The following is a 230,686-nucleotide window of genomic DNA, read 5'->3' as shown; positions in this document are numbered from 1 at the left end:
CCGGGGGATAGCCGGGCCCGGCGACCGGCTCGGTCAGGCTGCCCAGGTGCTGCGGGGTGAGGTTGTCGAGCACCGAACGGACCGTCGCCGCCCGTTTCGCCCGCAGTTGCAGCAGCTCGTCCAACGACGGCTGGGCGTCCCGGTCCCAGGGCACCTCGTCGTCGGGCGACATCTCGTCGAACGGCAGGCTCAGCGCGTGCCACGGCCGGGGATCACCGAGCACGGCCCGGCTGATCCAGATGTCCGTCGCGAACAGCAGGTGCCGCAGCGTCTGGATGAACGACCACTCGCCGTCGACGCGCTCGTGCAGCTTCTCCGCGGGCAGGGACCGGGCCCGTTCCAGCGTCCCCGCCCACAGCGTCCCCAAAACGGACCATGCCTCCCGGAACCCCTCGACATCGGTCGGGCGCATCAGCCCCCGCTGGGGATGGATCCGGTCGAGCTCGGCCTCGATGAGCGGGCCGACGTCCACCCCGTTGATCCGCAGCCCCTCGATCTGGCCGTCGAGCTCCACCTCGCCGATCCACACCCCGCGGGCCCGGATCTTCCAGAAGCTGGCGCGGCGCAGTTCGAGGTCGTGGAAGCGGGCGTCGGCCAGGTCGAGGTGCTTGAACTCGGGCATGGCGACGATTCTGGCTCAGTGGGCCCGTCCCCGTGGCCGTCCCGGACCGGTTTCGTGATGCGGGATCTCGCCCGGCTGTCCGGTCAGGGGACGGGAATCGCGACGGGGGTGCCGTCGGGCCGGTTCGGGCCGGCGACCAGCTGCGGGTCGAGTGCCAGGTCCACCACGCCCAGCGGCTCGACCAGACTCAGCAGGGCCGCGCGGCTGAGGGTGGTCCAGGTGTGGCCGGGCCCCATCACCTCGAGCAGGAGGCCGGGATCGGTGAAGGCGATCGCGGTGCGCCCGCCCCCGGCCGAGCGCAGGACCCGCACCACGTGCAGGCCGGTCGGCCCGACCCGGGTCGGCACGAACAGGAGCCGGCCCTCCCGCATGCTCCCGGCGTGTGCGTCGTTCGCCGCCCTGCCAGTCATCCGTGACCCCACCTTCAGACACAACGCGTCGTACCTGACTGTCCGCGACGGCGGCCTCCTTGGCGCCCCGGTTGCGGAAGTCCCACGCTATGACCGCACCTCGGCCGATGTCATGGGCCCTGACTGCTCTCTGACATCAGCCGTGGTGCATCGGGCGGGCGGTGCGACGGCTACCTGAGGCCCTTGGCGATCGCCGTGGTGAGGGCCGCGTTCTTGGTGTCCCCGGAGAAGTCCCAGAAGAACGCGCCGCCCAGTTTCTGCTTCTTCGCCCAGGCCATCTTGGTCGCCACGGTCTGCGGGGTGTCGTAGCTCCACCACTGCTTGCCGCACCGCGCGTACGCGGTGCCGCCGGTGGTGCCGCTGGGCGGGCACGTGGTCAGCAGCACCTTGTAGTCCTCGACGCCCTTGGCCCGGGACTTGGGCCCGGTCGCCGGTCCGATCGCCCTGCCGCCCGGCTTGGTCTGCGTCACCCCGGTCCACCCGCGCCCGTAGTACGGGATCCCGAGCAGCAGCTTCTTGGCCGGCACCCCCTGCGACCGCAGCTTCGCGACGACGGTCTGCGAGTCGTACCCCTTCACCGGCGCTGCCGAGAAGTGCGACAGCGGCGAGTGCGGCGCCGTGGGGCCCTTCTTCGCCCAGGTGCCGTAGTAGTCGTAGGTCATCGGCATCAGCCAGTCCAGGTACTTCGCGCCCCCGGCGTAGTCGGCCTTGCTCAGCGTGCCCCCGGCCCGGCCGTTGCCGGTGATCGCCGAGGTGACCAGGTCCTTGCCGAACGCCGCCCGCACCGCCTTCAGCAGCTTCGGGTAGGCGCCGTAACCGCTCCGGTCGCAGACACTTCCGCAGACGTTGGGGTACTCCCAGTCGATGTCGATGCCGTCGAAGACATCGGCCCAGCGCTTGTCCTCCACCAGCGCCCGGCACGACGTCGCGAACGCCGCCGGGTTCTTCACAGCCTGGGTGAACCCGGCCGAGCCGGTGCCCCCGCCGAACGACCAGACCACCTTCAGCTTCGGGTACTTCGCCTTCAGCTGCCGCAGCTGGTTGAAGTTGCCCGCCACCGTCTGCGTCGCGGTGTCGGCCCGCCCGCTCACCGACTGCGCGGCCGTGAACTTCTTGCGGTAGTCGGCGGCCGGGTCACCGACGGCGCACCTGCCGTTCTCGACCGCTCCGAACGCGTAGACGACGTGCGTCATCTTCGCCGCCGCGCCGCTCGTGTGCATGGCCTTCATCTGCACCGCGCGGGCTCCGTAGGTCGACCAGCTGGTGTAGTAGCCAACTACCTTGGGACCGGTCGCAGCGGCCTCGACGACAGTCGATTCCCCTTGCCTCCCCACAGCATTCGCGGCCAGCGGCACGATGGCCGCCAGCAGGGCGATCGCGGCCAGGCCAGCGACTACGAGTCTGGTTCGGTTCACCGTTGCTCCCCTTCGGCGGCGGTTGCCGGTCGAAGGTAACAGCGGAAATGCGCGATCCCAGATCCGTGGTAACGAGCTTAAAAGAGATTTATGCGGGACGAGAAGGTGCGGGCCAGCCCCGCATCTCAGCTCCCGCACCAAGCCGCCGCCCTGCACGTCGCCGGCGAACGCGCGGCTGCCGAACGCCCGCGCGGGCCGTCGTCTACGACGCCGCCGAGCGCCCCGCCGACCACGCCTCCCACAACTGCGCGTACCGCCCGCCCGCGGCCACCAGCTCCTCGTGCCGCCCCGACTCGACGACCCGGCCGGCGTCCATCACCAGCACCCGGTCGGCCATCGCGGCCTGCGAGAACCGGTGCGCCACCAGCACTCCCGTGCGACCCTCCAGTACCCGCGCCGCCGCCGTCTCCAGGGCTCGCGACCCGGCACTGCCCGCCTCCGCCGTCGCCTCGTCCAGGATCGCCACCGGTGGATCACTCAGCAGCACCCGCGCCAGCGCCAGCTGCTGCGCCTGCTCCGGGCTCAGCGTGTGCCCGCCCTCACCGACGACCGTCGCGATGCCGTCCGGGAGGGCACCCACCCAGCCGTCCGCGCCGACGGCGACCAACGCGTCCAAAAGCTGGTTGTCAGTAGCCGAAGGAGCCGCCAGCCGCAGGTCGTCGGCCAACGGGCCGGCGAACACGTGCACCTCCTGGGTCACCAGCACCACCGACCCTGACGAGGAGGGCAACGGCACCCCGCCGATCGTCACCGACCCGTGGTCGGGAGCGCGGATGCCCGCGAGAATCGCCGCCAGCGTGCTCTTCCCGCCACCACTACCACCGACCAGCGCGATCGTGCCGCCCGCCGGCACCGACACGTCCAGGCCGTGCAGCACGTCGTGCCCCGCGACATACGCGTGCCGCAGCCCGCGGGCCTCGATCGAACCGTCCGCCACCGCGGAAGATCCGGAAGCCTCCGGCTCGACCTCGGTCACCCCCACGATGCGCGCCAGCGACGCCGTCGCCGACTGCAACGTGTCGAGGAGGAACAGCATCGCGTTGATCGGCCCGAACAGGTTCGCGAAGTACAGCGCCGCCGCACTCGCCGTACCGATCGTCACCGAACCCCCGCGCACCAGCAGGAAACCCGCGATCAGGACCGACGACAACCCCAGCGCCTCCGCCAGGTTCAGCCGCCCGAAGAAGCGGGTGTGCAGCTTCACCACGTCGTTGATCCGGTCCATGCTGAACGCCACGCGCTCGCGGACCAGGCCCAGGTGCTGCTCGGCCAGGCCGTAGGCCCGCACGGTCGGCGCGCCGCCGATGCTCTCGAGCAGCTGCTGCTGCTCACCGGCGGCCCCGGCCCGGCTGACCGCGTACAGCGGCGCGGACCGCTTCATGTACCAGAACGTGGTGTAGGCCTGGATCGGCACGGCGACCAGAGCGGCGGCGGCGAACCGCCAGTCCAGGGCGAGCAGGCCGAACACGGTCAGCGCGATGACCAGCGCCGACTGCGTGAACTCGGGCACCGCCGAGCGCACCGCGTCGCTGACGATGGAGACGTCCTCGGTGACGCGGGAGGTCAGGTCGCCGGAACCGCCGCGCTCGATGCGTTCCAGCGGCATGCCCAGCGAGTGCTCGACGAACCGCTCGCGCAGGCCGGCCAGCACCTGCTCGCCGACCCGGGCGACCGCGGCCAGGCCGAGGAACGCGAGCGCCGCCTGCACGAGCGCGGCGGCGAGCAGCGCGAGCACGCGGGAGCCGATCGGGCCCGGGCGCCCGGCCGCGGCCAGGTCGACGATGCTGCCGAGCAGGGGAGCGGTGAGCAGGCTGGTGGCCGCGGCCGCGATCAGGCAGCCCAGGCCGAAGAACGCGTGGGCCCGGTGGTGACGCAGCTCGGCCAGTACCGTCCGGCGACTGCGCTTCGGGGAACTGACGGGAAGGATGGTGCTCATGCCAGAACCGTTCCGGAGTAGAGGTCGTGCTCGGCCATGAGCCGGGTGTGCGGACCCTCGGCGGCGATCGTGCCGTCGTGCACCAGCACCACCCGGTCGGCGCCCGCGAGCAGGGCCGGGCTCGAGGTGATCAGGACGGTCGTGCGCCCGGCGCGCAGCTCGCGCAGGCCGGTGGCGATCGACGACTCGGTGACCGTGTCCACGGCGGTGGTGGGGTCGTGCAGCACGAGCACGGACGGGTCGCGCAGCAGGGCGCGCGCCAGCGCCACCCGCTGACGCTGACCTCCGGACAGTGACCGGCCGCGTTCGGCCACGGCCGATTCCAGGCCGTCGGGAAGGGTTTCGGCGACCTGGTCGGCGTTGGCGGCGGCCAGCACCCGGTCCAGGGCGGCGCCGGCGGGGGACCCGGCGAGCACGTTCCCGGCCAGTGTGCCGGTGAACAGGTCGGGCTCGTGCGGGCAGACCAGGACGACCTCGCGCAGGGCTTCGGGTTCCAGGTCGCTCAGACGCAGGCCGTCGAGATGCAGAGAGCCCTGTACCGGGTCGAGTTCCCTCCCCAGATAACGCCTCAACGTAGTCCCCGCCTCGGGCGAGGTGGTCAGAATCCCCAGCAGCTCACCGGGTTTGACCTCCAGCGAGACCCCCTCGAGCCCCGGGCCGTGCACGTCCTCAAGTGACAGCCCGCCCAGGGCAGAACTGGGCCGCGACGAGCCCCCGGTCACCGCCGGGGGAGCGTCGAGCAGGGCCGCCACCCGCGTCGCCGAGGCCCGCCCGGACGCGACCACCGCGATCACGGTGCCGAACGTGCCCAGCGGCTCGAGCAGGAACTGGGCCAGGCCGACGGCCGAGACCAGCTGGCCCACGGTGATGTCGCCGTTCACGGCCAGGTGCCCGCCGAGCAGCGCGACGAGTGCGAGAAAGCCTCCGTTGAGCGCGATCACGGCCGCCGAGAAGCCGGCCTCGGTGCGGGCGCTGTGCACGCTGGCGTCCATCGCGACCCGGCTGATCTGCCGGTAGCGGGCGCTGCCGGCCCGCTCGGCGCGCAGTCCCTTGATCACCCGCACCCCGCGCACCAGGTCGGTCGCCACGCCGGCGGCGCGGGCGGCCTGCTCCCGCTGGGCGGCGCTGCGGTGCTCGATGGGGGAGCTGATGGCGCGTACGGCCAGCAGCAGGAGCGGGGTGCCGACCAGGATCAGCCCACCCAGGGGCACGGACACCGACAGCAGCACGGCGGCCGCGACCATCGCGCCGACCGCGGCGGCCAGGCCCTGCACGAGCTGGTAGAGCACGGCGGTGAGGATGCGCACGTCACCGGTCGCGATGCTGACCGTCGCGCCGGGCAGCTGGCCCTCGCTGTTGCCGCGGCTGTCGAGGGCCCGGCGGGCCACCTCGACGCGCAGCTTGCGGGTGGCCTCGACGCTCGCCCCGATGCCGACCCGGATGCCGAAGCGCCCGCTGGTGGACAGGAACGCGAACGTCGCCAACAGCACGCCCAGCCACAGGAACAGGGCACCGGTGTCACCGGTGCCGACGGCCCGGTCGATGATCACGCCGATCAGCAGGGGGACGGCGGCCTCGCCGGCCTGGTGGCCGATCTGCAGGGCGGAGGCCAGGATCAGCGACCGGCGTTCGGTCAGCACGGTGCGGCGCAGCAGCAGACGGCCGGCCCGGGGGTCAGGATTACTCACAATGTAGGTGACCCTAACTTACGGCTGTGACCGGGTGGGTCGTGCCCGCTCACGGGTCCGTTCATCGGCCGGGCAGGTGACCGGGCCGGTCACGAGCTTCTTGCTGAGCGACCGGCATGGAGGACGTGGTGGACGGGTCCCGCACGCGGCTCACGTCGGGTGCCGGCGGGACCGCTGCGGCCGGGACTCGGATGACGAACGTTCTGCCGTCGCCGGAGAGGAGGGACACCCGCTATACCTGATCGGTATAGCGGGTGTCCCTGTGCTCAGCCGCGAGGTCGTCGAGATCGTCGTCGAGGTTGTCGGGGTCGCGAGGTTGTCGGGGTCGCGAGGTTGTCGGGGTCGCGAGGTCGTCGGGGTCGTCGCGGTCGGCCGACCGGAGTGCACGTGCTTGCGAGCGTGGCCGTCGTCGCGGTCGGCAGGCCGGCCCCGGCTCACGGCGGGACTGTCACGACCCGAAGAGCGCGTTCTGTGCGATCCGCTGCGCGGCCACGGCGTCGTGCGCGGCCTGCGCCTGCTTCAGCCCTTCGACGTCGAGCACCGCCAGGCCCTTCTGCACCCGCTTGAGGAAGTCGATGGCCAGGTTCGCCGCGGCCACGCTGTCCTCCCGGAACGGGAACTGGTCGAGCTGCCAGACGCCCTCCCAGTTGTTCTTGTGCAGCGTCCAGAAGAACTCGAACAGCTCGATCGGGTGCACCGTTCCGGCGATCATGTCGTCGTCCCAGCCGCGCAGGTTGTCGTTCACGTCCATGCCGAACAGGCGGCCGTGATCGATCGCGAGCTGCGCGGAGTCGGCCGGGCTCTCGCCGCCGAACAGGGCGTGGCCGAAGTCGAGCAGGATGCCGACGTTGGGCAGGCCGATCTTCTCGATGCCGAGCAGCGTGCGGGCCACGGACGAGTAGCTCATGTGCACCCGCGGCTCGCGCGGCTTGTACTCGATGACGAACGTCAGGTCGGGGTTCTCGGCCGCCAGCTGCCCCACACCCTCGATCGAGTGCTGCCACAGTGTGCCGTGGTCGACCTGGAACGGGTAGTCCCAGCCGTCCTGACCCGGCCACAGTTTCACGTAGTCGGCACCGAATTTTCGCACCACGTCGCAGGACCGGGTGACGAATTCATGGGCCAGGCGGCGCACCCCCGGGTCCGGGTTGGTGAAGCTGCCCTTGCTGAACTGACGCGTGTATATCTCGGGCGTGATGCCGATGACACCCAGCCCGGCCTTGTCCAGGGCCTTCGACACGTCGTCGTCGCTGATGTCGCCACCGAAGAACGGCCAGTTCAGGTCGACCACGGACAGGTCGTCGACCTGCCCGGCCAGCTCGATCGCGTCGAGAATGGTGCGCGGTTCACCGTAGCCGTCGGTCGCGTACCGGTCGACGTAGGTGGCGAAGTGCCAGATGCCGGCCCCGAAACGCTGTTCGCTCACGATCTCTCCCTTGAGTGTTCATGAAACAGTCTGGTAGCGGGCCCGTTCCACCGCGCCGCGCCAGCGGTCACGACGGGCCTTCACGATGGTGGACGTGGTGGTCGGCCCGAACGTGCGGGTCGCCCCGCCGGGCAGGGACTCCCACAGACCGGCCCGCGCCCCGGCCAGCGACGCGGCGCCCAGCGCCGACAGGCCGGTGGCGGCCGGCCGCACCACGGTGCGGCCGGTCAGATCGGCCAGATGCTGCACCAGCCGGTCGTTCCCGGCCGGGCCGCCGTCGACGTGCACGGTGCCGACGCGCTCGCCGGTCGCGGTGTCCGCGGCCTCGAGCACGTCCTCGATCTGCAGCACCACGGCGTCGACCGCGGCCCGGGCCAGCGCCGAGCGCCCGGTGCCGAGGTCGAAACCGGTGATGATGGCCTGTGCCCCCGGGTCCCACCAGGGGGCGCCGAGCCCGGCGACGGCGGGCACGAGATCGACCGGACTGTCGGGGGAGTCGAGCCCCAGCGCGATCAGCTCGCCGGTGCTCAGGCCCAGCACGTGCGAGAGCCAGACCAGCGTGGAGCCCGAGGACAGGATGTTGCCCTCGAACGCCAGCGCGACGTCGGGTGCGGCCCAGGCAATGGTCCGCGCCATCGCCCCGGGCACCACGTCGCCCAGGCCCATCACCGACGAACCGGTGCCCAGCGTGACCTTGACCGACCCGGCCTCGCGGATGCCGTGCCCGTAGAGCGCGGCGTGTGAGTCACCGAGCACGCCGGTGACCGGGACCCCCAGGCCGTCGACGAGCGCGGTGGGTTCGTCGGACGCGGTCAGCCGGGGCAGCACCGCCTCGGGGATGCCGAACAGCTCCAGCAGCCCGGCGTCCCAGTCGCCCGCGTCGAGCGAGAGCAGCTGGGTGCGGGCCGCGTTGCCGAGCTCGATGCGGTGCTCACCGGTCAGCCGGGCCAGCAGCCACGAATCCACCGTGCCCACAGCCAGTTCACCCGCGCGGGAGCGCCGCCGGTCCGGGTCGATCTCGTCGAGCAGCCAGCCGATCTTCAGCGCCGAGAACATCGGGTCGAGCGGCAGACCGGTCACCGAGCGCACCCTCCCGGCCTCACCCGAGAGAGCCCGCGCCCGCCCGGCCGTGCGCCGGTCCTGCCAGCCCAGCATCGGGCCGAGCGGCTTGCCGGTCGAGCGTTCCCACACCAGCGCCGACTCCCGCTGGGTGCTGAGCCCGACCGCGGCGACCCGCCCGTCCAGCTGACCGAGCCGGCCCAGGGCGGTGACCACGGACGTCACCAGTTCCTCGGCGTCCTGCTCGACCCGGCCGGGGGAGGGATGCGCGATGCCGACGGGCACCGTGACATCCGCGACCACCTCACCGGACACGCTCACGGCGACCGCCTTGGTGGACGACGTGCCCTGGTCGACGGCGACGACGATGTCGGCCATGGATCCCCCTCCGTGCGGGTCAGTGCCGGTCAGTTCCGCTCAGTTCCGCAGGTCCAGCACCGCGGCGGCGATGCCCTCGGCCGTCAGGCCGAACGTCTCGAGCAGGTAGTCGTTGTCGCCGGTGGGCGCGAACACCCGCGGGACGCCGAGCATCCGCAGCGGCACCGGGTGGTGCCGCAGCACGATCTCGCCGATCGCCGCGCCGAGCCCGCCGGTGGTGGTGGCCTCCTCGACCGTGAGCACGAACCCGGTCTCGCGGGCGGCGGCCAGCACGGTCGCCTCGTCGAGCGGGCTGATCGTGGAGACGTTCACAACCCGGGCGCCGACCCCCTGGCGGGCCAGCAGGCCGGCCGCGCCCAGGGCCCGGCTGACCGGGGTGCCGGTGGCGAAGATCGTCACGTCGCTGCCGTCGCTCAGCACGTCGGCGCGCCCGAACACGAACGGGTCGGCCGGGTCGCTCACGCCGGGCACCTTGTGGCGGCCCACGCGCATGAACACCGGACGCTTCGAGCCGGCGGCCCAGCGCACGGCGGCCCGCGTCTGGGCGGGGTCGGCCGGGACGAGGATGTCGAGGTTGGCCACGGCCCGCATCCAGGCCAGGTCTTCGATCGAGTGATGGGTGGGGCCGAGCTCGCCGTAGGCCATGCCCGGGCTCATCGCGCACAGCACCACGGCCCGGTCGCTGTAGGCCACGTCGGTCTTGATCTGCTCAGTGGCTCGCCCGGTGAGGAAGGGCCCGGCCGCGCAGACGAACGGCACCAGCCCGGCGTTGGCCAGGCCCGCCCCGACGCCGACCATGTTCTGCTCGGCGATGCCGACGTTGACCAGGCGGTCGGGGAACTCCTCGCGGAAGGCCACCAGGTTCGACGAACCGACGGAGTCGTTGCAGACGGCGACGATCCGGTCGTCGGCGCGGGCCAGGTCGATGAGGGTCTCGGCGAAGGCCTGCCGGCAGTCGAACGTCTGGGGTTCGAGGGTGGTGGTCATCGCGACAGCTCCTCGAGGGCGGTGGCCAGCTGGTCGGCGGTGGGGACCTTGTGGTGCCACTCGACGCGGTCTTCCATGAAGGAGATTCCCTTGCCCTTGACCGTTTCGGCAATGAGACAGGTGGGCCTTCCCGCGGCGACCGCGATGAGGGCGTCACGCAGTCCGAGGTGGTCGTGGCCGTCCACCTCGACGACGTTCCAGCCGAACGCCCGCCACTTCTCGGCCAGCGGGTCCAGGCTCGCGGTGTCCTCGGTGCGGGCGCCCTGCTGCAGGCGGTTGCGGTCGACGATCGCGGTGAGGTTGTCGAGGCCGCGGTGAGCGGCGGTCATGGCCGCCTCCCAGTTGCTGCCCTCCTGCAGCTCCCCGTCGCCGAGCACGACGAAAACGCGCGAAGGCAGCTGCTGCAGCTTCGCACCGACGGCCACGCCGACCCCGACCGGCAGGCCGTGACCGAGCGCGCCGGTGTTGGTCTCCACGCCCGGGACGTAGGTGCGGTTGGGGTGACCGTTCAGCGCAGAGCCCGGGCGGTCGAACGTGCGCAGCTCGTCCGGGGAGAAGAAGCCGGCCCAGGCCAGCGTCGCGTAGAGCGCCTCCGAGCAGTGGCCCTTGCTCATGATCAGCCGGTCGCGCTCGGGCCACTCCGGGTTCTCCGGGTCGACGCGCAACACCGAGCCGTAGAGCGTGGTCAGCACGTCGAGCACCGACATGTCACCGCCCAGGTGACCGAGTCTCGCGGCCGAGACCATCTGCAGCGTGGTGGCGCGCGAGGCGTTCGCCGCCCGGCGCAGCGATTCGGTGAGCACCTGCGGGTCGCTGATGGCCGTCACGTGACGCCAGCGCGCCGCTTGTTCGAGATCCGGTGCGAGCATCGGGATATCCGTTCCTGAGTGACGGGCTGTCCCTCTACCCTGAGCGTTGAATAATGCCTAGTCAATAAAGAATAGATATTCACCATCAGATCTGAACATGATGGTCGTCGACGTCCCGGCCCAGGCACTGGGCGCCACCGCCGGCCCGGGAAACGCGCGACATCGCTGAAGGCCGAGACGGTCTCGCTGAACTGGGCGACGCCCGAGGGCCGGTGCGCCTGGCTGTGGTTTCGTCGTGCCGCAGGCCCGCATCGGCGCGTCCGGGCCAGGGCCGCCCCGGTTCCGCCTGATCGTGGGCATCGGCGACCTGCCGGAGCTCGCGGCGGGTGCTGACCTGACCCGGTGAGCCCGGCTCTGCGGCGAGGATCTACGGCAGGGGCAGGAACACGCCGCCCTCGCCGGCGCGCTCGGCGACGTCGAGCATGCCGGCCGCCACCGTGGCGCGGGAAACGGTTCGCGGGAACAGGTTCCGGGGTGCCTGCGACAGGGGGACGACGCGGCGGCTCGCGCCCAGCGGCCCGTCGGTGAGGGGGCCGGCGTGGAAGACAGTGCCGCCCGCCTCCAGCACCCGGGCGTCGGCGCGCACCCGGTCGGGAATCTCACTGCCCAGGGCCACGCGCAGGATCCCGCGGGTCAGGGGCCCGGCGGCGCCGGCAGAGGGGCCGGTGCCGAACGCGCCCAGCCAGACGACGCGGGGTCCCATCAGGTCGGTGAGGTGACCGGCGGCGCTCGCGAGCAGGTCGTCCGGGCTGTTCTTCGTCTGGCCGAGGCCGGAGACCACGACGTCGGCGTCCTGGAGGGCGGCGGTCAGGGAGGCGAGGTCCCGAACGTCGGCGGCGACCCGGATCAACCGGCCCTCCGCCGAAGCATCCGAAGCATCCGAAGCAGCCGAAGCGCCCGAAGTGCCCGAAGCATCCGAAGCAGCCGAAGTGGCCGAAGTGGCCGAAGCGGCCCAGTCGGCCGGTCCGGGGACGTCGGCCGGGGTGCGGGCCAGGGCCACGACCTGGTGACCGCGGGCCAGGGCCTGCGCGGTGAGGTGACGTCCGGTGCGGCCGGTGGCGGCGAGAACGGCGATACGCATGACGGTCTCCCTCAGACGGCCGCGGACAGCACGGACACGGCCTCGCCGTGCACCCCGGGCGCGGCGGCGAGGAAGTCGGAGCTGTCGAGCGTCCACGGCCCGCCGTGCAGGTCGGTGATCGTGCCGCCCGCCTCGGAGACCAGCAGCGCCCCGGCGAGCAGTCCGGAGCGCACGGCGCTGTGCTGCCAGAACACGTCCGAACGCCCGGCCGCCACGTGGATGAGCTGCAGCGTCGGGGGCACCGAGACCCGCGTGACACCACTGGCGCCCATCATCGCGGTGAGGGTGCGGCCGATGAGCTGCCACGTCGAGGCGGTCTCGCGAGGGCTGGCCTGACCGGTGCCGACCAGCGCCCCCTGCAGCTCGGTCTTGCCTGACGCCGACAGCCGCCGCCCGTCCTGATGGGCCCCGCCACCGCGCACGGCCGTGTACGTGGTCTGCGTCAGGGGCAGGTGCACCACCGTCAGCAGCGGTTCGCCGTCGCGCACCAGGGTGGCGGTGACGGCCCACTCGTCGATGCCGTGCACGTAGTTGATCGCGCCCTCGACCGGGTCGACGACCCACCACTCGCCGGCGGGCAGCGGCCCGTCGTCGAGCTCGTCCTCCACCCATCCGGCCTGCGGGCGCAGCGCCAGCAGCGGTTCGCGCAGCACCTCCAGCACTCGCGCGTCGGCCGCGGCGATCGCCTCGACGAAGTCCTGCCGGGTGGTGAGAAGGTGTGTGCCGGTGAAGGTCTCGGCCATGCGGGCGCCGGCCCGGCGCACCTCGGCGGTGACCTGCTCGAGCATCTGACTGTCCATCGTCGAAGGTTCCCTTTCCCGGGGTCGGTGAGCTGGCACCGAGACTAGGAATCCTGCCGATTATCAGCAATGCTAGGTTCAGCAAGCGGTAGTTACCTTCGGAGTTAAGTCATGGACCTGAATCTCCTCACCGCCCTCGACGCGCTGCTGAGCGAGGGCAGCGTGAGCGCCGCAGCCGAGCGCTCTCGGGTGTCGGTGCCGAGCATGAGCCGCACCCTGGCCCGGTTGCGTCGCGTCACGGGCGACGAGCTGCTCGTGCGCTCGGGCCGCGGCATGACCCTGACGCCCCGGGCCCTGGCGCTGCGCGACGGGATCGGCCCGGTGCTGCAGCAGGCCCGTGACCTGCTCACCCCGGCGCCGGAGCTCGACCTGGCCCGGCTGGAACGCACCTTCACCCTGCGCTGGCACGAGTCGCTGGTCACCGCGCTGGGCCCGGCCCTGGTCGCCCGGGTGCGGGAGGCGGCGCCGGGCGCGCGGTTACGGTTCCTGGCCGAGCCCGCGGCCGACACCGACGACGTGCGCCACACCCGGATCGACCTGCTCGCGGGCAGTTCCGTGCCCGCCCTGCCCGACCTGAACAGTGTGTTGCTCGGGCACGACGAGCTGGTCGTGGTGATGCGGGCCGGGCATCCGCTGGCCGCGAAGAACCTGACCCTGCAGCGGTACGCGCGGGCCGATCACCTGTCCGTGTCGCGGCGCGGGCGTCTGCGTGACCCGGTCGACGACGTCCTCGAGAAGCACGGCGTCACCCGCGACGTGACCGTGGCCGTGCCCGGGAGCGCGGCCGCCCTGGACCTGGTGGCGACCACCGACCTGCTGGCCGTCGTGCCGCGGCGGGTGACCGCGTCGTCCGTCATCGCCCGGGGTCTGGTGACCCGGCCCGCGCCGGTGGCCCTGCCACCGGTGCCCCTGCGGCTGTACTGGCACCGCCGCCACGACGACGACCAGCCCCACGCCTGGCTGCGCGGGCTGGTCGTGGCCGTGAGCGCCCCGAGAAGTGAGCGCCCCGAGAAGTGAGCGGCCCGAGAGGTGATCGGCCCGCTCAGGACACCTCGACCGGCAGCTCGTAGATCTGCGTCGTCGGGTGCCCGGAGGCCTCGTGCACGCGGGCCACGGCCTCCTTCGACGGCCCCGACGACAGGCAGAACACCTTGCCCGACTCGGGGTCGAGCCAGGCCCGCTCGAAGTGCACGCCCTCGGCCCTCTCGTTGTCCAGGTCGCGCTGGTGCGCCTCCTCGAGCTGCTGCTGCGTGACCCCGACGAACCCGTCGTGCACGTCCATGAACTTCGCCATCGTCCTGCGTCCTCTCTTGTGATCCGGGTGCTGACCAGCGTGGCCGCCCGGGGTCCGCGCCGAATCAGTCGGTTGACCTATCCCGGGCGGCCGGGACTGCCGTTTCAGCGCGGTTCCAGCGGGGCCCGGCAGTCTGAGGCGCAGAATTGAGGACGATGCGGTCGGCGGAGGGGGGACGTGATGGCGGGATCGGTGGTCGCCTCACCGGTCATGGTCGGGCGCGACGAGTTCCTGACCCTGGGCGGGCGCCGCCTCGCCGAGGCCGGGCAGGGGCGCGGTGAGCTGCTGTTCGTCACCGGCGAGGCCGGGATCGGCAAGACCCGCCTGCTCGGCGCCCTCACCCGGCAGGCCCGCACCCAGGGGTTCGCGGTCACCCGGGCGGCGGCGTTCCCGGCGGACACCGAGTCCTCGGCCGGGCTCCTGCTCGACCTGGCCGGCGAGGTCGGCGACCGCTCGCTCGGGCGGCGCCTGACCGAGCGCATCCGGGCCCTGGCCGCAGCACCGGCGACCGGGGGAGACGCCCACCACCACCGCCGCCTGCTGGTCGCGGACCTCACCGCGCTGCTGCTCGAACCCCGTCCCGACGGCCCGCACCTGATCGTGCTCGACGACCTGCACTGGGCCGACGCCGTGAGCCTCGACGTGCTCGGGCGCCTCGCGCCGCGCCTGTCCACCCGGCCGCTGCTGATCGCGGCGGCCTACCGCAGCGACGAGCTGCCGTCCCGGAGGTCGCTGCGGGAACTGCGTGCGCGGCTGCTGGCCCAGCGCCAGGCCGAGGAGATCCGCCTGCCCCGCCTCGACCGCTCGCAGGTCGGGACCCTCACCGGCGCGGTGCTCGGCGGCCCGGTGCCGGCCCTGCTGGTGGAGGCCCTGCACCGGCGCAGCGACGGAATCCCGCTGCACGTCGAGGAACTCCTGGCGGCGGGCTCGTCCGCGGATCGTATCGACCGGGTCCCGGTGCCGGACACGCTCGGCGAGGCCGTCCTGAGCCGGGTCCGGCAGCTGAGTGCCGCCACCCGGCACGTGGCGCGGGCCGCGTCCGTCATCGGCCGCTCGTTCGGGTTCGACCTCCTCGTGGTCGTCACCGGGGTGGGGGAGCAGGCCGTCGCGGCCGCGCTGCGCGAACTGCGCGCCGCCCACCTGGTGCTGGCCGGGACCGACGACGCGACCTTCGACTTCCGCCACGCCCTGATCCGCGACGCGATCTACGACGACACCGACCTGCCCGCGCGTCGACTGCTGCACGCCCGGGTGGCCGAGGCCGCGCCCGGCCTGCCCGCCGCGGTCGTCTCGGCACACTTCGAGCTGGCCGGGAACCCGCCCCGGACCTTCCGTTTCGCGCTCGCGGCGGCGCGGGAGGCGGCGGCCGTGTCCGCGCACCGCGAGGCCCTGGAACTGTACCGCCGGGCCGTGCGCAACACCCCGGCCGACTGGCCCGACCGGGTCGCCCTGCTCGCGGCGCTGGCCGACGAGGCTGCCGCCGTGGACGAGAACGTCGAGGCGGCCGCCACTTACGAGAAGGCCCATCACCTGGCCCTGGAACAGGACGACCCGCAGGCCGCCGCCGGTATCGTGCCCCGCCTGGTCGCGGTGGGGCACCTGCTGGGATCGCCTCTGCGCGAACGCGTCGCACGCCTGCGGGATGCCGAGCGCCGGCTCGACGAGGCCGGTCTCGCGGCACCGGCCGAGCGCGCGGCGCTGTGCTCGGGCACGGCCGCCGCGTACATGCTCGACCGGCGGCTCGACGAGGCCATCGCCGAGGGCGAGTGCAGTCGCTCGGGGGCCCGTGCGGCGAAGGGGGACGTGGGGCTGAACACCGCCGTGACGCTGGGGTCGGTCATGGTGTTCGCGGGACGCCCGGGTGAGGGCTGGCCGCTGCTGGAGTCGTCGATCACCCGGGCGCGGGACACCCATCGCGAGGCCGAGACCGCCCGTGGCTACCGGATGCTCGCCAGCACGGCGAGCGTGGTGGTCGAGTACGACCGCGCCGACCGGTTCCTGCGCGACGGCATCGCCTACGCCGAGACCGTCGAGATGTGGAACCACCGGCACTACCTGGCCGCCCACCTCGCGCACGTGCGCTGGGCCACCGGTGACTGGGACGCGGCCGAGCGGGAGGCCCGGCAGGCCCTGGCCGACGGGCGCGGCGGCATCACCACCCGGATCACGGCGCAGTACGTGCTGGGGTACCTGGCGTTCGGGCGCGGATCCTGGACCTCGGCGCAGGCCCTCCTGGGTGAGGCGCTGAGCAGGGGGCGGGACATGGCCGAGCTGCAGCGCTTCTCGCCACCGCTGTGGGGCCTCGCCGAGATGGCGCGCTGCCAGGGCTCTTTGCCTTCCTGTGTCGAGCTGTGCGAGCAGGGCTACCGGGCCTCGGCCGAGGTGAACGACGCGGCGTACCTGTTCCCGTTCCTGCTCACCGGCACGCGCGCGCATCTGGCCCTCGGTCAGGAAGGCGCGGCCGAGGACTTCGCCGGACGGGTCGGTGAGGTGCTGCTGTCACGATCGGTGCCGGGCACGCTGCCGGCGATCGCGCACGCCCGGGCGCTGCTGCGGCTGGCCGCCGGTGACCTGTCCGAGCAGCCGATGGTGGACGTGGTGCGCACCTGGTCGGAACGTCGCCGCTTCTGGGAGAGCACCTGGGGGCTGGGCGATCTCGCCGAGATCGCGACCCGCCGGCGTCGCCGGGCCGAGGCCTCGCGCTACCGCGAGGAGATCCGGGTGCGGGCCGCGGCGACCGGGGCCACGGTGTTCCCCGCGGTCGCCTCCCCGCGCCCGGGGCAGCCCTGGCACCCCCTGACGGCCCGCGAGTTCGAGGTGGCCCGGCTGATCGCCGACGGCCTGACCAACCGCCAGATCGCCGAGCGCCTGGTGGTCGCCCCGAAGACGGTCTCGGCGCACGTCGAGCACATCCTGACCAAGCTCGGTGTGGGGCGGCGCACCGAGATCGCCGTCTGGGCGGCGGGCGTGAGCGCACCGGCGTCACGGTAGGGGCCGTGACGCCGGTGCGCGGTCGTGCCGTTGCGGGAGAGGTTCTCAGACCCCGACCGGCTCCTTCTCCTTCTCCGGCGTGGGCTCGACCCGGCGGTGCGGGTCACGCCGCGACTCGACCATCGTGTAGAGCACCGGGATCAGCACCAGCGTCAGGGCCGTCGAGCTGACCAGACCACCGATGACCACCACGGCCAGCGGCTTGGAGATGAACCCGCCCGAGCCGGTGATGCCCAGCGCCATCGGGATCAGCGCGAAGATCGTGGCCAGGGCCGTCATCAGGATCGGCCGCAGCCGCCGCAGACCACCCTCGATCACGGCCTCCGCCACCGGCAGACCCCGCTCGCGGTACTGGTTGATGAGGTCGACCAGCACGATCGCGTTCGTAACCACGATGCCGATCAGCATCAGGATGCCGATGAGCGAGGCGATCCCCAGCGGCGTGTTCGTGACCAGCAACAGGAAGAACCCACCGACGAACGCGAACGGGATCGACACCAGCAGGATCATCGTCTGGCGGATGCTACGGAACACCGCGACCACCACCAGGAACACCAGCGCCACGGCCACGACCATCGCCAGGATCAGCGCCTGGAAACTCTCGGCCTGGTCGGAGCTGACACCCCCGAGCTCGTACGACGCACCGTCGGGCAGCGTCAGCCCGTCGAGCGCCTTCGTCACCGCCGTGGTGGCCGCGCCCGTGTCGTCCCCGACCGGGGTGGCGGTGACCGTGACGGTGCGCTCGCCGTCGATGCGGGTGCGCTCGGTCGGGGCCTGGGCACTCGAGACCGTGGCGACATCACCCAGCTCCACCACACCGGTGGCCGTCGGGATCGGCAGTGCCCGGATCGCGGCCAGACTGGTCGGTGCCTTCGCCGACGTCCTGAGCACCACGTCCTGACTGACCCCGCCGACCGTGACCTGGCTGACCGTCGACCCGGAGATGGCCGCGGTCAGCACTTGCGTGAGGGTGCTGTCGGTGACACCGGCCGAGGCCGCCGGTGCGCCCTTGAGGGCGATCGAGATCTGCGGTGCGCTCTCGCTCAGGTCACTGCGCACGTCGCGCACCTGCGTGACCCCGGTCAGCGCGCCCTGGACCTGCTGGGTGGCCTCGGTCAGCACCGTGTCGTCACCGGTGACGACCACCTCGATGTCCGAGCTCAGGCTGTCGCCACCGCTCACCGTGAAGGTGCCCGCGTCGCTGAGAGCGCCCAGCCGCTCACGCAGATCGTCCTGCCGGGCGGCCACGTCGGAACCCTCGGCCAGCGTCAGCGTGTACGAGGCGGTGCTCGAGCCGGACGCGGCCGCGAACAGCCCACCACCCGACGAGCCCATCGAGACCTGGTAGGTCTCCACGTCGTCCATACCCCCGACGATCTTCTCGACCTGAGCGGCCGCGGCGTCGGTGGTCTCCAGGTCGGTGCCGGCCGGAAGCTGCTGCGTCACCGTGATACTCGTGCTCTCGGAGTCACCCAGGAAGCTCGTCTTCAGCGCCCCGGCCATACCGACCGTGGCGACCAGCAACACCAGCGCCCCGGCGAGCACCCGCTTACGCCGGTTCACGGCCCAGGTGATCACCTTCAGGTAGGTGCGCTGCAGGCGCCCTTCCCGCTCGTGAGCCTCCACGCGCTCGCGGTACTCCTGCGCCGACACTCCCGACGCGTCCTCAGGCGTTTTCAGGAACCAGTAGGCGAGCGCCGGGATGATGGTGAGCGACACGAGCAGCGACGCCAGCATGGCCACCGCGATGGTGACGGCGAACGGGGCGAACAGCTCACCCACCAGACCGCCGACGAACGCGATCGGCAGGAACACCGCGACCGTGGTGAGGGTGGACGAGGTGACGGCCGCCGAAACCTCGCGGACCGCGTCCAGAATCGCCTTCTTGCGCTCTTCGCCGTACCCGAGGTGGCGCTGGATGTTCTCCAGCACCACGATCGAGTCGTCGACGATGCGACCGACGGCGATCGTGAGCGCGCCCAGGGTGAGCATGTTGAGCGAGTAGTCGCGGGTCCACACCACGATCAGCGCGATGAGCAGCGACATCGGGATCGACACGGCCGTCACCAGGGTGGAGCGGGCCGAGCGCAGGAACAGCACGATCACCAGCACGGCCATCAGCAGGCCGAGGCCACCCTCCTCGAGCAGCCCGAGCACGGCCTCGTGCACCTGCGGGCCGCTGTCGGAGACCACGACGATGCTGGCGCCGACGGCCTTCTCGAGGTCGGGGAGCTCGGCGCGGACCTCGTCGGAGATGGACGACGCGCTGCCGTTGTGGGCCATCGTGATGGCCAGGCCCAGGCTGGGCTGCCCGTCGGTGCGGGTGATCGAGGTGACCTCGGCGTCGCCGGAGCTCACGGCGGCCACGTCTTTCAGCTGCACGGCACCGGAAGTGCCGGTGAGCCAGAGGTTCTGGATGTCGCGCACGGCGTCGACGGTGGTGCCGACCTGCACGCTGACGTCCTGCCCGGACACGGAGACCGATCCGGCGGCCGAGGTGGTGCCCATGGACTGCAGGGCGGTGGCGATCTGCTCGGTGCTCAGACCGGCCCCGGTGGCCTTGGCGGTGTCGGGCGTGACGGTGACGACCTGGTCGGTGGTGCCGGAGATGGAGACCTCGTTGACACCGTCGAGGCCCTGGAGCACCGGCACGACGTCGGTCTGGATCTTCTGGGCGAGCGCGTTCTGATCACCGCCGCCGGTGACGGCGAGCGTCATCGTCGGCAGGTCGCTCGTGGAGCCGGTCGCGACCTCGGGATCGACCGTGGTGGGCAGGTTCTGGACCTTGGCCACGGCCGTGCTCACGGCGCTGGACATGTCGTCGGTACTGGTGCCGAACTCGAACATCAGGGTCAGCATGGACAGGCCCTGCTGCGAGGTCGAGGTGTACGACTCCAGCCCGTCGAGGTTGGCGACGGCGTCTTCGAGCGGCACGGTGACCTGGTTCTCGACCACCTCGGGCGAGGCGCCCGGGTAGGCGGCGACCACCGAGACGGCGGGAAAGGCCAGATCGGGCAGCAACTGCTGTTTCAGGGCAGTGGCGGAGTAGACGCCGAGCCCCACCACCACAACGGCTATGAGGGCAACCAGCTTACGGTTGACCACGCTGATTCTGGACAGGAACGACACCTGGTGACCTCATTCGGGACGTCTGCACGGCTTCCGGACCGGTTCTGGGGAAGCCTGAATCAGTCTCCTCGTCAGGGTCTTCCGGCACATCTGACCTTGGTAGGTGCTTGCCTGCTACTTCTGTAGCAGGGGGCCGCGTCGTCGGTACCGTGTGAGTAGGCGAGGTGGCGTCGAGGCGGGGTCAGAGCGCCGGTGGTTCACCCGGGCGGGCCAGGCCGTGCTGGTAGGCCAGCACCACCAGCTGGGCCCGGTCGCGCACGCCGAGTTTGGTCATGGCCCGGTGCACGTGCGTTTTCGCGGTCAGCACGGAGACGCCCAGCCGCTCGGCGATGTCGTCGTTCGAGAACCCGTACGCGGCCAGCACGGTGACCTCGTGCTCGCGGGCGGTCAGGTGCTCGAGCTCGGGCAGGGCCGGTGGGGTGACGCCGCTGGGCAGGCTGAGCAGGTGACCGACCAGGCCGCGGGTGGCCCGGGGCGAGAGCAGGGCCTCGCCGGCCGCGACCGTGCGCACCCCGGCGAGCAGCTCGTCGGGCCCGACGTTCTTGCCCAGGAAGCCGCTGGCCCCGGCCCGCAGGGCGTGCAGCACGTTCTCGTCGTTCTCGAACGTGGTGAGCACGAGAATGCGCACGCCGGCCAGGTTCTCGTCGGCCGCGACCAGACGGGTGGCCTCGATGCCGTCGAGGCCGGGCATCCGGATGTCCATGAGAATGACGTCGACCCGGTGGGCGCGGGCCATCTCGTAGGCCTGGCGGCCGTCGAGGGCCTCGCCGACGACCTCGATGTCCGGCTCGGTGTCGAGGATGAGCCGGTAACCGGCGCGGATCAGCGCCTGGTCGTCGGCGAGCAGGACGCGGATGGTCATGAGTGTCCCTGAAACGTGCCGGTGTTCGGGGTGGTGCCGCTGTGAGAGGGGGTCCGGACCGGCCCACCCTCCCGGGAAGACGTGTCCGATCCGGGAAGTGTGAGGCCGGGTGCAGCGGTAGGTGCGGTAACGGGTTCAGCGACGGGTTCAGTGACGGGTGGGGTGACGGGGGCCGGGACCGGCATCGCGACCTCGACCACGAACTGGCCCTCGTCGGTGATCCTCGTGGTGAGCGCGCCCTGGGCCGCGGCCACGCGCTCGCTCATCCCGATGAGGCCGTACCCACCGCCGGCCGGGAGGCCCGGTGCCCCGACGCGTCCGCCGTTCTGCCCGCCGCCCGGCCCGGCGATCGACCAGCCGCTGCTCCCGGACCCTGCCCCGCCCCCTTCGGGGCCCGGCCCGCCGGCCACCCGGGCGCCGAGCTCGTTCGTCACCAGGATCGCGATCTCCTGCGGTCCGTAGCCGATCTCGAGCCGTGTGCGCCCGGTGCCGTACTTGTGGGCATTGGTCAGGGCTTCCTGAATCACCCGGTACGCCGCCAGATCCGTCACCGCGGGCAGGTCGCGCTCGTGGCCCCGGGTGGTGGAGTCCACCGCGAGCCCGGCCGCGGCCATCGACTCCAGCAGGTCGGGCAGGCGGTGCAGACCCGGGGCGGGCTCGGTGGACAGCGGGTCGCCGGGCTGGCGCAGCACCCCGACGATCGACGACAACTCGGTCAGCACCGTGTCGCACGCCTCGCGAATGTGGTTGACGGCCGGCCGGATCGCCTCCGGCCGCCGGTCGAGCAGGTGACTGACCGCCCCGGCCTGCACGTTGATGACGGCGATGTGGTGCGCGACCACGTCGTGCAGCTCCCGCGCGATGCGCACCCGCTCCTGCATGACCCGGCGCCGGGCCTCGTCCTCGCGGGTCTGCTCCGCGCGGCGGGCGCGTTCCTCCACCGCCGCGATGTACGCCCGGCGGTTGCGGGTGGCCTCGCCGGCGGCCAGGCCGACGGCGGTCCACAGCAGGATGCCGATGCTCTGGTCGTGCCACAGCGAGTCGCCGACGACCACCGCGTCCACCAGGTACATCGTCAGCGCCGCGACGCCGGTGATCTGGCGGGCGGTGGTGCGGGGGACCTTCAAGGCCAGCGTGTAGGCGACGAACGGCTGGGCCATCACGAGCGCGGGCTCGTGCGAGCCGGTGACGATCACGAAGGCGCAGTAGGCCGCGGCCGAGGCGACGGCGACCAGTCGCGGCCGGAACCCCCGTAGCGAGACCGCGCTGAACGTCAGCCCCAGGGAGAACAACAGAGCGGGCAGTGGCTGCGGCTCGGCCGGAGCGGCCGGGGTGGGCCCCTTGACCCAGGCCACCAGAATGAGCAGCACGAGCACGCTCGCCGTCGCCAGGTCGACGAGGTGGGGGTGGCGCGCCGTCGCCCTGCGGACGTGATCAGCGACGGACAACTGCATACCGGCCACGGTAACGGGCGGACCTGCGTCTTCTCGTCGTCCGCGAGTCGTACGGCCAACCGGCCTCGGCTGCTACCGGGGTAGTAGGCGTGGCACCCTGTTCGCGGGGGATGCCTGGAGGGCGGCGACATGCGAGGTCGTCGCTGCCCGGCACCGTGCAAGCCGCGGGCCCCACGGCTCGTTCGACGGCCTGGGCGAGGAAGAGACACCCCCTATACCCTTTCGGCATAGGGGGTGTTCTGCTGCCCCGGCTTCCGCCGCCGAGCCCACGGCGATACGAGCAGGGTCTCCGGCACCGCTGGAACCACACAGAACGCGAGGCTGAACCGGGACCCCGATCTTCACCGAATCCCCACGAATCCTCCCGGGACGTGCTCATCGGACCCGGCAGAATGCGTCCCATGTCGTCACCCGTCGCCACCGAGCAAGCACCCCAGGCGCCTCCCGCCCGGCTCGGCTGGTTCACCACCCTGACCGTGCTGGTCCTCGGCGCCGGGATCGCGCTCGCCGCAGTGCTGTGGCAGTTCACCCACCAGGCGGGCGTGACCATGCTCGCGGTGATGCTCGTGTGCTGCGCGGCCCCCTGGCTCGTCGTGGTGACGAAGACCCACCGCGCCCTGGACTGGATCCTCGCCGGGACCGTCCTCATCGTCCTCGGTGCCTACCTCACCCACCGCTGGGACGCCCTGCGCATCCTGCGCCTCGACTTCGGCCTCGACCAGGTCGTCACCAATCTGGCACGGGTCATGGCGCCGGCCGGCCTGTCCGCGGTGGGGGTCGGGCTGGTGCTCGGCGGCATCGCCCTGAGGACCGGCGACCGCGTCCTCGCCTCCCTGGCCACGGTCTACGCGGTGGTCCTGTCGGGTGGGTATGGCCTCGCGCTGATCGCGGGTGCCCTGAATCCGCTGCTGTACCGGGGTGGGGAGGCCATGCGTCCGCTGGCCGCGGCCGGTGTGCTCGTCGCCCTCGCAACCACTCTGGTGCCGGCCGCTGTGGTGGTGCGCCGCGCGTCCACCGTCAAGAAGCCGGGAACTGAACGCGATATCCCACGCGGCCCAGCCCGAAACCTCCTCGGCACCGGGGCCACCCGGCCCGCCGTCCTGCTCACCGTGCTGGCGCTCGCGGCCGGCGGCGGCTTCTGGACCTACCAGCGCCTCGGCAGCCGCATCACCCCGGCCGACCTGTTCCCCGATCCCGGGCTGGCCGCGTGCGTCGCCCAGAACCTCGACCTCGACGACGCCAACGGCAAGGCCACCGAACGCCAGCTCAACTCCCTCTTCTCGCTGGACTGCAACGGCAACACCGCGACAGGTGGGATCGTCCGCTCGCTCACCGGCCTGGAGCACCTGCCCAACCTCGGCACGCTCGACCTGCAGTCCAACGAGATCAGCGACCTCACCCCTCTGGCCAAGGCTCCTGGCCTGACCGGCCTGAGACTCACGAACAACCAGGTGCAGGACCTGACCCCGCTGACGGCTCTCACCCAACTGCGCAGCCTGGGTCTGTCGCACAACCAGGTCCGTGACCTCTACCCGCTCGCCGGCCTCACGTCGCTGACCGACCTGGGCCTTTCCAGCAACCGCATCACCGACCTGAGTCCCCTCTCCACCCTCACTCAGATGACCGAACTCGACGCCGGGGAGAACGGCATCACCGATGTCACACCCCTCGCGAGCGCCACCTCCCTGGGCCGCCTCACCCTGCGCGGCAACCAGGTCAGCGACGTGCGTGCGCTGACCGCGCTGCCCTCCCTGCGCATGCTCGACATCGCGAACAACCGCATGACCCGCGCCAACTCGCTGGAAAGGCTCCCGACGGTGGACGAACTGTGGCTCGGCGGCAATCCCGTCACCGACCTGCGTCCGCTCACCCGCATGCCGAAACTGCTCGGCGTCGATCTGGAGGGCAGCGACCCGGCCCGGCTCACCGGCGTGGACGAACTGCGCGAGAAGAACGTCTACGTCGGCGGATTCGCGTAGGAGGCGGGCCGGTGGCGCCGCGTCGCGCGCAGCGCCCAGGCCACCAGCAGCGGCTGGAACGCCAGGCGCACCGCGCGCTTGGTGTCGGTGTCGAGGCCGAACGCGTCTCGGTGCTCGGTGTACTGGGCGATGTTGCCCGGGAAGACCGCCACGAAGAATGCGGCCGCGACCATGCCGAGGCGCGAGCGCGCGGGCTGGCGCCAGGTGCCGAGCAGCGCCGCGCCCAGCCCGATCTCGACCACACCCGACCCGACCACCACCAGGTCGGGATCGACCGGGAACCACGAGGGTACCTGCGCCTGGAACTCCTGGCGGGCCACGGTCAGGTGCGAGACGCCGGCGTAGACCAGGGCGCCGCCGAGCGCGGCCTGCGCCAGCGTCGATCCCCAGGATCGCTTCGAGGCCACGGGACTCTCCTTCAGCAAAAGGACGGAACGGTCGTTCCCATTGGATCACCCCGCTCCGGGAAAAGCCACCCGGGGGTCAGCACAACCGCAGCGCGACGTCATCGCGCCCTCAGCGCAGCCGGAGCACCCCGGCGTCCGGATCGAACTCGACCAGGTCCCGCCGGGCGAACTCCTCGAGCCAGCCGCTCATCGGGTACCAGCCGTGGATCCCCCGGAACAGAGCCGCGTTGCGCACGATGTCGTCCAAGTGCTGCACCGGCGGGTTCTGCGTGGGGTGGTGCTGGTGATAGGCCACGACGTCCCCGTGCCACCACACACCCAGCCCGGCCCCGTGCGCGCGGACCGCGAAGTCGGTGTCCTCGCCGCCGTACCCGGTGAACCGCTCGTCGAAACCGCCGATCCGCTCGAACGACTCCCGGCGCAGCGCCAGTGAGGTGGTCCAGGCCAGCTCGTGCCGGTCGTCACGCACCAGATCGCCGGGATCGGGCGCCGGCCGGGCCGCGTGCTGGTGCGAGGCCGCCCGCAACTGCGGCTCGGTCCAGGTCCCGCCCGGCTGCCCCTCGGCCAGGTAGCGCAGCGGGCCGGTGACCAGCCCGTCGACCTGCTGGAGCGTGTCCGCGCAGGCCTCGACCAGCCGGCTGCCCGGAATGCAGTCGACGTCGAGCAGCACCACGGCCGCACTGGCCGCCGCCCGCACGCCCAGGTTGCGCGCCGCGGCCAGGTGCAGGCGCTCGCGCTCGGGCAGGTCGATCACGGTGACCCTGGAGGCCGGGCGCGTGGGCAGGCACAGGTCGCGCGAGTCCATGCGCACGACGACGAGTTCGTCGGCCGGGCGGGTCTGGCGTTGCAGGCCCTGCAGCTGCCGGGCGAGGTGGTCGCGGCGCCCGGCCACGATCGTGACCACGGCAACGCCCGTCGGGCTGCTGCTCATCGGGCCACCGCCATCAGGTTCTCCTCGATCAGCCGGGCCAGCCGGGACGCCCCGTCGGCCTGCGCCTGCGGCGCGCCCAGGGCCTGTGCCTTCGCGACGGCCTCGGCCCACCCTCCGGGCCCGGGCATCCGGTGCAGCACCACGGCCTCCCCGTGCTCGTCGAGCTGGCGCGCGGTGACGGCCTGTTCGCCGAAGGGCCGGTCCTCGGGCAGCGTCACGAACGGCCGCCGGGCGGCGACCACCTCGCCGAGCGTGCCCAGGCCGGTGTTGCCGATGACGACCGTGGCCCGGCCCAGGTAGGGCGCGGTGTCGGCGACGCGCCCGGTGAACGTGAGGTTCGGGAGGCCCGGGACGCCCTGCGGGCCGAGGGCGATCACGTCGTGGCCGGGCAGGTCGCCGGCGATCAGCTCGCAGGCCGCCCGGTCCAGCCGGGAACCCCCGGTGCCGACCACGACCACGGCCGTCGGGCGTCCGTTCGCGGTCGGGGGCAGTGGTTCCCGGGCCGCGGTGACCAGGCCGACCGCGTGGGTGCAAGGCAGGCCGTCGTGCAGGCCCCATGTCGCCGGGACCGGCATGACGACCTGGTCGGCGAGCCCGAAACCCAGCTGGTGGGGCGGGTCGTCGCGGGTGCCGGGCAGGCGCACCGCGGTCACCGGCACCCCGCTCACCCGCAGCGTCACCGCGATCTCGACCGACACGTCCACCATCGCCATCGAGGGCCGGTGCGAGGCGACGGCGTCGAGCAGGAAACGGTGCCGCGCGAGCAGGCCCTCGTGGTGTCTGGGCGCCCAGTGCAGATGCCCGTGCGCGTCGTGGCCGTCCGCGTCGCGGGCCGGTGCGTCGAGGGGCAGGGGCAGGTAGTCGCAGGCATCCGGCAGGTCGCGCGGCGGGGGCGCCGACGATGCGAAGACCACCGGGACGGGCAGGTGCTCGGCCACCGCGAGCGCGCGGCGCCAGTGCCCTGAACCCTGATGGTGGACGTAGTACAGAATGGGTCTCACGAGGCGCCTCAGGCGGTCAGGGGCTCGGGCAGCGGGGCCGGCTGCGCGGCCAGGCGTGACAGCACGTCCTCGTAGCGGTCGAGCATGATGCGCGCGTCGAAACGCTGCGCGTGCCGGTGCACCCGCGCCCGGTCGAGGGTGCGGGCCTCGGCGATCGCGGTGGCGAGGGCCCCGGCGGTGGGCCGGGCGGCGACGAAACCACCGGTGGGCAGCACCACTTCGGGGCAGGCGCCGTTGGGCAGGGCGGCCACCGGGGTGCCGCAGGCCATCGCCTCGACCATGGCCAGGCCGAACGGCTCGTCCCAGAGCGGGGTGGCCAGGAACACCGCGGCGCGGGCACTGACGGCCGCGAGCTCACGGTGGTTCAGCAGGCCGCGCAGGATCGTGTCCGGGCCCAGCCGGGGGGCGATGCACTCGTCGAAGTACTCGCGATCGGCCACCGGGCCGCTGATCTCGAGCCGCATCCCGGCGCCGCGGGCCGCGTCGATCGCCAGGTGCAGGCCCTTCTCCGGGGTGATCCGGGCCGACCAGATCGCCAGGTCCGGTTCGGGTTTCATGGAGGGACGCCAGTGCGAGAGATTGATCCCGTTGGTGACGCAGCCGACGTTCGGCAGCCGGGTGCGCCAGGCCCGGGCGTTGTACCGGGACACGGCGGCGAACGCGTGCCGGGGCCCGGGGCGCCAGGCCGGGTCGTCGATGATCGCGTTGACCCGCTCGAGCGTGGGCGGCGTGTGGAGCAGGGTGAGCACGGCCCGGTGGTGGAGCTCGGTGTACGGCTGCGGGTTCAGGGAGTTGTTGAGAACGACGTCGAAGTCACCGGATTCGACCTCCTCGATCGCCCGGGCCAGGCCCTGGTCGAGCACGTGGTCGGGGGTGCGCAGGGCCCGCGAGGGGCCGCGCTGCCCGTCCAGCACCGGCACCAGCCGGGCCCGGGTGCGGCTGTGCTCCCGGGCGAACAGGGTCACGTCGTGGCCGCGTCGTACGAGCTCGTCCGCCACCAGGGCGGTGTGCATCTCCAGGCCGCCTGCGTACGGCTCGGCGATCGGGTGGTGCAGGTGGGCCAGCAGGGCGACGCGCACGTCGAGCTCTCCTTCCGCTCACGCCGGGGGCCCGGCGGGATCGATCAACTCGACGGAACGTATCGTCGGTGGATCCACCCCGCCCCTCGGCGTGGCCCCGGACCCCACGCTGACCTGCCGAATCGCGTTCAGCCCGAGGTGGCGCAGCGTTGCGGGGGAGGCTGGCGCCGGGCTCGGCGAGCAGGCCGAGGTGCCGGGTGGAAGCAGGCGCGCACGTGGAACCGGCCACGCGCGAGGCAGGAGCGTCCGCGCGGATGTGGCAGGCCTGGATCGGACCCCTGATCCGAACCTGAACCAGACGGATGTCAGGATCGGACGGGTGGAGGCCACGAGCGACGGTGAGGGTCTCGACGCCTTGCGCGCCTGGCTGCTCACCGAGGACGGTCACGAGCGCGGTGAGATCACGGACGACGTGCTCACCGTCATGCGCGAGCACGTGGTCGAGGTGCTGGGTCCGCAGGCGACGCCGGACCTGCTCAACCGCCATCTCGGTCAGCACCCCGACCTGCCTGTCCTGGCTGCGGACGACGCGCGTCTGGGCGAGCTGCTGGGGGAGATCAGGGCGGGTCGTCGGCCCCACGGGCACCGACGGCGCCGTCCGGTGAGGCAGCCGGCCGAGGCGCGTCCCGTCGCGGTGATGGTCATGGCCGAGTACGGGGTGACCGATCCGCTCTGGAACCGGCCGTTCGGGTTCACCGGGCCGGTGGACCTGGCGGAGCTCGGGGTGAGCGCGGCGCTGATCATGCGCCTGAGGGCGTGGAACGAGATCTTCGAGCAGTACGGGCTGGTGGACTGGAAGGGCTGCCCCGTGCCGGTCGACACCTGGGTCTCGCAGGGGCTGACGCTCGCTCACCAGCTGCAGAAAGAGCTGTGGGACATGGACGTGCGGTACTTCCACGGCGACGACGACCGGCCGTTGCGGGAGCACTGACCCGCCTGGGTGGGTTGCCCGTGGCTGATCGCAGTGGGCCTTCGTCGCGGTGGGGCTGCCGGGCGGGATCGTTGGGCCGTTGCGGGGTCGTGACCTGAGGTGGTTGGGCACGGGCCGGAGGCCTGGTAATGTTCTCTAAGGGTTTTTCGCCGGTCACAGCCGTGAACAGCGAGCGCCGCAGGAGCACCGGACACCAAGTGGCCGGTCCTGGGGCCGTAAACCTTCTTCTCTTGATCAAAGGCATCGGTGAATGTCGCACGCCTCTCGGGGTGGGCTCTCTTCATGGTGCTTTCCGCATTGAGGGAAGAGCTCTATCTCGGCTGAATTCGCTGGAAACGCGGATTTGACCGGGGTGCTGGAAACGCTCTAATGTTTAACACGTCGCCAGGACGGAACGCCGAAAGGCCGGAAGTTCTGAGCGTCCGCTCCTTGAGAACTCAACAGTGCATCTGAACAACCGATGCCAAATGATTGTCCCGATTGGGATGGTCTTCTTGGCTGATGGATCAGGCTTCGGATATCTCGACCCCCGTCGAGGTGTTCGGTTCGGGTCTGGTTCTTTCGGTCAGGATTCTTGCAACACTTCGCTAAAAGTCTTCCTAGAAGATTATTTACGGAGAGTTTGATCCTGGCTCAGGACGAACGCTGGCGGCGTGCTTAACACATGCAAGTCGAACGGTGAACCTCTTCGGAGGGGATCAGTGGCGAACGGGTGAGTAACACGTGAGTAATCTGCCTCTGACTCTGGGATAACCACGGGAAACGGTGGCTAATACCGGATATGACACATGGCTGCATGGTCTGTGTGTGGAAAGTTTTTCGGTCAGGGATGAGCTCGCGGCCTATCAGCTTGTTGGTGGGGTAATGGCCTACCAAGGCGACGACGGGTAGCCGGCCTGAGAGGGCGACCGGCCACACTGGGACTGAGACACGGCCCAGACTCCTACGGGAGGCAGCAGTGGGGAATATTGCGCAATGGGCGAAAGCCTGACGCAGCGACGCCGCGTGAGGGATGAAGGCCTTCGGGTCGTAAACCTCTTTCAGCAGGGAAGAAGCGCAAGTGACGGTACCTGCAGAAGAAGCACCGGCTAACTACGTGCCAGCAGCCGCGGTAATACGTAGGGTGCAAGCGTTGTCCGGAATTATTGGGCGTAAAGAGCTCGTAGGCGGTCTGTCGCGTCTGCTGTGAAAACCTAGGGCTTAACTCTGGGCGTGCAGTGGGTACGGGCAGGCTAGAGTGTGGTAGGGGAGACTGGAATTCCTGGTGTAGCGGTGAAATGCGCAGATATCAGGAGGAACACCGGTGGCGAAGGCGGGTCTCTGGGCCACTACTGACGCTGAGGAGCGAAAGCATGGGGAGCGAACAGGATTAGATACCCTGGTAGTCCATGCCGTAAACGTTGGGCGCTAGGTGTGGGGCACATTCCACGTGTTCTGCGCCGCAGCTAACGCATTAAGCGCCCCGCCTGGGGAGTACGGCCGCAAGGCTAAAACTCAAAGGAATTGACGGGGGCCCGCACAAGCGGCGGAGCATGCGGATTAATTCGATGCAACGCGAAGAACCTTACCAAGGCTTGACATGGGGTGAAAACTCGTAGAGATACGGGGTCCGCAAGGGCGCCTCACAGGTGGTGCATGGTTGTCGTCAGCTCGTGTCGTGAGATGTTGGGTTAAGTCCCGCAACGAGCGCAACCCTCGTTCCATGTTGCCAGCACGTTATGGTGGGGACTCATGGGAGACTGCCGGGGTCAACTCGGAGGAAGGTGGGGATGACGTCAAATCATCATGCCCCTTATGTCTTGGGCTTCACGCATGCTACAATGGCCAGTACAAAGGGCTGCGAGACCGTGAGGTGGAGCGAATCCCAAAAAGCTGGTCTCAGTTCGGATCGGGGTCTGCAACTCGACCCCGTGAAGTCGGAGTCGCTAGTAATCGCAGATCAGCAACGCTGCGGTGAATACGTTCCCGGGCCTTGTACACACCGCCCGTCACGTCATGAAAGTCGGTAACACCCGAAGCCGATGGCCTAACCCGTAAGGGAGGGAGTCGTCGAAGGTGGGACTGGCGATTAGGACGAAGTCGTAACAAGGTAGCCGTACCGGAAGGTGCGGCTGGATCACCTCCTTTCTAAGGAGCACTCGAAAACCTCACCGGCTCAGGCTGGTTGATGGTTCAGAGGCTGTGTCACTGCCCAGACGATGGACTGGCCCTTTTCCGGGTCGGCCGAGTTCTGGGGTGGCCGCTCAAGGGTGGAACATCGGTTGGCTCTCAATCCCGGGGTGGGGTTGGGGATGCACTGTTGGGTCCTGAGGGAGCGGACCACGGGTCTTAGGATCGGTGGGCCGTGAACTTGGGTCTGAGGCTTGGAAGAGCTTCTCTCCGAAGGCATGACAGTCCTTCATCACAGTGCCTCGCAGCGGGTCTCGTGCCGGCGGTGGGGTAATTGGTGGGCTTGAGGGTTGTGTGTGTTCGTTGCTTGTGAACTGCATAGTGGACGTGAGCATCTTTAATTCTGTGCTTAATTTTTCCGAGTGCATCCTGCCTTTTGTGGGTGGGGTGTGTTGGTAAGTTTTTAAGGGCACACGGTGGATGTCTTGGCACCAGGAGCCGATGAAGGACGTAGGAGCCTGCGATAAGCCTCGAGGAGCTGGCAACCGAGCTGTGATTCGAGGATTTCCGAATGGGGTAACCCGGCTGGAGGCAAGTCCAGTCACCTGCACCTGAATATATAGGGTGTTGGGAGGGCACGACGGGAAGTGAAACATCTCAGTACCGTCAGGAAGAGAAAACAACAGTGATTCCGTGAGTAGTGGCGAGCGAAAGCGGATGAGGCCAAACCGGGCGTGTGTGATAGCTGACAGGCGTTGCATGTCCGGGGTTGTGGGATCCCGCTTATTACCGCTGTCGAGGTAGTGGAGAGTCAAAAAACCTGCATGTAGTCGAACGCCATTGAATGGGCGACCGTAGAGGGTGTTAGTCCCGTAGACGAAATGTGCTGGTCTTTCTTGTGGGCGTCCCAAGTAGCACGGGGCTCGTGGAATCTCGTGTGAATCTGGCAGGACCACCTGCTAAGCCTAAATACTCCCTGGTGACCGATAGCGGACTAGTACCGTGAGGGAAAGATGAAAAGTACCCCGGGAGGGGAGTGAAATAGTACCTGAAACCGTGTGCCTACAATCCGTCGGAGCCTTGCGGGGTGACGGCGTGCCTTTTGAAGAATGAGCCTGCGAGTTAGTGGTGTGTGGCGAGGTTAACCCGTGTGGGGTAGCCGTAGCGAAAGCGAGTCCGAATAGGGCGATTCAGTCGCATGCTCTAGACCCGAAGCGGAGTGATCTACCCATGGCCAGGTTGAAGCGCGGGTAAGACCGCGTGGAGGACCGAACCCACCAGGGTTGAAAACCTGGGGGATGAGCTGTGGGTAGGGGTGAAAGGCCAATCAAACTCCGTGATAGCTGGTTCTCCCCGAAATGCATTTAGGTGCAGCGTTGCGTGTTTCTTGCCGGAGGTAGAGCTACTGGATGGCTAATGGGCCCTACAAGGTTACTGACGTCAGCCAAACTCCGAATGCCGGTAAGTGAGAGCGTGGCAGTGAGACTGCGGGGGATAAGCTTCGTAGTCGAGAGGGAAACAGCCCAGATCACCAGCTAAGGCCCCTAAGCGTGTGCTAAGTGGGAAAGGATGTGGAGTTGCTGTGACAACCAGGAGGTTGGCTTAGAAGCAGCCACCCTTTAAAGAGTGCGTAATAGCTCACTGGTCAAGTGATTCCGCGCCGACAATGTAGCGGGGCTCAAGTACACCGCCGAAGCTGTGGCATTCCAGCAATGACCTAGATTCTCCTTGATGAGTTTTTCAGGTGTTGGGATGGGTAGGGGAGCGTCGTGTGGCGAGTGAAGCGTCGGGGTGACCCAGGCGTGGACGCCACACGAGTGAGAATGCAGGCATGAGTAGCGAAAGACGGGTGAGAAACCCGTCCGCCGAATGACCAAGGGTTCCAGGGCCAGGCTAATCCGCCCTGGGTAAGTCGGGACCTAAGGCGAGGCCGACAGGCGTAGTCGATGGACAACGGGTTGATATTCCCGTACCGGCGTAGAACCGCCCATAGCGAGCCCGAGGATACTAACATCGTGAAGCCAATGGGACCTTCGGGTGCCGGCGGTGGAGCCTTGGACCTGAATCGGTAGTAGTTAAGCGATGGTGTGACACAGGAAGGTAGCCTCCGCGTGGCGATGGTTGTCCACGTTTAAGCATGTAGGGCGAGCTGTAGGCAAATCCGCAGTTCTTTCTTTGATGATGAGCCTGAGATGTGATGATGACCGCATTGGCGGGAAGTGGGTGATCCTATGCTGTCGAGAAAAGCATCTAGCGAGGTTCGAGCCGCCCGTACCCTAAACCGACTCAGGTGGTCAGGTAGAGAATACTAAGGCGATCGAGTGAATCGTGGTTAAGGAACTCGGCAAAATGCCCCCGTAACTTCGGGAGAAGGGGGGCCTGAGGCGTGACCTGGACTTGCTCCGGTGAGCGTTTGAGGGCCGCAGAGACCAGGGAGAAGCGACTGTTTACTAAAAACACAGGTCCGTGCGAAGTCGCAAGACGATGTATACGGACTGACGCCTGCCCGGTGCTGGAACGTTAAGGGGACCGGTTAGCCTTTCGGGGCGAAGCTGAGAACTTAAGCGCCAGTAAACGGCGGTGGTAACTATAACCATCCTAAGGTAGCGAAATTCCTTGTCGGGTAAGTTCCGACCTGCACGAATGGCGTAACGACTTCTCCGCTGTCTCAACCGCGAACTCGGCGAAATTGCACTACGAGTAAAGATGCTCGTTACGCGCAGCAGGACGGAAAGACCCCGGGACCTTTACTATAGCTTGGTATTGGTGTTCGGTACGGCTTGTGTAGGATAGGTGGGAGACTGTGAAGCTGGCACGCTAGTGTTGGTGGAGTCGACGTTGAAATACCACTCTGGTCGTTCTGGATGTCTAACTTTGGTCCGTGATCCGGATCAGGGACAGTGCCTGGTGGGTAGTTTAACTGGGGCGGTTGCCTCCTAAAGAGTAACGGAGGCGCCCAAAGGTTCCCTCAGCCTGGTTGGCAATCAGGTGTCGAGTGTAAGTGCACAAGGGAGCTTGACTGTGAGACCGACAGGTCGAGCAGGGACGAAAGTCGGGACTAGTGATCCGGCAGTGGCTTGTGGAAGCGCTGTCGCTCAACGGATAAAAGGTACCCCGGGGATAACAGGCTGATCTTGCCCAAGAGTCCATATCGACGGCATGGTTTGGCACCTCGATGTCGGCTCGTCGCATCCTGGGGCTGGAGTAGGTCCCAAGGGTTGGGCTGTTCGCCCATTAAAGCGGTACGCGAGCTGGGTTTAGAACGTCGTGAGACAGTTCGGTCCCTATCCGCTGCGCGCGTTGGAAACTTGAGAAGGGCTGTCCCTAGTACGAGAGGACCGGGACGGACGAACCTCTGGTGTGCCAGTTGTCCTGCCAAGGGCACCGCTGGTTAGCTACGTTCGGAAGGGATAACCGCTGAAGGCATCTAAGCGGGAAGCTCGCTTCAAGATGAGGTTTCCATGCACCCTCGAGGTGTGAGAGGCTCCCAGCCAGACTACTGGGTTGATAGGCCGGATGTGGAAGCAAGGACTGAAGACTTGTGAAGCTGACCGGTACTAATATGCCGATGACTTACTCACTCACTCGTTGAGTTGAGCGCGTAAAGATTGTTCACGTCCACTATGCGGTTCACGGGAAACGACCACGCCCACCCTGAGGGTGGCTGGTTGTGCCGGTAGAGTTACGGCGATCATAGCGGCAGGGAAACGCCCGGTCTCATTCCGAACCCGGAAGCTAAGCCTGCCTGCGCCGATGGTACTGCACTGGTTACGGTGTGGGAGAGTAGGACATCGCCGGACAATCATTGAAAGACAGAAGTGGCGGCCCCCGCCTTCGAAAGAAGGCGGCGCGGGCCGCCACTTCTGCGTTTGCTTCCCAGGGAGAACCAGGACCGGGTGATCTTGGCGCGGCCAGGCCGCACCAGCATCACCCCGCCCGTCCAGGAAGGCCCAGGAAGGCTCAGGAAGGCCGCCGAGGCCCCGTCCATCACAGCCCCTGACCCGGCCCGACGTGATCCGACCGGCATGATGGAGCCAATATCCGGCCCCGACCACCACTTTGACCGACCAGGCCCGCACGGAATGGTGAGGTGAGCCCGGGACGGTACCGCAACGTCCACCATCGAGACCGCATAGGCTCGGCGCATCATGGACGCTGACACCACTGACGCCGTCAGGCTTCTGCGCGAACTGCACGCCGACCGCACCCGGGCACCGATGCTCAGCGCGTACGTCGCCGCGCTCACCGACGACGCCGGCTGGGGCGTGGAGACGATCGCGAGCCTGCTGGGCACGTCCCGGCAGACGATCTCGGGCAAACGTAAGCAGGGACGGGAGCTGCGCTCGGGCCTGGTCAAGGAACTCCGGGGATTGCCGTTGCCTGCGGCACCGCCGAAAGAGACCGCGGGGCACACCCGGTCGGGGCTGCGCGTGCCGGACGAAGAGGCCATCATGGAGCGGGAAACGGCCTGGGCCGTGCGGGAACTCGGGGGTGCGGCGACGGCGTCTGAGGTTCCGGCTCGGCTGAGGCTGGCCGCAGGGGTGGCAAACGAGGCTGACGGCAGGCTGGTGGAGCTCAGGCAGCAGCGGGCCGAGCTGGCCTGGGTACTGACGTGCTTCGATCCCGGGGCCCGGCGGGGGCTGCAGAAGGCCGGTCACTGGCAGCCTGACGAGTTCTTCGCCGCCCGTACCAAGGCCCTGCTGCCCCCGGCCGAGCTCAAGGCCCGCGACGACGACGGGTTGCGAAAGCTGGCGGCCGAGCGGGGGATCCGGCTGGACGGGAGCCTGGACGAGGTGCGGGAACGGTACTTCGCGGTGGCTTCTTCCATCATCGCGGCGCAGGTGCGTCGGCGGGTGGTGACGCAGATCCGCGACGACCTGGTGCGTCGGCATGTGAAGCGGGACGCCGCCGGGCGGTGGAAGGGTGTGACCGAGGTGGCCGGCTGGATCGGGCGGAGCCAGGCTCAGGTCACGCAAATCTGTGACGCCGGCGAGGGCGCTCAGCGTCCGGGCTGATTCGGCAACAGGCACCCCCGGAGGGGTAGGCGAGCGTGCCTGGCGTGAGGGTGCTCCCGTGAGCGGGGTTCGGGGCAGCGGAGCGATTTCAGGCGTGGGGCGCCGAGCAGTGGCCGGAATCCGGCCCCGGAGCCGGCGCGTGACGAATCAGCTCGTGGACATCTGGTTGCCGTGAGAATAGGGCAGGGATGTGATGGCGCGACATCGCTGCGATATCGTACATACCGGACATTTGCGATCCAATGTCAGGTGCACTGGGATCACGACCCGGTGCACTCACCCCTGACGTGGAGGACGCAACATGCGAAGGATCCGAAACAGAGTCGCGGCGGTGCTGATGGCAACCGGCATCGCGGTGGCGTCCGGCGTGGCGGGCGCCACCGCCAGCCAGGCCGCCGTCACGTGTTCCGGCTGGAGCTGGAGCAATCCGGACGCCGGCTCCGGCCGGTCCCTGGGCACGTACAACCTGAAGGTCGGCCCGTACTCGGCTTGTGGAAACGTCACCCAGATCTCCTCGGGAACGCTGCTGTATTACCACTGCTACGTCTATAACGACTACGGCAACTCCTGGACGCACCTGCGCATCTCCGGGACGGACACGCAGGGGTGGTACTCCGACGACAACCTCCCGCTCAACTCCGACGGCATCAGCCGCGGAGCGATCAACCCCTGCTGAAGAAGCATGAGGGGGCGGGCCCGGTGGACAGCTACCGGGCCCGTGCCTGTCCACCATCCCCGGTCGCACGGTGTGCCGACCGGCAAGACGCGTCGGCGATCAGCGCGGGATCGGCTGACCCGGTCAGTTGTCGCCGAAGGTGACAGGCCCCGCCTCTGCGCAGCTAGTCGATCGTGTGGTTGCGCGGGTTCACATCCTGGGTCAGGGCTTCGGCCGCAGAGGCCGCGAGGGCGGGGTCAAGGCGGGACGTGACCATCAGGCCGATCTGGGCGGCGGTCAGGATCTCGGCCCGGTGGTCCGGGTCGGGTACTTCGCTGCGGCGCAGCACCCCCGCGAACGCGTCGAACACCCGCTGCCGGTAGCCGGTCACGAGGGCGGCCGCGTCGTCGTCGAGGTCATTGAGGTCCATGGCCGTGTTCAGCAGGAGGCAGCCGCGGCGGGCGATGCGGTCAGGGGCGGCCCGGAAAAAGGTGGCCAGGCCGGAGAAGTAGGCGGCCAGGGTCTCGAGGTCGGCGCCGGGCTCTTCCAGGGGAGCGAGGCGGGGGAGCACGACGCGCTCGAGGTAGTTCTCGGCGGCGCGGGTGAAGAGTTCCCGCTTGCTGCCGTAGGTCTCGTACAGGCTGGACTTGCTCAGGCCGGTCGCCGTCTGCAGCTGGGCCAGTGAGGTGGAGGCGTAGCCCCGCTCCCAGAACACGTCCCGGGCGGCCGTGACCGCGGTCAGGTCGTCGAACTCCTTGCTGCGTGCCACGGGGTTCCCTTGCGTTGACATTCCGAACCGATCGGTCCAGAGTATCAATCCGAACCGATCGGTTCAGAATTTGTGACGGTTTCGAGGGCTGAGGAGTGACCGTGCTGATCGCGGCGACGATCGTGGGCGTGCTGGCGGTGCTGTTCCATGTGACGGCATTCGTGCTGGAGAGCGTGCTGTGGACTCGGCCGGCGGTGTACGCGCGGTTCAACATCCCGAGCCAGCAGGACGCCGAGACGATCCGGCCGATGGCCTACAACCAGGGGTTCTACAACCTGGCGCTGGCGATCGGCGTCGCCGTCGGGCTGGTGCTGCTGCAGGCCGACGGCGACGCGCTGATCGTGGGCAAGACCCTGGTGGTGTTCGGGACCGGCTGCATGGCGCTGGCCGGGCTGGTGCTGATCAGCACCGGGCGCAGCTACCTGAAGTCCGCGGTGGGTCAGTTCGTTCCGGCGGCGGTGACGCTCGGGCTGGTCCTGGCCGGCTGATCGTTGTCCACGGGCTTGATCAGGCTCGTGCCCACGCTGGCCGCGACCACCAGGGCCACGGCGGCCAGGCGCAGCGGACCGGCGTGCTGGTCGAGCAGCATCCAGCCGACCAGGGTGGCCGCGACCGGCTCGAGGCTCAGCAGGATGCCGAACACGTTGCGCGGAATACGGCGCATCGCGGCCAGTTCCAGGGTGTAGGGGATCACCGAGGCGAGCAGGGCCGTGCCCAGGCCGATGAGCAGCAGGTGCGGGTTCCCGACCACGCCGAGGGCGCCGTGCAGGCCGAAGGGTGCGACGGCGAGGGTGCCCACGGCCAGGGCGACGGCCAGGCCTCCGGTGCCCGGCACGAGAATGCCGACCTTGGCCCCGGTCTGGATGTAGAGCGCCCAGAACGCGGCGGCGATCAGAGCGAAGAAGACGCCGAGCGGGTCGAGTGCCGTTGTGGTGGTGAGGCTCTCGATCGCGAGCAGCACCATGCCGCCCAGGGCCACGCCGACCCAGGCCAGTTCCCGGGCCCGGCGACTGAGGACGGCCGCCAGGGTCAGGGGGCCGAGAAACTCGATGGAGACGGCGGTTCCGAGAGGGAGGCGCTCCATCGCGGCGTAGAAGAAGCCGTTCATGCCCGCGAGCGAGATCCCGAGTGCGAGGGTGGCGCGCCACTGGATCCGGCTCCACTGCCGCACGGCCGGCCGGGTGAAGGCCAGGAGCACGAGTGACGCCAGGCCGAGGCGGAGCATCGTGGTGCCCCAGCTGCCCAGGAACGGGAAGAGCTGGGTGGCGAAACCGGCGCCGAACTGCAGGGAGAAGCAGGAGCCGAGAACGAGGAGCAGGGCGGGACTGGACGCACGGGGGCCGGTCAGGGGTGTTGCGGGCATGTGAACAGCATCAAGGTGGAGAGTTCATTTAGTCTAGTGAACGTTAGTCACCGGAAAGCGTTAGGTCAGCTTAAGCGAGGCGTTCGATGCTCAACCTGTCCCGGTTGCGAATTCTGCATGAGTTGAACCGTTCTGGGACACTCGCCGAGGTTGCCCGGGTGCTTTCGTACACTCCGTCCGCAATTTCTCAGCAGTTGTCGTTGCTCGAGCGGGAGGCCGGGGTGCAGCTGCTCGAGAAGGTCGGGCGGCGCGTCCGTCTGACCGACGAGGCGCTGACTCTGGTCAAGCACACGGAGGTGATCCTCGAGCAGCTCGAGCTGGCCGAGGCCGAGCTGTCGGCCGCCCTGCCCGACGTGCGTGGGGTGCTGCGGGTGGCCTCCTTCCAGACCGTGCTGCTGAGCATCCTGCCGGTCGCGCTGACCCTGCTGAGCCAGACGCATCCGATGCTGGAGGTGGAGATCACCCAGCGGGAGGTCGGCTCGGCCTACGAAGGGCTGCTGGCTCACGACTTCGACCTGATCCTGGGGGAGGAGTACCCGGGGCTGCCGGAACCGGTGCGGCCGGGCGTCGACCGGGTCGACCTCGTCCGGGACGGCCTGCGGCTGGCGTTGCCGGGTGAAGGGCTTCTGGCGGCGCGCCCGCAGTCCCTGGCCGATCTCGCCGATGCGCCGTGGGCGCTCGACCCGTCGTACAGCCCGGCCCGCACCTGGGCCGACCTGCTCTGCCGTCAGGCCGGTTTCGAGCCCCGGGTGCGGTTCGAGAGCCCGGACCCGGTGCTGCACGCCCATCTGGTGCGGATGGGGCACGCAGTCGCGTTCATCCCGTCGCTGGTCGGGGCCGAGCATCTCGGGGGGACGCAGCTGGTCGCGCTGCCGGGGGATCAGCAGCGGGTGCTTTTCACGGCGGTGCGCAAGGGGCGGTCGAAACATCGTGCGGTGCAGGCCTTCCGGGAGGCGCTGGGCCAGGCCGCGCTGGCGAACCCGGTGCTGCCGCCGGTGCTCCAGCTGCGGGACTGAGTCGCTGCTGGACTACGGGCAGGTATCACGCTAGGTGTGCACTGCTGCAAGATTCACGCATCATCGTCGCCGTGCGGCTCCTGTGAGAACAGGGATCACCAGGCTGAAAGCCTATTGATGACGTGAGTTTCGGTGATGATGCAGCCCTGCACGGCTGGCTCGCGACAACTCGGGCGTAGCGGTTTCCGATCACCGACGGTCATGTTAGCGTTGTCTTCGTCGGGAACGGCAGTCTCCAGAACGGGGAATCAGGTGAGCTTCGTGCGTCCCTCGAGGTGCGTTCCCCTGCCAGTGCCCCGGTTGTCGTCCAGCACGCTTCATCTCTTCTCGTTTCACTGATCGACGCCCTCCGCCGTGCGGTGCCGCCGGTCCGGGTCTCCACCGGTCCGGTGTCTCGCGCTGCCCGCTGTGTGGTGTCGCCGCACGCGTCCGCCCGTCAGTTCCTCATCCTGCCCGAAAACGGCTGGGAGAGACGGGAGGTCGATGAGTCAATCCGCATCCGAAAGAAGGAGAAGTCATATGTCCACGCACACGAACGCCGGTCTCGCTCCGCAGCTCGTCGCCCCGGTGACCCGCCGGGTGGCCGGTACCGCCAGCGCCGAGGGTGGGGCGTCGCTGTCGATGTTCTTCCCGGCGCCCTTCCCGCCGTTCGCCGGTGACGACGACGAGTGATTCCCCGAAAGGCGCCCGCGGGAGCGTCTTTCGTGAGCTGATCAGCACGCCGTAACCGATTCAGGGGCCGGGCACCCCAGGTCGTGTCCTGGCCGGCCCGTCCGTTTCGACGAAAGGACAGTCCGATGAACACGATGCCGCAGCTCACCGCTCCGGTGACCCGCAGGCCCACCGGTGCCGCCCCCGTCGAGGGAGGCGCTTCCCTCTCGCTCCTGGTGCTGCCGCCGTACCTCCCGCCGTTCGCCGGTGACGACGACGAGTAACGGATGACGTGACCCCGGGGCGGGTGCTTGTCACCACCCGTCCCGGGGCCGCCTGTTCCGGAGCCGTTCTTTCAGGAGCCGCAGATGACTGATCTCGAACGCGTCCCCGGGCTGGAACGGCTCTGGGCGCAGACCACGGGCGACGAGAACATTCTGGTCGCGGTGGTGGACGGGCCTGTCGCCCGGGACCATCCGGCGCTGGCCGGCGCCACCATCGACGTGCTGACCGGGGTCTGGCCGGCCGAGGGCACCGCGACCCGCCCCGGCCGGCACGGAACGGCCGTGGCCAGCGTCCTGTTCGGCCAGCCGGGCAGTGCGGTGCGAGGTGTGGCCCCGAGGTGCCGGGGGCTGTCGGTACCGGCGTTCTCGGCGCGGCGGGACAAGACGTCCCAGCTCGAGCTGGCCCGGGGCATCGAGCTGGCCGTGGAGCGAGGTGCCCACGTCATCAACGTCAGTGGTGGGCAGTTCAGCCCCAGCGGTGAGTCCGACGACCCGCTGAGCCGGGCCGTGCGGCTGTGCGCCCAGGAGAACGTGCTCGTGGTCGCGGCCGCGGGCAACGACGGGTGCGCCTGCAACCACGTGCCGGCCTCGTTGCCCGGCGTGCTCGCGGTGGGTGCCCTCGACGAGCTCGGCAAGCCCCTGGCCATGAGCAACTGGGGGCCTGCCTACCGCGACCAGGGGCTGATGGCTCCCGGAGAGAACCTTCTCACCGCGGTTCCGGGCGGCGGAACCGCCCGGCGTACGGGCACGAGTCTGGCCACTCCCGTCGTGGCCGGGGTGGCGGCCCTGCTGCTGGCCGAGCAGGTACGGCTCGGGAGCCGCCCCGACCCGTCGGGGGTGCGAAGGCTCCTGCTGGCCACCGCGTCCTCCTGTGTCACCGAAGGCAGCAACGCAGGCAGCACCACCAGCGACGGAAATGAAGGCTGCGAGCGCTGTCTCGCCGGCGTTCTCGACATCGAAGGAGCACTGACCGCCTTGACCACTCAGCTTTCCGGAACACAGACCCCCGCGACGACACATACCCCCGCCGCGACACGGAACCTCGCGACGACACAGACCACCGCGACCACGTCGAGCCCCGAAACGCCGCTCCGGCCCGAGGCGGTCGTCCTGAGCGCCGCCCCCGGCTGCGGCTGTGGTGAGGCCCCCCGGGCCGTCGCCGGGCCCACCGTCATGCCCACCCCGTCGTTCCAGGACCTGGTGACCGCCGGCGTCGTCCCGTCCACGACAGTGCCTGCCCCGGTGACGAAGGCGCCCACCCCGGAGGTCGTCCTCTCCGCCGATCTGGAGGACCCGGGCCGACAGCTGGTCTACGCCCTCGGCACCCTCGGCTACGACTTCGGCACCGAGGCCCGCCGCGACTCGTTCAAGCAGCTCATGGACCCGGTGCTGATCGACGGCATCGCCGTCCCGGCCAACCCCTACGACGCCCGGCAGATGGTCGACCACCTGCGCACCAACCCGTCCGAGGCCAGCGCCCTGATCTGGACGCTCAACCTCGAGCTGACGCCGATCTACGCGCTGGAACCGTCGGGCCCATACGCCGCCGATATCTACGACCTGCTGATCCGCCTGCTGGCGGGTGAGGTCGACGTGGAGGAGGCGGAGAACTTCATCGAGCGGGTCGCGATTCCCGGCGCGATGTCCGGCCAGAACGCGAAACTGTTCTCCGGCCAGGTGGTCCCGGTGCTCGACCTGCGCCAGCGCCGCGGTCTTTACGGCTGGGAGGTCAACCGGCTGGTGGCCGGCGCCACCCAGATCGCGCTCGACCAGCCCGGTGACACCGCCCCCGCCGAGACGGTCGCGACCAGCCTGCGCGACTTCCTCAGCCGCATCTACTACGACCTGCGCAACCTGGGTGCCACCTCCCGCGACCGGGCGCTGAACTTCGCCGCCACCAACGCCTTCCAGGCCGCGCAGACCTTCGCGAGCGCTCTGGCGATGGGCCTGGTGCTCGACACGATCACCGTCGAGAAGAGCCCGTTCGGCCGTCAGGACAGCGACTGCTGGGACGTGCGTCTGCGCTTCTTCGACCCGGAGAACAGCCGCCGGGCCAAGCGCGTGTTCCGGTTCACCATCGACGTCAGCGACGTGCAGCCGGTCACGCTCGGAGAGGTGCGGTCGTGGCCGGAGTCGTGAGCGGGCCGAGCCTCACCCCGCCCCAGGTCGCGCCGGTGCACCGTCCGTCGTTCTTCGAGCCGCACCGCATCGTCGACGTCGGTCACGGTACCCCCGAGCAACGGGTCGCCATGCGCATGCGGTTGCTGCACGGCGCGAACTTCAACGACCCGCAGTACTTCGCCTACCCGTCCTACTACCGCATGAGGGCCACGTGACCCCACCCAAGACCAAGCGCAAAGTCGTTCCCGAGGTGGAGAAGACGCCCGAGCCGAAGGTCACGGCGACCCCGGGGCCCGGCCCGCGGGCGTCCGTGCCCCGGCGGGGGCTGACCACCCCGCCGACCGCGGGCACGCCGCGCCCGGTGCCGATCCCGACCGACCACCATCTCGACAGCGGGCTGGTGGACTACGGGATGTGGGTCGAGCGCAGCGCGCAGGAGGGGGTGATTCCCCGCCCGGCGGGAACCCGTCGCGGCCGGATCTGGGCCTGACGCACCTGAACAGCTGGGCGGGCCTGAACGGCCGGAGAAGGAGGGTGAGGTGGCGGCATGGTGGCGGCAGCTGACATTCCCGGCCTGAGAGACCTGTGGCGGGAGACGAGGGGCGATCCGGAGATCCGGATCGGCCTGATCGAGGGCGTGGTGGACTCCTCCCACGAGGCCTTCGCCGGGGCGGACCTGGAGCTGATCGATCCGCCCTGGCTCGCGCCCACGACCGTGGAGGACTACCTCCACCGCCACGGCACGTTCATCGCCTCGCAGATCTTCGGGCAGGGTGAGCGTCCGGTTCCCGGTGTCGCGCCGCGGTGCCGGGGGCTGGTCGTGACGGCCGGCCGCGACCTCCATGACCTGACGGACCAGCTCAACCTGGTGCGGGCGTTCGACACCCTGATGAATGCCGGGGTGCACGTCGTCCACTTCGGCATCGCCCTGCCCTCGACCTCGGGAGCCCACGTCGACCTGATCCGCCGGGCCGTGGCCTCGGCCGAAGAGGCGGGCGTGCTGGTGATCGCCCCGGCGGGCAACAACTACGGCGAGGTGCAGCTGTCGCCGTCGACCCTGCCGACGGTGCTGACGGTCGGGGCGATGGACGACGACGGCCAGATGTACAAGTTCAGCAACTTCGGGCCGCGGTACCGGGATCACGGCATCGTGGCCCCCGGGGGCAACATCACCGGCGCGAGACCCGGCGGCGGTACCGAGGTACAGAAGGGCACCAGCTGCTCGACGCCGATCGTCACGGGTGTCGCGGGTCTCCTGCTCAGCCTGCAGCGCCGGTACGGTCTCGCGGTCGATCCGCCGGCGGTGCGGCAGGCCCTGATCGACACGGCCGTGCCGATCCCGGCCGAGCGGTGTCACGGTGAGCCCGAGCGCGGGCTGTCGGGGCTGCTCGACATTCCCGGCGCGATGCGTCAGGTGCTGTCCGGCAGCAGTTCGCGGGGCCCGATGGTGGACGCTCCGGTCGCCGGGTCACCCGGCCCACCGGCCGCGGCGGCCGGGGAGAGGGTGACGCTCAGCTTGACCGGGGTTCAGGAGCCCGGCCTGGTCTTCGCCCTGGGAAAGCTCGGGTACGACTTCGGGTCGCCGGCGCGGAAAGAGGCGTTCGCGCAGAGGATGCCGCCGGTGAGCACCGGCCGGGTGGTGTTCCCGGCCCAGCCCGACGACGTGCTGCAGATGGCCGCGCACCTGCGCACCGTGCCCGGTGACATCACCTCGCTGATCTGGACGACGAGTCAGGACCACACGCCGCTGTACGCCCTGGAGGCCGTGGGGGCCCACCCCGACGAGGCGCACGAAAGGCTCGTGGCGCTGCTCGAGGGACAGGTCGCGGTGGCGGGGCGGCTGTGCGGGCGTCGTGTGGAACTGCTGTCGGGGCAGGTGGTCCCGGTGGTCGAGGTGGAGGCGGGCCGGCACCTGCACGGCTGGTCGGAGGAAGGACTGGTGCGGGGCGCGCTCGGGGCGGGGGCCGGAAACCCGGCCGGGTTGCGGGAGTTCCTGGCCCGGGTTCGCCACGACCTGCGCAATCCCGGTGTCAGCGGCGCCGACCGGGCCCGTAACTACGCGGCGACCAACGTGGTGCAGGCGGCCTCCGTGTTCACCGAGGCGGCCGCGGCCGGGCTGGTGCTCGACCGGATCGGGGTGGAGCGCAGCCCGTACGGCCGGGCCGACCACGACTGCTGGGACGTGTGCCTGAGCTTCTTCGACCCGGGCAACAGCCGTCGTCAGGGGCGGGTGTTCCGGCTGACGATCGACGTGAGCGACATCCAGCCGGTCGGCCTCGCCCCGGTGCGGAGCTGGGCCGGGGCGATGCGCGCGTGATCACGGGGAGCACGGCCTGATCACGAGACCAGGTGGAGCGGGTCGTCGTGGTCCGGGCTCGTCGATGCGCGAGACGAACGACGCGCCGCGGTGCGGCGGGCCACCGCTGTTCCTGCCCGGCCGCGATCGACGCTCTGGCGAACGAGCACGGTGCCTCGTGTGCAGAACTTGCACAATGTGCAATACTTGAACGTATGACCAATGAGGGGGACCTGCGGTCTCGCCGTAAGCAGGCGACGGCGCGGGAGATTCACGAGGCCACGCTGCGGCTCGTCGCGCGGCACGGCTTCGATCACGTCACCGTCGACATGATCAGCGCCGAGTCCGGGGTGTCCCGGCGCACCTTCTTCAACTACTTCGCCTCGAAGGAGGCCGCGGTCATCGCCGGCCCGCGGGCCCTTCCCGACGACGCCCTGTCCGAGTTCCTGGCCGAACCCGGTCAGGAACCGGTGCAGGTACTGCGCGACCTCACCCGGCTGCTGGTGAAGGAGCTCGAGAGCAACCCGCCCGGGCGTGAAGACCTGGGCCAGGTCATGGAACTCGCGCAGGCGCACCCGGCCGTGATGGCCGCGATGCTGGCGAACTTCGACACCTTCGAGCGGTCGGTGGGCGAGGCCGTGGCAACGCGTCTGGGCCTGGAACCCGAGCACAGCACGCCCGCGCTGATCGCCGGGATGGCCTTCTCGGCCATGCGCACCGGGCTGGGCTGCTGGTCCAAGACACCGGAGTCGGGGGAGTCGCCGGTGCCGCAGGTCGAGAAGACCGTCGCCCTGCTCCACAGCTTTCTGAAACCGTGAGTGAATCAAGGAGCACCGTCCATGGCTGAACCCTTACCGGCAGCGAGAACCCCCGAGAACAGCGGGCCCTCCGAGGTCCCCGCGAACTTCTGGGTGATCTTCAGCGGCCTCATGCTGACCATGCTGCTGTCCGCGCTCGACCAGACCATCGTCAGCACCGCGCTGCCCACCATCGTCGGTGAGCTGCACGGCGTGCAGCACATGGCCTGGGTGACCACCGCCTACATCCTGGCCGCGACCATCGCCATGCCGGTCTACGGCCGCATCGGTGACCTCGTCGGCCGCAAGACGCTGTTCCTGTCCGGCATCGGGATCTTCCTGGTCGGCTCCACGATCGCCGGTCTGTCGCAGGACATGACCTGGCTGATCATCGGCCGTGGCATCCAGGGCCTGGGTGGCGGTGGCCTGATGATCACGTCGCAGGCGATCATCGCCGACCTGGTGCCGGCCCGTCAGCGCGCCAAGTACATGGCCCCGATCGGCGCGGTCTTCGGCCTGTCGAGCGTGGCCGGCCCGCTGCTGGGCGGCTGGTTCACCGACAGCATCGGCTGGCGGTACGCGTTTTGGATCAACCTGCCGCTGGGTGGTCTGGCGCTGATCGTGTGCGCCGTCGTGCTCAAGCTGCCCAAGCACAAGGCGCAGGCCAAGCTCGACGTGCTCGGCTTCGTGCTGATGGCCGCCGCCGTCACCGCCACGGTGCTGGTGGCCGACTGGGGCGGCACCGAGTACGCGTGGACCGACCCGATGGTGCTCGGTACCGCGGCCGGTGGTCTCGCGGCCTGGGTCCTGTTCTTCGTCTGGGAGTCGCGGGTCTCCGAGCCGCTGATCCCGCTGTACCTGTTCCGCAGCCGGATCTTCAACATCGCCACCCTGATCGGCATGATCGTCATCGGGGTCGGGATGTTCGCGATCATCGGTTACCTGCCGACCTACCTGCAGATGGTCTACGGCGTCAGCGCCACCGAGTCCGGGCTGCTGCTGATCCCGATGGTCGTCGGCATCATGTCCGCGGCCATCCCCTCGGGCAACGCGATCAGCCGCACCGGCCGCTACCGCTGGTACCCGATCGCCGGGGTCGCGCTCGTCATGCTGGCTGCACTGTGCATGTCGACCCTCACCGTCGACACCATCGTCGCGCTGATCTGCGTGTACGTGTTCATCCTGGGTGCGGGTCTGGGCCTGATGATGCAGACGCTGGTTCTGGCCGTGCAGAACGACTTCCCGTCCTCGGACGTCGGCACGGCCACCTCGGCGAACAACTTCTTCCGGGAGATCGGCGCCACGCTCGGCATCGCGGCGGTCGGCGCGGTGTTCACGAGCCGTCTGACCGACCAGCTCACGCAGCGGCTCGACGCGTCCTCGGCCTCGGCCGTGGGTGACGCCGACTCCCTGACCCCCGCGCTGGTGCACGCACTGCCGCAGGCGGCCCAGGACGCGGTGATCTCCTCGTACCAGCACGCCCTGACGCCGGTGTTCCTGTACCTGATCCCGATCTTCGCGGTCGGTCTGGTGCTGGCGTTCCTGCTGCCGGAGAAGGAGCTCGCCGACGGGCACGCTGCCGAGCCCGACGCCGATCCGGTGATCGAAGAGGCGACCGTCTAGAACTGAAAGGGTGGACGCCGTGGTGACCGCGGCGTCCACCCTTTCAGCTGGGCTTGTGGTCGAGCAGGAACGAGGCCGACTCCAGGTCGGTGACGAGCACGTTCACCCAGCCGCCGAGCAGGGCGGCCCGGATCGCGGTGTGCTTCTCGGCGCCGCCGGCCACCCCGACCCGCCGTTCGATGCGCATGATCTGGCCGGGCGTGATCCCCACGACGCGCTGGTCGAACGCCGAGTCCACGAGCCGGCCCTCGGCGTCGATGTAGCGCAGGCACACGTCACCCACGGCCTTCGCCTCACGCAGCTCGCGCTGTTCCTCGTCGGTGATCGCGTTGCCGCTGCTGCGCAGCAGGGGCGACGGGCTCAGCCCGCCGATGCCGACCAGCAGCAGGGTCAGCTGCTCCCACGAGCGCACGATCCCGGCCACCGACGGATCGGCCGTCAGCGCCTCGCGCAGCTGCGAGCTGCCGACCAGACCGGGCGTCGGCATGAACACCGGCTGCCCTCCGGTGACCTCGGCGAAGCGGCTCAGCAGACGCGTCGCCCGGACCTGGGCGTTCGGGTCGCCGATGCCGCCCAGCACCTGACTGACGATGCGCGCGACGGCCGGGCGCTTGGGGCGCATCGCCTCCACAGTCGCCAGCAGGCTCGCGCTCCAGGCCGAGATGCCGATGTCGTCGCCACCGCTGAGCGTCGCGTCGAGGTAGGCGGCCGCGGACGAGGCGAGAACCTGCAGGTGCCGGTCCTCCTCGCCGGGCGGGACCTCGGCGACCACCACGTCGCGCAGCCCGTAGGCTGTGCGCACCTGCTCCTCGACGTCGGAGTGCACGCCGGTGGGCACGGTCACGACCGTGTGCACGATGCCGAGCTTCGTGGCCTGCTTCAGCAGCCGGGACACCCGCGGCTGCGAGATGTGCAGGTCGGCGGCGATCTGCGGCTGGCGCACGCCCTGCTCGTGGTAGAGCCGGGCGACGCGCACGAGCAGCCGCAGCTGTTCCGGCTCGAGGTCACGCGTCTGCTCGGACGGCTCGTGCGCAGGTGTGCTGGTCACCGGTGATCCTCGGACTTCGTGACGGTGGGCCGACAGTTCCGCCGACCGTAGCGCATGTCGGGCCAATACTGAATTTCTATTCTGACAGATGGGCTAACCACGTGGACCTCCTGGTCGTCGGTGGCAGTGGATTCCTCGGCCGCGAGCTCGTGCGGCTCGGTCTGCAGCAGGGCCGGACGGTCGCGGCGACCTATCTGACGTCGCCCGGTGGGGCTGCGGCCCGGTGGCACCGTCTCGACATCACCGACCGGGGTGAGGTGGCCGCCCTCCTGGCGTCCGTGCGTCCCTCGCTGGTCGTGAACGCCGCCTACCGGCAGTCGGACTGGAGCACCACCGCCGACGGCGCCATGCACGTGGCCGCGGCCGCCCGCGAGGTCGGGGCCCGGCTGGTGCACGTCTCGAGCGAGGCGATCTTCTCCGGCCTCGCCGGCCCCTACGACGAGACGGCGAAGCCCGACCCGGTGAGTGCCTACGGCGCGGCGAAGGCGGCGGCCGAGGTGGCGGTGGCCGGGCTCGACCCGGCCTCGGTGATCGCCCGGACCTCGCTGATCGTGGGCCGCCACGAGTCGATGACCGAACGTTTCGTGCACGGCCTGGCCGACGGATCGCGTTCGGGCGTGCTGTTCACCGACGAGCTGCGCTGCGCCGTGCACGTCACCGACCTGGCCACCGCCCTGCTGGAGCTGGGAGACCAGGACGCTTCGGGCGTCCATCATCTGGCCGGTACCGACGCCGTCAGCCGCCACGAACTGGGCGTGCTCATCGCCCGCCGCGACGGGCTCGACGAGACGAAGCTGCCCACTGGTCTCCGCGCGGACACCGCGGTGCCCGGGCCGATCGACGTCCGGCTCGACAGCACCGCCACCCAGGCCCGGCTCGACGTGCGTCTGCGGGGAGCGCGCGAGTTCCTGACCGGCGGTGCCGTTGAAGGGTTTTCGTCTTCCGGCACGAACTGAGCCGCGGGCGGTCGCCGATCATCTTCTAGCCGAACAGCGCCTGACCCCAGTGCTCGCCGGCCTTCACCCCGGGCGGGCAGGCGAACAGGCCGCTGCCGACGTGCTGCAGGTACTCGTTGAGCGCGTCGTTGTTGTTGCCCGCCAGGGAGTTCTGGATCGTGACGAACTGGGTGCGCGGGTCGCGCTGGTAGGCGAGGAAGAACAGGCCGGCGTCGAGGCGGCCGAGGTCGTCGGTGCCGTCGGTGAAGGAGTAGCCGCGGCGCAGGATCCGGGCGCCGGCGTTGTTGTCGGGGTGGGCCAGGCGCACGTGGGAGTTCGGGTCGAGCCGGCCCAGGTCGGTGGTGTCGAACTCGGCGCTCTTGCCGATCGGGGCACCCGTGCCCTTGGTGCGGCCGATGACGCGTTCCTGCTCGGTGAGCGGGGTGGAGTCCCAGGGCTCGATGAGCATGCGGATGCGGCGGGCGACGAGGTAGGAGCCGCCGGTCATCCAGTCCTGGCCGTCGCCCGGCTGGGCCCAGACGTGCTCGGCCATCAGGTCGGTGTCCTCGGCCTTGAGGTTGGCCGTGCCGTCCTTGAAACCCATCATGTTGCGGGGGGTCTGCTGGGCGGTGGTGGTGCTGCTCGTGCGGCCGAAGCCCAGCTGCGACCAGCGCACGCTGGCGGTGCCGCGGGCGATGCGGGCCAGGTTGCGGATGGCGTGCACGGCGACCTGCGGGTCGTTCGAGCAGGCCTGCACGCACAGGTCGCCGCCGCTGATCTCGGACCTCAGCGCGTCGCCGGCGAACGTGGGCAGGTCGGCGAGCTGCTCGGGGCGCCGGTCGGCCAGGCCGAAACGGCCGTCGAACAGGGTGGTTCCGAAGCCGACGGTGATCGTGAGGCGGGCGGGTGACAGGCCCAGGGCCTCTCCGGTGTCGTCGGGCGGCGCGCCCGGGTCGCCGGTGACCGAGCCGCTGCCGACGTCCTGGCCGGCGGTCATGCGCAGCGACGCGTTGGTCCACTCGGTCAGCAGCTCGATCAGCTGATCGCGCTTGGCGACCGGACTGAGGTCGAACGTGGCGAAGTGCAGCCGGTCCTGGGCCGGGGTGACGATCCCGGCCTGGTGGTCCCCGAAGAACTCCACGACGTCACCGCCCGAGGTGACCGGGTCGTCCACCATTGATCGGGTGGCGACGACCCCGGCTGCCGCACCCAGGGCACCGGTGCCCCCGAGCAGGCCGAAAAGGCGGCGACGGCTCAGCCGTGGAGTTCTTGCGGGGACCTCACTCACTTCGTGACGACCCCGCTGATCTGACCGAGGGGCTCCGAGATCGCGTCCACCTCGACCGCGAGAGCCTTCACGTCGTCCTTGCTCAGGTCGTCGTAGGAGACGTACGGGCTGCCGGCGACGTAGCCGGCGTCGCCCTCCTCGGCGCGGTGGGTCTCGAGCAGGTCGACCAGGGCCGGGAAGCGCTCGTCGAGGGTCTTGACCAGCTCCGCGTCCTTCTCCAGCAGGGCCGGGCGCAGCGCGGTGTAGACGTAGCGGGCGCCGTCGACGTTGCCCGCGAAGTCGACCAGGTCGATGCGCGAGTAGCGCTCCTCCTCACCCGTCACCTTGCTCTTGGCGACCTCGTCGAGCAGCGACTTGGCACCGTTGCCCATGACCAGAGGGGTGAAGTCCACGTCCTTGATCAGGGTCTGCAGCTCGGCCACGTTCTCGTTCAGCTGCTCGGCCAGGGCCGGGGCGCCGTCGAGGGTCTTCTTCTCGAACAGCAGCTGCTCGAGGGCGTGGAAACCGGTGAAATCCGTTCCGTCGGTGGCGTCGTCGATGCGCATGTCGATGAGCGGGTCGAGGTCACCGAAGCTCTCGGCGATCGGCTCGATGCGCTCGTAGTGCAGACGTGCGGCCGGGTAGGCCTCCTTGGCCGCGTCGAGGTCGTCCTTGCCGATGGCGTCGGTGAACGTCGTGGTGGTGCCGACCAGCGCCGCGGCCTCGCTGTTGACGTACTTCTTGTACTCGTCGACGGCGCTCTACAGGTTCTCGTCGAGGCTCTGCGGCGAGGCGGCCGGGCCGGAGACGGTGAGGGCGGTGCGGTTGCCGTTGCCGACCATGCCCGGCTTGCAGGCCACCTCGTAGGAACCGGCGGGCAGGTCGACGATCAGCTCACGCGACAGGGCCGGGCCGATGTTCTCGACCTCGCCCATGATGCGGTCGCCCTCGGCGTAGACGTAGACCTCGGTGACCTGGCCGGCGCTGTTGGTGACGCTGAAGGTGTGGCGGCCCGCGGCGATGTCGGTGGTGGAGACGTCGCAGTTGCTGTCGCCGGCCTTGACGGTGATCGGGCCGTCGGAGCCGCTGGTCGCCGTGGTGCCGCTGGTGGACGAGCAGGCGGCCAGGGTCGCGAGAACGCCTGCCGCCGCGACAGTCTTGTAGAGGGCTTCAGGCATGCGTGGTTTCCTGCTTCCGGATTCCGGCGCGGCGGGTGCCGAGCACGAAGAGAGTCATGACGGGGACGAAGTAGGCGGTCCAGGCGATGGCCTGCGCCCAGGTGGTCTGCGGGCTGAGATTGAGGACGCCCTTGAGCAGGGTTCCGTACCAGGAGCTGGGCGGGATCACCGCGCTGATGTCGAACGCCAGCGAGTAAAGGCCCGGGATGACGCCGGCCTCCTGCAGGTCGTGCACGGCGTAGGCCAGCACGCCCGCGGCGATGACGATCAGCCCGGCGCCGGTCCAGGTGAAGAACCGGGCCAGGTTCAGCTTCAGGGTGCGGTTGTACAGCAGCCAGGCCAGCACCACGGCGGTCACGATGCCGAGGCTGAAACCGACCACGGGACTGGTGGTGCTGCCCGCGGCCTGCACCGCCGACCAGAAGAACAGCGCGGTCTCCAGGCCCTCGCGCCCGACGGCGAGGAACGCGGTCAGGGCCACGGCCCAGGCACCCACCTCGAGCGCCTGGGTGAGCCTGCCGTCGAGCTCGGCGCGCAGGTTCCGGGCGGTCTTGCGCATCCAGAAGACCATCGCGGTCACGAAGACCACGGCGATCGCCGAGAGGGTGCCGCCGAACAGCTCCTGCTGCTTGAAGTCCTGCAGCAGGGTGGTGGAGGTGTACGTCAGGAAGGCGCCGAACGCGACGCTGAGCGCGATCGCGAGCAGCACCCCGGCGGCGACCAGGGCGAGCCGGTCGCGGCGCCCGGCCTTGACCAGATAGGCCACGAGGATGCTCACCACCAGGGCGGCCTCGAGGCCCTCACGCAGGCCGATCAGATAGTTGGCGAACACGGGTCCTCCTCCTCGTGAGAACTATTCAGCAATAGTTGCGGAGGTAAGGCTTACCTAATCCACAGGATCTTGGCAAGAGGCGTGATCCCGGCATCTCCCGAGGTGAAAGCCCCCTGTGAGCGTTGCATCGACGGCAAAGTGAGATACTGACGTCATGGCCGGACGCAGCAATCCACGGCGCAGCGGGGCCCTGGAGAAGGAGATCGTGGCCTGCCTGGCTGCCTCCCGGGTGCCCCTCACCCCGGCCGAGGTGCAGGCCGAACTCGGCGAGTCGCTGGCCTACACCACGGTGCTCACCACCCTGACCCGGCTGCACGCCAAGCAGGCCGTCGTGCGCGAACCGCGCGGCCGCGCCTACGCCTACTCGCTCAACGGCACCCGCGCCGAGTCCGAGGCCGGCCTGACCGCCCACCAGATGCAGAAACTCCTGCACGAGGGCGTCGACCGGGCCAGCGTGCTGTCACGTTTCGTCGACACCCTCGACGAAGACTCCTCCCGCATCCTGCGTGATCTCCTGGACCGGTCGTGATCCGGGCGCTCATGCTGGGCCTGGCGATGGTGCCCCCGATGGCAGGTCTCAGCGCCTACGCCGTCAGCCGCCCGGCCCGGGCCCTGCCGCCGGCGCTGGCCACCGTGCTGCTGACGGCTTTCGCCGCGACCGTCTCGGGCATCACTGCGGCCCTGCTCCTCATGGCCGCCTACCTCGGCACCGTCACGACCTTCCCCGCGATCCACCCCCACGACTGGTCCGTGTCCTACCTGCACCGCGTCTGCCCGATCCCGCCCGCCGTGGGCCTCGGGCTCGGCCTCGTCGCCCTGGTCATGCTGGCCCGCGCGGGCGCTCACGCCGCGCGGGTGGCCGCCAGTGCCCGCCGCACCTCGGCTCTCGCGGCGGGTCTGCCTCTCGTGGAGGGGATCTCGGCCGTGGACGACCCGAGCGTGCAGGCCTGGGCGGTGCCCGGCCGCTCCGCGCGGATCGTGGTGACGACCGGGCTGCTGCGCACCCTCGACGGTCCCGGGCGCCGGGCCCTGCTCGCTCACGAACGCGCCCACCTGCGGCATCGGCACCACGTCTACGTGCAGTTGGCCCGGCTCGCCGCCGCCGCGAACCCGTTGCTGCGCCCCGTGTCCCGGGCGGTCGACGGGGCGGTCGAACGCTGGGCCGACGCCTGCGCGGTGCGAGAGGTCGGCTCGGAGCGGGTGGTGGCGCGGGCTGTCGGGGCAGCCGCGCTGGGTTCCTCCGGCCCGGCGCTCGCCGCTTCCGGAGGTGACGTGGTCGAGCGGGTGCGCGAGCTGCTGGAGCCCACGGTGCGACGCCCGGTGGTCGGGGTGCGGCTGGGCCTGATGACGCTGGCCTGCTGGGCGAGCGGTGCGGCGGTGCTGCTGTGGGCGCACCGGATGGTGGAGCTGGCCGAGGTCAGCTACCGGGCGGCGCGTTAATTCGGTGGCCCGGCCGGATTCCGGCATGTCATGGTTCTTCCGGGCGGGAGCGGCTTTTCGGTCGTGACCGGTTCGATGACGCCTGTGTAGCCCAACCGGTAGAGGCACCACATTCAGGATGTGGGGGTTGGGGGTTCGAATCCCTCCTCAGGCACGGCTTTTTCACGAGGAGAGGGTGCCGGTGTCCGGGGTGCTCGTACTGAATGCTTCCTACGAACGTCTGCACTACGTCTCACTGCCCCACGCGGTGCGGATGCTCGTGCGGCAGGTCGCGGTGGTCGAGGAGGCCGCCGACGGCCGCCCGCTGGGTCCCTGGCCGCGGCCGAAGGTGGTGAGGCTGCTGCGGTACGTGACCATGCGCTGGCGACATAAGACCCGGCCGGCCTGGAGCCGGCGAGGTCTGCTCGAACGCGACGACCACACCTGCGCCTACTGCGGCGCGCGGGCGAGCACGGTCGACCACGTGCTGCCACGTTCGCACGGTGGCGTCGACTCGTGGCTCAACACCGTCGCCGCCTGCCAGCGGTGCAACCAGCGCAAGCGTGACCGCACGCCCGCCCAGGCCGGGATGCCCCTGCGCCGCACGCCGTTCATTCCCTCGTGGGAACAGATGCTGGGCCACTGAACGGGACGCGTCGAGCCTGACGCGTCCCTTTCGGGGCGTCGGTCAGAGCACCCGGCGCCCGTTCTCGAGTCGCACCACGAGGTCGGCCGCCTGGATCGAGACGTCGTCGTGCGTCACGCAGGCGACGGCCGCGCCCCGCGCGGCCTCGGCCGCGAGCATCGCGCGGGTGCGCGCCCGGCTGGCGGTGTCGAGGCCGTTGGCCGGTTCGTCGAGCAGGAAGATGCGCGCCTGCCGGGCGATTCCCTGCGCCAGCAGGGCGCGCTGACGCTGGCCGCCCGACAGCGCCGGGAACGGGCGATCGGCCAGATCCGCGAGATCCACGCGCTGCAGCGCCTCTTCGACCTGCGAGCGCCGCTGGGACCGGGTGCGCCGCGCGTCCCACGTGCCCATCGTCACCACGTCGCGCACCGTCAGGGGCAGCGTGTCCGGTGCGGCCGGGCGCTGCACGACCAGGGCCACCGCGTCCGCCCGCTCGACCGAGCCGGAACCGGGAGTGCGCACACCGGCGAGGATCTCGACGAGCGTGGACTTGCCGGCGCCGTTGGGCCCGGCCACGGCGGTCACCGCACCCCAGGGAAGGTCGATGTCGACGCCGTGCAGCACGGGCGTGTCGTCGAAGGCGAAGTGCAGATCGCGGGCGCGGACGGCGGGTTCGGTGTTCATCACCGGTCACCCTACCCGCCGCACCCGAGATTGAGAACGATTATCGTTTGTGTGTAGTGTCCCGGCTGTGCAGTGGTTGACCGATCCTTTCAGCGTGGGCTTCGTCCTGCGGGCCCTCCTGGGTGGTGCTCTCGTCGCGGTGATCTGCGGCGTCGTCGGCACCTGGGTGGTGATCCGCGGCATGGCGTTCCTCGGCGAGGCGATCGGTCACGGCATGCTGCCCGGCGTCGCGCTGGCCACCGTCGTCGGTGCGCCGGTGATGCTCGGCGGCGCGGTGAGCGCCGTCACGATGAGCGCGCTCATCGGCGTGCTGCAGCGCCGCGGCCGGCTGTCGTACGACACCAGCATCGGGCTGCTGTTCGTCGGCATGCTCTCGCTCGGCGTCATCATCGTGTCGCACTCGCGCACGTTCGCCACCGACGCCACGGCCATGCTGTTCGGCGACATCCTGGCCGTCGACGACCAGGACCTGCTGGGACTGCTGGTCGTCACGGTGGTGGCGGTCGCGACCACGATCGCCTTCCACCGCAGCTTCGTGGCGGCGGCGTTCGACGCACGGATCGCGAAAACCCTGGGCCTGCGCCCGCAACTGGCCCACCTGGTGCTCGTCGGGCTGGTGACGCTGGCCGTGGTGTCGTCGTTCCAGGCGGTCGGCACGCTGCTGGTGGTCGGTCTGCTGCTGGCTCCCGCGGTCGCAGCCGGGCCCTGGACGAGAACCCTTCCGGCCCGGATGGTTCTGGCCGTGATCGCCGGCGTCGTCGCCGTCGTCGTCGGCCTGCTGTGCTCCTGGTACGCGGGCACCGCCGCCGGAGCTTCAATCGCCGCCTCGGCGATCGGGCTGGCCGCGCTCTCGGGCACCCTCGCCCAGCTGCTGCGCGCCACCCGCCGCCGTGCCCCCGCGGTCGCCGTCGAGCCCTCGCTGCTCGCCCTCGACTCCTCCGGAAAGTGACCATGCGCCGACGAACTCCCGTTCTCGCCCTGTCCCTCCTGCTGCTGGCCGGGTGCTCCTCCGAGTCCGCACCGGAGCCCGGGCCCACCGGACACGGCGCCGTCGCCGGAGCCGCCGAGGTGGCCGAGCCGCAGCTGCATCTCGTCGCGATCGACGAGGACGGCCGGGCCTCGATGCTCGACCTGCTCGCGGGTACCGAGACCGACCTGGGCAGCCTCACCCCGGCCGAGAAGGTCAGCAGTGACGGCCGTTACGTGTTCGCGGCCGACGGATCGGGTGTGAGCGTCGTCGACAGCGGCGTCTGGACCTGGGACCACGTCGACCATTTCCACTACTACCGGTCGCAGCCACGCACGCTCGGCCGCGTCACCGGTGAGGGCGTGGCCGCGGTCTCGACCGGGATGCTCTCCACAGCCGGCACCACCGGCGTCTTCTTCCCGGACTCGGGGGAGGCGGTGCTGCTGGACAACCAGGCGCTCTCGCGGGGCACGATCACCGAGAAGCTCCGGCTGAGAGGAGAGCCGCACCAGGGCCTCGTGGCCCCGCTGGGTGAGGGCGCCCTGGTGAGCCGGAACACCTCGACGGTGGACGCGGTGGACGCCCGGGGCGGGAAGCTCGCCTCGGTCGGCTGCCCGGATCCCTCCGGCACCGTCACCACACGGGTCGGGCTGGTGGTCGGCTGTGCCGACGGTGCGGTGCTCGCGACCCTCGACGGCGAGAAGCCGGTGCTGACCGCCATTCCCTACCCCGAGGGGGCCGCCGCGCCGGCCACCTCGTTCGACGGGCGCAAGGGCCGCCCGACCGTCGCCGGGCTCGGCGACGGCAGCGGCATCTGGCTGCTGGACACCCGTGAGGAGACCTGGCAGTGGCTGCCGACCACGACGCGGGTGGTCGCGGCGGCGGCCGTGGACGACGCCGGCGGCCACGTGGTCGCGGTCGGCGAGGACGACACCGTGCAGGTCTACGACGCGGGGTCGGGCAGGCGGCTGGCCTCGACCGGGCCGCTCGACCTGGGCGAGAACGTCCAGCTCACCGTCGACGCGCAGCGCGCCTACGTGAACGGAACCGATGGGGTGTACGAGATCGACTACGCCGATGAGGCCCGCGTGGCCCGGGAGCTCGAAATGCCGACCAAGCCGGTTCATCTCGCGGAGACCGGGCGATGAGGCGCCTGGCCGCGATGGCGGTGGTCGGGGCTTTCGCCCTGGCCGGGTGCGGGCAGGCCGGAAGTGGTGACGGGCCGCGGGTGGTCGTCACCACGAACATCCTCGGTGACGTGGTGCAGCAGGTGCTCGGCGACCAGGTCGAGGTCACCACGCTCATGCAGCCGAACGCCGACCCCCACTCGTTCGAGATCTCGGCCCGGCAGGCCGCGGCCCTGGACGACGCGGACCTCGTCGTCTCCAACGGCCTCGGCCTGGAGGAGGGGCTGCAGCAGCACCTCGACCGGGCCGCGGAAGCCGGTGCGCCGCAGCTGGTCGCCGGGGACGAGATCGAGGTCGTGCCGTACGCCTCCGGGGACGCCGAGGGGAATCCGGACCCGCACTTCTGGACCGACCCCGCGACCGTCCTGGACGTCGTGGACGCACTCGAGACCACCGCGTCCACCATCGACGGCATCGACCCCGCCCGGCTGAGGACGCGCGCCGACGCCTACCGCGCCGAACTCACGCGGCTCGACGCGGACATGACCACCGCGTTCGCCGCGATCCCGGACGAGCGCCGGGCCCTCGTCACCAACCACCACGTCTTTGGTTACCTGGCGCAGCGTTTCGGCTTCGAGGTGATCGGCGCCGTGATCCCGGGCGGCACCACCCTCGCCGCGCCCAGCGCCGCCGACCTGCGCGACCTGACCGAGGCCGTCGAGAAGGCCGGGGTGCCGACCATCTTCGCGGAGTCGTCGCAGCCCGACCGGCTCGTGCAGGTGCTGGCGAGCGAGGCGGACGTCGACGTCGCCGTGGTGGAACTGTTCACCGAGTCGCTGACCGCCCCCGGCGGGGGCGCCGAGACCTACGTGCAGATGATGCGCGCCAACACCGAGCGGATCGCCACCGGCCTCTCGCCCTGAAACGTTCGACAACACCACCCACAGAAAGAGAATCATGATGACCAGAAGTACCCGGTTCAGCGGCCTGGCGGCCCTGGTGGGACTCACCTTGCTGGCCACCGCCTGCTCGTCGGGCAGTTCCGGGGCGGCGTCGGCGGGCTCCGCCGCCGAGCTTCCCGCCGGCGCCGGCGGACGCGTCGCCGTCTCCTACGAGGGCGGGATCGCGGTGCTCGACGCGAGCACCCTCGAGGTCGTCCAGCAGTTCGAGTCGGAGGAGTTCACCCGGCTCAACGCGGCCGGTGACGGCAAGCACGTGTTCATCACCACCGCCGACGGTTTCCAGCTGCTCGACACCGCGACCCCGGAGCTGACGAGCCTGGAGTACAAGGCGACGACGCCCGGGCACGTGGTGCGGCACGCCGGCCGGACGGTGCTCTTCGACGACGGCACCGGCACCACCACGATCATCGAGACTGCCGAGCTCGCCGCCGCGAAGGACACTCTGCCGCAGGCGAAGACGTACACCGCGGACGCCCCGCACCACGGTGTCTCGATCCAGCTCGAGGACGGCACGCTGGTCACGACCGTGGGCGACGAGACCTCCCGTTCCGGGGCCCGGGCCCTGACCGCGGACGGCGACGCCTGGAAGGAGAGCGTGGCGAGCAAGGACTGCCCCGGGATCCACGGCGAGGGCACGGCCGCCGGTGAGGCTGTGATCTTCGGGTGCGAGAACGGTGCGCTGCTCTACCACGACGGCGAGTTCGAGAAGTTCAAGGCCCCGGACACGTACGGGCGCATGGGCAACGCGTTCGTCTCCGAGACCAGCCCGATCGTCGTCGGTGACTACAAGAACGACCCGGACGCCGAGGGCTACCTGCTCAACGCGGTCACCCTGATCGACACGGCCGGGCACGACTACGAGGTCGTCGACCTGCCCGACAACGTGCAGTACACCTTCCGTGACGTCGCCCGCGGCCCGGGGGACCTGGCCTACATCCTGTCCACCGACGGCTCGATCCACGTGCTCGACCCGAAGAGCGGGGACCTGGTCAAGGAGTTCCCGGTCGTGGACGCCTGGGAGGGACCGGCGCAGTGGCAGGACGCGCACCCGGCGATCATCGCGAACGGTGACACCGCGTACGTGACCGAGCCGGCGAAGAAGACCGTGCACGCGGTCGATCTGACGACGGGCGAGGTCACGGCGTCGGTGACGCTCGACGGCGTGCCGAACGAGATCGCGGCCGCCCTGTAAATCCTTAGTGGACGCCCCTACTCACGGGAGTGGGGGCGTCCACCTTTCGTCCTCACCCGGGCGGGGGCGGATCCCCGGTCAGGACACCGCCTGCACCGGGTCGGCCAGCGCGGGCAGCACCCGGTCGGCGTAGGACCACAGCGTCGACTCCTTGGCGTCGTGCTGCAGGTACAGCGCGAACTGGTCCACGCCCAGCGCCCGCAGCTCCCGCATCCGCGCGATGTGCGCGTCCACCCCGCCCAGCACGCAGAACCGGTCGACGACCTCGTCGGGCACGAAGTCGGCGTGGGTGTTCCCGGCCCGCCCGTGCTCGTTGTAGTCGTAGCCCTGACGGCCCTTGATGTAGTCGGTCAGCGCGGCCGGCACCGACCCGGACGAGCCGTACCGCTCCACGATGTCGGCCACATGGTTGCCGACCATGCCGCCGAACCACCGGCACTGGTCCCGGGCGTGCTCCAGGTCGTCACCCACGTACGCGGGGGCGGCCACACAGATCTTCACCGACGCCGGGTCGCGCCCGGCGTCCGCGGCCGCCTTGCGCACCGACGCGATCATCCAGGCCGCGATGTCCGGATCGGCCAGCTGCAGGATGTAGCCGTCGGCGACCTGCCCGGTCAGTTCCAGCGCCTTCGGCCCGTACGCGGCGACCCAGACCTGGGTGCGGTCGTGATCACCCGTGGGCACCGCCCACGGAAAGGTGACCGTTCGCTCCCCGACCCGTGCCGGGCGTCCGTTGGCCAGTTCCCTGATGACTGAGACACTTTCGCGGAGCGTGGCCAGCGTGCTGGGCCTGCCGGCCAGGGTGCGCACGGCCGAGTCACCCCGCCCGATGCCGCAGATCGTGCGCGGGCCGTACATCTCGTTGAGTGTGGCCAGCGACGAGGCGGTGACGGTGACGTCGCGGGTGATCGGGTTGGTCACCATCGGGCCGACCACGATGCGGCGGGTGGCGGCCAGGATCGCCGAGTAGACCACGTACGGCTCCTGCCACAGCAGGTGTGAGTCGAACGTCCAGGCGTGGGTGAAGCCGCCGAGCTCGGCCTGGCGGGCCAGCTCGACGACCCGCGCCGAGGGAGTGGTGTTCTGCAGCACGACGCCGAAATCCATGAGAAGCCCCGTTCAGCGCAGGTACTGGGAGAGTTCGCGTTTCACGTACTGCCCGTGGCCCTGGACGCCGGTGAAGGTGCCCCGGTCGAGAACGGTTCGCCCGCGGGCGATCACGGTGCGCACCCCGCCGGTCAGCTCGAAGCCCTCGAACGCCGAGTAGTCGATGTTCATGTGGTGGGTCTCGACGCTGACGCGGGTCGGGGCGGCCGGGTCGTAGAGCACGACGTCGGCGTCCGAGCCCGGGGCGATCACACCCTTGCGGGGGTACATGCCGAACATCCGGGCCGGGGTGGTGGAACAGGTCTCGACCCAGCGCTGCAGCGACAGCTTGCCGTCGACGACGCCCTGGTGCACGAGGTCCATGCGGTGCTCGACGCCGCCCATGCCGTTGGGGATCTTCGAGAAGTCGCCCAGGCCGAGCTGTTTCTGGTCGTTGAAGCAGAACGGGCAGTGGTCGGTGGAGACCACGGCCAGGTCGTCGGTGCGCAGGCCGCGCCACAGGTCGTCGGCGTGCGGCTCGTGCTTGGTGCGCAGCGGGGTCGAGCAGGCGTACTTGGCGCCCTCGAAACCCGGGGCCGCGAGATGGTCCTCGAGGCTGAGATAGAGGTACTGCGGGCAGGTCTCGGCGAAGACGTTGGCCCCGGTGGCCCGGGCCTCGCCGATGCGCGCCAGGGCCTGGCTCGCGGACACGTGCACGACGTACAGGGGGGTGCCGCCGGCCACCTCGGCCAGCAGGATCGCGCGGTTGGTGGCCTCGGCCTCGAGCTGTACCGGGCGGGTCAGGCTGTGGAACTTCGGGTCGGTGTCGCCGCGGGCCAGGGCCTGGCGCACGAGTTCGTCGATGGCGGTGCCGTTCTCGGCATGCATCATGATCATGGCGCCGTTGTCGCCGGCGCGCTGCATGGCCCGCAGGATCTGCGCGTCGTCCGAGAGGAACACGCCCGGATAGGCCATGAACAACTTGAAACTCGTGATGCCCTCGTGCGCGACGAGCTGGTCCATGGCCTTGAGGCTGGACTCGTCGACGCCGCCGAGGATCATGTGGAAGCCGTAGTCGACGAAGCAGTTGCCGTCGGCCTTGGTGTGCCAGTCCTCCAGGGCGGCGAGAACGTCCTCGCCGGTGCGTTGCACCACGAAGTCGACGATGGTGGTGGTGCCGCCCCAGGCCGCGGCCCGGGTGCCGGTCTCGAACGTGTCGCTGGCCTCGGTGCCGCCGAAGGGCATCTGCATGTGGGTGTGGACGTCGACGCCGCCGGGCAGCACGTAAGTGCCGGTGGCGTCGATGGTCTCGTCGGCCTCGATGGTCGTGCCGGGGCTCAGGACGGCGGCGATCGTCTCGCCGTCGATGAGCACGTCGGCGGTGTGGGAGCCGGTCGCGGAGATCAGGGTGCCGCCGCTGATCAGGGTACGGGTCACGGCTGCACCAGCTTCCCGTAGCTGTCCGGGCGGCGGTCGCGGTAGAACTGCCACTCGTCGCGGGCGGTGCGCACCAGGTCCAGGTCGAGGTCGCGGATGAGCAGCTCCTCCTTGCCCGAGCTGCCGATCTCGCCGACGTAGTTGCCGCGCGGGTCGGCCACGTACGAGGTTCCGTAGAAGTCCACGGCCTCGTCGCCGAACTCGTTGGTCTCGGCGCCGACCCGGTTCGGAACGGCCACGAAGTACCCGTTCGCGGCGGCCGCGGTGGGCTGCTCGAGTTCCCAGAGACGGTTCGACAGGCCGGGTTTGGACGCGTTGGGGTTGAAAACGATCTGCGCGCCGTTCAGCCCGAGGGCCCGCCAGGCCTCCGGGAAGTGCCGGTCGTAGCAGATCAGCACGCCGATGCGGCCGACCGAGGTCTCGAACACCGGGTAGCCCAGGTTGCCGGGACGGAAGTAGAACTTCTCCCAGAACTTCTCCACCTGCGGGATGTGGTGCTTGCGGTACTTGCCGAGCACCGTGCCGTCCTTCTCGACGACCAGCGCGGTGTTGTAGTAGACGCCGGGCTGTTCCTCCTCGTAGATCGGCAGGATCATCACCACGCCGAGTTCCCTGGCCAGGGCCGTGAAACGCTGCACGACCGGACCGTCGTCGGGTTCGGCGTACTCGTAGTACTTCTTGTCCTGCGTGATGCCGAAATACGGCCCGTAGAACAGTTCTTGGAAGCCCACGACCTGAGCGCCCTGGGCGGCGGCGTCGCGGGCGGCCTGTTCGTGCTTGTCGAGCATGGCCTGTTTGTCGCCCGGCCAGGTGAGCTGGGTCAGGGCGATGCGTACGGTCGTCATGCGGTTCCTCCTGCTGGCTTCGGGGCAGTTGCTTGAGGACGCGGTGGTACAGCCGGCGGGCCGGCCCGGTGAGCGGTGCCCGGGTGTCGGGCCGCTCCCGGGCCGCACCGTAAGCCGCTGATTGTTGTGACTACCGATGGGGAGGTCCAACAGGTTCCGTCGACCGGTCCATCGATCAGATCGATGACTTGCAGAATTAGCATCGACGAAACATCTGTTAAGTCAACGGTGCGTTCCCGTAGAACTCCCCGCACATCGCCCGGAACTCCCGGGCCCGCCGGGTCGGCCGGGTACCCGTGCGGGTGGCCAGCACGATCCGCACGGCCGGAACCTCGTCGCTGATGTCGAGTGCGGTGACCGACCCGCCGTTGTGCGTCAGCCCGTGGGCCAGGCGCCGGTTCAGCACCGCGTACCCGTGCCCGTCCCCGACGAACGCCCGCACCGCCTCGTACCCCCGGAACCGGTGCCGGATGCGCGGCGTCACCCCGGCCGCCGCGAACACGTCCTGGATGTAGTCGCGGGTGGACGGCAGGTCGAGCAGGATCAGCGGCTCACCGTCCAGCTCCCGCAGGCCGACCTCGGTGCGGTCGGCCAGCGGATGGTCCGACGCCACGATGACGTGAGCGGGCAGCACCTCCAGCGGCTCGTAGTCGATGCCCGGCCCGATCGCCATGTCGTACATCAGCGCCACCTCGCACAGCCCGTCGGTGACCGCGCGGCGCGTGGCCTCCTGATCGCCCTCCAGCAGGTGCACGTCCACGGCGGGGTGCCGGTCCCCGAATTCCCGCAGCAGCCGGGGCAGATCGTGCGAGGCCAGCGGCTCGTACACCCCGACCACCAGGCTTCCGGCCGCGCCCGCCTCGTCCCCGCGCACGGCCGACGGCAGCCGGTCGACCTCCTCGATCAGCGGTAGGCACTCGTCGAGCAGCCGGCGCCCCGCGTCCGTCAGCTCGAGCCCCCGCCGCGGCACCCGCCGGAACAACGCCGCCCCCATCGACGCCTCGAGCTGCCCGATCGCCGAGGACAGCGCCGACTGCGTCATGTGCAGCTCCCGCGCCGAGGCCGTCATGTTGCCGAGCCGGGCGGTGACCACGAAGTAGCGCAACTGCAGCAAGGTGAACGCCTTGGTCATGGCCGACCCTATCCCCGAGGTGTTTCCACCGGGAGACGCCGTGGCGAAGCCAAGCTCGTGCCAGGCGCTCGTTCCATGGGGACCCCGGCACGTGGGCGGGGACGCCGAGCCCGTGGGTGGCGCTTCTGCCATCGCGATGCCCAACCTCCGGGGCCGCTCTATCGCGCGGGCTGCTGCCCAGTCGGTGCGGTTGCCCAGTCGCGTTGGTGGTGCCCTGCTCCTGGCCGCGGACACTCATGTTTCGCTCGGTCTGAGCGGCAAGAGGCCGGATGTGGACTGCAGCCGCCCCAGCGGGGAAATCCGATGCTTTCGACTATCGATAATCGAAAGCATCACGATCTTCGGTGCCGGGGTGCCGGGGTGCCGGGGTGCCGGGGTGCCGGGGTGCCGGGGTGCCGGGGTGCCGGGGTGCCGGGGTGCCGGGGTGCCGGGGTGCCGGGGTGCCGGGGTGCCGGGGTGCCGGGGTGCCGGGGTGCCGGGGTGCTCAGGGCCGGGTTGCTCGGGCGGTGGGGTAGCCGGGGTGGCCTGGGGTGGCCGGGGTGGAGCGATGGAGACCGGTGCTGCGCTGACGCAATTGCGTGCCGGGCCAGGGGAGCGGGGGAACGATGTGCGAGGCCAGGGAGTGATGGCGAAGGTGTGGTGGGCAGGGTGGCACTTGGAGGGCATGGTTGTGGGTGTGGCGAAGCGAGGTGCTGCAGCTCGGAGCGGTGGAGGTGGGGCCTCTGGTCCGGGTCGTTGCAGACCAGGCCGGGGCGGCCTACCTGAGTTGGCGTATCTGAGTTGGTGCACCCGAGTCGGAGTGCCTGAAGTTGGCGCGCCTGAGTTGGTGCACCCGAGTCGGAGTGCCTGAGTCAGCGCACCTGAGTTGGTGTACCTGGGAGGTGCGCGGCTCAGGTGTCGATCGTCAGCCGTCCGTCGATGGTCGGGAGGGAGGTCGGCCAGGGGTGCCGAGGCGTCCTTCGTTCGTATCCTGGAGACCTGGACCTGAAACGGGGTCGGGACAGCGTGCTGCAATGCCGTGTGACAAAGGTCGGGCAACGGAGCGTTGGGCCTTGCCGGACCATGCATGGCTGACCGTGCTTGACCATGCCTGACCGTGCTTAGGGAGGCCGCAATGACGCGTGATGCCGTGATCGTCGAAGCCGTGCGTACGCCGGTGGGCAAGCGGGGTGGGGGGCTGGCCGGGGTGCATCCGGTGGATCTGTCCGCTCACGTGCTGAACGCGCTCACCGGGCGGGCCGGGGTGGATCCGGCGCTGGTCGACGACGTGATCTGGGGCTGTGTGTCGCAGGCGGGGGAGCAGACGGGGGACATCGCGCGCACCGCCGTGCTCGCGGCCGGGTGGCCCGAGTCGGTGCCGGGCGTCACGGTGGACCGGCAGTGCGGGTCTTCGCAGCAGGCGGTGCATTTCGCGGCGGCCGGGTTGATCGCGGGACAGTACGACGTGGTGGTCGCGGGCGGCGTGGAGTCGATGAGCCGGGTGCCCATGGGGTCGTCGGCGGCGGGGCAGGACATGCTCGGGCCGCGCTTTCACGAGCGGTACGGCGGCGTGGTGCCGAACCAGGGGATCGGCGCGGAGATGATCGCCCAGCGCTGGGGGTTCGGGCGTACCCAACTCGACGAGTTCGCCCTTGGTTCGCACGAGCGCGCGGCGGCCGCGAGCGATGCCGGGCGTTTCGTCGATCAGCTGGCCCCCTGGGGTGAGGTGGCGGCGGACGAGGGGATTCGACGCGGTGGCACCCTCGATCAGCTCGCCCAACTCAAGACGCCCTTCAAGGCGACCGGGGTGATCTCGGCGGCCAACGCGTCCCAGATCTCTGACGGTTCGGCTGCCCTGCTGATGACCACGAGTGCGAAAGCCCGTGAACTGGGCCTGGAACCGCTGGCCCGGGTGCACACGGCCGTGGTGGCGGGCTCGGACCCGGTGATGATGCTGACCGGGCCGATCCCCGCCACCCACAAGGTACTTCAGCGGTCGGGGCTGCGGCTGGACGAGATCGGTGCGTTCGAGGTCAACGAGGCGTTCGCATCGGTGCCGCTGGCCTGGCTGGCCGAGTTCGGCGCCGACCCGAAGCTGCTCAACCCCAACGGCGGGGCGATCGCGCTCGGTCATCCGCTGGGTGCCTCGGGCGCCCGGCTGATGACGACGATGGTGCATCACCTGCGCGACAACGGGATTCGGTACGGCCTCCAGACGATGTGTGAGGGCGGCGGGCAGGCGAACGCGACGGTTCTCGAGCTGCTGTAGGGGGTCTCAGGTCTGGGCCGGGAGGACGTGGTCACCGACCTTGTCCGTGCTCAGGCACAGCGAGCAGACGTGCGCGTCGTGGGTGAAACAGGCTGCCATGTCCGGGCGTTCGTAGTCCTGCTGGCACACGTGGCAGGTGAGGACCGCGCCGGAGGGGTTGCCGTACTCGTCGTACATCGGCAGGTCGATGCCGTCGTCGGTGCGGCGCAGGTAGTAGCGGCCCTTCGTCGCCACCGCGAACACCGGCGGCAGCACCAGGGCCAGGCCGATCGCGACCAGCGGGGAGTACGGCTTGACGGTCTCGCCGAAACCGCCGAAGAACACGATGATCGAGATGCCCGCGGCCAGCAGCATCGAGCCGAAACCGACCGGATTGACCGCGTAGAGCATGCCCCGGCGGAACTCCGGTTGCTTGGGGGAGAGGCCGAGGAGGTACTTGTTGAAGACGATGTCGGAGGCCACGACGACCACCCAGGCCATGCCGCAGTTGGCGTAGAAGCCGAGAATGGTGTTGAGGAAGTCGAACATGTTGGCTTCCATCAGCACCAGTGCGACGGCCAGGTTGAAGGCCAGGAACACCAGCCGGCCCGGGTAGTGCCGCGTGACCCGGGTGTACGAGTTCGTCCAGGCCAGCGAGCCGGAGTAGGCGTTGGTGACGTTGATCTTGATCTGGCTGATCACCACCAGCACCACGGCCAGCGTCAGGGCGGCCGCGTGCGGCACGATGTCCTCGTAGATCTCCAGGAACTGGTGGACGGGCTGGTTGGCGATGCCCGCCCCGTCACTCAGGTTGGCGATCAGGTACACGGCCAGGAACAGCCCGACCGCCTGCTTGATCGCGCCGAAGAAGACCCAGCCGGGCCCGGCCGTGATCATCGCCAGCCACCAGCGCCTCGCGTTGGACGGGGTTTTCGGGGGCATGAAGCGCAGGTAGTCGATCTGCTCGGCGATCTGCGCGATCAGGCTCAGGCACACCCCGGCGGCCAGCATGATCGATCCCAGGTTGGTGGAGTCGCTGTCACCCTGGTAGTCGAAGAACGCGCCGACGGACTCCGGGTGGCTGAACAGCAGGTACACGAACGGCGCGACCATCAGCACCAGCCACAGCGGGGTCGTCCAGACCTGCAGCGTGGCCAGCACTTTCATGCCGTAGATGACGAGCGGGAAGATCAGGATCGTGCTCACCGCGTAGCCCAGCCACAACGGCATGCCCAGGCCCAGGTTCAGGCCCTGCGCCATGATCGAGCCCTCGAGCGCGAAGAAGATGAACGTGAACGAGGCGAAGATGACGTTCGAGACCACGGAACCGTAGTAGCCGAAACCACTTCCGCGCGTGATCAGGTCGAGGTCGAGGTTGTAGCGGGCCGCGTAGTAGGCCAGCGGGAAACCGGTCGCGAAGATGACGACCGCGAACACCGCGATGCCCCACAGCGCGTTCGTGGTGCCGTAGGAGATGCCGATGTTCGCGCCGATCGCGAAGTCGGCCAGGTAGGCGATGCCACCCAGGGCCGACACGGCCACCACGCCGGTGCTCCAGCGGCGGTAGCTGCGCGGCGCGAACCGCAGCGTGTAGTCCTCGAGGGTCTCGTGCGTGGCCGACCGTACGTCGGGGGCGGCAGTGATCTCGCTCGTCAAGGATCACGCTCCTCATCGGGGGACGATCCCTCGACCGTAGGAGCGGACTGTTGCGTACGGATGACGGGTGGTGACCGGCGGGTGTTTCGTCCGGTGCATAAATCGGAGGCGCCCGGAGCGGGTGACTGTTACGGTCGCCGACGTGGAGCTGATCGAGGTGCCTGACAACTAGCCACCGAACTGCCGGTGGCCGTCGCCCGTCTGCGGGCGGCCTTCTGACGCACGCCTTCTGCGTGTTCCTCACCAGCACGTTCGTGTCCGTGGTCCTGTCATGACACGTGCCTGCCTCCCGCCCGGCCGGTTCCGGCTGCCCGGGAGAGGAAAGAGACGCTCCCCATGTCTGCGAAGAACTCCCCGAAATCCGCTGTCACCCTGCACGACCTGACCTTCGCGTGGCCCGACGGCAGTGTGGCGCTGGCCGGCGTCAACGGCACCTTCACCACCGGCCGCACCGGCCTGATCGGCCGCAACGGCGCCGGGAAGTCCACGCTGCTGCGCCTGATCGCCGGTGAGCTGCACCCCGGCGCCGGGCACGTCGACGTCACCGGCGAGGTCGGCTACCTGCCGCAGACCCTGACTCTGCGCCACGGCACGACCGTCGCCGACCTGCTCGGCATCCAGAGCACTCTCGACGCCCTGCACGCCATCGAGTCCGGCGCGGTCGACGAGCACCACTTCGACGCCGTCGGCGACGACTGGGACATCGAGTCCCGCGCCGACGAGGCCCTGCACCAGATCGGCTTCTCCGCCGCCGATCTCGGCCGCCGCGTCACCGAGGTCTCCGGCGGTGAGGCCATGCTGATCGCGATCACCGGCCTGCGGCTGCGCCGCACCGCCGTCACCCTGCTCGACGAACCCACGAACAATCTCGACCGGTCCACCCGCGCCCAGCTCACGCAGTTCGTCGACCAGTGGCCGGGCACCCTCGTCGTGGTCAGTCACGACCTCGAGCTCCTCGAGCACATGGAGCACACCGCCGAGCTGTACGGCGGCGCTCTCACCACGTTCGGCGGTCCGTACAGTGCATGGAAGGAACACCAGGAACGGGACCAGTCCGCCGCCGTGCAGGCCGCGCGCTCGGCCCAGCAGACCCTCAGGGCCGAGAAACGCCAGCGCGTCGAGGCCGAGACCAAGCTGGCCCGCCGCGAGCGCACCGCCCGCAAGACCGCGAGGGACGGCGGGATCCCGAAGATCCTGGCGGGCAACCGGGCCAGCCGGGCGCAGGTCTCGGCCGGGGCCCTGCGCGGCACCCTCGACGACAAGGTGCAGGTGGCCCAGGCGCTGGTGGACGCGGCGGACGCCCGGGTGCGCGACGACGAGCACATCCACCTGACGCTGCCCGATCCCGACGTCCCGCGCGGCCGTGACCTGGCCGAACTGCGCGACGGCGACCGCACCCTCGTGATCCGCGGCCCGGAGCGGGTGGCGCTGGCCGGGGGCAACGGCACGGGCAAGTCGACGTTGCTGCATCACCTCGTCCAGGGCACCGAACCGGTTCCCGGGCGTCCGCACGGCCGTCTCCTGACCGAGCGCGTCGGGTTCCTGCCGCAGCGCCTCGACGGCCTCGACGAGCAGGCCGACGCGATCGGCAACGTGCAGGCGGTCGCTCCCGCGCTGTCCGCGGGAACGATCCGCAACCAGCTGGCCCGGCTCCTGCTGCGGGGCGACAGCACGGGCCGCCCGGTCAGCACGCTGTCCGGTGGCGAGCGGTTCCGTGTCGCGCTGGCCCGGCTCCTGCTGGCCGAGCCGCCGGCCCAGCTGCTGATCCTCGACGAGCCGACGAACAACCTGGACATCACCAGCGTCGAGCAGCTGGCCGAGGCCCTCGACGCCTACCGCGGCGCGCTGCTGGTCGTCAGCCACGACGCGGCGTTCCTCGGGCGGATCGGTGTCACCACGGTCGTCGAGCTCGACGGCCACGGCCACATGCATCAGCGGCCCAGCTGATCCACATCCGATGGTGGACGCGTGCGCGCACCGGTGCGCGCACGCGTCCACCATCGGGTCGTGGCAGTGTGACCTGCGGCGCTCCCCGGAATGCCGGAGCCCGCGAGCGGGTTGTGGGCGTTCGTGCGCGCGCATTCGTGCGCACCGGACGTGATGCGCGGAGGACCGCAAAGTGGGCCTGATCGACTGGCTGTTCGACGCACAGCTGCACATCGGCAGCCAGACCATTCTGTGGCGCGAGGTGATCGGCAACCTGTTCGGCCTGCTCAGCGCCCTGGGCGGGATGCGCCGCAAGGCCTGGGCGTGGCCGGTCGGCATCGTCGGCAACGTGCTGCTCTTCACCGTCTTCATGGGCGCCGCGTTCGGCACCCCCAATCCGGTCAACCTGCTCGGCCAGGCCGGCCGCCAGGTGATGTTCGTGCTGGTCTCGATCTACGGCTGGTACCGCTGGACGCGCCGTCCGTCCGGTCCGGCCGGCGGCCACGAGGTGATGATCGAACCGCGCTGGGCCTCCTGGCCGACGCGCCTGGCCCTGATCGCGGGCATGATCGCCGGCACGCTGCTGCTGACGCCGATCTTCCGCGCGCTCGGCTCGTACGAGCCGGTCTGGTCCGACGCCTGGATCTTCGTCGGCTCGATCCTGGCCACCTACGGCATGGCCAAGGGCTGGACCGAGTTCTGGCTCATCTGGGTGGCCGTCGACGTGGTCGGCGTGCCGTTGCTGTTCTCGGCCGGGTACTACGCGTCCGGGCTGATGTACCTGTTCTACGGCGTGTTCACGCTGACCGGGTTCTTCGTGTGGAAGCGGCGCAACGTGGTGCCGGAACCGAACATCGAGGCCGTCGGGGCGTAGAGCGGGCGGGCCCCGCAATGCCCTAGGCTGCGGATCTTCCGGGGGAGAAGTCGCTGGGTGGGAGATTTCGGTGGCGTCGGTTCAGCAGGACCGGGTGGTCGAGATCGTGCTGCACGACGCCCCGTTCCACCCCGTGATCACGGCTGACGGCGGCCCGGCCTGGAGTTCCGTCCCGGCCGTCGGACAGCAGCAGCCGGTGCAGATGTCGCCCGACGGCCGGGCCTGGTGGGACGGCGTCACCTGGCGCCCGGTGCCCTGACCCTCACACCATCAGCAGCTCCCGCCGGGGATCGCGCAGGATCGCCCCGACCCGCGCCAGCGCCTGGGCGCCCTGCTGGCCGTCGATGATCCGGTGGTCGAACGACATCGCCAGCTGTGTCATCCAGCGCAGCTCGACGCGGCCCTTGTGCTCGGCCGGCACCCGCCGCACCGAGCCCAGGCACAGGATCGCGCTCTGGCCCGGGTTCAGGATCGGCGTCCCCGAATCCACGCCGAACACACCAATGTTCGTCAGCGTGACCGTGCTGCCCGACAACTGCGCCGGGGAGGCCTTGCCCGAACGCGCCAGCTCCGTCATCCGGGTGACCTCGCGGGCCAGGCCGGGCAGGCCCAGCGCGCCCGCATCGGGGATCGCCGGCACCAGCAGCCCCCGCTCGGCCGCTGTCGCCACCCCCAGATGCACCCGCGGATGACGCAGGATCTCGCCCTCGCCGAACGTCGCGTTCAGGTCGGGGAACTCGCGGGCGGTCAGGCACAGGGCCCGCGCCGCCAGCAGCATGATCGTCACCCGGGACCCCTCGAAGGCCTTGTCCTCCCGCAGCTTTGCGACCAGCTTGACCGACCTCGACACATCCACCGTGTGAAAGACGGTCACGTGCGGAGCCGTGAACGCGCTCGCCGTCATCGCCGCGGCCGTCGCCGCCCGCACACCTCTCACCGGGACGTGCTCGTCGCCGTCGCCGGCCACGACGGCCTGAGGGGTGTCCTCGACGAGGTCCGCCGGAGGTTCCGGGAGTGCCGCAGCCGCCACCACGTCCTCACGGGTGATGATGCCGCCGGTGCCGCTGGGCGTGACCGCCGCGAGCTCGATACCGAGGTCACGGGCGAGTTTGCGCACGGGTGGCTTGGCCCGGGGCCGGGTGGTTCCGGGGGTTTCAATGGTGGACGCGTCGGTCACCGGCGCGGTCGCCTCGGGTTTCGGGGTCGCCGGGGGAGGACGGCGGCGCGAGCGGCCACGGCTGTGTCCCGGCCCGTAACCGACCAGCGTGGACGGGGGTGTCTCGTCGTCCGGAACACCGATCGGCTCGTTGTCGGTCTCGGCCGCGTCGGTGATCGTGACGATGGGCGTGCCCACCGGCACGAGCTCGCCCGCCGGGACGAGGAGTTCGCCGACCGTGCCGGCGAACGGGGACGGCAGCTCCACCAGGGATTTCGCGGTCTCGATCTCGACCAGCGGGTCGTTGATCGCGACCGTGTCGCCGACCGCCACCCGCCAGGTGACGATCTCGGCCTCGGTCAGGCCCTCGCCGACGTCGGGAAGCTTGAACTCACTGGGCATCTCAGAACTCCAGCAGCTTGTCCACCGCCGCGAGCACGCGGTCGGCGTCGGGCAGGTACTGGTTCTCGTACTTGGCCGAGGGGTAGGGCATGTCGAAGCCCGTCACCCGCAGCACCGGCGCCTCGAGGTGGTAGAAGCAGCGCTCGGTGACCCCGCTGACCACCTCCGCACCCAGCCCGGCGAAGCCCGGGGCCTCGTGAACCACCAGGCAGCGCCCCGTCTTCCGGACCGACGCGGTCACCGTGTCCAGGTCGAGCGGTGACAACGAGCGCAGGTCGATGACCTCGAGCTCGTGCCCCTCCTCGTGTGCGGTGGCGGCGGCCTCCAGGCACGTCGAGACCATCCCGCCGTAGCAGACGACGGTGGCGTCGGTGCCCGGCCGGGCCACGACCGCCCGGTCGAAAGCCGGTGCCAGCCGCAGGTCGGAGGACACCTCGCCCTTCTCCCAGTAGCGGCGTTTCGGCTCGTAGAAGATCACCGGGTCGCCGCTCATCATGGCCTGGCGCAGCATGTAGTGGCCGCTCTGCGGGTCGGAGCAGATCACCACGCGCAGCCCGGCCGTGTGGGCGAAATAGGCCTCGTTGCTCTCACTGTGGTGCTCGACCGCGCCGATGCCGCCGCCGCACGGGATCCGCACGACGACCGGCAGCGGCACCTTCCCGGCGGTGCGGGCCCGCATCTTGGCCAGCTGCGACACGATCTGGTTGAAGGCCGGGTAGACGAACCCGTCGAACTGGATCTCGCAGATCGGGTGGTAGCCGCGCATGGCCAGGCCGATCGCGGTGCCGACGATCGACGACTCGGCCAGCGGCGTGTCGATCACCCGGTCGGAGCCGAAATCCTTGCTCAGGCCGTCGGTCACCCGGAACACGCCCCCGAGCGGACCCACGTCCTCGCCCAGGATCACGGCCTTCGGGTCTTCTTCCAGCACGTGCCGCAGGCCCGAGTTCAGCGCCGCGGACAGACTCAGCCGGGTCATGACGCCACCTCCTCGAATCCCGCGACGAAGTCGCCGTAGTCGGCCTTCTGCGCGTTCAGCAGATCGGTGCGGGTGCTCAGCACGGTGTCGAACAGGTCACCCAGCTCGACCGGGCCGAAAGCCTGCACGGCCGAGCGCAGCTCGGCACCGAGCCGGTCGCACTCCTGGTCCAGCGCCTCCCGCCACCCGGGCTCCCACCAGTTCCGCGCGTCGAGGAGTTTCTCGACCCTCGCCACCGGATCCCGCGCCAGCCAGGCGTCGGCCTCGGCCTGGTCGCGGTAGCGCGTGGGGTCGTCGGAGCTGGTGTGCGGGCCGGCGCGGTAGGTCAGCGCCTCGATCAGCACGGGCCCGGCCCCGGACCGGATGTGGGCCACGGCCTCCCGGGTGACGGCGTGCACCGCGAGCACGTCGTTGCCGTCGACCAGGTACGACTCCAGGCCGAAACCCCGGGCCCGCCGGTGCATCGGCGTGCGCATCTGCAGGCGGGTCGGCGTCGAGATCGCGTACTGGTTGTTCTGCGCGAAGAACAGCACCGGCGCGTTGCAGGCGGCCGCCCAGTTGAAGGCCTCGTTCGCGTCGCCCTGACTCGAGGCGCCGTCGCCGAAGTACGCGGTGACCACCTCGTCCGTGCCGTCGCGCTGCACCCCCATGGCGTAGCCGGTGGCGTGGGGCAGATGGGCCGCGAGAACCACCGTGTAGGCGTGCAGGTGGAGGGCCGCCGGGTCCCAGCCGCAGCCCGACACACCCCGCCACTGCTCGAGCATCTGCGCCGGGGTCACGCCCCGCACCAGCGCGGCGGCGTGCTCGCGGTAGCTCGGGAAGACGTGGTCGGTGGGGCGTAGTGCGGTGATGGACCCGACCTGCGCGGCCTCCTGGCCGAGACTCGGTGCCCAGAGGCCGAGCTCGCCGTGGCGCTGCAGGGAGAACGCCTCGGTGTCGAGGCGGCGGGTCAGGCGCATCCAGCGGTACAGGTCACGCACGAGTTCGGGGGTGACGTCCAGACCGGACGGGTCGTCGCGAAGTGTGCCGTCGGGCTCCAGGAGCCGGACGGGGTCCGCGGGGTTCGCAGGTTGCTCCATTGCATCCTCCTTGCATCCACTCACCAGGTCAGGTGCCGGACCCCGCAGCGATGGGTGGCCGCCGGGGAGCCCGAGGACGTAGCCGATCCGCCCTTGGGTGAGGCGGATCACGCACAATGTAGCCCGCGACGGCACCCCATGGGTACCGTTGAGTTCGTGGACCCAGAACGAGCTGGCCGCTTCGAGCTCTCGGCCGAACACGAGATCTTCCGTGCCAGTGTGCGGGCGTTCGCGCAACGGGAGATCGCCCCCTACGTCGCGGAGTGGGATCGCACCCACCACTTCCCGGTCGACCTGGTGCACAAGATGGGCGATCTGGGGCTGTTCGGCCTCACCGCCCCGGAGAAGTACGGTGGCTCGGGTGGCGACTTCACCAGCCTCTGCGTCGCCATCGAAGAGCTGGGACGCGTCGACCAGTCGATCGGCATCACTCTTTCGGCGGGCGTCGGGCTGGGGATCAACCCGATCCTGACCTTCGGCGACGACGCCCAGAAGGAGCACTGGCTGCCCGATCTTGTCGCCGGGCGCACCCTGGCGGCGTTCGGCCTGACCGAGCCCGGCGCCGGCTCGGACGCCGGCGGCACCCGCACCCGGGTGCGCCGGGACGGCGACGAGTGGGTCATCGACGGGTCGAAGCAGTTCATCACCAACTCCGGCAGTTCGGTCACGTCGGTGGTCTCGGTGACGGCCCGGCACGACGACGGGTCGATCTCCACGTTCCTGGTGCCCTCCGGCACAGCCGGTTTCGAGGCCGGCCCGGCGTACGACAAGCTGGGCTGGCGGATCTCGGACACCCACCCGCTGACCCTCGACGGTGTGCGGGTGCCCGGATCGGCGCTGCTGGGCGTGCAGGGTCGCGGATTCCACCAGTTCCTGGCCATTCTCGACGACGGGCGCATCGCGATCTCGGCGCTGGCGGTGGGACTGGCCCGGGGCTGCCTGGAGGCGGCGCTGAAGTACGCGGGCGAGCGGGAGACGTTCGGGCGGCCGATCGGGTCGCGGCAGGCGGTGGCGTTCAGCCTGGCCGACCTGGCGACGGCGATCGAGGCGTCGGCCCTGCTGACCTACCGGGCCGCGGCCCTGAAGGACGAGGGGGCGCCGTCGCGGGTGGTGAAACAGGCTGCGGCCATGGCCAAGCTGTTCAGCAGTGAGGCGGCGGTCGACGCGACCCGCGTGGCCACACAGGTTTTCGGGGGGTACGGGTTCATGGAAGAGTATCCGGTGGCCCGTTTCTACCGGGACGCCAAGATTCTCGAGATCGGCGAGGGCACGTCCGAGGTGCAGCGGCTGGTCATCAGCCGGGGGCTCGGGCTGGAGGTCGAATGACGCGGCGGCGGACCGTGGCTGATCCCGGGGGGCTGCTCGGCCCGGTCCGGCCGAGGGAGGCACGGCGGTGACGCCGGCCGAGGCCCTGCCCTCGCGCAAGGAGCTCGACCGGGCCCGCTCGGCCACGCTGGGCCCGACGGCGTCGGCCGCGGCCAAGCTGGCCCGATCGCGCAAACTCTATGTGCGCGAACGCATCGCGCTGCTGGCCGACGAGGGCACGTTCGTCGAGGACGGGCAGCTCGCCAACGCCCTGGCGACCGGGCTGCCGGCAGACGGTGTGGTCACCGGGGCCTGCTTGGTCGACGGGCGCCCGGCGCTGGTGGTCGCGAACGACACCGGGGTGAAGGCGGGGTCGTGGGGTGCGCGCACGGTCGAGAAGATCGTGCGCATCACCGAGCGGGCGCTGAGCGAGGAGCTGCCCATCTTCTGGCTGGTCGACTCGGCCGGGGCCCGCATCACCGACCAGGTCGCGCTGTTCCCGGGCCGGCGCGGGGCCGGGCGCATCTTCCACAACCAGGTCAAGCTGTCGGGCAAGGTGCCCCAGATCTGCTGCCTGTTCGGCCCGTCGGCGGCGGGTGGGGCCTACATCCCGGCGTTCTGCGACATCGTCGTGATGGTCGACGGCAACGCCAGCATGTACCTCGGCTCGCCGCGGATGGCCGAGGTCACCGTGGGGGAGAAGGTCACCCTGGAGGAGATGGGCGGTGCGCGGATGCACACCGAGATCTCCGGCTGCGGCGACCTTCTCGCCAGCGACGACGCGGACGCGATCGAGCAGGCCCGTGACTTCTTCTCCTACCTGCCCACGTGCTGGAGGGAACCGCCCCCCGAGACGCAGTCCGCGCGTCCCTCGTCGGAACTGGACGACACCACCGTTCCCGCCCAGGAGCAGGTGCCCTTCGACATTCACGAGGTGATCGACGGGATCGTCGACGCCGACAGCTTCTTCGAGGTCAAACCCTCGTTCGCGGCCGAGATCGTGACCGGGCTGGGGCGCATCGAGGGCATGCCGGTCGGGATCGTGGCCAGCAACTCGGTGGTGCGCGGCGGGGTGCTGTTCGTCGACTCGGCCGACAAGACGGCGCGTTTCGTGGAGTTCTGCGACGCGTTCAACCTGCCGCTGGTGTACCTGGCCGACGTGCCCGGGTTCATGATCGGCAAGGACGTGGAACGCCAGGGCATCATCCGGCACGGCGCCAAGATGATCACGGCGGTGGCCGAGGCGACGGTTCCGCAGATCTCGGTGATCGTGCGGAAGGCCTACGGGGCCGGGCTCTACGCGATGAACGGGCCCGGCTTCGAGCCGGACGCCTGCCTGGCACTGCCCACGGCCCGGATCGCGGTGATGGGGCCCGACCCGGCGGTGCGGGCGGTGTACGCGAACCGGATCGCCGAGATCGCGGACGAGTCGGAGCGGGCCGCGTTCGTGGCGGCGCGTAAGGAGGAGTACGAGGAGGACGTCGATCTGCTGCGGCTGGCCTCGGAACTGGTGATCGACGCGGTGGTCGATCCGGCTGCGCTGCGTGACGAATTGGCCCGGCGGCTGGGGATGTTGGCCGGGAAAGTACGGCAACGGGTGGAGAAGAGGCACGGGGTGAGACCGGTATGAGCGAGGTTCCGGACGACGTGGTGGCGGCCGTGGTGGCTGCCTTGCTGCCCAGGCTGAGACCGTCGGGGGATGCCCTGGGCGACTGGCGCCGGCAACGTCAGCAGGCTCTGGGGATGCGCCGTGGTGCGTGAGGTGGAGCAACGGGGGCTGTACTTCGAGGAGTTCGAGGTCGGTACGCGCTACCGGCACCGGCCCGGGCGCACGGTCACCGAGGCCGACAACGTGCTGTTCACCACCCTGACCATGAACACGCAGTCGCTGCACCTGGACGCGGCCTTCGCGGCGACGCAGGAGCCGTTCGGGCAGCGGCTGGTCAACTCGATGTTCACGCTGGCGACGATCGTGGGGCTGTCGGTGGCGCAGCTGACCGAGGGTACCCTGGTGGCCAACCTGGGGTTCAGCGAGATCGCCTTTCCCCAGCCGCTGTTCATCGGGGACACGCTCTACGCGTCCACCGTGGTCCTGTCGAAACGGGAGTCGGCGTCGCGGCCCGGGGAGGGCATCGTGAGTCTGGAGCACGTGGGGCGTAATCAGCACGACGTGGTGGTGGCGCGCGCGACCCGGGCGACGCTGGTGCGGAGGCAGCCGTGAATCCGGGTCCGGCGTGGTTGTTCTGCCCGGCGGATCGGCCGGACCGCTTCGCCAAGGCCGCGGCGGCGGCCGATGTGGTGATCCTCGACCTGGAGGACGCGGTCTCGGCCGAGGGCAAGGCGACGGCCCGGCAGGCGCTGGTCGACCATCCGCTCGATCCCTCCTCGACCGTGGTGCGCGTGAACCCGGCCTCGACGCCCGAGCACGCCTGGGACCTGCAGGCGCTGCAGGCCACGGCCTACACCACGGTGATGCTCGCGAAGACGTCGTCGGCGCAAGAGGTCTCGTCGCTGGAGCCGTTCGACGTGGTGGCGCTGGTGGAGACGCCGCTGGGGGTGGTGGAGGCGGCGTCCATCGCGCGGGCCGGCAACTGTGTGGGCCTGATGTGGGGTGCGGAGGACCTGGTCGCCGGGCTGGGCGGGACCGCGAGCCGCCGTTACGACGGCACGTACCGCGACGTCGCGGCGGCGGCCCGTTCGGCGGTCCTGATCGCGGCGGGGGCCTACGGGCGCTTCAAGCTCGACGCGGTGCACCTGGACATCCGTGATCTGGCCGGGCTGCGCACCGAGGTGGTCGACGCGGCGGCCAGCGGTTTCGACGGCACGGCCTGCATCCATCCCAGCCAGGTCGGGGTGGTGCGCGACGGTTACCGCCCGCCGGCGGCCGAGGTCGAGCGGGCGCGGCGGTTGCTGGACGCCGCCCGTGACGAGCCGGGGGTGTTCACGTTCGAGGGCCGGATGGTGGACGCGCCGCTGTTGCGGCACGCGCGGGAGCTGCTGCGGCGGGCGGGTGTGCAGCTCGGCTGACCCCGCCCGGACGGGTGCATGTCGCGCGCCGGGGGTCTCCGGGTGGCGTTGACCACCAGAAGACCCCCTGGTCAGAAGCTCCTATCGATAATATGGTCACCGAGACGTCGCGCCATGAAGGAGTGTCACGGTGGTCCAACGCCAGGTTCCCAAGCCTGCTGAGATCTTCGAGCTGATGGAGTTCAGGAAGCCGGAGTTCAACGGCCGTAAGCGCCGTCTCGACAAGGCCCTGACGATCGACGACCTGCGGACGATCGCCCGCAGACGTACCCCACGGGCCGCGTTCGACTACACCGACGGCGCCGCCGAGGCCGAGCTGTCGCTGTCCCGGGCCCGCCAGGCGTTCGAGGATGTCGAGTTCCACCCGGGCGTGCTACGTGACGTGGCCCGTGTCGACACCTCCACGACCGTGTTCGGCGGCCCGTCCGCGCTGCCGTTCGGGATCGCGCCCACCGGCTTCACCCGGCTGATGCAGACCGAGGGCGAGATCGCCGGCGCCGGGGCCTCGGCCGCCGCGGGCATCCCGTTCTGCCTCTCCACCCTGGGCACCACCTCGATCGAGGACGTCAAGGCCGCCAACCCGGCGGGCCGTAACTGGTTCCAGCTGTACGTGATGAAACAACGCGAGATCTCCTACGCCCTGGTCGAACGCGCCGCCGCCGCCGGTTTCGACACCCTGTTCTTCACCGTCGACACCCCCGTGGCCGGAGCCCGCCTGCGCGACCGGCGCAACGGATTCTCGATCCCGCCGCAGCTGACGGCCGGCACGATCCTGAACGCGATCCCCCGCCCCTGGTGGTGGTACGACTTCCTCACCACCCCCAAACTCGAATTCGCGTCGCTGTCCGCGACCGGCGGCACCGTCGCCGAACTGCTGGACTTCGCGATGGACCCCACCATCTCCTACGAAGACCTGAGCATCATCCGCCAGATGTGGCCCGGCAAGATCGCGATCAAGGGCGTGCAGAACCTCCAAGACGCCCGCAAACTCGCCTCCCTCGGCGTCGACGGGATCGTCCTGTCCAACCACGGCGGCCGCCAGCTCGACCGCGCCCCCATCCCCTTCCACCTCCTGCCCGACGTCGCCCGCGAAATCGGCAAGGACGTCGAGATCGTCGTCGACACCGGCATCATGAACGGCGCCGACATCGTCGCCTGCATCGCCCTGGGCGCCCGCTTCACCCTCATCGGCCGCGCCTACCTCTACGGCCTCATGGCCGGCGGACGCCAAGGCGTGGACAAGAGCATCGAGATCCTCACCGACCAGATCGTGCGCACCATGAAACTCCTCGGCGCCCACACCCTCGACGAACTCCAACCCCACCACGTCACCCAACTCCAACGACTCGGCCCCATCCGCCGCACCTGACCACCCACACACCCCCTATACCCCCGAGGCATAGGGGGTGTGTGGCTGCTCTACCGCAATCGCGGTACACCGACCACGACGCCGGGCCGAGGCCACCGAGGGCCGGGCGGCGGGCGTCGTGGGCCCGGATCCGGCGATCCGGGCCTTCGCCGGGCCTTCGCCGGGCCTTCGCCGGGGTGAAGCCTCGTCAGGGAATGTCACTCGGCCTGGTCGGCGTCGGCGCCGGGGTCAGGCCGGTAGGGCGGGGCCACACCCCAGCCCCAGCGGGGCACGGGTGCTTGCCGCACCACCGCCGCGCCGGGCCGGGAGTTCGACATGGCCAGGCGGGTGCCCCATTCCAGATATCCGACCAGCGCCGCGCGGAACTCCGGGTCGGCGGGCAGACCGGCGTCGTCGGCGGCCAGGCGCATCAGCGACGTGAAGCGGAACTGCATCTCGGGCGTGATGCCGAGGTCGATGTGGTGCGCCAGCATCGCCGGATAGCCGCCGTGCGAGCGGGTGTACTCGTCCGGCCCGCCGAAGACCTCGCCCCACCAGGCCGTCACGGTCACGCGGTGGTGTTCGCCGACCGTGCCGCCGAACAGGGGCGCGAGCAGGTCGTCCTGCTCGACGCGGTCGTAGAAGGCGTCCATCAGGCGCCGGAGCGCCCCGGACCCTCCGGCCCACTCGTACAGTGTCGGATCCCCGTTCTCCGTCATGTGTAACACGGTAATCATCGGCCGCCGAAGAGGCAGCCGATCGCGGGCTCGAGACCGGTCGGGTCTCCGGCCGGTCGGGGCGAGGACGGCCAGGAGTTCCGGAGCCGGGCACAGCAGCACGGTCCGGCGCCGGGGCCTGCGTCGCGGTCAGGCCCGTGAAAGGCTGGGTGGCGGCGGCGCTCCCACGGACACGGAGGACCACGTGCGCGGATTCGAGATCACCCCCATCGGCACGGTCCGGAACACCCGGACCGACGTCCAGAACACCGACCGGTGGGGCGCGGTACGCAGCACGATCACCGTCGACGAGCGCTTCGGGGAGGCCGCCCTCCAGGGCCTGGAGGGCTTCTCCCACGTGGAGGTGCTCTTCGTCTTCGACCAGTTCCCCGAGAACGAGGACCACCGCGAGCCCGGGCCCTACCGGGGCCGGGCCGACCTGCCGCCCGTCGGGGTGTTCGCCGGTCGCGGCCCGCGCCGGCCCAACCGCATCGGGGTGACCTGCTGTGTGATCGAGTCCGTGGCCGGGCGTGAGCTCTCGGTCGTGGGTCTGGACGCGGTCTCGGGCACACCGGTCATCGACCTGAAGCCGGTGATCGCCGAGTTCGTGCCGCGCGGGGTCACGCAGCCCGCCTGGGTGAGCGGCCTGATGGCGGAGTACTTCTCGTCATAGCGCGAGACCTGATGAGCCGCGAGGAGATCCGCAGTTCCTCCGGGCGGTAGCGTGCCCGTCCCCGTGCCGACGGCGAGCACGACGTCGGTTTCCCGCCAGCCCCGGCCGCGGGCAGCGTGTGACGATGACCGTCATGACCACCACCACGAACGACCAGAAGGCCCGGGGGACAACCCTTCACGTGGCCGCGATCGATCCGCGGCGTCTCGACGCGGTGCGGGCCTCGGGCGAGGACGGGCACGGGAACCGGCTGGAGTCCTTCGCGGCCGGCGGGGACGAGCCGTTGCGGTGCTGCCTGCGGTCCGCGGAGGCGGGAGAGCCGATCAGCCTGATCTCGTACGCGCCCTTCGACCATCCGTCGGTGTGGACGGAGGTCGGGCCGGTCTACGTCCACACCGGCCGGTGCGACGGGTACCCGCCGACCGGGACACTCCCTCCGGATCTGGCCCACGGCCCGGCGGTGCTGCGGACCTACCGGGCCGACGACACCATGAACTACGAGCACAACACGGTGGTCACCGATGAGACCGACCTGGACCCGCTCGTGCGGGGTCTGCTCGCGCGGCCCGGGGTCGCGACCGTGCACGTGCGCACCCTGCGGCCGCAGTGCTTCCTCTACGCGGTGTCCCAGGAGTCGCCGGGGCGGTGACCGACGGGTGGGAGGTCATGAGGGACCTCGCCCGGGCAGGTGGGGCCTACGCACCCACAGCGACAGGTGCGGTTATCGGTGACCCGGGCACCGGCGTCCTCACGCAGGTGTGAGAGGTTGTGCAGGCAACGTGGCACACCCGTCTCTCACCGGGTGCGCCACCGGGTCCGACCGCCCGGGCGCCGTGCAGAACACGCGGTTCAACCCCATCGCCCCACCACCCACGCAGAGAGGCACACCCCTCATGGTGTCTCAGTTCCCCTCCCCGGAGTCGGCCCGGATCCCGGTCGTCCTGCTGGTCGAAGACGATCCCGGTGACGTCCTGATGATCACCGAGGCGCTCGAGCGGGTCGAGACCCCGCCGCGTCTGCACGTGGTCGGCGACGGCCAGGAGGGCCTGGACTATCTGCAGCGGGTCGGCCCGCACGCCGGCGCCCCGCGTCCCGACCTGATCCTGCTCGACCTGAACATGCCCCGCATGGACGGGCGGGAGACGCTCGCGGCCATCAAGTCCGACCAGGCGCTGCGCGCGATCCCGGTGGTCGTCTTCACCACCTCCGACGCCGAGTCCGACGTGCTGGCCAGCTACCAGAGCTTCGCCAGCGCGTTCATCACCAAGCCGCTCGACCTCGACAAGCTCGAGATCGTGGTCGCGCAGATCCAGCGCTTCTACACCGGCATCTCCACGCTCCTGCCGCCCGAGCGCCGCGAGAGCTGAGCCTACGCGCGGGCCCGGGCACGCCGGACCATCGTGGCGAACAGCTCGGGCAGGGCGGTGCCGGCGGCCTCGGCCATGCCCACGACGACGCTGGTGCGGGCGAACGAGCAGTACAGGCCGGCCTCGAGGAACCAGGGGCGCCCGGCCGGGTCGATGCGGACGTCGAACAGGCTGTAGTCGCGGCAGCCCAGGGCCCGGTGGGCACGCCGCGCGGCCTCGTGCACCGGGCCGGTCACGGAGTCGCCCGGATCGACGATCCAGGCGTGCTCGGCACTCTTGGCCGTCATGACCAGCTCGCCACTCGCGGTGCGGACCAGCTTGTCGGCCTGCGAGCGGATCGGCCGCTCGTGCGGGTGCAGGGCGTACTCCTCCAGCGGCAGGCACACCAGGTCGCCGCCGCGTTCCAGCACCCCGCAGCGCACCTCGCGGCCCAGCTCCACGTAGCTCTCCACCAGAACCCGGCCCGAGCCGGCGCGGGCGAAGGCCCCGGCGAGCGCGTCCGGGTACTCGTGCTCGTGACGGACCAGGGTGACGCCGGCCGAGTTGTCGCTGTCGACGGGCTTGACCACGACCGGGGGCGCCAGGGTCGGTTGCTCGCCGGGCCGCAGCAGCTGGGCGGGCGGCACGGGGACGCCCGCGGCGGCGAGCAGGGCCCGGGTGTGGGCCTTGTCGGTGCCGATGGCCATGACCTCGGCCGGGTTCCCGACGTAGGGCAGGCCGAGCAGGTCGAGCAACGAGCGGTAGGTGGTCATCCCGGGGCGGCAGAACATCTGGGGCACGACCACGTGGGGACGCAGGTCGGCCAGACGGTGGACGGCCTGCGGGAGCTCGAGCGGGTCGGCTTCGGCGAGTGCCCGCTCGCCCGGGTCCTCCGGGAACCGCCAGCTCCCGTCGGGGGAGACGTGGGCCAGGTGCATGGCGTAGCGGGTGGGGTCGGCGGTGGCGGTCCAGCAGTCCCGGGCGTACAGCAGCGACAGGTCGGCCAGGAACGGCGTGGTGGCCGAGCCGGTCAGGTGCAGCACGACGGTGCGCATCAGTCGCCCGCCGGCTCGACGAGTTTGCCGATGTTGAAGTCGATGCGGATCCAGGGCCTGCCGCGCCGCAGGTTGCCCAGCAGCAGGGCCGGGATCTGCAGGTGGTGCACGAGCAGGAAGGGCAGCGGGTCGTGCGGGTCGAAGATCGCGTCGCGGCCCCGCCGGACGGTGCGCAGCCGGGTGCGGACGGTGCCGGGACGGCTGATCAGGCGCCAGATCTCGTGGTAGATCCAGTAGGTCGGCCGGGCTCCGGGGGCGGGCCGGTCGACGACCGGGGCGTCCGGGTCGAGGTAGGCGCGGGCCAGGCCCGGGTGGCCGTGGAACAGGGTGATGGCCGAGTGGGTGCGGGGATTGCACTCGATGGGGTGCACACGGCCGTCGTCGTCGACCATGAAGTCGAAGCTGATCTGGCCGGTGATGTCCAGGGCGCCGACGAAGTCGCGCACCCAGCGCTCGATCGCGGGCTGCTCGACGATCTCGTAGTTGACCTGGAACGCGGAGGACTCGCAGCAGCAGAACACCGTGACCCGCCCCGCGTGCACCGTGGCGTGGGTGCAGAACTCCCGGCCCCGTACGAGAGCCTGCAGGATCCAGGGGTTCTCGGTGCTGATCGGCCGTGAGCGGGCGAAGGCCCGGGTCTCGTGCGGGGTGGGCCGGGGCAGTGGGGTCAGGTCGAGCCGGTGCACGGGGTCGTAGGCGATGCTCTTGAGGACGTAGTGGTCGCCCGGGGTGCCGAAGGCGAAGTTCTCGAGCTGGCCGGGGTCGGTGATGCGGTGCGAGTCGGGTACCGGCAGACCGAGGGACGCGGCCAGGTCGATGAAAGCGTGCTTGTCGTCGAGGGTCTCGATCAGCTCGGCGTCGATGTGCAGCACCTCGCAGTGCGGGCGCAGCAGTGGGGCGGCGCGGGCGTCGTACAGGCTGGCGGCCGGGCTGCACACCGGCACGTACACGTCGACGTTCTCGGCCCGCACGATGTCGAGCAGCGCCTGTGCGTAGCCCGGATCGGCCGGGGGCGGCACGACGTGGAACGCGTCGACGGCGTTGGAGTAGCGGTGCCCGGTGAAGCGGTAGCGGGCCTGCTCGACGAGCACGACCCGGTGCCCGTCGGCGTGGAACGAGCGGGCCAGCTGCAGGGCCTTGGTCATCTTCCCGCCGCTGATCAGCACCGTGCGGGCGTGCGGCTGGTCTCTCGGGGGAGGTGGACGAAGGCCTCCGGCCAGCAGCGCCACGGCCGTCACGGCCAGGTTCACCGGTAGCGCGGCGGTCAGCAGGGTCAGGGCGCCGACGGTCTTGAGGGCGTGGCCCGAGGGCAGGCGGGAACGGGTTCCGGAAGGGCTCGGCAAGGCTTGTCTCCCTACGACTGCGGGGGCGGCGGGGTGGGTCCGGCCCGGCGGATGAGTGTCAGACCGTCGCGCACCGGCACGATCACCTGCTCCAGGCGCGGGTCGGCGGCCACGGCCCGGTTGAACGCGGCGATCGCGGCCCCGTTGGCCGAGGCCGGCCCGCCGGTCCACGGGTCGCCCTGCATCAGCGTGTTGTCCACGCAGACCAGCGAGTGCGGGGCCAGAAGCCGCCCGTTCAGCAGGGTTTCGAGGTAGGCGAGGTAGCCGGCCTTGTCGGCGTCCAGGAACACCAGGTCGAACACCGCCCCGGCCGCGGCCAGGCGGCGCAGGGTCTCCTGCGCCGGCCCGACGCGCACCTCGATGCGTGCCCCGGCGGGCGAACGGGTGAACGCGTCCCGGGCGAAGTCCGCCACCGACGCGTTCACCTCGCACGCCACCACCCGGCCCCCGGGCGGCAGCGCCTCGGCCATGGCCAGCGCCGAATAGCCGGTGAACATGCCGATCTCGAGCACCCGGGAGGCCCGCGTGGCGTGCACCAGGAGCTTCAGCAGCTGTCCCTCGACCGCGCCCGAGAGCATCTCCTGCTCCAGCGCCCCGCCCCCGGCCGAGGGGGCGAGCCAGTCGTGGGCGCGCGTGCGTTCCTCCAGGTCGCGCAGCGCCGGCGAGGCCGGGGAGGTGTGCTCCTCCAGGTACGGATCGAGCCCGGCGGCCAGGTCGTACGCCTGCTGGAGTTCCTGCCGCAGGGTGGGCGTCAGGTCCGGGGACCTCAGCAGGGCGCCCAGCCGGTGGCTCAGGACGGACGCGGGGGTGACCGGGCGGGGTGCGCGACGGGTGCCGGTGCTCATGCCGTGAACATCTCCTCGCCGCGGCCGGCCCGCGGATAGCGGCTGACCACCCGCCGGTGCTCCTCCAGGCCGCGCAGCAGTTCGTCGGTGCCCAGGTCGTCGACGAAGTGGCAGGTGCCGATCGGGCGCGGCATCGCGGCCCGCAGCCGCCCGTGCCGGGTCTGCAGGATCGCCTGGGTGGCCCGCACCAGCAGGTCGGGCGTCAGCTCGGGACTGTCGAGCGCCAGACCGAGCCGGCTCATCAGCCAGAACAGCCGGTCCCGTTCGCTTTCCGAGATGTAGCCGCGGCTGTGCGCGAGCGTGGCCGACAGGGCCATGTCGATGTTGATGGCGTGCCCGTGGAAGAACGGCCGCTCCGGCGCCAGCTCCAGCATCGGGCTCCAGGTGTGCCCGTACGCGATCACCCGGTCCAGGTCGAGCTCGTGCAGGTTCGGCACCTCCAGCCGCAGCATCGTCTCGATCGCGTCGTAGGTCAGGCGGTGCGCGACCTGCCGCACCTCGTCACTGCCGTCGAGATGCCCGAACCGGGTGCTGAGCAGGTCCTCGCCGTGCTTCTCGAGCAGCCCGAAGATGTCGGCCCCGGCCACCGTCGAGATCTTGATCAGCTCGGCCATCCCGTTGCGCACCTGAGCGGCCGGCAACGTGCGCAGGAACGAGAAGTCGAGGATGACCTGCCGCGACGCGTGGTAGGCGCCGAGCCGGTTCTTGTACCGGCCGTGGTTGACCCCGACCTTGATCGAGACACTCGCGTCGATCAGGCCGATGAGCGTGGTCGGCACCCGCAGATAGTTCGACGACCGGCGGAACGCCGCGCACGCGAAACCGGCGACGTCCGTGGTCAGCCCACCCCCGACGACCAGCACCGGTTCCTGGCGCAGCAGACCGAAGCGACCGAACGCGTCCACCATCCGCTCCAGCGTGCGCAGGCTCTTGTCGACCTCCCGTACGACCACCGGGAACACGGTCAGCTCGATGCCGTGATGCTCGAAGTACGCGGCCAGGCGCTCGCCGTACAGCTCGTGCACCGTCTCGTCGACCACCGCCAGGCACCTCCCGGCATCGGCGTAATGGCCGGCGATCTGCGGGTTCTCGGGATCGAAGGCGCCGTCGACGTAGGTCAGGGAGTAGTCGATCTTCTCGTAGGCCTCGACCCGGAACTGCCGGTCGGTGGCGGTCAGCGTGGGGGCGGGTGCGGCTGAGGGTGCGGCTGAGGGGGTGGCTGAGGGGGTGGCTGAGGGGGTGGCGTGGACCGTCATGTCAGCTCTCCAGTCTCCACCGGGCGCGGTGGCGAGGCGGCCGGCCGGACGGGCTGCGCCTGCCGCAGGACAGGGGAGATCGCCCGCTCGCCGGACGGCGTCGGTGACACAGTGGTGGTTGGCACCTGGTGCTGGGCCGGTGCCGGCGCAACCGCCGGACGGCTCCAGCGGCGTGCCTCATACTTCGTGAACGCTTTGTCCACTACTGACAGATCTGACCACTAACGCAGAGGGATTGCAACCAACCGCCATGGCACCCTCCGACAGCACCGCCGACAGCACCCCACCGGCCCCGGGGGTGGACCCGCGCGTCCGTCGCACCCGTCAGGACGTCCTGGGGGCAGCGCTCGGCATCCTCACCGATCAGGGCTGGGACGCCGTCACGCACGCCCACCTCGCCGCGCACGCCGGGTACTCCCGGGCGACGATCTACAAGCACTGGCCCACGCGCACCCACCTGCTGCGCGACGCCCTGCTGCAGTTGGCCGACATCCCGCACCATCCGCCGACAGGAGACCTGCGCGCCGACCTGATCGGTGAGATGCGGGCCTTCCGTGACGGCATGCGGGACCACGGCCTGGACCGGGCGATGGCGGTGCTGGCCGAGCAGGCGCGCGGCCCGGGCGAGATCGCCGCGGTCCGCGACGAGCTGGTGACCGGCGGCGACCGGGTCGTGCGGCAGCTCCTGGCCACGCGCCTGTCCGGCACCGAACTCGCGGTCGGCACGAAAATGCTGTCGGGGGCGATGTTCTACTCGGCACTGATGTACGGGCAGATCCCCGACGACGACGTCATCGTCACCGCCGTCGACATCCTGCTGCGGGGCACCGTCGCCGCTGAGGCCGGCTGAGGGTCACGGGTTCGTGAGGGCCGCGGACGACGAGTTGACGCTCCACCGGCGCTCTTTGGTGACGTCGAAGCAGACCCCGGCCTCGAGGCTCCGCCGTGCGAAGACCGGGTCGGCGACCGCGCGGTCGTAGCGGTTGCCCCGGACCGTGGGGCCGGCCCCGGCGCGGGAGGCCGCGACGTCGACGGCGGACGCGGCCTCCCGCAGGCCCGCCGCGATCGCCGGCCGCAGCCCGTCGTCCTCCTCCACCAGAACCCGCACGCTGCAGGAGCCCAAAGACCGGCGTTACCGGCCCTTGACCAGGTTGTACGCGAGCTGCGGGTCGAAAGTGCCGGCGCTGGAACCGGCCGCCGTGCCGCAGTTGCCGTCGGACTCACCCGGCGCCTTGATCCACAGCCGCGCCTCGGGCTGCTTCACGGTGGCGTTCTTCGTGATTCGCGACGTGACGCCGAGTTTGCGCCCGGCCGGGTTGCACCACTCGCCGTTGGTGCCCTTGCCGTTACGGCTGGTGTCGATCACGTACCGCCGTGTGCTGACGCCCTGCGTGGCCAGCGCCTTGTTCACCTTCGCGGCGTAGGCGGTCTCCTCGGCGGTGGTGTGGTAGTTCGAGACGTTGAGCGCGAACCCGCGCACGTCGGTGACCCCGGCCGCCTTCAGGCGCCTGGCCATGGTGGTCGCGGTCACGTAGGTCGAGTGGCCGGCGTCCAGGTACACGTACGCGTTGGGGGCCTTGGCCCTGAACTGCGCGGTGGCGTAGGCGAGGAGCTTCTGCCGGGCCGCCGCCTCGGAGCTGCTCAGGCACTTCAGGTCGGCCAGCGCGTCGGGCTCGAGAACCACCACGGCCCGCCGCTTTCCGACGCCGGTGGCGAAACCGCTGATCCAGGTCCGGTACTGGGTGGCCGCCGCCCCGCCGGCCGAGTGCCCGCCGCACGCGTCGCGCCCGGGGATGTTGTAGGCCACCAGCACGGGCGTCTTCTTCTTTTTCGCGGCCGCCGTGACGTACGTGTTCACGGCCGGGCGGATGTCACCCGACCACGAGCCGTACCAGCGGGCCATCGGCTTGGTCGAGATGCTCGCCCGGATCGTGGCGGCCCGGGAGTCCTTGGCGTTGGCCCTGACCCAGGCCGCCGGCCCCGACGTCGGGTCGGCGTAGAAGCTCAGGGTGCTGGGCAGTGCCTTGACGGCCGCGGTCGAGACGGTGGACGTGGTTGTCGCGGCGGGCGTTTCGGCGTGGCCGATCAGGCTCTGCGCCGTGGTTCCGCCGACGGCGATCGTGGCGGCAGCGGCCAGGGCGACGATGGTACGTCGTTTCACGGGTCCTCTTCGGTCTGGGCCGGCCGGGGCCGGACGGGCCGGATGGGTCGGACCCGGCGATCGGGAACCGCAACGTACCGGACAGAGTGTTAAGGACCGCATATTTCATGCATAAGGCGCCCGGGTGCACGGTCCGGGCGGATGGCGGCCCGGGCACACCGACGTAGGCTCGACGTCATGAGCATCACCCCGTCCGCCACGGTCCGCCTGGACCACCGTTTCGCCCGCGAGTTCCCGGAGATGGCCGTTCCCTGGAAGGGGGAGGGCGCCCCCGAGCCGCAGTTGCTGGTGCTGGACGAGGCGCTCGCGGCCGACCTGGGGCTCGACCCGGCCTGGCTGCGGAGCCCGGCCGGTCTGGACCTGCTGGTCGGCACGGGGGTGCCCGACGGCGCGACCCCGGTGGCCCAGGCCTACTCCGGGCACCAGTTCGGCGGCTTCAACCCCGGCCTCGGCGACGGGCGGGCCCTGCTGCTGGGGGAGCTCACCGCGTCCGACGGCACCCTGCGCGACCTGCACCTGAAGGGCTCGGGCCGCACCCCGTTCGCCCGGGCCGGCGACGGCCGGGCCGTGATCGGCCCGATGCTGCGCGAGTACGTGATCAGCCAGGCCATGAACGCCCTCGGCGTGCCCACGACGCGCTCGCTCGCCGTGGTGGCGACCGGCCGCGCGGTGCAGCGTGAAACCGTCCTGCCCGGAGCGGTTCTCGCCCGGGTGGCGAGCAGCCACCTGCGGGTGGGCAGCTTCCAGTACGCCCGGGCCACCGGTGACGTCGACCTGCTGCGCCGCCTGGCCGACCACGCGGTGAGTCGTCACCACCCGCACGCGGCGCAGGCCGGGCGTCCCGCCGTGGCCCTGTACGAGGCGGTGGTGAGGGCCCAGGCCGAGCTGGTGGCCCGCTGGATGCTGCTGGGCTTCGTGCACGGCGTGATGAACACCGACAACATGACGATCTCCGGCGAGACGATCGACTACGGCCCCTGCGCCTTCCTGGACGTCTACGACCCGGCCGCGGTCTTCAGCTCGATCGACCACGGCGGCCGGTACGCCTACCGCAATCAGCCGGCGGTCGCCGAGTGGAACCTGGCCCGCCTGGCCGAGGCCCTGCTGCCACTGTTCGACGACGACCAGGACCGGGCCGTCGAGCTGGCCGGGGAGGCGCTCAAGGGCTTCCTGCCGCGGTTCGAGGAGTTCTGGTCGGCCGGGATGCGGGCCAAGCTCGGGGTGGCCGACTCCTCCGACACCCAGCTGGCCACCGACCTGCTCGACCTCCTCGCGGTGAACCAGGTCGACTACACGTCCTTCTTCCGTTCCCTGGCCGGTGCCGCCCGCGGCGACGACACCCGCGTCCTCGATCAGTTCCCCGACCCCGCGGCCCTCACCGGGTGGCTGGCCCGCTGGAAGGCCCTGGCCCCGGACGCCGATCGGATGGACCGCGCCAACCCGGTCCACATCCCGCGCAACCACCTGGTCGAAGAAGCCCTGGCCGCCGCCACGGCCGGCGACCTCGACCCGCTGGCGCACCTGCTCGAGGCGGTGACCGACCCCTACACGGAACATTCCGGCCGGGAACGCTACGCGCTCGGGGCCCCGGCGGACTTCGGCACGTACCGGACCTTTTGCGGCACCTGAGTCCACGAGGGCGCTGAGGGGGGGGGACTCGAATCGCTGCCCCGGACGGGCCGGGAGAAGCTGCCCGTACGTTCCCGAACTCACCGGAGGTCCGTATGTGGGCATTCTTCAGTCGTCGTCTGCGCACCTGGCTGCTGCTGACCGTCGCCGTGCCGGCGCTCGCCGCCGTGGCCCGGATGGTCGCGTACCGCATCGAGAAGCGCAACGGGCCCACGCGGGTGTCCCGGGCGCTCGTGTCGCTCAGCAACGTCGTCAGGCGCCGGGGCGGCAAGAGCCAGGACGTCTCGGTCGGCGGCCAGGGTGAGGCCGCCCCGCAGCGCACGAAGTCCTGACCGCCCCACGCGACCTCGGAAACCCTCCCGGCGCGCGTCCGCTCGCGTATGCACGCTGAACACGCACGTATGGCCCGGCGTCCCCGGCCCGGTTTGAATCGGGGACGACCGAGAAGCAGTGCGTGAGCAGGAGGCAACACCGATGAGCGGCGCGACGGACAACACGATGAGGCTCCTCGACGGGGTGATCGACCCGGTCCTGGCACCGCTGCACGCCCTGCCGGCCGGGGCGCACGTCGTTCAGCTGGCCTGCGGCACCGGAGGTCTCAGCCTGGCACTGGCCCGGCGGCGCGGCGATCTGCGGATCACGGCCGTGGACCTCGACCACGAGGTGCTGGACGCCGGGCGGGCCGCGGCGGGGCGTGAGGGGCTCGCCGTCGGGTTCCGGCGCATGGACCTGGCCCGGCTCGAGATGGGCGACGGCACCGCCGACGGCGTGATCTCGCGGATGGGGTTGTTCCTGCCCGGCACGGCGCCGTTCGACGTCGCGGCCCGGGAGGCGGCGCGGATCCTGCGGCCCGGCGGCGTGCTGAGCCTGGCCACCTGGAGCGACCTGGCCGACAGCCCGTACACCGGCGTCGGGCTGCCGCTGCTGCGGCGGATCCTGCCCGAGGGGAGGGTGCCCCGGCTCGAGGCGATGTTCCGGGCCCGGCCCGAGGAACTCGAGGAACACCTGCGTGCCGCCGGGCTCCAGCACGTCGAGGGCCGCTGGTACGAGTGGCGGGCCGAGTACCCGGACTTCGACGCCTGGTGGCGCTTCGGCACCGGGATCGGGCCGCTCGCGGCGCTCTTCGGCCGCCTGGACCACGACGAGCTGGCCCGGGCCCGGCAGATGATGTCCGAGGACCTGGAGCAGTACCGCACCACCGACGGGGCCTACCGCCTCCCCGCGCGCGCCCGGGTCGTCACCGCTCAGGCCGCAGGCCCGGCCCGGAACCGGCCGGGGGCGAGGCCGTACTCACGCCGGAACGCCCCGCTCAGCGCGAACTCGGTGGAGTAACCCACCCGGCGCGCGATCGAGGCCAGCGGCAGGTCGGTCTCCCGCAGCAGACGGGCCGCCCGGTGCAGGCGCTGCCCGGTCAGGTAGCGCATCGGCGACTGCCCCACCGCGTTCGTGAAACGCTGCGTGAAGGCCGTTTTCGACAGCCCGGCCACCGCGCTGAGGTCAGGCACCGTCCACGGCTTCTCCGGCGCCTCGTGCACCCGCTCCAGCACCCGCGCGATCGCCGCGTCGCCGGCCCACGGCGGGAGCCCACCCGCGTTCTCGTCGACCCACTGCCGCAGCAGATGGGTCAGCACCAGGTCGAGCAGGGCGGGCCGCGTCACCTCGGACGCCGGCCCGGCGTCGGCCAGGCCCGCCCGCACCAGCTCCATCAGCGGACGCATCTGCGGGCTGCGCCCGTGGTCGGGGGACACCGCGACGACCTCCGGCAGCGAGCGCAGGTAGTGCGGCACCGGGCCGTGGTCGAGCCAGTACGCACCGCACAGGAACTCCACGTCGGGGCGCGCCGGCTGGGGCAGGTCCTCTCGGCGCACGGCCCGGGGCAGACCGCTGAGCGGGGCCGGGGCGTGACTCAGCCCGTGCTCGGCACCCCACGGCGTGAACACCACGTCGCCCGCGCCCAGGCGCCGGGGCGGGGCGCTCGCCGTGACGAGCCACGCCTCACCGCTCAGCACCAGGTGGAAACCGCTGCCCGGGAACGCCGGGTACCGCCAGCCCCAGGCCCCGGACTGGCGCACCGAGCAGGCCTCGGCCCGGCCGATCCGGATTCCCGCGAGCGCCTCGCCGAGCACGTCCATCCGGCCAGGCTACGCGGTCGGGAAAACCGTTCAGGGGGCGGGGAACGCCGGCCTCCCGGCCGGGGCGCCGTCATTGAAACAGCCGCCGGAGTCGGGGTTCCCGCCGTCGGAGGTGCTCTCGCCGGAGATGGTGACGGCGGGGTCCTGTTCGTGCCGGTGCTACGGAAGCCGCGCCCGGTAGGTGCCCGGTGTCTGCCCGGTCACCCGCCGGAACGCGCTGATGAACGCGCTCGGCCGCCGGTAGCCGACGGCGTGGGCGGTGGCGTTGACGGGCCGGCCGGCGCCCAGCAGCTGCACGGCTGCGCGGATGCGGACCTGGGTACGCCAGTCGGCGAACGTCAGGCCGGTCTCGGCGCGGAACAGTCTGGACAGGGTGCGGGTTCCGGCGTGCACGTGGTCGGCCCAGGCCGAGAGTTCGCGCTGGTCGGACGGATCCGCCAGGAGCTGCTCGGCCACGGCCCGCACCCTGGGGTCGGTGGGCAGGGTCAGCGGGATGTCGTGGGCGGGCAGCGGCGTGAGCAGCTCGAACATCAGGGCCTCGGCGAGAGGACGCGTCTTCTCGAGCGGGTCGGTGTCGTGCAGGTGACGCAGCAGCTCGTCGAGCAGGGGGCTGACGGCGAAGCCGGTCGGCTCGGTCCAGTCGACCGGGCACGGGTCGGGGCCGAGATGGACGATGGAGAGGTCGCCCTCGCGGATCACGGTGCCGCCGCCGTGCTCCACGCCGCCCGGGACCCAGATGCCGTGGCCGGGTGGGAACAGCCAGTCCCGGGCGCCGATCGTGCCGGCGACCGTGGCCGTGGTGCTCCACATCAGCACCGGCTCGGGGTGGCGGTGCGTGGACATCGCCGGGATCGCCGAGGTGTGGCCGTGCTCGATGCTGAGGATCGGGCTGTTCACGGTCGCCTTCCGGTGGTTGTGGTGGGGGTTGGCCGTTGCGCGGTATCGGTTGGCCGCCATCCGTTCACCAGCCAGCCTACGGTGAAGGAGCCAGCGGACGACGGGATGCAAGGGACATGATGGTGAGACGACGGCTGCTCGACCGGTTGCTGGTGAAGGGCACGGTGCAGGCTGCCGGGCGCAGAGGCGCGCGATGGCGGGCGGTGACGCTCGGTGGCCCGGATCTGGCCGGGCTGGACGGGGTTCCCGGTCAGTGGGTGCGCCGTCAGCTCGTCGGGGAACACGGTCGGCCGCGTCGCGACGTGCTGACCAAGCCGTTCTGGACCCCCGGCCGCAAGGGGCTCGACTGATGGGCGTCAGCACGGCGCAGGAGATCGAGAACCTGCTCGGCGCACCGATGTCCGCGGTCATGCTCAAGCAGATCGACCACGTCGACCGGGCCACCGCGCCGGTGCTGGGGCAGTCACCGGTCGCGGCCCTGGGGTACCAGGACGAGGACGGGGTGCGGCGCAGCACCCTCGTCGGCGGCCGGGCCGGTTTCCTCGAGGTGCTGTCGCCACGGCGCCTCGCCCTCACCCTGCCGTCCGCCCAGGCCCGGCCCGCCCCGGGCGGCGGAGCGTCGCTCGTCGTCCTGTTCCCGGGCGTCAGCGAGGTGCTCCGCCTCAACGGGACCGTGCGCGAGCACGACGGTTCCCGGGCCGTCGTCACGGTCGAGGAGATGTTCGTGCACTGCGCCCGGGCGATCGGCCGCGCGCGGCTGTGGCACCCGCCCGCGTCGTCGCGCCGGCCCGTGCTCCGCGGCGACATCACCGACGGTCCCCTCAAAGATCCCGCTGTGCAGTCCTTTCTGGCCGTCGCACCGTTCCTCTTCCTCAGCAGTGGCGACGACGCCGGGCGCAGCGACACCAGCCCGCGCGGCGACCGTCCGGGCTTCGTGCAGATCCTCGACGGCCGCACGGTCGCGATCCCCGACCGTCGAGGCAACCGCCGTGCCGACACCCTGCACAACGTGCTGCAGGACGACCGCGTCGCGCTGGCGGTGCTGGTGCCCGGCCGCCCGCAGGTGCTGCACGTGCACGGGCGCGCCACGATCAGCACCGACCCAGAACTGCTGAACGGCATGGCCTTACGCGGGATGAGCCCCCACGCGGCCCTGGTGGTCGACGTCGGGCAGGCCTGGCTGGCCGACAGTGAGCCGGTGCGTGAGGCCCGGCTGTGGTCGCCGGACGCGCACCTCGACGCCGGGCGCATGGTCGACCTGAACGTGCTGGCCACCGGGCACCTGGCGGCGAACCCGGCCGTGCGGGGTGGGCCGCTCATCCGCTCGCTCGGCTACCTGCTGGGGCGGTTCCCGGCCCTCACCCGGCGGCTCATGGGCCGCCAGACCGGTGCCGCGCTGGAGAAGGAGGGGTACCTCGCCCTCGAAGCCGCACCGCGCGTCCGTCGCCTGAAAGTGACGGCCCTGCGCCGGGAGACGCCCGACGCGATCACGGTGGTGCTGAGCGACGGGGCCCCGGTCGACTTCACGCCGGGGCAGTTCTTCACGGTGTCCGTCGAGGTCGGCGGGCGTACGCTCCGCCGGGCCTACTCCGCGTCGTCGGTGCCGGGCGCGACCGCCCTCGAGATCACCGTCAAACGGGTCGAGGGTGGTGCCTTCTCCGGGCACGTCCACGCAAAGCTGCGCACGGGGGACGCGGTGGACGTCCGGGGTCCCTCGGGTTCCCTCTTCGGGGACGCGGGCGCGGGTGAACTCGTCATGATCGCGGCGGGCAGCGGCATCACGCCGATGATGAGCATGATCCGCTCCGGTTCGGCCCGGATGCACCTGCTGTACGGCAACCGCGACGAGGCCGGCATCATCTTCGACCGGGAGCTGACCCGGTCGTCCCGCGTCGACGTCACCCACCAGCTCACCCGGCCGGGCCCGGGGTGGAAGGGTCGGACGGGCCGCATCACCGCAGGCTCCCTGAGTGACTGGCTGGACCACGTGCGTCCTTCGCCGGAGGCCCGCTACCACCTGTGTGGCCCGGACACCATGATGGAGGCGGGCCGGGAGACCCTGCTCGCCAGAGGTGTTGCCGCGGAACGGATCCGGCTCGAGAGCTACACCAGTGCGGTGGACGGCACCTCAGGCCCGGCGTCGGGTGCGGCGCACCGCATGCAGGTGAGTGACGGCGGTGCGCCGGTCGGGACGGTCGAGGTGGCCCCGGGTGAAACACTTCTCGACGCCGGTCTGGCGGCGGGCCTGCCGATGCCGTACTCGTGCACGGTCGGCAACTGCGGCGAGTGCGTGGTGAAGCTGCTGGGTGGCCGGGTGCGGATGAACGAGCCCAACTGCCTGCCCGGGTCGCAGCGGGCGGACGGGTACGTGCTGACCTGCGTCGGGCGCCCGGAGTCCGAGGTCTCGCTGGACATCGCGGATCTCGCGTAGGTGGCTCACCACGGGTCCCGTTCCCGGGTGCGCAGTTCCGGCCAGCCGGTGAGCCCGGCGGGCCGGAACACGACGAAGGTGTGCGCGAGCGGATCCGAGCTCACCGCGAACGTCAGGTTCCGGTAGGTGAAGACGTCCGCGGAGGCGACCGACGCGTCCACCATGATCCGGGTGGTGGAGAACGCGTAGGTGACCATCTCCCCGTCGACCTCGTCGACCCGGCGGCCGGGCAGCCCGGTGATCGCGGGCAGGTCTTCGTGGACGAGGCAGTGCTGCACGCTGCTCACGTGCCGCAGGCGCCGGAACGCGGCGGTGGCCGGCAGGGCCGGGTCGACGCAGTGATCGGTCATGACCCCGAGCAGGCTGCCCTGCCACTCACCGACCCAGACGTGCAGCGGGATGTGCCGGGTGTCGCCGGTGCTGACGGCCCCGACGGCCTCGTAGACCCGCTCGGGTACGGGCGGGGTGCGGTAGAGGGGCACCGGAGATGCTCCTGCCAGAGGTCGCGCCGACGACCTCGTGGCCGGGTGCGGGCACAGCCTGCCCGCGGGGCGCCGTCGCGTCCATCGCCCTTCCGACGGACGGGCCTCCGGGCCCGGGGACGGGCGACCTTGCCGTGGTCGTTCAGGTGTGCAGGTCGGGGCCGATCAGCCGGACCGCGGCCAGCAGCTCGTCCCGGCTGCGCCGGCGGGTGTCCGTGCGGACGACGAACTCGCCGAGGTCGGCGGCCATGGCCAGGGTGCTCACCTCGACGACCCGGCGTTGCTGGGAGGCGATACGGCGAGAGGTGAGCACCGGCGCGGCCGCGGGGATCCCGAGGATCTGGGCCCGGCGGGGGCCGGCCCGGGTCACCCGGACCTGGAAGACGGCGTCGTCGGGGATGGGCTGGCCGAAGTCCTCGCCCGCGCGGGCGGTGCGACGGGCGGCGGTGACCTCGGTGTGGGCGTCCAGGACACCCAGCACGCGTCCGCCCACGCGCACCGCGCGGGTGGAGGCGACGACCAGGGGCGTGCCGTCGCCGGACGCGGTCGGGGTGACCCGGGCCGTGGGCAGACGGGGCCACAGGGCCGGGCGGGGCGGCCCGGGCGATCCGGGTGGTCCGGGTGGTCCGGGTCGCCCGGGTGGGAAGAGCGCGCGCAGGGCGTCGGGGACGGGGACGACGAGCGCCTCCAGGAGTTCCTCGGTGACCACCGCGTCGTCGTCGAAGGCCCGGATCTCCGCGATGTGAGCCAGGGCGCCGAACCGGATGCCCGGAGTGGACTCGTCGCTCGCGTCCCGGAGGGCGAACGTGCCCGCACCCGGCCGGCGCACCACCTCACCGGCCGTCGCGAGCAGGGCCAGGGCCCGGCGCACCGTGGTCCGGCTCACCGCCAGTTCGGCGGCGAGCTGCAGTTCGGTGGGGAGCTGGCGGCCGTCGCGAACCCGGAGATGACGGGCCAGGAGCTCGTCGGCGACCTCCTCGTAGCGCAGCTTGGCCATCCGGTGAAGATACCCATGGCATACCCATGACGCCCGTCGCCCCTCCCCGGGACGCCCACGGTGTTCGCTGCGGGTTCCCATCAGGACGGAGAACCATGACCGGCACCGACACCGCGGCCCCCGACGACGCCGTGATGATCCCCGCGGCCCGGACGGCCGCGACCCTGCTCACCGCCTCGGCGGTCGGCCGCCTTCCCCAGGCCATGAGCGCCCTGGCCGTCGTGCAGCTGGTGGTCGGCGGCGGGGGCACGTACTCGCTGGCCGCCGCCGCCACGGCGGCGTTCGTCCTGGCCGGGACGCTGGGGCAGCCGCTGCTGGGGCGTCTGGTGGACCGAACCGGGCGCCCCCGGCCGGTTCTCATCGGATCGGCGGTGGTCTCGGCCGCGGCGCTGCTGCTCCTGGCCGGCTCGGTGCGGACGGCCCCGGTGGTCCTGGCGGCGGCCGCGCTCGCCGGCTTCATGTCCCCGCCGCTGGAGCCGACGCTGCGAGGGTTCTGGCCGCGTCTGTTCCCCGAGCCCGAACGCCTGCACCGTGCCTTCAGCGCGGACGTCGCGGTTCAGGAGGTCCTGTTCATCGTCGGTCCGCTGCTCACGGTGCTCGCGGTCTCGACCTTCGGTGCGCCGGGCGCGGTTCGTCTCATGGGCCTGCTGGGTCTGCTCGGCACGGTGCTGTTCTGCCTTCACCGCCGCCCGGCGGACGCCTGGAACGCAGCCCGCCGCCGCCGGACCCGGGGCCGTCCGTCGGCCCTGCGCATCGGCGCGCTGCGGGTGCTCGTGCGGGCCCAGGCCACGGCCGGTCTGCCCATCGGGGTCCTGACCATCACCGCCACCACGCACGCCGATCGGGCCGGCGTCGACGCGGCGGCCGGCTGGGGACTGGCGGCGAACGCGGTCGGCGCCCTGCTGGGAGCGGTGCTCGTCGCCGCGTTCCCCCTGCGCCCGGCGCCGGAGGTGATGATCCGGCGGTTGCTCCTCGTCCTGGCGGCCCTGTACCTGCCGACGGCAGCCGTGGGGCTGCCGACGGCCGGGTGGCTGGTGTGCGCCTTCGTCGCCGGTCTCGGACTGCCGCCGCTGCTGACCCAGGTCTTCGACGTCGTCGGGCGGATAGCTCCCGGTGACGTGACCACCGAGGCCAACGCCTGGGTGGTCAGCGCCTTCAGCGTGGGGATCGCGGCCGGGACCCTGCTCGGCGGCGTGGCGGTGGAGATCCCGGCGAGCCCGGGGACGGGCATCCTGGTCGCCGTCGTCGGTGCCTGCGCGCTCACGGCCGCCGGTGGCCTGCAGACGCGTCCGCGGAGGTTGATCAGCGAAGGAACCACGGCGCCGCGGGATTCCGGTCCGGCCTGAACCCGGCCGACCGGGCGCGTTCACCGGCCTCGGCCAGCCCGTGCCCGACGTCGGCCGGGCGGTGCGCGTCGCTGCCGAAGGTGACCAGGCGCCCACCCTCCTGCGCCCACCAGCGCAGGATCAGCGGGTGCAGCGGCAGCCGGGTGTTGATCTCCAGCGCGCGCCCGGCCCCGGCCAGGGCCTCGAGGGCGTGGCGCAGGTCGTCCTCGAAGTCGCGCGGGTCGAAGGGGGCACTCCCGGCGGGCCAGCTGCGCACCGGGTAGTCCAGGTGGGCCAGAGCGCCGAAGGCCGCCGAACCCGAGACCAGACGCGGGATCTCGGCCAGGTAGTCACGGAACACCTCGGCGGGCGGGCGGTGCCGGAACAGTTCCCAGGGCTCGGCGAAGGAGTCGCCGTCGGGCAGGCAGTGCAGTGACCCGAGAACCCGGTCGAACCGGCCGCCCGCGAGCAGGTCGGCGACCTCGCGCGGGTGCCGGTGCGGCTGGCCTACCTCCACGCCGGTGAGGATCCGCAGCTGCCCGAACGCGGCCCGGCACCGGTCCACGCTCTCCAGGTAGCCGTCCACGTCCAGGGGCGGGGCCTGGAGCACGCCGTCGGTGACGAAGGCGGCCATCTCCGGATAGTGGCCGGGGAGGGAACCGGCCCGGAACGGCGTGAAGTCGACGTGCTCGGTGAAGGCGACGGCGGGCAGGCCCCGCGCGACGGCGGCCTCGCAGGTGGCGCGCATGTCACCCACGCGCCGGGCGTCCCACGACCACTCGGTGTGGACGTGACCGTCGGCGGGCGGACCGGGAGCGGGCATCCTCCAGTCTGCCCCGCCCGAGCGGGCCGGGCACGGGCTCAAGTCGCATTTCCCGACGGCCGACCGCTGAGGGAGGTGTGCCGAGCCGAAGGAACGAGCAGAGGGAAGACACGATGAGGGCATGGAGCGGGCAGTGGCGTCCGGGGGAGGGGTTCGGCGAGCCGCTGCCGGCCTGGGACGGCCCGTCCACGCTGGTGCTGGTGTTCGCCTCGCCCGCGGTGATCGCGGACGACACCCCACCCGACCCCGGCGGTCCTCTCGCCGGCCTCCTCGAGGCGTACCCCGCGTCCGTCGTCATGGGGTGCTCGACGGCCGGGGAGATTCTCGGCGGGACGATCGACGACGCCACCGTGAGCGTGGCCGTGGCCCAGTTCGCGAGTACCCGCCTGCGGCTGCTGACCGGGCCGATCGGCGGGGGCACCGACTCCGCGGCGGTGGGGCGGGACCTGGCCGCGCGCCTGGTCGCCGCCGAACCGGACCTGGCCGGGGTGTTCGTGCTCTCGGACGGGCTGCGGGCCAACGGCGCCCAGCTGGCCCAGGGGCTCAGCGACGGCTGCGCCGGCACCGCGGTGATCACCGGTGGCCTGGCCGGTGACGGCGACCGGTTCGACCACACCTGGGTCCTGGTCGACGGGCGGCCCCGCACCGGCATGGTCTCGGTGCTCGGGCTGAGCGGACCGCACGTGCGCGTCGGTCACGGCGCCGGTGGTGGCTGGAGCATCCTGGGCCCCGAGCGGCTCGTCACCCGTGCCGAGGGCAATGTCGTGCACGAGCTCGACGGGCAGCCCGCGCTGACGCTGTACCGCTCCTACCTGGGCGACCGGATGGGTGACACGGCCGCCTCGACGCTGATGTTCCCGCTGTCCGTGCGCGCACCGGAGGGCAGGCAAGGGGCCGTCGTGCGCACCGTGCAGGCCCTCGACGAGAGCGCGCAGAGCCTCGTCTTCACCGGTGACGTGCCGCAGGGCTCGATCGCCCGGCTGCTGCGCGCCAACACCGGCGAGCTGGTGGACGGCGCGGGCGAGGCCGTGCGCCGCGCCGACCTGGTGCCCGGCCTGCCCACCCTGGCCCTGGTCGTCAGCTGCGTCGGGCGCCGCGCGGTGCTGGGACAGCGCACCGAGGACGAGCTCGAGATGGTGATGTCCCGCCTGCCCGCCGACGTGCACCTGGCCGGGTTCTACTCCTACGGCGAGATCTCCCCGATCGGCGAGCACACCTCCGGCCTGCTCAACCAGACGCTGACCGTCACCACGATCCAGGAGACCGCCGCGTGACCCACCGCCTCCTGGCCCGTCAGCTGCGCCGCCTCAGGCTCGACGCGGAGCAGCCGCCCCCGGCCCCGGACTGGGCGCGCCTGCTCGAGCTGGTCAGCGCCACCTACACCGAGGCCGACAGCGACCGCTACCTGCTCGAGCGCTCGCTGGAGGTGTCCTCGGCCGAGATGCGCGAACTGCACGACACGCTCGCCCGCCGGGCCTCCGTCGACGAACTGACCGGCCTGCCCAACCGCCGGGCCCTGCGCGAGCGCCTGCAGCAGCTCGTCGCGGCCCGGCACCCGGGCGGCTCACCGGTCGGTGTGCTGTTCATCGACCTCGACGGCTTCAAGCTGGTCAACGACAGCCTGGGCCACGAGGCCGGCGACGAACTGCTCGTGCGCACCGCCCGGCGGCTGCGCGAGACCTGCCGCGACGACGACGTGGTGGCCCGGCTCGGCGGCGACGAGTTCATCGTGGCGGGCCGCTTCACCGGCCCCGACCAGGCGCAGGGCCTGGCCCGGCGGATCACCGCGGAGCTCGAGAAACCCCTGGTGATCAAGAACCGCGAGGTCGTGGTCGGCGCCAGTATCGGCGTGGCCCTCAGCGGCACCGACGACGCGGTCCCGGCCCCCGGCACCGACGAGATCCTGCAGCGGGCCGACCTGGCCATGTACGCGTCCAAACGCGCCGGCCGGGCCCGCCTCACGGTCTTCGACACCCAGATGCAGATCGACGCCGAACGCAAGATCCGCCTGGTCTCGCAGCTGCGCGGGGCCATCGCCGACGGACGCCTGTCGGTGCGGTACGAGCCGATCGTGCGCCTGGCCGACCGGCGGGTGTCCGGGCACGAGGCCCTGGTGCGCTGGCAGCCGCCCGGCTCGGCGGAGCTGAGGCCCTCGGACTTCGTGCCGCTCGCCGAGGAGTACCGGATGATCGCCGACCTGGACGCGTGGGTGCTCGACCAGGCCTGCGCCTGGGCGGCCGGCACCCGGCAGCGCGTCGGCGTCAACCTGTCCGCGCGCAGCCTCGCCGCGACCGACTTCACCCGGACCGTGAGCGAGACCCTCGAGCGCACCGGGCTTCCCGCGTCCGCACTCGTGCTGGAACTGACCGAGGCCACCTACCTCACCGTCGACCCGGCCGTGACCGCCCAGCTGAGCGGGCTGCGCTCGCTGGGCGTGAGCCTGGCGATGGACGACTTCGGCTCCGGTTTCTCGGCCCTGTCGCGGCTGCGCACGGCGCCGGTCCAGGTGCTCAAGCTCGACGAGTCGCTGATCGAGAACGTCGACCGTTTCGAGGAGAGCGCGGCGATCGCCGGGGCGGCCGTGAGCATGGCTCACGCCCTGCGGCACACGGTGGTCGCCGAGGGCGTCGAGCGCCGGGCGCAGGCGGAGATCCTGCGGGCCCTGGGCTGCGACGCGGCTCAGGGCCCGTTGTTCACCACGCCCGAAAAGGCCACCGTGCCCCGGGTTCTGCGTGAGGTCCGGTAACTGATGGTGGACGCGTCGGGCGTCGGAGCGTCCCGCCCCCCTCTCGTGGACACGCCGTTCGGGGACGTCGTTCGGCGTAGCCGGTGACGCAGCGCCGCTCTGCGGCGCCCGGTGGCTGGGCCGATGGGGGTGCGTCGGTATGTGAAGGCTCCCGCATCTCAGGTTCGCTCGCCGGGCACCGTTAGGGCTCCTCGACCCGGAAGCCCTGGAGAATCGGAGTTACCCATGCGGATCCGCACTGGCCTGGCCGGTATTGGTGTTGTGACAGTAGTTCTCGCCGGTGGGGTGGCGGTGGCGCCGGGGGCGCTCGCGGCCGACGGTGACACTCCGGCGGCGGCTTCGCTGAGCGCCTCGAGCGAGGGCTTCAGCCCGAATGGTGACGGTAAGGAGGACACTCTCACCTTCTCGTACGAGATCCCCGAGTCCGGGGTGGTGGTTCTGGAGTTCCTGAACGCGAAGGGGGCCGTGATCGGGCAGAAGACGGTCTCGGACGAGCGGGGGTCGCTGCTCGGCCTGCCGCTCACCGCCGAGCCGGCCGGTGAGGGCACCTTCGTCTGGGACGGCACGCTCGACGACGGCCTGCCGGTGTCCGGGAATCAGGACATCACGGCCCGGCTCTCGGTGCTGGAGACCAATTCCCTGCTCAACTGCCTGGGGAGCACGCTGGGTGACGTTCTCGGTGGGGGCACCGACGGCGGCACCCTGGATCTGAGCAACCCGGACCTGGAGTGCGCCGACCAGGTCGAGTCCGGTGACGTGCCGGTGGAGGTCGTGACGAAGGCCCCGGGCCTGACGCTGCGCACCAGCCTGGGCACGGTGTTCCCGGTGCGGGACGGCTACCGCGACTCGGTGTCCCTGTCGGCGAAGGCGACCAAGGCCGCGTCCACCAGCTTCACCCTGACCCGCGCCAACGGTGACGTCCTGCGCCGCTGGAGCGGCGGCGAGACCTCGTGGAAGGCCCTGTGGGACGGCACGGACAGCGCCGGCAAGACCCTGCTTCCGGGCACCTACCGGCTGACCGGCACTGCACTGGGCGAGTACGGCAACAAGGCGACCAGGAAGACCCTGTCCGTGCGCGTGAGCGGCAAGCAGTTCGAGATGCGCGACGGTGAATGGCGACTGGTCACGTCCGCCTCGTAACCCGTTGTGCACGCGGAGGGCTGGGGTCTTCGGACCTCAGCCCTCCACGTCGTTGAGCGAGCCGATCATGCTGCGCAGGAGGTGCAGGGCCTGGGTGCGCTCGGCCCCGCTCAGGCCGGAGAGCATCCTGACCTCCACGGAACGCACTGCGGTCGTGGCCTTCCCGAGCAGTCGACGGCCCTGCGGGGTGAGCTGGGTGGGCAGGACCTTGCCCACCGGGGCCTGGGTCGGGCGGCTCACGTGGCCCTCACGTTCCAGGGTCTGCAGCAGCACGTTCATCGACTGCCGGGTGATGAACGCCCCGCGCGCGAGCTCGGAGCCGGACAGGCCGGGCCGCTGGGCCAGCAGCTCGAGGCAGGAGTAGCGCGTGACGGTCAGGTCGAGCGGGCGCAGCACCTCCTCCATCGCCGTGCGCAGCGCGCTGGAGGCCTCCTTCAGGAGATAGCCCACGGAGGTGCCGAGGTCGATGCCGCCTTGACTCATGTCAGCATTCTGACATAGCTTCCCTCATGTCAGGAACCTGACACGAATACGAGGAGCCCTCCCATGCCCGTCACCGGTCCCGACTTCATCTCCTTCCAGGTCCGCGATCTCGTTGCCTCACAGGCCTTCTACGAGCGCTACCTCGGCCTGGTGCGCTCGCCGGCCGGCCCGCCGCACGCCGTGGTGTTCGAGACCCGGCCGATCGCGTTCGCCCTGCGCGACGTCGTCCCGGGCACCGACCTGGCGTCGGTGCCGCAGCCCGGTCTCGGCGCGGCGGTCTGGATGCACGCCACCGACGTCCAGGCCGTCCACGACGCGCTGGCCGCCGACGGCCACACCGTCGTCACCGCGCCGTTCGACGGGCCGTTCGGCCGCACCTTCACCTTCGCCGACCCGGACGGTTACCACGTCACGCTGCACGACCGCGCCTAGAACTCCCTCCCGGTGCGGGGAATCGTCACGACCGGGTCCGCTCGGCCGTGGACCCGGGGAACCGCAGATCCGCCGCGGGCCCGGGCCGGCCGAACAGGTAGCCCTGGGCCCGCTCGAAGCCCAGGGCGCGCAGCCGGGCGGCCTGGTCGAGGGTCTCCACCCCCTCGGCCACGGTGTCGGCCCCGATGCCCCGGGCCAGGTGCAGCACCGCCCCGGCGATCACCGGGGAGTCCACGAACGAGCGGTCGAGCTTGATCTGGTCGACCGTCAGGCGCGCCACCGTGGTCAGCGTCGAGGAGCCGGTGCCGAAGTCGTCGAGGGACAGCCGGGCCCCCAGGTCACGGATCGCGGTCAGGTTCTGCGCGGTGGGCCCGCCGCCGACCGCGACGGTCTCGGTGATCTCGACGATCAGCCGCTGCGCGGGCAGGCCGGTCTCCCGCAGCACGGCGGCCACCTCGTCGGCGAAACCGGCCGTGCGCAGCTGCACCCCGGACACGTTGACCGAGATCGTGCCGGCGTCCGGTCCCCAGGCCGCGGCCTGGCGGGCGGCGTGCCGCAGCACCCACCGGCCCAGCGGCACGATCAGGCCGCTCTCCTCGGCCACCTCGATGAAGGCCTGTGGGCCCAGCAGCCCCTGCGCCGGATGCCGCCAGCGCACGAGTGCCTCCACGCCGGTGACCCGGTGGTCGGACAGCCGCACGACGGGCTGGTAGTACACCGTCAGCTGGTCCTGCTCGATCCCGGCGGCCAGGGCGTCGATCAGCCGGCTGCGCTCCACGCCCCTGGCCTCCATCCCGGGGCGGAAGTGCCGGTGCCCACCGCCGGCACCGGCCTTGGCCTCGTACATCGCGATGTCGGCCCGGCGCAGCAACTCACCGGAGTCGACGTCCCCGTCGCTGGTCGCCACCCCGAAACTGGCCCGCACACTGAGCAACTGGTCACCCGCGGCCACCGGCACCAGCAGTGACTCCGCGATCCGCACCAGCGTCCGGTCCACCGCGTCCGCCGACAGGCCGGGCAGCAGCAGCGCGAACTCGTCACCGCCGAGCCGGGCCACGGTGTCCTGCTGCCGGACCCCGGCCCGCAGCCGCTCGGCCACCGCCACCAGCAGCGCGTCCCCGGTGGCGTGCCCGAGCGTGTCGTTGACGATCTTGAAGTCGTCGAGGTCGATGAGCACCACGCTGGTCTGCTCGCGGCCGGTCTGCTCACGGCTCGTCGGCTCGCGGCCGGGGGTCAGCGCCTCGCTCACCCGGCGGCCGAACAGCACCCGGTTGGCCAGGCCGGTCAGCGCGTCGTGGGTCGCCTCGTGACTGAGCCGGTCCTGCACGGTGCGGGTCTCGGAGATGTCCCGGACGTTGCTCACCCGCCCCCGGATGCCCGGTTCGTGCGAGAGGTTGGTGGAGGTGATCTCCAGCCACTTCCAGGTCCCGTCCGCGTGACGGCAGCGGACCTCCATCGTCATGCTCGCGCCGTCGCGCTCCATGATCGCGGCCAGGGCCCGGCCCAGCGCCGGCAGGTCGTCGGGGTGGGTGTGGTCGGCCAGGGTGGTGCCCATGACGTCCTCGGGCTCTCGGCCCAGGATCCGCCGCACGGCCGGGCTCATGTACCGCAGGGTGCCGTCGCGCTCGCTGATCGCGATGATGTCGTTGGCGTTCTGTACCAGGAGCCGGAAGCGTTCCTCGCTGCCCCGCACGGCGGCGGTCAGGCGCAGGTTCTCGCCGAAGGCCCAGAGCTGGCGCCCGGCCACGATCGCGGTCAGCAGCACCGCCCCGACCGCCACCAGCAGGCGGTCCGGCCGATTGCGGGCCACCACGTCGACGAGCAGCGCGTCCACCGCCGCCACCGCGACGTACGGCAGCAGGCTGTAGGGCCGGGCACGGGAGCCGATGGTGCCACGCGACACCGCGTCGTCGGCGAGCTGACGGCGGGCCGCGAGCGAGATCGTGAAGCCGGCCAGGGGGAGATTGAGCAGGAACGCGTTGATGTCGCCGCGCCCGGCCAGCAAGGTCGAGACCGCGGCCCCGACCCCGCCGAACACCGCGCTGACGCCCATCATCTGCACGGCGCCCCGCGACAGCACGTCGCTGCCGGTCAGTGTCACCTTGGCCGCCATGAACACCCCCAGCAGCCCGGCGACCACCAGACCGGCCGTGGCCAGGGAGTTGTCCGCCGGGACGGGGGCGTAGTGCAGCAGGAACACCGCCGCGGCGGTCATCAGGATGGTCACGTCCAGCCACAGCCCGATACGCCCCGAACGGGTGCGCCGGGCGATCGGCAGTCTCAGCAGCGCGCCCAGCATGAGCACCGCGCCCAGTCCGTGCACCACCTCGGCGGCGGACTCGAGGACGCCGGAGTCCACCGGGGCGTTGACCGCGCGCACCAGCATGGCCACGGCGATCACGCCCAGCCCGGCGACGGCCGCCCGCCAGAACCTCTGCGCGGCGGGCGACACCCAGTCGGCGAGGGTGGGCTGACGGCAGATCTGGAGACAGAGCCCGCAGCTGATCAGGACGAGGGCCCAGTCGAGTGGGAAGGGAACCGGGTGCCCGCCGGCCCCGAGCCCGAACCCGGCGACCGAGACCGCTGTGACGACGGCCAGGAGCCGGGTCGGGCCGTCCGCCCAGACCCGCACTGTGCTGCTCGACGTCATCAGATCCCGTCCCCCCGGACAACCTCGCCGCCTGTATCGGCCGGGGGGTCACGGACCCTGAGGGTCAGCCAGCCGTCTCGTGCGGGTGACCGCGCAGCTTGGCCGCCAGCCCGCCGGTCACCAACCGGTGCGCCGAGGTGTCCGGCTTGCGCCGCGCCTGGTCGGCGACCTGCGTGCCGAACTCCTCCCCGAGCATCAGCCGCGGGTGAGCCTCCAGCACCGCGCTCACGAAGTCGGCGGGCAGCACGTCCGGCCGGGCCCCGGAGATGTCCAGCCCGGTCGCGATCTCGAGCAGGTAGCCCTCCTCGTCGAGCGCCGGGTCGACCGAGGGCCAGTTGTGCCGCACGATCACCTCCAGCGCCCGCTGCCGGCGCGTGGCCTCCCAGCCCGCCCCGGCCGTCAGGGCGACCGCGACGTGCCCGCCGGCCTCCTCGTACGACAGCGCCACGTTGTCGAACGCGGGCGCGATCCCGATGTCGTGCAGCACCGCCGACACGTACAGCAGCTCGTGGTCGATGCCGTTTCGCCCCTCGAGGGCCGCGAACGCCTCGGCCCACCACCACGAGCGGACGACGTGGTTGAGCAGCGAGGGCGAGTGGTAGGCCCGCGCCAGCTCGAGGGCGGCGGTGGCGGCCGGCGTGGCCGGGGGCACGAAATCGTCGGGATGCACCGGTTCATCGTGCCCGCCCGGGCTGCGCGCGGCCAGGGCCGGGCGCACAGTGTCGGGGTGAACCACGAGACCAAGGTCTGCGCGAGCTGCGGGCGCACCATCACCTGGCGCAAGAAGTGGGCCGCGAACTGGGACTCCGTGCGCTACTGCTCGCAGCGCTGCCGCCGCAACCGTCCCGGGGTCACCGACGGGCGCCTGGAGCAGACCATCGAGAACCTGCTCGACGAACGCCGGGCCGGCGCCACGATCTGCCCCTCCGAGGCCGCCCGGGCCGTCGGGGGCGAGCAGTGGCGCGACCTGATGGAACCCGCCCGCGCCGCCGCCCGCCGCCTGAGGGAGGCCGGACGCGTCGAGATCACCCAGGGTGGCACGGTTGTCGACCCGTCCACGGCCAAGGGCCCGATCCGGATCCGCCGGGTGCCCGGCAAGGGCTGAGATATCGTGATCAGCTCATGAACATCGACGGACCGCCCCGCCCCCTGCGCATCGCGCTGCTGTCGTACCGCAGCAAGCCGCACAGCGGGGGCCAGGGCATCTACGTCCGTCACCTGTCCCGCGAGCTGGTCGCGCTCGGCCACCACGTCGAAGTGTTCTCCGGGCCGCCCCTGCCCGAGCTCGATCCCGGCGTGAAACTCACCCACCTGCGCAATCTCGACCTCTACCGCGAGCCCGACCCGTTCCGCACGCCCCACCGCAGCGAGTTCCGCTCCCCGGTCGACGTGCTGGAGTGGGCCCTGATGTGCACGGCCGCCTTCCCCGAGCCACTGACCTTCTCGCTGCGGGCCTGGCACCACCTGCGCTCGCGGCTGCACGAGTTCGACGTGGTGCACGACAACCAGTCGCTCGGCTACGGCCTGCTCGGTCTGCGCGCCGAGCTGCGCCGCCGGGGCATTCCGCTGGTCGCCACGATCCACCACCCGATCACCGTCGACCGTGACCTGGAGCTCGCGGCCGCCACCACCCGCGGCCGGCGCCTGAGTCTGCGCCGCTGGTACGCGTTCTGCCGTATGCAGGCCCGCGTCGCCCGGCAACTGCGTCACCTGACCACGGTGTCGGGCGCCTCCCGCGACGAGATCGAGCGCGCCTTCGGTGTTTCCGGTGGCCGGCTGCGCGTGATCGGGGTGGGCGTCGACGAGGAGACGTTCACCCCGTCGGCGAGCGCTCGGGTCGGCGTCGCGCCGCCCGGTCCGGCTTCCGCGGGGGGCGGCGAGGCCGGGGCGGACACGGTGGCCGGTGGCGCGGCGGAGGGGTCTCCGGGGCCCGGCCGGGTGGTGGCGGTCGCCAGCGCCGACGTCCCGCTCAAGGGGCTGGACGATCTGATCGAGGCGGTCGCGAAGGTGGCGGTGGAGCGGCCGGTCGAGCTGGTCGTCGTCGGCTCGGCCCGTCCCGGCGGCGCGGCCGACCAGGCCATCACCCGGCTCGGCCTGGGCGAGTCGGTGCGGTTCGTGCGCGGCATCAGCGACGACGAGCTCGCCGGCCTGTTCCGCGACGCCGACGTCGCCGTGGTTCCCAGCCGCTACGAGGGCTTCTCGCTGCCGGCGGTCGAGGCGATGGCCTGCGGCACCCCGCTGGTCGTCACCACCGCCGGCGCGCTGCCCGAGGTCACCGGACCCGACGGCCACGCCGCCCTGCACGTGCCCTCCGGCGACCCGCACGCCCTGGCCGAGGCCGTCGCGCGTCTCCTCGACGACCACACCCTGAGGCGACGGCTCGGCGAGAACGGGCGCCGACGCGTCCTCGAGCACTTCACCTGGCGCCTCACCGCGAGCCGCACCGCGCAGTGGTACCAGGACGCGATCACCGACCAGCGAAACCGACAGAGGTAGGCCCCGTGCTGACGCTCGACTACGACCGCCTCGACGTGCAGGCCGGGAACGACCTTCTCGACCTCGGCTGCGGGGAGGGACGGCACACGTTCGAGGCGTACCGCCGCGGCGCGAACGTCGTCTCGCTCGACCTCAGCCACGCCGACCTGGCCACCACCCGCACCTGGACCGGCGCCATGGACCTGGCCGGCGAGAGGCCGGCCGGCACCCGCACCGCCCCGGTCGTCGGTGACCTGCGCTCGCTGCCCCTGCCCGACGCGTCCTTCGACCGGGTCATCGCCTCGGAGGTGCTCGAGCACATCGAGGACGACGCCCGTGCCGTCGCCGAGATCGCCCGGGTGCTGAAACCCGGTGGCCTGGCCGCGATCACGGTGCCGCGCTGGCTGCCCGAGCGGATCTGCTGGGCGCTGTCCGACGAGTACCACGCCAACGAGGGCGGCCACGTGCGCATCTACAGGGCGTCCGACCTGGCCTCGCTGTGCCGCGACGCGGGCCTGGAGCACACCGGTACCGGCCACGCGCACGCCCTGCACAGCGTCTACTGGTGGCTCAAGTGCGCGGTCGGGGTGCACCGGGACGCCGCGGTCGTGCGGGCCTACCACCGCCTGCTGGTCTGGGACATCGTCAAGAAGCCGCGCACCACCCGGGTTCTCGAGCAGGTGCTGAACCCCGTCATCGGCAAGAGCGTGGTGCTGTACCTGCGCAAGGCCTGACGTGTCTCACAGCGCCGGCACGACCTCGTCGAGCGGATCGGCACGGGACAGGAAGTTCGGCCGCAGGTCGAAGTCGACCGGGTCGTAGAGCCGGTGGAAGGTCGGCGTGGTGCTGGCCGACATCGGGGGATTGACCCAGGCCCAGTCGGCGGGCGCCGCACGGCCCTGGGCGTGCTCGCGCTCGACGTGGGCGACGAACTGGGCGGCGGCCGCGTGGTGGTCGATGATGTGCACCCCGGCCTGCTGAAAACTGTGCAGCACGGCCAGGTTGAGCTCCAGCAGGGCCCGGTCGCGCCACAGGGTGCGGCCGCGGGAACGGTCCAGGCCCATCCGGTCGGCGATCGCCGGGAGCATGTCGTAGCGGTTCTCGTCACTGAGGTTGCGCGCGCCGATCTCCGAGCTGACGTACCAGCCGCTGAACGGGGCCGCCGGGTAGGTGAGCCCGCCGATCTCCAGGTGCAGGTTCGAGATGGCCGGGTTCACGTGCCAGCGCAGGCCCAGCCCGGCGAACCAGGGCAGCTCCGGGTGCGACAGCTCGACCTCGAACACGGCCCGGGGCGGCACCGGGAACAGCTGCGGCTCCTGTCTCCCGACCTGCACGATGAGCGGCAGGACGTCGAAACGGCCCCCCGCGCCGCGCCATCCGAGGCGCTGGGCGAACTCGGTGTGGCGCACGTGCAGGGGATCGCCGACGACCCGGCCGTCGGGCCGGCGGTAGCCCGCGTAGCGCAGCAGCTGCGGGTTCCAGATCCGGATCTCCTCGCCGGACGGTGACCGCGGGGCGAACACCGTGATCACCGAACGCAGCTTGCCGTCGTTGGTCGAGACCCGCAGGTGCTCCCAGCAGGCCTCGGCCACCTCCGGCGCGGTGCGGCACTCCCGGGCGTCGAGCAGCTCCAGCGAGCGCCAGTTGAAGCGGCCCAGGCAGCGGGCGTGGTTGCGCCAGGCCAGCCGGGAGCCGGCCAGGAGCTCGGCGCTGGTCTGCCGGTAGGTGCCGGTGGCCGCGATCTCGCGGCGGATCTCGTCGGCCCGCCCGGGCGCGGTGATCTTCTGCAGTTCCGGCGTGCGGTAGAACGTGGCCGCCTGCTGCATCAGGTCGGTCGCGGGGTCGTCGGCGTGGACGTCGACGGCGGTGGAGGTCCCGGTGACCGGACACCTGCCCGCCGGCGGCTCGTGCGCGCAGGAAAGGGTCATCGTGGGTGCCTCGTCTCTCGGGCTAGGGCACGGCCTGGGGCTCGGTGTTCTCCGGGGGCTTGCTGGGGGCGGTGCGCAGAGGGGACAGGTAGGTGGCCAGGCAGACCCCCAGCTGCACGAGCAGGGCGGTGACGAAGAGCAGGCGGGACGTGGGGTGGCTGCCGATCAGGGCGCCCCCGATCGCCGAGCCGACCGGGATGGTGCTGTAGGCCAGGGCCCGGCCGACCGAGACGATGCGGCCGATCTGCTCGTTCGGCACCAGGTTCTGGCGCAGGGTGAACCAGGAGACGACCACCAGTGAGGTCGCGGCCCCCTCGACGCACCAGCCGACGGACAGGAACACGGTGCTCGGGTGGAGCGCGGGCACCAGCATCCCGGCGGCGGAGATCGCCATGGCCACGGTCAGCACCTGACCCGGTGGGTACCGGTCGAGCACCCGGGGCGAGAGCGCCGCCCCGGCCAGGGCGCCGGCCCCCTGGATGCCGACCACGACGCCGATCGTCCAGGCCGGGTGGTTCTCGACCTCGATCACGAAGTAGACGATGTTGCTCTCGACCATGTAGCCGGCCAGGTTGGCCGCCGCGATGAGCAGGGTGCCCCAGGCCACCGCCGGGATCGACCACAGGGTGCGGAATCCCTCGGCGAAGTCCCGCCCGGCCTGGCGCAGCCGCCCACCGGTGCGCCTCACGGCGAGGGTGGTGGCGGGCAGCGTGAGCATCCGGATCATCAGCGCCGACAGCACGAAGGTGACGGCGTTGACGACCGAGGCGGAGCGCACACCGAGCGCGGCCACGAACGCCGCCCCGACCACCGGGCCGAGCATGCTGAGCAGGCTGTCGACGCTCTGGGTCCAGGCGTTGACGCGTGAGCGCCGGGCCTGCGGCACGGCGGTGACCAGCACCCCCTGGAACGCCGGGAAGTAGAACGGCCGCACGCCCGCCAGCACCAGGGCCAGGGCGAAGACCAGTCCGACCGAGGGGTCGTCACCCGCCGCCACGACCGCGATGGCGGTGGCCAGCACGGCGGAGACCAGGTCGCAGACGATCATGATGCGGCGGCGGTCGTACATGTCGGCCACCACCCCGGCGACCAGGCCGAAGAGGATGTAGGGGATCAGCTCGACCGCCACGGCCAGGGCGACCAGCACGGCCGAGCCGGTCAGTTCCAGGATCAGGAACGGGGCCACGAACCGGTAGATCCAGTCGCCGACCGAGGAGATCAGGAACGCGCCGCGCAGGAGCGTCCCGTCGCCCCGGGGTGGTTCCACCTCCTCGTGGCCGCCGGAAGTTCCTGCTGTGCGGTCGGTCTCGCCCATCGAATCCCCCCGGAGCCGGCGGTGGTCAGAACGGCTGTTCCTTGATCGCCGACGTCCAGCTCACCGTGTCCTTGGGAGTGGCGCCACCGCACACGTGGCAGTCGGGGTCGCGCTCCCAGCTCTCGGCCTCGCGCAGCCGCGGGTCGTGGAAGGTGGCCTCGAGCACCCGCCCGATCGACAGCGGCGTGCAGACCTGGGTGGCCAGGCGCACGAGCTCGCCCACCATGAAGGCGGAGTCGAGCATGACGAGCCCGTTGAAGGCGGCCGTGTCCTCACCGAACGGCTCGCCGCTGGCGGCCTGCTTCTCGAACGCGTCGAACACCAGGCGGGCGCCCTCGCTGGTCTTCATCGCGTGGTTGCGCCAGCACTCGGCGCAGCCGCTGACACCCGGCACGAGGGAGTAGTAGAACGCCCGCTGGGTCTCCACGCCGCCGGTGACCAGTGCGGTGCCGGCACGCACGCAGCCCTCGTTGAGCCAGTGCAGCATCTCGGTCTTCGGCCGGTCGACGGCGGCGACGACGATGTCGCGGTCCTTCACCACCTCGTACACGTCGTCGGCCGAGGTGAGCCGCATCTGCACCGGGTCGAGGGTCAGGCCGCTGTTGAGGGCCAGGGCCTTCTCGGCGGCGACCTCGACCTTGGCCCGGCCGACGTAGGGCTCGCCGTAGAGGATCTGGCGGTTGAAGTTGGACAGCTCGATGTGGTCGAAGTCCACGATCCGGATGTCCTGGAAGCCGATGGCCACCATGTCGATGAACGAGTGCGAGCCGATGCCCCCGACGCCGAGCATCGCCACCTTGGCGTCGCGGATGCGCCGCTGGAAGTCCCACCGGGACGTGGCCAGCGAGGCGTAGGTCTCGAAGAACCCGAAGTTGTTCGACCAGCGGGTGCGGTCCTGCTGGCTGAAGTCCGCGCCGGTGTCGGTCGCGTCCTGCAGCAGGCCCTCGCTGTCGAGATCGGCGATCGCCTCGACGATCTCGGTCTCGCTGGTCTGCGGGAAGCGGGTGCGCAGGTCGCCGGCGATCTGCGCGCTGGTGCGGGTTCCGTCGAGCAGTTCGAGAAAGGCACTGGTGCGGCCGTTCTCGTCGTCGAGCGTGATCAGCGTGCCGGCCAGGCGGAAGTGCACGGAGTCGCCCTCACGGAAGTACGGGATGCTGGTCTTCAGGGACGGCAGTGTGGTCATCGGACTTCGTCCTCCCGCAGCTGAACATGGCTGAGCATGACTGGACAAGGCTGGGCATGGCTGGACAAGGCTGGGCAAGGCCGGACGTGGACCTCCGCGGCCCGGTCCCGGAACCACGTGCGGCCGGGCCGGTGGCGGCTCATACTGGTGGGCAACGGGAACGGGACACATGCAGGGTGTCCCGTCCCCGTCGCGGGCCTGGATCAGCCCTTGGCCGTCCCGGCGGAGGCGCTGTACGTCGTCTTCGTCTTCTTCAGCATTGGTTTCACCCCGCTCTCCCCATCCGATCCAGGTCGCGTCAGGAGTGAACGTGACCTTCCGCGGATCCGGCCGCTGCCGGCCCGATCCGGGAACTCAGGAAGCCGAGCATCTCGGCGAACAACGACAGCCGGTGCGAACGGTCGCGCAGGGCGTGGTCGCCGGGCAGGTCCCGGCGCAGCACCACGGCGCGGCTCGGATCGGTGCGGTCGTTGGCGTTCTGCAGGACGGCGCACATCTTGCGCGCGTGCAGCGGATCGACCCGCTCATCCTGCGACAGGCTCAGGAAAAGTGCTGCTGGATAGAGCTTATCGGTTACCGCCCGGTGGTAGGGCGAGTAAGTGAGGAGCCAGGAGAGTTGTTCCGGATCGCTCACGCTGCCGAACTCGTCCACCCAGCGGTCGCCGAACCCGCTGTCCTCGAAGCGGGTCATGTCCAGAGGGGCTGCGGCACAGGCGATCGCGCCGAACAGGTCGGGCCGCCGGACCGCGGCGGCCGCCACCAGGAGACCACCGGCGCTGAAGCCCAGGGCGCCCGGGGGCCGGTGCTGGAAGCGGGCCGCCGCCTCGGTGAAGTCGTCGATGCTGCGGCCCTTGTGCTCCCGGCGCCCGGCGCGGTGCCACTCCTCGCCGTACTCACCACCACCGCGTACGCCCACGGTGACGAACTGCCCACCGCTCTGGGCCCAGACCGCCGCGGCGGCGTAGTACTCCGGGGTCTGGGGCACGCCGAACGCGCCGTAGGCCTGAAGAATCGTGGGCGGTCGCGCACCGTCGGCGACACCGACCGGGCGCGTGATGATCAGGGGGACCGTGGCGCCGTCGCTCGCGGTGAAGGTCTCCCGCACCGTCTCGGTCGGCGGCACGGCGAGGCCGGTGCCACCGCGCCAGTGCCGCAGGTGGCCGTCCCCGTAGGTGAGGACGGTCTCGGGCGTGGCGCGGTCGGAGTAGGTGATCCAGGCCTGCCGGGGGTCGGGGTCGGCGGCGCCGGTGAACTCGCTGACCAGTCCCGCCCCGGGTAAAGGCACGGGCGCGAGTGGTTTTCCCCACCGGTCGTGCCGCGTCAGCACGGCCTCGTCGTCGCGGCTGCTCAGCACCAGCAGCTCGTCGCGCAGCACCGCGAACCCGGCGAGGACCTCGCCGTCGGGCTCGGGCACCAGCACCGTGCACGTGGAGGTCCAGCCCTCGGCGGCCGGTTCGAGCTCCACCGAGAGCAGCTGCCCGCGATCGGCCTGCGCGTCGGTCAGGACGATCAGGCGCCGGCCGTCGAGAGGCCAGGCCGCCGACCAGCCGCCGGCGCCGAAGTCCGCCGGCCACGGGTGGCCCGGCGCGGTGCCGTCCTGCCCGAGCGGCACGAGCAGCAGCCGGTTCTCGGCGGAGACCCCGTCCGCCACCGAGACGACCAGGAGGTCACCGCCGGGGGAGAGGGCGAGTTCGACCTGGTCGCTCGCGGCCAGGGGATGTCCCAGCAGGTCGAGGTCGGAGTGCCAGTCGTGGCCGACCCGGTGCCGCACCACCCGCACGGGCCCGGATCCGGTGCGGCGCACATGCACGAGCCAGGTGGAGTCGGGCCCCCACACCGCCGGGGTGGGAACGGCCCGGGCGGGGGAGTGGTCGAGGTGAGCGCCGGTGGCGGCGTCGATGACGTGGAGGGTGCCGTCGGGCTCACCGGTGAGCACGGTGTTCACGCTGACCCGGGTTCCGTCGCGGGACGCCGACCAGCTCGCGATGCTCGCGTGCGGGTGCTGGTGACGCGGGTCGAGCAGGACCCGTTCCCCGGTGGCGTCGATCGTCACGAGTTCCTCGTGGTCGCCGTCCGCCGGGCGCCGCAGGGCGAACAGGTGCCCCGACGGCCCGGAGGGAGCACCGTAGTGATCGAAATGCGTTGCCTGCCGCAGGAGGTGGCGGAACCGGCCGCTCTCGCCGGTGCGGTCGAGCTGGGTGCGGGCCCAGGCGTCCTGCTGTTCCAGCCAGGCGACGGTGCGGGGGTCGTGGGGGTCGTCGAGCCAGCCGTACGGATCGGCGACGGGCCGGCCGTGAAGGCGGCGCACGGTCGTCTCCGGCGCGGCCCAGGGACCCGTCTCCGGCGTGGTTCCCGGGGCACCCCGGGTTTCCACGGCCAGGTTCTCGCGCGGCGTTGCGCGATCGATTGCAGGCATTGCGTCCCCCACGTCAGCCCGGATCACGGGCCACGGATACGAACGTTCGCCGATCAACGGGCTGATGTGCTCACCGGGCACGTCGAATGCCTGGACGAAAGCGTGATTCTTCACCGTCGTCAGTGCCGATCAGGCGAATGCGGTTTCCCCGAACCGCGGTGAATCCTTGCGCCGAGGCGACATCCGCGGATCCTGCATATCCGGGAAAGTCGTCTGCTGCGGCGAAAATGAGACTAACAGCGGCATATTGAAGGGGTCAAGAAGAAAGAACTGCACCGAAATACGGGGAGAAGGGGCTGGTGGAAAGCATCCGCTCCTGCTAGCGAAATAGTGACCCGCCGGTTCTGAAGGGCTTGCCGCGCAGAAATCTTCGTGGGCCCGTCCGGCGTCGCGCCGACGCGGTTCCGCAACCGGGCGAACCGGCTATCGTGAGCGGCTCATGGACACCGCCGCGCAACGCCCGTACCCCCCAGGCTCCCGCCCGCCGTTCCCGACCGGTGCCCAGATCCACGCGACCGCGCTGAGCATCGCTGCGGCGCAGCACGAATCCGGTGCGATCCCGTGGTTCCCGGGAGGCGGCACCGACCCCTGGGACCACGTCGAGTGCCTCATGGCCCTCGACGTGCAGGGCCTGCACGAGCCGGCCCGCGCCGGGTACGACTGGCTGCGCCGCACCCAGCGTCCCGACGGCAGCTGGCCGAGTCGCTGGCTCGACGGCACCGTGGTCGAGGCCACGGCCGAGACCAATCACGCCGCGTACGTCGCCGTCGGCGTGCTGCACCACTGGCTGAGCACCGCCGACGACGAGTTCCTGGCCCGCGCCTGGCCGATGGTCCGCGACGCCCTGGCCTTCACCCTCGCGCTGGCCAACCCCGACGGCACCATCGGCTGGGCCCGCTCGCCGCAGGGCTCACCCGACCCGGCTGCCCTGGTCACCGGCTGCTCGAGCATCCACCAGGCCCTGCGCTGCGGGGTCTCGATCGCGGACGCGCTGGGCGCCGACGACACGTCCCGCACCTGGGAGGCCGCGGCCGACCGGCTCCAGCACGCCCTGCTGCACCGGCCCGGGGCCTTCGTGGACAAGTCCCGCTTCTCGATGGACTGGTACTACCCGGTGCTCGGCGGCGCGCTGCGCGGCGACGCGGCCCGCGAGCGCATCGACCGCGGCTGGGACACGTTCGTCGTGCCCGGGTCCGGCATCCGCTGCGTGTCCGACCGGCCCTGGGTGACCGGCGCCGAGACCTGTGAACTGGCCCTGGCCCTGGCGTCCGTCGGGGACACGGCGCGGGCGGCCGAGCTGGTCGCGTCGATGCAGCACCTGCGCGACGACGACGGCTCGTACTGGACCGGGCTCGTGCTCACCGACGGCAAGCGCTGGCCGGTCGAGCACAGCACCTGGACCGGTGCGGCCATGGTGCTGGCGGTCGACCTGATCAACGCGGGTGAGGTGACCGGCCGGGTGTTCGGGGACCCCGCCGGTGAGCTCGACGACCTCGAGGACGTGGCCTCGTAGGAGACCTCGTGGGAGAGCGGGCACCGCGACCGGTTAGCGTCGGGGGGTGACGGTCTTCAGCGATCCCGGGGTGTGGACGCGTGGTGTGGAGGCCGCGGGGCTGCCCCCGATGCGGGCACGCGGGCTGGACGTCGGCGGGTTCCGGGCGGCGCTGCGCTCGCAGCGCCTGGGGCCGGTCCGGGTCGCCGAGCTGGTGACGCCGGGCGGCGAGTGCTTCCGTGACGAGTCCGGCGCCCGCGCGGCCGATGCCGGGTGGTGCCAGCTGTTCCTCGTCACGCAGGGCAGCACCCATCTGGACCAGGACGGCCGCCGGGCCGAGCTGCGGGGCGGCGACCTGGTGGTCGTCGACCCGTCCCGTCCGCTCACCGTGACGACCACCGCCACCCGCTACCTGACCGTGCTGATGCCCCGGCACCTGCTGGCTCTCACCGACGGCGACCTGGACCGGGTCCGCGGTGTGCGCATTCCCGGGAGCGGCGGATCGGGGGCGCTGCTGTCGTCCGTCGCGCACGCGGCCGTCGCCGCCGGAGGCAGTTTCGGCCCGGACGAGGCCTCCCGCTCCGGCACCGCGGTCGCCACCCTGACCACCGCGCTGCTGGACGCGCACCTGCCCCGGCGCTCCGACGACGAGCTCCTGCGCCGGCGGGTCGAGGTCTTCGTCGAGGCCCACCTCGCCGACCCGGGCCTCGACCCGTCGACCGTGGCCGCCGCGCACCACATCTCGTGCCGCCGTCTGCACCAGCTCTTCCGCGACGAGCCGCTGACGGTGGCCGCGCTCGTGCGGCACCGTCGTCTCGAACGGTGCCGGGCCGATCTGGGGACGACGAGCGGAAGCATCGCCCAGATCGCCGCCCGCTGGGGCTTCACCGACCCGGCGCACTTCAGCCGCCTGTTCCGGAGCACCTACGGCTGCACCCCGGGCGAGCACCGCCGCCGCTCGGCCGCGCTCATCTCCAACTGATCCTGCGCGCATCGTCATCGCCGTCCGGCCCGGCGCCCGGAAGGCTGACGGTCGTTCGGCTACGCACAGGAGGAAAGACCGTCATGGAACAGAGTCTCGCCGAGATCCCCGCCCGGATGACCCAGGCCTGGAACCGGGGTGACGCGGCCGCGTTCTTCGCCGACTTCGCCCCGGACGCCCGGCTGGTGGAGTTCGAGGGCACGGTCGTCGAGGGCCGCGACACCCTGGTGCGGGGCCAGCAGCCGATGTTCGACACCGTGCTGAAGGGCTCCCGGCTGGTCGACGGCACCGTGCTGTTCGCGCAGGTGGTCGCACCCGGGGTCGGGATCGTGCACCACCGCGCCACGCTCATGATGGCCGGTGAGACACAGAAGCTGCCGACCCGCGTCACCATGCAGCTGTACGTCGCGCACCGGCGGGACGAGCGGTGGGAGGTCGTCGCCCTCCAGAACGGCCGGGTCCTGTCCCTGGAGAACAGCTTCCGTCTCGACGCCGGAGCGGCCTGAGTCAGCGCCGCCGCAGCAACCGCAGCGAGTCGGTCCCGGGCAGTTCCTCGTACGCGCCGGACTCCAGCGCCGTGCGGTACATCCGGTAGGGCGCCTGCCCGCCGTCGGCCGGGTCGGGGAACACGTCGTGGACGGCCAGGGTGCCGCCCGGGGCCAGATGCGGTGCCCAGGAGGCGAGGTCGCGCTGGGCCGACTCGTCGGTGTGACTGCCGTCGACGAACAGGAACGCCAGGGGTGTGGCCCACAGCGACGCCAGGGTCTCGCCCCGCGCGACCACGGCGACCACCACGTCCTCAGCTCCCGCCCGGGCGATCGTGCGCCGGAACAGCGGCAGCGTGTCGATCCGGCCGGTGACCGGGTCGACGAGTGACGGGTCGTGGTAGTCCCACCCGGGCTGGTGCTCCTCGGAGCCGCGGTGGTGATCGACGGTGACCACCCGCGTCCCCCGTTGCACCGCCGCGGCCGCGAGGTACAGCGCGGACTTGCCCATCCAGCTGCCCACCTCGAGCAGGGGGCCGGAGGGCTGGGCCGCGAGGGCGGCCCGGTACAGCGCCTGGCCCTCGTGGGGCGGCATGAAGCCCGGGGCGGCCTGGGCGGCGGCGAGCAGGGCGGTCGGATCGGCCATGGGGGAGAAGCATAGAGTTCGGCCATGGCCGGTAACCTGACCCGAGACGAGGCCGCCGAGCGCAGCCGTCTTCTCACCGTACACACCTACTCCGTCGACCTCGACCTCACCGCCGGCCCGGACACGTTCCGCTCGACCACCGTGGCGCAGTTCGCCTGCGCGCAGGCCGGGGCCACCACGTTCGCCGAGCTGACCGGGGCCACCGTGCTCGAGGCGTTCCTCAACGACACGCCTCTGGAAGCCGACGGGGGCCGCATCCCCCTGCCCGGCCTGCGGGGCGAGAACACGTTCCGGGTGGTCGCCGACGTGGCGTACTCGCACACCGGGCAGGGCCTGCACCGCTTCGTCGACCCGGTCGACGAGCGCGTCTACCTGCACAGCCAGTTCGCCACCGCCGACGCGCAGCGCATGTTCGCCTGTTTCGACCAGCCCGACCTCAAGGCCCGCTACGCGTTCACCGTCACGGCGCCGGCCGACTGGGAGGTCGTGTCGAACGCGCCCGCCACCGCCGTCGAGGACGTGGAAGGCGGCCGCCGCTGGACGTTCGCGCCGACCGACGTGCTGTCCACCTACCTGGCCGCGATCGTGGCCGGGCCCTACCACGTGGTGCAGGGCGAGTACCGCGGCGACCCGCTCGGTACCGGCGAGATCGTCGTGCCGCTGCGCGCCCTGTGCCGTCGGTCGCTGGCCCCGCACTTCGACGCCGAGGAGATTCTCGACGTGACCCGCCGCGGCCTCGACTTCTTCCAGGCCGCGTTCGGCATGGCGTACCCGTTCGGCAAGTACGACCAGGCCTTCGTGCCCGAGTTCAACCTCGGCGCGATGGAGAACCCCGGCTGCGTCACGTTCACCGAGACCTACGTGTTCCGCTCCCGGGTGACCGACGCGGAGCACGAGCGCCGTGCGTCCACCATTCTCCACGAGATGTCGCACATGTGGTTCGGCGACCTGGTGACCATGCAGTGGTGGGACGACCTGTGGCTCAACGAGTCGTTCGCGACCTACGCGGCGGCCATCTCGCAGGCCGGTGCCACCCGCTGGAGCGACGCCTGGGGCACCTTCGCCGACAGCGCCAAGGCTCGCGCCTACCGCCAGGATCAGCTCTCCACGACGCACCCGATCGCCGCCGACATCACCGACATCCGCTCGATGGAGGTGAATTTCGACGCGATCACCTACCAGAAGGGCGCGTCGGTGCTGAAGCAGCTGGTCGCCACGATCGGCACCGAGACGTTCCTGTCGGCCCTGCGCCGCTACTTCGCCCGCCACGCCTGGGGCACCGCCACCCTCGACGACCTGCTCACCGCGCTCACCGAGGAGACCGGCCGGGACATGACCGGCTGGTCGGCGCAGTGGCTCGAGACCACCGGCCCGAACACGCTGCGGGCCGAGTTCACGCTCTCCGACGGGCTGTTCAGCAGCTTCGCGGTGGTGCAGACCGCTCCGGACGAGCACCCGACGCTGCGCTCGCACCGGATCGCGATCGGCCTGTACGACGACCGCGAGGGCGTGCTCACGCGCCGTCACCGGGTCGAGCTGGAGGTCTCCGGCGAACGCACCGAGGTGCCGGAGCTCGTCGGTCTCGCGCGCGGTGACCTGGTGCTGGTGAACGACGACGACCTGACCTACGCCAAGGTCCGCCTCGACGAGACGTCGCTGCAGACGGTGCTGACCTCGATCGGCCGTATCGGTGACCCGCTGGCCCAGGCCGTGTGCTGGACGATCGTGTGGGACCTGGTGCGCGACGCCGAGCTGTCCCCGGCGCGCTACGCCGAGGTGGTGCTCGGTGGGGTGGCCTCGGTGACGAACGCGTCGGTGCGCCGCACGCTGCTGGCGCAGGTCGTCACCGCGGTGAAGCAGTACCTGCCCGCCCCCTCCCGGTCGGCGGCGCTGGAGCGACTGGCCGCCGGGCTGCTCGACCGTGCCGCCGCGGCGCAGCCGGGTTCGCCCGAACAGCTGGGCCTGGCGCGGGCTTTCGTGGCCTCGGCCACGTCCGCGCAGCAGTTGGCGGTGCTGGAAGAACTGGTGCTTGCGGACGCGCCGGTCACCTCCACGGGTCCGGTCGCCTCTACGGGGCCGGTCGTCGCCGACGGTGGTCCGCTCGCCGGGCTGGTGGTCGACACCGACGTGCGCTGGAGCGTGCTGCGCCGGCTGGTCGTGACCGGCCGCGCCGGGCAGGAGCAGATCGACGCCGAGCTGCGCCGTGACCCCACCGACAAGGGCAAGGTCCAGGCGGCGTGGTGCCGGGCGGCGATCCCCACGGCCGAGGCGAAAGCGCAGGCCTGGCAGTCGTTCGCGGCGGGGGAGCAGCCCCTCAACGCGCAGGCGGCCGCGCTCGAGGGGTTCTTCGCGGCCGAGCACACCGAGCTGGTCGAGCGCTGGGCCCCGGCCTACTTCGAGGTGCTGAGCGCGGTGGCCGACGTCTGGCCGAGCGAGCGCACCCAGGCCTTCGCCAAGTTCGCCTACCCCTCGGCCCACGCCGAGGCCGACCTGCCCGCGCTCACCCAGCAGTACCTCACGCAGGCCGAGCCCCCGGCCTGGCTGCGGCGTCTGGTGCTGGAAGGCCGCGACGAGGTCGTGCGGGCGCGGCAGATCCTGGCCCGCGGCTGATCCGACGCCCCGCCCTTCGCGGTTTCCCCGGATCCCGTTACGGGCGAACGGGTCACGGCATCATCCGATTGAGGGGTCAAAGCCCGACGCGGGACCAAAGCCCTCTCTTTTCGTGTCCTCCCCGGTCGACCAGGGCCGGGAGGACATGATGGCGGCGCGAGGGGGACGGATGCCTGAAACAGAGCACAGCATCAAGGACGCGGGACGATTCGACGCCTCCCAGCGGGTTCGGGACCAAGGTCCCCCGGGGAGGGACCATCGGCCTGAGACCGCCCAGTAGCCGGGTGAAGAGCCTGCGGCCCCCTACATCCGGCCGTCGCACGGTCGAACATCGCATCGTCGGCGAGCGAACGGCCCCCGGCCTCTCAGCATCGAGGAGGAGTCATGCTCCGGCGGTTGACCATCTCCAGGCGTCTGAAGCTTCTAGCTGTTCTCTGCGTGATCATCGTGCCGGCACTCGCCGTCGTGGGGCAGGTCTGCCTGGCGTCGCAGCGCTCGGCCCGTGGGCGACTCGTACGTCTCGGGAAGCTCGGCACAGCCGTGCGCCTCATCAGCAACGACTGGGCCGATGCGAGCCGCCGGCAGGTCGCCCGCGCCGCCGCCGTCGGCATCGCGGGCCCGGACGCCGGCGAACGGCCGGCCCCGGTCGGCCTGGGATGAGCGCCCCCACAGGGACGCCTCCCCTGACCCCGGTGGAGTTCAGCTGGTTCCAGGCCTTCCTGCGCGAGCGCACCGGGATCGAGCTGCGGGCCGGGAAGGAGACCCTGGTCGCGGCGCGTCTGGAGCGCCGTCTGCGCGAGTGCGGGCTGAGCACCATGGGCGCCTACATCGATCTTCTCTCGGTGCCCGGCTCGGGTGAGGAGACGACGGCGGTGGACCTGCTCACCACCGACGAGACGTCCTTCTTCCGGGAGGCCGATCACTTCGACCTGCTGTCGCAGCTCCTGCAGACGCGGACCGGTACCGGCCCGGTGCGGGTGTGGAGCGCGGCCAGTTCGACCGGGGAGGAGGCCTTCTCGGCCGCCCTGGTGCTGGCCGACCGTCTCGGGACGGCGGGCTGGGAGGTCCTGGGCACCGACGTGTCCCACCGGGTTCTGGCCCGGGCGCAGCAGGCGCTCTATCCCCTGGAGGCCGCCGGCCGGATCCCGGACCGCTTCCGCGAGCGCTTCTGCCTGAAGGGCCGTGGCAGCTCTCGCGACAGCTTCACCTTCCGCGCGGAGATCCGGGCGAACGTGTCCTTCCGCCCGGCCGACCTGACCGGTCCGCTGCCGGAGATCGGAACCTTCGACGTGGTCCTGCTGCGCAACGTCCTCCTCTATTTCGGGGAAGAGACCAGGCGAGAGCTCGTCCACCGGGTGGTGAAGACCCTGCGGCCCGGTGGGCACCTCCTGATCGGGCACGCCGAGAGCATCTCCGGTCTGCATCCGGGCCTCACGCCGCTGGGGCCGTCCGTGCACCGATACGGCGGGGAGCCGTCATGAAGGCCCACGGTGAGTGGCCGGCGATCTCTCTCGTTCCCGGGAGCCTGTGGTTCGGGCCCGGACCGGGCACCGTGGACACCCTGCTCGGTTCCTGCGTGGCGATCACGGTGTGGCACCCGTTCCTGCTCGTCGGGGGCATGTGCCACTTCCTCGTCCCGTCACGGGGCCGGGCGCGGGCGGGCAGGGACATGGACGCCCGCTACGCCGACGAGGCGTTCGCGCTCATGTGCCAGCACATGAGGGATGCCGGGACCGCATACGGCGAGTACCGTTTCAGCGTTTACGGCGGGGCCCGGCAGCTGGCGGGAGCCGGCTCGGGCCGCCGCCCCGATGTGCCCGGCATCAACATCCACGCCGCGCTGTTCCTGATCAACAGTCTGGGTGCCAGGGCCGAGCGGTGGCACGTCGGTGGCTTCGGCCCCCGGCGGGTCACGTTCGACCTGCTGACGGGTGAGACGCAGGTGCGGCACGAAGGGGCGATGTGCCCGGAGACGACCCGATGACGGCCGAGGTTCTCGTGGTGGACGACTCGGCCCCGGTCCGTCAGGCCGTCGGGATCACCCCGTGGGGGGCCTGCAAGTTCGTCCCCATCATCACGCTGACCAGGGTGTCCGGCGAGGCCATGATGCGGGAGGGCCAGGCCGCGGGCGCCAGGGCCTGGGTGGTCGAACCCGGCCGGCCCGCCCAGATGCTCTCCGCCGTCCTCCACGTGCCGCTCGCCGCCCGGACGGCCGCCGAGCGCGCCGAGGAGTTCTCCTCCTGTGCCGCCCGTCCCCGGTCGTCACGGACGTCCTTCGGCAGGCGGGTCTGAACGGTTCCCAGGAGCCGGAGGGAGGCGAGCTGTGCATGTCGGGGAGGAAATGCTCCGGGCCCGTGAGAACTTCCGGGCCGAGGCGAGGGAGCTGCTGGCTGACCTGGAAAGCGGTCTGCTCCAGCTGGAACCGGGAACGGCCGACGAAGAGACCCTGAACGCGGTCTTCCGGGCCGCCCGCCACGGCGACCGCGAGTGGGCTGATTCCCGCAGTACGTCTCTCGACGACAACGACGTCAACGAGCTGCTGTTCGCACCGGGGCTTTCGACCACCCCGCGGGTAGGGCCCACGGCAGACGCACCGGGTCCACAGGCAGATGCACGCGGGTCCAGGGGGGTGTCGCCGCCGGCCGACGGGCGATCCGGTGGGCACGTCCGGACGGCAGGCATTGAAACGGGCCCTCGCCGACCGTTACGGTCGCGTCGCACCGTGTCGCGAACCGGGTCAATGCCGACCGATGGGGGATCCGCATGTCCGTCCGCACCTCGTCCCTGTCCGCCCTCGCCGTCCTGGCCGCGATCGGGCTGCCGCTCGCCGCGCTGCACGGCCTCGAGCGGGAGCCGGCCGGAGCGCCGCAGGCCGGCCCCGGCCGCACCGACGTGATGGCGAATCTGTTCGAGTGGAACTGGGACTCGGTCGCCTCCGAGTGCACCGGGACCCTCGGCCCGGCCGGGTACGCGGGGGTGCAGGTCTCGCAGCCGGCCGACTCGCTCAAGCGCACGAAGCTCGGTGACGGCAGCGACACCGTGCTGCATCCCTGGTGGGAGATCTATCAGCCGGTCTCCTACGAGCTGACCAGCCGGATGGGCACCGAGGCGCAGTTCCGCTCGATGGTGACGACGTGCCGCAGGGCGGGCGTGAAGGTCTACGTCGACGCGGTGGTCAATCACATGACCGGGCAGGGCAGCACGTCGTACGGCGGGCGCACGTACAGCCACTTCGAGTACGCCGGGCTTTACGACGCCTCGGACTTTCACCGGAAAGGTACCGACTGCCCCTCGTCCACCGGTGGTATCGAAGACTTCAACAACCTGCGGCAGGTGCGCACGTGTGAGCTCGTCGGGCTGGCCGACCTGCGCACCGACAGCCCGAAGGTGCGCAACGAGCTCGCGAAGTACCTGAACAAGCTGATCGGGTACGGGGTCTCGGGGTTCCGGGTGGACGCCGCCAAGCACGTCGGCCAGGACGACCTTCTCGCCCTGCAGAAGAAGCTTCGCGACACCGTCGACGGCGACCGGCCCTACGTGGCGCTGGAGGTGTTCGGCGGCGGGCCGGGAATCCTCTCGCCGCAGGCGTTCACGGGCGCGGGCTCGGCGGTGCTCGGGCTCGACGGCGACATCCAGATCAAGAACGCGTTCAAGAGCTACCCGGCCGACGGGACCGGGAGCCTGGCCGTGCTCAAGACCTTCGGCGACGGCCTGACCCCCTCGGGCAAGACCCTGAGCTTCGTGCAGAACCACGACACCGAGCGCAACGGTGACGCCCTCACCTACAAGGACGGCGCCACGAACCTGCTCGCCCAGCAGTTCCTGCTCGCCTACGGATACGGAACCCCGCAGGTCTACAGCAGTTTCGCGTGGTCGGCCACGGACGCCTCCCCGCCCTCCGACCCCGGGGGGCTCATCACCGACACCGACTGTGCCTCCGAGGCCTGGGTCTGCGTGCACCGGGACAAGGCCGTGACCGGGCTGGTCGGCTTCCACAACCACGTCGGCCGGGCGCCCGTCACCCACTGGTGGGACAACGGCGGCAACCTGATCGCGTTCAGCCGGGGTCAGGCCGGCTGGATCGCCCTCAACAACGACAAGTCGCCCGTCACCCGCACTTTCGACACCGGCCTGGCGGCCGGTACCTACTGCGATGTCACGCGCGGGTCGGTGAGCAAGGGTAAGTGCTCGGGTCCCACGGTGACGGTGGACGCGCGGGGCCAGGTTCGCGTCACGGTTCCGGCCAAGGGGGCGGTGGCCTTCACCAGGGCCGACCGGGTCTGACGGGGAGCGTGCGTGATCGCGCCGAACTCTGTCGTGATCACGCACGTTTCGCCCCGGTCGCGCCGCGCGCATCCGTCCATCGGCCATCTGTCCGACTCTCGCGACACGCCGCCCTCATTACATCTCTGTAATTCGCTGACTACCTAGAGTCCCCCACGTTGCACTGGGGAATTCTGGGGGAGTTCTGCGCATGCGCTCGTGGGGGAAGTGGCTCAGGAACAACAGGCCTTCGGCACGGTGGGCCGCAGGCTGGAAACAGCGGGCCACGGCACGCGGTCTCACCGGTCTGCTCGTCACCGGCCTGGTGATACCCCTCGGGGCGCAGGGCAGTTCGGCCTTCACCGGCACCGTCGTCGCGAACGCGAACGTGCTCAACGGCAACGTCAAGCTGCTCGGTGCGGCGACCGTGAACATCGCGAGCGTCGCCCAGTCGCAGTACCCGGGCACACCCAGCGCCCAGTTGGCGAACCTGAGCGGCCTGGGCCTCGACGCCGTCGCCACGGCCGGGGTGGTCAAGAGCGCGGCGACCGCCGATCTGCTCTACGACACCGCCACCTCCAGCGCCGACCTGGCCAGCCTCAACATCGCCAGCGGCCTGGTGAGTCTCGGCCCCACGCACTCGCAGTGCCAGGCGACCGGCACCGGCGCCACCGGTTCGTCGACCGTGACCGGCCTGAACATCGGCGGCGGTCTCGGGCTGGGCGCGGCCATCCCGTCCGGCGCGATCACACCCAACTACACGATCCCGCTGACCCTGACCGTGCTCGGGGTGCCGACCACGGCCGGCTCGATCATCCTCAACTACCAGAGCACGTCCAGCCAGGGAGCGAACCAGTACGGCCTGACGGTCGTCGCCGCCCGGGTCTCGATCAACGTGGCCGGCCTGGCCCAGGTCAACGTCGACATCGGCACCAGCGAGTGCGGCACGACGAAGCCGAGTACGCCCACGGTGAGCGGCATCTCGCCGGTGCGGGGCCCGGAGGGCGGGACGACCAGCGTCACGGTCACCGGCACGAACTTCCTCGGCACCACGAACGTGCAGTTCGGCTCGGCGAGCGCGACCAGCTACACGATCACCTCGCTGACCAGCATCACGGCCGTCGCCCCGGCGGGCACCGGCACCGTCGACGTGCGCGTGATCAACCCGGCCGGCACGTCCGCCAACACCGCCGCCGACGACTTCACCTACGTACCCCAACCGGTGATCACGGCGATAGCCCCGACCCGCGGCCCGACCGCGGGTGGAACCAGCGTCACCATCACCGGCACCAGCCTGACCGGCGCCACCGCGGTCAGTTTCGGCTCCACCGCCGCGACCAGCTTCTCGGTCGACAGCGCCACCCAGATCACCGCTGTCGCCCCCGCCGGGGCCTCGGCCGGGCCGGTCGACGTGCGGGTCACCACCCTGGGCGGTCAGTCCGCTGCGGTGACCGCCGACCAGTACACCTACGTCGCGGTCCCGGCCGTCACCGGGGTCAGCCCCTCGGCCGGGCCGGTCGCGGGTGGCACCACGGTCACGATCACGGGTACCGGTCTCGCGAACGCCACCTCGGTGAAGTTCGGTGGGCAGAACGCGACCATCACCGCGAACACCGGCACGAGCATCACCGCGACCAGCCCGGCGGGCGGTGCGGGAACGGCGGACGTGGTGGTCACCACGGCCGGCGGCACCTCACCGAACACGTCGGCGGACGATTTCGTCTATGTCAGCACGCCGACCGTCACCGGGGTCAGCCCGACGAGCGGCCAGGCGGGCGGCGGCTCGTCGGTCACGATCTCGGGGACCGGGTTCGCGGGTCTCAGCGGCGCGGCGGCCGTGAGGTTCGGCTCCACGAACGCGACCAGCTACACGGTCAACTCGCCGACCAGCATCACCGCGGTGGCCCCGGCGGGCACCGGCACGGTGGACGTCACCGTCACGAACCCGGCCGGCACCAGCGCGGCCAGCGCCGCCGACCAGTACACGTACATCGCGGCGCCCGTGGTCAGCGGGGTCACGCCCGCGACCGGGCCCACGGCGGGCGGCAACACCGTGACGATCGCGGGCACCGGCTTCACCGGCGCCACGCAGGTCGCCTTCGGCCCGAACCCCTCGGGCACGTTCTCGGTCGTGAGCCCGACGCAGATCACCGCGACGGTCCCGGCCGGTTCGGGGTCGGTGGACGTGCGGGTCACCACGCCCGGCGGCGTCTCGGCGAACACCGCGGCCGACAACTACGTCTACGCGGGAACGCCCACCGTGACGGCGGTCTCGCCGGCCACCGGACCGGCGGCGGGCGGCACGAACGTCACGATCACGGGAACCAACCTGACCGGCGCGACGGCGGTGCGGTTCGGCGGTGTCAACGCGACGAACGTCGTGGTGGTCTCGGCGACGAGCATCACCGCGTCCAGCCCGGCGGGCAGCGCGGGCGTCGCCGACGTCACGGTCACGACGCCGGGCGGGACCAGCGCGGTCGTGGCGGCCGACCGGTTCACCTACGTCGCGGCGCCGGTGATCACGGCGATCAGCCCGGCCCAGGGCGCGGCCGCCGGGGGCCTGGCGGCGACCATCACCGGCACCGGGTTCACCGGGGCGACCTCGGTGAAGTTCGACCAGAACAGCGTGATCCCGCTGGTGCTCTCGGACACGACGATCAGCGTGCTGCTGGTGCCCGCGCACGCGGTCGGCCCGGTCAACGTCACCGTGACGACGCCGAACGGCGGCACCAGCGGCGCGACGGCCGCCTCCACGTACACCTACGTCGGCCAGCCCACCCTGACCTCGGTCTCGCCGGCGTCCGGCCCGACGGCGGGTGGCAACACCGTCGTCCTGACCGGCACCGGTTTCACGAACGTGGACATCGTGAACTTCGGCCTGCTCACCCCGGCCCAGTTCACGAAGGTGTCGGACACCGAGATCCGCGCCGTCGCACCGGCGGTCGTGGGTGCGCAGACGCGTCTGGTCTCCGTCAACAGCCTGGCCTACGGGACCTCGGGCACGCAGTCGTACCAGTACGTGGACGCGCCCACGATCACCCTGCTCACCCCGGGCTCGGGCCCGACGGCGGGCGGGACCACGGTGGCCGTGCTCGGTAGCGGTTTCAGTGGCGCGACCCAGGTGCTGTTCGACGGGGTGCCGGGCACGAACCTCACCATCAGCACCGACGCGACGCTGAGCGTCCGCAGTCCCGCGCACGCGGCCGGGACGGCGCAGGTGAGCGTGGTCGGTGTCGGCGGCACCAGCTCCACGGCCGGGACCGCGAACGACTTCACCTACGTCGCAGCGCCTTCCATCACCTCGATCGCGCCCTCGAGCGGCCCGGCGCCCGGCCTGAACCCGGTCACGATCACCGGCAGCGGGTTCACCGGCGCGACCTCGGTCACGTTCGGCGGCACGGCATCGGTGTTCGTGGTCAACAACGACACGACGATCACGGTGCCGCTGGTGCCGGGGCACGCGGCCGGTGACGTGGGCGTGGTCGTGACCACACCCGACGGCGGGGCCGGGGCACCGGGTACGTACACCTACCTGGGCGCTCCGACCCTGACGGCGGTCACCCCGGACCGGGGCCCGATCGCGGGCGGCAACACCGTCGTCCTGACCGGTACCGGGTTCAACCAGGCGGACGGGGTGACGTTCGGGATCACGCCGGCGACCAGCTACGTGAAGAACTCCGACACCCAGATCACGGCGGTCGCGCCGGCGGGGCTGGGTACGGCGAACGTCACGGTCTCGGCCGGGCTCGGGAACACCTCGAACCCGCAGCCGTACACCTACGCCGGTGCTCCGCTCGTCACGTCGGTGACGCCGAATCAGGGCACGGTCGACGGCGGAACAGTGGTGACGCTGGCGGGTTCCGGGTTCACCGGGGCCACGGACGTGAAGTTCGGGACGACGTCGGTGGGGGCGGCGCTGACGGTCAGCGACGACAACACCATCACCGTGACCACCCCGGTGCACCTGGCCGGCACGGTGGGGGTGACGGTCACCGCTCCCGGTGGCACCTCGACGGCGATCCCGCTGGTGAACGACTTCACCTACATCGGCCGGCCGGTCGTGAGCGCGGTGACGCCGTCGTCCGGCCCGACCGGGGGTGGCACGGCGGTGACGATCACCGGGACCGGCTTCGGTTCGGCGACCGGCGCGGCGGCGGTGCAGTTCGGTGGCACGAACGCGACCAGCTACATCGTGCTCAACGACACCACCGTCACGGCGATCGCCCCGGCGCACGGGGCGGGCGCCGCTGACGTCACGGTGAGCACGGCGATCGGCGGGACCAGCGCCGGCGGAACGGTGTTCACGTATCTGGGGGCGCCGGCGGTCACCGGGATCTCGCCGGACTCCGGGCCGCTCACGGGGGGCACGCCGGTGACGATCACCGGGGCCGGGTTCACCTCGGGCAGCACGGTGAGGTTCGGCCTGGCCTCGGCCACGGTGACCGCGATCAACGGATCGACCAGCATCACGGCCACGGCCCCGGCGGGGATCGGGACGGTGGCCGTGCAGGTCACCACCGCGGGCGGGACGTCGCCGGACACGGCGGCGGACGACTACACCTACGTGGGGACGCCGGTGGTGTCGGGGCTCTCGCCGATCGCGGGCGGCACTGCGGGCGGTGAGACGATCAACATCACCGGTTCCGGTTTCACCGGGGTGCTGGGGGTGGACTTCGGCGGCACGACGGCGCAGTACACGCGTCAGAGCGACACGCTGATCACGGCGACGGCCCCGGCGCGCGGCCCGGGGGTGGTCAACGTGCACGTGACCACGCTGATCGGTGGAGCCTCGGCCAACCAGGCGGCGAACCAGTACACCTACGTGGCCGGGCCGTCGGTGAGCGGGATCGTCCCGTCCGCGGGGCCGGTCGCCGGGGGGACGACGGTGACGATCACCGGTAGCGGGTTCACGGGGGCGACCGGGGTGCGCTTCGGCAACGTGCCGGGCACGAACCGCGTGGTCAACAGCGACACGAGCATCACGGTGGACGCGCCCGCCGGGAGTGCCGGGACGGTTCCCGTGACCGTGGTGGGCGTCTACGCGAACTCGGCCGCCACGTCCGCAAGCCAGTTCACCTACCTGGACCGCCCGGCCGTGACCGGTGTGGCACCCGACTCGGGGACCACCGGGGGCGGGACCGTGGTGACGATCAGCGGGACCGGGTTCACCAACTCCTCGACGGTCGACTTCGGGGGCACCCCGGCCACGGGCGTGCAGTTCGTGAGCGCGACCGAGGTGCGGGCGACGTCCCCGGCGGGACCGGCGGGGGTGGTCAGCGTCGCGGTCACCACGAACGGGGGGACGTCGGTCGTCGGGGGCACCCGGGACAACTTCCGGTACGTGGGGACGCCGGCGATCACGTCGATCGTGCCGCCCACCGGCGCGACGGCCGGTGGTGAGACGGTGACGATCAACGGCGGCCAGTTCTACGACGTCTCCGGGGTGACGTTCGGTGGGGTGGCGGCGACCTCGGTCACGACGGTCAGCGCGACCCAGCTCACCGCCGTGACGCCTCCGCACGCGGCCGGGGCGGTCCCGGTCGCGGTGACGACCGCCGTGGGCGGCACGTCGGCCGCGGGCACGTTCACCTATGAGCCGGCGCCGTCGGTGACCGGGGTGGCCCCGGGTTCGGGCTCCACCGCGGGCGGTACGGGCGTGACGCTGACCGGCACGGGGTTCACCGGCGCCTCGCAGGTGTACTTCGGCTCGGTCCCGGCGAGCTTCTTCAACGTCGACTCCGACACCCAGATCACGGCGACCAGCCCGGCGATGGGGATGCCCGGCACGTTCGACGTGACCGTGGACGGTCCCTACGGGACGTCGGAGGCCACGGCGGCCAGCCGGTTCACCTACGCCGGGGCACCCACGGTCACCGGGATCACCCCGGCCCGCGGGGCGCTGGCCGGCGGGACCGAGGTGACCGTCACCGGAACCGGTTTCACGGCCGGGTCGCAGGTGTTCTTCGGTGGGGTGGCGGCGACGGTGCGGTTCGTCAGCGCGACCGAGCTGGTGGCGACCACGCCGGCGGGCAGCGCGGGCACGGTGGCCATGACGGTGGACAACGGGTACGGGACGTCTGCGGGGGTGAACTTCACCTTCGTCGATCTGCCGGCCATCACGTCGGTGGCACCGGCCAGCGGGCCGGAGCCGGGTGGGACGGCCGTCGTGGTGCGGGGTTCCGGCTTCATCGGGACCACCGCGGTGCGGTTCGGCACGGTCAGCGCGTCGTTCAGCCTGATCAGTGACACGGAGATCCGGACCACCTCGCCCGGTGGCACGGGGAGTGTGAACGTGCGGATCACGAACGACGGGGGCACCTCGGCGGTCGGCTCGACGACCGGGTTCGACTACGTCCCGCCGCCGGCCGTGAGTGGCGTGTCGCCGCGGTCGGGGCCGATCGCGGGCGGGACGACGGTGACGGTCGACGGCACCGGGTTCACCAGCGGCACGACGGTGAGTTTCGGGTCGACGCCGGGCACCGCGGTGAATGTGCTGAGCCCGACCCGGCTGACGGTGCTCTCGCCGGCGGCGGGGGCGGCGACGACGGTGAGCGTGTCGGTGACCACGGTGAACGGCACCTCGGGGGTGGCCGGACCGGCCGACGACTTCGCCTACGTGGGAGCGCCTTCGGTGAGCGGGGTGACGCCGGCGGCGGGTCCGCTGGCCGGGGGCACGACGGTGACGATCAGTGGCGCCGGGTTCACCGATGCCACGGCGGTGCGGTTCGGCACGGTGGCGGCGACGAGCTTCACGGTGAGCACGGACGGGACGATCACCGCGGTGGTCCCGGCCGGGGCCGCGGGGGTCGCGAACGTGACGGTGACCGGTCCGGGGGGTACCTCGGCGGTCGTGCCGGCGGCGCAGTTCCGTTACCAGGCAGCGGCTTCCATCACCGGGATCTCGCCGGATACCGGTTCGGTGCAGGGTGGCCAGACCGTCACGATCACCGGGTCCGGGTTCACCGGCACCACGCGGGTGACGTTCGGCGGGGTCGACGCGACCTCGTTCACGGTGGTGGACGACAGCACGATCACGGCGGTGACGCCGAACGTGCCGGCTGCGGGGGACCGTACGGTGCGGGTGGTGGCGCCGGGGGGCACGTCGCCGGTGACGGCGGACTCGACGTACACGTTCGTGGCGCCGCCGTCGCTGACGGCGGTGAGCCCGGACGTCGGCTCGACGGCGGGCGGTACGGCGGTGACGCTGACCGGCACGGGGCTGACGGGGGCGACGTCGGTGGCGTTCGGCACCACGGCGGTGACGCCGACGGTGGTCGGCGCCACCACGCTGACGGTGGTCACGCCGGTGCACGCGGCCGGAACGGTGGACGTGGTGGTCACGGTCCCGACGGGCAACGCCACCCTGCCGGGTGGGTTCACGTTCGTGGAACCGGGCTCGGCGCCGGTGGTCTCGGCGGTGGACCCGGACCGCGGGCCGGCGGCCGGCGGGAATCGGGTGACGGTGACCGGGATCGGGTTCACGGACGCGACCGCGGTGACGTTCGGCGGGGTCACGGCCACGTACACGGTGGTCTCGGACACGCGGATCACGGTGACGGTGCCCGCGGACGGCACGGGAACGGTGACGGTGCGGGTGAGCACGGCGAACGGCACGAGCACGGACGCGGTCGGGTACACGTACGTGCCGCTGTCGGAACTGCCGACGGTGCGCTCGATCACGCCGGACGTGGGCCCGGTCGCCGGTGGCACGGCGCTGACGGTCAGCGGCTCGAACTTCGACGAGCAGACGACGGTGTCGTTCGACGGGGTGCCGGGGGAGGGCCTGACGCTGGGCCCGGACGTGGGTGGCTCGGCGCTGGTGCGGTCGGTGCCGGCGGGGATCCGGGCGGCGTACTCGAACACGCTGACGGTGGTGTCCCCGGCGCACGCCCAGGGGCCGGTGACGGTGCGGGTGACGAACGCGGCGGGCACGACGAACTTCGTGCAGGCCTTCACGTTCATCCCGCGGCCCTCGGCCACGGCGTTCACGGTGACGGTGCCGGCCGGGAGCACGTCGGTGATCGCACCGCGCGGGCCGGACTACACCGAGCTGACGGTGGACGCGTGTTCCGCGGTGACCGGCGACGGCTCGGTGAAGGTCGGGCCCAAGGGCCTGGCCTGCGTCTACACCGCGCCGGACGAGGCGGGCACGGACGGCTTCACGATGGACGTCACCGACGTCATCGGCCAGAGCGCGACCCAGACCGTGCGGGTGACGGTGACCGAGGACGGCGGTACCGGCACCGACAACGGCGGCGGCAACGACAACGGTGGTGACGACGGCGGTACCGGTTCCGGAGGCAACGGGGGCAACAACGGTGACGGCGACGGGGGTACCGGCACGGACGGGGGCGGCGGGAACGACTCGGGTGACGGGACGCCGTCCGGCGGCGCCGGGGAGACAGACTCCACCGGCGACGACCTGGCCTTCACCGGTACCCCGTACTTCCTGGTCCCGGCGATCGCGGCCGGCTTCGCGCTGATCCTGTTCGGGACGGGCCTGCTCAGCGCCGAGACCCTGCGGGCGCGGCGTCGACCGGGCCGCGGCTCGATTCGATAACAGGCTCTCGCGCCGCCGAGCGGCCCTGACGACAATGCCTCGGCGGCTCGGCGGCTCGGCGGCTCGGCGGCTCGGCGGCTCGGCGGCTCGGCGGCTCGGCGGCCCGGCGGCCCGGCGGACCGGCGGACCGGCGGACCGGGAGCCGGAGCGGCAGGGCGGCGAGCCACGGACCGGCGGATTGGCAGGGCGGCGAGCCGCGGAGCGGCAGGGCGGCGGGCCGGGGGTCGGAAGGGCGGCGAACCGCGGACTGGCGGATTGGCAGGGCGGCGAGCCGCGGAGCGGCAGGGCGGCGGAGCGGCAGGGCGGCGGGCCGGGGGCCGGAAGGGCGGCGAACCGTGGACCGGCGAACTGGCAGGGCGGCGGACCGGTAGGGCCGGACGGGCGGGGGGTCGGAAGGGCGGGGGGTCGGAAGGGCGGCGAGCCGCGGACCGGCAGATCGGACGGCTCGCGGGCTCGAGGGACCGGGTGGCTCACCGGACTGGGTGGCTGAATGGCTCGCGGGCTCGGAAGATGGGCGGTCGGGGCCGGGAGTGGGCGTCGGCGGGTGGGGGAGCGAGACGGCGCTGTTTTCGATTATCGATAATCGAAAACACCACATTCGCCGGTGCGGGCGCTCACCGCATCGAAGGACGTGCCGATGCGGCACACGCGGCCGACCGACCATCGTTCCGGGGAGTTCCGGGGAGTTCCGGGGAGTTCCGGGGAGTTCCGGGGAGTCGCAGGAGTCGGCGGAGAGTCCGGGGAGTCGCAGGGAGTCGCAGGGAGTCGCAGGGCGTCGCAGGGAGTCGCAGGGAGTCGGGGAGAGTTTTGGGGAGTCGGCGGGGAGTCCTGGGAGTCGGCGGGGACTTGGTGATGCTCGGCGGGCAGGAGATAACAGGCTGGCGCACATCGCGATCGAACGTGGCTGGCGATCGTTCGTTTTGGGGCCGTCCTCGGCGAGCCGGTCGGCTGTCCTCACGGGTGCTTGCTGAAAAGGGGTCGCGTCCCGGGTCGGGGCGTCCGAGGATGGGGCGTCATGACGAGTAGCGATCTCTGGACCGAGGAACAGGCGCAGGGCTACGACGATCAGGGCTGGGACATGTTCTCGCCGGAGCGGATCGATCCGGTCGTGGACTTCCTGGCCGGGCTCGCCGGGGAGGGGGCCGCGCTCGAGTTCGCCAGCGGCACAGGGCGTATCGCGGTGCCGTTGCGGCGGAAGGGGATTCCGGTGTCGGGCATCGAGCTGTCGCAGCCGATGACTGACCGGCTGCGGGCGAAGATCTCCGAGGACGAGCTGCCGGTGGTGACCGGGGACATGGCGACGGCCGTCGTGCCGGGTGAGTTCGTGCTGGTGTACCTGGTTTTCAACACGATCGGCAATCTGCGCACGCAGGCCGAGCAGGTGCGGTGCTTCCGCAACGCGGCGCGGCACCTGCAACCGGGTGGGGCGTTCGTGGTCGAGGTGTTCGTGCCGCCGCTGCGGCGCCTGCCGCCGGGGCAGGTGGCGGTGCCGTTCGAGGTGAGCGAGGGGCACACCGGCTTCGACACGCTCGACCCGGTGACGCAGCAGGGCACGTCGCACCACTTCCACCGCCGGCCCGACGGCACGTACCGCTACGGCGACCACAACTTCCGGTACGTGTGGCCGTCCGAGCTGGACCTGATGGCGCAACTGGCCGGGATGTCACTGGTGCGGCGCACCGAGGACTGGGTGGGCACGCCGTTCACGGGTGACAGCGAGCGTCACGTGTCGGTGTGGCGGAATACGTCGGCCCAGACGACGTGGAGTGAGCCCGCCCCGCGATAATCCCGGGGTGACTTCGTGGCAGACCCGGATCTGGATGCTCGAGGACGACGTGGTCGCCTTCGGGAAGCAGGTGTCCGCCCGGTTGCCGGCGGCCTGGTGGATGTGCAGCCGCCCGGGGCCCGCCGGACTGCACCGCGTGCACGCGCACGCCGCCCTCGACGAGGCCCTGGCCTGTAGCGGGGCGCAGGCGTTCCTGCCGCTGCCGGCCGGGGCCCAGCCGCCGGCCGGAGCGCTCGCGGGCCCCGGGGTGGCGACCGATCCGGACCTGAGAGTGGCTGCGCTGGTGCAGTTCCTGGGCACGCGTGAGCATCCGGCCGACCTCTGGGGGGCGGGGCACCTGGAGGCCGGGCACCTGATGGCGCGCCTGAGCGGCGATGACCTCGAGGAGCAGCGCCGGGTGATCTGGCAGGCGCTCGAGGAGGTCACGTCACCGGCCCGGCTGCGGCTCCCCGACGGCAGCACCGACACGTGCGCCCGCATCGGCGCCCAGGCCCGGAGCACGGCTGGACGCCTGGCCCTGAGTCGCGGTGGTGAGGAACGACTGACGCTGCAGCCGTAGGACGGCGCCGGGCTGCACGTCGTCCGCAAGGAACGTTCTCAGGGCATCTCGTGCAGCTCGGCGGTACGGATCGCCTCGAACGCCGCCCTCAGGTACTGCGGCAGCGTCAGCGGCGCGGGACGCGGCTGCGAGAGCAGCTCGGTGATGAACAACGGCGCGTGCTGCGCGACCTGGGCGGGCGTGTAGCGCTGCGGGTTCTCGTCGTCCTCGTGCAGCCCGAGAGCCCCGGTGAGCACCACGACCAGCGCGTTCACGTCGATACCGGGGTACCAGGCGAACGCCCTCCGCGCACAGCCGCGGATCAGCTCGAGCAGGTCGTCGGCCGCCAGCCCGTCCGGGTTCAGGTGCTCCAGCAGGTCACGCACCACGTGCCCGAGGGCCAGCCGCACCTGCTCCGGCTCGCACAGGGCCAGCCGGGCCGTCGCCTCCTCGAACGCGATGACGTCACCGGCACGCGCGGCGTCCACCGCCTCGATCGTGGAGCGGGCGATGGTGCGCGCGGCGGCGGGGAGCTCGTTCAGCGGATCGAAGGCAGGCACGGCGCAGAATTTAGCAACGGTGACGCGAGGGGCGCGCCGCCAGGAGCTGTTCGGCCCGTTCCTGGTGCCCGTCCTGCACCAGCGCGTGGATGAGCGTGTCCTGGAAGACCTCGCGCTGCGCCGCCGACCCGGCGATCTGGTCGAGCTTCGGGTACAGGTCCTCGAGGATCGGCCAGGCGTCCGCCCAGCGCTGCTGCACCACCGCCGTCAGCGCCTCGCACGCCGTCACGATCAGCGTGTGCATCGACGCCTCGGACGAGCCCAGCGCGTGCTCCCGCAACTGTGCCAGCCCGTCCGCGTCGTCGTCCGCCGTCAGCGCGATCGCCGAGTACAACGCGATGAACGGCGTCTGCGGCCGCTTGAGCAGGTCGTCACCGATCGCCGCGATCACCGGCGCGGCGGGCGGCGGCTGGTCACCCACGAGCCGCCAGCGCCACAGCAGCGACGCCGAGTCGATCAGCGCGCGCACTCCGGTCACGGCGGGCGGGGCCAGGTGCTGGGCGTAGCGCCGGCGCACCGCCTCGAGATCACCGATGGCCAGCTCGTGAAGCGCCGCGTGCCAGGCGAAGTGCGCCCGGTACCCCGCCGAGCGCCCGGTCTCGCCGACCCAGTGGTCCAGCCAGACGCGTCCTTCGTCGTGCTGACCGGTCTCGTACATGACGTGGGTCTGCGCGTGCACCGCGTGCCCCGACGACGGCTCGCAGGCCAGCGCGCTCTCGGCCAGCAGCGCCGCCTCCTCGAACCGCGACTGCTCCTGCCGCGTGAAGGCCAGCAGCGAGATGTACCACCAGTGATCGCCGTACGCCGGTGCCAGCCCCTCGACCAGCGCCCACGCCTCCTGCTGCAGGTCGGTGACCCCCGAGAACGCGATCGTGGGCACCGCCGCCGACACCGCCAGCACGTCGCGCGGATACGCCGCGATGTGCGCGATCAGCGCCTGCGCCCCGGAGTGCCGCACGTCGCTGACCCGGCGCGCGATGACGTCCACGAAACTGCGCTCGCGGTGGTCGCCCTTGACCGTGATCGCGCGCTGGGCCTCGGCCAGGGCGGCGTCGACGTCCACCCGCTCGACGACGGCCCCGGCCTCGTGCCCGAGCATGGCCAGGGCGGCGTGGGCGAGCGCGAAGTCCGGGTCGTGCCCGATCGCCTCGCGCAGCAGGTCGTCGGCCCCGGCTTGCAGCCGCATGACCCGCTCGAGCCCGACGTTGAAGCTGGCCGCGGCCTCGGCGGTGGTGGACAGCGGCAGCCCGAGCAGGTCGCGGGGACGGGCGACGGGGTGGTGCCCGCTGACGATGCGGCCGTCGGCGAGGCGGCGCGGCAGCGGGGCCAGCGTGTCGAGCAGCGTGGTGGCCAGGGCCAGCGCCTGGGTGCGGATCTCGGGGACGGCGGTGGTCTCCCAGAGCTCGCCGCGGCGCAGGGCCCCGAGGGTCCACAGCGGGGCCTCGGGGCTGCCGGCCGAGTCGATGAGCCGGCCGCCGACGGTGCGCAGGCCCATGCCGCCGGTGGCGACCGTGGCCGAGGCGACGCCGTGCACGGGGGTGAGAAGGTCGTCGAGCAGCGGGTTGCCGAGCTCGCGGATGTCGGTGCGGGGACCCGTGCAGTTCACGACCCAGCCGACCTCGCGGGTGCTGCCGTCGGTGAGCGTGACCCGCAGGCCGCCGCGTGGCAGGGGCTCGGCGTCGGCGACGGTGGCGCCGGAGTGCAGGTGCAGCCTGCCCGCCGCGCGCAGCGCGTTGAGCTTGTCGGCGCTGGGCACGGGCATGCGGTGACGCAGCACGTTCCAGTACCCGGAGTACTCACGGACGAACGTCAGCCGGTCCTCGTCGCTCATCCGGCCCCACAGGTTCTGCACCTGCACCCGCAGGCCGTCGAGGGCGGGACGCCAGTCGCCGGTCGCGCGGACCACGTCGGTGAAGTGCTTCTGGACGCGCCCCCGCAGCTCCTCGACGGAGACGCCCCAGTCCGAGACGTCGGGGATCGTGGGCAGTTTCGGGCCGCGGGCGTGGGTGCGGGGGAGGCGTCCGCTGCGGGAGACGGCGTGCAGCACGCGGCGCTCGTCGCCCTCGCTGAGCGAGAGCGCGACGTCGACCATGGTCAGGCCGGCGCCGACCATGAGCACGGCCTCGGGGCCGGTGCGGTCGCGGCGGATGACGTCGAGGGCGCCGGGCGCCCAGGGGTCGGGGACGAAGAACGGCGAGTCCCGGAGGGCGCCCGGGGCCCAGTCCCAGCCGGCGGCGGGCAGGCCGGTGGCGACGACGACGGCGTCGGCGCGGAAGCGGCGGCCGCCGGCCGTGGTGACGAGAGCACCGGCGCCGGAGCGCCGCACGGTGACGGCCTGCTGCTGCACGTGCCGCAGGTTCACCAGGTCGCCCGCGGCCTGCAGCGACTCGGTGAGCAGCTGGCGCACGTAGCGGGAGAACTCGCGGCGGCCGGTGAAGTCGTAGGGGTGGGTGGGCCTGTCCGGGTCGTCGGCGGCGCGCCAGGCCACGAAGTGCCCGGGTTCCTCGGGCAGGGCGCTCATGCCGCTGGCGGGGACGTTGAGCAGGTGCTTGTCCTCGGGGGTGCCGAAGGCGACGCCGCGTCCGAGGAGGTCGTTGGGCTCGAGCACGACGATGTCGATGCCGGTGGAGCGGCGCGCGGCCAGGCGCGCGAGGTGCAGGGTGACGAGGGTGCCCGCCACGCCTCCGCCCGCGATCAGGATGGTCGGTCGTGCTGCCCGGTCGGCCGGCATGTCCTGCTCCTCGTTGCCTGGTGCGTCAAAGCTGAGTTTCTAGATTAACAAGCTCTAGTTTGCGGGGAACCGTGCGTTCGGCGGTGCCGTGAGGCGAACGGTAGAGCGTGGGGACGCGTCGGGGCCAGGTGGTGCCCGGCTCACGTTCGTGCTGGCCAAGTGGGGGTTTGGGGACTCCCAAGGGCAGGTTGGGAGATCTGGCGTCCGGGGGCGCCGGGAACCGTGACAATGCGGGGGTGCGGTTGGGTCATGACGGGGGCCATGACCCGGGTGAAGGGGCTGCGGGAGCGGGGGATCGCGGTGGGCGAGGGTGGGGTACGTGCGCAGGTGCTGGGCACGGTCGGGGACACGCTGTTCCAGGTCGCGGTCGGCCCGGGATCCGCCGGGGTCCGGGTGGACGCCTACGTGGTGCCGCTGCGGGACGGACGGCCCGGTGACTTCGGCCGCCGGCTGCGGAGTGTCTTCCCGAACGCCTCGTGGGACCAGTCGTTCGGGCGGGTCCGGGTGCTGCGGCCCGCCGCGATGGCGGGCGGGCCGGCGGCGAGCAGCCCGTACATCTACTTCGTGACGCTGCGGGATCCGGGCGAGCGGGGCGGGGACCGGGCGCTGGAGAACGTGGTCCCGGCGGTGCGGGAGGTGCTGCGCGTGGCCGGCACGGCCGGGTGCCGCTCCATCGCGGTCCCGGTGGACTGGGAGGCCCTCGCCGGCCTGCCCGTGGAGCCGGCCGCGAGCCTGGTGCCGGCTCTGCGGGCGGCCGCCGAGCAGGCGGAGATACCGGAGCGGGTCGTGCTGGTGATGCGGTCCGGCATCGAGGAACAGATGGTCCGCGACGCCTGGGGCGAGCCCGAGCAACGGCGGGAGGTACAACTGTCGCCCGGGGCTCGCTCGTTGCTGGAAGAGGCGCGGCGGGCCACGGGAGTGGCTGGGCCTCTGCGGATCCTCAGGGTGTTCCTGGAACGGGAGCCCGCCGGTGCGGACGGGTTCGACGTGGTTCTGGCGAGCCTGGTCCGCCACCGGATGCCCGATGTCGCGGACGGTCTGCGGCGGCTGGGCAGGCTGGCTCAGAGGGAGGGGGCCGAGGCCCCCTACCGGACCGCTGAACTCCTCGTCACCGCCGAGCGCCTGGCCGTCGCCGAGGGGGTCAGTGACCAGGTGCACCGACGGCACCTCCTGATGGTGCTTCTCTCCCCGCCCCTGGGTGACGACGTGCCCGGCGCCCTGGGCCTGTCCGCGGCGGACCTGACCGACTGCCTGGCCGAGGCCCTGAGTCTGGCGTCCCGGCAGCGCTCGGCCGGGGACTGGCGGCTCTGGCTCAACGACACCCTGGGACACCGGTCGGACGATCCGGAACCGCCGGGTCGCGCACGCGTCCTGGCCGGCGGCTTCAGCTCCGACCTGGTCGACCCGCGTGTCGGGATCCCGCTGTCGCAGGACCATCTCGGCCGCGGCGTGTACGCCGAGATGCTTGCGACCCTGATCGCCGACCGTAAGACGCCGACCCCGCTGTCGGTGGGGCTGTTCGGTCCGTGGGGCTCGGGCAAGAGCACGTTCATGGGGTTGCTGCGGCGCCAGATCGACGACCGCTCCGCTCTCGGCGGCACCTACCTGCCGAACGTCGTGCAGATCGGTTTCAACGCCTGGACCTACGCCGACACCAACCTCTGGGCCAGCCTGGGGGACGAGATCTTCCGTCGGCTCGCCGACATCGACGGCCGCGAGCGCGCCCGGCAGGAGGAGCTGACCCGGGTCCTGCGGCGCGAGCTCGACTCCAGCGGCGAGCGCACCGGGGAGCTGACACGGGCCCAGGAGGCCGCGGCCCGGCGGACCCGGGAACTGCTCGAGGAACTGGACCGGCTCCGGGGCGTCCGCCGCGGCCTGCTGGAGGCGCTGGTCCGGGCCACCGACGCGGAGCTGGCGGGGGACTGGAAGCGGCTGGGCGTGCAGGACCAGGGCGAGCAGGTGCAGGTCGTGGCCGAGCAGCTGCGCGGCACGGTGTCGGGCGCGATCACTCTGTACCGGACCCTCCAGGGACGGAGGGGCTGGGCGCTGGGAGCCGTGCTCACCGCGTCCGCCGTCGTGCTTCTCGTGGGCCTGGTGAGCGCCGGGGCGGTGCAGGAGTGGAGCCGGTTCGTGGGCCTGGCCGGACTGCTGGCGGGGGCCGCCACCGTGGTGCGGTGGCTGGCGGGGGCGCGGGCGGCGATGGCCCGGGTGACCCGGGTGGTGCGGCAGTTCGACGAGGCCCGGGATCCGGTCACCCAGGAACGGATCGAGGAGGCGCTGGCCGGGATCCACGCGGCGCAGGCCCGCGAGCGGGCGCTGCGCGCGCAGTACGACGAGGAACTGGCCCGAGCGGGGGAGCTGCGGCGTGAGCTCGAGGAGCTGTCGCCCGGGCGTCGCCTGTACGCGTTCCTGGCCGAGCGGGCCGGCAGCGACGACTACCGCGGCAGCCTGGGGCTGATCTCGGTGATCCGGCGGGACCTGGAGAAACTGTCCGGGCTGATGAGCGCCTGGCCGCAGGAGCACGGTGGGCAGGAGCGGCCGATCGACCGGATCGTGCTCTACATCGACGATCTCGACCGGTGTGCCCCGGCGCAGGTGGTCGCGGTGCTGGAGGCCGTGCATCTTCTGCTGGCGCTGGACCTGTTCGTGGTGGTGCTGGGTGTGGACCCGCAGTGGCTGGTGCGGTCGTTGCGCACCGGGCACCGGGCGCTGCTGGGGGACCAGGCGCCGGACGACTACCTGAAGAAGATCTTCAACATTCCGTTCGTGCTGCCGGCGGTGGCGCCGGAGGGGTTCCGGGCGATGATCGAGCACCTGTCCGGGCCGTCCGCGGTGCCGGGGGCGGTCACGGTGGAGGCGGGCGAGGACCCGGCGCCCCTCGCGGACGAGGGGGCGGGGCCGTTGGTGCAGGCCGGGTCGGCGGCGTCGCGGGTGCGCCGGCGCGAGCGGGTGGATCCGGAGCCACTGGGCGTGGAGGAACGCGAGGTGCTCTCGGCCCAGGCGCCTCTGGTGCGGCAGCCGCGGGAGATCAAGCGCCTGCACAACCTGTACCGGATGCTGCGCTCCACCCAGGACCTCAGCCCGGCCTCCAGTTTCATCGGTGGGCCGGGCGAGCCCGGGCAGTTCCGGGCGGTCGCCGTCCTGCTGGGCCTGCTGTCGGCGGCCCCGGAGCACCTGCACGCCCTGCTGTTCGCACCGCCCGGACCGCAGCGACGGGGCGGGATCTGCCGGCGCGCGCCCGGACCCGAGAGCTGGGAGGAGACCCTGGCCGGGCTCGAGCCCCGGCGGGTCGACGGCACGTGGGTCAACGACGTGGCCGCGGGGCTCGACGCCGGGGCCTGCCGGGACTGGGCCGACCTGGTGCGCGCGGCCCGCCAGGTGCCCGGGCCGGTCGAGCTCGCCGCCTTCCGGATCTGGGGCCCGCACATCGCCCGGTTCACGTTCGGCCCATCCGAGGGGCCTGTTTTCACCCGCCCGGGCGCCGAAACCTCTGCCTGAGCTCTGTTTTGCCTCAGCACTTCACTCGTCCAGCCGTTCACGGAAATGCACTCGATGATCACTATTGGTGATCGGTAGTGGTTCGACCGGCTACCGGGGGAAGTCCTCGGGGGAAGCCGCTGACGGTGACGAAAGGTTGCGTACTTTGACCTCCGACCTCGTGGATTCCTTCGCCACCTCGCAGGACGCGCTCGACCGGCTTCCCGGGGCCCGTGAGGGTGGGCAGGCCGGTGAGAGGGCCGACGAGAAGGACGAGCACCACGGCAAGCGCGGCACCTTCACCGTCGCCGGGTCCAACGAGCAGCCGGCCGTGGGCAACTCGGCCCTGACCCTGAACAGCCGCATCCCGCTGGGGATGAACGCCAGCGAGTTCCGGCTCAACCGGTTCATCGTCACGCACAACGGGTTCCGCAACATCATCCCGACCTGGAGCAGCAGCAACCGGATGAAGGTGGCGCTGCCGGCCGGTGAGGGCGGCACCGACGCCACGCTCGAGATCCGCCGCGACGGGCAGGTCGTCGGCGTCGTCACCGTCTCGTACCTGGGCAAGGTCACCAACGCCACCTGGGTGACCGACCCGGCCCACGGCGAGCGCTCCGGCACGATCATCGGCACCGGCCTGTCCCGCACCCAGAACTGGCGCCTGACCTCCCCGGACGGCGAGAACACGCTCGAGCTGCCGTTCGTCGGGTTCCGCGAGGACCTCGACAACGCGGTGCGCGGCGGCGTGTTCGTGGCCCGCGACAGCCAGGTCTTCGTGAACCTGCCCGCCGACGTCCCGGGCCGCCCCGGCACCTGGAAGGTCGAGTTCGACCCGATCGACGGCTCGTCGTTCGCGCCGCTGTCCCCGGCGTCCAAGCTCGACGTGATCTACCTGGCGCCGCGGGTGTCCCGGCTCTCGGGCAGCGGCGTCAGCACCGAGGGCGGCACCGAGATCACCATCCACGGGAGCAACCTCGGCTCGGTCAACATCAACCGCCCCGGCGCGGTGCTGCTGCGCCCGGAGGACGGCGGCGAGGACGTGCCCTGCCGCGTCACCTCGGTGCGCCAGACCGCGGTCGTGTGCGTCGTGCCGGCCCTGACCGCCGGCCCGCACCGCGTCGTGCTGCGCACCGGCATGGGCGAGACCGACGACGGCCTGCCCCGCGAGGGCCTGATGGCCGTCACCCCGGTGCCCGGCCGCAGCCAGACCAAGGAGATCCTCGGCATCGGCGGGCCGGTCGTCCTGCGCACCACCGACGTGGGCATCAGCACCGCCGACATGATCGGGCGCAAGGTGACCGCCCGCGTCGAGGAACGCCCGCTGCCCCTGAAGTGGCTGAGCGAGACCACCGTGCAGGCCACCCTCCCACCCGGCCCGCCCGGATCCGTCGCCCAGATCGTGCTCTCGCGCCACGGTGTCGCGTCCCCGCCGATCCCGGTCAGCTACGCGGCCGCGATCACCGCGACGAGCCGCACCGTCCTGCCCACGGCCGGCGGCACGGTCCGCTTCACCGGGGTGGGCCTGAGCGGCGACTGGCGGCTGCACCCGGTCGCCGCCGGCGACGACACCGGCCGCGACGTCCCCCTGACCGACATCACCCTGGACGAGAAGGGACGCTCCGCCACCGTCGACCTCCCTCCCCTCCCGCAGGGCGTCTACCAGGTCGTGTTCACCCCCGACCAGCACACCTTCAAGGACGCCGTGAGCGTGTTCACCAGCAAGACGATCGTCGCCTACAGCGATTTCGGATAAACCCCTCGGAACCCGTGGACCGGGCCCGGGACTGCACCCCCGGGCCTGGTCCACGTCAAGTTCCCGCCCCCGTCCGCCGATAGCTTGCGACGGCGGCGGAAGGGGGATCCATGCGCGCGGTGCGCACGGTGTGTGCTGCCGTCGTCGCGACCCTGCTCGCCTACTGCGTCCTGGTCGCGCTCAGCGAGGCCGGGCGCGTGAGCCTCGGCTCCTTCGCCCTGGTCGTGCTCCCGCAGGGCGTCTTCGCCGGATCCGCCCTGGTCTGCGGCCTGCGCGCGGCCCTGGTCCCCGGCGACCGCCTGGCCTGGGCCTTCTTCTCCGCCGGCCTGGGCTCGTACTCCCTGGGCACCCTGTTGTGGCAGCTGGTCTACGAGCCCCGCGCGGACACGCCCTACCCGAGCCTGTCCGACGGGCTCTGGCTCGGCCTGGCCCCGCTGTCGATGATCGGCATCTGGCTGATGGTGCGCGCCCGGCTCGGGCGCCGCGTCTCCCTCCTGCTGGACGGCCTGGTCGCCGGCCTGGGCGTCGCCTCGGTCGCCGCCCTGATCTTCTTCCCGACCATCGAGCGGGCCGCCACCCAGGGCACTCTCGCCGAGATCGTCACCAACTTCGCCTACCCGCTCGTCGACCTCGGCCTGGCCGCGGCCGCGGTCGGCGCCATGGTCGCGCTCGCCGCCTGGCGGCAGCCGGCCTGGGTGATGCTCGCCGCCGGCTTCCTCGTCTTCGCCGTGGCCGACACCTGGTACCTGCTGCTCCTGGTCGACGGCACCTTCTACCACGGCGGCTGGAACGACGCCTCGTACCTGGTCGCCGACGCCTTCATCGCCCTCGCCGCGGTGCGGCCCACGGCCGTCGAGCCCCAGCAGCCCCGGGTGCGCGGCCGGGAGTTCCTGATCCCCGTGCTCAGCGGCCTGCCGCCCGTCGCCGTCCTGGCCCTCGGCTCACTGGCCAGCGCACCTCTCGCCGTCGTCCTGGCCCTGGCCTCCCTGACCGCGCTCGCCGTCCGCACCGCCCTGGCCATGCGCGAGGTCGTCGCGCTGTCCGACCAGCGCCGCCTGGCCCGCACCGACAGCCTCACCGGCCTGCCCAACCGCCGCGCCCTGTACGACCTGCTCGAGGAGGGCACCGAGTCCGGCTCCGTCATGATCATCGACCTCGACCGGTTCAAGGAGATCAACGACGCCCTCGGTCACCAGGTCGGTGACGAGCTCCTGCGTCAGGTCGCCGCCCGGTTCAGCGACCGGGTGCCCGGGACCGGGGTCATCGCCCGCCTGGGCGGCGACGAGTTCGCCATCTACCTGCCCGGCGCCAGTCGCGACGAGGCCGCCCGGGTCGCCGCCGACCTGACCGCGGCCCTGGAGGAACCCTTCACGATCACCGGCACCCTGCTGCACGTCGGCGCCAGCATGGGCATCACCGCGATCGCCGCCGGCACCCAGGTCGGCCGCGCCCTGGCCGAGGCCGACATGGCCATGTACCGGGCCAAGACCGCCCGCAGCGGGTTCGAGGTCTACGACGACACCCAGCACAGCTCCGCCTGGGACCGCCTGGCCACCGTCGAGGCCCTGCGCCTGGCCCTCGACCGCGGCCGGCTCACCCTCGCGTTCCAGCCGATCGTCGACGCCCACACCCGCCTGCCGCGCTCGGTCGAGGCGCTGGTGCGCTGGACCGACGCCGAACGCGGCTTCGTGCCGCCCGACGTGTTCCTGCCCCTGGCCGAGCACGCCGGGCTCATGCCTCAGCTCACCCGCACCGTGCTCGACCTGGCCTTCGAGGAGGCCGCGATCCTGCGGGAACTGGGCCACGACATCGCGGTCTCGGTCAACCTCTCGGCCAGCGACCTGCTCGACGGGCTCCTGGAACAGGAACTGCTCGAGCGCCTGCACGAGCACGCCCTGCCCGTGCACGCCGTCAAGATCGAGATCACCGAGTCACTGCTCGTCGACAGCCACGGCCGCGCCGGCGACTTCCTGCTGGCCGTGCGCGAGGAGGGGTTCGAGCTGCTCGTCGACGACTTCGGCACCGGCTACTCCAGCATGGCCTACCTGCACGACCTGCCGGTCTCGACCCTGAAGATCGACCGCGCCTTCACCAGCCGCCTCAGCACCGACCCGCGCACCGGCGTCATCGTCGACAGCACCATCGAGATGGCCCACCGGCTGGGACTTTCCGTGGTCGCCGAGGGTGTCGAGACCGAGGCCGAACTGGCCTGGCTCCAGGAACACCACTGCGACCTGATCCAGGGCTACCTGATGTCCCGGCCCCTGCCCGCCGCCGACCTGCACACCTGGCTGGCCGCGCAGAAACCGCTGAGCGTCTGAGGCGAGAAGCCCTACGCGTCCGAACCGTTCGCCGCGGGCACGAACTCCCGCGCCAGGTCTTCCTGCATCGCCCGCAGCTGCGCCACCGGCGGCCGCGACCCGTCGATCGTGAAACCCACCCGGTACGAGCTGCCGTCGGCGAACACCTCGACCTCGCCGTCCTCGTTCACGATCGCCTGTTCACCCAGACCGCTCAGCCGCGTCGCGTCACCGCTGCGCACCGCCTGGTCGGCGTACGCCGTGAACGCCTTCACCTGCACACCCTGCGTCTGCGCCACGCTCAGCAGCGTGCCCGGCGGCACCTGCTGCGAGTCCGAGATCCGCCACCAGCACACGTCGCCGTAGAACGAGTCCGGGTCGGGGTCGTACCCGACCTCACCACCCGTCACCGACGTGATCTCCGCGAACGTCAGCAGCGAGCACTGCGGGGTGCCCTCGGCCACGTCCGCCGCCGGATCCGCCGCCACCGGGCTCATCACCGCCGCCACCACGCTCGCGTCACCGGCCGCCGCGCCGTCGACGAGCCCCCGCGTGGCGAGCAGGCCGACACCGAGGAGACCGGTCACCCCGAGGAGTGCGACGAGCGACTTACCGTGCTGCGGAGCCATCGAATTCCCTCGATCTCAGTGGGCGGCGGGGACATTTCGTCACACTTACGCCCGCTGGCGCAAATCGCCCAGGAAACCGACAGGAATCTTCCGGAACTGGTCATCGCCCGGTCACGGGCAGTCGTGAAAACTATTCCCCGGCCGCATAGTCGGCGTCCATCGCCGCGAACATCTCCTTGCCCGTGCTCTGCCCGCTGAAGATCTCCTGCAGCCCGCTCAGCATCGTCTGCTGCACCTTCGGGTTCGGCCACAGCTGGTCCATGAACGGCACCGTCCGGTCACCGGTGATGTACGTCGCCACCTCCTCCAGCGCCGGGTCGACCTTCGCCCCGCTGTCCGGCAGCGCCGGCAGACCGCCCTGTGTCTCCACGAACGTCTTCATCCCCTCCGGCGCCATCACGAAGCTGATGAACTTCAGCGCCAGCTCCCGGTTCGCCGTCTTCGCGTTCACCCCGTACCCCGCCCCCGCGGCCGCCGGGATCAGCACGTCGTCCGCGGAGTCGACCGCCGGCAGCGGCCTGAACGTGAACGACGCGTCCGGGTTCTTCTCCTTCAGCAGCGCCACCACCCAGTTGCCCTGCACGATCCCCAGCGTCCTGCCACTGGCCGCGAGCGCCTGTGACGCCTCGTAACTGGTTCCCAGGCCGTTCTTCTGGAAGCAGCCCGCCTCGTCCATCTGCTGGTACTTCTGCAGGGCCGCCTCCCACGCCGACCCGCTGAACGTGGCCTGACCGGCCGCCATCCTCGTGTCGAACTCCGGGTCGTCCGGGTACAGCGTGCTCGCCACCAGCGAGTACAGCACCAGCTGCGTCACCCAGTTGTCCTGGATCCCCAGCGCGTACGCCGGCGTGCCCTTCGCGGCGGCCGCCTCGCAGAACGGCAGCACCTGCGACCACGTCCCCGGCGCCGTCAGCCCCGACTTCTCCAGCGCCTCCACGTTGTACACGGCCCCGATCGCGTTCAGCCCGTACACCGCGTTGTACGTCCTGCCGTCGTACTGCGTCACCTTCTTCAGCGCCTCCGGGTACTTCCCGGCCCAGGGCTGATCGGAAAGATCGAGCAGGTAACCCGGTTTCGCCAGCACGTAGGTCGCCCCCGGATTGCCGTTGCCCGGCCACACGCTCATCACGTCCGGCGCCGTGCCCGAGGCCAGCTGCGTACGGATCTGCTGCTGGTACTGATCCGCGCTGCTCGTCGTCAGGTTGACCTTCACCCCCGGGTTCGCCGCCTCGAACGCCTTCACCACCGGCTCGATCGAGCCCTGGTCGACGCTCGCCACGCTCAGGGTCGTGCCGCCGGCGTCGTCGTCGGACGCGGCCTTGGTGCCACCCGCGCACGCCGAGAGCAGTAACGCGCTCGTGGTGACGGCGATCAGTGCTCGGTGCTTCATGGTTTCTCCCGCCGGGACGTCGTTGTCAGCTGAGAAGTGCGGTGAAGCTGTAGGTGCCGGATGTCAGTCTGTAGATGCCACTTTCATGAATCAGGGACGCGTCGGTCCCCTCGGTCCTGACGCTCGCCGGGTCGGTGGTCGGGACGGTCAGGACCGCGCTCACCCCGGGCGGGACCGTCACGTCCACCGTGATCCGGCCGCCCTCGAGCGCCCAGCCGCACGCGACCGTGCCCCGGGCCGTCTCCTGACTCGCCCGTGCCCAGGTGAGCCGTCCGCCCGGGGTGGGCCGCAGCTCGAGCTCGGAATAGGCGGTGGAGGCAGCGGTCTGGCCGATCCCCGCGACCCGCCCGAACAGCCAGTCGCCGATGCTGCCCAGGCTGTAGTGGTTGAACGAGTTCATCGACGCCGACTGGAATCCGGCGTGGTCGGTCCATCCGTCCCAGCGTTCCCAGATCGTGGTCGCGCCGTGACGGATCGAGTATCCCCACGACGGGTACTCGTCCTGGTGCAGCAGCGCGTACGCGACGTCGGCGTGCCCGTGCTCGGTGAGCACCGGGCACAGCAGGCTCACCCCGGCGAAGCCCGTGGTGAGCCGGTAGCCGCGGGCCTTCAGGTCGGCGACCAGGTGCCCGACCGCGGCCTCGACGAGGTGCTCGGGCAGCAGCCCGTGCGCGAGGGCCAGCAGGTAGCCGGTCTGGGTCCTGCCGTGCACGGTGCCGTCGGCACCCACGAACGCGTCGGCGAACGCATGGCGGACGCGCCGGTGCAGGTGCCGGTACCGGGTCTCGTTCGCCTCGTCCCCGAGCACCGCCGCGGTGTCGGCCGTGATCTCGACGCTCCGCGCGAAGTAGGCGGTGGCCAGCACCTCCCGCGGGGTGAACGCGTCGACCTGCAGCCAGTCGCCGTACGAGTTGCCGTCGCGGTGGCGCCAGATCAGGTCGGGGTTGTGCCGGTGGACGTGCTCGACCCAGGCCCGCATCGGCCCGAACGCCGTCTCGAGCGTGCGCCGGTCGCCGTACGTGCGCCAGACGTGCCACGGGATGATCACGCCGCCGTCGCCCCAGGCCGGCGCGCCCTCGCGGTCGATGCCCAGGAGCGGCGCGATGTCGCGGAAGGCGCCGTCGTCGTCCTGGCCGTCGAACACGTCGAGCAGCCAGCGGGCGAAGAAGGCCGAGACGTCCGCGTTGCGGCTGGCCGTCGGGGCGAAGATCTGGGCGTCGGCGAGCCAGCCCAGCCGCTCGTCACGCTGGGGACAGTCGGTGGGCACGGACACCCAGTTGCCGCGCTGCCCCCACGCGATGTTCGACTGGAGCTGGTTCACGGTCGGGTCGGAGCACTCGAAGCTGCCGGTCCAGGGGGTGTCGCTGTGGATCACCCGGGCCTCGGCCTCGAACACCCCGTCGAACCCGCTGATCTCGGCGAACCGGAAGCCGTGGACCGTGAACAGCGGCTCGAAGACCTCGGTCGCACCGCCGGCGGCGACGAACGTGTCGACGGCCTCGGCCCGGCGCAGGTTGTCGGTGTAGAGCTCGCCGTCGCTGAGGATCTCGGCGTGCCGCAGCACGATCCGGGTGCCGGGGGCGGCGTCGTGAACGGTCAGCCGGACGCGGCCGACGAGGTTCTGGCCGAAGTCCACGATTCTGGCCGGCTGACGCACCCCACCCATCCGGGGAGACGGACCGCCATCGCCCGCAGGTTGAGCCGGGGGCGGTGCGGGTGCCGGGGGCGGTGTGGGAGCGGGTGCGGGGGCGGGTGCGATGGCCGGGGGAGCGGGCGTGCCGGTGGCCGGTGACAGCGGTGACAGCGGTGACAGCGGCGACAGGGGCGACAGGGGCGACAGTGGCGACAGTGGCGACACCGTCCGTACCACGCGGACCGGCTCGTCGAGCTCCGCCACCAGCGGACCCGGCGGATCCGTCAGCACCGCGACCGGACGGAACCCGCTCCTGCGCCCGCCCCACCCACCCGGTGTGCCCGCGACGTCCGCCGCCTCGTCCACCGCAGCGTCCACGAACCCGGGCGCGTCCCAGCCGGGAACGTGAGCCCGCGCATCCACGTACTCACCCATGAGCAGGTCCGAGAACTGAACGGCCCCGGGCCCTTCGCGCCACGACGAGTCCGAGGCAACGACTCGCCGCGACCCGTCCGCGAACCACAGCACCAGCTGCGCCAGGAACGCCGGCTCGTCCCCGTAGTGCCGCGCCGGACGGCGCGGGTCGAAACCGACGTACCCGCTCCACCAGCCGTCCGCAACCACCGCGCCGATCACGTTCTCGCCGACGACCAGGCCGGGCAGCACGTCATAGGTCTGGTACTGCAACCGGTTCCGGTACTCCGTCCAGCCCGGCGCCAGCTCCGACGAACCGACCCGCGCGCCGTTCAGCCGAGGCTGGTACACCCCGTGCGCCGTCGCGTAGAGCCGCGCCCGCACCGGCGCCCGGTCGAGGGTGAACGAGCGTCGCAGGTACAGCGGCGGCGGCAGCGCGTGCGTGGCCACGGTGCGGTCGTGGTCGACGGGCGGGTCCATCGGTGGTGAGTGCACCGCGTCCCGCGTGATCCAGTGACCCGTGAACCCGGACGGCCGCAGCAGTCCGGCCTCGAACCACGACTGCGCCGACCCGGCCGGGGCACCGGTCTCGTCCCAGACCTCGACCCGCCACGAGTACCGCGTCGAGGGAACGAGTTCCGGGCCGTCCCACTCGATCAGGAGCGTGTCGGACGACTGGCACACACCGGTGTCCCAGACCGGCGAGTCGCCGGTGGACGCCGTGATCCGGTAGGCCGACTGGGCCGCACCCCGCCGGTCACCGCGCAGCTTCCAGGACAGCCGGGGAACCGGGGTGTCGAGGCCGAGGGGCTCGTGGCGCTGTTCGGTCGTGAGTCCGTACGGTGTCATCCCTTGAGTCCTCCGGCGAAACCGTTGATGATGCTGCGCTGCAGTGCGAAGTAGACGAGCAGGATCGGCACGATGCTGATGAGCAGCGCCGCGAAGATGAGGTTCCACTCGGACACGTACTGGCCCACGAAACCGGCCACGGCCACGGGCATCGTCTGCTGCCCGCTGCCGCTGAGATACAGCAGCGGGGTGAAGAAGTCGTTCCAGACGAACACCGCGTTGAGCACCAGCGCGGTCACCGTGATCGGCTTCAGCATGGGAAAGACCACGTGCCGGAACGCCTGCCAGTACCCGCAGCCGTCGATGAGTGCCGCGTCCTCGAAATCCTGGGGCAGGCCCCGGATGAAGCCCACGTACAGGAACGTCGTGAACGGCACCTGCAGCCCGGAGTAGAACAGGATCAGGGCCCAGGCCTGGCCGAGCAGTCCCAGGTCGCGCATCGTCTGGTAGAGCGGCAGGGTGGCCAGCTGGAACGGCAGGACCAGCCCGAGCATGATCAGGGCGAACGTGCCGCGCGACCAGGTGCGGCGCACCCGGGCCAGCGGGTACGCGGCCAGCGCCGAAACCGCCAGCACCAGCAGCACACTCACGCCGGTCACGAGCAGGCTGTTGCCCAGTGCCCCGCCCAGGGCGCCGTCGCGCCAGGCGTCGGTGAAGTTGGCCAGGGTCGGCTCGGTCGTCGGCCGGAGGGGGGACGAGGTGTCGGAGGGAGCGCGGACCGCCAGGTTCACGAGCACGTAGACGGGGAACGCGATGACGACCGCGGCCGCGATCATGGCCAGCTCGAGGGCGAACGTGCGCTTGCGGTAACGGTTCACGAGATCCCTGCCTCCTTCCGTGAGAGCACGGCGTACTGCCCGGCCGAGGCCACCGCCACGATGATCGTCAGCACCACGGCCAGCGCGATGCTGTAGCCGAACTCGCCGAGGGTGAAGGCGTCCTTGTAGATCAGCGTCGAGAGGGTGTCGGTGGCGTGGCCCGGGCCGCCACCGGTCAGGGCCCAGACCTGGTCGAACAGCTTGATCCCGCCGATGATCGACAGCATCAGGTTGATCGTGATCGCCGGGGCCAGAAGCGGTCTGGTGACGTACCAGAAGCGGCGCACCGGCCCGGCCCCGTCGATGGCCGCGGCCTCGGTCACCTCCCGGGGGATCGACTGCAGGCCGGCCACGAAGATCACCATCGAGTAACCGGCGAACTGCCAGACGATCACGGCCACGATCGACCACAGGGCCAGGTCCGGGTCGCCGAGCCAGTTCCGGTCCAGGCCGAACGGGCCGAGCAGGGCGTTGACCGCGCCCTCGGGGCCGAGCAGGTTGCGCCACAGGTACGCGGTGACGATCGGGGTGACCACCGCCGGGGCGAAGAAGAGAACGCGTAAGACGTTGCGGGACCTGATGATCGAATTGACCCCGAGGGCCAGCAGCAGCCCGACGCCGTTCTGGACGACGGTGACGGCGACCGCGATCAGCACGGTGTGGCCGATGGCGGCGCGGGCGTCCGGATCGTCGAACACGTCGCCGAAGTTGCCCAGGCCGACGAACGAGAAGCCGGGGGACAGGCCGTCCCAGTCGGTGAAGGCGTAGTACACCCCCCGGGCGCTGGGGATCAGCACGACGAACGCGAACAGCACGAGCGCCGGCGCCGCGAACCACCAGGGGGGTGCGGCCCGGTGGCGGCGCGTGCGCGGTGGGGTGGCGGGTGCGGCCCGGGGCCGCCGGAGAGGGGTGATCGTCATCGAGTGCCCTTTCCTCTCTGAAAGGTTTCAGTCCGATGCCGGGTCAGCGCGCGTGTCGATGGGGGACGAATGGGTAACGTTTCCCACGCGGATGTGGACGAACGTAGGTTTGCGCCGAGTTGCCCGTCAAGGGCGATCGTCCGGAAGGTCGCTCTCCGTGCGGCGAGCGGTAGGTGAGCGTGGCCCGGGTGCCGGGCCGGCGCGTCCATCCTTGATGCCCTCTGGACCACGCGGCGAACGGTGATGTAAACCGTTGTCCATTCGAGAGAGGAGGCGCATGGAAACGGGAGAAGGCACCCGGCGGGTGACGATCGTCGACGTCGCGGCGCACGCGCAGGTCTCCACGACGGCCGTGTCCAAGGTGATGCGCAACGCCTACGGGGTCAGCCCGGCCATGCGTGAGCGCGTCAACCAGGCCATCGCCGAGCTCGGCTACCGGCCGCGGGCGGCGGCGCGGGGCATGCGCGGGCAGACGTACACGATCGCGGTGATCCTGCCCGACATCCGCAACCCCTTCTTCCCCGACATCGTCGACGGCATCACCAGCCACCTGCGCGACACCGACTACCAGGTGCTGATCGGCACCCGGTCCGGGATCCCGCGCACCGACACGGATTCCGAGCTGCGGCTGACCGACGCGATCGTCGACCGCGGCATGGACGGGCTGGTGCTCGTGGCGCCGGCGGCCGGCCCGGTGCGGCTGGACGCGACGGCGAAAGGCATTCCCACGGTGGTGATCGGGCGTCATCTGCGTTCGGCGCACCACGACACGGTGGTGGACGACGACGCCCGCGGCGCCGCGCTGGTGGTCGATCACCTGGTCGGGCTCGGGCACCGCCGCATCGCGCACATCGACCAGCGCGAGCCCGAACGGGGCCGGGCCGAGACGATGCCGAACGCGGTGCGCACCCGGGGCTACGGCGAGGCGATGCGGGCGCACGGGCTCGAGGCCGACCTCGTCTCGACCGGGTACACCGAGGAGGGCGGGTATCTCGGCGCCAAGCAGTTGCTCGAGCGAACTGACCGGCCCACGGCCATTTTCGCGGGTGCCGACATCGTGGCCATGGGCGTGCTGACGGCGGTGGCCGAGGCCGGTCTGCGGGTGCCGCACGACATCTCGGTGGCCGGTTACGACAACACGAGTTTCGCCGCACTCGGCCCGATCGGGCTGACCAGCGTGGACCAGGCGGGCAGACAGATCGGTACCGACGCCGCCCGGCTGCTGCTGGACAGGGTGGCGCGCCGCGACCGTGTCTCGACTTTCATCACCACGTCGCCCACCCTGGTGGTGCGGCGGACCACGGCCGCACCCGCGTCCTGAAAAGTTCCCTCCCGCGGCGGTGATGTTCGTCGCGGGGTGAATCGCACCGATCGGCGTGCCGAGATAGGGAATGCTGTGCCGCACGATCGGGGTCCTGTGCCCCGACACCACTTGTGATGAGGGAGTTCGATGGCTGGCGGTCTGGCGGCACTACTGGACGACATCGCCGTACTGGCGAAGCTCGCCGCAGCATCCGTGGACGACGTCGCCGCGGCCTCCGGGCGCGCCGGGGTGAAGGCGGCCGGGCTCGTCATCGACGACACCGCGGTGACGCCGCGCTACGTGCACGGGTTCACCCCCGACCGTGAGCTGCCGATCGTGTGGAAGATCGCGCTCGGCTCGCTGCGCAACAAGATGCTGTTCATCCTGCCCGCGGTGCTGCTGCTGAACCTGTTCCTGCCCTGGGCGCTGACGCCGATCCTGATGGTCGGTGGTCTGTACCTGGCGTTCGAGGGCGCGGAGAAGGTCTACGAGGTCTTCGGCGGGCACCAGGCGGAGAAGAAGACCGAGCCGGCCGCGGCGTCGGGCCCGGACACCGAGAAGACGATGGTCGCCGGGGCCATCCGCACCGACTTCATCCTCTCCGCCGAGATCATGGTGATCTCGCTGAACGAGGTCACCGACGAGTCGTTCTGGACGCAGGCGATCACGCTGATCCTGGTCGGCATCGCGATCACGGCCGGGGTCTACGGTGCGGTCGGGCTGCTGGTGAAGGTCGACGACATCGGCCTGAAGATGATCGAGGGGGGCCAGGGCGCGCGCGAGGCGTTCGGCCGGTTCCTGGTGAGCGCCATGCCGAAGGTCTTCACGGTGCTGAGCACCGTCGGGATCGCGGCCATGCTCTGGGTCGGCGGGCACATCCTGCTGGCCGGTGTGGACGACCTGGGCTGGCACGCGCCGTACGAGTTGGTGCACCACCTCGAGGAGGGGGCGCACGACGTCGCCGGGATCGGCGGGTTCCTCGGCTGGTTCGTGAACACGCTGTGCTCGGCCGTGATCGGGCTCGTCGTGGGGGCGGTCGTCGTGCTGGTCATGCACTTCATTCCGCGTAAGAACGCCCACTGATTCCTTGATGGAGGACGCGCGGGCCGGGTGGTTCCCGGACCGCGCGTCCTCCATCGCTCACGAGACGGGCTCGTGCTCCTTCTCGTCGCTGCCGCGTCTGAGGCCCGCGCGCACGGCCGGGAGCAGGGCGACCAGGAAGAACGCCAGGAACAGCACGCCGGAGATCGGCCGGGTCAGGAATCCGGTCGGGTCGCCGTCGAACAGCAGCAGCGAGCGGCGCAGCGAGTCCTCGAGCAGGGTGCCCAGGACGAAAGCCAGCACCAGCGGGCCGGGTTCGAAGCCGAGCTTCTTCATCACGTAGCCCAGGGCGCCGAACGCGACCACGAGCAGGATGTCGAAGGTGCTGTTGTTGACCGTGTACGCGCCGATCAGCGTGATGAGCACGGTGATCGGGGCGAGCACGGCCGGGCGCACCCGCAGGATCCGCACGAACAGCCCGACCAGCGGGATGCTCATCACCAGCAGCAGCACGTTGCCGATGTACATGGAATTGATGACGCCCCAGAACAGCTCGGGGTTCTCGTCGACCAGTTGTGGGCCCGGGCTGACGCCCTGCACGAGCAGGGCCCCGAAGATGACGGCCATGGTGGCGTTCGCGGGGATGCCGAGGGTCAGGAGCGGGATGAACGACGAGGTGGCGGCGGCGTTGTTGGCGGTCTCGGGAGCGGCCACCCCCTCGACCGCGCCCCGGCCGAAGCGTTCGGGGTGCTTGGCGCGGCGTTTCTCCACGGCGTAGGCGGCGAGCGAGGCCATCACCGCACCGCCGCCGGGCAGGATGCCCAGGGCGAAGCCGAGCACCGAGCCGCGGCCGATCGCGCCGGACGACCGGCGCAGATCGTCCCTCGAGGGCCAGACGTTGTGCACCTCGTGCGGCGCGTGCACGGCCTGGTGCCGCTGCTCGAGGCTGTGCAGGATCTCGCCGAGCCCGAACAGGCCCATCGCGATCGGGACGAAGTCCAGGCCGTCGGCCAGGTCGAGGCTGCCGAAGGTGAAACGCTCGGTGCCGGTGAACGCGTCCCGGCCGACCACCGCGAGCAGCAGGCCGACGCAGGCGGCGACCAGGGCCTTCACGCGTCCGCCGTGGGAGATCGTGGAGACCAGCAGGATGCCGAGCAGGGCGAGCGCGGTGTACTCGGGCGGGCCGAAGTCGAGCGCGAAACCGGCCACCAGCGGCGCGATCAGCGACAGCGCGACCACCGAGACCGTGCCGCCGACGAACGAGCCGATGGCCGCGATGCCCAGCGCGGTGCCGGCGCGGCCCTGCCGGGCCAGGGCGTGGCCGTCGAAGACGGTCACGACCGACGACGCCTCGCCGGGCAGCTTCAGCAGGACGGACGTGATGGTGCCGCCGTACTGGGCGCCGTAGAAGATGCCGGCCAGCATGATGATCGCGCCGACCGGCTCGATCTCGAAGGTGATCGGCAGCAGGATCGCGATGGTCGCGGCCGGGCCGAGGCCGGGGAGCACCCCGACGAGCATGCCGATGACGACACCGATGAGGCAGTACAGCAGGTTGGCCGGTTCCAGCACCACGCCGAAACCGTCGATGACGGGCCCGAGGTCCACGACGGACCTCCCTTCGGGTCAGAAGAGGTGGGGGATCGGCACCGCGAGAGCCCCGACGAAGAGCGCGTACAGCACCACGACCGTGACCACGCTGATCAGGGCCGTGCTGCGCCAGGTCTCGCCCCCGAGCCCCCGCAGCCAGAGGGCCATCAGCGCCAGGGAGGGCAGCTCGAACCCGACGGTGCCGATCACGGCGACGAACCCGAGCATCGTCGCCAGCCCGGCCACCACCAGGGCCGACGTGCGGGTGAAACGCTCCGCGTCGTCCGTGATCGCGGCCCTGATCGACAGCGCCACCCCCAGGAGGGCCAGCGCGAGACCGATCAGCAGGGGCCACATGCCCGAGCCGGGCCGGGCGGCGCTGCCGACCCCCAGATCCAGCGCCCCGACCAGCGTGGCCAGCCCGAGGGCGGTGACGGCCAGACCGACGGCCAGATGGGTGAGCGGCCCGGCGGGGACCTCGACGGCGGCCCCGGACGGCTGTCCGGCCCGGTCCCCGTCCTCCCGGCCCGGTTCCGGCGTGCTCACTTCTCGCCGCCGAGGTCGATCTGGTGCTCCTCGGTCACCGCGCGGTACTTCTCCAGGTTGCCGGTCCATTCCCGGCGCAGGGTCGCGCCGTCCACCTCGTTGGGCGTGAGCTGGTTGTCCTCGTTGAACGTCCGGTACTGCTCGGACCCGAACGCCGTCGTGAAAGCGCCCGCGAGCGTGTCGATCACGTCGTGCGGGGTGCCCTTGGGGGTGAAGATGGCGCGGGACTGCTGCACCGGCGCGTCGTACCCGGCCTCGACCGCGGTCGGGGTCTGCGGCAGGTAGCTGACGCGTTCGGTGGCGAAGGTGACGATGGCGTTGAGCTTTCCGGCCTCGATCTGCTCCACGGCCTCGCCCAGCTGGATGGAGCCGACGTCGACCTGCCCGCCGAGCACCGCGGTGAGGGTGGGGGAGCCGCCGTCGAAAGGCACGGCCGTCGCCTCGATCCCGGCCTGCGCGAACAGCAGCTCCTGCGACAGCTGGCTGCCGGTGCCGACGCCGGTGGTTCCGAACTTCACCGAACGGCTGAGCTTCTCGAGGTCCTCGACGGTCTCGAGGTCCGAATCGGCCGCCGAGACCAGCACGTAGTCGTCCTGGCTGATGCCGGTGACGATGTCGTAGTCGGCGATGTCCGGGGCCTCGCCCTCGGGCACCGCGAGCGGGGTGATGAACGCCAGCGAGCCCGGGTAGATCATCAGCGTGTGCCCGTCCGGCTTCTTGCCGGCCAGCTCCTTCGCCGCGAGCGCCCCGTTGGCCCCGGGCTTGTTCTCCACGGTGACGGCCACGCCGAGGTCGTTCTTGACCTGCTCGGCGAGCGCGCGGGCGATCAGGTCGGTGCTGCCGCCCGGGTCCTGCCCGACGTACAGCGTGATCGGGTCGCCGCCGGGGAACTGCGCCCCGTCGTCCGAGCCGCTGTCGAGGTTGCCGCCGCAACCGGTCGCGGCGGCCAGCAGGGCGGTGCTCAGGACCAGGCCGAGGGCAGCACGGAATTTGCGGGTCATGGAGATCTCCCCTTCGAGAAGGCCATGCCGGACACGGGCAAAACCGGACTTACGGAGCGTAGGAACCTGCGCTCATGCCTGTCCAACTCCGTTCGGGCATAACTGAATACCTTCCGGGTATCAGAGGGCCGCCCCGGCGACAGCACCCCGGACCGGTCCTGAAGGGCCTGAGCCGGGTCCAGGCAGTGGGTCGCCCGGAACGTCGCACCGGTCACCGGCGGCCGGGATCAGAGGTCGCGCACCATGGCGACGCGGGGCCAGCGGTCGAGGCCGTGCTCGCGTTCTCGGGCCCGGACCCGGAGCAGCTCGGGCCCGGGCTGCTCCATCAGGCGAAAACCGAGCCGCGCGTAGTAGGGGGCGTTCCAGGGCACGTGCTCGAAGGTGGTGAGGGTCAGCGCGCCGACGCCGTGCCGCCGGGCCTGGCCGGCCAGGTGCTCGATCAGCGCACGCCCGACGCCCTGACGCGCAGCCGCGGGGTGAACGGTGACCTGCTCGATGTGGAAGGCCCCGTCCACCACGTCCATGAGCAGGTAGGCCGCCGGTCCGTGCGCGTCGTGCACCCAGGCGCGTCCGTTCGCCCGGTACCGCTCGAGTTCGTCGATGCCGAAGGGCTCGTCGTCGGCGACCGGCGCCATCCCGATCCCGCGGAAGGCCTCCCCGGCGGCCCGTTCGATGTCCCGCAGCCGGGGAAGGTCGTCGGTGCGGGCGGGACGGATGGTCATGACGCTCATCGTGGAGGGCGGTTCCGGCGTGTTCAAGCGGATATGCAGCACCCTCGGTGGAGGGCCGGTCGCCCACCGCCGACCATGATCGCCCGAAGGGATGACCCCCTGGTTGACCTGTGACACAGCTGTCCGACAGGGTGGACGGGCATTGCGGTCGAGCCCAGCCGGTAACCAGTCCGGCACCAGGTCGCCAGGGCATCGCCGCCCGAGGCGGGGCAGATCGCCGAGCACGTACGGAGCCTCGGTGTCCCCTGCCCGAAAACTGAAGCGCACGAAGCCTCTCGCCGCGGTGGTCGCCGCGGTCGCCGTCGTCGGTGCGGTGGCCGCCGTCGCGGTCGGCGTCCAGGGAGCGACCGCCACCCCCAGGAACGAGAGCACCGTGAGCGCGGCGGCGACGAAGAAGGTCACGCTGCCCCCGGTCAACGGCAAGGTCGACTACCAGCTCGGCGGGGCCTACACGCCGCCGTCGGGCGTGAAGATCGTGACGCGCGACCGCACCGCCAAGCCGGTCAAGGGCGCGTACAACATCTGCTACGTCAACGGGTTCCAGGTGCAGCCGGGCGAAGAGGGCTGGTGGAAGAAGAACCACCCGAACCTGCTGCTGAAGGACAGGAACGGGAAGTACGTGGTGGACGAGGACTGGGACGAGCTCATGCTCGACACCTCCACCGCGGCCAAGCGCAAGCAGCTCACCGCGATCGTGGGCACGTGGTTCGACGGGTGCGCGGCCAAGGGCTTCAAGGCCGTCGAGCCCGACAACCTCGACTCGTACAGCCGCTCGGGCAAGCTGCTGACCAAGGCCCAGGCGGTCGCCTACAGCAAGCTGCTGGCCGCCCGCGCGCACACGGCGGGCCTGGCGATCGGCCAGAAGAACACCATGGAGCTCGGCAAGCAGGGCAAGAGCGCCGGCCTGGACTTCGCCGTCACCGAGGAGTGCGGCCGCTACGACGAGTGCGGCGACTACACCAAGGTTTACGGCAACCACGTGATCGTCGTCGAGTACACCAAGAAGGCCTACGCCAAGACCTGCAAGCAGTACGGCAGCAAGCTGTCCGTCGTGCTGCGCGACTACGACGTGTCCCCGAAGGGCACCAAGGGCTACGTGTACCAGGCCTGCTGACAACGGTTCCCGGGCAACGGACGCGGCCCTCTCCCCGGGTGGGGGAGGGCCGCCCGGTCTGGGCGGAGCCTGCGGGACGGGGCACGTTCAGGGTCTTCCGGAAGAACTGGCTTCTGAGTCCGGCGTCCGTGGCCCTGGTGCGACGGGTGCACCCGCATCCGTTTGATCTCACCGGTCGTGGCGTCCACCCGCCGCCGGGCGCCCATCCCCACCACGGTGCCGACCAGGTCCAGCACCAGGAACTCACCGCCGGTCCCGACGTAGTGGGCCAGGACGTCGTCGAGGTCGTCGTCCCACGGGCCGGGGGCGGCGTCGGCCCCCACGGCTCGCAGGGCGAGGTGGTGCAGATCGACGAGGGCGGGAGTGTCCCCGGGCGTGGCGCGGCGCAGAACGGGTTCCATGGTGGCGATGAGTTTTCCGGGCGACACCGGTCATGATCGACGACCCGTCACGACGAAGGAGATCCGGATGCAGTTCACCCTCGAGGTCGTGCCCCTGCCGGTGAGCGACATCGACCGCGCCAAGGAGTTCTACACGCAGCGGGTCGGCTGGCCGCTCGATCACGACGTGGCCCCTGCCCCCGGCGTGCGCTACGTGCAGATCACGCCGCCCGGGTCGGGGTGCTCGATCGTGCTGGGGGCCTCCACCGGCATGACGCCCGGCACGCTCAAGGGGGTGCAGCTGGTGGTGGCCGACATCGTCGCCGCCCGCGCCGAGCTGGCCGGGCGGGGCGTCGACATCAGCGAGGTGCAGGCCGTCAACGGCGACGCGGCGGCGCTCGAGCAGGGCGGAAAGGCCCTCGACTTCGTGGGTTTCGCGTTCTTCGACGATCCCGACGGAAACACCTGGGCGATCCAGCAGATCTCGGCGCGCGGCGAAAAGTAGGATGCGGACATGACGGACGAGCGGTTCGAGGTCACACGTCAGGTCGCGGCGAGCCCGGGCGAGGTGTTCGCGCAGCTCACCGACCCGCAGGGCCACGTGCGCATCGACTCCTCGGGCATGCTGCAGTGGGCCGAGGGCGAGCCGGTCACGGCCGTGGGCGACACGTTCGTCGTGCACATGGACCGCGAGGCTCTCGGCGACCTGCCGATGGGCAAGTACGACGTCACGGTCATCATCACCCGCTACGAAGAAGACGCGGCGATCGAGTGGACGATCTCGGGCACGATCCAGCCGCCGATCAAGCACCTGTACGGATACGTCCTGCGTCCGCACGAAGGGGGGACCCTGGTCACCTCCTACTACGACTGGTCGCGGATCGAGCCGCGCTACCGCGGGGCGGTCAACTTCCCGATCATCCCCGAGGCCGGGCTCAAGGCCACCCTCGGCATCCTGGCCCGCACGGTCGAGAAGCACTGATGGGCGAGCGGTATCCGGCGATCGAGCCGTACGAGTCCGGCTGGCTGGAGCCCGGCGACGGGCAGGAGATCTACTGGGAGACCTGCGGCAACCCGCAGGGTCGGCCCGTGCTGTACCTGCACGGGGGCCCGGGCTCGGGTGCGAAACCGGGCATCCGGCAGCTGTTCGACCCACAGGCCTACCAGGCCGTTCTGTTCGACCAGCGAGGCTGCGGTCGCAGCCGCCCGCTCGCCGATCACGCCGGGGTCGACCTGTCGGTCAACACCACCGCGCACCTCATCCGTGACATCGAGGACCTGCGCGCGCGCCTGGGCATCGAACGCTGGGTGGTCACCGGGGTCTCGTGGGGCTCCTCGCTGGCCCTGGCCTACGCCCAGGCGCACCCGGAACGGGTCGTGGGCATCGTGCTCGCGGCGGTCACCGCGGGCCGTCGCCGCGAGACCGAGTGGATCAGCAACGGCATGCGGCGCATCTTCCCGCGTGAGTGGGAGCAGTTCGCGAGCCTGGTGCCGGCCGCCGAGCGCGCCGGTGACCTGTCCGTGGCCTACGCCCGGCTGCTCGCCGATCCCGATCCGGTGGTGACGCAGCGGGCCGCGAGCGCCTGGTGCATCTGGGAGGACACGCACGTCTCGCTGGCCCCGAACGCAGGAGCGCACTACGCGCTCAAGCCGCCGGTGGAGCAGCAGGTCTCGACCCGGCTCATCACCCACTACTGGGGCAACGGCAGCTTTCTCGACGAGACCCCGGTGCTGGAGAACATGCACCGCATCGCGCACATCCCCGGGGTGCTCGTCCACGGCCGCCACGACGTCTCGAGCCCTCTCGACACCGCCTGGGACCTGCACCAGGCCTGGCCGGGCAGCCGCCTGGTCGTCATCGGCGACGAGGGGCACGGCGGTGCCGGCATGACCGCGGCCTGGATCGACGCCCTCGACGCGTTCCGCGACCTGTCCTGAGACCCGACCGGCAGCCCGACCGGCAGCCCGACCGGCAGCCCGACCGGCAGCCCGACCGGCAGCCCGACGATGGCACCCGACGATGGCACCCGACCACCACGTCCACCATCGGCCCACGCGACCGGCCCCCCGCGACCGGCCCCACGCGACCGGCCCCCCGGAGGTGACCACGCCGTCCCCCGACAACCACCCGCCATCGGTTGAGACGGTGACGAACCGGACGTAGTGTCGAGCCGTGACCGACGTCGCCGCCCTCATGACCGACGCCGCTCGCGACTGGCTGGGCAGCCTGAACGCCACCCAGCGGGCCCTGGCCCTCTGGCCGTGGCCCTCGGAGAACGAGCGGCACCGCTGGTTCTACACGCCCACCGACCACGGCGGGCTCTCCCTGAACCAGATGCGGCCCGGGCAGCAGGGTCTCGCGATGCGCCTGCTCGCCAGTGGGCTGTCGGAGGCGGGCTACACCACCGCGTCCACCATCATCGGCCTGGAGAACGTGCTCGACCGGGCCGACGGCTGGGAGGTCGACTGGGGGCGCCCGCGGGGCCGTGACCCGCAGGCCTACTGGGTGCGGGTCTTCGGTGCACCCGAGCCCGGCGGGCCCTGGGCCTGGCGTTTCGGTGGGCACCACGTGTCGGTGCAGCACCTCGTGCTCGGGGGCGAAGTACGTTCCAGCACACCGTGTTTCCTCGGGGCCGACCCGGCGTCCTCGCCGCTGCTGGGTGGGGTGATGCTGAGGCCGCTGGGGGCGAGCGAGGATCTGGCCCGGGAGCTCATGCGCTCGCTGGATCCCGGCCAGGCGGCGCAGGCCGTGCTGGCGCCGGTCGCGCCCGTCGATCTGGTGACCGGCAACCGGCCGCGCATCAGTGACGGCGACTCCACCATGCCCCTGCCCGAGCTGTGGCGTGAGCGGTTCTCCGCGCCGCGGCTGCGGGACCTGGTCGAGGGGGTGCACGAGGTGGCGGAGCAACGCGCGGGGGCACGGCCGGTGCACCGGGAGGCGGTGCGGTACTCGTCCACCCCCAAAGGGATTGCGGCGGAGCAGCTGTCGGTGCGGCAGAAGACGCTGCTGCGGGATCTGCTGGAGACGTTCACGGGGCGCGTGCCGGCCGGGGTGGCCGCGCGTGAGGCGGCCAAGTTTGCGGGGAACCGGCTCGACGACGTGCATTTCGCCTGGGCGGGCGGCACCGGCCCCGGGCACCCGCACTACTTCCGCCTGCAGGCAGAGGGTTTCGTGGCGGAGTGGGACAACACCCAGCGCGAGGGCAACCACGTGCACAGTGTGTGGCGCGACCCCGTCAACGACTTCGGCGACGACGCCCTGACCCGGCACCTGCGCCGGCACCACTAGACCACGATCTCGGTTTCCTGCGCGGACTTCGGGCGCCCCAGGTAGTAGCCCTGCGCGAGTTCGCAGCCGATCGCCGCGAGCCGGTCGAGCTGTTCCTGCGTCTCCACGCCCTCGGCCACCACGTCCAGGTTGAACGCGTGCGCGGCCGTGATCATCAGCTTCACCAGCGACTGGGTGGCCGGGTCGTCCGAGCGCAGGAACGACTGGTCGATCTTGAGGGTGTCGACCTGGAGCTTCTGCAGCTGGCCGATGCTCGTGTAGCCGGTGCCGAAGTCGTCGAGGCTGACGGTGACGCCGAGGTCGCGCAGGGCCCTGAGATGCGTGTCGGCGGTGGGCTCGTCGAGCAGCACGGTCTCGGTGATCTCGAGCACCAGCCGCCGTGGCTGCAGCCCGCTCTCCTCGAGGGCCTGACGCACCTCGTCGACCAACGACGGCGAGGCCAGGTGCCGGGCCGAGATGTTGACCGCGACGGTGACGTCGCCGTGTCCCTGCGGGTCCATCCGCGTCCACTCGGCCAGCTGCCGGGTGGCGTGCGTGAGCACCCAGCGCCCCACCTCGCAGATCAGCAGGCTCTCCTCGGCGGCCGGGATGAACTCGTTGGGCGGGACCATGCCGCGCAGCGGGTGCCGCCAGCGGATCAGGGCCTCGTAGGAGCGCAGGTTGCCGTCGGCCACGCTCATCACCGGCTGGTAGTGCAGCTCGAACTCGTCGCTGGCCAGCCCGGCCCGGATGTCGGCCTCGAGCTTGGCCCGCACCTCCAGCTCGGTGCGCAGCGCCTGGTCGAAGATCTCGGCCCGCCCGCGCCCGTTGCTCTTGGCCCGGTAGGCGGCCAGGTCGGCGTCCTGCAGGAGCTTCTCCGGGTCGATCTGCCCGTCCCGGGCCAGCGCGATGCCGACACTGGCCCCGACCGCGGCCTTGCCGGTGCTCGTCATGATCGGCGCGCTGACGGTGGTGACCAGGCGCTCGGCGATCTCCATCAGGTCCGACGGGCTGGGCACCGGGTCGATGAGCACCACGAACTCGTCACCGCCCTGCCGCCCGATCACGTCCCCGGCGCGCAGCACGCCCTTCATCCGCTCGGTGACCGTGCGCAGCACCTCGTCGCCGGCAGCGTGCCCGAGCTGGTCGTTGACGCGCTTGAAGAAGTCCAGGTCGACGAACAGCACCGCGACCTCGCTGCCGCTGCGCCGGGCCCGCTGCAGCTGGGCGGCCAGCAGCTCCATCAGGTACGCGCGGTTGGGCAGGTCGGTCAGGGGGTCGTGCGCGGCCTGGTGCACCAGGTCCTCGCGGTAGGCGTCGCGCTGGCGGGTGGAGGTCTCCAGCTGGTGCATCGACAACCACATCCGGGCCGGGACCAGCAGCGACAGCAGAGCCGCGGCGGTGGCCAGGGGAAAGTGGTCGAACTCGACGTGCCGGACGAAGTCGCACAGCAGCAGGCCGGGCACCACGAACAGGGCGGCGTACAGGAACAGCAGCCGGGCCGGGGACAGCGCCCGGGCCGGCCCCGGTGGCTCGGTCACGCCCGGGTGCCGGGCCGCGCGCAGCCCGGCACCGGTCCAGCCCAGGTACATGACGAAGTACAGCATCGAGAACAGCTGGTCCTGCATGGTCAGCGTGCCGCCGGACAGGCCGAACGTGGTGTCGCCGATGAGCAGGCCGGTGGTTCCCAGGGTCAGCCAGCGCGCGACCGGGGTGTCCACGATCCCGGGCGGGCTGGTCAGCAGCCAGACCGCGAGCGAGAGCAGCAGGATGTTCTCGAGCGGGTAGGCCAGGCGCACCAGGTCGGCCGGGGAGTCCGGGACGCTGAAGCCGGCGCCCAGGCCGAGCCAGACCACCAGGCCCCCGGCCACGGTGACGACGAGCGTGTCGAGGGTCCCGGCCAGGTCGCGGGGACGCCCGCGCTGCATCAGGCCGAGGCCCACGGCGAGCAGGACGTCGCCCGACAGGTAGGCGGTGTCGGCGGGGGAGGGGAACGGGATGTCGCCGCCGCGCACGACGTACACGGCCTGGGAGAGGTCTCCGGCGAAGGTCAGGCCGGCGCCGGTGGCCAGGGCCAGCCAGGCGGCGCGGCGGGGGCGGTCGCGCACCCCGGCCAGCACCAGAGCGGACACCGCGATGAGCGCGATCGGCAGCTGCGCGAGGTTGCGGGTGACGCCGGGCGGGCTCAGCCAGTACGCGGTCACGAACACGGCGATGCCGATCGTGTAGGCCCGCACGAGACCGATCCCCATGCCGGTGAGCTTCGGGCCGGGACGCTACGCGGTGAAGTCGTCGGTCACTCATGTCATACAACTGGCCGTGTGCTCCTGCGGGCGCCGTGACGGAGGGTGAAGGGCGCCGTAGGATCACCTTTGTGCGTTTCACGGTGCTGGGTCCGTTGCGAGGGTGGTCGGGTGAGTCCGAGCTGCCCCTCGGCCCACCCAAGCAACGGGCTGTGCTCGCCCTGTTGCTCGTGCGGGCGGGTCAGCCGGTGGCCCTGCACGAGATCGTCGACCTGCTGTGGCCCGACGACCCGCCCGGCACCGCGGTCAACGTGGTGCACCGGCACGTCGCAGCGTTGCGGCGCACCCTCGAACCGTCGCTGGCGGCCCGCGCCCCGTCGCGCTGGGTCACCCGTGACGCGGCCGGCTACCGGCTCGACGTGCCCGCCGGGGCGCTGGACCTGGGGCGTTTCCGGGAGCTGACGGCCTCGGCCGACACCGCCGGGGACGCCGCGTCCGCGGCCCGGTGCCTGGTCGAGGCGCTGTCGCTGTGGGCCGGGCCGGTGGTGGCCGACCTGACCCCGGAGGTGCGCCGGCACCCGGCGTTCGTGGCGGTCGAGGGCGAGTACCTGGCCGCGGTGCGGCGCGCGGCCGACCACGCGCTCGCGGCGGGGCACCGGGTGGCGGGCGACCTGCTGCCCGGGCTGCGGGAGGCCGCGGCCCGGCATCCGCTCGACGAGGCCGTGCAGGCGCGGCTGATGCTGGTGCTGGCCGCGGTGGGCCGCTCGGCCGAGGCGCTGGACCTGTTCGACGACCTGCGCTTCACGCTCGACGAGGAGCTCGGCCTGGTGCCCGGCGCGGAGCTGCAGGCGGCGCGGCAGCAGGTGCTGGAGGTGGAGCCGGTGATCCCGGTTCCCCCGGTGGTCCCGGCCGGGCCGGCGGACGAGTCGGTCGCCGTGGTGCCCCCGGCCCAGCTGCCCGCCGACCTGGCCTCGTTCACCGGCCGCCGTCACGAGCTCGACGTGGTCTCGTCGCTGCTGGGCGGGCTGGAGACCGGCACCGCGCCGCGCGTCGTGGTGATGAGCGGCATGGGCGGGGTCGGCAAGACCACCCTGGCGGTGCACTGGGCGCACCGGGTGGCGGCCCGCTTCCCCGACGGCCAGCTGTACGTCAACCTGCGCGGTTTCCACCCCTCCGGCGCGGTGATGGGCCCGGCCGAGACGCTGCGCTCGTTCCTCGACGCGCTCGGCGTGCCCACCCACCGGATCCCGGCCGGGCTGGAGGCGCAGGCGTCGCTGTACCGCAGCCTCCTGGCCGGGCGCCGGATGCTGATCCTGCTCGACAACGCCCGCGACAGCGACCACGTGCGGCACCTGCTGCCCGGCACCACCGGCAGCCTGGTGATCGTGACCAGCCGCAACCAGCTGATCGACCTGGTCGCGACCGAGGGCGCACACCCCGTCACCCTCGACCCGCTGCCCCGGGCCGAGGCGCTGCGGTTCCTGGCCGCCCGGCTCGGCACCGACCGCACCACGCTCGAGGCCGGGGCCGCCGCCGAGGTCGTCGACCTGACCGGGCGCCTGCCCCTGACCCTGGCCCTGGTCTGCGCGCACGCCGCGGTGAACCCGGCGTACTCGCTGCAGGCCGTGGCCTCCGCGCTGCGCGAGATCGGCGGCCTCGACGGGTTCAGCGGCGAGACCGCGCCCACCGACGTCCGCTCGGTCTTCTCCTGGTCGTACCACGCGCTCTCACCCGAGGCCGCGCGCCTGTTCCGCCTGCTGGGGCAGCACGCCGGGCCCGACTGCTCGCTGGCCGCCGCCTCCAGCCTGGCGATGCGCCCGCGCCCCCGCACCCGCCAGATCCTCGGCGAACTGCTGCGCGCCAGCCTGATCTTCGAGACCCGCCCCGGCCGCTACGGCTGCCACGAGCTGCTGCGCGCGTACGCCGCCGAGCTGGCCGCCGAGGCCGGCGAGGAGTCCGAGCAGGCCCGCACCCGGCTGCTCGACCACTACCTGCACAGCGCCGACGCGGCCGCCGGCACCCTGGCCCCCACCCGCGACCGGGTGGCCCTGCCCGCCCCGGTGCCCGGCACCGTGCCCGAGACGTTCGAGACCAACCGGGCCGCCGCGTCCTGGCTCGAGACCGAGAGACCAGCCCTGGTCGCGGTGATCCGCCAGGACCAGCACCACGGCAGCGCCCGGCACACCTGGCAGATCGCGGCGGTGATCGAGAACTACCTCGATCGCACCGGCTCCTGGCAGGTGCAGCTCGCGCTGCAGACCCTGGCGCTGGAGGCGGCCCGGCGCAGCGGTGACCTGAGCGGCCAGGCCCACGCCAGCCGCGCCCTGGGGTTCGCGCAGTCGCGGGTCGGCCTCGACCAGGAGGCCACCCGCAGCCTGACCGAGGCGCTGGTCCTGTTCGAGCGCCTCGGCGACCTCTCCGGCAAGGCCTACGCGCACCGGCAGCTGGCGTTCCAGGCGAACGGACGCGGTGAGCACCGGGTCGCGCTCGCGCAGTACCGCACGGCCTCCGCGCTGTACCGGGATCTCGGCGACCTGAGCGGCCTGGGCTGGGTGCGTAACGAGGTCGGCTGGACGCACATCCTGCTCGGCGAGTACGAGACCGCCCTGACCGAGTGCGAGGCCTCGATCGAGCTGCACCGCCGCGTCGGCAACCGCAACGGCGAGGCCGCCGCCTGGGACAGCCTCGGCTACGCCCAGCACCACCTGCACCGCACCGGCGAGGCCCTCGGCTCGTACGCCACGGCCCTGGCCATCTACCGCGACATCGCCGACCGCTACCTCGAGGCCGACACGCTCGTTCACATCGGCGACTCGCACGCGGGCGCGGGCCGGCCCTCGGCCGCGGTGACCGCCTGGGACCAGGCCCTGGCCATCCTCGAGGACCTCGGGCACCCGGACGCCGAACTCGTCCGTGTCAAGGTGCAGGCGCTCGCGTCCAACCCCGGCCTGCTGCGCGACCGATCGTGACTGCCCTTTCGGGCACGACGTCAGAAGGACGTCAGTCTTCCGTCAGAGTTACGGAAGCCGCTCTGCCTACGGTCACCCGACATGACCGCCATGATCACGGCATCCCCGACAGCCGGTTCCGTTGACGGGCACGACGCACTGCTCGACGCGCTGGTGGCCGAGCACGCGCGGGCACTGCTGGCCTACACCGAGTCCCTGATCAACGACCACTACCTGGCCGAGGACATCGTCCAGGAGACGCTCATCCGGGCCTGGCGTCACGCCGGGGTGCTCGACTCCTCGAAGGGCTCGGTGCGCGGCTGGCTGCTGACCGTGGCCCGTAACCTCGCCATCGACCGGGTACGCAGTGCCAGCTCCCGGCACGAGAGCGTCGGCACCGAGCACCGGCCCGAGCCCCTGCCGGGCGGTGTGCACCCCGACCACGCCGACCAGGTCGTCGCCACGCAGGTCACGGACGACCTGCTGCGCCACCTCACGCCCGAGCACCGCGACGTCATCCGCGCCACCTGCCTGAACGGGCTGACGGCCAAGGAGACCGCGCTCGCGCTGGGCATCCCGGTGGGCACGGTGAAATCACGCCGTCACTACGCGCTCTCGGTGCTGCGGCGGCGGGTCGCGGACGCGGCCTGAGGGCTTCTGCCCGGGGATCCCGTCCCCAGGGGGCTTCCGGGGGCGGCCCGTTCCCGCCTCACGCCGGGACGGTCACCCGCACGTCCAGCACCGGGATGTCCACGTCGCCGTCCTCGACCGCGTGCCAGCGCCAGTGCGCGCCGACCGGCACGTCCCCGGCCACCAGGCCCGTCCACCCCTCGCCGCCCGAACCGCACAGCCGGGACAGCTCGTCCAGGGTGGCCCGGTCAGGGGTGCCGGCGACCACGACGATCCCGCGCACCGGCCGCCGCAGGGCGGTGGCGCGCACGGGGGACTCGTCGTCGTGGTCCTGGCGGGACGGGGTGCCCGGGGTCCACGAGACCTGGTTCAGCCCGGCCGGGATCGCGATCGGGTACCCGCCCAGCACCTGCACCGGGGTGCCGGGCTGCACGGCGGCGACCTCGGTGAGCAGATGATGGACGACGTCGCGGCCGACGCTCTCGTCTCCCGTCACGCTCAGGACGCCGTCGAGGCGGCTGAGGTCGACGAACACCGCGCTCGCGGCGTCGGTGCCGCCGGCGCGCACCAGGCAGGCCGTGCCGTCGCCCTGCGGGTCCGGCCGGGGGAGAGCGCCGTCGAGGCGCCAGTGGGAGTCGTCGACGCCGCGCCAGGGGCCGGGCAGCTCGGGCGGGGCGGTGTCGCCGGAGACCCACACGGTGACGCTGCGCTCGTCGACCCGCAGGGCGTGCACCTGGTTGCCGGGCGAGCGCACGGCGAGCGAGCCGACGGTGCTGTACGCGCGCCGCACCGTCTCGGTGTCGGAACGGAAGCGCCCGGTCAGGTCGCGGCGGGCGGCGAGTCTCGCGCGGCGGCGGCCGGGTTCACGCAGGCGTTCGAGGGTGCGCCGCAGCCAGGCGCCGAGGCGGCGGCGGGTCACGATGGCGGCGGTGATCAGGGCCAGCAGCACCGAGCCGATCGCGGCGAGCACCGCGGCGGGCGGGAAACCGGTGTCGCCGCCCTGGATCTGGCCGTTGTCCATCTGCACCGCGTCGTCGCCCCGCTCGCGGGCGAACTGCACGAGCCGGCCGGAGGCGTCGCCGGGCAGGCGCAGGATCCAGCCGGGGGTGAGCGCCTGGTTCGGCTCGGTCAGGGCGCCGCCGTCGGGCTGGCGCCGGTTCTGGTTGAGCTGGAAGATCTCGCCGGCGCGGGTCTGGTCGCCGAGCACCGCACCGGCCACGGCCGCCAGCCCGACCGCCTGCCCGCCGGTCTGGTCCAGCGGCGGCACCACGAACACCTTGACGAGGTTCTCGGTGTCACCGGCCCGGCTCGGGGACGCGTTGGTCACTTGGGTGCCCAGCAGCCCGGCGGTCGTCAGGAGGAGGGCGAGGAGGACCGTGACCGCCCGGCCGCCGGGAGTTGCGCGCTTCATGCGTGGAGTACGGGAACGGGCCGGTCCAGGGTTCGACGGGCGGCGCGGTTCGCGGGCCGGTTGCCGTCCTGACCGTCCGCGGGTGTACGAACGGGCAACCGGGCTGAACCATCCGGACCCCGCGCGTCGTATCCCTCCCGACACGGAAGCCATCGGACGAGGAGAAACGCCGTGCCCGACTTCAAGATCAACTCAGACGAGACCGCGTCCACGTCGCAGGCCCTGCTGAACGACTTCCAGCAGCTGCAGGACAAGCTCACCGAGGTGCGCGGCAAGGTCCAGAGCCTGCTCGCCAACGGTTACTCGACCCCGGCCGCGCAGCAGAAGTTCTCGCCGTTCTTCGACGAGTTCGGCAAGGGCTTCGAGCAGGTCAACAACGGCCTTCAGGGCATCGGGCAGTACGTGCGCTCGGTCGGTGAGGCGTTCAGCCAGACCGACGAGCAGCTCGGCTCCAACCTGGGCTGACGTCCCCGGCCGACGGTGCCCCCGGAAACTGATGCCCGCAAGGCCTCAACCTTCCGGGGGCTCGCCGGTGTTCTACGGGAGAACGTCTGCGTCCGGCTCTCCCGAAAGGACTCCCGATGCCCGTCGCCCCGTGTGAACCGCTGCCCGAACCATGCCCGGCCCCTTGTCCGAACCGCTGCTGAAAGCTGAACCCCCGTGCGCCTGAACGTCAGCGTCCGCGATCCGCAGGACGCCGCCGTGTCCGCCACCGTCGTCGTCGAGACCGACCCGGCCGCCCCGGTGGGCTCCCTCGCCACCGAGCTGGCCCGCGTCCTGGGAGTGGCCGGCTCACCCCCGCTGTTCACCGGCGACCGTGCCCTGGAACCGGGTGACTCGCTGCGCCGCGCCGGCATCCGTGACGGCGCCGACCTGGGCCTGGGGTCCCCGGTGCCGTCCGGCCCGGCCCCCGAGGGCCGCACCGAGGTGCGCGTCGTGTCCGGGCCCGGCGCCGGCACCGTGTTCCGGCTCCCGCCGGGCGACTACGACCTCGGCAGCGACCCCGCCTGCCGCCTGCGCCTGCCCGCCGGGGCCGGCACGGGCGCGTTCGCCGCCCAGGTGCGCGTGCGCGCCGACGGCACGGTCGTGCTGCTGCGCGCCGAGGCCGCCCAGCTCGACGGCAAGCCGGTCACCGGCGAGACCGCCTGGCACGAGGGCAGTCTCCTGGCCGCGGGCGACAGCCTGCTCGAGATCTCCTCCGCGCACCCGGTGCCCGCGCCGCTCACCCCGGCCGACGACGGCCTGGGCCTGGAGTTCAACCGCCCGCCCCGGTTCCTGCCGCCCGAGGCCGGGCAGAAGTTCCGCCTGCCCGCCCCGCCCACCAGGCCCGAGAAGCGCCCGATCCCGCTGCTGCCCATCCTGCTCCTGCCGGCCGGCAGCGCCCTGGTCACGATCCTGCTCACCGGCCGCTGGATCTTCATCTTCATCGCGCTGCTGTCCCCGCTGGGCGCCCTGCTCACCCAGTTCAGCGGCCGCAAGCAGGCCATGGCCAAGTACCGCGAGCAGCTCGCCGAGTACGAGGCCCGCAAGGCCCGCCTCACCGACGACATCGACGCCACGGTCCGCGACGAGCAGCACAACCTGCGCCTGTCCCTGCCCGACCCCGCCTCGCTCCTGCGCATGGCCGCCCAGCCGTCCGAGCGACTGTGGGAACGCCGCTGGGCCGACCCCGACTTCCTCACCCTGCGCGTCGGCACCACCGACCTGCCCTCGGCCACCAGCGTCGAAGACCCCACCCTCGACGAGCACCGCCGCACCACCGTGCCCTGGCTCGACCAGGTGCCCGTGCGCGTCGACGTGCGCCGCGCCGGGGTCGTCGGCCTGGCCGGTCCCGGCGGCAGCGCGCTCGCGGCCTGGCTGGCGGCGCAGGCGGTCTCGCTGCACGGGCCCACCGACCTGCGCCTGGTCGTGCTGGCCGGTCCCGACGGCGAGAGCACCTGGAGCTGGACCCGCTGGCTGCCGCACACCCAGGCCACCGGCGAAGACGCGTACGCCCTCGTGGGCAGCACCACCGACTCCCTGGCCCGGCGCATCGGCGAGCTCGGCCAGATGGTCACCGCCCGCACCGCCCTGGGCCGCGACCTGGTCCGTGGCGGTGTCAGTGGCTACCCCGACGTCCTGGTCGTGCTCGAGCAGGCCCGCCGCGCCCGCTCCCTGCCCGGCGTCGTGTCGCTGCTGCGTGAGGGCCCGGCCGTGGGCGTCTTCGTCATCTGCGTCGACCGTGAGGAGCGCCTCCTGCCCGAGGAGTCCGGGGCCGTGGTCGTGACCGGCGCGACGTCGAGCGTGCGCACCGGCCCGGGCGCCGCCCTCACCGACGTGCGCCCCGACTCACCCGAACGCGGCTGGTACGAGCACCTCGGCCGGGCCCTGGCCCCGCTCCGGGGGGTCGGTGACAGCGACGAGAGCACCCTGCCCGGCGCCGTGCGGCTGCTCGACCTGCTCGGGCTCGAACCGCCCACGCCGAGCGCGCTGGTGGCGGGCTGGAACCTGGGCGGGCGCAGCACCACCGCCACGCTCGGCGCCGGCTACGACGGCGCGTTCTCCGTCGACCTGGTGCGCGACGGCCCGCACGCCCTGATCGCGGGCACCACCGGCTCCGGCAAGTCCGAGCTGCTGCAGACCCTGGTCGCCACCCTCGCCGTGGTCAACCGCCCCGACGAGATGACCTTCGTGCTCGTCGACTACAAGGGCGGCAGCGCGTTCGCCGAGGCCGCCGACCTGCCGCACACCGTCGGCCTGGTCACCGACCTCGACACCCACCTGGTCGAGCGCGCCCTGGTCTCCCTCGGCGCCGAACTGCGCCGCCGCGAGACACTTCTGGCCCAGCACGGCGCCAAGGACATCCTCGACTACCTCGACAGGCGCACCCGCTCCGGCTCGGTCTCGATGCCCCCGCTACCGCGCCTGATGCTGGTCATCGACGAGTTCGCCTCGATGGCCCGCGAACTGCCCGACTTCATCTCCGGCCTGGTCAACATCGCCCAGCGCGGCCGCTCCCTCGGCATCCACCTGGTGCTGGCCACGCAGCGGCCCGGCGGTGCGGTCACCCCCGACATCCGGGCCAACACCAACCTGCGCATCGCGCTGCGCACCACCGACGGCTCCGAGAGCCGCGACATCATCGACAGCCCGGCCTCCGGCGAGATCTCCCCGTCCAACCCGGGGCGCGCCTACGCCCGGCTCGGCCCCTCGGTGCTGCTGCCGTTCCAGTCCGCCCGCGTCGGCGGGCGCCGTCCCAGCGGCCTGGGGCAGGTCCGGGCCGACACCCCGCCGCCGGTCCGCGCCGGCGTCGTCACCTGGCCCGACCTCGGCGGCCCACTCCCGGCCCGGCCCCGCAGCGCCACGGGCGAGCAGGTCGAGGCCGTCACCGACCTCGCCGTGCTGGTCGAGACCATCGCCAAGGCCGCCCACGAGGCCGGCATCGAACGCCAGCCCAGCCCCTGGCTGCCGCCCCTGCCCATCCTGCTCGACTGGAACCGCCCGGCCGACCCGCCGGCGGCCGGGCAGCGCCCCGCCGCCCTGCCCCCGGTCGCGTTCGGTGTCATCGACCTGCCCGCCCAGCAGGCCCGCACCGACCTCACGTTCGACCTCGACCAGACCGGGCACCTGCACGTCATCGGCTCCCCGCGCACCGGCCGCTCCCAGACCCTGCGCACCCTCGCCGCCGCCCTGACGGCCGCGCACGGCGTCGACGACCTGCACCTCTACGGCATCGACTGCGGCAACGGCGCCCTCAACGCCCTGGCCGAGCTGCCGCACACCGGCGCCGTCGTCGACCGCAAGCAGATCGAGCGCCTGGGCCGCCTCCTCGACCGCCTCAACGCCGAGCTCACCTCCCGGCAGGGCGTTCTCGGCGCCCGCGGCAGCGCCGACCTGACCGAACTGCGCGCCGCCCAGCCCCCGGCCGAGCGCCTGCCGCACATCGTCGTCATGGTCGACCGGTTCGAGGTCTTCGACCGCGAGTTCCTGTCCTACGACAACGGCAGCTACCTCGAGCGCATGCTGCGCCTGCTGCGCGACGGCGCGGGTGTCGGCATCCACGTCGTGCTCGCCGGCGACAAGGTCCTGGGCGGCAGCCGCTACTCCGGCACCACCGAAGACAAGATCGTGCTGAAACTCAACGACAAGCAGGAGTACTCCAGCGTCGGCATCCCCACCCGCCAGGCCCCCGACGCCCCCGCCCCCGGCCGCGCCCTGCGCACCGGCGACCTCAGCGAGATCCAGATCGCCGTCCTGACCCGCGACCTCACCGGCACCGCCCAGGCCGAGGTCCTGCAGCGCCTGGGCGCCGGGCTGCGCGAACGCGAGGCCGCCGTCCCCGCCACCCGCCGTCCGCTGCGTCTCGACGTCCTGCCCGACCGCATCACCTACGACCAGGCCCTGCGCCTGCCCAGCACCCCCGGCTCCATGCGGCCCCTGCTGGCCGTGGGCGGCGACACCCTCACCGCCCTGAGCCCCGACCTGTCCGACGTCCCCTCGTTCGTGATCGCCGGCCCGCCCCGCACCGGCCGCAGCACCGCGCTGCTCACCGCCGCGGAGTCGCTCCTGGCCGCCGGCAGCGGCCTGGTGGTCGTCGCGCCGCGGCGCTCGCCGTTGCGTGACCTGGCGGGCCGCCCGGGCGTGGCCGCGGTGATCACCGACGCCGAGGTCGGGGTCGCGCAGTTCCGCCAGGTGCTGAGCAACATCCCCGAGGAGACCGCGGTGATCGTGGTCGACGACGCCGAGCTGGTGATGAACTCCGAGATCGACCCCGACCTGGCGTCCCTGTCGCGGGGAGCCCAGGGCAACGGCTGGGGTGTGCTGGCGGCCGGCAACTCCGAGTCGCTGACGCTGAGCCTGGCCGGCTGGGTCGGGCAGATGAAACGCAACCGCACCGGCATGCTCCTGTCGCCGCAGAGCCTCAGCGACGGCGAGGTCATCGGCGTGAAGCTCTCCCGCGGGCTGATCGGGCAGGCCCCGCAGCCCGGCCGGGGTCTGCTGCACCTGGGTGACGGCAGCCTCCTGGGGGTCCAGGTGCCCATCCGCACCTGATCCGGCGACGCCAGCACAGGCGACGCCAGCGCAGGCGACGCCGGCGCAGGCGGCACCTGAACCGGCGACCCGAAGGCGCGCCCGGGCGAGAACCCGGGCGCGCCTCGTCGCCAGGTCCGGCGCCAAGGCGTGCGCCGGGACCGGCGTGCGCCTGAGAACCCGGGCCCTCACCCCAGACGGATCGCCAGCATCGCGCAGTCGTCGTCCGGGTCGTCCGAGATCAGGTCCTGCAGCACCCGGTCGAGCATCTCGGTCACCGGTAGGCCGTGGTGGGAGGCAGCACTGAGCATGAGCTGCGCCTGCCCGGCCGACAGCCGCCGGCCCGGGCGCTCGATCAGCCCGTCGGTGTACAGCAACAGGGTGTCGCCGGGCTCCAGCCGCGTCTCGTGGGTGTGCCGGGGCAGCACCAGCGGGATGCCCAGCAGCAGGCCGGTGGGCTCGTCGAGCAGCTGGGTACGGCCGTCGGCGCTGATCCGCAACGGGGCCGGATGCCCGGCGTTGGCCCAGGTCAGACGACGCCCGGGCCCCTCGTCGTCGGGAGCGTGCAGCACCGCCAGCACGAGCGAGGAGCAGGTCGGCATCGCGAGCCGGGTCAGGGCGGTGTCCAGCCGGCTGATCATCGCGGCCGGATCCACGCCCTGGTCCAGGCCCCGGTCGACCAGCAGCCCCCGCAGCACGCTGCGCACCTGCCCCATCGTGGCGGCCGCGCCGATGTCGTGACCGGCGACGTCCCCGATGATCAGGGCCAGGTCGGCGTCCTCGGCGATGCCGGTCGGCGAGGGAACCGTCACCGCGTCGTACCAGTCCCCGCCGACCTGGTTGGCGCTGGCGGCGGGCACGTACCGGGCGGCCAGAGAAGCGTCCGGGCGAGGGGGGAGCAGGGTGAGCATCGCGTGCTGGAGGGTCGCGGCGGCACTGCGGCGCTCCTGCAGGAGGATCGCGCGGTCGAGGGCCATCGAGGCGAAATGGGCCAGCGCCGAGATGGTCTCCTCGACCTGGGCCTGGGTGCGCCGTCCGTCGGTGCCGTCCCGTCCGTCGGTGCCGTCGCGCCCGTCTTCGTCCTCACCCGAGCTGCGCCACGGCCGGGCCGCCTCCTCGGTCGCCCACGTCAGCACCAGGCGCCCCGGCAGGGTCCCCGACAGCGGCGCGGACAGGCTGCGTCCGTCGTCCGGGGCCCGCCCGGTCACCAGCACGGGCTGCTCGTCGAGCACGAAGCTGGCCGTCTCGGCGTCCAGGTACCCGGCCGACGCCTCCTGCACCACCTCCAGCACGCTCTCCACGCTGCTGGTCGCGGCCAGCGTCTCGGACAGAGCGAGCAGCAGGCGGGAGTGGCGCTCGGACTCCCGGAACACCACGGTCTGCAGCTCGGAGCGGTGCCGCGCGACCTCCGCGTCCTGACCGTGACGTTCGGCGACGGCCCGCGCGGTCTCGGCCTCGCGCCGGCGGTCGAGCGCCTGCGCGCGGGTGTGGCGCAGCACGAGCTCGGCCGAGCAGGCCGCGGACAGGCCGGTCAGGATGTGGATCTCGCGCTCGCCCCACTGCCGGGGCACTCCGTCGATCGCGCACAGGGCCCCCACGATCTGCGTCCCCGCGACCAGCGGGACCCCCAGGTAGGCGACGAGTTCCAGGTCCGTGATGGACGGGCTGGCACTGGTGCGTGGATCGAGGCGGGCGTCGGGAATCGCGACCGGGGCCGAGTCGTCCACCACCAGGAGACAGATCGAGTGAACCAGAGGCGTCCAGCGCTGGGTCTGCCACGGTTCGGGCAGGCCGGCGGCGCCCAGGAAACTCTGCGTCTGCTCGCCGACGAGCGACACCGTCGCGGCGGGCACCCCCAGGATGTCCCGCACCAGCTGGGCGTACCGGTCGAAGCTGAGCGAGAGCTCCTGCTCGTCGGCCAGTGCCTGCCCCGCGGGAGGGGTCGTCGGGTCAGTCATGAGCGGGCGTCAGGTCGCCACTCCCTCTGTGCACCCACCCATTATGCGAGTCCGGCCGGGCCGCGCCTGTCCGGGGAGCGGAGAATTCCGTATGGTGTCGCCACCGGTGTGGTCCAGAACCAGGGCTGACCGCGCACGCGTCCTCCGGACGATCTCTCGTGAACCACAGGGCAGGACGCAGCATGACTGAGCGCACGGACGACCATACGGGTGGTCGCGGTCAGCGGCACCTGAGAGTGGTCGGTGCCCGCACCGGTCAGCCGGGTCTGTCTCCCCGCACCGAACCGGGCTCCTCCAAGGGCGACGTCTCCGTCTACGAGAACGACGGCACCGTCATCGTGCTGCTGCGCGGCAGCATCGACATGAGCCAGGCCCAGGAACTCGAGGAGGCCGGCGGCTACGCGATCGAGAAGGACATGCCGATCGAGGTCGACGTCCGGCACGTCGACCTGATCGACTCGGTCGGCATCTCGTTCCTGGTGCGCGTCGCCGCCTCGATCCGCGCGCACGGCGGGTCGGTCGTGCTGTGCGGCCCGGCACCTGGTGTCGAGGAGCTCCTCACCGTCGCGGGCGCGTCCTCCCTGTTCGTCTGGGCCGAGGGCCGTCTCGGCCCCGACGGCCGGGCCACCCCCTGACCTGCAAGCGATTTCCACCACCTCGGCGCGCGGGGCACAGACGGCCCCTCTAGGCTGATGACCGAGGCCGATCCCTACCAGCGTGGACCAGTCTTGTGCGACGGGCGTCAGCGCCCGTGCCAGACGCTGCAACGATCGGCTAGGAGCGTCGAAGAACCGTGCTCTCCCGCAACCCGCCCCCGGACGTGCTCCGCCACGAGCGCGGCTCCTGGGCCCTGCCCGGCCTGGACCAGCTGACCGGCACCCGCGAGACGATCATCTCCCTGTGCGTGCGCAACCCGCCGATCGTCGTCCCACCCGGTTCGCCGCACCTCGCCGTGCTGACGCACCGCATGGAGATCGTCTGCACCGAACTGGCCGGCAACGCCCTGCGTCACGCCCGTCAGCCGATCCACATCCATCTCTCGTCCACCGCGAGTTCCTGGCTCATCCGGGTCGACGACGCCTCCCCGGACCTCACGCCCGTCGTCGGTCATCCCACCGCCGAGCAGATCGGGGGACGGGGCCTGTCGATCGTGGTCTCCCTGGCCTCGGCCGCGGGCTGGTACGTGCGCGAGAGCGTCAAGACCGTCTGGGCCGAGGTCCCCGACATCCCGCCCGCGAAACTGCTGGCCCGCCTGCGCGAGGCCTGACACCCCACCATGGTGGACGCGGCGGTCACCTCGAGCGCCCAGGCATCCACTCGCACCCGTCCCCGGCTCAGATCCGCTCAGATCGGCCCGGGCGTGCTCAGCGGTCGCGGCGCGGTGAACGTGCGCCCGGGGCCCCGCCTCACGCCATGAGTCATGCTCGTCGGTGAACGGCCGCACGAGCTTCGCTTCACGCGGATCCGACTCCCGGGCGGCTCGTTCCCGAGCGGGCCGGGTGCGAGCTCGGCCCGTGTCCGGCTGATCCGACCGAGTTCTCGGCCGGGCGTCTAGGGCGGCGGTACCTGCCCCGACCCCGCCGGCTGAGACGGCTGCGCCGGGTCGGGCGAGGCGGGCGGCGTGGGAGCGGGAGCCGTCGGTGACTGCGCAGGCGCTGCGCCGCTCGTTGCCGGTGGCGCGGCCGTGGTCGGCGCGGGAGCCGCCGTCGGCGGGCCCTGACCTGCACCGGTCGACGCTGCACCGGTCGACGCTGCACCGGTCGACGCTGCACCGGTCGACGCTGCACCGGTCGACGCTGCACCGGTCGACGCTGCACCGGTCGACGCTGCACCGGTCGACGCTGCACCGGGCGCCGGGGCCGTCGATGCCGCCGCATCCGGGGACGACTGAGCCGGGCTCTGCGCCCCAGCCGGGGATGACGTTGGGGCAGTGGCAGATGGAGCCGCGGGCGATGTGGCTGGTTCGGGCGTGCCCGGACCGGACGGCGAACCGGTGGGCGTGGCCGGACTCTGCACAGCGGCGGCGGGTTGAGCCGGATCGGAGGCCGGGGGAGCGGTTGACGGTGTGGCGGGGGCGGGTGTGGCCGGGCTCGGCGGTGATGATGCGGAGGCGGCCGGATCGGGAGTGCCCGGGCCTTGAGGCGGCGTGGAGGGCTGGGCCGGATCCGGTGCGCCAGGACTCGTCGATGACGGAGAGGACGAGGCCGGGTCCGGGGTGCTGGGACTCTGCGCCGGAGCGGGCGGCCGCGCGGGATCGGGCGTGGCCGGACCTGACGGCGGCGCCGCGGACGCTGCCGGGTCTGCTGACGGGTCTGGGGTGCTCGGGCTCTGCGACGGCGCGGGCGAGGGGGTGGGATCCGGTGTGCTCGGACCCGACGGGGCTGCCGAGGACGCCGCAGGGTCGGGGGCGCCCGGGCCCTGGGGGGCTGTGGAGGACGGGGCCGGGTCGGGTGTCGTCGGACCCGACGGTGGCGCAGCGGACGTGGCGGGGGCGGGGGTGCTGGGGCTCGCGGGTGGTGCCGAGGCCGGGGCGGGGTCGGGTGTGGCCGGACCCGACGGGGCAGCCGGGGCAGCCGGGGAGGCAGCCGGATCTGGCGCGGCCGAGGGTGGCGAGGCCGGGGGCTGGGCGGGCGCGGTCGGGCTCGCGGGCGGTGCCGAGGACGTGGCCGGGTCCGGCGTGACCGGGGGCTGAGGTGAGCTGGACGGCTGGGGTGCGGCCGGAGCCGGGGCGGACGTCGAGGCCTGGCCAGGATCCGGCGTCGCGCCGGCTCCGGACGACACCGGGCCGGACGGGGCCGAGGAGCCGGGCCCGCCGCCCGACGGTCCGAGCGTCGACAACGGAATGTTCTGGCCCTGGTTCGGGCCCGCACCGCTCGGGGCGTCACCGAGGAAGTTGCCGACGGTGCGGTCCTTCGCCGCCGGACCACCCGCCAGACCCGGGATCAGGTTGGCCGCCTCGCCGTTCAGGGCCTCCTCGAACGAGGTGCCCTGCTCGTTCATGGATACGCCCACCTTCGTGAACGTGCTCGCGAACTGCCCGACGTTGTTCGCCAGCTGCTCGTCGAACTCGCCGCGATTGACCTTCTCCGGAATGAAGAAGCCGCTGCCTTGACCGCCAGCACCAGCACCAGCACCAGCACCGGCACTCGTTCCGGCGCCCGTTCCGGCGCCCGTTCCGGCGCCCGTTCCGGCGCCCGTTCCGGCGCCCGTTCCGGCGCCCGTTCCGGCGCCCGTTCCGGCACCTGTACCGGCGCCTGTACCGGCGCCTGTACCGGGCGTTGCCCCGGTTCCTGCGCCGGCGGCGGGTGCGGCTCCCGTCCCGGTTGCGGTGGGAGTGCCTGCGCCGCCTCCGGTTCCGGCTCCCGAACCCGCCGGTGTACCGGCTCCGGCACCGGTGCCCGCTCCTGCGGGGGTCCCCGTTCCGGCAGGGGCCGAGGCCGAGGCCGGGGCAGGAGCCGGGGAACCGGATCCGGCCCCTGAACCGGCTCCAGCTCTCGTACCCGAACCGCCACCGATACCGGCGCCGGCTCCGGCGGCCGCTGCGGGAGCGCCCACCGGGACTCCGGAACCACCGGTGGCCGGCGCCGGTGTCACTGGGCCGGTGCCGGGGCCGGTCCCGGTACCACCGCCGGCTGCACCGGCACCCGTGGGGACGGGGTTGGCCGTGCTGGGAGCTCCGGTTCCGGCACCGCCCGCCGGTGTGGCCGGCGCGCCAGCCCCGGCGCCGCCCGTGGGGCCGGCTCCGGTGCCACCAGCACCGCCCGGACCACCTGTGCCCGGACCACCTGTGCCCGGACCACCTGTGCCCGGGCTTCCGGTACCTCCGCCTGCCCCGGCACCAGCGCCACCGGCACCAGCGCCACCGGCACCAGCGCCACCGGCGCCACCCACGCCGCCGGCCCCTGCGCCACCTGCGCCCCCGCCACCTGCGCCGCTACCACCACCGCGACGACCCTTCGTCGGGATGGCCCCGAGCGCGGCCCCCGCGCCCACCGTCCCGATCGCGGCCACGGCCGAGGGCGCCAGGATGTTGGCCGCCGTGATGTCTTCCTTGTTGCCCGCCTTGGCGACGACCTCGAGCGTCGAGCCCTTCAAGAACGAGACCACGACCTCCTCGGCCGGCCCGACGACCTTGCTGAGTGTGGCGCCGCCGATGGTTCCGTTCTGCAGCCCGGTGCGGAAGGTGGTGATGCCCTTGACCGCGCCGGAGCTCAGGATCTGCTTCAGGCCGGGCAGTTTCGCGATCGTGCCGGCGAACCGGCCGAGCAGCGCGCCGCCGGGAACCAGGGCGATGATGCCGGTGAGGAAGTCGCCGAGCTTGAAATTGCCGTCGCCTATCGCCACGACCTGGTTGAACACGAACAGGAGGCCGCCGAGCAGGAGCCCGACGACGGGGAAGACGAGTGCGATGATGCCGACAATGGCGGCGAGGATGAGCTGGACGAAGAAGTTGTCCTCGAAGAAGTCGGCGATCTTCTGGAACACGTTGCGTTCCTTGATGGCCTTGCTCTCGGCCTCGTCGAGCTCGGCCTCGCAGGCCTGCCGCGCGGTGTCCCGGGCGGCCTTGGCGCCCTGGGCCCGCCGTTTCGCGGCCTCGACCTTGCCCTGCGCCTCGTCGATGGAGTTCTGCCGGGTGCGCGCGGCGCTCTTCTGCTCCTCGGTGGCCTCGGGTGGCAGCGCCTCGACGCTCTGCGCGGCGGTCCCGGCGAACGGGCGCGCGTCGTCGATCGCGGACTTCAGTTCACCCTGGGCCTCGCCGAGCTTGCCGCTGTAGGTCTGGTAGGCGTTCGCGGCCTGCTCGAAACTCTCGACCGTGCTGCGCAGGAACCCCTCGAGCTGGCCGATCTGCTCCTTCAGGGCGTCGACGGCCGAGCCCTTGCCCTTGGTCTCCAGCACCCCGCCGCCCTTGACGAAGTCGAGCGCCACCGAGGCCTGGTCACCGACGTCGCGGTACCGGGCCTCGAGACGCCCGATCTCGGCCGGGTCGCCGGGCGTGGGGTCGTCGGACATGCCGACGAGGGCCAGGTCTGCGCTGCTCGGTCTGGGCACGTCGGATCTCCTCGGAACAGGAACGCACTGCGGGTCGGGACTCGGGGACGGCGGGAGGACGCGGCCGGTCAGGCCGGCGCGAGGACTTCCTCACCGTCGGGCGTGGTGAACCGGAAGGTGGCCGTGATCGCGCCGAACAGCTGGTACACGGTGTCTTTCAGCGGCAGGTTGGGGCTGGCGCAGGACACGATCAGGTATTCCTGCGGGCGGCCGGGCACGGGGAGCATGGTGTGCATCGTCAGCAGCTTCGTGGAGACGTCGGCCGTGATCTCGGCGATCTCGGTGCCGGTGACCCGGGCGGCGGACCCGACGGCGGGCACGGTGACGGAGGTGACCTCGCGGTCGGCGGGCTGCCGGTTCGAGGTGCCCAGCGCGCGGGTGAGCACGGGCAGCGTGAACTCCAGGCCCTCGGGCGTGTTCACCGCGAACACCATGACGTAGGCCATGAAGAGACCGTCGTCGTACATCTCGGCGGTGCTGGCGCTGAACAGGGCGCCGTGCTTGCGGGCCGAGCGCAGCAGGTCGCGGCCGGTGCGGAAGTAGTCGTTGATCCGGGCCTTGGCCCGCGGGTCGGGGGTTGCGGCGAGCGCCTGCGCCCTGGCCGCCGCCAGGTCCTGACCGGTGAGGTCGGTCGTGTTCCAGGTCTCGGGCACGTTGAGCAGGAAGCGTTCACGCATGGTCTCGTCCTTCACTCCGCCACGAGGCTCGCGGCGGCGTCGTTGTCGGTCTGCGCGAACGCGTCGCTCACCTGCTGGAACTTGTCGCGCATCCCGTCGATCTCGCGCACCAGCTGGAACCGGCCGTCGGACCAGCGGCTCTCGAACGAGCCGGCGGCCCGGGCCAGGTCGCGCCCCAGCGCCCGGTCGAAGTCGATGCCGGCGCCGCTGATGTCGATGTTCTCCTTGATCCTGTCCAGGGCCGTTCTGGCCGCGTCCAGCTCGTCGCCGGGGATGAAGATGTCTTCCGCCACCGCCCAGGCCCCTTCCTAGAGTCCAACCCGTACAGGTACAGCCGTCACCTATACGAGAGCGCCCCGGTGCGGGGTTCACCCTCGGATCTGCCCGATCGGGAACCGCCGGGCCGTGAGATCCGGCGACGGTGTGTCCAAAGGCCCGGGCCGCGCCGCCCGGCCCGGCCTATCGTGAGGTCATGAACGCCCGGCCCGAACTCCCGCTCCCCGCGGCCGAGATCGTCGAGCGTCTGAACACCCGCCGCCGGATCCCCCTCACGTCGTGGTCGCTGACCGTCACCCAGGTCACGCTCGTCCTTCGCGACGCCGCTCCACCGCTGGTCGAGACCCTCGTCGAGGTCTCCACCATCCATGTCGCAACCACCCATGCCGCAACCACCCGGGCCGCCATGACCGGGGCCACTGAAGCCCGCACCACGAAGACCGAAACCACGAAAACCGAGACCGCCGGCCGCTGGGCCGTGCGATTCGTGGTGCGCCCCGAGGTGCTCCGGGCGGGCCCGCAGGCGTTCGTGCTGCTCCTGAAGGTCAAGCTGGAAGACTGGTGGCTCACCCGCAACCGGCCCGACCCGGTGCGCTCGGTGTGCGAAAGGCGGCCACGGGCAGAGAGACTCGGGTGACCGGTGCGGCTCTAAGCCGGTTCGACGCCCTTGAGCGCCCGGGCCGACAGCCCGGGGCGTTTGGAGCGGGGCAGTGTGTCGACCACCAGCGTGTACGACGTGCGCACCAGTTCGTCGACCAGACCCTCGTCGAGGCCGTCGCCACCGCGCATCGAGATCCAGTGCTTCTTGTTCATGTGGTAGCCGGGGGTGATCTCCGGAAACTCTTCCTGCAGAGCGAGACTCGACTCCGGCTCACACTTCAGCGTGACCAGCGGCTCGCCCCGCAGCTCACCGGTCAGGAAGAACACCTTGCCCACGACCTTGCACACCTCGTGCTCGGGGCCGAACGGGAAACAGTGCTCGGCCGCCGGCAGACCGGTCGCGACCCGCAGGGCCAGCTCACGCAACGACATTCCGTCCATGGGCAGTGATCCTAGGCGCGAGGTACGACAGTCTTGCCGATCAGCCGAAGGGGACCACGACGTCCTCAGGCACCCCGGGAGGACGAGCGCCGCACCGGCCGCGAGTGGATGCGCGCCACGCACGGCGCGACCCCCGCGGTCTCGCTGTGATCGCGTGCCCGGTAGGCGCTGGGGCTCTCGCCCACCAGCTCGGTGAACCGCGTGCTGAACGTGCCCAGCGACGACGCCCCGACCGCGAAACACACCTCGGTGACGCTCAGGTCGCCCCGTCGCAGCAGGGCCATGGCCCGCTCGATCCGGCGCGTCATCAGGTAGCTGTACGGCGACTCCCCGAACGCGGCCTTGAAACTGCGTGAGAAGTGCCCGGGCGACATCAGCGCGAACCGGGCCAGTGCCGCGACGTCGAGCGGCTCGTCGTACCGGCGGTCGATCAGGTCACGGGCGCGGCGTAGCCGAACCAGGTCCTCCAGCGACGTCACAGGCGCCAGCATCGCACAGGCTCCCTGGCCGTTCGGGGGAAAGAGCCGCCCCGGTCACGAATCGAGAAGTCCAGGTCAGGCCCGGGGCCCTAGCGTGACGGGCATGGACATCACCATTCACCAGAGCTTCCTGCCGCACCTCGACCCGGAGGCCTCGCTGGCCTTCTACCGGGACCTGCTGGGCTTCGAGGTCCGGCTCGACGTCGGCTACGAGAGCATGCGCTGGCTCACCGTCGGCCCGGCCGGCCAGGCCGACACCGCGATCGTGCTCTACCCGCCCTCGGCCGCGCCCGACGTCACCGACGAGGAGAAGCGCGTCATCGCCGAGATGATGGCGAAGGGCACCTACGCGAGCATCAACCTGGCCACGAAGGACCTCGACGGTGCGTTCGAGAAGATCCAGGCCGGTGACGCCGACATCGTGCAGGAGCCCACCGACCAGCCCTACGGGGTGCGCGACGCCGCGTTCCGCGACCCGGCCGGCAACCTGATCCGCATGCAGCAGGTCTCCTGAGGGCTCGTTCCGCACCGGTCCGGCGAGGTGCGTCAAGAGCACAGTGCGGCTTGAGGACGTGGTGGTCGCCCGGGCGGGCCCGGTCCCCTCGGGCGCGGTGTCAGGAGGCCCGGGACGACCGTCGATAATGCGGGGGTGACCGAGACGCCCACCCCTGCTCCTGCTGTTCCCACCTACAAGCTGCGCCGTGGGCGCATGGGCGCGGTCCGGCGGGAGGCGATGGCCACGCACCTGCACCGGTTCGAGCTGCCGGCCGGGAGCGAGCCGATCGACCTGGCGGGGCTGTTCGGGGCGGGGACGCCGGTGGTGCTGGAGATCGGGTTCGGCTCGGGTGACAGCACGACGAGCATGGCGGCCGCCGACCCGGGTACCGGGGTGCTGGCGGCCGACGTGCACACGCCGGGGGTGGCCCGGCTCGTGGTGGCGCTGGTCGCGGCCGAGGTGGAGAACGTGCGGGTGCTCAACGGCGACGGTGAGCAGCTCCTGCGTGAGCGCATCCCGTCGGGGAGCCTGGCCGGGGTGCGGGTGTTCTTCCCGGACCCCTGGCCGAAGGCCCGGCACCACAAGCGCCGCCTGGTCACGCCCCGGTTCGCGGCGCTCGTCGCCGACCGGCTGGCCCCCGGCGGGCTGCTGCACTGCGCCACCGACTGGGAGCCGTACGCCGAGCAGATGGGCGAGGTGCTCGCGGCCGAGCCGGCGTTCGAACTGGAGGGTGGCGGGGCGGTGGGCCGTCCGCAGTGGCGGCCGGTGACCCGCTACGAGGCCCGGGGCCTGGAGAAGGGACACCGCGTGGCGGACTTCCTGGCCCGCCGCCGCGGCTGACCTGCCCGCCGCCGCGGCTGACCGGCGCGCCGCCGCGTCTGACCTGCCGGGCGTCGTCGGTCCTGGTCGCACGGCGGGGCTCGCGTCCGGGCAGCGCCGTCCGGGCGGTGGCAGGCCTGAGAACCAGATGGCCTCCGGGGCCGTGAGCTAGTCGGCGGATCCCGCGACGCCTCCGGTGCCGTCACCCTCGCCGCCCGGGTCCTCGCCGTCGTCGGTCGGCTCGGGGCTGCTGCTCGTCTCCGGGGAGGACGAGGGGCCGGGGTCGTCGGGGCTGGCCGGGGCGCTCGCCGACGGCTTGGGCGGTGTCGGTGACACGGACGTCTTCACCGGGGTCGGCGAGACCGTGCGGCTCGTGGGAACGGTGACGCTGACCGAGGGCTTGGTGCCGGCCTTGCTGGCGCTCGCGCCGGGACGCACCCCGCTGGTCGTGGGCGCGTTCGTAGGTGTGGTGGTGCCGGCCTGGCGCACCGTGCCCTTCTCGGCCCCGGGAGCGTCGGTGGTGGCCTCGGAGCTGGGCTGCTCTTCGGAGCTGGAGACGTCGGCCGCGGGGGCCTTCTGCTGCTTGTCGGGCTGGAACAGCACCAGGCTCCCGGCGATCAGCACGACGAGCAGCGCCGCGCCGACGGCCAGCTGCACGGCCGAGGGCTGACGGCGGCGGCTCACCGGGTCGTGCGTCTGCGTGGGCTGGATGATCGGGTTGCCGCGGGACGCGGTGGCGATGGCCACCTGGTCCATCAGCTGGTCGTAGGCGCTCAGGCCACCGGACGGGGTGGGCGCGTGCACACCGGCCGGGGGAGTGCTGCGGGGCAGGCGGGTGACGGGCTGACCGGTACGCGCGGCGATCGCGACGTGCTTGGCGTTGGGCCGGTCGGCCGGGTCCTTCTCGAGCAGGGCCGCGATCAGGTCGCGCAGGGGGGCGGAGGGGATCGGCGTGAGGTCGACCTCGCCGTGCACGGTGCGGTAGAGCATGGCGGTGGCCGGGCCGGTGCCGAAGGCGGGCTCACCGGTGGCCGCGTAGTACAGCAGGGCGCCCAGCGAGAAGATGTCGGTGGCCGGGCCGACCCGCTGGCCCACGGCCTGCTCCGGCGACATGTACGCGGCCGAGCCGGTGATCTTGCCGGTGCTGGTGACGGTGCTGGCCTCGGCGGCGCGGGCGATGCCGAAGTCGATGACGCGCGGGCCCTGCGGCGAGAGCAGGATGTTCGAGGGCTTCAGGTCGCGGTGGATGACGCCGGCCCGGTGGATCTCGGTGAGCGCGTCGGCCACGCCCGCGGCCAGGTGCAGCACGGCCTGGGGGCTCAGCGGGCCGTCGGCGTCGACGGTCTGGAGCAGGTTGCGGCCCTCGACGAACTCGGTGGCCATCCAGGGCAGCCGGGCCTCGGTGTCGGCGGTGAGGACCTCGGCGGTGTAGGTGCCGGAGATCTTGCCGGCCGAGTCGACCTCGTGCGCGAACCGGCGCCGGAACTCGGGATCGGCGGCCAGGTACTCGTGCACCACCTTGATCGCGACGCGCGTGCCGTCGCGGGACTCGGCCATGTAGACGGTGCCCATACCGCCACCGCCGAGACGGCCGACGACGGCGAAATCACCGATCTGCTCCGGATCCCCGGGCCGGAGGTCGTACACGTCGAGTCATTCTCCTGAGTTCGGCGGATGCCGGGCCTCCGGCGACAAGGGCAGACTAGCGGTCGGATCTGTCCGCCTGCAGGCATATTCCCGAGGTCGGACATAAGCCTGACGTTGGTTTATCACTGACCTGACCCTCGGGTGACGCGCGATTTCGGGCCAGGGCCCGGAAAAGCCGCGGATCGGTCACATCATCGCTGGTGGGGGACGCGGCGGGAGCGTCGGCAGGGCGCTCGTCACCGAACTGGGGGTAATCCCCTAAGGGACATACCGGTATCACGAACGCCCTCCGGTGTATCACCCTGTGGTGGACGTCGCAGGCGCTGACGTACGACTTCCGTCGTATCCGGGAATGCTCCCGTGGGCGGATGTGCTGAAGAACTACTGGTAGCACGCTTATGCATGTCGCCGGACGGTGAGGGATCGTCCGGGGCACGACCTTGGGGGAAACCTTCCAGATGTCCGAGACCATCGCCGACGGTGTCGTCGACCCCGCCGACTACGAGTTCGCCACGGTGCGGGCCCCGCGGCGGCTGGAGTGGGTCTACCGCGACGCGTACCGGCACCTGGGCTGGGTGCTCGACGCCTTCGACCCCGACGGCTGCCGCAACCCCGCCACCGCGAACGTCGTGAGCCTGCGCTTCCGCCGTGAACTCGCCCTGCCCGGCCGTGAGCTGCTGGGTGACCTGCAGCGCGACGCCGACCACGCGCTCGGCGTGATCGCCGCCCGCGAGCGCGTCAAGCTCTCGCTGGTGCAGTCCGCCACCGCCCTGTCCGGGGTCGTCGGGGCCGGCCTGGGCGCCGGTTCCGCGCTCACCCTCGACGACGGCGACCTGCTCACCCCCGTGCTCCTGGCGGTGCTCGGCGTGGTGGTCATGTCGATCGGCGTGCTGATCCGCCGGCCCCTGTCCGTGGTCGCGACGTCCCGCTTCGGCCTGTCCATCGAGAACGAGTACGCCACGGTGCTGCGAGCCGGCGAGGAGGGCGCGGCCCTGCTGGCGCCCGCCGAGGAGACCCCGGCCCCCGAGGTTCCCCTCACACTCGCCCCGGCCTGACCGGTGCGCGAGCACCCCGACCCCGGACGTGGCTGAACAGACCCGGTGAGCAGCGCCCGGTGAGCACCGCCCGGTGAGCACCAACACCTTGCACCACATCTGAGCCCCACCCGGGCACCGATCCCGACCGCGTCGACCGGCTGAACACCTCGCCGGCCCGCCGGGCCGCTCGATCGCCGGGGGAGCGGACGCCACGGTGGCCCCCGCTCCCCACCCGAACGCCGGGTGCCCCTGAGCCCCCGAAGCTGCGGGTCCACCGAGACCCAGGCATACGTAGTGGGCCCGCCCAGCCCCCTGAACCTCCGAACGTCGGGGCCTGCCGAGCCTTTCACGCCGGAAGTCCTGGGCCACACCGGAAGTCTTAGACCACACCGGAAATCCTGAGTCACGCCGGAAGTCCTGAGCCGCACCCGAGGTCCTGGGGCACCCTCCAAATCCTGGGCCACACTCGACGCCCCGGGCCGCCGTCCCAGGTCCAGGCCAAGGTCCAGGTCCAGGCTCCTGTCCCGGGGCCAGGCCCGACCCAGGCCCGCCAGGATCCGGACGCCACTCGCGGATCCGCTCTGGAAATTATTGGATCCAATCTGGCAGGCTGGGTCCATGCGACAGCCGGCTGCCCTTCCCGTCGCCGCACTCGCGGCTCTCGGTGGTCTGCTGCATCTGCTCACCCTGCGCTCGATGCCGTGGTGGTTCGCGGTGATGGCGGTCGCCTGCCTGGTCTGTGCGGTGCACCTGCTGCGCTCGCGGTGCCGCCGCGCCCTGGTGATGGCGGCGGTGATGGCCGTGGTCATGGTCGTGGTGCACGTGGGCTATCTGCTGGTGGTCACGCCGTCGTTCGCCGGGACGGGGCATCAGCACGGCGCGGTGCTGAGCGATGCCGCTCTGGGTGGGGCGGGAGTGGTCGGCGCGCATCCGGGACACCTCAGCCTGCTGATGCTGCTGCCCCTGCTGCCGGAACTGGCTCTGCTGATCCTGGCCGCCCCCGCCCTGCGCCGCACGGCCCCCGCCCTGACGCTCCGGCGCCCCTGACCTGAGGGGCGTGGGAGGCCGTCCGGGACGCAAGATCATTCCTCCGCGTCCGCCTCCGGGATACCGGTCGGTTAGCTGGCTAGGGTCACCTGCGGAACATCGGGGGAGGCCGGAGCAGATCCGGCCCGGTTTCGTCGGGGGATCCGAAATGCATCGTACGAACAGCCTTCTCGCGCGCCTGCGGCACGCCTCGATCGGGCTGCTCGCGGCCGGGATCGTCCTCGGGGCCGGCCCGGGAACGGCGGCCACGGCCACCGCGGCCACCGCACGCCCGGCCGTCACCTCCGTCGCGGCGAGCGCGGCGAGCGCGGCGAACGCGGGCTCCGTCCACACGCTGACGTCGGTCTCCGCCCGTACCGCAGCTGCGGTACACCTCGCCGCCAAGCCCCGGATCGCCGACTGCTCGGCCGATTTCGCCGACGGTGACCGCCGCCTGGGCCCGGCGACGCTGCCGAACACCGGCCGCGTCGGCCACGAGCTGAAGGGCTACCACCGCACCGGTTCGCTGAGCGCGTCCGCCTTCCTGGCGCAGTACTACGACTCCGCCGCGAACAGCTGGATCTACCCGCCGCAGAACGGGTACGAGCTGCGACCCGACGGATCGCCGATCGTCTGGCGCCGCACCCTGCGGGTGGGCCGTGAACTCGATCGCTTCGGCAGCGAGTACGGCGGCTTCCTGAGCCCGGCGGGCACCCCGTACGCCGAGCGCGCCATCCCGCCGTCGAACCTGGCCGGTACCCCGGCGCCGGGCTGCAACTACCGCCGCTACCGGGTGGTGCGGGCCTTCGACGTGGCCGCCGGCCCGATCGCTCCGTGGTTCGCCCAGCGCGGTGACGGCTGGCAGTACCAGCTGGCCGGGGCCTTCGTGACGGGCGCCCCGGCCCAGCTGAACGTGCTCTGGCTGGTGGAGGCCGGTTACCTCGAAAGGCTCTGAGGAGTCAGGATCTCGACCCCGGCCGCCTCCAGTGCCTCGCGCAGGTCGGCCGGGGGCGGGGCGTCGGTGATCAGGTAGTCGGCCTGGCCCAGGGCGCTGATCTGGGCGAACAGCCGCCGCCCGAACTTGCTGGAGTCGGCCAGGATCGCCACGCGGGCCGAGCGCGCGCACATCTCGCGCATCATCTCGGCCTCGGCCAGGTTGCTCGTGGTGTAGCCGGCGTCGGCCGAGACCGCGCCCACCGCGATGAGCGCCAGGTCGCAGCTGACCTGCAGCTCGTTGCCGCCGGCGGTGCGGAAGCTGACCGACCCGACGGTGGTCTGGGTGAGCAGCCGCACCGCGCCGCCGACCAGATAGACGCCCCGCAGCGCGCTTTCGGGGATGGCCGGGGGGATGGGCAGGCTGTTGGTGGCCACGGTCAGGTCGCGGTGGTTGCGCAGCGCGCGGGCCACGGCCAGCGTGGTGGTGCCGCCGTTGAGCATGATGGTGAAGCCGTCTTCGATCAGGCCGACGGCCAGGGCGGCGATCGCGTCCTTCTCGTCCTGCTGCAGTTTCAGCCGCACGTCGAGGGTGCTGTCGACGGGCGACATGGTCGACTGGCTGACGGCCCCGCCGTAGGTGCGCACCAGGACGCCGTCGCCGCTGAGCTGGTCGAGGTCACGGCGGATGGTGTCGCTGGAGACGCCGAAGCGCTCGGCGAGCTCGCCGACGGTGACCTGCCCGGCCTCGGACACGTAGGCGGCGAGTTGCGCCTTGCGGCCGGCCGGGAGGTGTCGCTGCCTCTCGTCGGGTTCCAGTGCTGTCACGGCCCGTTCCAATCTGTGCGGCATGGTGCGTGCGAACCATGCGCTTCTTCGGCACGTCGTTGTGCTTAGAACAGCAGATCCTTGCATCTGCGGAGCAAAAACGCTGCAGTTCGGCCCCATCGACGCGCATGAACAGAAGATGGCAGGGCCATTAATCCGGCAGTCTACGCGTAACGGGCGCGCATGTATGCGGTTCTCTGCCACTGACTGCGTTTCTGATCCGAACTTCTGCAAGAAGACCCTTGTAGAACCTCAACACTCCTTGTTACTGTCGCGGAACTCAGCAGAGAGCGGTATCTCGACAAGGGAGTTGAGAATGTCGGCAGTCAGCGGTGCCAGTAAGGCCGTCAGGCCGAGGCGGCTCATCGGGATCGTGTCCACGGCAGCCGTCATCGGTGTCCTGGCCGCGTGCGGTTCCGGGTCCGGTTCGGCCGGTGCGAGCGGTGGCGGCGACGTCAAGCTCGAGTTCGCCCAGTGGTGGGCGGCGGAACTCCCCGACGGGGCGTTCGACAAGATCGTGGACGAGTTCGAGACGGCCAACCCGGGGATCACGGTCGAGCTCGTGACCGCCCCGTACGCATCGACCAAGCAGCAGCTGGTCTCGGGAGCGGCCTCGCGCACGCTGCCCGACGTGGTGGGCCTCGACGGGGCCTGGGTCAACGACTTCTCCAAGCAGGGCGCGATCGCCGACCTGTCGGAGCTGATGTCGCAGGCCGGGTACGACGAGAGCCAGCTGGCCAGCCAGATCAAGGTCGACGGCGCCACCTACATGATCCCGGTGGTCAACTTCGTCTACCCGTTGTTCGTCAACACCGACCTGCTCAAGGAAGCGGGCGTGAACGACGTGCCGGCCACGCGCACCGAGTTCGTGGAGGCGGCCAAGAAGATCAGCGCCCTGGGTGACAACAAGAAGGGCTGGGCGCTCCCGCTCGACACGAGCGCGCCCAACGGCGCACAGAACGACGTGATGTCGTGGCTGTGGGCCTCCGGCGGCAGCATGCTCGCCGACGGCAAGCCGAACGTGAACACCCCCGAGGTCAAGTCCGTGATCGACATGATCAAGGGCCTGACCGACGCGGACGCGGTGGCCCCCGGCTACCTGACCATGAAGGAGCAGGACAAGGTCGAGAAGTTCACGACCGGCCAGATCGGGATGATGATCGACTCGCTCGCCCACATCAACCTGATCAAGGAGAACGCCCCCGACCTGAACTTCGAGGTCGCGGCGATCCCGGCCACCGACGGCTACTCCGGCAAGCGCGGCATCCCGTACGCGAGCTGGGGCATCGGCGTCGCCGACTCCTCCGAGCACAAGGCCGAGGCCTTCAAGTTCGTCGAGTTCCTGATGAGCAAGGACGTGAACTCCGAGCTCTCCACCCTGGCCAACGGGTTCCCCGGCAACACCGGATCGACCCCGGACTTCAGTGACAGCGACCCGAAGTTCGAAGAGGCCTTCTCGATCTACCAGGACGGCACGCCGGCCAACGAGTTCACCGGCCTGCCCAAGTCCGAAGACCTGATGCGCGTGCTCAACGAGCAGCTGCAGGCCGTCCTCACCGGCAAGACCAGTGTCGACGACGCCCTGAAGAACACCCAGGACAACTGGGCATCCGTCTTCTGAGGCCCCTCCCGGTGAAGGACCCCCGTCCCGAACCGTCCCCCTAGTCGGGGGGCCGCACCGCGAAACCAGCGCCGTGAACCAGCAGTCAGGCCAGCGCCTGCTCGGTCCCGGTGCGGCCCCCGCCTACCCAGGAGGTGCTCGATGGAGCCCGCGCACCCGACCGCGAGCCCAACCGTCACGGGCCCTGAGAACCCGACCGGAACGTCCGCAAGCAACTCACGAAGCCCCGGCAGTTCGAGAAACGCAAGCAGCACCGTGACCCTCACCAGAACCCCCGCACCCCAGGCAGTTCCACCCCCGGCACCGCAGAGACTCAGCCCGCGCCGCCGGGCCGGGCGGGTCCTGACCCCGTTCGGCTACCTGACCCCGACGATGATCCTGCTCGTCATCCTGATGGTCGTCCCGATCGTCATGGTGATCAGCTACTCGTTCAAGGACAACGTCATCGTCGAGCGCAACCCCGTGCTCGTCGGTTTCGCCAACTACACCGAGATCCTCACCGACCCGAACTTCCGCACCGCCCTGAAGAACACCGGCATCTTCATCTTCGGCAGCATGGGCGCCCACCTGGTGCTCGGCCTGGCGTTCGCGATGATGCTGAACTCGCCCCTGCTGGGCCCGGTGACCCGCAGCGTCTTCCGGGTCCTCTACATCCTGCCCTGGCTGTTCACGATCGCCGTGGTCGCGGTGCTCTGGCGGCTCATGCTCGACCCGGCCGGCGTCGTCAACTACGTGCTCGACAAGGCCCACCTGATCGACGGTCAGGTCGACTGGCTCGCCAGTCCGGGAACCGCCCTGTGGGCCGTGCTCTTCATCAACATCTGGTCGGGCTACCCGTTCTTCATGATCAGCATCCTCGCCGGTCTGCAGGGCATCCCGAACGACCTGTACGAGGCCGCCGCCGTCGACGGCGCCGGCCCCTGGGCCAAGTTCTGGAACGTCACCGTCCCGCAGCTGCGCCCGATCCTCGTGAGCATGGCCGTGCTGGACCTGATCTGGACCAGCCAGCAGTTCGCCCTGATCTGGATGACGACCGGCGGCGGCCCGCTCAACAGCACCGAGATGCTCAGCACCTACGTGTACAAGCAGGCGTTCAGCAGCTACGAGTTCGGCCTGGCCAGCGCGGCCGCGGTGATCGTGCTGCTCCTGACGATGCTCCTGGCGTTCTTCTACGTGCGCCAGCAGCGGGAGAGGTGAGCCGCATGACCGCCGTGACCACCACGTCCACCATCCACCACCCGAACCGCGCACCCAGGCACACCCTCAAGAAGATCGCCCTGATAACAGGCCTCAGCATCGGCGCCGTCTTCGCGGCCGCCCCCGTGCTCTGGATGATCTCGACCTCCCTCAAACCCAACGGCGAGGTCATGCAGACCCCGCCCCAGCTGATCAGCGGCAACCTCAACTTCGACGCCTACACCACGGTTCTCACCGATCCCGGCAAGCTGCGGTTCTTCGTCAACAGCTACGTGGTCGCGCTCGCGGTGACGGCTCTGACGCTGCTGGTGGCGATCCTGGCGGCGTACGCGTTCAGCCGGTACGAGTTCCCCGGCAAGCGCCTGGTGAACATGGTGATCGTGAGTGTGCAGGCGGTGCCGCCGATCACGCTGGTCATCCCGTACTTCGGGCTGATGGTGTCGCTGGGCCTCTACAACACCTATCCCGGGCTGATCATCACGCACATGGTGTTCACGTTGCCCTACGCGATCATCATGATGACGGCCTACTTCAACACCCTGCCGCGTGAGCTGGACGAGGCGGTGAAGGTCGACGGCGCCACCGGGTGGACGGCCCTGTGGCGGGTGCTGGTGCCGATCTCGGTGCCGGGCATGATCGCCGTGGGGGTGTACACGTTCATGATCTCGTGGAACGAGTACCTTTTCGCGCTCACCCTGACCCGTACCGACGACATGCGCACGGTGCCGATCGGGATCCAGCTGCTCATGGGCCAGCACTCGTACGAGTGGAACGAGATGATGGCGATGAGCATCCTCGGGTCGATCCCGGTCCTCGTTCTCTTCCTCGTCTTCCAGCGGCGTTTCATCGGCGGGCTCTCCGCCGGTGCCGTGAAGTCCTGAAGGCCGCATCCCGAAGTCCTGAAATCCCAACCCCCCAAGGAGAAGAGCACCGATGCTCACCACCGGCAAGAAGATCCTGGACGTCGCGAACGAGCACAACTTCGCCGTGCCGGCGTTCAACATCAGTGACTGGGCGATGTTCAACGGCGTCGTGGAGATCTCCGAGGAGACGAACGCGCCGCTGCTGGTCGCGATCCACCCGGACGAGGTCTCGCACATCCGGCACGAGCTGATCCCGGCGATCCGGGAGCGCGCGCACAGGTCCAGCGTGCCGATCGCGATCCACTGGGACCACGGTGCGGACATCCCGCAGATGCTCACGGCGCTGCGCATCGGGTTCACCTCGGTGATGATCGACGGCTCGATGAAGTCGTTCGAGGACAACATCGCGATCAGCCGCAAGACGGTCGAGATCGCCCACGCGGTCGGTATTTCCGTGGAGGCCGAGCTGGGCACGATCGGCAAGATGGACGAGGACCCGGAGGCGGAGGCCGGCGCCGACGTGATCCTCTACACCGATCCGCAGGAGGCGGTGACGTTCGTGAAGCAGACGGGCGTCGACAGCCTGGCGGTCGCGATCGGCACCTACCACGGTCTGTACCCGCCCACCCTGAAGCCGGAGCTGAAGCTCGACCTGCTCAAGAAGATCAAGGCCGCGGTCGGTATCCCGCTGGTGCTGCACGGTGGTTCGGGCAACCCGGACGACGAGATCGCGCAGGCCGTGAAGCTGGGCGTCAACAAGATCAACATCTCCAGCGACATCAAGGTCGTGTACCACAACAAGATGCGGGAGGTGCTGCTGGAGAAGGGGCTCCGCGAGCCGAACAGCATCCAGCCGCCGTGCATCGACGCGCTGAAGGAGGTCGCGCAGCACAAGATCGAGCTGTTCGACGCCGCCGGCAAGGCGAAGCTGTACTGAGATGACGTCACGAGTCGTTCTGGGCCTGGGGGGCTGTGTCGACTACGAGGTCAGGCTCACCTCGGTGGGCCTGGAACGGCTCGTGGTCACCCACGGCATCACGGCCGGGGACCTGTCACTGCGGCCTTCGGTGATCGAGGACGAACGGGGCCTGGTGGTCTCGGTTCTCACCTACCTGCGTGAGGGCCGGGGTGGTGAGCACTTCGTGGCCTCGGCCGCGGTGCTGGAGGAGTTCGCGGCGCGGTTCCCCCGGGAGATCGCGCTGGGGGGCACGTCGGTGCGGGCCGGGTTCACCCTCGACCGGCTCGGCCTGGCCTCGACGCTGCACCTGGTGACGCTGAACGAGCACTTCCGGCGGTTGCTGCCGGCCCGGGTGGACTACGTGTCGAGCTCGTCGCAGGACAGCGTCTACCCGCATCTCATCACGCAGTTCGATGCCGGGCTGCGGGTGCGGGTGGGCGACGTGGAGGTGGTGGCGCCGTCCGCGAACCGGCTGATCTACGTGAACGACCCGGCCAACGAGGAGCTGGTGCTCGCCGGTGAGCTGGGTGCGTTGCTGGGGCAGTCGCGGCTGTTCCTGGTCAGTGGCTTCAACGCGATGCGGTCTGCGGCGCTTCTGGCCGAGCGGCTGGCGGATCTGCGGCAGCACCTGGTGCAACTGCCGCGGGAGGCGTTCGTCTACTACGAGGACGCGGCGTTCCACGAGCCGGAGTTCCGGGCGGCGGTGCGCGAGTCGGTGCTGGAGCGGGTCGACGTGTACGGCCTGAACGAAGACGAGATGCAGCACTACCTGGGGCGCCCGGTGGACCTGCTGTCGGCGCCGGAGGTGTGTGCGGCGTTGCGGGAGCTGCACGCGCTGATCCCGGCGCCGGTGCTGGTGGTGCACACGAAGTTCTGGTCGGCGGCGGTCGGGGTCTCGGCGCCCTCGTACCGGCAGGCCCTGGACGCCGGGATGCTGATGGCGAGTGTCCGCTACGTGCACGGGGATTCGTTCACGGACGAGCAGATGGACGCGGTGGCCGGGTTGCCGAGGCGGGCGGAGTCGGTGTCGTTCGTGGGGGAGCTGGAGGCGACGGCGGCGCTGTCGGGGGCGGTGGTGCGGGCGCGGCCCGGGTGGGTGCTGGACGTGGACGTTCCCACCACGGTCGGCCTGGGTGACACTTTCGTGGGTGGGTTCCTGTCGGCGGTGTTGCGGGAGAGGGCAGAACAATGGACGTCGTAGAGCTTTCGTCGCAACGCCCGCCGGAGCGCTTCTACCGGGGCGGGGCGCGGATCGTGGCTTTCCGGGGGCTGGCGGGCCCGGTGCCGTCGCGGGAACCGGAAGACTGGGTGGCCTCGACCACGACGTTGTTCGGTGAGGCGTCGCTGGGGCTGAGCGCGCTGCCGGACGGGAGGCTGCTGTCGGCGGCGGTGGCGGCCGACCCGCTCGGGTGGCTGGGGCCCGCGCATCTGGAGGCGTTCGGGGCGGACACGAAGCTGCTGGTCAAGCTCCTGGACGCGGGGCAGCGGCTGCCGGTGCACGCGCACCCGCACGTCTCGTTCGCGGCCGGGCACCTCGGGCGGGCGCACGGCAAGGCGGAGGCCTGGTACATCCTGTCCGGCGGGGTGGTGCACCTGGGGCTGCGAGCCGATGTGGGGCCGGCCGAGCTGTCCTCGCTGGTGGCGTCGCAGGACACGGACGCGCTGCTGGGGCTGCTGCACCGCATCGAGGTGCGCCCGGGCGACGTGGTGTACGTGCCGCCGGGGGTCCTGCACGCGATCGGCGAGGGGGTCTTCCTGGTGGAGGTGCAGGAGCCCGAAGACCTGTCGATCCTGCTGGAGTGGAAGGGCTTCGACCTCGACGGGGCGCGCGACGGTCACCTGGGGCTGGGCTTCGACGTGGCGCTGGGCGCGGTGGAGCGCACGGCCCGCACGATCGAGGAGATCGCGCTGCTGGTGCGCCCGGCCGGCTTCGGGCCCCAGGTGCTGCCGGAGGCGGCGGGGGAGTACTTCGCGATCGAGCACGTGGCGGTCTCCGGGGAGGTGCGCCTGGAGCCCGGGTTCGCGGTGCTGGTGGTGTTGGCGGGGACGGCCGCGGTGATGCCGACCGGCGGCGCCGAGGTGTCGCTCGACGCCGGGAGTACGACGGTGGTGCCTCACTCGGCCGGAGTGCTCCGCGTGCTGGGACGGGCCGAGCTGCTGGTGTGCCGGCCACCGTCGGGAGCGACGGGCGCCTGACCGCGGCTGCGGGGGCAGTCCCATCGTCTGCCCGTCTGCCTGCTCAGGACGAGCGATAACAGGCCGTTGCGCCTTACGTCACACTCCCTCGACAGCCGCCCCGACGCCCGGGGTCAGCGACACGACCCCTGGTGCCGACGCGTCCTTCATGGGCCCGTCTGCCACCATGAACGCCGTGACCGGTGTGCTGATCTCGCTCGACGACCTCTCGGACCCGCAGGTGGTGGCCCTGCTCGAGGGGCACGTGGCGCAGATGCGGGAGGTGTCGCCGCCGGAGAGCGTGCACGCGCTCGACGTGGAGGCGCTGCGGGCGCCGGCGATCACGTTCTGGGCGGCGCGTGACGGTGATGAGGTGGTCGGCTGTGTCGCGCTGAAGCGTCTGGACGACGACCACGTGGAGCTGAAGTCGATGCGCACGCTGCCCTCGCGGTTGCGGCAGGGGATCGCGGGGCAGTTGCTGCGTCACGCCGTGAACGAGGCGCGCGAGGCCGGGTACAAGCGCATCAGCCTGGAGACGGGCAGCGAGGACTTCTTCGAGCCGGCCCGGAGTCTCTACGCACGGTACGGGTTCCTGCAGGCGGAGCCGTTCGCGGACTACACGCACGACCCGAACAGCGCGTACTTCACGCTGCAGCTGTGAGATGCGAGAACCCCCGGGGACCGGCCCCGGGGGTTCTCCTCACGGGATTTCAGCCCGCGAGCTCGTACTTCTCGTTGAGCGCGGCCCCGCGGTCGGGCTTGTACAGGTCGAAACCGCGCGGGTCGCACTGCAGTCCGCCGTTGATGCAGTGCTCGACCAGGGCGGCGAGGGTGGGCGCGTCCCAGCCGTTGAAGAAGTCGTAGTGCCAGCTCCAGTCGGTGCCGCTGGACAGGCGCACCTTCGACATGTCGCCGGAGACGTTGAACGCCATCTTGAACTCGACCATCGGCACGGCCACCGGGTGGGTGGAGGGGCAGACGCGGCGGTTGTCCTCGACGACCGGGTAGGCCATGTGGCTCTTGTGGTCGGCTGAGTCCAGGTGCACGCCGTCCCAGCAGCTGGGGGCCTGCATGCGGATGTTCAGGTAGCTGCCCTCGCGGCAGTGGTCCGGGATCTCGAAGTTGTTGGCGCTGTCGCCGCACTCCCAGCCCTCGACGGTGCCCGGGTGGTTCTCGAACTCCTCCTTCGTCTGTGTCGGGCTGCCCACGACGTAGCGCAGGCCCTGCGGGAACGCGCGCACGGTGCGGTAGTCGGAGACCCCGGACTTGTAGTAGATCGTCTGCTTGTACTGGGTGGTGACGAGCTGGTCGCCGTTGTAGATCGACGGGTGCCAGTACCCGGACCGGTCGCCGGGCGTGATGCAGCTGGTGCCACCGGCCTTCAGCGACGCCGTGGTGCTCTTGGCGTTGGTGTCGTCCGAGCCCATGAACGTGTGCATGTGGCTGGCGCCGGCCATGCCCGGGTAGACGATCGGGTCGTCCGCCTCGTGGTGGCTCATGTAGCAGTTGGCCTGGAACTCGTGGTGCGTGGAGACGCTCGGGCCCGGGTTGAACGCGTGCTCGGGGGCGATGCCCTTCACCGCGGGGGAGACCGTGTCGGACTCGCCCGGGTCGAGGTTCGGGTTGTACGCCGGGGCCTTCACCATGCCGGGCATGTCGTGGTCGGCCGGGTCGCTGACCGTGGACGTGGGCGCCTTCGGGTCGACCGTGTCAGTGGTGTCGGTGCTGCCGGTGGTGTCGGTGCTGTCACCCGGGGTGTGGGTCGGGTGGGAGGTCTCTGCCGTTTCAGGGGCGGCAGAGTGCGTGGCCGTGGCGGAGTGGCGCGGGCCGTGGTGTCCCGCAGAGGTCCTCTCGGAGCTGAACGCGGGAACACCGCTGGACACCGCGACCAGCACCCCCACGAGCGTGGCGCCGACGACACCGCCGGCCACCGTATAGCGTCGTTTCACTGTTCGCGGATCCTTTCGGGACGGTGTGCTCGGACGTCCCGAAGTCTGTCGGCGCGCGGCCTGTGCGCTCGCCGGTCGCGGGTCCCGGTTGCGGCCCGGGGCAGGCCCAGATCTGTGGGCCTACACCTCTCCCTGCCAGCGGGCCACGGCCTCGGTGCGGTGCCGCACACCGAGTTTCGCGTACATGTGGTTGAGGTGGTTCTTCACCGTCTTCTCCGACAGCACCAGGTGCCCGGCGATCTCGGCGTTCGTCATGCCCTTGACCAGCAGGTCCATCAGCTCGCGCTCGCGGCGGGTGAGGTCGAAGCGGATCCGGGCGGCGGACTCGCGCTCGGCGCGGTCGCGCAGCTGCCGCACGGCGACGGCGGCGGCGACCGGCGCCAGGAATCCCTCCCCGGCGGCGACGGCCCGCACGGCGCGCAGCAGCTCGCCGGCGTCGAGGGAGTTGTGGCTGAGGAAGCCGCTGGCGCCCCGGGCGAGCGCGGCGGTGATCACTGTGTCGCTGTCGTCGCTGGTCAGCAGGAGCACGCGGGTCTGGTCGGCGAGGTGGGAGAGCACCTGCAGGCCGTCGGCCACCGGCATCCGGTGGTCGAGGAGGGTGACCTCGGGGCGGTGCCGGGCGACGACGTCGAGGGCGGCGCGGCCGTCACCGGCCTCGGCGACCACCTCGAGGCCGCCGAGCTCGAGCATGGCCCGCAGGCCGGCGCGCACCATCGGGTTGTCGTCGACCACCGCGACCCGGATCGTCATGGGCGGAGATTGTCACGGGTGGCCCGGTTTCACGAAACTCCGCCGACCGGCGCTACCCGGACAGCGGCGCCCACAGCACGACCTGGGTGCCGCCGACCGGGCCCAGGTCCCCCGCGCCCGACCACACGCGCAGCCGCCCGCCGATCTGCCCGGCACGCTCGGCCATCCCGACCACGCCGTAGTGCCCGTCGGCCGAGAGCCGGGTGAGGTCGTCGGGAACGCCGAAGCCGCGTCCGTCGTCGCGCACGACCAGGCGCAGGGTGCGGCCCTCGCGGGTCAGGTCGACCCAGGCGTGCTGGGCGCCGGAGTGTTTCGCGACGTTGCCGAGGGCCTCGCGCAGGATCCGCAGCACCTCGTGGCGCACGGGCAGGTCGACGTCGACGTGCGCGAGGCCGGTCTCGACGGGCAGGCCGGTGCGGGCCGACCACTCGCGGCAGGCGCGTTCGACGGCCTCGGGCAGCGTGGTGTCGAGGTCGTCGGCGCGCAGCATGCCGAGCAGTTCGCGGGCCTCGTCGGCGGCGGTGCGGGCGCCGGTGGCCACGGTGTGGGCCAGATCGGCGGCCAGATGCGGCTTCTGCTCGATCTGCTGCACGGCCACGGGCAGCGAACCGGCTGCGAACGACAGCCCCCGCAGCGTCTTCTCGACCGAGTCGTGCAGCTCACGGGCCATCCGGGTGCGCTCGGCGGCCACGGCCGAGCGCTCGATCGAATCCAGCGCGGAGCGGGCCAGGTTCACGTGCCGCACCACGGCGGAGCGGGCGGTCGCGGCGGCCAGCCCGACCAGCACGTAGAGCGTGGGAACGCCCGCCAGGTACACGGCGAGCGTCGTCGGCACCCCGTCGATCTCGTCGAGCCGGATGATCCACGCCACCACCACGTAGGCCGCGACGGTCTGCAGCACCCAGACCGGCCAGGCGCGCAGACCGGCCGCGACACCGAGCACCGCCGCCGACCCGCACGAGAACGAGAAGAACACCGGTCCGCCCTGCATCACCGCCACGATGCCCGCGCCCGCCGCGAGCTCGGCGACCACGAACAGGGGCCAGCGCACGACCGTCTCGGGACTGCGCACGAGCACCACGAGTTCGGCCGCCGTCACCGTCACGGCGATCAGCGTGCCCAGCAGCAACGGCACCGGATCGGGCTCGATCAGGGCCGCGGCCGCCACCAGCATGAGCGTCGCGCCCAGCCGCAGCAGCAGCACGAACTGGCACAGCCCGGCCACACTCTCGGTCGCGCCGCTCACCCAGTGCCGCGGTTCGACCAGCTCACGGGCCCGCGAACGGCTGCGCGGCCCCGGCCCCGGCCCCGCTCCCGGGGCTGGTCCCGGGGGTGGCGGGGTGCGCTCGCGGCCTCCGGTGCCCCGGGGGCCGAGGGTGCTTGAGGACGGGGTGGTCGCGCGGGCGTCACGGCCCGCCAGCGCGGTGGTCGGGGTGGCCGGGGTCGGCTCGGGGGTCGGCCCGTTCATGCGGGCAGCATAGGGTGACCGATCGGTACCGACCGGACGGCCGGACGGCCGGGTGGGCGGGTGACCGGGTGACCGGCCGCACGTGCGCGAGCGAGCGAGCGACGACGAAGGAGTGGTGGATGCGGTTGCCCGGCGGTCGAGCGGGCTGGATGGCCGACTGGAGCGTGCGGCAGATGGTGCTGGCAGCGGTGCTGCTGGTGCTGTTCGTCGGGGTGGCCGCGGTGGTGCCGGTGCTGATCCTGCCGGGCGCCGAGCCGGAGCGGCAGGCGTCTCCCACCCCGGGGGACGCGCCCGGGCCGACGGTGTCCACGCCGGTGACCGCGTCGTCCTCCAGCACCCCGCGCGCCCCTGAGGTGAGCCCGTCCCCGCAGGTGACCCGCAGCGTCGACCCGTTCCGGGTGAGCCCCGCGGTGAAGGCGCGGGCGGCCGGGAACCCGGAGCGGGCCAGCTACCAGGAGTTCCCGAGCGTGTGCGCGCGGGTGCGCACGACCACGAAGGCGCCCGTCGCCGGACTGGCGGGACGCGGCGCGAGCTACGACGTGTTCGGCAGCACCGCGCCCCGCCTGAGCGCCCCGGGCCGCATCCCGGCGGCGGCCTCGTCGTGCCTGAATCCCGGTGACCGCTCCACCTACTGGGTTCCCTCGCTGGAGCAGGGCGGCGAGGTGATCGAGCCGGAGTCGTTCCAGGTGCTGCACAAGAGCGGCGTCAGTGACTACACCAGCGTGCAGCCGGCTCCCGCGGGCCTGCGCATCCTCGGCGGAGGCGCCGGGGCCGCTCCGTCCGCGGCGGGTGAGAGCACCGTGACGTGGGCGTGCACCGGCTACGACGGCCACACCCTGCCCGAGGCCGGAACCTGCCGGGACGGAGACCGTCTCATCGCCCGGATCGCCGCCCCCGGCTGCTGGGACGGCCGCCACCTGGACTCCTCCGGGCATCGCGCTCACCTGGCCTGGGCCGCCTCCGGCGGGTGCCCGGCCAGTCATCCGGTGGCGGTCCCCACGCTGCTGGTGCGCGTCGCGTACCCGTTCGACGCGGCCGGCACCGTGAGCGTCTCCGGCCTGGACGACGACGAGTACGGCTTCGGCGCCGTGACCGGCTGGGAGCCGAAGACCCTCAGCCGCCTGGTGCGTGACTGTGTCAACGCGGGTGAGCACTGCGGCGCGGACGGGCAACCGGACTGAGAAGGCCGGTCGCCGGCTCGAGCCCGGCTGCCCGTCCCCGGCCGTCCCCGACCGTCCCCGGCCGTTTCTGGCCGGTCGCAGGCGGTCGCAGCCTGGGAACCCTTCTCCGCCGCGGATGCTCAGCGCAGCTCGATGCGGCCCGGGCCGCGCAGGTCGGCGAGCGCGGCCGCCCGTCCGGTGACGGCCAGGGCGAGGGCCTCGGCGGGACCCTCGACCAGGTCACCCTCGCCGTGGGACCAGTCGAGGTCGGTGGCGCTCAGCCGTAGCCCCTGCAGCGAGCGCACCCCGAACAGGGCCCGAGCGGGTCCGGGGGCGGTGAGGTAGTCGAGCACGAGGCGCCACTGGTGCAGGGGGACGTCGTGCTGCAGGCCCAGCGGACGGGCCAGGTCGCGCAGGTGCACGCAGGTGTCGACGTACGGGCCCATCGGCCCGACGCGGGGCGGGTCGAGGCGGTCGCCCGCGTGCCGGCGCAGCTGCTGCACGAGCTCGGCGCGGGGCCGGCGGGCCAGGCGGCGCGTGATGTGGTCGACGGTGCGGTCGGTGTCGCCGCGGTAGCGGATCGCGGTGACGAAGAACCGGGGGAAGCCCACCACCATCGGCTGCACGAGGTGGGCGGCCATCTCCTGGGCGCTCCAGCCCGCGCACAGGGTCTCGGTGCGCCACTGCTCGTCGTCCAGGCTCTCGAGCAGGTCGGCCAGCAGCAGGCGGTTCGCGGTGGTGAGGGCGTGGATGTCGGCGCTCATGGGCGCGCGGCTTCCGTGGCGGTCCGGCTGTCGGTCCGGCTGTCGGTCCGGTGGGGTTCCCGGCTGTCGGCTCGCAGGGTCTGGGCGCGCTCGCGGACGTCGCGGTTGAGGGCGGTCAGGACGCGCAGGGCGGTGCGCAGGTCGTCGTCGGTGCATTCCTTAACGGTGTCTGCGCCGAGGTGGGCCTGTTCGGTGCTGCGGATTCGGGTGCTCATGTCCTTTCCGGCGCCGGTCAGGGTGATGAGGACCGATCGGCGGTGCCGGGGGTTGGGCCGGGTGTGGGCGAGGCCGAGTTCGGTGAGGTCGTCGACGTGCCGCTGCACGCCCTGACGGGGCAGTTCCAGGCGTTGGGCCAGGGCGGGAACGGGCTGGGGGCCGCCGGTTTCGAGGAGCTGCAGCACGGCGCGCATGCCGACGGTGATGCCGTCGGGGCGCCACATCGTCTCGACGACGCGTGCCGAGTTGAGCACGAGGGGTCGCACCTGGGCGAGGAGGCCGCTGAGCAGTTGCCCTCGATCGGCTGTGAGGTTGCTATCACCGGGACTCGACATGACATCAATGATGTCATGTGCTGGCGCTCATGAGGAGCTCCTGTTGCCCTGATGGACACATGAGGCTCGCTAAAGAAAAGCAGTGGCACTATGAGCATTACCCAGTGCAATGTTTACGTCGGTTAGCGCGATCTTCTGCTCGCTCTGGGAAATGGTTGCCGCACTGGTAGTCACGACACATCGACTGAACGGCTGAACTGGGCTTTTTCGAGGAATGGGGGCTATCTTTCCGGTGAGTCGGGAGGTAGCGGTATCCGCGTCACCGGCGCTGCGGATACTGACGAATTAACTACGAGGAGTAATGGGATGGATATCGACATCGTCACCACCACCGGGGAGCGGTCCACCGTGACGCTGACCCGCAGCGGTGATGGTTCCAGCGTCGATGTCTGGTACTGCGACGTGCAGCACGCACACATTCCTCTGGACGAGCTGCGCGGATGGCTGGCCCGCCGGGGGTCGCTGCGTGAGCCGGGTCGATGGGGGCGCGTGGAATTCACGCTCCAGGAGGGGCGCACGCTCCTGACGGTCCGCCCCGAGGTCGTCGACCAGCCCCTCGTTCTCACCGAGTTGTCCCGGCTCACGGGTCCCGAGAGGTCCTGAGCAGTTTCTTTCACCGCCCGGCCGCCGGTTGAGGGCGGCCACCTGAACCACCGATGAACCGAGTGATGGGAGAGCGGTCATGTCCGCAACCGAGGTCAATCTGCTGAGCAACGACGACGAGAGCCTGGTGTGGAGGAAGTCCTCGTTCAGCGCCGTCAACGGCAACTGCGTCGAGGTCGCGTTCCGGGGAACCGGTGACGTGGCGGTGCGCGACAGCAAGGCCAAGGGGCTCGGGCCGGTGCTGAGCTTCAGCGGCGACGCGTGGGGCGCGTTCCTCGACGGCATCGCCTCCGGCGAGATGCACGGCGCCTGAACCACGTCCGACCATCATCTCTGGAGCCCTCGACCTGAGGGATTCCGCAGATCAGCAGGTGACGGGTACCTGGTCTGCTCGCATCGCGGTGTGATGCGTGGAGGCGAGGCGGTCAGGGGTGCGACCTCGTGCTGCGCGCGGGGTCTCGCGGACCGTCCAGGCCTTGTACTCCGGCCCTTTTCGCTCTGCACCGGAGCCCTGCGTGGCTTCGTCATGCCTGCTGACGCCCACCCGCGCGGCACAGCCCGGACCGGGCGTCGCGGCGGGTGGGAAGCAGTGCACCCGTTGACCCTAGGTTGAGCGCCGGTACCTGTCCGGCAGTTCACCGAACTGTGACCTTCGGCGGGCATCCTTTTCGGCCTCCTGTGCGTCAGGGGGCGTTTCCGGTGGTGCCGGACGCCGGTAGATTGCGGTCGTGTTCGAACTGCGGGCCGCCGGCGGCGACGACATCCCCGAGCTGCTGGCCTTCTGGGGCGGCGCGGCCGAGAACGCGGGCCGGCCCGGCGATTCCGGCCCGGCCGTGCAGAACCTCCTGGCCCGTGACCCGCAGGCCCTGCTGCTGGCGGTCGATGCGGGCACCGGCCGCATCATCGGCTCGGTCATCGCCGGTTTCGACGGCTGGCGCTGCCACCTGTACCGGCTGGCCGTGGCTCCCGACCGGCGCCGTCAGGGCATCGCCACGGCCCTGATCGCGCAGTCCGAGGCCCGCTTCCGTGAGCTCGGCGGCGCACGCTCCGACGCGATGGTGCTCGACGAGAACGTCTCGGCCCAGAGTGCCTGGTGGGCGCGCGGTTACCGGCTGCAGGAAGACTGGTCGCGGTGGGTGCGCCCGCTTCCCTGAGAACGCGGTGAGGGCGCACCCTTCGGGGCAGATCAAGGCCAGGTCAGGTCAGGTCAGGTGCTTGGCCGCGGTGACCCGCACGGCCTGGGCCAGGGCGATCAGCGTGATCACCAGGACCGCCAGCCCGGTCCAGCCCCATCCGGCGAAGAACAGCCCGCCGATCCAGCCGACGACGCTGGAGCCCAGGTAGTAGAAGAGGTTGTACAGGGACGCGGCCTGGGCCCGCCCCCGGCGGGCGCGGGCCCCGACCCAGCCCGAGGCGATGGCGTGCGCCCCGAAGAAGCCGCCGGTCAGGACGACCAGCCCGACCACGACCAGCGCGAGCTCACTGGTGAGCGTGAGCAGCACCCCACCGGCCATGACGAGCGAGCCCAGGGCCAGCACGCGGGCGCGCCCGAGTCGTTCCACGAGCTGCCCGGCCTGGCGTGAGCACACGGTGCCGGCCAGGTAGGCCAGGAACAGCAGGGACGTGAACGCCGCGCTGAGGCCGAAAGGTGCTGCCTCGAGGCGGAACCCGAGGTAGTTGTAGACGGCCACGAACCCGCCCATGAGCAGGAACGCCTGCGCGTACAGGGCCAGCATCCCCGGGTCGCGCAGGTGCGCGCCGGCGGCGACCACCACGTCTACCATGCTGGTCCGGGCCGAGCGCACGAAACCCCGGGCGGGCGGCGCCAGCAGCACGAACACCCCGGAGGCGAGCGCCGCGACCAGCCAGGCCAGGCCCACACCCCAGCGCCAGCCCCACAGCTCGGCGGCCGGACCGGCGATGATGCGGCCGCTGATACCCCCGAGCGTGGTGCCCGAGACGTAGGTGGCGGCCGCGACCGCGGCGTGCGAGGGCCGGATCTCGTCGTGCAGGTAGGTCAGGGCCAGGCCGGGGATGCCGCCGAGGGCCAGCCCCTGCAGCACCCGCAGCACGATCATGCCCTCGAAGCCGGGGAAGAGCGTCCAGGCCAGGCCGAGGAGCGCCGAGGTGAGCAGGGCCCAGCGCATCGCGGTGAGGCGGCCGATCCGGTCGGCGGCCCACGACCAGGGCAGCACCCCCAGGGCCAGGCCGATCGTGCCGGAGGAGACCAGCAGCGCGGAACGGGCCTCGGACACGTGCAGGTCCGAGGCGATGACGGGCAGCGCGCCCTGGGGCGCGTAGAGGGCGGCGAAACAGGCGACACCGGCGGAGAGGAGGGCAGCGAGGATGCGCCGGTACTCGCGCGATCCCTGCGCGTGCCCGTCCCAGAGGTCCATCGGCTCGGCGCTGAGTCGGGGAACACTTCCTCCGGCGGTGCCGTCCGTGGGGGAAGTCTTCACACCCCGGACGTTAGGTGCGCACCTGAGGCTACTCAAATGCATGAATGACTGACACGCATAGCATGAACGCATGCATCATCACGACGAGCCCGGGCGGCCCGACCCGGGCGGCCTGCGCAAGGTGCTCTCCGCCCTGCCCCTGCTGACGGCCGTCGTGGACACCGGCGGGATCTCGGCCGCCGCGGACGAGCTGGGCGTACCGCAGTCGACCGTCAGCCGCGGCCTGGCCCGCCTGGAGGCCGAACTCGGCTGCACACTCCTGGAACGCGACGGACGCGGCGTGAGACTCACCGCCGCGGGAGCCGAGTTCGCCGGTGCGGCCCGCCGCGCCCTGGACCTGATCGGCGAGGCCGTCGCCCAGGTGCGCGACGACGAGGCCCGCCGCGACAACCGGGTCTCGATCGTGTTCCAGAACTCCCTGGGCCGCGCCGTGATCCCGGCCCTGGTCAAAGCCCTGGTCGAACGCCGGCCGGGAACCCAGGTCGACCTGCGCCAGGGCGGGCGCGCCTACTGCCTGGCCGAGTTCGACGCCGGCGCCGACCTGGTGCTCGTCGCCCCGCCCGCCCAGCCCGACCAGGGCGTCCTCACCGTTCCCCTCTACACCGAGCACCTCGTGCTGGCCGTGCCGGGCACCCACCGTTTCGCCGGCCGCGACGCGATCGCCCTGCCCGAGCTCGAGAACGAGCCCACCCTCGTCCTGGCCCCCGCCTACGGCCTGCGCGTCATCACCGATTCCCTGCTGCGTGAGGCCGGCGTCCGCGTGACCCGGGCCTTCGAGGGCGAGGACCTGGCGACCATACGCGGGCTGGTCGCCGCCGGCCTGGGCGTGTCGATCGTGCCGCCCATCGGCCCGGCTCCCGATGTCGTGGAGGTCCCCATCGACGACCGGCGCGCCACCCGCGAGGTCGCGGCCTCCTGGCGCACCGACGCCCCCAGACGTCCGGCCCTGGCCGCTCTGGTGGACGTGGTGGCCTGGGACCGCTCCTGGCTGCCGGAGCATCCCGCCTAGGCTCCCGGGTTCTCAGAACGCCGAGACCGGTCTGTGGCGCTCGCGGCGGGACAGCGTGCTGATCAGGGCGGACTGCCCGTTGCGGCGCACCGACAGCCGGGTGAGGAGGTTGATGACCGGGGTGAACACCTCGTCGGGGAAGACCGGGGTGGGCACGCCGATGCTGAGGGCGAGATCGTCGCTGTGCACGACGATCTCGAGCATCCGGGTGAGCAGGAACGCGTCGCGGGGGAGTGCCCAGGTCTGCCAGGGCAGCGCGGCGTGGTCGGTGGCGGTGCCACCGGTGAGCAGGGTGGTCACCCGGGCGATGTCGCTCGCGGTGCTCGTGCGCCAGGGGTGGACGCCCCGGGCCGCCTGTTCGTCGGAGTCGCTGCGGTCGTTCTCGGGGTCGTCGGGGGAGGTGGTGGTGACCCACGCGGCGTTCGCGTAGTGCTCGTCGGCGCTGGACAGCAGGGGGAGGCCGCTGGGGTTCTCCGGGCCGGTGGGGATGGCCGGGTCGGTGAGGATGGTCGGGTCGGTGGGGGAGGAGAGAAGCTGGTGGGTGTGGGTGAGCTGCTGGGACAGGTGGCAGGCCAGGGCGCCGACGGACATCTTCGGCAGGACGCTCTGCTCGGCCCAGCGCTGCTCGACGGCGGGTTCGGCCGCGAGGTGCTCGAGGGCGGGAAGGGCGGCGAGAAAGGTTTCGTCGTAACGGTCTACGGGGTTGTTCATGGGTGGTGATTGTGTCAGCTCGGCTCAGCTCAATGATGATAACAGGCTACTGCGCCTTTCTCACTCCCTACCATGAACACCCGCCTAGGAAAGGAGGCCTCAGGCCAGTTCGTTCTCTTCGAGGGTGAGGAGGGAGCGGCGCAGGTGGTCGAAGGACATGGGCAGGTGGGTGACGGGGACGCCGTCGCGGCCCAGCGGCAGGGACGTGCGGGAGCCCGCGCGTAGTTCGGCGTTGAAGTTGCGGGCCTGGCCGACGTAGCTGCGTTCGAGGCCGCGGGGGTGCAGGGGCAGGCCGGCGGGGCGGATGGTGCCGTCGTCGGTGGGGGAGGCGCGCACGGAGACCCAGAGGGTTTTCGGGGGGCTGCCCTCGAGGCGGGTGACGAGTTCGTGGCGTACGTCGAGCCAGTTCTCGATGAGGCGGGCGAGGGCGGGGTCGACGGTTTCGCGGCCGGTGTACCCGATGGGTGCGGGGACGTCGGGGGGCAGGGGGAGTGCGGGGACGGTCATCTGACCGTCGGTGCCGGTGCGGACGTCGTCGAGGTTCAAGGAGCACAGGTCGACGGGGCGCAGGGGAGTGGTGATCATGACGGCGAGCATGGCGCTCAGGCGGACGGCCGCCTTGGACGGTGGGTCGAGGGCGACCAGGTCGAACGCGACGTGGCGCAGGGCGCGGGCGTTCATCGGGGTGGGGGTGCGCAGCTGCACGGCGGGTTCGGTGTGGGTGATCGGGGTGCTGCCGTTGGCCAGGGCGAGGGCGCGCAGGGCGGCGGCCCGGGCGCGGGAGGCGGCCTGGCTCTGGGACGCGCCCTGGCTGAGGCTCTTGGCGAGGATGCCGGTGGCGGCCCAGGGCAGGAACCAGGCGGCGAACTCCTCGCTGATGATCTCGGTGACGTCGAGACGGGAGGCTGTGGCGTAGACCTGCTCGGGCAGGGTGTCGCGGACCTGCTCTTGAGTGGGCACGTCGCCGTGGATACGCTTCAGCGCGGCGGCGGTCAGGGCCTGGCTGAGGGCCCATTCGCGCTGGCGGCGGGTGGAACGGGATGCCCCGGAACGCTCGAGAACGCCGAGGTACGACTGGATCGCCGTTCTTGCCTGCACGGTGGCGACGATAACAGGCCATGTGCTCAGGGCGAAGACTCACTTGGTTTCGATAACAGGCCTTGAGCTTCCTTCTTCGTCTCCTCGTCCTGAAAACCGGCTCCGGACCGGCCTGGATCTCTACCAGCCGTAGTCGTCGTCGAAGGATTCGGGGGCGGGGCGGAGCATCTCGTCCTGGATGGCCCAGTCCTCGGTGTCGATACGCACCCAGGCGGGGACGGGCATGTGCCGGACCGACCAGGCGTGGTTGTGGATCGACGGTGCCAGGACGTGAGCCTGGTACACGTCGAGGTTGACGACCATGACGCCGAGGGTGGGCACGAAGAACGACCAGCCGCGGGGAAAGTCTTCGTGGGCGAGGACTTTCTGGCCGCTCAGACCGGTGGCGTGCAGCCCGGGGTAGTCGGGGGCGGGGCTGAGGGCCAGGGCGTCGAGGGCTGCGTGTGTGGCGGTGTCGAGGTCGCCCTGCTCGAGCTTGAGGGCGGCACGGCCCCAGCCGAGGGTGAGGGCGTCGGCGTGCTCTGCGGCGTTGCCTGCCGTCATGGGATCCACGTTCAGCAGGCTAGGTGCCCGGGTGGGCCGGAGCGGCCGCTCGTGCGGGGCGGCGCGGGTCAAACACCCGTCTGTCGTAGGCGAAATCGGTGGTGACTACAGGCGGTTGTGGGCTGCCGGGGTTGTGGGCTGCCGGGGTTGTGGGTTGCCGGGGTTCGGGGGCTGGCGGGGTTCAGGGGATGTGGCCGGGTGGGGGTCCGGTGCGGGTGGTTGGTCAGAGTTCGCGGCCGAGGGCTTCGACGAAGGCGGCGATGCGTTCTTCGTTGCGGCGGTAGTGGATGAACTTGCCGATGCGGGTGGCCGTGAGGAGGCCGGCCCGTTCGAGCATGGTCAGGTTGGCCGAGGTGGTGGACTGGGCCAGCCCGGACTTGGCCTGGATGTGCGTGGCGCAGACGCCGACCTGGGTGCGGTCGGCGGTGGGTGGGTACATGCCGAAGTGGCGCTCGGGATCGCGCAGCCAGTGCAGGATCTCGACGCGGACCGGGTTGCCCAGGGCGCGGAACACTTCCGCGAAACCGCTGGCCCGAGGATCCGGCGCCGGGTGTGCGCGGGGCTCGGGTCGTGGACCGGACCGGGTGGGGGGTGGCGTCTGTGCCGGTGCGCCGACCGGTGCGTGAGCCTGCGCGTGGGGCGGCGGTCCGGCGGGTGCCTGGCTCTGTGGGCTCTGTGGGCTCTGTGGGCTCTGTGGCGCGGGCCGTGGCACAGGCGATGGCACGGGCGATGTAGGTGTCGGGGGTGGTTCGTGTGCGTTCATCGGATCGACCATCTTGTCCGTCGCTGTCACCGGCCGTCAGCGTACGCGCAGGTGGGGGCGGGCAGGCTCGGTCGTGCGGGGGAGGTTTCACTCCGCCGCCAGGGCGTCGAGGGCGCGGCCCAGATGGGGGTCGAAGCGGGCCGGGTCGGCGTGGCGGATCTCCGCGGGGGTCCACCAGCGGACCTGGGTGAATTCGCGGGGGTCGGGAGTGAGCGGCTGGGTGCGGTTTCCGGCGAGCGCGAACCAGAGGGTGATGTCGGTGTGGGTGCGCTCGGGGGTGTCGCGGGTGGGGGTGACGGTGAGGAGGAAGGGGTGGCGGCCGTGGTGGGGGTCGGGGTGGGCGGGTGTGCCGAGTTCTTCGTGGGTTTCGCGGCGGACGGTGTCGTAGGGGTGTTCGCCGGGTTCGACGTGGCCGCCGGTGGGTAGCCAGAGGTGGGCGAGGCGGTGTTCGCAGAGCAGGACGTGGGTGATGCGGGCGTGCTGGTCGCGTTCGACGAGGAGGAAGTAGGAAACGAGGTGGGGGTCGGGGGTGCGGGGTTTGGTGCGCCGGTAGATGTCGTCGGTGTGGGCGAGCCAGTCGAGGGTGGTGTGCCGGTGGTCGGCGGCGAGGTTGTCGTGCGGATCGAGATTGGCGACGAGGGTGGTGATCTCGGCCTTGACGGTGGCGGGCGTCTTGGTGGGGTTCATGGCGGTGATCGTGCCAGGGGGTCCTGACAGTTTGCGGGTGGTCCGGTGGGTCGCTGCGGGTGAGGGGCGTGGTCGGGTGACCACGTCGTCCCTCATGGGTGTGGTTCAGAGGTGGGTGGTGCGCCCGAGGATGATTTCGTCGGCGAAAGTGCCGTTGACCCAGCCGGCTTCGCGTAGGACGCCTTCCTAGGTGAAGCCGGCGGCGAGTGCGGTGTGGATCATGGCGCGGTTGTCGGCGAGGGTGCCGATCTGGAGGCGGTGCAGGCCGCGGGTGGTGAAGCCGTAGTCGGTGAGGAGGCGGACGGTGTCGGTGCCGATCCCCCGGCCGCGGTAGGCGGGACGCAGGGTGATGCCGATGTTGGCGTTGCGGTTGTGCTGGTCGATGCCCCACAGGGAGGCGACGCCGGCGAGGTCTCCGGTGGCCAGTTCGACGATGGAGAACTCGGCCGTGGCGGGGTTGGCGGGGGTGGGGACGGCGAACGGGCTCTGGTCGGGTGGCAGGGGTGCCCAGGGGTGCCCGCTGGAGCGGGAGCGCATGAAGACGTCGTCGTGCAGTTCGTCGTGCAGGACGGGGACGTCGGCGGTGAGGCGTGCTCGTAGTCCGGCTTTTTCGCCGCGGTGGCTGAGGGAGTCGCTCATGCCTGCAGTCTTGCGCGCAGGGTGGCGGGGGTGGCGGTGAACCAGAGGTGGTGGCCGTGGTTGCTCTCGCGTACGAGGTCTTGCAGAGGTTCGCTGCGGCTGGTGTGGGCGCTGATGTCGCCGGTGATGGCCAGGCCGAGGCGGTAGTTGACGAACTTCTGGGTGATGGCGCCGGCCAGGCCGGTGCTGAGGTGGAAGAAGCTGTCGGTGAGGCGGTCGGCGGGCAGTGCGACCCAGGTGGCGCCCTGCCAGGCGGCGGTCCCGACGAGGTCGGTGGCGTCGGCCTCGGTGGCGATGACGGGGGCCTGTGGGTCGTACCAGGCGACGGTGTGGGCGCCGATGCTCTCGAGGGTGCTCTCGAAGGTGTTCCCGGGGGTGCTGTCGGGGGTGTCTTCGGGGGTGCTCGCGGGGCTGGGCTCGCTGGTCACGGGGTCACTGTAGGCAGGCGACGGGCCGGGGCCGAAAGGGTTTTCCGGCTCGGGCGTGCGTGATCACGGCCAGGGACCCCTGGCCGTGATCACGTGGTGGTGCCCCCACCCGGGCGCTGGGACGCCGCTCCCGTGCACCTGTGAGGTCGGCCCGGGTGAGGAGTTGTGGGGCTCAGGCCGTTCAGGCGGTGGCGAGCGCCTTGCCGGCGGCGGAGGCGGCGGTGTGGGCCTCCTGCTTGAGCTGGGCGCCGAGTTCGGCGAACTGGTCGAGGGCCGGGTTGACGCCGACGAGGGTGAATTCGCGTTCGACGACGGTGAGTTCGGCGCCCCAGACGTCGGCGATGACGCGGCGCAGGTAGGGGGTGGAGTGGTCCCAGCCGTGCTTGGGGGTGCCGGGGGAGTAGTTGCCGCCGCGGGTGCTGAGCAGGACGGTGGGCTTGCCCTCGAGGATGCGTTCGGCGGGGGTGCCTCCGGCGATGACGAGGTTGATCCAGTTCTGGATGTGCGGGGAGACGCCCCAGTTGTAGAGGGGGGCGGCGATGACGACGTGGTCGGCGGCGACGAGTTCGTCGTGCAACTGCTGGGCCAGGGCGACGGCGTTCTTCTGGGCCTCGCTGCGCTGGTCCTCGGGGGTGTAGCCGGCGCCGATGGCGATGGGCCAGGCGTCGGCGGGCAGGGGCTCGCTGCCGAGGTGGCGGGTGACGACCTGCTCGTCGGGGCGCTCGGCCGTCCAGGCGGCGAGGACGAGGTCGGCCAGTTCGCTGCTGGCGGAGCCGGGGCCGAGGATGCTCGCGTCGATGCGCAGGAGGGTCATGGTGTTACTCCCAGGGGTTGGGTGATTCCGGGTCGTGACGCACCCGGCTCGATCGGGTTGAATGTTCAACTCGATGTCGATACTGCCACTCGTCAGTTGAACATTCAATCCAGTAATCTGTGCGTGTGAGTGACGACACCCCTTGGCTGGCACCGGAGCAGCTGCACGCCTGGATGCATGTCAGCGCCGCTCTGACCACGTTGCCGGCGGCGATCGAGTGCCAGCTCAAGCGCGACAGCGGCCTGAACTGGTTCGAGTACTCGGTGCTGGCGTCCCTGGCCGAGACACCCGGGCACGCGAAGAAACTGTGCGAGCTGGCGGTGATCTCCCACGGCTCCCAGTCCCGTCTTTCGCACGCGATCAGCCGCATGGAGCGCTCGGGCTGGGTCGAGCGGCGCAGCTGCATGGAGGGCTCGGCGCGGTCGGTCGAGGCGGTGCTGACCCCGGCGGGACTGGCGAAGATCGTCGAGGCCGCTCCCGGCCACGTGGTGAACGCCCGCAAGCTGGTCGTGGACGCGCTGAGCCCCGAGGAGTTCGACCAGCTGCACCAGGTGCTGCGCAAGATCCTGCTGGCCGCGGCCCCGGAGATGATCGAGCTGATCGACACCTCGTTCGCGGAGAGGAACTCCGCGCTGCCCGGCGGGGCAGAGGGCCGAGCAAGCATCGGGGCAGACAGCGGAGCAGGGGACGGGGCGGAGGGCCTGCGGACGCCGGTGGTCACGGGCGACTGAACCCGCCCACCCGACCACACCGGTGGGTGCCCTGTTCGTGCGTGCGGTGCCCCGATGCGTCCGCCGTTGGACGGTTCCTGCGAGCGCGAAGGTGAGCGCGAAGGCGGGCGTGCAGGGCCGTCAGGCCGGCCGGGGCTCGTTCCGGAGTTCGTTCCCGGGTTCGTCGAGGTAGGTCGGGGCGCGGTTCTTCAGCACGAACACGTACACGGTCAGGGAGATCGCGATGCAGGCGATCACATAGAGGGCGAACTGGGCGACCAGGTCGTGTTTCTTCGCGGCCTCGTACAGCACGGGGGCGGTGCCGCCGAACGCCGAGTTCGCCAGTGCGTAGCCGAATCCCACGCCCAGGGCGCGTACGTGGGTGGGGAACAGCTCGGCCTTCACGACCGCGTTGATCGAGGTGTAGCCGGTGAGGATCACGTACCCGGTGACGAGCATCGCCCACGAGGCCAGGGGTGTGGTCACGTCCCGCAGTTCCTGCACCACGAACCAGGTCCAGGCCAGGCCGCCGACACCGAAGAACACCAGCAGCGGTTTGCGGCCCACCCGGTCGCTGAGGTAGCCGCCGGCCGGTTGCAGCAGCATGAGCACGGCCAGGGACGTGAAGTTGATCCAGGTGGCGGTCATGCCCTGCCCGGCGTACGCGGCCTTGACCGTGGAGGGGCCGTTGACGCTGTACGTGTAGAACGCGACCGTGCCCCCGAGCGTGACCAGGAAACACACCAGCAGCTGCCGGGGGTAGGTGGTGAACAGCTCCCGCAACGAGCCCGAGCGGTGGCCCCGTGCGGTGAGGACGAGCGACTCGTCCATGTGCCGGCGCAGCCACAGCACGACCAGCGCGGCGAGTGCGCCGATGCCGAAGGCGATGCGCCACCCGTACGAGCTGAGCTGATCGTCGTCGAGGAACACCTGCAGCACCAGCAGCACGGTCTGGGCCAGGAGGTGACCGCCGACGAGCGTCAGGTACTGGAACGAGGAGAAGAACCCGCGGCGCTCGCGGGTGGCGGCCTCGGACATGTACGTGGCCGAGGTGCCGTACTCCCCGCCGGTCGCGAAGCCCTGCACCAGGCGGCATCCCAGCAGGACCACGACGGCGGCGGTGCCGATCTGCTCGCGGCCGGGGGTGAGGGCGATGACGCCGGAGGCGAGCGCCATCAGGCTGACGCTGAAGACCAGGGCGGGGCGGCGGCCGTGCCGGTCGGCGTAGCGGCCGAAGAAGACCGAGCCGATGGGGCGCATCAGGAACGTGACCGCGAAGATCGCCATCGTGTAGATGCCGGCGTTCGGCTCGTCGCCGCCGAAGAACTTCTCCTCGAAGTACGAGGCGAACACCGTGTAGACGTACACGTCGTACCACTCGACGAGGTTGCCGAGGGAGCCGCGGATCGTGTTCAGGACCGCCCGGCGGTGACTGGTGGGCGCCACCGGGACCGGCCGGGACTGTTCAGGTTCGTGCCCGGTGGTCCCCGGCATGTGCGGCCCCCTCACGTCGCGACATGCTCACTGTACGTGCTGCCACGGTCACCGAACATGGTGTGCGGGCAGACTTTACGAAGACTTTGCGTCCTCGGCGGGCTGCCGCCGGGATGGGTGCGCAACCTACGATGACCTCCTGACCAGCCTGATCGGCCTGACCAGCTTGTTCGGCCTGATCGGCGTGGGCTCGCAGTGGCTTTCGGGGACGGGGTGAGTGGATGGGCGTGCGGGTACTGCTGGTCGAGCCGCCCGGTACCGGCTCACGCCGTCTGGCCCAGGCCCTGCGCGCGCACGGCTACGACGTGGTGCACGCCCCCACCGCGGCCCGCGGTGACGAGCTCGTGCACTCCGGTGCCGGCGTGGACCTGCTCCTGCTCGACATGGACCTGCCCGGAGGGGAGAGCACCCGGCTCGCCGGGCGCCTGAGCGGCCGTCTGCCCGTCATCGCCCTCAGCAGCGGCCCCTCGCAGGTCGAGGGCCTGGACGACGAGCTCCTGCGCCCCTACTCCCTGACCGTGCTCCTGGCGCGCGTGGACGCCGTCACCCGCCGCGCGCTGCCCCACCTGAGCCTGGCCCGGGCGCAGGTCGACTTCGGGATCCGCCTCGAGGCCGACACCCGGTGCATCCACGGTCCCGCCGCCACCGTCGCCCTCACGGCCAAGGAGTGCGACCTGCTCGGCGCCCTCATGCGCAGCCAGGGAGCTGTCGTCACGCGCCAGGACCTCATGGCCGAGGTCTGGGACATCACCTGGGTCGGCGCCTCCCGCACCCTCGACGTCCACATCGCCACGCTGCGCGGCAAACTCGCGGCCAGCGTCGGGCACGTGTCCTCCGACCGTGAGGGCGCCTGCACCCGCATCGACACCGTACGCGGCACCGGCTACCGCCTCGTGCCCGCCGGGGCCCACTAACGGTTGCCCGGCGGCCCTCCAGGGGCTTCCCATGTTGGGTCCTCCAGAGGCTCCCCATGATGGACGCCGCGGCACTCACCTTCGCGCTCGCGGGCGGCTCGGGCAGCCGTGACGCCGGCCGGGCCGCTTCCCGTGAGGACACGGGTGCCGCAGACGTCAGGTGTTCGGGGTGTTCCGGGGTGGTCGGTCGGCGGGATGGCCCGGACCGGCAGATCCCCTCCTGCGTCCGGTCCTGACCATCCCGACCGTCCCGAACCATCCCGACCGTCCTGACCATCCCGTCCCACGTCCCGATGAGCCCTCTGACCAGCAGCCGGAGCGGTCAGCCGGTGGGGCCGCCGGCGGGCGCGTGCGGTGTGGATGCCGTGCGCCGGGCCTCCTGCACCCCGGCCTGCACGATCTGCGCCGACGCCGAGGTCACCACGATGCCCAGCCCGGCGGTCGCCAGGGCCGCGAGCGCGGTGCTCAGCCGGCGCAACGTCCTGCTCATGTGCTTGTCCTTTCGTGAAGGTGTCTCGTTCCGGGCACCGTTGCCGGGTGCCGTCACGTTCGCCGTGACGTTCACACCGGCTGCAGACAGCGGGCGCCGGTGATGACGTAGTGCTTGTTGTTGTGCACGGCGACCCAGGCCGGGCCGCTGACCGCGAACGGCGGGTTCACCGGCGGGACCATGAGGACCGTGCCGGTGTACGTGCAGTGCTCCGGGACCCGGAACAGGTCCCAGTCCTCCCGGCCCGGGGTGCTCTCGCCCTGGGACAGCGTGTCGGTGCGGCTGCCCGAGCACGGGACGTTCCCGTCGCAGCGGCTCTTGGCCACCAGGACCTCCGCACCGACCTGATTCGTGGTGCCGCTGCACAGGACCCCCGCCGTGCACGCGTCGTCGGCCTGCGCGGGCCCGGACGAGACCATCACCGCCCCCGACGCCAGCACCAGCGCCCCACCGAGCACCGACAGGCTCCTCATCATTCGCCTCATGATCGTTTCCCCCTCGACCGACGGATTGAGCTGACGAGACCGACGGTAGACATCCCACCCGCACCACCGGAACCGGATAACCGCCCCGCGGGACGACGGGACGCCCACCCCCGTCCCACCAGCACGAACACCCCGCCGTGGGACGCAGCTCCCGCCGTCTCCCGCCGTCGCCCGGCATGTCCCAGGCATGTCTCCGCCGTGCCCCCGCCGTCTCCCTGTCGTGTTTCCGCCGTGCCCCTGCGGCTTGCACCCGCCTGCGGCCCGTCAGCCGAACTCGATCAGGACGGGGCGCTCACCGATACGCACCGCATCCCCCGGCGACACCTCGGCCGAGGACCCGTCCAGCTCCCGTACCCGCCGGGCCCCGGACCCCAGAGTGATGTCAGCCGTGCCGGACTCGGTCCACCGGATCACCGCCGGCCGCCCACCCGGAACCAGACTCGCGCCATCCCCGTCATTTCCTCCGCCGCTGGTGGCGGAGGGAACCTCGTGCGGCGGCTCGGGGGGCGGCGCCTCGGAGGCCGGTTCCGGGTCCGGCAGCAGGAACCAGCACTGCCACACGGTGGGCGGGAGCCCGTCGGTGGCGCCGTGCCCGCACTGCGTGATCTGCGCGCCGCGCAGCCAGCTCCGCAACCGCCCGACCATCACCGCCGCCCGGGTCGCCCGGCCCCCGACCGGTTGCAGCACGATCGGTATCCGCGTGCCGCCCCAGTTGTAGAAGTACGAGCGCTCATACCGCACGTACAGCCCGACGAGATAGAACCGCACCGCATAGTCACCGGCCCGCTCCTGGTCCAGATGATCGGCCGTCGCCAGCCGGTAGGCCGTGCCCGTGTTCCAGGTACGCATCACCACCCCGGAACGACGCATCGTCGCCTCGATCAGCCCCGCCAGCTCCACCACCGATTCCGGCGAGCGCCCGTTCTCGCGCTGGTGCAGCTTCACCGACGCCACGTCGCAGTACGAGAACCCGCCCAGCTGCGCGAACTGCGCCAGGTACTCCCGCGAGCGCACGTTCCACTGATCACCCAGACCCGGGCACACCACGTCCGCGCCCGGCGCGCCGTCCCTCACGATCGCGCTGGCCCGCCGGGTCATCTCCACCAGCGTGCGCGCACTGCCCGTGAAGAACTGCGGCGAGGGAGCCAGGTTCCACAGCTCGTACGCCTCCACCCGGTCGCCGTACCGGCCCACGACCGCCGCCACGAACGCGTCCCAGTCCTCGAGCCGATCCGGGGCGGAGGCCCGCGACCCGTCGTCGTACGGCGCTCGCGGCCCCCGCGGACTCGCCCACGACGGGGTCGCCCCGAACGTGAACAGCACCGGCAGCCCCGCCCGCTGCGCGCCCGCCACCAGCCGGTCGGGGGTCGACCAGTCGAACGTGCCCCGCCGCGGCTCGATCTTCGCCCACGTGGACCCGCTGTCCCACAGACGTACCGCACTCACCCCGGTGAGCGCGGAATCCGGCATCAGCCCCGTGGAACTGTTCACCGTCACCCCGAAGAACCGCTCCGGCACCGGTTTCGGGGAGTCCCGCCACGCCGGCCCGTAGAACTCCTGCGCCCCACCCAGAGCACTCACCGACCCGGACCCCGCCACGGAACCGAACCACCCGCCCGGCACCCCGAGCAGAACCCCCGCACCCACCACCGCGACGAACACCACCCCGACGCACACCACCAGGAGCACCACGGCCCCGGCACGCACACCCCGCCGGCCCGCCCGCCCGACCGGCCCGTCCGGCCCGTCCAGCCTGCCGCCGCCATCGGTGAGCGGGGTGCGCTCGCCGCCCCGAGGCGTCTGCCATCCGGTTTCTGCGGGTGCCTCGTCAGCGGTCGCGCGCACCCACAACCGGTGCAGTCGCAGGAGTTCATCGCGGCTCGCACCGCACCCCGCCGCGATGGTCTCGACGACACTGAACGACTCCGGAACACCTGCTCCCTGGCAGTACCGGTGCAACGTCGAGCGGCTGATGCCCGTGCGCCGCGCCAGCACCGTATAGCTCTTGCCGCAGCGCTCTTTCAGCCCGCTCAGACACTCGGCCAGCTCCTCGCGGGCCGCCCCCGGTGCACCTGCCGAACCTGCGCCATCGCTCAACGGGTCCCCCAACCCTCGGCTGAACGTATTGCAGCACACGCCACCGACAGTCATGCCCCGTCGGCACAACCCCCAAACCCCGCGACCCCCGCACGCCCCGACAGCACGGCTACCGACAACACGGCGACCCGGGCACTCGGCAGCAACACGGCTACCCCAGGAAGGCGTCCTCCACCGCGGTCGCCACACTCGCCAGACGCCCCAGCGTGCCCGCCCCCCGGTCGTACGCCTTGGTGTTGTTCAGGCTCGCGTGGCCCATCCCGTCCTGCAGACGATCGATCTGCGCCCCCGCCTGATCCAGGTAGATCGTCGCGTGAGAAGCCCTCAGCACGTGCGGCGTCACGTCCAGCCCCACCCGGGCCCGCCGCGACACCCGCACCGTCAGGTTGTACAGATCCCAGTACGTCAGCCGCCCACCCTGCGCATTCACCAGCAACGGACCCGACGTGCGCTCGCCGATGTACTCACTGACCAGATGACCCGTGCCGGGGGACAGGGGCAGCTCCTGCCGGCGCCCACCCTTGTGCGTGACCGTCAGCGTCACGTGCCCGAAGTGATGACGCACGTCGCTCACGTCGAGACTGACCAGCTCGGTGGCCCGCAACCCCCGCCCGAGCAGCACCCGCATCGCCACGTACGACACCTCACCCAGGCCCTGCGCCGCCTCCAGGAACCTCGCCGCCTGCCCGGTGTCCAGCGCCGCGGTCGCCGAGAAGTCACCACCTCGCGGACGCTTGATGTGCGCCGCGGGGGAGGACGCGAGGATGTCCTCACCCACCAGGTACGCGTACAGCGACGACACCGCCGCCAGCTTCAGCCGCACCGTGTTCGCCGACGCCGGCCGCCCGTGAAAGCCCCCACTGGCCTGGATGTGCCCGCGCCAGTCGTCGACATCACCCCGGCGCGCGTCCAGCGGATGCAGCGAGCGCCCCCCACAGAACTGACGCCACTGCAGCTCTGCCGTCGCATACGTCTTCACCGTGTTCTGCGCCCGCTGCGCGATCAGCCACGCCCGCACGAAAAGCGGCCACGCATCCCCGTTCCCGACCTCGAACTCATCAGGCACGAACGACGCGGCCGGCAGCGGATCGACCGGCTCCAGCTGGGACTCGAACACCTGTCCCATCATGTCAGAACGCCCCGACCGGCACCGGTCCGGCATTTCCTCCCGCGCCCCCGACAGTCCAGGCTGGACCAGCCGCACACAGGACACACCCGCGAACCACCCGCGAACCACCGAGGAGACCAGAGCACCGATGGCCACCCGCACCCCGCGCGACAGCCCGCGCGTCCGCACCCGCGCCACCACCGGCGACGACCTCGACCTCTTCGTCACCACCGTGCACCAGGCCTTCGGCGCCTTCCCCGAAACGCCCGCCGACAGCCCCGGACGCTGGTGGTCGGCCCTCGAACTCGACCGCGGCATCCTCGCCCACACCACCAGCGAACCCACCGAACCCACCGGACCCGCCGACCACGGTGAACCCGCCGACCACGGTGGACGCCCGGTCGGCACCACCGCCTCCTACACCTTCGACCTCACCCTCCCCGGCCCCCAGCACCCGACCCCGGACACCGGCCCGGAGAACCCCCTCCCCACCATCTCCGTCGCCGGCGTCACCTCCGTCGGCGTCCTGCCCACCCACCGCCGCCAGGGCGTCCTCACCGCCATGATGCGCCACCAGCTCACCGACCTGCGCGAACGCGGCGAACCCCTCGCCGTCCTCCTCGCCTCCGAAGCCACCATCTACGGCCGCTTCGGCTACGGACCCGCCACCCACACCACCCAGATCACCGTCCCCCGCCACCGAAACGCGCTCGCCGCACCCCGCGCCCACACCCTCGTCCCCCCGACCCCGGAGAGCCGGGAGACGAAGGCCGACAACGGCACCGTCGAGATCGTCCACCGCGACACCTGCGGCGACATCCTCGAGACCCTCTACGACCAGTACCGCCGCCACCAGCCCGGCGCCCTCAGCCGCCCCCACCACTGGTGGGCCCGCCGAGCCGGCCGCCCCCCGATCTCCTGCGCACCCCGCTACATCGCCCTGCACCGCGACCACACCGGCACCCCCGACGGGTACGCCAGCTACACCCTCGACCAGGGCACCCTCACCGTCGACGAAACCATCACCACCACCACGAGCGCCCTCACCGCCCTCCACCACTTCACCCTCAACCATGACCTCACCCAGCAGACCGTCCTCAAACACGTCCCCCGCAACCACCCCCTGCGCACCCAGCTCAGCGACACCCGCGCCGCCCAGGTCACCAACGACACCGACTGGCTCTGGGTCCGCATCCTCGACATCCCCCGCGCCCTCACCACCCGAGGCTGGGGGAGTACCGACGCCGACCTCGTCCTCGACGTCCACGACCCCTTCCTCCACGAACACACCCGCCACCACCTGCACACCCACAACGGGCACGCCACCTGCGAACCCACCGACCGCGACCCCGACCTCACCCTCGACATCCGCGACCTCGGCTCCCTCTACCTCTCCGGCACCACCCCCAGCACCCTCATCCACGCCGGCCACATCCACCCCCACCACCCCGAAGCCGCCGCGCTCGCGGACGCCGTCTTCGACACCGGCCAGCCGCCGCACTGCCTGCACTGGTTCTGAACGCGAAAACAGGAACACCGCACGTACACGGGGCAGAGGCAGGCAGGTGTGGGGGAGCGGAGGCCGGAAGATGGCCCCCGCTCCCGTCAGCTCGTCAGCCCGTCAGCGAGTCACGGCTTGAGCGTGAACGTGAAGTCGCTGGCGATCCGGCCTCCCAGCCGCACCGCCGACACCAGGTTCCCGCCGGTGACGAGCCGTTTCACCTCACCGCGGGACAGGCCGAAGCCCTGCGCGATCAGGTTGACCACCCGCACCGGGATCACGGCGCCGAAGTGCACGGCGACCTCCAGCGCCTGCTCGTCGCGCAGCGCCCGGACCAGATCCTGCGGCCGGGCCCCGGACTGCTCGAGATCCCAGGCGCCCTCCCAGTCCAGGGCGATGCGGTTGCGGTTGTGCACCGCCGGGTCGAGCAGCAGCGCGCCGATCAGGGCGGGGGAGTTCTCGTACAGCCCGTCCAGCAGCTGCGCCCCGACGTAACGGACACTGACGCGCTCGAGCACCGTGAGCTTGACCGTGTCGTCGCAGCGCGTGCACAGCAGCAGCATCCACGCGTCGAGGACCTTGTGATGGGCGTTGACCCGGAACTTGCCCGACGCCGTGAACCTTTCGCCGCCGCACACATGACAGCGACGCACCACCAGCGGCAGGCGGGTGGGCATGACGAACCAGGTATTGAGCACAGATGTACCCCGATCCAGTGAGAAATCCGCAGCACGAAGAAACGCGTCGCACCAGCAGCACGACGCGCGAGGAGATTCAGCGCGAGGAAGAACTCACAGGATGTACAAGGGCCTGTCCCGACCTGGACGACAAAGACGACAAGAACTACCCGGCACGGTAGGGCGGAACGACCGGACCGGGCCAGCGATTTTCGCGTCCACGCCCGGACGCCAGATAATCACAGTTATCTAGGCGAAAACTGTTGCCCCGCAAGGCTTTTCGCTTCCCCGCTCTTACCCAGCGTGACCGGCACCTGCGGAACGCGCCGGGGGAGTGCAGTCCCCCGGCGTGGGCATCTTGGCGTTGACCAGCGAGAACGCCGCCGTGAACCCGCCGGGCGAACAGCCGTCGAGCCGGCTGCGTGACACGATGACGCACACGGACTCCGAACCGGCCCGGGGCCCGGGCCAGGTCTCCCGCCAGGAGGTATGCATGCAGGTCAGGAGCATCATCGCCAACCTCAAGGTCGACGACGTGGATGACGCAGGCTTCTACGCCGACTATCTGGGGCTCAGCGTGCAGGAGTTCACTCTGGGCTGGGTCGCCCGGTACACGTCACCGGAGACCGGCGCTCATCTGCAGCTGGTCAGCGCCGATGCGACGTCACCGCAGGACTCGGTCGTGTCCGTCACGGTGGACGACGTGGACGCCGCGCACGCCGAGGCTCTGCGCCGGGGGTACGACATCGTGCGACCGCTGAACGACGAGGCCTGGGGTGTGCGGCGGTTCCTGGTGCGGGCACCTGACGGGAACGTCGTCAACATCCTGCAGAACCACGCCTGAGCAGCCCCTCTCGAGCTCCCAGGCAAACGCCGATAATGAACATTATGACATTTCGCCTGGAGAAGAGGCTCCCCTTCCGACCCCACGGGCGCCACAGATAACCAATGGCGGACGCGGCGGTCACCTCCCACACGCGAGCGCCAGCCAGGGGCGGTGCGGGTCGGCCCCGATAATTCTCCTCAGCGGCTTGCCTGCCTCCGGGCGCGCTCCTGCCTGCCGGAAAATGCAGGAGCCGCGCGCAGGACGCACCTGACAGCATCCACGCATGCCTCTGGAGCCGATCGCTGCGGCGGTACCTGACAACGTCCACTGGTGCACGACGATCTGTCACTCACACGACATCCCCACCACAACGGACACCCGCCTTTGGCGCAGCATCCGCCGCAGTCCTGCCTACTGTCCCGACGCCATCACGCTCCGGGACTCCGTCGCTCCCGCCGACGTCATCGCCCACCTCGACCTCACCGCGCACGGCTTCCACGTCATCATCGACGCCCAGTGGATCTGGCGAGCCTCCCACCCCTCCCCCGAATCCCCCGGATCTCCAGACCTGGCGAAATCATCTGCCGCACCGTACTTCTCACGAATCTCCCGCCAAGCAGACCTCACCGCCTGGTCCCAGGCCCACGGCACCCACGACATCGTCAGGCCCACCCTCCTGAACAACCCCGACATCATCGTCCTCGCGCACCACGACGCCACCGGCTCACTCACGGCCGGCGCCATCCTCAACCGCAGTCCGGACGCCGTCGGAATCTCGAACGTCTTCCACCACGACCAGCACGACGCGCCCATCTGGCCCCACCTCACGGCCTCCGCCGAGCGCCACTTCCCGCGCCCCCCCAGGTCGGCTACGAATCCGGCGCCGACCTTCGCGCCGCGCTCGCTGCCGGCTTCCGCACTATCGGGCCGCTGCGGGTCTGGCTGCGCACCTGACTCGCGCACCTGACCTGCACGCATGAGCAGGGTCGCCGATGGGGGACGCGCCGGTCGCCGCGAGCGCGAGTGTCTCGGGTCAGGTCGGGTCAGGTCGGGTCAGGTCGGGCGTGGTCACGAATTGCCGATAACCGGGACAAGAGCGGCGAGTGGACCGCAGGATCAATCGTGCGTTCTGATGAGCCCTCTGTGGCGTCCGAGTCCGGTGAGTCCGTCCCGTCCGATGCGTTGAGCAGGTCGGGATTCTTCGCGGACTCCCCCGTTGACCAGTCGTTTGCCTCGGTGGCGAGCGCGTCGAGTACGCCTGCGGGGTCGCGGAGTTCGCTGGCGGCGGGTGCGGCGGGGCCGGATGTGGACGAGGTGCGGGCGGCGCAGGCTTCGCAGGTGGCGCAGGCGTTGCGGTCCGAGGTGCTGGCGGCGCAGTTGTCGGGGGTGCTCGGGCGTCAGTGGCGGGGTGTGGTCGTGTTCTTCTGGGTTGGGGTGGTGGTGTTCCTGGTGGGGGCGGGGTCGGCGGTGGTGGCGTCGTCGGGTGATGGACGGGGCACGGTCTGGACCGGTGGGATGTTCGCGGGTGTGCTGTTGCTGATGCGTAGCTGTGGCGCGTACGGCAGTTACCGGCGCAACGGTGGGGATCGTCTGGGGAACGATGCCTGGGTGTTGACGGCTGGTGTTCTGGTCGTGGTGTTCGTGGGTGGGTTGCTGGCGGCGATGGCGTTGCTGGGCTGAGGCTCGGCGGCTGCCGGGTCGCGGGGGTGATGGGGCTGGTTCCGGCGTGTGCCGGGCCGGCCCCTTCGTCGTCGCCGGCCGGATGGTGTTGAGCGTTCGCTCAAAATAGAGCTAGGGTCCGTCTTGAGCGATCGCTCAATTGCTGAGGAGG

General features: G+C 71.4%; 199 protein-coding genes, 1 tRNA gene, 3 rRNA genes and 1 pseudogene (1 of these 204 running past the window's edge). 106 read left to right on the top strand and 98 right to left on the bottom strand.

The genetic code is table 11. The annotated features are described in order from the left end of the window. The 11 genes from J2S57_RS29450 to J2S57_RS29400 all read right to left on the bottom strand — a co-directional run. Positions 1-622, bottom strand: partial view of a DinB family protein gene (locus J2S57_RS29450; protein ID WP_307249051.1) — the 5' portion only. The gene continues 107 nt to the left of window position 1, outside the view; 622 of the gene's 729 nt are visible here — the first part of the coding sequence; it begins with the start codon at positions 620-622; its stop codon lies beyond the left edge, outside the window. A gap of 83 nt (positions 623-705) precedes the next feature. Continuing rightward, the gene (locus J2S57_RS29445) at positions 706-1,032 is read right to left on the bottom strand and encodes an SAV_915 family protein (RefSeq protein WP_307249049.1); all 327 of its coding nucleotides are present in this window, start codon (positions 1,030-1,032) and stop codon (positions 706-708) included. A 170-nt stretch (positions 1,033-1,202) separates the two neighbouring features. Next, the gene (locus tag J2S57_RS29440) at positions 1,203-2,447 is read right to left on the bottom strand and encodes a glycoside hydrolase family 18 protein (protein WP_307249047.1); all 1,245 of its coding nucleotides are present in this window, start codon (positions 2,445-2,447) and stop codon (positions 1,203-1,205) included. A gap of 202 nt (positions 2,448-2,649) precedes the next feature. After that, entirely contained in the window at positions 2,650-4,383 is a 1,734-nt protein-coding gene (locus J2S57_RS29435) for an ABC transporter ATP-binding protein (protein ID WP_307249045.1), read from the bottom strand. Continuing rightward, positions 4,380-6,071 (bottom strand): ABC transporter ATP-binding protein, encoded by a 1,692-nt coding sequence (locus tag J2S57_RS29430; protein WP_307249043.1) that lies wholly within the window; start codon positions 6,069-6,071, stop codon positions 4,380-4,382. The genes J2S57_RS29435 and J2S57_RS29430 overlap by 4 nt, the downstream gene beginning before the upstream one ends. 448 nt (positions 6,072-6,519) lie before the next feature. Beyond that, positions 6,520-7,500, bottom strand: a complete 981-nt coding sequence (locus tag J2S57_RS29425) for a sugar phosphate isomerase/epimerase family protein (RefSeq protein ID WP_370882720.1) — start codon at positions 7,498-7,500, stop codon at positions 6,520-6,522. 15 nt (positions 7,501-7,515) lie between these two features. Then, positions 7,516-8,934: an FGGY family carbohydrate kinase gene (locus J2S57_RS29420; RefSeq protein ID WP_307249039.1), complete on the bottom strand. Its 1,419-nt coding sequence runs from the start codon at positions 8,932-8,934 to the stop codon at positions 7,516-7,518. A gap of 39 nt (positions 8,935-8,973) precedes the next feature. Continuing rightward, positions 8,974-9,921, bottom strand: a complete 948-nt coding sequence (locus J2S57_RS29415; protein WP_307249037.1) for a transketolase family protein — start codon at positions 9,919-9,921, stop codon at positions 8,974-8,976. Next, a complete protein-coding gene (locus J2S57_RS29410) occupies positions 9,918-10,790 on the bottom strand; it encodes a transketolase (protein ID WP_307249035.1) in 873 nt (290 codons plus the stop codon). Before J2S57_RS29410 ends, J2S57_RS29415 begins: the two co-directional genes overlap by 4 nt. 367 nt (positions 10,791-11,157) lie before the next feature. Continuing rightward, positions 11,158-11,871 carry an NAD(P)-dependent oxidoreductase gene (locus J2S57_RS29405; RefSeq protein ID WP_307249034.1) on the bottom strand — a complete coding sequence of 238 codons (714 nt, stop codon included), beginning with the start codon at positions 11,869-11,871 and terminating at the stop codon, positions 11,158-11,160. An 11-nt stretch (positions 11,872-11,882) separates the two neighbouring features. Continuing rightward, on the bottom strand, positions 11,883-12,671 hold the full coding sequence (locus J2S57_RS29400; RefSeq protein ID WP_307249032.1) for an inositol monophosphatase family protein: 789 nt from the start codon (positions 12,669-12,671) through the stop codon (positions 11,883-11,885). Between the two features lie 111 nt (positions 12,672-12,782). Here J2S57_RS29400 and J2S57_RS29395 point away from each other — a divergent pair, with 111 nt between their 5' ends. Continuing rightward, positions 12,783-13,688, top strand: coding sequence for a LysR family transcriptional regulator (locus J2S57_RS29395; RefSeq protein WP_307249029.1), 906 nt, complete (start codon positions 12,783-12,785; stop codon positions 13,686-13,688). A gap of 25 nt (positions 13,689-13,713) precedes the next feature. Here the strand turns inward: J2S57_RS29395 and J2S57_RS29390 are convergent, their stop codons facing one another. Beyond that, positions 13,714-13,965 carry an SCO4226 family nickel-binding protein gene (locus J2S57_RS29390; RefSeq protein ID WP_307249027.1) on the bottom strand — a complete coding sequence of 84 codons (252 nt, stop codon included), beginning with the start codon at positions 13,963-13,965 and terminating at the stop codon, positions 13,714-13,716. 180 nt (positions 13,966-14,145) lie between these two features. Between J2S57_RS29390 and J2S57_RS29385 the strand changes: the two genes are divergently transcribed. After that, a complete protein-coding gene (locus J2S57_RS29385; RefSeq protein ID WP_307249024.1) occupies positions 14,146-16,956 on the top strand; it encodes an ATP-binding protein in 2,811 nt (936 codons plus the stop codon). Between the two features lie 45 nt (positions 16,957-17,001). On the opposite strand, the gene J2S57_RS29380 is transcribed toward J2S57_RS29385, so the two are convergent. The 3 genes from J2S57_RS29380 to J2S57_RS29370 form a co-directional block, all read right to left on the bottom strand. Then, complete coding sequence (locus tag J2S57_RS29380; RefSeq protein ID WP_307249021.1) at positions 17,002-20,061, bottom strand: efflux RND transporter permease subunit; 3,060 nt, start codon at positions 20,059-20,061, stop codon at positions 17,002-17,004. A gap of 205 nt (positions 20,062-20,266) precedes the next feature. Further along, positions 20,267-20,947, bottom strand: coding sequence for a response regulator transcription factor (locus tag J2S57_RS29375; protein ID WP_307249019.1), 681 nt, complete (start codon positions 20,945-20,947; stop codon positions 20,267-20,269). Beyond that, positions 20,944-22,401: a sensor histidine kinase gene (locus tag J2S57_RS29370; protein WP_307249017.1), complete on the bottom strand. Its 1,458-nt coding sequence runs from the start codon at positions 22,399-22,401 to the stop codon at positions 20,944-20,946. The genes J2S57_RS29375 and J2S57_RS29370 overlap by 4 nt, the downstream gene beginning before the upstream one ends. 401 nt (positions 22,402-22,802) lie before the next feature. Here J2S57_RS29370 and J2S57_RS29365 point away from each other — a divergent pair, with 401 nt between their 5' ends. Beyond that, complete coding sequence (locus tag J2S57_RS29365) at positions 22,803-24,380, top strand: leucine-rich repeat domain-containing protein (RefSeq protein ID WP_307249014.1); 1,578 nt, start codon at positions 22,803-22,805, stop codon at positions 24,378-24,380. On the opposite strand, the gene J2S57_RS29360 is transcribed toward J2S57_RS29365, so the two are convergent. The 4 genes from J2S57_RS29360 to J2S57_RS29345 all read right to left on the bottom strand — a co-directional run bounded on the left by J2S57_RS29360 (position 24,359) and on the right by J2S57_RS29345 (position 27,798). Then, entirely contained in the window at positions 24,359-24,787 is a 429-nt protein-coding gene (locus J2S57_RS29360; RefSeq protein WP_307249012.1) for a DoxX family protein, read from the bottom strand. The two genes, J2S57_RS29365 and J2S57_RS29360, sit on opposite strands and share 22 nt — an antisense overlap. Before the next feature lie 109 nt (positions 24,788-24,896). Then, entirely contained in the window at positions 24,897-25,718 is an 822-nt protein-coding gene (locus tag J2S57_RS29355) for a glycosyltransferase family 2 protein (protein WP_307249010.1), read from the bottom strand. Then, positions 25,715-26,719 carry a hypothetical protein gene (locus J2S57_RS29350; protein ID WP_307249008.1) on the bottom strand — a complete coding sequence of 335 codons (1,005 nt, stop codon included), beginning with the start codon at positions 26,717-26,719 and terminating at the stop codon, positions 25,715-25,717. The genes J2S57_RS29355 and J2S57_RS29350 overlap by 4 nt, the downstream gene beginning before the upstream one ends. 8 nt (positions 26,720-26,727) lie before the next feature. Next, positions 26,728-27,798, bottom strand: coding sequence for a glycosyltransferase (locus tag J2S57_RS29345; RefSeq protein ID WP_307249006.1), 1,071 nt, complete (start codon positions 27,796-27,798; stop codon positions 26,728-26,730). Between the two features lie 319 nt (positions 27,799-28,117). Here J2S57_RS29345 and J2S57_RS29340 point away from each other — a divergent pair, with 319 nt between their 5' ends. The 6 genes from J2S57_RS29340 (at position 28,118) to J2S57_RS29315 (ending at position 36,529) form a co-directional block, all read left to right on the top strand. Then, positions 28,118-28,729, top strand: a complete 612-nt coding sequence (locus tag J2S57_RS29340) for an immunity protein CdiI family protein (RefSeq protein ID WP_307249004.1) — start codon at positions 28,118-28,120, stop codon at positions 28,727-28,729. 610 nt (positions 28,730-29,339) lie between these two features. Beyond that, positions 29,340-30,856 (top strand): 16S ribosomal RNA (locus J2S57_RS29335). 435 nt (positions 30,857-31,291) lie between these two features. Then, a 23S ribosomal RNA gene (locus J2S57_RS29330) occupies positions 31,292-34,419 on the top strand. Between the two features lie 102 nt (positions 34,420-34,521). Further along, positions 34,522-34,638, top strand: a 5S ribosomal RNA gene (gene rrf, locus J2S57_RS29325). Together the 16S, 23S and 5S rRNA genes form the textbook arrangement of a ribosomal RNA operon. A 348-nt stretch (positions 34,639-34,986) precedes the next feature. Next, positions 34,987-35,853, top strand: a complete 867-nt coding sequence (locus tag J2S57_RS29320; protein ID WP_307249002.1) for a hypothetical protein — start codon at positions 34,987-34,989, stop codon at positions 35,851-35,853. Between the two features lie 331 nt (positions 35,854-36,184). Then, the gene (locus tag J2S57_RS29315; protein ID WP_307248999.1) at positions 36,185-36,529 is read left to right on the top strand and encodes a hypothetical protein; all 345 of its coding nucleotides are present in this window, start codon (positions 36,185-36,187) and stop codon (positions 36,527-36,529) included. 163 nt (positions 36,530-36,692) lie between these two features. Here the strand turns inward: J2S57_RS29315 and J2S57_RS29310 are convergent, their stop codons facing one another. Then, a complete protein-coding gene (locus tag J2S57_RS29310; protein ID WP_307248997.1) occupies positions 36,693-37,277 on the bottom strand; it encodes a TetR/AcrR family transcriptional regulator in 585 nt (194 codons plus the stop codon). A gap of 101 nt (positions 37,278-37,378) precedes the next feature. On the opposite strand from J2S57_RS29310, the gene J2S57_RS29305 reads away from it, so the two are divergent. Continuing rightward, on the top strand, positions 37,379-37,765 hold the full coding sequence (locus tag J2S57_RS29305; protein WP_307248995.1) for a DUF1304 domain-containing protein: 387 nt from the start codon (positions 37,379-37,381) through the stop codon (positions 37,763-37,765). Here the strand turns inward: J2S57_RS29305 and J2S57_RS29300 are convergent. Next, complete coding sequence (locus J2S57_RS29300) at positions 37,717-38,640, bottom strand: EamA family transporter (RefSeq protein ID WP_307248993.1); 924 nt, start codon at positions 38,638-38,640, stop codon at positions 37,717-37,719. The two genes, J2S57_RS29305 and J2S57_RS29300, sit on opposite strands and share 49 nt — an antisense overlap. Positions 38,641-38,726: 86 nt before the next feature. Here J2S57_RS29300 and J2S57_RS29295 point away from each other — a divergent pair, with 86 nt between their 5' ends. The 9 genes from J2S57_RS29295 (at position 38,727) to J2S57_RS29255 (ending at position 47,428) form a co-directional block, all read left to right on the top strand. Then, on the top strand, positions 38,727-39,656 hold the full coding sequence (locus J2S57_RS29295) for a LysR family transcriptional regulator (RefSeq protein ID WP_307248991.1): 930 nt from the start codon (positions 38,727-38,729) through the stop codon (positions 39,654-39,656). Between the two features lie 519 nt (positions 39,657-40,175). Further along, complete coding sequence (locus tag J2S57_RS29290; protein ID WP_307248989.1) at positions 40,176-40,328, top strand: anacyclamide/piricyclamide family prenylated cyclic peptide; 153 nt, start codon at positions 40,176-40,178, stop codon at positions 40,326-40,328. A 125-nt stretch (positions 40,329-40,453) separates the two neighbouring features. Beyond that, on the top strand, positions 40,454-40,591 hold the full coding sequence (locus J2S57_RS29285) for a hypothetical protein (RefSeq protein ID WP_307248987.1): 138 nt from the start codon (positions 40,454-40,456) through the stop codon (positions 40,589-40,591). Between the two features lie 84 nt (positions 40,592-40,675). Further along, the gene (locus J2S57_RS29280; protein ID WP_307248986.1) at positions 40,676-42,730 is read left to right on the top strand and encodes a PatA/PatG family cyanobactin maturation protease; all 2,055 of its coding nucleotides are present in this window, start codon (positions 40,676-40,678) and stop codon (positions 42,728-42,730) included. Then, positions 42,715-42,927 carry a cyanobactin biosynthesis system PatB/AcyB/McaB family protein gene (locus J2S57_RS29275; RefSeq protein ID WP_307248984.1) on the top strand — a complete coding sequence of 71 codons (213 nt, stop codon included), beginning with the start codon at positions 42,715-42,717 and terminating at the stop codon, positions 42,925-42,927. The genes J2S57_RS29280 and J2S57_RS29275 overlap by 16 nt, the downstream gene beginning before the upstream one ends. Beyond that, on the top strand, positions 42,924-43,202 hold the full coding sequence (locus J2S57_RS29270) for a hypothetical protein (protein ID WP_307248982.1): 279 nt from the start codon (positions 42,924-42,926) through the stop codon (positions 43,200-43,202). The genes J2S57_RS29275 and J2S57_RS29270 overlap by 4 nt, the downstream gene beginning before the upstream one ends. Positions 43,203-43,259: 57 nt before the next feature. Continuing rightward, positions 43,260-45,029: a cyanobactin maturation protease PatG family protein gene (locus tag J2S57_RS29265; RefSeq protein WP_307248981.1), complete on the top strand. Its 1,770-nt coding sequence runs from the start codon at positions 43,260-43,262 to the stop codon at positions 45,027-45,029. A gap of 194 nt (positions 45,030-45,223) precedes the next feature. Beyond that, the gene (locus J2S57_RS29260; protein ID WP_307248980.1) at positions 45,224-45,826 is read left to right on the top strand and encodes a TetR/AcrR family transcriptional regulator; all 603 of its coding nucleotides are present in this window, start codon (positions 45,224-45,226) and stop codon (positions 45,824-45,826) included. Positions 45,827-45,847: 21 nt separating this feature from the next. Beyond that, the gene (locus J2S57_RS29255; RefSeq protein WP_307248978.1) at positions 45,848-47,428 is read left to right on the top strand and encodes an MDR family MFS transporter; all 1,581 of its coding nucleotides are present in this window, start codon (positions 45,848-45,850) and stop codon (positions 47,426-47,428) included. Between the two features lie 43 nt (positions 47,429-47,471). Here the strand turns inward: J2S57_RS29255 and J2S57_RS29250 are convergent, their stop codons facing one another. Further along, a complete protein-coding gene (locus J2S57_RS29250) occupies positions 47,472-48,476 on the bottom strand; it encodes a sugar-binding transcriptional regulator (RefSeq protein WP_307248976.1) in 1,005 nt (334 codons plus the stop codon). Positions 48,477-48,577: 101 nt separating this feature from the next. On the opposite strand from J2S57_RS29250, the gene J2S57_RS29245 reads away from it, so the two are divergent. Continuing rightward, on the top strand, positions 48,578-49,432 hold the full coding sequence (locus J2S57_RS29245; protein ID WP_307248974.1) for an SDR family oxidoreductase: 855 nt from the start codon (positions 48,578-48,580) through the stop codon (positions 49,430-49,432). Between the two features lie 25 nt (positions 49,433-49,457). On the opposite strand, the gene efeB is transcribed toward J2S57_RS29245, so the two are convergent. From efeB to efeU, 4 genes are read right to left on the bottom strand one after another with little or no spacing between them, the layout of a single operon-like run. Then, entirely contained in the window at positions 49,458-50,699 is a 1,242-nt protein-coding gene (gene efeB, locus J2S57_RS29240) for an iron uptake transporter deferrochelatase/peroxidase subunit (RefSeq protein WP_307248972.1), read from the bottom strand. Beyond that, positions 50,696-51,391, bottom strand: a complete 696-nt coding sequence (gene efeO, locus J2S57_RS29235; protein WP_370882719.1) for an iron uptake system protein EfeO — start codon at positions 51,389-51,391, stop codon at positions 50,696-50,698. The genes efeB and efeO overlap by 4 nt, the downstream gene beginning before the upstream one ends. A gap of 48 nt (positions 51,392-51,439) precedes the next feature. Next, a complete protein-coding gene (locus tag J2S57_RS29230) occupies positions 51,440-51,856 on the bottom strand; it encodes a cupredoxin domain-containing protein (protein ID WP_307248970.1) in 417 nt (138 codons plus the stop codon). Next, positions 51,849-52,688 carry an iron uptake transporter permease EfeU gene (efeU, locus tag J2S57_RS29225; protein WP_307248968.1) on the bottom strand — a complete coding sequence of 280 codons (840 nt, stop codon included), beginning with the start codon at positions 52,686-52,688 and terminating at the stop codon, positions 51,849-51,851. The genes J2S57_RS29230 and efeU overlap by 8 nt, the downstream gene beginning before the upstream one ends. Before the next feature lie 154 nt (positions 52,689-52,842). Between efeU and J2S57_RS29220 the strand changes: the two genes are divergently transcribed. From J2S57_RS29220 to J2S57_RS29205, 4 genes are all read left to right on the top strand, one after another. After that, a complete protein-coding gene (locus J2S57_RS29220; RefSeq protein ID WP_307248966.1) occupies positions 52,843-53,217 on the top strand; it encodes a BlaI/MecI/CopY family transcriptional regulator in 375 nt (124 codons plus the stop codon). 38 nt (positions 53,218-53,255) lie between these two features. After that, positions 53,256-54,128: a M56 family metallopeptidase gene (locus J2S57_RS29215; protein WP_307248964.1), complete on the top strand. Its 873-nt coding sequence runs from the start codon at positions 53,256-53,258 to the stop codon at positions 54,126-54,128. Between the two features lie 80 nt (positions 54,129-54,208). Continuing rightward, positions 54,209-54,282, top strand: a tRNA-Leu gene (locus tag J2S57_RS29210). A 27-nt stretch (positions 54,283-54,309) separates the two neighbouring features. Continuing rightward, on the top strand, positions 54,310-54,753 hold the full coding sequence (locus J2S57_RS29205; RefSeq protein WP_307248962.1) for an HNH endonuclease: 444 nt from the start codon (positions 54,310-54,312) through the stop codon (positions 54,751-54,753). 42 nt (positions 54,754-54,795) lie between these two features. Here J2S57_RS29205 and aztA read toward each other — a convergent pair whose 3' ends face one another. Continuing rightward, positions 54,796-55,416, bottom strand: coding sequence for a zinc ABC transporter ATP-binding protein AztA (gene aztA, locus J2S57_RS29200; protein ID WP_307248960.1), 621 nt, complete (start codon positions 55,414-55,416; stop codon positions 54,796-54,798). A 67-nt stretch (positions 55,417-55,483) separates the two neighbouring features. Here aztA and aztB point away from each other — a divergent pair, with 67 nt between their 5' ends. Genes aztB through aztD form a run of 4 tightly spaced genes read left to right on the top strand, consistent with a single transcriptional unit; the run spans position 55,484 to position 59,664 of the window. Beyond that, a complete protein-coding gene (gene aztB, locus J2S57_RS29195) occupies positions 55,484-56,365 on the top strand; it encodes a zinc ABC transporter permease AztB (protein WP_370882515.1) in 882 nt (293 codons plus the stop codon). 2 nt (positions 56,366-56,367) lie between these two features. Beyond that, positions 56,368-57,531: a hypothetical protein gene (locus J2S57_RS29190; RefSeq protein WP_307248956.1), complete on the top strand. Its 1,164-nt coding sequence runs from the start codon at positions 56,368-56,370 to the stop codon at positions 57,529-57,531. Beyond that, a complete protein-coding gene (gene aztC / locus J2S57_RS29185; protein WP_307248953.1) occupies positions 57,528-58,433 on the top strand; it encodes a zinc ABC transporter substrate-binding protein AztC in 906 nt (301 codons plus the stop codon). The genes J2S57_RS29190 and aztC overlap by 4 nt, the downstream gene beginning before the upstream one ends. A 34-nt stretch (positions 58,434-58,467) precedes the next feature. Then, complete coding sequence (gene aztD / locus J2S57_RS29180) at positions 58,468-59,664, top strand: zinc metallochaperone AztD (RefSeq protein WP_370882514.1); 1,197 nt, start codon at positions 58,468-58,470, stop codon at positions 59,662-59,664. 78 nt (positions 59,665-59,742) lie between these two features. Here aztD and J2S57_RS29175 read toward each other — a convergent pair whose 3' ends face one another. From J2S57_RS29175 to J2S57_RS29160, 4 genes are all read right to left on the bottom strand, one after another. Further along, complete coding sequence (locus tag J2S57_RS29175) at positions 59,743-60,771, bottom strand: TIGR03842 family LLM class F420-dependent oxidoreductase (RefSeq protein WP_307248949.1); 1,029 nt, start codon at positions 60,769-60,771, stop codon at positions 59,743-59,745. 12 nt (positions 60,772-60,783) lie between these two features. Further along, a complete protein-coding gene (gene hydA / locus J2S57_RS29170; protein ID WP_307248947.1) occupies positions 60,784-62,187 on the bottom strand; it encodes a dihydropyrimidinase in 1,404 nt (467 codons plus the stop codon). Continuing rightward, a complete protein-coding gene (locus J2S57_RS29165; protein ID WP_307248945.1) occupies positions 62,184-63,032 on the bottom strand; it encodes a nitrilase-related carbon-nitrogen hydrolase in 849 nt (282 codons plus the stop codon). Before J2S57_RS29165 ends, hydA begins: the two co-directional genes overlap by 4 nt. 217 nt (positions 63,033-63,249) lie before the next feature. Then, positions 63,250-64,164, bottom strand: a complete 915-nt coding sequence (locus J2S57_RS29160) for a LysR family transcriptional regulator (RefSeq protein ID WP_307248944.1) — start codon at positions 64,162-64,164, stop codon at positions 63,250-63,252. A gap of 1,114 nt (positions 64,165-65,278) precedes the next feature. Here J2S57_RS29160 and J2S57_RS29155 point away from each other — a divergent pair. Further along, complete coding sequence (locus J2S57_RS29155) at positions 65,279-66,412, top strand: thiolase family protein (RefSeq protein ID WP_307248942.1); 1,134 nt, start codon at positions 65,279-65,281, stop codon at positions 66,410-66,412. A gap of 6 nt (positions 66,413-66,418) precedes the next feature. On the opposite strand, the gene J2S57_RS29150 is transcribed toward J2S57_RS29155, so the two are convergent. Next, positions 66,419-68,047, bottom strand: a complete 1,629-nt coding sequence (locus tag J2S57_RS29150) for a purine-cytosine permease family protein (protein ID WP_307248940.1) — start codon at positions 68,045-68,047, stop codon at positions 66,419-66,421. 336 nt (positions 68,048-68,383) lie between these two features. Between J2S57_RS29150 and J2S57_RS29145 the strand changes: the two genes are divergently transcribed. The 3 genes from J2S57_RS29145 to J2S57_RS29135 all read left to right on the top strand — a co-directional run bounded on the left by J2S57_RS29145 (position 68,384) and on the right by J2S57_RS29135 (position 71,106). Continuing rightward, positions 68,384-69,994: an ABC-F family ATP-binding cassette domain-containing protein gene (locus tag J2S57_RS29145; RefSeq protein ID WP_307248938.1), complete on the top strand. Its 1,611-nt coding sequence runs from the start codon at positions 68,384-68,386 to the stop codon at positions 69,992-69,994. Between the two features lie 172 nt (positions 69,995-70,166). Next, positions 70,167-70,847: a nicotinamide riboside transporter PnuC gene (pnuC, locus tag J2S57_RS29140; protein WP_307248936.1), complete on the top strand. Its 681-nt coding sequence runs from the start codon at positions 70,167-70,169 to the stop codon at positions 70,845-70,847. A gap of 70 nt (positions 70,848-70,917) precedes the next feature. After that, the gene (locus J2S57_RS29135; RefSeq protein ID WP_307248934.1) at positions 70,918-71,106 is read left to right on the top strand and encodes a hypothetical protein; all 189 of its coding nucleotides are present in this window, start codon (positions 70,918-70,920) and stop codon (positions 71,104-71,106) included. Positions 71,107-71,109: 3 nt separating this feature from the next. Here the strand turns inward: J2S57_RS29135 and J2S57_RS29130 are convergent, their stop codons facing one another. Genes J2S57_RS29130 through J2S57_RS29120 form a run of 3 tightly spaced genes read right to left on the bottom strand, consistent with a single transcriptional unit; the run spans position 71,110 to position 74,463 of the window. Continuing rightward, on the bottom strand, positions 71,110-72,405 hold the full coding sequence (locus J2S57_RS29130) for a dihydrolipoamide acetyltransferase family protein (RefSeq protein WP_307248932.1): 1,296 nt from the start codon (positions 72,403-72,405) through the stop codon (positions 71,110-71,112). Between the two features lies 1 nt (position 72,406). Further along, a complete protein-coding gene (locus tag J2S57_RS29125; protein WP_307248930.1) occupies positions 72,407-73,384 on the bottom strand; it encodes an alpha-ketoacid dehydrogenase subunit beta in 978 nt (325 codons plus the stop codon). Then, on the bottom strand, positions 73,381-74,463 hold the full coding sequence (locus J2S57_RS29120; RefSeq protein WP_307248928.1) for a thiamine pyrophosphate-dependent dehydrogenase E1 component subunit alpha: 1,083 nt from the start codon (positions 74,461-74,463) through the stop codon (positions 73,381-73,383). Before J2S57_RS29120 ends, J2S57_RS29125 begins: the two co-directional genes overlap by 4 nt. 156 nt (positions 74,464-74,619) lie before the next feature. Between J2S57_RS29120 and J2S57_RS29115 the strand changes: the two genes are divergently transcribed. The 5 genes from J2S57_RS29115 to J2S57_RS29095 all read left to right on the top strand — a co-directional run bounded on the left by J2S57_RS29115 (position 74,620) and on the right by J2S57_RS29095 (position 80,164). Then, positions 74,620-75,789: an acyl-CoA dehydrogenase family protein gene (locus J2S57_RS29115; RefSeq protein ID WP_307248926.1), complete on the top strand. Its 1,170-nt coding sequence runs from the start codon at positions 74,620-74,622 to the stop codon at positions 75,787-75,789. A 67-nt stretch (positions 75,790-75,856) separates the two neighbouring features. Continuing rightward, on the top strand, positions 75,857-77,398 hold the full coding sequence (locus J2S57_RS29110) for an acyl-CoA carboxylase subunit beta (RefSeq protein WP_307248924.1): 1,542 nt from the start codon (positions 75,857-75,859) through the stop codon (positions 77,396-77,398). Positions 77,399-77,467: 69 nt separating this feature from the next. Then, positions 77,468-77,989, top strand: coding sequence for a MaoC family dehydratase (locus J2S57_RS29105; RefSeq protein WP_307248922.1), 522 nt, complete (start codon positions 77,468-77,470; stop codon positions 77,987-77,989). Next, a complete protein-coding gene (locus J2S57_RS29100) occupies positions 77,986-78,795 on the top strand; it encodes an HpcH/HpaI aldolase/citrate lyase family protein (RefSeq protein WP_307248920.1) in 810 nt (269 codons plus the stop codon). Before J2S57_RS29105 ends, J2S57_RS29100 begins: the two co-directional genes overlap by 4 nt. Before the next feature lie 130 nt (positions 78,796-78,925). Then, entirely contained in the window at positions 78,926-80,164 is a 1,239-nt protein-coding gene (locus J2S57_RS29095; protein WP_307248918.1) for an alpha-hydroxy acid oxidase, read from the top strand. 197 nt (positions 80,165-80,361) lie between these two features. Here J2S57_RS29095 and J2S57_RS29090 read toward each other — a convergent pair whose 3' ends face one another. Beyond that, positions 80,362-80,862 carry a group II truncated hemoglobin gene (locus J2S57_RS29090; protein WP_307248917.1) on the bottom strand — a complete coding sequence of 167 codons (501 nt, stop codon included), beginning with the start codon at positions 80,860-80,862 and terminating at the stop codon, positions 80,362-80,364. A 202-nt stretch (positions 80,863-81,064) separates the two neighbouring features. On the opposite strand from J2S57_RS29090, the gene J2S57_RS29085 reads away from it, so the two are divergent. From J2S57_RS29085 to J2S57_RS29075, 3 genes are all read left to right on the top strand, one after another. Next, the gene (locus J2S57_RS29085) at positions 81,065-81,532 is read left to right on the top strand and encodes an SAM-dependent methyltransferase (RefSeq protein ID WP_307248915.1); all 468 of its coding nucleotides are present in this window, start codon (positions 81,065-81,067) and stop codon (positions 81,530-81,532) included. A 124-nt stretch (positions 81,533-81,656) separates the two neighbouring features. Beyond that, on the top strand, positions 81,657-82,181 hold the full coding sequence (locus J2S57_RS29080; RefSeq protein ID WP_307248913.1) for a DUF1203 domain-containing protein: 525 nt from the start codon (positions 81,657-81,659) through the stop codon (positions 82,179-82,181). 244 nt (positions 82,182-82,425) lie between these two features. Then, positions 82,426-82,899 (top strand): response regulator, encoded by a 474-nt coding sequence (locus J2S57_RS29075; protein WP_307248911.1) that lies wholly within the window; start codon positions 82,426-82,428, stop codon positions 82,897-82,899. A 2-nt stretch (positions 82,900-82,901) separates the two neighbouring features. Here the strand turns inward: J2S57_RS29075 and J2S57_RS29070 are convergent, their stop codons facing one another. From J2S57_RS29070 to J2S57_RS29055, 4 genes are read right to left on the bottom strand one after another with little or no spacing between them, the layout of a single operon-like run. After that, on the bottom strand, positions 82,902-83,933 hold the full coding sequence (locus J2S57_RS29070; RefSeq protein ID WP_307248910.1) for a D-alanine--D-alanine ligase family protein: 1,032 nt from the start codon (positions 83,931-83,933) through the stop codon (positions 82,902-82,904). After that, entirely contained in the window at positions 83,933-85,276 is a 1,344-nt protein-coding gene (locus J2S57_RS29065; protein ID WP_307248907.1) for an ATP-grasp domain-containing protein, read from the bottom strand. The genes J2S57_RS29070 and J2S57_RS29065 overlap by 1 nt, the downstream gene beginning before the upstream one ends. Positions 85,277-85,287: 11 nt before the next feature. Continuing rightward, on the bottom strand, positions 85,288-86,121 hold the full coding sequence (locus J2S57_RS29060) for an O-methyltransferase (protein ID WP_307248905.1): 834 nt from the start codon (positions 86,119-86,121) through the stop codon (positions 85,288-85,290). Next, the gene (locus J2S57_RS29055; protein WP_307248903.1) at positions 86,118-87,377 is read right to left on the bottom strand and encodes a sedoheptulose 7-phosphate cyclase; all 1,260 of its coding nucleotides are present in this window, start codon (positions 87,375-87,377) and stop codon (positions 86,118-86,120) included. The genes J2S57_RS29060 and J2S57_RS29055 overlap by 4 nt, the downstream gene beginning before the upstream one ends. Before the next feature lie 250 nt (positions 87,378-87,627). On the opposite strand from J2S57_RS29055, the gene J2S57_RS29050 reads away from it, so the two are divergent. Beyond that, complete coding sequence (locus J2S57_RS29050; protein WP_307248902.1) at positions 87,628-88,227, top strand: TetR/AcrR family transcriptional regulator; 600 nt, start codon at positions 87,628-87,630, stop codon at positions 88,225-88,227. 3 nt (positions 88,228-88,230) lie between these two features. On the opposite strand, the gene J2S57_RS29045 is transcribed toward J2S57_RS29050, so the two are convergent. Both J2S57_RS29045 and J2S57_RS29040 read right to left on the bottom strand, forming a co-directional pair. Beyond that, positions 88,231-88,485 carry a hypothetical protein gene (locus tag J2S57_RS29045; protein WP_307248900.1) on the bottom strand — a complete coding sequence of 85 codons (255 nt, stop codon included), beginning with the start codon at positions 88,483-88,485 and terminating at the stop codon, positions 88,231-88,233. 24 nt (positions 88,486-88,509) lie between these two features. Continuing rightward, the gene (locus J2S57_RS29040) at positions 88,510-89,538 is read right to left on the bottom strand and encodes a glycoside hydrolase family 6 protein (RefSeq protein ID WP_307248897.1); all 1,029 of its coding nucleotides are present in this window, start codon (positions 89,536-89,538) and stop codon (positions 88,510-88,512) included. 177 nt (positions 89,539-89,715) lie between these two features. On the opposite strand from J2S57_RS29040, the gene J2S57_RS29035 reads away from it, so the two are divergent. The 3 genes from J2S57_RS29035 (at position 89,716) to J2S57_RS29025 (ending at position 92,499) form a co-directional block, all read left to right on the top strand. Continuing rightward, positions 89,716-91,167: a protein adenylyltransferase SelO gene (locus J2S57_RS29035; protein WP_307248895.1), complete on the top strand. Its 1,452-nt coding sequence runs from the start codon at positions 89,716-89,718 to the stop codon at positions 91,165-91,167. 95 nt (positions 91,168-91,262) lie between these two features. Next, complete coding sequence (locus tag J2S57_RS29030; protein WP_307248893.1) at positions 91,263-91,499, top strand: hypothetical protein; 237 nt, start codon at positions 91,263-91,265, stop codon at positions 91,497-91,499. A 142-nt stretch (positions 91,500-91,641) separates the two neighbouring features. Beyond that, the gene (locus J2S57_RS29025) at positions 91,642-92,499 is read left to right on the top strand and encodes a class I SAM-dependent methyltransferase (RefSeq protein ID WP_307248891.1); all 858 of its coding nucleotides are present in this window, start codon (positions 91,642-91,644) and stop codon (positions 92,497-92,499) included. Here the strand turns inward: J2S57_RS29025 and J2S57_RS29020 are convergent. Both J2S57_RS29020 and J2S57_RS29015 read right to left on the bottom strand, forming a co-directional pair. Then, a complete protein-coding gene (locus J2S57_RS29020; protein WP_307248889.1) occupies positions 92,412-93,299 on the bottom strand; it encodes an AraC family transcriptional regulator in 888 nt (295 codons plus the stop codon). The two genes, J2S57_RS29025 and J2S57_RS29020, sit on opposite strands and share 88 nt — an antisense overlap. 159 nt (positions 93,300-93,458) lie before the next feature. Next, positions 93,459-94,256 (bottom strand): helix-turn-helix domain-containing protein, encoded by a 798-nt coding sequence (locus tag J2S57_RS29015; protein WP_307248887.1) that lies wholly within the window; start codon positions 94,254-94,256, stop codon positions 93,459-93,461. Positions 94,257-94,312: 56 nt separating this feature from the next. On the opposite strand from J2S57_RS29015, the gene J2S57_RS29010 reads away from it, so the two are divergent. Together J2S57_RS29010 and J2S57_RS29005 are read left to right on the top strand one after the other, a co-directional pair. Beyond that, complete coding sequence (locus J2S57_RS29010) at positions 94,313-94,546, top strand: hypothetical protein (protein WP_307248885.1); 234 nt, start codon at positions 94,313-94,315, stop codon at positions 94,544-94,546. Then, complete coding sequence (locus tag J2S57_RS29005) at positions 94,546-96,627, top strand: 2Fe-2S iron-sulfur cluster-binding protein (protein WP_307248882.1); 2,082 nt, start codon at positions 94,546-94,548, stop codon at positions 96,625-96,627. The genes J2S57_RS29010 and J2S57_RS29005 overlap by 1 nt, the downstream gene beginning before the upstream one ends. 5 nt (positions 96,628-96,632) lie before the next feature. Here J2S57_RS29005 and J2S57_RS29000 read toward each other — a convergent pair whose 3' ends face one another. Beyond that, entirely contained in the window at positions 96,633-97,109 is a 477-nt protein-coding gene (locus tag J2S57_RS29000) for a hypothetical protein (protein WP_307248880.1), read from the bottom strand. A 142-nt stretch (positions 97,110-97,251) separates the two neighbouring features. Further along, positions 97,252-98,106 carry a GntR family transcriptional regulator gene (locus J2S57_RS28995; RefSeq protein ID WP_307248878.1) on the bottom strand — a complete coding sequence of 285 codons (855 nt, stop codon included), beginning with the start codon at positions 98,104-98,106 and terminating at the stop codon, positions 97,252-97,254. Between the two features lie 95 nt (positions 98,107-98,201). Here J2S57_RS28995 and J2S57_RS28990 point away from each other — a divergent pair, with 95 nt between their 5' ends. Beyond that, on the top strand, positions 98,202-99,452 hold the full coding sequence (locus J2S57_RS28990; RefSeq protein ID WP_307248876.1) for an MFS transporter: 1,251 nt from the start codon (positions 98,202-98,204) through the stop codon (positions 99,450-99,452). Here J2S57_RS28990 and J2S57_RS28985 read toward each other — a convergent pair. After that, positions 99,409-100,254, bottom strand: coding sequence for a PHP domain-containing protein (locus tag J2S57_RS28985; protein WP_307248874.1), 846 nt, complete (start codon positions 100,252-100,254; stop codon positions 99,409-99,411). The genes J2S57_RS28990 and J2S57_RS28985 overlap by 44 nt on opposite strands. A gap of 113 nt (positions 100,255-100,367) precedes the next feature. On the opposite strand from J2S57_RS28985, the gene J2S57_RS28980 reads away from it, so the two are divergent. From J2S57_RS28980 to J2S57_RS28970, 3 genes are all read left to right on the top strand, one after another. Then, complete coding sequence (locus J2S57_RS28980) at positions 100,368-101,528, top strand: FIST signal transduction protein (RefSeq protein ID WP_307248872.1); 1,161 nt, start codon at positions 100,368-100,370, stop codon at positions 101,526-101,528. Next, complete coding sequence (locus J2S57_RS28975; RefSeq protein WP_307248870.1) at positions 101,525-103,000, top strand: putative bifunctional diguanylate cyclase/phosphodiesterase; 1,476 nt, start codon at positions 101,525-101,527, stop codon at positions 102,998-103,000. The genes J2S57_RS28980 and J2S57_RS28975 overlap by 4 nt, the downstream gene beginning before the upstream one ends. A gap of 225 nt (positions 103,001-103,225) precedes the next feature. After that, the gene (locus J2S57_RS28970) at positions 103,226-104,140 is read left to right on the top strand and encodes a flagellar hook assembly protein FlgD (protein WP_307248868.1); all 915 of its coding nucleotides are present in this window, start codon (positions 103,226-103,228) and stop codon (positions 104,138-104,140) included. A 36-nt stretch (positions 104,141-104,176) separates the two neighbouring features. Here the strand turns inward: J2S57_RS28970 and J2S57_RS28965 are convergent, their stop codons facing one another. Continuing rightward, on the bottom strand, positions 104,177-104,623 hold the full coding sequence (locus J2S57_RS28965) for a MarR family winged helix-turn-helix transcriptional regulator (RefSeq protein WP_307248866.1): 447 nt from the start codon (positions 104,621-104,623) through the stop codon (positions 104,177-104,179). 63 nt (positions 104,624-104,686) lie between these two features. Between J2S57_RS28965 and J2S57_RS28960 the strand changes: the two genes are divergently transcribed. Next, the gene (locus J2S57_RS28960; protein WP_307248864.1) at positions 104,687-105,055 is read left to right on the top strand and encodes a VOC family protein; all 369 of its coding nucleotides are present in this window, start codon (positions 104,687-104,689) and stop codon (positions 105,053-105,055) included. A gap of 25 nt (positions 105,056-105,080) precedes the next feature. Here the strand turns inward: J2S57_RS28960 and J2S57_RS28955 are convergent, their stop codons facing one another. After that, on the bottom strand, positions 105,081-107,705 hold the full coding sequence (locus J2S57_RS28955; RefSeq protein ID WP_307248862.1) for a putative bifunctional diguanylate cyclase/phosphodiesterase: 2,625 nt from the start codon (positions 107,703-107,705) through the stop codon (positions 105,081-105,083). Between the two features lie 64 nt (positions 107,706-107,769). Then, a complete protein-coding gene (locus J2S57_RS28950) occupies positions 107,770-108,375 on the bottom strand; it encodes an HD domain-containing protein (protein WP_307248860.1) in 606 nt (201 codons plus the stop codon). On the opposite strand from J2S57_RS28950, the gene J2S57_RS28945 reads away from it, so the two are divergent. The 3 genes from J2S57_RS28945 to J2S57_RS28935 are packed head-to-tail and all read left to right on the top strand — an operon-like array spanning position 108,370 to position 110,914. Beyond that, a complete protein-coding gene (locus J2S57_RS28945; RefSeq protein WP_307248858.1) occupies positions 108,370-108,810 on the top strand; it encodes a DUF2256 and DUF3253 domain-containing protein in 441 nt (146 codons plus the stop codon). The two genes, J2S57_RS28950 and J2S57_RS28945, sit on opposite strands and share 6 nt — an antisense overlap. Before the next feature lie 17 nt (positions 108,811-108,827). Further along, positions 108,828-110,201 (top strand): glycosyltransferase family 4 protein, encoded by a 1,374-nt coding sequence (locus tag J2S57_RS28940; RefSeq protein ID WP_307248855.1) that lies wholly within the window; start codon positions 108,828-108,830, stop codon positions 110,199-110,201. A gap of 5 nt (positions 110,202-110,206) precedes the next feature. Continuing rightward, the gene (locus J2S57_RS28935; RefSeq protein WP_307248853.1) at positions 110,207-110,914 is read left to right on the top strand and encodes a class I SAM-dependent methyltransferase; all 708 of its coding nucleotides are present in this window, start codon (positions 110,207-110,209) and stop codon (positions 110,912-110,914) included. Between the two features lie 6 nt (positions 110,915-110,920). On the opposite strand, the gene J2S57_RS28930 is transcribed toward J2S57_RS28935, so the two are convergent. From J2S57_RS28930 to J2S57_RS28915, 4 genes are all read right to left on the bottom strand, one after another. Continuing rightward, positions 110,921-112,108, bottom strand: a complete 1,188-nt coding sequence (locus tag J2S57_RS28930; RefSeq protein ID WP_307248851.1) for a nitric oxide synthase oxygenase — start codon at positions 112,106-112,108, stop codon at positions 110,921-110,923. A 22-nt stretch (positions 112,109-112,130) separates the two neighbouring features. Further along, the gene (locus tag J2S57_RS28925; protein ID WP_307248849.1) at positions 112,131-113,423 is read right to left on the bottom strand and encodes an MFS transporter; all 1,293 of its coding nucleotides are present in this window, start codon (positions 113,421-113,423) and stop codon (positions 112,131-112,133) included. 25 nt (positions 113,424-113,448) lie between these two features. Beyond that, positions 113,449-114,606 carry a ThiF family adenylyltransferase gene (locus J2S57_RS28920; RefSeq protein WP_307248847.1) on the bottom strand — a complete coding sequence of 386 codons (1,158 nt, stop codon included), beginning with the start codon at positions 114,604-114,606 and terminating at the stop codon, positions 113,449-113,451. A gap of 298 nt (positions 114,607-114,904) precedes the next feature. Next, positions 114,905-117,022, bottom strand: a complete 2,118-nt coding sequence (locus tag J2S57_RS28915; RefSeq protein ID WP_307248845.1) for a prolyl oligopeptidase family serine peptidase — start codon at positions 117,020-117,022, stop codon at positions 114,905-114,907. Between the two features lie 439 nt (positions 117,023-117,461). Between J2S57_RS28915 and J2S57_RS28910 the strand changes: the two genes are divergently transcribed. The 3 genes from J2S57_RS28910 (at position 117,462) to J2S57_RS28900 (ending at position 120,002) form a co-directional block, all read left to right on the top strand. Next, positions 117,462-118,535 (top strand): glucosidase family protein, encoded by a 1,074-nt coding sequence (locus J2S57_RS28910; protein ID WP_307248843.1) that lies wholly within the window; start codon positions 117,462-117,464, stop codon positions 118,533-118,535. 46 nt (positions 118,536-118,581) lie between these two features. Continuing rightward, positions 118,582-119,496 carry a helix-turn-helix domain-containing protein gene (locus J2S57_RS28905; RefSeq protein WP_307248841.1) on the top strand — a complete coding sequence of 305 codons (915 nt, stop codon included), beginning with the start codon at positions 118,582-118,584 and terminating at the stop codon, positions 119,494-119,496. A gap of 83 nt (positions 119,497-119,579) precedes the next feature. After that, entirely contained in the window at positions 119,580-120,002 is a 423-nt protein-coding gene (locus tag J2S57_RS28900; protein WP_307248840.1) for an SgcJ/EcaC family oxidoreductase, read from the top strand. Position 120,003: 1 nt separating this feature from the next. Here the strand turns inward: J2S57_RS28900 and J2S57_RS28895 are convergent, their stop codons facing one another. Next, positions 120,004-120,627 (bottom strand): class I SAM-dependent methyltransferase, encoded by a 624-nt coding sequence (locus J2S57_RS28895; protein ID WP_307248838.1) that lies wholly within the window; start codon positions 120,625-120,627, stop codon positions 120,004-120,006. 24 nt (positions 120,628-120,651) lie between these two features. Here J2S57_RS28895 and pepN point away from each other — a divergent pair, with 24 nt between their 5' ends. The 9 genes and pseudogenes from pepN (at position 120,652) to J2S57_RS28850 (ending at position 138,405) form a co-directional block, all read left to right on the top strand. Further along, complete coding sequence (pepN, locus tag J2S57_RS28890) at positions 120,652-123,237, top strand: aminopeptidase N (RefSeq protein WP_307248836.1); 2,586 nt, start codon at positions 120,652-120,654, stop codon at positions 123,235-123,237. Between the two features lie 384 nt (positions 123,238-123,621). After that, positions 123,622-123,897, top strand: coding sequence for a hypothetical protein (locus J2S57_RS28885; protein WP_307248834.1), 276 nt, complete (start codon positions 123,622-123,624; stop codon positions 123,895-123,897). Then, complete coding sequence (locus J2S57_RS28880) at positions 123,894-124,718, top strand: CheR family methyltransferase (RefSeq protein ID WP_307248832.1); 825 nt, start codon at positions 123,894-123,896, stop codon at positions 124,716-124,718. The genes J2S57_RS28885 and J2S57_RS28880 overlap by 4 nt, the downstream gene beginning before the upstream one ends. Further along, positions 124,715-125,221: a chemotaxis protein CheD gene (locus J2S57_RS28875; RefSeq protein ID WP_307248830.1), complete on the top strand. Its 507-nt coding sequence runs from the start codon at positions 124,715-124,717 to the stop codon at positions 125,219-125,221. The genes J2S57_RS28880 and J2S57_RS28875 overlap by 4 nt, the downstream gene beginning before the upstream one ends. Continuing rightward, positions 125,218-125,421, top strand: a pseudogene (locus J2S57_RS28870) (response regulator); the annotation flags it as partial. The gene J2S57_RS28875 and the pseudogene J2S57_RS28870, both read left to right, overlap by 4 nt. Before the next feature lie 579 nt (positions 125,422-126,000). Further along, complete coding sequence (locus J2S57_RS28865) at positions 126,001-127,521, top strand: alpha-amylase (RefSeq protein WP_307248826.1); 1,521 nt, start codon at positions 126,001-126,003, stop codon at positions 127,519-127,521. 190 nt (positions 127,522-127,711) lie between these two features. Next, positions 127,712-136,060, top strand: a complete 8,349-nt coding sequence (locus J2S57_RS28860) for a beta strand repeat-containing protein (RefSeq protein ID WP_307248824.1) — start codon at positions 127,712-127,714, stop codon at positions 136,058-136,060. 1,015 nt (positions 136,061-137,075) lie between these two features. Continuing rightward, positions 137,076-137,846 (top strand): class I SAM-dependent DNA methyltransferase, encoded by a 771-nt coding sequence (locus J2S57_RS28855; RefSeq protein WP_307248823.1) that lies wholly within the window; start codon positions 137,076-137,078, stop codon positions 137,844-137,846. A 7-nt stretch (positions 137,847-137,853) separates the two neighbouring features. Further along, the gene (locus J2S57_RS28850; RefSeq protein WP_307248822.1) at positions 137,854-138,405 is read left to right on the top strand and encodes a hypothetical protein; all 552 of its coding nucleotides are present in this window, start codon (positions 137,854-137,856) and stop codon (positions 138,403-138,405) included. A 38-nt stretch (positions 138,406-138,443) separates the two neighbouring features. Here the strand turns inward: J2S57_RS28850 and J2S57_RS28845 are convergent, their stop codons facing one another. Both J2S57_RS28845 and J2S57_RS28840 read right to left on the bottom strand, forming a co-directional pair. After that, positions 138,444-138,944: a hypothetical protein gene (locus tag J2S57_RS28845; RefSeq protein ID WP_307248820.1), complete on the bottom strand. Its 501-nt coding sequence runs from the start codon at positions 138,942-138,944 to the stop codon at positions 138,444-138,446. A 10-nt stretch (positions 138,945-138,954) separates the two neighbouring features. Next, positions 138,955-141,675, bottom strand: coding sequence for an FAD/NAD(P)-binding protein (locus J2S57_RS28840; protein ID WP_307248818.1), 2,721 nt, complete (start codon positions 141,673-141,675; stop codon positions 138,955-138,957). A gap of 249 nt (positions 141,676-141,924) precedes the next feature. On the opposite strand from J2S57_RS28840, the gene J2S57_RS28835 reads away from it, so the two are divergent. The 3 genes from J2S57_RS28835 (at position 141,925) to J2S57_RS28825 (ending at position 149,229) form a co-directional block, all read left to right on the top strand. Then, complete coding sequence (locus J2S57_RS28835) at positions 141,925-145,173, top strand: P-loop NTPase fold protein (protein ID WP_307248816.1); 3,249 nt, start codon at positions 141,925-141,927, stop codon at positions 145,171-145,173. 145 nt (positions 145,174-145,318) lie between these two features. Beyond that, positions 145,319-146,908 carry an IPT/TIG domain-containing protein gene (locus tag J2S57_RS28830; protein WP_307248814.1) on the top strand — a complete coding sequence of 530 codons (1,590 nt, stop codon included), beginning with the start codon at positions 145,319-145,321 and terminating at the stop codon, positions 146,906-146,908. 110 nt (positions 146,909-147,018) lie between these two features. After that, complete coding sequence (locus J2S57_RS28825; protein ID WP_307248812.1) at positions 147,019-149,229, top strand: putative bifunctional diguanylate cyclase/phosphodiesterase; 2,211 nt, start codon at positions 147,019-147,021, stop codon at positions 149,227-149,229. Positions 149,230-149,240: 11 nt separating this feature from the next. Here J2S57_RS28825 and J2S57_RS28820 read toward each other — a convergent pair whose 3' ends face one another. The 5 genes from J2S57_RS28820 to J2S57_RS28800 form a co-directional block, all read right to left on the bottom strand. Next, the gene (locus J2S57_RS28820) at positions 149,241-149,837 is read right to left on the bottom strand and encodes a hypothetical protein (protein WP_307248810.1); all 597 of its coding nucleotides are present in this window, start codon (positions 149,835-149,837) and stop codon (positions 149,241-149,243) included. 130 nt (positions 149,838-149,967) lie between these two features. After that, the gene (locus J2S57_RS28815) at positions 149,968-151,227 is read right to left on the bottom strand and encodes an ABC transporter substrate-binding protein (protein WP_307248808.1); all 1,260 of its coding nucleotides are present in this window, start codon (positions 151,225-151,227) and stop codon (positions 149,968-149,970) included. 25 nt (positions 151,228-151,252) lie between these two features. Continuing rightward, complete coding sequence (locus J2S57_RS28810; RefSeq protein ID WP_307248806.1) at positions 151,253-154,123, bottom strand: alpha-L-rhamnosidase; 2,871 nt, start codon at positions 154,121-154,123, stop codon at positions 151,253-151,255. Beyond that, positions 154,120-154,941: a carbohydrate ABC transporter permease gene (locus tag J2S57_RS28805; RefSeq protein ID WP_307248805.1), complete on the bottom strand. Its 822-nt coding sequence runs from the start codon at positions 154,939-154,941 to the stop codon at positions 154,120-154,122. The genes J2S57_RS28810 and J2S57_RS28805 overlap by 4 nt, the downstream gene beginning before the upstream one ends. Next, a complete protein-coding gene (locus tag J2S57_RS28800; protein ID WP_307248802.1) occupies positions 154,938-155,861 on the bottom strand; it encodes a carbohydrate ABC transporter permease in 924 nt (307 codons plus the stop codon). The genes J2S57_RS28805 and J2S57_RS28800 overlap by 4 nt, the downstream gene beginning before the upstream one ends. A 277-nt stretch (positions 155,862-156,138) precedes the next feature. Between J2S57_RS28800 and J2S57_RS28795 the strand changes: the two genes are divergently transcribed. Together J2S57_RS28795 and J2S57_RS28790 are read left to right on the top strand one after the other, a co-directional pair. Continuing rightward, a complete protein-coding gene (locus J2S57_RS28795; RefSeq protein ID WP_307248799.1) occupies positions 156,139-157,182 on the top strand; it encodes a LacI family DNA-binding transcriptional regulator in 1,044 nt (347 codons plus the stop codon). 129 nt (positions 157,183-157,311) lie between these two features. After that, entirely contained in the window at positions 157,312-158,247 is a 936-nt protein-coding gene (locus J2S57_RS28790; RefSeq protein ID WP_307248797.1) for a DUF808 domain-containing protein, read from the top strand. A 57-nt stretch (positions 158,248-158,304) separates the two neighbouring features. On the opposite strand, the gene J2S57_RS28785 is transcribed toward J2S57_RS28790, so the two are convergent. From J2S57_RS28785 to J2S57_RS28770, 4 genes are all read right to left on the bottom strand, one after another. Further along, positions 158,305-159,813, bottom strand: a complete 1,509-nt coding sequence (locus J2S57_RS28785) for a tripartite tricarboxylate transporter permease (protein WP_307248795.1) — start codon at positions 159,811-159,813, stop codon at positions 158,305-158,307. An 18-nt stretch (positions 159,814-159,831) separates the two neighbouring features. Next, complete coding sequence (locus tag J2S57_RS28780) at positions 159,832-160,341, bottom strand: tripartite tricarboxylate transporter TctB family protein (protein ID WP_307248793.1); 510 nt, start codon at positions 160,339-160,341, stop codon at positions 159,832-159,834. Beyond that, on the bottom strand, positions 160,338-161,342 hold the full coding sequence (locus tag J2S57_RS28775) for a Bug family tripartite tricarboxylate transporter substrate binding protein (protein ID WP_307248790.1): 1,005 nt from the start codon (positions 161,340-161,342) through the stop codon (positions 160,338-160,340). The genes J2S57_RS28780 and J2S57_RS28775 overlap by 4 nt, the downstream gene beginning before the upstream one ends. A gap of 227 nt (positions 161,343-161,569) precedes the next feature. Further along, positions 161,570-162,064: a GNAT family N-acetyltransferase gene (locus J2S57_RS28770; protein WP_307248788.1), complete on the bottom strand. Its 495-nt coding sequence runs from the start codon at positions 162,062-162,064 to the stop codon at positions 161,570-161,572. Between the two features lie 247 nt (positions 162,065-162,311). Between J2S57_RS28770 and J2S57_RS28765 the strand changes: the two genes are divergently transcribed. Next, positions 162,312-163,187 (top strand): endo alpha-1,4 polygalactosaminidase, encoded by an 876-nt coding sequence (locus J2S57_RS28765; protein ID WP_307248786.1) that lies wholly within the window; start codon positions 162,312-162,314, stop codon positions 163,185-163,187. Here the strand turns inward: J2S57_RS28765 and J2S57_RS28760 are convergent. Next, positions 163,166-163,588, bottom strand: a complete 423-nt coding sequence (locus J2S57_RS28760) for a GNAT family N-acetyltransferase (RefSeq protein ID WP_307248784.1) — start codon at positions 163,586-163,588, stop codon at positions 163,166-163,168. The two genes, J2S57_RS28765 and J2S57_RS28760, sit on opposite strands and share 22 nt — an antisense overlap. A gap of 67 nt (positions 163,589-163,655) precedes the next feature. On the opposite strand from J2S57_RS28760, the gene J2S57_RS28755 reads away from it, so the two are divergent. From J2S57_RS28755 to J2S57_RS28740, 4 genes are all read left to right on the top strand, one after another. Further along, complete coding sequence (locus tag J2S57_RS28755; protein WP_307248783.1) at positions 163,656-164,072, top strand: VOC family protein; 417 nt, start codon at positions 163,656-163,658, stop codon at positions 164,070-164,072. 9 nt (positions 164,073-164,081) lie between these two features. Further along, entirely contained in the window at positions 164,082-164,549 is a 468-nt protein-coding gene (locus J2S57_RS28750) for an SRPBCC family protein (RefSeq protein WP_307248780.1), read from the top strand. Then, a complete protein-coding gene (pip, locus tag J2S57_RS28745) occupies positions 164,549-165,505 on the top strand; it encodes a prolyl aminopeptidase (protein WP_307248778.1) in 957 nt (318 codons plus the stop codon). The genes J2S57_RS28750 and pip overlap by 1 nt, the downstream gene beginning before the upstream one ends. 235 nt (positions 165,506-165,740) lie before the next feature. Further along, entirely contained in the window at positions 165,741-166,856 is a 1,116-nt protein-coding gene (locus J2S57_RS28740; RefSeq protein WP_307248776.1) for a DUF3500 domain-containing protein, read from the top strand. On the opposite strand, the gene J2S57_RS28735 is transcribed toward J2S57_RS28740, so the two are convergent. Then, a complete protein-coding gene (locus J2S57_RS28735; protein WP_307248774.1) occupies positions 166,853-169,087 on the bottom strand; it encodes a putative bifunctional diguanylate cyclase/phosphodiesterase in 2,235 nt (744 codons plus the stop codon). The genes J2S57_RS28740 and J2S57_RS28735 overlap by 4 nt on opposite strands. Before the next feature lie 122 nt (positions 169,088-169,209). Between J2S57_RS28735 and J2S57_RS28730 the strand changes: the two genes are divergently transcribed. Both J2S57_RS28730 and J2S57_RS28725 read left to right on the top strand, forming a co-directional pair. Continuing rightward, on the top strand, positions 169,210-172,047 hold the full coding sequence (locus tag J2S57_RS28730) for an AfsR/SARP family transcriptional regulator (protein ID WP_307248772.1): 2,838 nt from the start codon (positions 169,210-169,212) through the stop codon (positions 172,045-172,047). 81 nt (positions 172,048-172,128) lie between these two features. Continuing rightward, entirely contained in the window at positions 172,129-172,677 is a 549-nt protein-coding gene (locus J2S57_RS28725; protein ID WP_307248770.1) for a sigma-70 family RNA polymerase sigma factor, read from the top strand. Between the two features lie 58 nt (positions 172,678-172,735). Here J2S57_RS28725 and J2S57_RS28720 read toward each other — a convergent pair whose 3' ends face one another. Further along, positions 172,736-174,067, bottom strand: coding sequence for a hypothetical protein (locus J2S57_RS28720; protein ID WP_307248768.1), 1,332 nt, complete (start codon positions 174,065-174,067; stop codon positions 172,736-172,738). 171 nt (positions 174,068-174,238) lie between these two features. Between J2S57_RS28720 and J2S57_RS28715 the strand changes: the two genes are divergently transcribed. Both J2S57_RS28715 and J2S57_RS28710 read left to right on the top strand, forming a co-directional pair. After that, the gene (locus J2S57_RS28715) at positions 174,239-174,532 is read left to right on the top strand and encodes a WXG100 family type VII secretion target (protein ID WP_307248766.1); all 294 of its coding nucleotides are present in this window, start codon (positions 174,239-174,241) and stop codon (positions 174,530-174,532) included. 195 nt (positions 174,533-174,727) lie between these two features. After that, complete coding sequence (locus tag J2S57_RS28710; protein WP_307248764.1) at positions 174,728-179,098, top strand: FtsK/SpoIIIE domain-containing protein; 4,371 nt, start codon at positions 174,728-174,730, stop codon at positions 179,096-179,098. Between the two features lie 167 nt (positions 179,099-179,265). Here the strand turns inward: J2S57_RS28710 and J2S57_RS28705 are convergent, their stop codons facing one another. Further along, positions 179,266-181,035 carry a GAF domain-containing SpoIIE family protein phosphatase gene (locus J2S57_RS28705; protein WP_307248762.1) on the bottom strand — a complete coding sequence of 590 codons (1,770 nt, stop codon included), beginning with the start codon at positions 181,033-181,035 and terminating at the stop codon, positions 179,266-179,268. A gap of 182 nt (positions 181,036-181,217) precedes the next feature. Here J2S57_RS28705 and J2S57_RS28700 point away from each other — a divergent pair, with 182 nt between their 5' ends. Both J2S57_RS28700 and J2S57_RS28695 read left to right on the top strand, forming a co-directional pair. After that, positions 181,218-181,670: an STAS domain-containing protein gene (locus tag J2S57_RS28700; RefSeq protein WP_307248760.1), complete on the top strand. Its 453-nt coding sequence runs from the start codon at positions 181,218-181,220 to the stop codon at positions 181,668-181,670. A gap of 158 nt (positions 181,671-181,828) precedes the next feature. Further along, a complete protein-coding gene (locus tag J2S57_RS28695; RefSeq protein WP_307248758.1) occupies positions 181,829-182,302 on the top strand; it encodes an ATP-binding protein in 474 nt (157 codons plus the stop codon). Between the two features lie 284 nt (positions 182,303-182,586). Here the strand turns inward: J2S57_RS28695 and J2S57_RS28690 are convergent, their stop codons facing one another. From J2S57_RS28690 to J2S57_RS28680, 3 genes are all read right to left on the bottom strand, one after another. Then, positions 182,587-186,084: a hypothetical protein gene (locus J2S57_RS28690; protein WP_307248756.1), complete on the bottom strand. Its 3,498-nt coding sequence runs from the start codon at positions 186,082-186,084 to the stop codon at positions 182,587-182,589. A 68-nt stretch (positions 186,085-186,152) separates the two neighbouring features. Beyond that, positions 186,153-186,761 carry a hypothetical protein gene (locus J2S57_RS28685; RefSeq protein WP_307248754.1) on the bottom strand — a complete coding sequence of 203 codons (609 nt, stop codon included), beginning with the start codon at positions 186,759-186,761 and terminating at the stop codon, positions 186,153-186,155. Between the two features lie 11 nt (positions 186,762-186,772). Then, on the bottom strand, positions 186,773-187,054 hold the full coding sequence (locus J2S57_RS28680; protein WP_307248753.1) for a hypothetical protein: 282 nt from the start codon (positions 187,052-187,054) through the stop codon (positions 186,773-186,775). Between the two features lie 179 nt (positions 187,055-187,233). Here J2S57_RS28680 and J2S57_RS28675 point away from each other — a divergent pair, with 179 nt between their 5' ends. Next, positions 187,234-187,674, top strand: coding sequence for a hypothetical protein (locus tag J2S57_RS28675; RefSeq protein WP_307248751.1), 441 nt, complete (start codon positions 187,234-187,236; stop codon positions 187,672-187,674). An 11-nt stretch (positions 187,675-187,685) separates the two neighbouring features. On the opposite strand, the gene J2S57_RS28670 is transcribed toward J2S57_RS28675, so the two are convergent. Both J2S57_RS28670 and J2S57_RS28665 read right to left on the bottom strand, forming a co-directional pair. After that, positions 187,686-188,078: an MmcQ/YjbR family DNA-binding protein gene (locus J2S57_RS28670; protein WP_307248749.1), complete on the bottom strand. Its 393-nt coding sequence runs from the start codon at positions 188,076-188,078 to the stop codon at positions 187,686-187,688. A 65-nt stretch (positions 188,079-188,143) separates the two neighbouring features. Next, positions 188,144-188,569 (bottom strand): helix-turn-helix domain-containing protein, encoded by a 426-nt coding sequence (locus tag J2S57_RS28665; protein ID WP_307248746.1) that lies wholly within the window; start codon positions 188,567-188,569, stop codon positions 188,144-188,146. A 91-nt stretch (positions 188,570-188,660) separates the two neighbouring features. Here J2S57_RS28665 and J2S57_RS28660 point away from each other — a divergent pair, with 91 nt between their 5' ends. Together J2S57_RS28660 and trmB are read left to right on the top strand one after the other, a co-directional pair. After that, entirely contained in the window at positions 188,661-189,071 is a 411-nt protein-coding gene (locus J2S57_RS28660) for a VOC family protein (protein ID WP_307248743.1), read from the top strand. A gap of 135 nt (positions 189,072-189,206) precedes the next feature. Further along, entirely contained in the window at positions 189,207-189,893 is a 687-nt protein-coding gene (gene trmB / locus J2S57_RS28655) for a tRNA (guanosine(46)-N7)-methyltransferase TrmB (RefSeq protein WP_307248741.1), read from the top strand. Positions 189,894-190,040: 147 nt separating this feature from the next. Here trmB and J2S57_RS28650 read toward each other — a convergent pair whose 3' ends face one another. Then, positions 190,041-191,519 carry a serine/threonine-protein kinase gene (locus J2S57_RS28650; RefSeq protein ID WP_307248738.1) on the bottom strand — a complete coding sequence of 493 codons (1,479 nt, stop codon included), beginning with the start codon at positions 191,517-191,519 and terminating at the stop codon, positions 190,041-190,043. Positions 191,520-191,977: 458 nt separating this feature from the next. Between J2S57_RS28650 and J2S57_RS28645 the strand changes: the two genes are divergently transcribed. From J2S57_RS28645 to J2S57_RS28635, 3 genes are all read left to right on the top strand, one after another. Continuing rightward, complete coding sequence (locus tag J2S57_RS28645; protein WP_307248736.1) at positions 191,978-192,574, top strand: hypothetical protein; 597 nt, start codon at positions 191,978-191,980, stop codon at positions 192,572-192,574. 600 nt (positions 192,575-193,174) lie between these two features. After that, positions 193,175-193,603 (top strand): hypothetical protein, encoded by a 429-nt coding sequence (locus tag J2S57_RS28640; protein ID WP_307248734.1) that lies wholly within the window; start codon positions 193,175-193,177, stop codon positions 193,601-193,603. A 148-nt stretch (positions 193,604-193,751) separates the two neighbouring features. Next, the gene (locus tag J2S57_RS28635) at positions 193,752-194,537 is read left to right on the top strand and encodes a TNT domain-containing protein (RefSeq protein ID WP_307248732.1); all 786 of its coding nucleotides are present in this window, start codon (positions 193,752-193,754) and stop codon (positions 194,535-194,537) included. On the opposite strand, the gene J2S57_RS28630 is transcribed toward J2S57_RS28635, so the two are convergent. Continuing rightward, positions 194,519-195,343: a DeoR/GlpR family DNA-binding transcription regulator gene (locus J2S57_RS28630; protein ID WP_307248730.1), complete on the bottom strand. Its 825-nt coding sequence runs from the start codon at positions 195,341-195,343 to the stop codon at positions 194,519-194,521. The genes J2S57_RS28635 and J2S57_RS28630 overlap by 19 nt on opposite strands. Positions 195,344-195,595: 252 nt before the next feature. Beyond that, positions 195,596-195,724 (bottom strand): hypothetical protein, encoded by a 129-nt coding sequence (locus tag J2S57_RS28625; protein WP_307248728.1) that lies wholly within the window; start codon positions 195,722-195,724, stop codon positions 195,596-195,598. On the opposite strand from J2S57_RS28625, the gene J2S57_RS28620 reads away from it, so the two are divergent. The 7 genes from J2S57_RS28620 to J2S57_RS28590 all read left to right on the top strand — a co-directional run bounded on the left by J2S57_RS28620 (position 195,717) and on the right by J2S57_RS28590 (position 202,818). Continuing rightward, complete coding sequence (locus J2S57_RS28620; protein ID WP_307248726.1) at positions 195,717-196,964, top strand: ABC transporter substrate-binding protein; 1,248 nt, start codon at positions 195,717-195,719, stop codon at positions 196,962-196,964. The two genes, J2S57_RS28625 and J2S57_RS28620, sit on opposite strands and share 8 nt — an antisense overlap. A gap of 255 nt (positions 196,965-197,219) precedes the next feature. Further along, positions 197,220-198,161 (top strand): carbohydrate ABC transporter permease, encoded by a 942-nt coding sequence (locus tag J2S57_RS28615; protein ID WP_307248724.1) that lies wholly within the window; start codon positions 197,220-197,222, stop codon positions 198,159-198,161. A gap of 5 nt (positions 198,162-198,166) precedes the next feature. Beyond that, positions 198,167-199,042: a carbohydrate ABC transporter permease gene (locus J2S57_RS28610; protein WP_307248722.1), complete on the top strand. Its 876-nt coding sequence runs from the start codon at positions 198,167-198,169 to the stop codon at positions 199,040-199,042. A gap of 52 nt (positions 199,043-199,094) precedes the next feature. Further along, positions 199,095-199,961, top strand: a complete 867-nt coding sequence (locus J2S57_RS28605; RefSeq protein ID WP_307248720.1) for a ketose-bisphosphate aldolase — start codon at positions 199,095-199,097, stop codon at positions 199,959-199,961. 1 nt (position 199,962) lies between these two features. Then, positions 199,963-201,183 (top strand): ADP-dependent glucokinase/phosphofructokinase, encoded by a 1,221-nt coding sequence (locus J2S57_RS28600; RefSeq protein ID WP_307248718.1) that lies wholly within the window; start codon positions 199,963-199,965, stop codon positions 201,181-201,183. Next, positions 201,171-202,178, top strand: a complete 1,008-nt coding sequence (locus tag J2S57_RS28595) for a class I mannose-6-phosphate isomerase (RefSeq protein ID WP_307248715.1) — start codon at positions 201,171-201,173, stop codon at positions 202,176-202,178. The genes J2S57_RS28600 and J2S57_RS28595 overlap by 13 nt, the downstream gene beginning before the upstream one ends. 184 nt (positions 202,179-202,362) lie before the next feature. Further along, on the top strand, positions 202,363-202,818 hold the full coding sequence (locus J2S57_RS28590) for a GNAT family N-acetyltransferase (RefSeq protein WP_370882718.1): 456 nt from the start codon (positions 202,363-202,365) through the stop codon (positions 202,816-202,818). 49 nt (positions 202,819-202,867) lie between these two features. On the opposite strand, the gene J2S57_RS28585 is transcribed toward J2S57_RS28590, so the two are convergent. The 3 genes from J2S57_RS28585 to J2S57_RS28575 form a co-directional block, all read right to left on the bottom strand. After that, positions 202,868-204,106 carry a DUF1996 domain-containing protein gene (locus J2S57_RS28585; protein ID WP_307248710.1) on the bottom strand — a complete coding sequence of 413 codons (1,239 nt, stop codon included), beginning with the start codon at positions 204,104-204,106 and terminating at the stop codon, positions 202,868-202,870. A gap of 120 nt (positions 204,107-204,226) precedes the next feature. Beyond that, positions 204,227-204,856 (bottom strand): response regulator, encoded by a 630-nt coding sequence (locus J2S57_RS28580; RefSeq protein ID WP_307248707.1) that lies wholly within the window; start codon positions 204,854-204,856, stop codon positions 204,227-204,229. A 52-nt stretch (positions 204,857-204,908) separates the two neighbouring features. Beyond that, positions 204,909-206,324: a sensor histidine kinase gene (locus J2S57_RS28575; protein WP_307248706.1), complete on the bottom strand. Its 1,416-nt coding sequence runs from the start codon at positions 206,322-206,324 to the stop codon at positions 204,909-204,911. Between the two features lie 119 nt (positions 206,325-206,443). On the opposite strand from J2S57_RS28575, the gene J2S57_RS28570 reads away from it, so the two are divergent. After that, complete coding sequence (locus J2S57_RS28570; protein ID WP_307248704.1) at positions 206,444-207,505, top strand: DUF1996 domain-containing protein; 1,062 nt, start codon at positions 206,444-206,446, stop codon at positions 207,503-207,505. Between the two features lie 119 nt (positions 207,506-207,624). Here the strand turns inward: J2S57_RS28570 and J2S57_RS28565 are convergent, their stop codons facing one another. Continuing rightward, a complete protein-coding gene (locus J2S57_RS28565) occupies positions 207,625-208,248 on the bottom strand; it encodes a maleylpyruvate isomerase family mycothiol-dependent enzyme (RefSeq protein ID WP_307248702.1) in 624 nt (207 codons plus the stop codon). Next, the gene (locus J2S57_RS28560) at positions 208,245-208,718 is read right to left on the bottom strand and encodes a MarR family winged helix-turn-helix transcriptional regulator (RefSeq protein ID WP_307248700.1); all 474 of its coding nucleotides are present in this window, start codon (positions 208,716-208,718) and stop codon (positions 208,245-208,247) included. The genes J2S57_RS28565 and J2S57_RS28560 overlap by 4 nt, the downstream gene beginning before the upstream one ends. 387 nt (positions 208,719-209,105) lie before the next feature. Between J2S57_RS28560 and J2S57_RS28555 the strand changes: the two genes are divergently transcribed. From J2S57_RS28555 to J2S57_RS28545, 3 genes are all read left to right on the top strand, one after another. Next, on the top strand, positions 209,106-209,402 hold the full coding sequence (locus J2S57_RS28555) for a hypothetical protein (protein WP_307248698.1): 297 nt from the start codon (positions 209,106-209,108) through the stop codon (positions 209,400-209,402). Between the two features lie 79 nt (positions 209,403-209,481). Then, on the top strand, positions 209,482-209,715 hold the full coding sequence (locus J2S57_RS28550) for a DUF397 domain-containing protein (protein ID WP_307248696.1): 234 nt from the start codon (positions 209,482-209,484) through the stop codon (positions 209,713-209,715). Between the two features lie 415 nt (positions 209,716-210,130). Further along, positions 210,131-210,556 (top strand): GNAT family N-acetyltransferase, encoded by a 426-nt coding sequence (locus J2S57_RS28545; protein WP_307248694.1) that lies wholly within the window; start codon positions 210,131-210,133, stop codon positions 210,554-210,556. 48 nt (positions 210,557-210,604) lie between these two features. On the opposite strand, the gene J2S57_RS28540 is transcribed toward J2S57_RS28545, so the two are convergent. Further along, positions 210,605-211,861: an MFS transporter gene (locus J2S57_RS28540; protein ID WP_307248692.1), complete on the bottom strand. Its 1,257-nt coding sequence runs from the start codon at positions 211,859-211,861 to the stop codon at positions 210,605-210,607. 70 nt (positions 211,862-211,931) lie between these two features. Here J2S57_RS28540 and J2S57_RS28535 point away from each other — a divergent pair, with 70 nt between their 5' ends. Beyond that, the gene (locus J2S57_RS28535) at positions 211,932-212,870 is read left to right on the top strand and encodes a LysR family transcriptional regulator (RefSeq protein ID WP_307248690.1); all 939 of its coding nucleotides are present in this window, start codon (positions 211,932-211,934) and stop codon (positions 212,868-212,870) included. A gap of 12 nt (positions 212,871-212,882) precedes the next feature. Here the strand turns inward: J2S57_RS28535 and J2S57_RS28530 are convergent, their stop codons facing one another. The 8 genes from J2S57_RS28530 to J2S57_RS28495 all read right to left on the bottom strand — a co-directional run bounded on the left by J2S57_RS28530 (position 212,883) and on the right by J2S57_RS28495 (position 218,553). Beyond that, the gene (locus J2S57_RS28530) at positions 212,883-213,581 is read right to left on the bottom strand and encodes a hypothetical protein (protein ID WP_307248688.1); all 699 of its coding nucleotides are present in this window, start codon (positions 213,579-213,581) and stop codon (positions 212,883-212,885) included. Between the two features lie 99 nt (positions 213,582-213,680). Continuing rightward, complete coding sequence (locus J2S57_RS28525) at positions 213,681-214,679, bottom strand: site-specific integrase (protein ID WP_307248686.1); 999 nt, start codon at positions 214,677-214,679, stop codon at positions 213,681-213,683. A gap of 120 nt (positions 214,680-214,799) precedes the next feature. Further along, a complete protein-coding gene (locus J2S57_RS28520; RefSeq protein ID WP_307248684.1) occupies positions 214,800-215,231 on the bottom strand; it encodes a hypothetical protein in 432 nt (143 codons plus the stop codon). A gap of 214 nt (positions 215,232-215,445) precedes the next feature. Continuing rightward, positions 215,446-215,736, bottom strand: a complete 291-nt coding sequence (locus J2S57_RS28515; RefSeq protein ID WP_307248682.1) for an ArsR/SmtB family transcription factor — start codon at positions 215,734-215,736, stop codon at positions 215,446-215,448. A 336-nt stretch (positions 215,737-216,072) separates the two neighbouring features. Continuing rightward, positions 216,073-216,672: an NUDIX domain-containing protein gene (locus J2S57_RS28510; protein ID WP_307248680.1), complete on the bottom strand. Its 600-nt coding sequence runs from the start codon at positions 216,670-216,672 to the stop codon at positions 216,073-216,075. Positions 216,673-216,858: 186 nt separating this feature from the next. Beyond that, positions 216,859-217,311, bottom strand: a complete 453-nt coding sequence (locus J2S57_RS28505; RefSeq protein ID WP_307248678.1) for a GNAT family N-acetyltransferase — start codon at positions 217,309-217,311, stop codon at positions 216,859-216,861. After that, positions 217,308-217,739, bottom strand: coding sequence for a DUF4180 domain-containing protein (locus tag J2S57_RS28500; protein WP_307248676.1), 432 nt, complete (start codon positions 217,737-217,739; stop codon positions 217,308-217,310). The genes J2S57_RS28505 and J2S57_RS28500 overlap by 4 nt, the downstream gene beginning before the upstream one ends. Before the next feature lie 181 nt (positions 217,740-217,920). Next, positions 217,921-218,553, bottom strand: a complete 633-nt coding sequence (locus J2S57_RS28495; protein ID WP_307248674.1) for an FMN-dependent NADH-azoreductase — start codon at positions 218,551-218,553, stop codon at positions 217,921-217,923. A gap of 125 nt (positions 218,554-218,678) precedes the next feature. Here J2S57_RS28495 and J2S57_RS28490 point away from each other — a divergent pair, with 125 nt between their 5' ends. Continuing rightward, positions 218,679-219,284 (top strand): MarR family winged helix-turn-helix transcriptional regulator, encoded by a 606-nt coding sequence (locus J2S57_RS28490; RefSeq protein WP_307248672.1) that lies wholly within the window; start codon positions 218,679-218,681, stop codon positions 219,282-219,284. A 120-nt stretch (positions 219,285-219,404) separates the two neighbouring features. Here the strand turns inward: J2S57_RS28490 and J2S57_RS28485 are convergent, their stop codons facing one another. Continuing rightward, entirely contained in the window at positions 219,405-220,757 is a 1,353-nt protein-coding gene (locus tag J2S57_RS28485; protein ID WP_307248671.1) for an MFS transporter, read from the bottom strand. A 221-nt stretch (positions 220,758-220,978) separates the two neighbouring features. On the opposite strand from J2S57_RS28485, the gene J2S57_RS28480 reads away from it, so the two are divergent. Beyond that, entirely contained in the window at positions 220,979-221,671 is a 693-nt protein-coding gene (locus J2S57_RS28480) for a response regulator transcription factor (RefSeq protein WP_307248669.1), read from the top strand. Positions 221,672-221,993: 322 nt separating this feature from the next. Here J2S57_RS28480 and J2S57_RS28475 read toward each other — a convergent pair whose 3' ends face one another. From J2S57_RS28475 to J2S57_RS28460, 4 genes are all read right to left on the bottom strand, one after another. Continuing rightward, positions 221,994-222,161: a hypothetical protein gene (locus J2S57_RS28475; protein ID WP_307248666.1), complete on the bottom strand. Its 168-nt coding sequence runs from the start codon at positions 222,159-222,161 to the stop codon at positions 221,994-221,996. Positions 222,162-222,232: 71 nt separating this feature from the next. Then, positions 222,233-222,637, bottom strand: coding sequence for a hypothetical protein (locus tag J2S57_RS28470; RefSeq protein ID WP_307248664.1), 405 nt, complete (start codon positions 222,635-222,637; stop codon positions 222,233-222,235). Between the two features lie 273 nt (positions 222,638-222,910). Beyond that, complete coding sequence (locus tag J2S57_RS28465) at positions 222,911-224,743, bottom strand: helix-turn-helix domain-containing protein (RefSeq protein ID WP_307248662.1); 1,833 nt, start codon at positions 224,741-224,743, stop codon at positions 222,911-222,913. Between the two features lie 151 nt (positions 224,744-224,894). Then, a complete protein-coding gene (locus J2S57_RS28460) occupies positions 224,895-225,860 on the bottom strand; it encodes a tyrosine-type recombinase/integrase (protein ID WP_307248660.1) in 966 nt (321 codons plus the stop codon). Between the two features lie 139 nt (positions 225,861-225,999). Between J2S57_RS28460 and J2S57_RS28455 the strand changes: the two genes are divergently transcribed. Next, entirely contained in the window at positions 226,000-227,370 is a 1,371-nt protein-coding gene (locus tag J2S57_RS28455) for a GNAT family N-acetyltransferase (RefSeq protein ID WP_307248657.1), read from the top strand. Between the two features lie 110 nt (positions 227,371-227,480). Here the strand turns inward: J2S57_RS28455 and J2S57_RS28450 are convergent, their stop codons facing one another. Beyond that, a complete protein-coding gene (locus J2S57_RS28450; protein ID WP_370882513.1) occupies positions 227,481-228,050 on the bottom strand; it encodes a DUF1062 domain-containing protein in 570 nt (189 codons plus the stop codon). A gap of 472 nt (positions 228,051-228,522) precedes the next feature. Between J2S57_RS28450 and J2S57_RS28445 the strand changes: the two genes are divergently transcribed. The 3 genes from J2S57_RS28445 to J2S57_RS28435 all read left to right on the top strand — a co-directional run bounded on the left by J2S57_RS28445 (position 228,523) and on the right by J2S57_RS28435 (position 230,535). Next, positions 228,523-228,873 carry a VOC family protein gene (locus J2S57_RS28445; RefSeq protein WP_307248652.1) on the top strand — a complete coding sequence of 117 codons (351 nt, stop codon included), beginning with the start codon at positions 228,523-228,525 and terminating at the stop codon, positions 228,871-228,873. A 265-nt stretch (positions 228,874-229,138) separates the two neighbouring features. Continuing rightward, complete coding sequence (locus J2S57_RS28440; RefSeq protein ID WP_307248650.1) at positions 229,139-229,822, top strand: hypothetical protein; 684 nt, start codon at positions 229,139-229,141, stop codon at positions 229,820-229,822. Positions 229,823-230,091: 269 nt separating this feature from the next. After that, a complete protein-coding gene (locus J2S57_RS28435; protein WP_307248648.1) occupies positions 230,092-230,535 on the top strand; it encodes a hypothetical protein in 444 nt (147 codons plus the stop codon). Positions 230,536-230,686 lie beyond the last annotated feature (151 nt).

The organism is Kineosporia succinea (assembly GCF_030811555.1).
In the GTDB taxonomy this organism is placed as follows: domain Bacteria; phylum Actinomycetota; class Actinomycetes; order Actinomycetales; family Kineosporiaceae; genus Kineosporia; species Kineosporia succinea.
Note: the sequence above shows the minus strand (reverse complement) of the source record. Positions and strands in the feature narration are given on the sequence as shown.

Coding starts and splice junctions, on each gene's coding strand:
- J2S57_RS29265 (WP_307248981.1), top strand. CDS start 43,260: ATGGTGGCGGCAGCTGACATTCCCGGCCTGAGAGACCTGTGGCGGGAG.
- J2S57_RS29255 (WP_307248978.1), top strand. CDS start 45,848: ATGGCTGAACCCTTACCGGCAGCGAGAACCCCCGAGAACAGCGGGCCC.
- J2S57_RS28820 (WP_307248810.1), bottom strand. CDS start 149,837: ATGGCTCCGCAGCACGGTAAGTCGCTCGTCGCACTCCTCGGGGTGACC.
- aztA (WP_307248960.1), bottom strand. CDS start 55,416: ATGAACACCGAACCCGCCGTCCGCGCCCGCGATCTGCACTTCGCCTTC.
- J2S57_RS28675 (WP_307248751.1), top strand. CDS start 187,234: ATGAACGCCCGGCCCGAACTCCCGCTCCCCGCGGCCGAGATCGTCGAG.
- J2S57_RS29130 (WP_307248932.1), bottom strand. CDS start 72,405: ATGCCCAGTGAGTTCAAGCTTCCCGACGTCGGCGAGGGCCTGACCGAG.
- J2S57_RS29035 (WP_307248895.1), top strand. CDS start 89,716: ATGAGCATCACCCCGTCCGCCACGGTCCGCCTGGACCACCGTTTCGCC.
- J2S57_RS28810 (WP_307248806.1), bottom strand. CDS start 154,123: ATGACACCGTACGGACTCACGACCGAACAGCGCCACGAGCCCCTCGGC.
- J2S57_RS28480 (WP_307248669.1), top strand. CDS start 220,979: ATGGGCGTGCGGGTACTGCTGGTCGAGCCGCCCGGTACCGGCTCACGC.
- J2S57_RS28880 (WP_307248832.1), top strand. CDS start 123,894: ATGAGCGCCCCCACAGGGACGCCTCCCCTGACCCCGGTGGAGTTCAGC.
- J2S57_RS28995 (WP_307248878.1), bottom strand. CDS start 98,106: ATGGCCAAGCTGCGCTACGAGGAGGTCGCCGACGAGCTCCTGGCCCGT.
- J2S57_RS29410 (WP_307249035.1), bottom strand. CDS start 10,790: ATGCTCGCACCGGATCTCGAACAAGCGGCGCGCTGGCGTCACGTGACG.
- J2S57_RS29070 (WP_307248910.1), bottom strand. CDS start 83,933: ATGCGCACCGTCGTGCTGCACCTGACCGGCTCGGCCACCACGCCGTTC.
- J2S57_RS28755 (WP_307248783.1), top strand. CDS start 163,656: ATGCAGTTCACCCTCGAGGTCGTGCCCCTGCCGGTGAGCGACATCGAC.
- J2S57_RS28990 (WP_307248876.1), top strand. CDS start 98,202: ATGACCGGCACCGACACCGCGGCCCCCGACGACGCCGTGATGATCCCC.
- J2S57_RS29415 (WP_307249037.1), bottom strand. CDS start 9,921: ATGACCACCACCCTCGAACCCCAGACGTTCGACTGCCGGCAGGCCTTC.
- J2S57_RS28865 (WP_307248826.1), top strand. CDS start 126,001: ATGTCCGTCCGCACCTCGTCCCTGTCCGCCCTCGCCGTCCTGGCCGCG.
- J2S57_RS28775 (WP_307248790.1), bottom strand. CDS start 161,342: ATGACCCGCAAATTCCGTGCTGCCCTCGGCCTGGTCCTGAGCACCGCC.
- J2S57_RS28455 (WP_307248657.1), top strand. CDS start 226,000: ATGGCCACCCGCACCCCGCGCGACAGCCCGCGCGTCCGCACCCGCGCC.
- J2S57_RS29435 (WP_307249045.1), bottom strand. CDS start 4,383: ATGAGCACCATCCTTCCCGTCAGTTCCCCGAAGCGCAGTCGCCGGACG.
- J2S57_RS28860 (WP_307248824.1), top strand. CDS start 127,712: ATGCGCTCGTGGGGGAAGTGGCTCAGGAACAACAGGCCTTCGGCACGG.
- J2S57_RS29445 (WP_307249049.1), bottom strand. CDS start 1,032: ATGACTGGCAGGGCGGCGAACGACGCACACGCCGGGAGCATGCGGGAG.
- J2S57_RS28855 (WP_307248823.1), top strand. CDS start 137,076: ATGACGAGTAGCGATCTCTGGACCGAGGAACAGGCGCAGGGCTACGAC.
- J2S57_RS29290 (WP_307248989.1), top strand. CDS start 40,176: ATGTCCACGCACACGAACGCCGGTCTCGCTCCGCAGCTCGTCGCCCCG.
- J2S57_RS28495 (WP_307248674.1), bottom strand. CDS start 218,553: ATGACCCTCCTGCGCATCGACGCGAGCATCCTCGGCCCCGGCTCCGCC.
- J2S57_RS28760 (WP_307248784.1), bottom strand. CDS start 163,588: ATGGAACCCGTTCTGCGCCGCGCCACGCCCGGGGACACTCCCGCCCTC.
- J2S57_RS28705 (WP_307248762.1), bottom strand. CDS start 181,035: ATGACTGACCCGACGACCCCTCCCGCGGGGCAGGCACTGGCCGACGAG.
- J2S57_RS29105 (WP_307248922.1), top strand. CDS start 77,468: ATGCCCTGGGCGACTGGCGCCGGCAACGTCAGCAGGCTCTGGGGATGC.
- J2S57_RS28735 (WP_307248774.1), bottom strand. CDS start 169,087: ATGGGGATCGGTCTCGTGCGGGCCTACACGATCGGCATCGCCGTGTTC.
- J2S57_RS28795 (WP_307248799.1), top strand. CDS start 156,139: ATGGAAACGGGAGAAGGCACCCGGCGGGTGACGATCGTCGACGTCGCG.
- J2S57_RS29400 (WP_307249032.1), bottom strand. CDS start 12,671: ATGGACAGTCAGATGCTCGAGCAGGTCACCGCCGAGGTGCGCCGGGCC.
- J2S57_RS29005 (WP_307248882.1), top strand. CDS start 94,546: ATGGGCGTCAGCACGGCGCAGGAGATCGAGAACCTGCTCGGCGCACCG.
- J2S57_RS28970 (WP_307248868.1), top strand. CDS start 103,226: ATGCGGATCCGCACTGGCCTGGCCGGTATTGGTGTTGTGACAGTAGTT.
- J2S57_RS29025 (WP_307248891.1), top strand. CDS start 91,642: ATGAGCGGCGCGACGGACAACACGATGAGGCTCCTCGACGGGGTGATC.
- J2S57_RS28910 (WP_307248843.1), top strand. CDS start 117,462: ATGGACACCGCCGCGCAACGCCCGTACCCCCCAGGCTCCCGCCCGCCG.
- aztC (WP_307248953.1), top strand. CDS start 57,528: ATGAGGCGCCTGGCCGCGATGGCGGTGGTCGGGGCTTTCGCCCTGGCC.
- J2S57_RS28595 (WP_307248715.1), top strand. CDS start 201,171: ATGGACGTCGTAGAGCTTTCGTCGCAACGCCCGCCGGAGCGCTTCTAC.
- J2S57_RS28945 (WP_307248858.1), top strand. CDS start 108,370: ATGCACCGGTTCATCGTGCCCGCCCGGGCTGCGCGCGGCCAGGGCCGG.
- J2S57_RS29030 (WP_307248893.1), top strand. CDS start 91,263: ATGTGGGCATTCTTCAGTCGTCGTCTGCGCACCTGGCTGCTGCTGACC.
- J2S57_RS28840 (WP_307248818.1), bottom strand. CDS start 141,675: ATGCCGGCCGACCGGGCAGCACGACCGACCATCCTGATCGCGGGCGGA.
- J2S57_RS28505 (WP_307248678.1), bottom strand. CDS start 217,311: ATGAGCGACTCCCTCAGCCACCGCGGCGAAAAAGCCGGACTACGAGCA.
- J2S57_RS29090 (WP_307248917.1), bottom strand. CDS start 80,862: ATGACGGAGAACGGGGATCCGACACTGTACGAGTGGGCCGGAGGGTCC.
- J2S57_RS29375 (WP_307249019.1), bottom strand. CDS start 20,947: ATGACCATCCGCGTCCTGCTCGCCGACGACCAGGCGCTGATCCGCGCC.
- J2S57_RS28475 (WP_307248666.1), bottom strand. CDS start 222,161: ATGAGCAGGACGTTGCGCCGGCTGAGCACCGCGCTCGCGGCCCTGGCG.
- J2S57_RS29055 (WP_307248903.1), bottom strand. CDS start 87,377: ATGACGGTCCACGCCACCCCCTCAGCCACCCCCTCAGCCACCCCCTCA.
- J2S57_RS29155 (WP_307248942.1), top strand. CDS start 65,279: ATGACGCGTGATGCCGTGATCGTCGAAGCCGTGCGTACGCCGGTGGGC.
- J2S57_RS29320 (WP_307249002.1), top strand. CDS start 34,987: ATGGACGCTGACACCACTGACGCCGTCAGGCTTCTGCGCGAACTGCAC.
- J2S57_RS29215 (WP_307248964.1), top strand. CDS start 53,256: ATGGCAGGTCTCAGCGCCTACGCCGTCAGCCGCCCGGCCCGGGCCCTG.
- J2S57_RS28635 (WP_307248732.1), top strand. CDS start 193,752: ATGCATCGTACGAACAGCCTTCTCGCGCGCCTGCGGCACGCCTCGATC.
- J2S57_RS29280 (WP_307248986.1), top strand. CDS start 40,676: ATGACTGATCTCGAACGCGTCCCCGGGCTGGAACGGCTCTGGGCGCAG.
- J2S57_RS29405 (WP_307249034.1), bottom strand. CDS start 11,871: ATGCGTATCGCCGTTCTCGCCGCCACCGGCCGCACCGGACGTCACCTC.
- J2S57_RS29420 (WP_307249039.1), bottom strand. CDS start 8,934: ATGGCCGACATCGTCGTCGCCGTCGACCAGGGCACGTCGTCCACCAAG.
- J2S57_RS28825 (WP_307248812.1), top strand. CDS start 147,019: ATGCGCGCGGTGCGCACGGTGTGTGCTGCCGTCGTCGCGACCCTGCTC.
- J2S57_RS29145 (WP_307248938.1), top strand. CDS start 68,384: ATGTCTGCGAAGAACTCCCCGAAATCCGCTGTCACCCTGCACGACCTG.
- J2S57_RS28565 (WP_307248702.1), bottom strand. CDS start 208,248: ATGAGCGCCGACATCCACGCCCTCACCACCGCGAACCGCCTGCTGCTG.
- J2S57_RS29075 (WP_307248911.1), top strand. CDS start 82,426: ATGGTGTCTCAGTTCCCCTCCCCGGAGTCGGCCCGGATCCCGGTCGTC.
- J2S57_RS28960 (WP_307248864.1), top strand. CDS start 104,687: ATGCCCGTCACCGGTCCCGACTTCATCTCCTTCCAGGTCCGCGATCTC.
- pepN (WP_307248836.1), top strand. CDS start 120,652: ATGGCCGGTAACCTGACCCGAGACGAGGCCGCCGAGCGCAGCCGTCTT.
- J2S57_RS29300 (WP_307248993.1), bottom strand. CDS start 38,640: ATGCCCGCAACACCCCTGACCGGCCCCCGTGCGTCCAGTCCCGCCCTG.
- J2S57_RS28985 (WP_307248874.1), bottom strand. CDS start 100,254: ATGCCCGCTCCCGGTCCGCCCGCCGACGGTCACGTCCACACCGAGTGG.
- J2S57_RS28605 (WP_307248720.1), top strand. CDS start 199,095: ATGCTCACCACCGGCAAGAAGATCCTGGACGTCGCGAACGAGCACAAC.
- J2S57_RS29125 (WP_307248930.1), bottom strand. CDS start 73,384: ATGACCCGGCTGAGTCTGTCCGCGGCGCTGAACTCGGGCCTGCGGCAC.
- aztD (WP_370882514.1), top strand. CDS start 58,468: ATGATGACCAGAAGTACCCGGTTCAGCGGCCTGGCGGCCCTGGTGGGA.
- J2S57_RS29165 (WP_307248945.1), bottom strand. CDS start 63,032: ATGACGACCGTACGCATCGCCCTGACCCAGCTCACCTGGCCGGGCGAC.
- J2S57_RS28550 (WP_307248696.1), top strand. CDS start 209,482: ATGTCCGCAACCGAGGTCAATCTGCTGAGCAACGACGACGAGAGCCTG.
- J2S57_RS28980 (WP_307248872.1), top strand. CDS start 100,368: ATGAGGGCATGGAGCGGGCAGTGGCGTCCGGGGGAGGGGTTCGGCGAG.
- J2S57_RS28770 (WP_307248788.1), bottom strand. CDS start 162,064: ATGACCATCCGTCCCGCCCGCACCGACGACCTTCCCCGGCTGCGGGAC.
- J2S57_RS29080 (WP_307248913.1), top strand. CDS start 81,657: ATGACCGTCATGACCACCACCACGAACGACCAGAAGGCCCGGGGGACA.
- J2S57_RS28510 (WP_307248680.1), bottom strand. CDS start 216,672: ATGAACCCCACCAAGACGCCCGCCACCGTCAAGGCCGAGATCACCACC.
- J2S57_RS28660 (WP_307248743.1), top strand. CDS start 188,661: ATGGACATCACCATTCACCAGAGCTTCCTGCCGCACCTCGACCCGGAG.
- J2S57_RS28530 (WP_307248688.1), bottom strand. CDS start 213,581: ATGAACAACCCCGTAGACCGTTACGACGAAACCTTTCTCGCCGCCCTT.
- J2S57_RS28900 (WP_307248840.1), top strand. CDS start 119,580: ATGGAACAGAGTCTCGCCGAGATCCCCGCCCGGATGACCCAGGCCTGG.
- J2S57_RS29175 (WP_307248949.1), bottom strand. CDS start 60,771: ATGGATTTCGGCGTCGTGCTGCAGAACACCACTCCCTCGGCGCGGGTC.
- J2S57_RS28575 (WP_307248706.1), bottom strand. CDS start 206,324: ATGAACGGGCCGACCCCCGAGCCGACCCCGGCCACCCCGACCACCGCG.
- J2S57_RS28725 (WP_307248770.1), top strand. CDS start 172,129: ATGACCGCCATGATCACGGCATCCCCGACAGCCGGTTCCGTTGACGGG.
- J2S57_RS28895 (WP_307248838.1), bottom strand. CDS start 120,627: ATGGCCGATCCGACCGCCCTGCTCGCCGCCGCCCAGGCCGCCCCGGGC.
- J2S57_RS29220 (WP_307248966.1), top strand. CDS start 52,843: ATGGCCGGACGCAGCAATCCACGGCGCAGCGGGGCCCTGGAGAAGGAG.
- J2S57_RS29190 (WP_307248956.1), top strand. CDS start 56,368: ATGCGCCGACGAACTCCCGTTCTCGCCCTGTCCCTCCTGCTGCTGGCC.
- J2S57_RS28485 (WP_307248671.1), bottom strand. CDS start 220,757: ATGCCGGGGACCACCGGGCACGAACCTGAACAGTCCCGGCCGGTCCCG.
- J2S57_RS28670 (WP_307248749.1), bottom strand. CDS start 188,078: ATGGACGGAATGTCGTTGCGTGAGCTGGCCCTGCGGGTCGCGACCGGT.
- pip (WP_307248778.1), top strand. CDS start 164,549: ATGGGCGAGCGGTATCCGGCGATCGAGCCGTACGAGTCCGGCTGGCTG.
- J2S57_RS29390 (WP_307249027.1), bottom strand. CDS start 13,965: ATGGCGAAGTTCATGGACGTGCACGACGGGTTCGTCGGGGTCACGCAG.
- J2S57_RS29015 (WP_307248887.1), bottom strand. CDS start 94,256: ATGGCGGCCAACCGATACCGCGCAACGGCCAACCCCCACCACAACCAC.
- J2S57_RS29020 (WP_307248889.1), bottom strand. CDS start 93,299: ATGGACGTGCTCGGCGAGGCGCTCGCGGGAATCCGGATCGGCCGGGCC.
- J2S57_RS28965 (WP_307248866.1), bottom strand. CDS start 104,623: ATGAGTCAAGGCGGCATCGACCTCGGCACCTCCGTGGGCTATCTCCTG.
- J2S57_RS29260 (WP_307248980.1), top strand. CDS start 45,224: ATGACCAATGAGGGGGACCTGCGGTCTCGCCGTAAGCAGGCGACGGCG.
- J2S57_RS29050 (WP_307248902.1), top strand. CDS start 87,628: ATGGCACCCTCCGACAGCACCGCCGACAGCACCCCACCGGCCCCGGGG.
- J2S57_RS29060 (WP_307248905.1), bottom strand. CDS start 86,121: ATGAGCACCGGCACCCGTCGCGCACCCCGCCCGGTCACCCCCGCGTCC.
- J2S57_RS29365 (WP_307249014.1), top strand. CDS start 22,803: ATGTCGTCACCCGTCGCCACCGAGCAAGCACCCCAGGCGCCTCCCGCC.
- J2S57_RS28570 (WP_307248704.1), top strand. CDS start 206,444: ATGCGGTTGCCCGGCGGTCGAGCGGGCTGGATGGCCGACTGGAGCGTG.
- J2S57_RS29385 (WP_307249024.1), top strand. CDS start 14,146: ATGGCGGGATCGGTGGTCGCCTCACCGGTCATGGTCGGGCGCGACGAG.
- J2S57_RS28720 (WP_307248768.1), bottom strand. CDS start 174,067: ATGAAGCGCGCAACTCCCGGCGGCCGGGCGGTCACGGTCCTCCTCGCC.
- J2S57_RS28800 (WP_307248802.1), bottom strand. CDS start 155,861: ATGACGATCACCCCTCTCCGGCGGCCCCGGGCCGCACCCGCCACCCCA.
- J2S57_RS28925 (WP_307248849.1), bottom strand. CDS start 113,423: ATGGGCGAGACCGACCGCACAGCAGGAACTTCCGGCGGCCACGAGGAG.
- J2S57_RS28645 (WP_307248736.1), top strand. CDS start 191,978: ATGTCCGAGACCATCGCCGACGGTGTCGTCGACCCCGCCGACTACGAG.
- J2S57_RS28790 (WP_307248797.1), top strand. CDS start 157,312: ATGGCTGGCGGTCTGGCGGCACTACTGGACGACATCGCCGTACTGGCG.
- J2S57_RS28535 (WP_307248690.1), top strand. CDS start 211,932: ATGCATCATCACGACGAGCCCGGGCGGCCCGACCCGGGCGGCCTGCGC.
- J2S57_RS28875 (WP_307248830.1), top strand. CDS start 124,715: ATGAAGGCCCACGGTGAGTGGCCGGCGATCTCTCTCGTTCCCGGGAGC.
- J2S57_RS28955 (WP_307248862.1), bottom strand. CDS start 107,705: ATGACGTCGAGCAGCACAGTGCGGGTCTGGGCGGACGGCCCGACCCGG.
- J2S57_RS28555 (WP_307248698.1), top strand. CDS start 209,106: ATGGATATCGACATCGTCACCACCACCGGGGAGCGGTCCACCGTGACG.
- J2S57_RS29010 (WP_307248885.1), top strand. CDS start 94,313: ATGATGGTGAGACGACGGCTGCTCGACCGGTTGCTGGTGAAGGGCACG.
- J2S57_RS29285 (WP_307248987.1), top strand. CDS start 40,454: ATGAACACGATGCCGCAGCTCACCGCTCCGGTGACCCGCAGGCCCACC.
- J2S57_RS28685 (WP_307248754.1), bottom strand. CDS start 186,761: ATGCGTGAACGCTTCCTGCTCAACGTGCCCGAGACCTGGAACACGACC.
- J2S57_RS29230 (WP_307248970.1), bottom strand. CDS start 51,856: ATGCCTGAAGCCCTCTACAAGACTGTCGCGGCGGCAGGCGTTCTCGCG.
- J2S57_RS28915 (WP_307248845.1), bottom strand. CDS start 117,022: ATGCCTGCAATCGATCGCGCAACGCCGCGCGAGAACCTGGCCGTGGAA.
- J2S57_RS28610 (WP_307248722.1), top strand. CDS start 198,167: ATGACCGCCGTGACCACCACGTCCACCATCCACCACCCGAACCGCGCA.
- J2S57_RS29395 (WP_307249029.1), top strand. CDS start 12,783: ATGGACCTGAATCTCCTCACCGCCCTCGACGCGCTGCTGAGCGAGGGC.
- J2S57_RS28885 (WP_307248834.1), top strand. CDS start 123,622: ATGCTCCGGCGGTTGACCATCTCCAGGCGTCTGAAGCTTCTAGCTGTT.
- J2S57_RS29355 (WP_307249010.1), bottom strand. CDS start 25,718: ATGAGCAGCAGCCCGACGGGCGTTGCCGTGGTCACGATCGTGGCCGGG.
- J2S57_RS29370 (WP_307249017.1), bottom strand. CDS start 22,401: ATGCAGTTGTCCGTCGCTGATCACGTCCGCAGGGCGACGGCGCGCCAC.
- J2S57_RS28835 (WP_307248816.1), top strand. CDS start 141,925: ATGACGGGGGCCATGACCCGGGTGAAGGGGCTGCGGGAGCGGGGGATC.
- J2S57_RS28665 (WP_307248746.1), bottom strand. CDS start 188,569: ATGCTGGCGCCTGTGACGTCGCTGGAGGACCTGGTTCGGCTACGCCGC.
- J2S57_RS29120 (WP_307248928.1), bottom strand. CDS start 74,463: ATGGAGCAACCTGCGAACCCCGCGGACCCCGTCCGGCTCCTGGAGCCC.
- J2S57_RS28920 (WP_307248847.1), bottom strand. CDS start 114,606: ATGACCACACTGCCGTCCCTGAAGACCAGCATCCCGTACTTCCGTGAG.
- J2S57_RS28700 (WP_307248760.1), top strand. CDS start 181,218: ATGACTGAGCGCACGGACGACCATACGGGTGGTCGCGGTCAGCGGCAC.
- J2S57_RS28580 (WP_307248707.1), bottom strand. CDS start 204,856: ATGACGATCCGGGTCGCGGTGGTCGACGACAACCCGATGGTGCGCGCC.
- J2S57_RS29160 (WP_307248944.1), bottom strand. CDS start 64,164: ATGACCAAGGCGTTCACCTTGCTGCAGTTGCGCTACTTCGTGGTCACC.
- J2S57_RS29295 (WP_307248991.1), top strand. CDS start 38,727: ATGCTCAACCTGTCCCGGTTGCGAATTCTGCATGAGTTGAACCGTTCT.
- J2S57_RS28815 (WP_307248808.1), bottom strand. CDS start 151,227: ATGAAGCACCGAGCACTGATCGCCGTCACCACGAGCGCGTTACTGCTC.
- J2S57_RS28600 (WP_307248718.1), top strand. CDS start 199,963: ATGACGTCACGAGTCGTTCTGGGCCTGGGGGGCTGTGTCGACTACGAG.
- J2S57_RS28440 (WP_307248650.1), top strand. CDS start 229,139: ATGCCTCTGGAGCCGATCGCTGCGGCGGTACCTGACAACGTCCACTGG.
- J2S57_RS28470 (WP_307248664.1), bottom strand. CDS start 222,637: ATGATGAGGAGCCTGTCGGTGCTCGGTGGGGCGCTGGTGCTGGCGTCG.
- J2S57_RS28940 (WP_307248855.1), top strand. CDS start 108,828: ATGAACATCGACGGACCGCCCCGCCCCCTGCGCATCGCGCTGCTGTCG.
- J2S57_RS28445 (WP_307248652.1), top strand. CDS start 228,523: ATGCAGGTCAGGAGCATCATCGCCAACCTCAAGGTCGACGACGTGGAT.
- J2S57_RS28640 (WP_307248734.1), top strand. CDS start 193,175: ATGCGACAGCCGGCTGCCCTTCCCGTCGCCGCACTCGCGGCTCTCGGT.
- J2S57_RS28930 (WP_307248851.1), bottom strand. CDS start 112,108: ATGACCCTTTCCTGCGCGCACGAGCCGCCGGCGGGCAGGTGTCCGGTC.
- J2S57_RS28750 (WP_307248780.1), top strand. CDS start 164,082: ATGACGGACGAGCGGTTCGAGGTCACACGTCAGGTCGCGGCGAGCCCG.